The 222,798-nt window shown below is 74.4% G+C and carries 173 protein-coding genes (1 of these 173 running past the window's edge); 56 read left to right on the forward strand and 117 right to left on the reverse strand.

What is annotated here, in order from left to right; translation table 11 throughout:
- From LPU61_RS23405 to LPU61_RS23430, 6 genes are all read right to left on the reverse strand, one after another.
- On the reverse strand, nt 1-324 hold the start of the coding sequence (locus LPU61_RS23405) for a hypothetical protein (RefSeq protein ID WP_229406141.1). Its footprint begins 630 nt before the window's first position; only the first 324 of its 954 coding nucleotides appear in the window; the start codon lies at nt 322-324; its stop codon lies beyond the left edge, outside the window.
- A gap of 3 nt (nt 325-327) precedes the next feature.
- On the reverse strand, nt 328-1,467 hold the full coding sequence (locus LPU61_RS23410) for a hypothetical protein (RefSeq protein WP_043963210.1): 1,140 nt from the start codon (nt 1,465-1,467) through the stop codon (nt 328-330).
- Nucleotides 1,468-1,470: 3 nt separating this feature from the next.
- Nucleotides 1,471-1,764, reverse strand: coding sequence for an acyl carrier protein (locus LPU61_RS23415; RefSeq protein WP_043963208.1), 294 nt, complete (start codon nt 1,762-1,764; stop codon nt 1,471-1,473).
- 143 nt (nt 1,765-1,907) lie between these two features.
- Nucleotides 1,908-4,808 (reverse strand): LuxR family transcriptional regulator, encoded by a 2,901-nt coding sequence (locus LPU61_RS23420; protein ID WP_229406142.1) that lies wholly within the window; start codon nt 4,806-4,808, stop codon nt 1,908-1,910.
- Nucleotides 4,809-4,886: 78 nt separating this feature from the next.
- On the reverse strand, nt 4,887-5,843 hold the full coding sequence (locus LPU61_RS23425) for a beta-ketoacyl-ACP synthase 3 (protein ID WP_043963205.1): 957 nt from the start codon (nt 5,841-5,843) through the stop codon (nt 4,887-4,889).
- A 440-nt stretch (nt 5,844-6,283) separates the two neighbouring features.
- Complete coding sequence (locus LPU61_RS23430) at nt 6,284-6,883, reverse strand: TetR/AcrR family transcriptional regulator (RefSeq protein ID WP_229406143.1); 600 nt, start codon at nt 6,881-6,883, stop codon at nt 6,284-6,286.
- A 108-nt stretch (nt 6,884-6,991) separates the two neighbouring features.
- Here LPU61_RS23430 and LPU61_RS23435 point away from each other — a divergent pair, with 108 nt between their 5' ends.
- Nucleotides 6,992-8,491, forward strand: coding sequence for an NAD(P)/FAD-dependent oxidoreductase (locus LPU61_RS23435; protein WP_043963203.1), 1,500 nt, complete (start codon nt 6,992-6,994; stop codon nt 8,489-8,491).
- A gap of 131 nt (nt 8,492-8,622) precedes the next feature.
- Here LPU61_RS23435 and LPU61_RS23440 read toward each other — a convergent pair whose 3' ends face one another.
- The 9 genes from LPU61_RS23440 to LPU61_RS23480 all read right to left on the reverse strand — a co-directional run bounded on the left by LPU61_RS23440 (nt 8,623) and on the right by LPU61_RS23480 (nt 24,817).
- Nucleotides 8,623-10,014 (reverse strand): cellulose binding domain-containing protein, encoded by a 1,392-nt coding sequence (locus tag LPU61_RS23440; RefSeq protein WP_229406144.1) that lies wholly within the window; start codon nt 10,012-10,014, stop codon nt 8,623-8,625.
- Between the two features lie 44 nt (nt 10,015-10,058).
- Complete coding sequence (locus tag LPU61_RS23445; RefSeq protein WP_229406145.1) at nt 10,059-11,474, reverse strand: pectinesterase family protein; 1,416 nt, start codon at nt 11,472-11,474, stop codon at nt 10,059-10,061.
- A 193-nt stretch (nt 11,475-11,667) separates the two neighbouring features.
- Nucleotides 11,668-14,769: a tubulin-like doman-containing protein gene (locus tag LPU61_RS23450; RefSeq protein ID WP_229406146.1), complete on the reverse strand. Its 3,102-nt coding sequence runs from the start codon at nt 14,767-14,769 to the stop codon at nt 11,668-11,670.
- Nucleotides 14,770-14,800: 31 nt separating this feature from the next.
- A complete protein-coding gene (locus tag LPU61_RS23455) occupies nt 14,801-16,309 on the reverse strand; it encodes a vWA domain-containing protein (RefSeq protein WP_229406147.1) in 1,509 nt (502 codons plus the stop codon).
- A 13-nt stretch (nt 16,310-16,322) separates the two neighbouring features.
- Nucleotides 16,323-17,684: a hypothetical protein gene (locus LPU61_RS23460; RefSeq protein ID WP_229406148.1), complete on the reverse strand. Its 1,362-nt coding sequence runs from the start codon at nt 17,682-17,684 to the stop codon at nt 16,323-16,325.
- Between the two features lie 17 nt (nt 17,685-17,701).
- On the reverse strand, nt 17,702-20,611 hold the full coding sequence (locus tag LPU61_RS23465) for a hypothetical protein (protein ID WP_229406149.1): 2,910 nt from the start codon (nt 20,609-20,611) through the stop codon (nt 17,702-17,704).
- Nucleotides 20,608-22,662, reverse strand: a complete 2,055-nt coding sequence (locus LPU61_RS23470) for a hypothetical protein (protein ID WP_229406151.1) — start codon at nt 22,660-22,662, stop codon at nt 20,608-20,610. Before LPU61_RS23470 ends, LPU61_RS23465 begins: the two co-directional genes overlap by 4 nt.
- Nucleotides 22,663-23,000: 338 nt before the next feature.
- Nucleotides 23,001-23,651 (reverse strand): response regulator transcription factor, encoded by a 651-nt coding sequence (locus tag LPU61_RS23475; protein ID WP_052503762.1) that lies wholly within the window; start codon nt 23,649-23,651, stop codon nt 23,001-23,003.
- Nucleotides 23,639-24,817 carry a sensor histidine kinase gene (locus LPU61_RS23480; protein ID WP_229406153.1) on the reverse strand — a complete coding sequence of 393 codons (1,179 nt, stop codon included), beginning with the start codon at nt 24,815-24,817 and terminating at the stop codon, nt 23,639-23,641. Before LPU61_RS23480 ends, LPU61_RS23475 begins: the two co-directional genes overlap by 13 nt.
- A 330-nt stretch (nt 24,818-25,147) precedes the next feature.
- Between LPU61_RS23480 and LPU61_RS23485 the strand changes: the two genes are divergently transcribed.
- Genes LPU61_RS23485 through LPU61_RS23515 form a run of 7 tightly spaced genes read left to right on the forward strand, consistent with a single transcriptional unit; the run spans nt 25,148 to nt 34,614 of the window.
- On the forward strand, nt 25,148-26,947 hold the full coding sequence (locus tag LPU61_RS23485; RefSeq protein WP_144420238.1) for a hypothetical protein: 1,800 nt from the start codon (nt 25,148-25,150) through the stop codon (nt 26,945-26,947).
- Nucleotides 26,944-29,466: a protein kinase gene (locus LPU61_RS23490; RefSeq protein WP_305071985.1), complete on the forward strand. Its 2,523-nt coding sequence runs from the start codon at nt 26,944-26,946 to the stop codon at nt 29,464-29,466. Before LPU61_RS23485 ends, LPU61_RS23490 begins: the two co-directional genes overlap by 4 nt.
- Nucleotides 29,467-29,500: 34 nt before the next feature.
- Complete coding sequence (locus LPU61_RS23495) at nt 29,501-30,748, forward strand: hypothetical protein (protein ID WP_229406154.1); 1,248 nt, start codon at nt 29,501-29,503, stop codon at nt 30,746-30,748.
- A complete protein-coding gene (locus LPU61_RS23500) occupies nt 30,745-32,595 on the forward strand; it encodes an AAA family ATPase (RefSeq protein WP_043963192.1) in 1,851 nt (616 codons plus the stop codon). Before LPU61_RS23495 ends, LPU61_RS23500 begins: the two co-directional genes overlap by 4 nt.
- Nucleotides 32,592-33,236 carry a 4Fe-4S single cluster domain-containing protein gene (locus LPU61_RS23505; protein WP_229406155.1) on the forward strand — a complete coding sequence of 215 codons (645 nt, stop codon included), beginning with the start codon at nt 32,592-32,594 and terminating at the stop codon, nt 33,234-33,236. The genes LPU61_RS23500 and LPU61_RS23505 overlap by 4 nt, the downstream gene beginning before the upstream one ends.
- A complete protein-coding gene (locus tag LPU61_RS23510; protein WP_052503761.1) occupies nt 33,224-33,862 on the forward strand; it encodes an FHA domain-containing protein in 639 nt (212 codons plus the stop codon). Before LPU61_RS23505 ends, LPU61_RS23510 begins: the two co-directional genes overlap by 13 nt.
- Complete coding sequence (locus tag LPU61_RS23515; protein WP_229406156.1) at nt 33,859-34,614, forward strand: PP2C family serine/threonine-protein phosphatase; 756 nt, start codon at nt 33,859-33,861, stop codon at nt 34,612-34,614. The genes LPU61_RS23510 and LPU61_RS23515 overlap by 4 nt, the downstream gene beginning before the upstream one ends.
- 31 nt (nt 34,615-34,645) lie before the next feature.
- Here LPU61_RS23515 and LPU61_RS23520 read toward each other — a convergent pair whose 3' ends face one another.
- Nucleotides 34,646-36,724: an NACHT domain-containing protein gene (locus tag LPU61_RS23520; RefSeq protein ID WP_229406157.1), complete on the reverse strand. Its 2,079-nt coding sequence runs from the start codon at nt 36,722-36,724 to the stop codon at nt 34,646-34,648.
- Between LPU61_RS23520 and LPU61_RS23525 the strand changes: the two genes are divergently transcribed.
- From LPU61_RS23525 to LPU61_RS23540, 4 genes are all read left to right on the forward strand, one after another.
- Nucleotides 36,695-38,008 (forward strand): CHAT domain-containing protein, encoded by a 1,314-nt coding sequence (locus tag LPU61_RS23525; protein WP_229406158.1) that lies wholly within the window; start codon nt 36,695-36,697, stop codon nt 38,006-38,008. The genes LPU61_RS23520 and LPU61_RS23525 overlap by 30 nt on opposite strands.
- 3 nt (nt 38,009-38,011) lie before the next feature.
- Entirely contained in the window at nt 38,012-39,670 is a 1,659-nt protein-coding gene (locus tag LPU61_RS23530) for a CHAT domain-containing protein (RefSeq protein ID WP_229406159.1), read from the forward strand.
- Entirely contained in the window at nt 39,667-40,815 is a 1,149-nt protein-coding gene (locus tag LPU61_RS23535) for a hypothetical protein (protein WP_229406160.1), read from the forward strand. Before LPU61_RS23530 ends, LPU61_RS23535 begins: the two co-directional genes overlap by 4 nt.
- 83 nt (nt 40,816-40,898) lie before the next feature.
- The gene (locus LPU61_RS23540) at nt 40,899-41,642 is read left to right on the forward strand and encodes a YqjF family protein (protein WP_229406161.1); all 744 of its coding nucleotides are present in this window, start codon (nt 40,899-40,901) and stop codon (nt 41,640-41,642) included.
- A 52-nt stretch (nt 41,643-41,694) separates the two neighbouring features.
- Here LPU61_RS23540 and LPU61_RS23545 read toward each other — a convergent pair whose 3' ends face one another.
- Genes LPU61_RS23545 through LPU61_RS23560 form a run of 4 tightly spaced genes read right to left on the reverse strand, consistent with a single transcriptional unit; the run spans nt 41,695 to nt 44,837 of the window.
- Entirely contained in the window at nt 41,695-42,588 is an 894-nt protein-coding gene (locus tag LPU61_RS23545) for a VOC family protein (protein ID WP_043963184.1), read from the reverse strand.
- The gene (locus LPU61_RS23550) at nt 42,585-42,902 is read right to left on the reverse strand and encodes a Dabb family protein (RefSeq protein WP_158499173.1); all 318 of its coding nucleotides are present in this window, start codon (nt 42,900-42,902) and stop codon (nt 42,585-42,587) included. The genes LPU61_RS23545 and LPU61_RS23550 overlap by 4 nt, the downstream gene beginning before the upstream one ends.
- Nucleotides 42,903-42,924: 22 nt before the next feature.
- Nucleotides 42,925-43,452: an aromatic-ring-hydroxylating dioxygenase subunit beta gene (locus tag LPU61_RS23555; RefSeq protein ID WP_199486027.1), complete on the reverse strand. Its 528-nt coding sequence runs from the start codon at nt 43,450-43,452 to the stop codon at nt 42,925-42,927.
- A gap of 5 nt (nt 43,453-43,457) precedes the next feature.
- On the reverse strand, nt 43,458-44,837 hold the full coding sequence (locus LPU61_RS23560; RefSeq protein ID WP_043963181.1) for an aromatic ring-hydroxylating dioxygenase subunit alpha: 1,380 nt from the start codon (nt 44,835-44,837) through the stop codon (nt 43,458-43,460).
- Nucleotides 44,838-45,102: 265 nt separating this feature from the next.
- On the opposite strand from LPU61_RS23560, the gene LPU61_RS23565 reads away from it, so the two are divergent.
- A complete protein-coding gene (locus LPU61_RS23565) occupies nt 45,103-46,209 on the forward strand; it encodes an acetamidase/formamidase family protein (RefSeq protein WP_229406163.1) in 1,107 nt (368 codons plus the stop codon).
- Between the two features lie 518 nt (nt 46,210-46,727).
- On the opposite strand, the gene LPU61_RS23570 is transcribed toward LPU61_RS23565, so the two are convergent.
- From LPU61_RS23570 to fdxA, 7 genes are read right to left on the reverse strand one after another with little or no spacing between them, the layout of a single operon-like run.
- Entirely contained in the window at nt 46,728-47,651 is a 924-nt protein-coding gene (locus tag LPU61_RS23570; RefSeq protein ID WP_043963179.1) for a ribokinase, read from the reverse strand.
- A 7-nt stretch (nt 47,652-47,658) separates the two neighbouring features.
- Entirely contained in the window at nt 47,659-48,033 is a 375-nt protein-coding gene (locus LPU61_RS23575) for a cupin domain-containing protein (protein WP_043963178.1), read from the reverse strand.
- Nucleotides 48,034-48,059: 26 nt separating this feature from the next.
- Nucleotides 48,060-48,854: an HpcH/HpaI aldolase/citrate lyase family protein gene (locus tag LPU61_RS23580; RefSeq protein WP_229406164.1), complete on the reverse strand. Its 795-nt coding sequence runs from the start codon at nt 48,852-48,854 to the stop codon at nt 48,060-48,062.
- Nucleotides 48,854-50,011 carry a hypothetical protein gene (locus LPU61_RS23585; protein ID WP_229406165.1) on the reverse strand — a complete coding sequence of 386 codons (1,158 nt, stop codon included), beginning with the start codon at nt 50,009-50,011 and terminating at the stop codon, nt 48,854-48,856. Before LPU61_RS23585 ends, LPU61_RS23580 begins: the two co-directional genes overlap by 1 nt.
- The gene (locus LPU61_RS23590; protein WP_052503756.1) at nt 50,008-51,006 is read right to left on the reverse strand and encodes a fumarylacetoacetate hydrolase family protein; all 999 of its coding nucleotides are present in this window, start codon (nt 51,004-51,006) and stop codon (nt 50,008-50,010) included. Before LPU61_RS23590 ends, LPU61_RS23585 begins: the two co-directional genes overlap by 4 nt.
- Nucleotides 51,003-51,974: an NAD(P)/FAD-dependent oxidoreductase gene (locus tag LPU61_RS23595; protein ID WP_229406250.1), complete on the reverse strand. Its 972-nt coding sequence runs from the start codon at nt 51,972-51,974 to the stop codon at nt 51,003-51,005. The genes LPU61_RS23590 and LPU61_RS23595 overlap by 4 nt, the downstream gene beginning before the upstream one ends.
- A gap of 8 nt (nt 51,975-51,982) precedes the next feature.
- On the reverse strand, nt 51,983-52,294 hold the full coding sequence (fdxA, locus tag LPU61_RS23600; RefSeq protein ID WP_043963176.1) for a ferredoxin: 312 nt from the start codon (nt 52,292-52,294) through the stop codon (nt 51,983-51,985).
- Between the two features lie 173 nt (nt 52,295-52,467).
- Between fdxA and LPU61_RS23605 the strand changes: the two genes are divergently transcribed.
- Together LPU61_RS23605 and LPU61_RS23610 are read left to right on the forward strand one after the other, a co-directional pair.
- Nucleotides 52,468-53,784 carry a hypothetical protein gene (locus LPU61_RS23605; protein WP_229406166.1) on the forward strand — a complete coding sequence of 439 codons (1,317 nt, stop codon included), beginning with the start codon at nt 52,468-52,470 and terminating at the stop codon, nt 53,782-53,784.
- A 49-nt stretch (nt 53,785-53,833) separates the two neighbouring features.
- A complete protein-coding gene (locus tag LPU61_RS23610) occupies nt 53,834-54,700 on the forward strand; it encodes an IclR family transcriptional regulator (RefSeq protein ID WP_255700192.1) in 867 nt (288 codons plus the stop codon).
- Here the strand turns inward: LPU61_RS23610 and LPU61_RS23615 are convergent.
- The 3 genes from LPU61_RS23615 to LPU61_RS23625 form a co-directional block, all read right to left on the reverse strand.
- Nucleotides 54,693-55,454, reverse strand: coding sequence for an IclR family transcriptional regulator (locus LPU61_RS23615; RefSeq protein ID WP_229406167.1), 762 nt, complete (start codon nt 55,452-55,454; stop codon nt 54,693-54,695). The two genes, LPU61_RS23610 and LPU61_RS23615, sit on opposite strands and share 8 nt — an antisense overlap.
- A 385-nt stretch (nt 55,455-55,839) precedes the next feature.
- Nucleotides 55,840-56,250, reverse strand: a complete 411-nt coding sequence (locus LPU61_RS23620; RefSeq protein ID WP_229406168.1) for an ester cyclase — start codon at nt 56,248-56,250, stop codon at nt 55,840-55,842.
- Nucleotides 56,238-56,651 carry a VOC family protein gene (locus tag LPU61_RS23625; RefSeq protein WP_228986516.1) on the reverse strand — a complete coding sequence of 138 codons (414 nt, stop codon included), beginning with the start codon at nt 56,649-56,651 and terminating at the stop codon, nt 56,238-56,240. The genes LPU61_RS23620 and LPU61_RS23625 overlap by 13 nt, the downstream gene beginning before the upstream one ends.
- A gap of 221 nt (nt 56,652-56,872) precedes the next feature.
- On the opposite strand from LPU61_RS23625, the gene LPU61_RS23630 reads away from it, so the two are divergent.
- From LPU61_RS23630 to LPU61_RS23655, 6 genes are all read left to right on the forward strand, one after another.
- Nucleotides 56,873-57,898: an aldo/keto reductase gene (locus LPU61_RS23630; RefSeq protein WP_229406169.1), complete on the forward strand. Its 1,026-nt coding sequence runs from the start codon at nt 56,873-56,875 to the stop codon at nt 57,896-57,898.
- A gap of 105 nt (nt 57,899-58,003) precedes the next feature.
- Nucleotides 58,004-59,530: an alpha-L-fucosidase gene (locus LPU61_RS23635; RefSeq protein WP_229406170.1), complete on the forward strand. Its 1,527-nt coding sequence runs from the start codon at nt 58,004-58,006 to the stop codon at nt 59,528-59,530.
- A complete protein-coding gene (locus LPU61_RS23640; protein WP_229406172.1) occupies nt 59,527-61,533 on the forward strand; it encodes a beta-galactosidase in 2,007 nt (668 codons plus the stop codon). The genes LPU61_RS23635 and LPU61_RS23640 overlap by 4 nt, the downstream gene beginning before the upstream one ends.
- Before the next feature lie 339 nt (nt 61,534-61,872).
- The gene (locus tag LPU61_RS23645; RefSeq protein WP_229406174.1) at nt 61,873-63,525 is read left to right on the forward strand and encodes a ricin-type beta-trefoil lectin domain protein; all 1,653 of its coding nucleotides are present in this window, start codon (nt 61,873-61,875) and stop codon (nt 63,523-63,525) included.
- A 104-nt stretch (nt 63,526-63,629) separates the two neighbouring features.
- Nucleotides 63,630-64,610 (forward strand): phosphotransferase, encoded by a 981-nt coding sequence (locus LPU61_RS23650; RefSeq protein WP_229406175.1) that lies wholly within the window; start codon nt 63,630-63,632, stop codon nt 64,608-64,610.
- An 87-nt stretch (nt 64,611-64,697) separates the two neighbouring features.
- Entirely contained in the window at nt 64,698-65,135 is a 438-nt protein-coding gene (locus LPU61_RS23655; RefSeq protein ID WP_229406176.1) for an HD domain-containing protein, read from the forward strand.
- 54 nt (nt 65,136-65,189) lie between these two features.
- Here the strand turns inward: LPU61_RS23655 and LPU61_RS23660 are convergent, their stop codons facing one another.
- Together LPU61_RS23660 and LPU61_RS23665 are read right to left on the reverse strand one after the other, a co-directional pair.
- A complete protein-coding gene (locus tag LPU61_RS23660) occupies nt 65,190-65,384 on the reverse strand; it encodes a helix-hairpin-helix domain-containing protein (protein ID WP_229406177.1) in 195 nt (64 codons plus the stop codon).
- A gap of 53 nt (nt 65,385-65,437) precedes the next feature.
- Nucleotides 65,438-66,331: an SDR family NAD(P)-dependent oxidoreductase gene (locus LPU61_RS23665; RefSeq protein WP_229406178.1), complete on the reverse strand. Its 894-nt coding sequence runs from the start codon at nt 66,329-66,331 to the stop codon at nt 65,438-65,440.
- Nucleotides 66,332-66,370: 39 nt separating this feature from the next.
- On the opposite strand from LPU61_RS23665, the gene LPU61_RS23670 reads away from it, so the two are divergent.
- From LPU61_RS23670 to LPU61_RS23680, 3 genes are all read left to right on the forward strand, one after another.
- On the forward strand, nt 66,371-66,955 hold the full coding sequence (locus LPU61_RS23670; protein ID WP_229406179.1) for a TetR/AcrR family transcriptional regulator: 585 nt from the start codon (nt 66,371-66,373) through the stop codon (nt 66,953-66,955).
- A 226-nt stretch (nt 66,956-67,181) separates the two neighbouring features.
- Nucleotides 67,182-68,267, forward strand: a complete 1,086-nt coding sequence (locus LPU61_RS23675) for a sporulation protein (RefSeq protein WP_229406180.1) — start codon at nt 67,182-67,184, stop codon at nt 68,265-68,267.
- Between the two features lie 106 nt (nt 68,268-68,373).
- Complete coding sequence (locus LPU61_RS23680) at nt 68,374-68,598, forward strand: hypothetical protein (RefSeq protein ID WP_077937497.1); 225 nt, start codon at nt 68,374-68,376, stop codon at nt 68,596-68,598.
- Nucleotides 68,599-68,675: 77 nt separating this feature from the next.
- On the opposite strand, the gene LPU61_RS23685 is transcribed toward LPU61_RS23680, so the two are convergent.
- The 8 genes from LPU61_RS23685 to LPU61_RS23720 form a co-directional block, all read right to left on the reverse strand.
- Nucleotides 68,676-69,590, reverse strand: coding sequence for an ABC transporter permease (locus LPU61_RS23685; RefSeq protein WP_229406181.1), 915 nt, complete (start codon nt 69,588-69,590; stop codon nt 68,676-68,678).
- Nucleotides 69,587-70,804, reverse strand: coding sequence for an ABC transporter permease (locus LPU61_RS23690; protein WP_229406182.1), 1,218 nt, complete (start codon nt 70,802-70,804; stop codon nt 69,587-69,589). Before LPU61_RS23690 ends, LPU61_RS23685 begins: the two co-directional genes overlap by 4 nt.
- On the reverse strand, nt 70,804-72,393 hold the full coding sequence (locus LPU61_RS23695; RefSeq protein WP_176734274.1) for an ABC transporter ATP-binding protein: 1,590 nt from the start codon (nt 72,391-72,393) through the stop codon (nt 70,804-70,806). Before LPU61_RS23695 ends, LPU61_RS23690 begins: the two co-directional genes overlap by 1 nt.
- Before the next feature lie 36 nt (nt 72,394-72,429).
- Entirely contained in the window at nt 72,430-73,509 is a 1,080-nt protein-coding gene (locus tag LPU61_RS23700; protein WP_043963151.1) for a BMP family ABC transporter substrate-binding protein, read from the reverse strand.
- 13 nt (nt 73,510-73,522) lie between these two features.
- Nucleotides 73,523-74,992, reverse strand: coding sequence for an amidohydrolase family protein (locus LPU61_RS23705; RefSeq protein WP_043963150.1), 1,470 nt, complete (start codon nt 74,990-74,992; stop codon nt 73,523-73,525).
- Nucleotides 74,989-76,005, reverse strand: a complete 1,017-nt coding sequence (locus tag LPU61_RS23710; RefSeq protein WP_229406183.1) for an alcohol dehydrogenase catalytic domain-containing protein — start codon at nt 76,003-76,005, stop codon at nt 74,989-74,991. Before LPU61_RS23710 ends, LPU61_RS23705 begins: the two co-directional genes overlap by 4 nt.
- Nucleotides 76,006-76,197: 192 nt before the next feature.
- Nucleotides 76,198-77,490, reverse strand: a complete 1,293-nt coding sequence (locus LPU61_RS23715; protein ID WP_229406184.1) for a helix-turn-helix domain-containing protein — start codon at nt 77,488-77,490, stop codon at nt 76,198-76,200.
- Nucleotides 77,487-78,956, reverse strand: coding sequence for an aldehyde dehydrogenase (locus tag LPU61_RS23720; RefSeq protein WP_229406185.1), 1,470 nt, complete (start codon nt 78,954-78,956; stop codon nt 77,487-77,489). The genes LPU61_RS23715 and LPU61_RS23720 overlap by 4 nt, the downstream gene beginning before the upstream one ends.
- Before the next feature lie 73 nt (nt 78,957-79,029).
- Here LPU61_RS23720 and LPU61_RS23725 point away from each other — a divergent pair, with 73 nt between their 5' ends.
- Complete coding sequence (locus LPU61_RS23725; protein WP_229406186.1) at nt 79,030-80,112, forward strand: NAD(P)-dependent alcohol dehydrogenase; 1,083 nt, start codon at nt 79,030-79,032, stop codon at nt 80,110-80,112.
- A gap of 115 nt (nt 80,113-80,227) precedes the next feature.
- Nucleotides 80,228-82,453: a cytochrome P450 gene (locus tag LPU61_RS23730; protein WP_229406187.1), complete on the forward strand. Its 2,226-nt coding sequence runs from the start codon at nt 80,228-80,230 to the stop codon at nt 82,451-82,453.
- A gap of 59 nt (nt 82,454-82,512) precedes the next feature.
- Here the strand turns inward: LPU61_RS23730 and LPU61_RS23735 are convergent, their stop codons facing one another.
- A complete protein-coding gene (locus LPU61_RS23735; RefSeq protein WP_229406188.1) occupies nt 82,513-83,172 on the reverse strand; it encodes a TetR/AcrR family transcriptional regulator in 660 nt (219 codons plus the stop codon).
- A 99-nt stretch (nt 83,173-83,271) separates the two neighbouring features.
- On the opposite strand from LPU61_RS23735, the gene LPU61_RS23740 reads away from it, so the two are divergent.
- On the forward strand, nt 83,272-84,555 hold the full coding sequence (locus LPU61_RS23740; protein WP_229406190.1) for a DUF4386 family protein: 1,284 nt from the start codon (nt 83,272-83,274) through the stop codon (nt 84,553-84,555).
- A gap of 84 nt (nt 84,556-84,639) precedes the next feature.
- On the opposite strand, the gene LPU61_RS23745 is transcribed toward LPU61_RS23740, so the two are convergent.
- Nucleotides 84,640-85,707: a TauD/TfdA family dioxygenase gene (locus LPU61_RS23745; protein ID WP_229406191.1), complete on the reverse strand. Its 1,068-nt coding sequence runs from the start codon at nt 85,705-85,707 to the stop codon at nt 84,640-84,642.
- A 442-nt stretch (nt 85,708-86,149) separates the two neighbouring features.
- Between LPU61_RS23745 and LPU61_RS23750 the strand changes: the two genes are divergently transcribed.
- Nucleotides 86,150-87,802 carry an amino acid adenylation domain-containing protein gene (locus LPU61_RS23750; protein WP_082106306.1) on the forward strand — a complete coding sequence of 551 codons (1,653 nt, stop codon included), beginning with the start codon at nt 86,150-86,152 and terminating at the stop codon, nt 87,800-87,802.
- Complete coding sequence (locus LPU61_RS23755; protein ID WP_374199710.1) at nt 87,799-89,157, forward strand: hypothetical protein; 1,359 nt, start codon at nt 87,799-87,801, stop codon at nt 89,155-89,157. Before LPU61_RS23750 ends, LPU61_RS23755 begins: the two co-directional genes overlap by 4 nt.
- 50 nt (nt 89,158-89,207) lie before the next feature.
- Here LPU61_RS23755 and LPU61_RS23760 read toward each other — a convergent pair whose 3' ends face one another.
- The 3 genes from LPU61_RS23760 to LPU61_RS23770 all read right to left on the reverse strand — a co-directional run bounded on the left by LPU61_RS23760 (nt 89,208) and on the right by LPU61_RS23770 (nt 92,407).
- Nucleotides 89,208-89,888 carry a response regulator transcription factor gene (locus tag LPU61_RS23760; protein ID WP_144420234.1) on the reverse strand — a complete coding sequence of 227 codons (681 nt, stop codon included), beginning with the start codon at nt 89,886-89,888 and terminating at the stop codon, nt 89,208-89,210.
- Nucleotides 89,889-89,954: 66 nt separating this feature from the next.
- Entirely contained in the window at nt 89,955-91,283 is a 1,329-nt protein-coding gene (locus tag LPU61_RS23765; RefSeq protein ID WP_063838570.1) for a cell wall metabolism sensor histidine kinase WalK, read from the reverse strand.
- A 107-nt stretch (nt 91,284-91,390) separates the two neighbouring features.
- Entirely contained in the window at nt 91,391-92,407 is a 1,017-nt protein-coding gene (locus LPU61_RS23770) for a bile acid:sodium symporter family protein (protein ID WP_229406192.1), read from the reverse strand.
- A 145-nt stretch (nt 92,408-92,552) separates the two neighbouring features.
- Here LPU61_RS23770 and LPU61_RS23775 point away from each other — a divergent pair, with 145 nt between their 5' ends.
- Nucleotides 92,553-93,038: a hypothetical protein gene (locus LPU61_RS23775; protein ID WP_043964511.1), complete on the forward strand. Its 486-nt coding sequence runs from the start codon at nt 92,553-92,555 to the stop codon at nt 93,036-93,038.
- A gap of 26 nt (nt 93,039-93,064) precedes the next feature.
- Here the strand turns inward: LPU61_RS23775 and LPU61_RS23780 are convergent, their stop codons facing one another.
- From LPU61_RS23780 to LPU61_RS23805, 6 genes are all read right to left on the reverse strand, one after another.
- A complete protein-coding gene (locus LPU61_RS23780) occupies nt 93,065-95,326 on the reverse strand; it encodes a catalase (RefSeq protein WP_229406193.1) in 2,262 nt (753 codons plus the stop codon).
- Between the two features lie 98 nt (nt 95,327-95,424).
- Complete coding sequence (locus LPU61_RS23785; RefSeq protein ID WP_144420233.1) at nt 95,425-96,732, reverse strand: hypothetical protein; 1,308 nt, start codon at nt 96,730-96,732, stop codon at nt 95,425-95,427.
- A 107-nt stretch (nt 96,733-96,839) separates the two neighbouring features.
- Entirely contained in the window at nt 96,840-97,475 is a 636-nt protein-coding gene (locus LPU61_RS23790) for a maleylpyruvate isomerase family mycothiol-dependent enzyme (RefSeq protein WP_199486025.1), read from the reverse strand.
- Nucleotides 97,476-97,577: 102 nt separating this feature from the next.
- Nucleotides 97,578-100,316 (reverse strand): LuxR family transcriptional regulator, encoded by a 2,739-nt coding sequence (locus LPU61_RS23795; RefSeq protein WP_043963140.1) that lies wholly within the window; start codon nt 100,314-100,316, stop codon nt 97,578-97,580.
- 78 nt (nt 100,317-100,394) lie between these two features.
- On the reverse strand, nt 100,395-101,855 hold the full coding sequence (locus LPU61_RS23800; RefSeq protein ID WP_229406194.1) for a hypothetical protein: 1,461 nt from the start codon (nt 101,853-101,855) through the stop codon (nt 100,395-100,397).
- A 7-nt stretch (nt 101,856-101,862) separates the two neighbouring features.
- Nucleotides 101,863-102,498 carry a hypothetical protein gene (locus LPU61_RS23805; RefSeq protein ID WP_043963135.1) on the reverse strand — a complete coding sequence of 212 codons (636 nt, stop codon included), beginning with the start codon at nt 102,496-102,498 and terminating at the stop codon, nt 101,863-101,865.
- Between the two features lie 237 nt (nt 102,499-102,735).
- Between LPU61_RS23805 and LPU61_RS23810 the strand changes: the two genes are divergently transcribed.
- Complete coding sequence (locus LPU61_RS23810) at nt 102,736-103,908, forward strand: pectate lyase (protein ID WP_229406195.1); 1,173 nt, start codon at nt 102,736-102,738, stop codon at nt 103,906-103,908.
- A gap of 62 nt (nt 103,909-103,970) precedes the next feature.
- On the opposite strand, the gene LPU61_RS23815 is transcribed toward LPU61_RS23810, so the two are convergent.
- Entirely contained in the window at nt 103,971-104,444 is a 474-nt protein-coding gene (locus LPU61_RS23815; protein WP_229406196.1) for an SRPBCC family protein, read from the reverse strand.
- Nucleotides 104,445-104,561: 117 nt separating this feature from the next.
- On the opposite strand from LPU61_RS23815, the gene LPU61_RS23820 reads away from it, so the two are divergent.
- Entirely contained in the window at nt 104,562-105,059 is a 498-nt protein-coding gene (locus tag LPU61_RS23820; protein ID WP_043963133.1) for a winged helix-turn-helix domain-containing protein, read from the forward strand.
- 126 nt (nt 105,060-105,185) lie between these two features.
- On the opposite strand, the gene LPU61_RS23825 is transcribed toward LPU61_RS23820, so the two are convergent.
- Entirely contained in the window at nt 105,186-109,538 is a 4,353-nt protein-coding gene (locus tag LPU61_RS23825; protein WP_229406197.1) for a S8 family serine peptidase, read from the reverse strand.
- Nucleotides 109,539-109,873: 335 nt separating this feature from the next.
- Between LPU61_RS23825 and LPU61_RS23830 the strand changes: the two genes are divergently transcribed.
- The 3 genes from LPU61_RS23830 to LPU61_RS23840 are packed head-to-tail and all read left to right on the forward strand — an operon-like array spanning nt 109,874 to nt 114,088.
- The gene (locus tag LPU61_RS23830) at nt 109,874-110,416 is read left to right on the forward strand and encodes a winged helix-turn-helix domain-containing protein (RefSeq protein ID WP_052503840.1); all 543 of its coding nucleotides are present in this window, start codon (nt 109,874-109,876) and stop codon (nt 110,414-110,416) included.
- A 31-nt stretch (nt 110,417-110,447) separates the two neighbouring features.
- Nucleotides 110,448-113,105 (forward strand): AAA family ATPase, encoded by a 2,658-nt coding sequence (locus LPU61_RS23835; protein ID WP_229406198.1) that lies wholly within the window; start codon nt 110,448-110,450, stop codon nt 113,103-113,105.
- 29 nt (nt 113,106-113,134) lie between these two features.
- Nucleotides 113,135-114,088, forward strand: a complete 954-nt coding sequence (locus LPU61_RS23840) for an AfsR/SARP family transcriptional regulator (protein ID WP_229406199.1) — start codon at nt 113,135-113,137, stop codon at nt 114,086-114,088.
- Here LPU61_RS23840 and LPU61_RS23845 read toward each other — a convergent pair.
- Together LPU61_RS23845 and LPU61_RS23850 are read right to left on the reverse strand one after the other, a co-directional pair.
- Nucleotides 114,010-115,290, reverse strand: coding sequence for a S1 family peptidase (locus LPU61_RS23845; RefSeq protein ID WP_229406200.1), 1,281 nt, complete (start codon nt 115,288-115,290; stop codon nt 114,010-114,012). The two genes, LPU61_RS23840 and LPU61_RS23845, sit on opposite strands and share 79 nt — an antisense overlap.
- 108 nt (nt 115,291-115,398) lie before the next feature.
- Entirely contained in the window at nt 115,399-116,037 is a 639-nt protein-coding gene (locus LPU61_RS23850; RefSeq protein ID WP_229406201.1) for a M23 family metallopeptidase, read from the reverse strand.
- Nucleotides 116,038-116,535: 498 nt separating this feature from the next.
- Between LPU61_RS23850 and LPU61_RS23855 the strand changes: the two genes are divergently transcribed.
- Both LPU61_RS23855 and LPU61_RS23860 read left to right on the forward strand, forming a co-directional pair.
- Nucleotides 116,536-118,236 carry a family 43 glycosylhydrolase gene (locus LPU61_RS23855; RefSeq protein WP_229406252.1) on the forward strand — a complete coding sequence of 567 codons (1,701 nt, stop codon included), beginning with the start codon at nt 116,536-116,538 and terminating at the stop codon, nt 118,234-118,236.
- 40 nt (nt 118,237-118,276) lie between these two features.
- Entirely contained in the window at nt 118,277-119,599 is a 1,323-nt protein-coding gene (locus LPU61_RS23860; protein ID WP_229406202.1) for a cellulose binding domain-containing protein, read from the forward strand.
- 47 nt (nt 119,600-119,646) lie between these two features.
- On the opposite strand, the gene LPU61_RS23865 is transcribed toward LPU61_RS23860, so the two are convergent.
- The 4 genes from LPU61_RS23865 to LPU61_RS23880 all read right to left on the reverse strand — a co-directional run bounded on the left by LPU61_RS23865 (nt 119,647) and on the right by LPU61_RS23880 (nt 123,905).
- On the reverse strand, nt 119,647-120,636 hold the full coding sequence (locus LPU61_RS23865; RefSeq protein WP_228986508.1) for a LacI family DNA-binding transcriptional regulator: 990 nt from the start codon (nt 120,634-120,636) through the stop codon (nt 119,647-119,649).
- A gap of 98 nt (nt 120,637-120,734) precedes the next feature.
- A complete protein-coding gene (locus tag LPU61_RS23870) occupies nt 120,735-121,574 on the reverse strand; it encodes a carbohydrate ABC transporter permease (RefSeq protein ID WP_043963122.1) in 840 nt (279 codons plus the stop codon).
- Entirely contained in the window at nt 121,571-122,563 is a 993-nt protein-coding gene (locus LPU61_RS23875) for a carbohydrate ABC transporter permease (RefSeq protein ID WP_043963120.1), read from the reverse strand. The genes LPU61_RS23870 and LPU61_RS23875 overlap by 4 nt, the downstream gene beginning before the upstream one ends.
- A 46-nt stretch (nt 122,564-122,609) precedes the next feature.
- Nucleotides 122,610-123,905, reverse strand: a complete 1,296-nt coding sequence (locus LPU61_RS23880) for an extracellular solute-binding protein (protein WP_043963119.1) — start codon at nt 123,903-123,905, stop codon at nt 122,610-122,612.
- 246 nt (nt 123,906-124,151) lie between these two features.
- Here LPU61_RS23880 and LPU61_RS23885 point away from each other — a divergent pair, with 246 nt between their 5' ends.
- Entirely contained in the window at nt 124,152-125,777 is a 1,626-nt protein-coding gene (locus tag LPU61_RS23885; RefSeq protein WP_043963118.1) for a glycoside hydrolase family 43 protein, read from the forward strand.
- 8 nt (nt 125,778-125,785) lie between these two features.
- A complete protein-coding gene (locus LPU61_RS23890; RefSeq protein WP_043963117.1) occupies nt 125,786-126,424 on the forward strand; it encodes a polysaccharide deacetylase family protein in 639 nt (212 codons plus the stop codon).
- Between the two features lie 36 nt (nt 126,425-126,460).
- On the opposite strand, the gene LPU61_RS23895 is transcribed toward LPU61_RS23890, so the two are convergent.
- The gene (locus tag LPU61_RS23895; RefSeq protein WP_229406203.1) at nt 126,461-127,456 is read right to left on the reverse strand and encodes a zinc-binding alcohol dehydrogenase family protein; all 996 of its coding nucleotides are present in this window, start codon (nt 127,454-127,456) and stop codon (nt 126,461-126,463) included.
- 74 nt (nt 127,457-127,530) lie between these two features.
- Between LPU61_RS23895 and LPU61_RS23900 the strand changes: the two genes are divergently transcribed.
- Entirely contained in the window at nt 127,531-127,905 is a 375-nt protein-coding gene (locus LPU61_RS23900) for a helix-turn-helix domain-containing protein (protein ID WP_043963116.1), read from the forward strand.
- On the opposite strand, the gene LPU61_RS23905 is transcribed toward LPU61_RS23900, so the two are convergent.
- Complete coding sequence (locus LPU61_RS23905) at nt 127,899-128,321, reverse strand: DUF5709 domain-containing protein (RefSeq protein WP_229406204.1); 423 nt, start codon at nt 128,319-128,321, stop codon at nt 127,899-127,901. The genes LPU61_RS23900 and LPU61_RS23905 overlap by 7 nt on opposite strands.
- Nucleotides 128,322-128,576: 255 nt before the next feature.
- Nucleotides 128,577-130,034: a non-reducing end alpha-L-arabinofuranosidase family hydrolase gene (locus LPU61_RS23910; protein WP_229406205.1), complete on the reverse strand. Its 1,458-nt coding sequence runs from the start codon at nt 130,032-130,034 to the stop codon at nt 128,577-128,579.
- 604 nt (nt 130,035-130,638) lie between these two features.
- Between LPU61_RS23910 and LPU61_RS23915 the strand changes: the two genes are divergently transcribed.
- The gene (locus LPU61_RS23915) at nt 130,639-131,691 is read left to right on the forward strand and encodes a S1 family peptidase (RefSeq protein ID WP_043963113.1); all 1,053 of its coding nucleotides are present in this window, start codon (nt 130,639-130,641) and stop codon (nt 131,689-131,691) included.
- Between the two features lie 913 nt (nt 131,692-132,604).
- On the forward strand, nt 132,605-133,900 hold the full coding sequence (locus tag LPU61_RS23920) for a hypothetical protein (protein WP_229406255.1): 1,296 nt from the start codon (nt 132,605-132,607) through the stop codon (nt 133,898-133,900).
- 428 nt (nt 133,901-134,328) lie between these two features.
- On the opposite strand, the gene LPU61_RS23925 is transcribed toward LPU61_RS23920, so the two are convergent.
- A complete protein-coding gene (locus LPU61_RS23925; protein WP_043963109.1) occupies nt 134,329-135,390 on the reverse strand; it encodes an ornithine cyclodeaminase family protein in 1,062 nt (353 codons plus the stop codon).
- Between the two features lie 545 nt (nt 135,391-135,935).
- Here LPU61_RS23925 and LPU61_RS23930 point away from each other — a divergent pair.
- The 4 genes from LPU61_RS23930 (at nt 135,936) to LPU61_RS23945 (ending at nt 142,281) form a co-directional block, all read left to right on the forward strand.
- Nucleotides 135,936-137,342 (forward strand): cellulase family glycosylhydrolase, encoded by a 1,407-nt coding sequence (locus LPU61_RS23930; RefSeq protein WP_229406253.1) that lies wholly within the window; start codon nt 135,936-135,938, stop codon nt 137,340-137,342.
- A gap of 407 nt (nt 137,343-137,749) precedes the next feature.
- Nucleotides 137,750-139,141 (forward strand): nucleotide sugar dehydrogenase, encoded by a 1,392-nt coding sequence (locus tag LPU61_RS23935; protein ID WP_082106300.1) that lies wholly within the window; start codon nt 137,750-137,752, stop codon nt 139,139-139,141.
- 1 nt (nt 139,142) lies between these two features.
- The gene (locus LPU61_RS23940) at nt 139,143-140,636 is read left to right on the forward strand and encodes a glycosyltransferase (protein WP_229406206.1); all 1,494 of its coding nucleotides are present in this window, start codon (nt 139,143-139,145) and stop codon (nt 140,634-140,636) included.
- Nucleotides 140,637-140,748: 112 nt separating this feature from the next.
- Nucleotides 140,749-142,281, forward strand: a complete 1,533-nt coding sequence (locus LPU61_RS23945; RefSeq protein ID WP_229406207.1) for a polysaccharide deacetylase family protein — start codon at nt 140,749-140,751, stop codon at nt 142,279-142,281.
- 75 nt (nt 142,282-142,356) lie between these two features.
- Here LPU61_RS23945 and LPU61_RS23950 read toward each other — a convergent pair whose 3' ends face one another.
- The 5 genes from LPU61_RS23950 to LPU61_RS23970 form a co-directional block, all read right to left on the reverse strand.
- On the reverse strand, nt 142,357-143,613 hold the full coding sequence (locus tag LPU61_RS23950; protein ID WP_043963107.1) for an MFS transporter: 1,257 nt from the start codon (nt 143,611-143,613) through the stop codon (nt 142,357-142,359).
- The gene (locus LPU61_RS23955) at nt 143,606-144,811 is read right to left on the reverse strand and encodes a cytochrome P450 (RefSeq protein WP_043963106.1); all 1,206 of its coding nucleotides are present in this window, start codon (nt 144,809-144,811) and stop codon (nt 143,606-143,608) included. Before LPU61_RS23955 ends, LPU61_RS23950 begins: the two co-directional genes overlap by 8 nt.
- 31 nt (nt 144,812-144,842) lie before the next feature.
- The gene (locus LPU61_RS23960) at nt 144,843-145,502 is read right to left on the reverse strand and encodes a DUF5825 family protein (protein WP_229406208.1); all 660 of its coding nucleotides are present in this window, start codon (nt 145,500-145,502) and stop codon (nt 144,843-144,845) included.
- Nucleotides 145,483-147,444 carry a RiPP maturation radical SAM C-methyltransferase gene (locus LPU61_RS23965; protein ID WP_229406209.1) on the reverse strand — a complete coding sequence of 654 codons (1,962 nt, stop codon included), beginning with the start codon at nt 147,442-147,444 and terminating at the stop codon, nt 145,483-145,485. Before LPU61_RS23965 ends, LPU61_RS23960 begins: the two co-directional genes overlap by 20 nt.
- A gap of 151 nt (nt 147,445-147,595) precedes the next feature.
- A complete protein-coding gene (locus LPU61_RS23970) occupies nt 147,596-149,479 on the reverse strand; it encodes a prolyl oligopeptidase family serine peptidase (RefSeq protein ID WP_229406210.1) in 1,884 nt (627 codons plus the stop codon).
- Between the two features lie 304 nt (nt 149,480-149,783).
- Here LPU61_RS23970 and LPU61_RS23975 point away from each other — a divergent pair, with 304 nt between their 5' ends.
- Nucleotides 149,784-150,566, forward strand: coding sequence for an ABC transporter ATP-binding protein (locus LPU61_RS23975; protein WP_229406211.1), 783 nt, complete (start codon nt 149,784-149,786; stop codon nt 150,564-150,566).
- Nucleotides 150,567-150,582: 16 nt separating this feature from the next.
- Here the strand turns inward: LPU61_RS23975 and npdG are convergent, their stop codons facing one another.
- The 11 genes from npdG to LPU61_RS24030 all read right to left on the reverse strand — a co-directional run bounded on the left by npdG (nt 150,583) and on the right by LPU61_RS24030 (nt 162,071).
- A complete protein-coding gene (gene npdG, locus LPU61_RS23980) occupies nt 150,583-151,245 on the reverse strand; it encodes an NADPH-dependent F420 reductase (RefSeq protein ID WP_229406212.1) in 663 nt (220 codons plus the stop codon).
- Nucleotides 151,242-151,580, reverse strand: coding sequence for a VOC family protein (locus LPU61_RS23985; RefSeq protein ID WP_043963099.1), 339 nt, complete (start codon nt 151,578-151,580; stop codon nt 151,242-151,244). The genes npdG and LPU61_RS23985 overlap by 4 nt, the downstream gene beginning before the upstream one ends.
- The gene (locus tag LPU61_RS23990; protein WP_229406213.1) at nt 151,577-152,560 is read right to left on the reverse strand and encodes an LLM class flavin-dependent oxidoreductase; all 984 of its coding nucleotides are present in this window, start codon (nt 152,558-152,560) and stop codon (nt 151,577-151,579) included. The genes LPU61_RS23985 and LPU61_RS23990 overlap by 4 nt, the downstream gene beginning before the upstream one ends.
- A gap of 9 nt (nt 152,561-152,569) precedes the next feature.
- Nucleotides 152,570-153,541, reverse strand: coding sequence for an enoyl-CoA hydratase/isomerase family protein (locus tag LPU61_RS23995; protein ID WP_043963097.1), 972 nt, complete (start codon nt 153,539-153,541; stop codon nt 152,570-152,572).
- 9 nt (nt 153,542-153,550) lie between these two features.
- Nucleotides 153,551-154,549 (reverse strand): LLM class flavin-dependent oxidoreductase, encoded by a 999-nt coding sequence (locus tag LPU61_RS24000; RefSeq protein ID WP_229406214.1) that lies wholly within the window; start codon nt 154,547-154,549, stop codon nt 153,551-153,553.
- A complete protein-coding gene (locus tag LPU61_RS24005; protein WP_229406215.1) occupies nt 154,549-156,105 on the reverse strand; it encodes a class I adenylate-forming enzyme family protein in 1,557 nt (518 codons plus the stop codon). Before LPU61_RS24005 ends, LPU61_RS24000 begins: the two co-directional genes overlap by 1 nt.
- Nucleotides 156,102-157,109 carry an LLM class flavin-dependent oxidoreductase gene (locus LPU61_RS24010; RefSeq protein ID WP_052503748.1) on the reverse strand — a complete coding sequence of 336 codons (1,008 nt, stop codon included), beginning with the start codon at nt 157,107-157,109 and terminating at the stop codon, nt 156,102-156,104. Before LPU61_RS24010 ends, LPU61_RS24005 begins: the two co-directional genes overlap by 4 nt.
- Nucleotides 157,106-158,191 carry an LLM class flavin-dependent oxidoreductase gene (locus LPU61_RS24015; protein ID WP_255700201.1) on the reverse strand — a complete coding sequence of 362 codons (1,086 nt, stop codon included), beginning with the start codon at nt 158,189-158,191 and terminating at the stop codon, nt 157,106-157,108. The genes LPU61_RS24010 and LPU61_RS24015 overlap by 4 nt, the downstream gene beginning before the upstream one ends.
- An 87-nt stretch (nt 158,192-158,278) precedes the next feature.
- Entirely contained in the window at nt 158,279-159,325 is a 1,047-nt protein-coding gene (locus LPU61_RS24020) for an acyl-CoA dehydrogenase family protein (RefSeq protein ID WP_229406217.1), read from the reverse strand.
- A 13-nt stretch (nt 159,326-159,338) separates the two neighbouring features.
- Nucleotides 159,339-160,490 (reverse strand): acyl-CoA dehydrogenase family protein, encoded by a 1,152-nt coding sequence (locus LPU61_RS24025; RefSeq protein WP_229406218.1) that lies wholly within the window; start codon nt 160,488-160,490, stop codon nt 159,339-159,341.
- 33 nt (nt 160,491-160,523) lie between these two features.
- Entirely contained in the window at nt 160,524-162,071 is a 1,548-nt protein-coding gene (locus LPU61_RS24030) for an AMP-binding protein (RefSeq protein ID WP_229406219.1), read from the reverse strand.
- 80 nt (nt 162,072-162,151) lie between these two features.
- Between LPU61_RS24030 and LPU61_RS24035 the strand changes: the two genes are divergently transcribed.
- Nucleotides 162,152-163,123 carry an MBL fold metallo-hydrolase gene (locus LPU61_RS24035; protein WP_229406220.1) on the forward strand — a complete coding sequence of 324 codons (972 nt, stop codon included), beginning with the start codon at nt 162,152-162,154 and terminating at the stop codon, nt 163,121-163,123.
- 18 nt (nt 163,124-163,141) lie between these two features.
- Here LPU61_RS24035 and LPU61_RS24040 read toward each other — a convergent pair whose 3' ends face one another.
- From LPU61_RS24040 to LPU61_RS24090, 11 genes are read right to left on the reverse strand one after another with little or no spacing between them, the layout of a single operon-like run.
- A complete protein-coding gene (locus LPU61_RS24040; protein ID WP_052503746.1) occupies nt 163,142-164,743 on the reverse strand; it encodes a class I adenylate-forming enzyme family protein in 1,602 nt (533 codons plus the stop codon).
- The gene (locus LPU61_RS24045) at nt 164,740-166,266 is read right to left on the reverse strand and encodes a class I adenylate-forming enzyme family protein (RefSeq protein ID WP_229406221.1); all 1,527 of its coding nucleotides are present in this window, start codon (nt 166,264-166,266) and stop codon (nt 164,740-164,742) included. The genes LPU61_RS24040 and LPU61_RS24045 overlap by 4 nt, the downstream gene beginning before the upstream one ends.
- A complete protein-coding gene (locus LPU61_RS24050; RefSeq protein WP_043963091.1) occupies nt 166,266-166,763 on the reverse strand; it encodes a VOC family protein in 498 nt (165 codons plus the stop codon). Before LPU61_RS24050 ends, LPU61_RS24045 begins: the two co-directional genes overlap by 1 nt.
- A gap of 38 nt (nt 166,764-166,801) precedes the next feature.
- On the reverse strand, nt 166,802-167,719 hold the full coding sequence (locus LPU61_RS24055) for an SDR family NAD(P)-dependent oxidoreductase (protein ID WP_229406222.1): 918 nt from the start codon (nt 167,717-167,719) through the stop codon (nt 166,802-166,804).
- Nucleotides 167,716-168,900 carry an acetyl-CoA acetyltransferase gene (locus LPU61_RS24060; protein WP_229406223.1) on the reverse strand — a complete coding sequence of 395 codons (1,185 nt, stop codon included), beginning with the start codon at nt 168,898-168,900 and terminating at the stop codon, nt 167,716-167,718. Before LPU61_RS24060 ends, LPU61_RS24055 begins: the two co-directional genes overlap by 4 nt.
- On the reverse strand, nt 168,890-170,362 hold the full coding sequence (locus LPU61_RS24065; RefSeq protein WP_229406224.1) for a zinc ribbon domain-containing protein: 1,473 nt from the start codon (nt 170,360-170,362) through the stop codon (nt 168,890-168,892). Before LPU61_RS24065 ends, LPU61_RS24060 begins: the two co-directional genes overlap by 11 nt.
- 11 nt (nt 170,363-170,373) lie before the next feature.
- Nucleotides 170,374-171,165, reverse strand: coding sequence for an ABC transporter ATP-binding protein (locus LPU61_RS24070; protein ID WP_043963088.1), 792 nt, complete (start codon nt 171,163-171,165; stop codon nt 170,374-170,376).
- Nucleotides 171,162-172,049 carry an ABC transporter permease gene (locus LPU61_RS24075; RefSeq protein WP_043964476.1) on the reverse strand — a complete coding sequence of 296 codons (888 nt, stop codon included), beginning with the start codon at nt 172,047-172,049 and terminating at the stop codon, nt 171,162-171,164. Before LPU61_RS24075 ends, LPU61_RS24070 begins: the two co-directional genes overlap by 4 nt.
- A 5-nt stretch (nt 172,050-172,054) precedes the next feature.
- Complete coding sequence (locus LPU61_RS24080; protein ID WP_229406225.1) at nt 172,055-172,978, reverse strand: ABC transporter permease; 924 nt, start codon at nt 172,976-172,978, stop codon at nt 172,055-172,057.
- On the reverse strand, nt 172,975-173,820 hold the full coding sequence (locus LPU61_RS24085) for an ABC transporter ATP-binding protein (protein ID WP_052503742.1): 846 nt from the start codon (nt 173,818-173,820) through the stop codon (nt 172,975-172,977). Before LPU61_RS24085 ends, LPU61_RS24080 begins: the two co-directional genes overlap by 4 nt.
- 2 nt (nt 173,821-173,822) lie before the next feature.
- Nucleotides 173,823-175,349 (reverse strand): ABC transporter substrate-binding protein, encoded by a 1,527-nt coding sequence (locus LPU61_RS24090; protein WP_229406226.1) that lies wholly within the window; start codon nt 175,347-175,349, stop codon nt 173,823-173,825.
- A gap of 189 nt (nt 175,350-175,538) precedes the next feature.
- Here LPU61_RS24090 and LPU61_RS24095 point away from each other — a divergent pair, with 189 nt between their 5' ends.
- The 3 genes from LPU61_RS24095 to LPU61_RS24105 are packed head-to-tail and all read left to right on the forward strand — an operon-like array spanning nt 175,539 to nt 177,603.
- Nucleotides 175,539-176,276, forward strand: coding sequence for an enoyl-CoA hydratase/isomerase family protein (locus LPU61_RS24095; protein WP_229406227.1), 738 nt, complete (start codon nt 175,539-175,541; stop codon nt 176,274-176,276).
- Nucleotides 176,273-177,091 carry a VOC family protein gene (locus tag LPU61_RS24100; protein WP_052503740.1) on the forward strand — a complete coding sequence of 273 codons (819 nt, stop codon included), beginning with the start codon at nt 176,273-176,275 and terminating at the stop codon, nt 177,089-177,091. Before LPU61_RS24095 ends, LPU61_RS24100 begins: the two co-directional genes overlap by 4 nt.
- On the forward strand, nt 177,088-177,603 hold the full coding sequence (locus tag LPU61_RS24105; protein ID WP_043963085.1) for a flavin reductase family protein: 516 nt from the start codon (nt 177,088-177,090) through the stop codon (nt 177,601-177,603). The genes LPU61_RS24100 and LPU61_RS24105 overlap by 4 nt, the downstream gene beginning before the upstream one ends.
- Before the next feature lie 128 nt (nt 177,604-177,731).
- Here the strand turns inward: LPU61_RS24105 and LPU61_RS24110 are convergent, their stop codons facing one another.
- Genes LPU61_RS24110 through LPU61_RS24130 form a run of 5 tightly spaced genes read right to left on the reverse strand, consistent with a single transcriptional unit; the run spans nt 177,732 to nt 181,668 of the window.
- The gene (locus LPU61_RS24110) at nt 177,732-178,220 is read right to left on the reverse strand and encodes a MaoC family dehydratase (protein ID WP_229406228.1); all 489 of its coding nucleotides are present in this window, start codon (nt 178,218-178,220) and stop codon (nt 177,732-177,734) included.
- Nucleotides 178,221-178,275: 55 nt separating this feature from the next.
- Complete coding sequence (locus LPU61_RS24115) at nt 178,276-179,019, reverse strand: enoyl-CoA hydratase/isomerase family protein (protein ID WP_229406229.1); 744 nt, start codon at nt 179,017-179,019, stop codon at nt 178,276-178,278.
- Complete coding sequence (locus LPU61_RS24120) at nt 179,016-179,972, reverse strand: zinc-binding dehydrogenase (protein ID WP_229406230.1); 957 nt, start codon at nt 179,970-179,972, stop codon at nt 179,016-179,018. Before LPU61_RS24120 ends, LPU61_RS24115 begins: the two co-directional genes overlap by 4 nt.
- A complete protein-coding gene (locus tag LPU61_RS24125) occupies nt 179,969-180,679 on the reverse strand; it encodes a nitroreductase family protein (protein ID WP_043963082.1) in 711 nt (236 codons plus the stop codon). Before LPU61_RS24125 ends, LPU61_RS24120 begins: the two co-directional genes overlap by 4 nt.
- Nucleotides 180,676-181,668 carry a nuclear transport factor 2 family protein gene (locus tag LPU61_RS24130; protein WP_229406231.1) on the reverse strand — a complete coding sequence of 331 codons (993 nt, stop codon included), beginning with the start codon at nt 181,666-181,668 and terminating at the stop codon, nt 180,676-180,678. The genes LPU61_RS24125 and LPU61_RS24130 overlap by 4 nt, the downstream gene beginning before the upstream one ends.
- Before the next feature lie 121 nt (nt 181,669-181,789).
- On the opposite strand from LPU61_RS24130, the gene LPU61_RS24135 reads away from it, so the two are divergent.
- On the forward strand, nt 181,790-182,938 hold the full coding sequence (locus LPU61_RS24135) for an acyl-CoA dehydrogenase family protein (RefSeq protein WP_229406254.1): 1,149 nt from the start codon (nt 181,790-181,792) through the stop codon (nt 182,936-182,938).
- A 12-nt stretch (nt 182,939-182,950) separates the two neighbouring features.
- On the opposite strand, the gene LPU61_RS24140 is transcribed toward LPU61_RS24135, so the two are convergent.
- The 11 genes from LPU61_RS24140 to LPU61_RS24190 form a co-directional block, all read right to left on the reverse strand.
- Nucleotides 182,951-183,589: a TetR/AcrR family transcriptional regulator gene (locus LPU61_RS24140; protein ID WP_043963079.1), complete on the reverse strand. Its 639-nt coding sequence runs from the start codon at nt 183,587-183,589 to the stop codon at nt 182,951-182,953.
- Nucleotides 183,590-183,687: 98 nt separating this feature from the next.
- Complete coding sequence (locus tag LPU61_RS24145) at nt 183,688-184,422, reverse strand: SDR family oxidoreductase (RefSeq protein ID WP_043963078.1); 735 nt, start codon at nt 184,420-184,422, stop codon at nt 183,688-183,690.
- A gap of 149 nt (nt 184,423-184,571) precedes the next feature.
- Nucleotides 184,572-186,464 carry an SWIM zinc finger family protein gene (locus tag LPU61_RS24150; protein WP_229406232.1) on the reverse strand — a complete coding sequence of 631 codons (1,893 nt, stop codon included), beginning with the start codon at nt 186,462-186,464 and terminating at the stop codon, nt 184,572-184,574.
- On the reverse strand, nt 186,461-190,135 hold the full coding sequence (locus LPU61_RS24155) for a DUF5682 family protein (protein ID WP_229406233.1): 3,675 nt from the start codon (nt 190,133-190,135) through the stop codon (nt 186,461-186,463). Before LPU61_RS24155 ends, LPU61_RS24150 begins: the two co-directional genes overlap by 4 nt.
- Nucleotides 190,132-191,325 (reverse strand): AAA family ATPase, encoded by a 1,194-nt coding sequence (locus tag LPU61_RS24160; protein WP_229406234.1) that lies wholly within the window; start codon nt 191,323-191,325, stop codon nt 190,132-190,134. The genes LPU61_RS24155 and LPU61_RS24160 overlap by 4 nt, the downstream gene beginning before the upstream one ends.
- 81 nt (nt 191,326-191,406) lie before the next feature.
- Nucleotides 191,407-196,377: a hypothetical protein gene (locus LPU61_RS24165; protein WP_229406235.1), complete on the reverse strand. Its 4,971-nt coding sequence runs from the start codon at nt 196,375-196,377 to the stop codon at nt 191,407-191,409.
- Entirely contained in the window at nt 196,374-197,231 is an 858-nt protein-coding gene (locus LPU61_RS24170) for a DUF4132 domain-containing protein (RefSeq protein ID WP_043963075.1), read from the reverse strand. The genes LPU61_RS24165 and LPU61_RS24170 overlap by 4 nt, the downstream gene beginning before the upstream one ends.
- A gap of 108 nt (nt 197,232-197,339) precedes the next feature.
- Nucleotides 197,340-199,541 (reverse strand): peptidase domain-containing ABC transporter, encoded by a 2,202-nt coding sequence (locus tag LPU61_RS24175; protein ID WP_043963074.1) that lies wholly within the window; start codon nt 199,539-199,541, stop codon nt 197,340-197,342.
- The gene (locus LPU61_RS24180; protein ID WP_229406236.1) at nt 199,499-200,491 is read right to left on the reverse strand and encodes a TIGR04500 family putative peptide maturation system protein; all 993 of its coding nucleotides are present in this window, start codon (nt 200,489-200,491) and stop codon (nt 199,499-199,501) included. Before LPU61_RS24180 ends, LPU61_RS24175 begins: the two co-directional genes overlap by 43 nt.
- Nucleotides 200,488-201,501 carry a RimK family alpha-L-glutamate ligase gene (locus LPU61_RS24185; protein ID WP_043963072.1) on the reverse strand — a complete coding sequence of 338 codons (1,014 nt, stop codon included), beginning with the start codon at nt 201,499-201,501 and terminating at the stop codon, nt 200,488-200,490. The genes LPU61_RS24180 and LPU61_RS24185 overlap by 4 nt, the downstream gene beginning before the upstream one ends.
- A gap of 70 nt (nt 201,502-201,571) precedes the next feature.
- A complete protein-coding gene (locus LPU61_RS24190; RefSeq protein WP_158499170.1) occupies nt 201,572-201,742 on the reverse strand; it encodes a putative ATP-grasp target RiPP in 171 nt (56 codons plus the stop codon).
- Between the two features lie 120 nt (nt 201,743-201,862).
- Here LPU61_RS24190 and LPU61_RS24195 point away from each other — a divergent pair, with 120 nt between their 5' ends.
- Nucleotides 201,863-203,281: a helix-turn-helix transcriptional regulator gene (locus LPU61_RS24195; protein ID WP_229406237.1), complete on the forward strand. Its 1,419-nt coding sequence runs from the start codon at nt 201,863-201,865 to the stop codon at nt 203,279-203,281.
- A 53-nt stretch (nt 203,282-203,334) separates the two neighbouring features.
- Here LPU61_RS24195 and LPU61_RS24200 read toward each other — a convergent pair whose 3' ends face one another.
- A complete protein-coding gene (locus LPU61_RS24200) occupies nt 203,335-204,912 on the reverse strand; it encodes an arabinofuranosidase catalytic domain-containing protein (RefSeq protein ID WP_229406238.1) in 1,578 nt (525 codons plus the stop codon).
- A gap of 39 nt (nt 204,913-204,951) precedes the next feature.
- A complete protein-coding gene (locus tag LPU61_RS24205) occupies nt 204,952-206,787 on the reverse strand; it encodes an RICIN domain-containing protein (protein ID WP_229406239.1) in 1,836 nt (611 codons plus the stop codon).
- A 259-nt stretch (nt 206,788-207,046) separates the two neighbouring features.
- On the opposite strand from LPU61_RS24205, the gene LPU61_RS24210 reads away from it, so the two are divergent.
- Nucleotides 207,047-208,759, forward strand: coding sequence for an amylo-alpha-1,6-glucosidase (locus LPU61_RS24210; protein WP_229406240.1), 1,713 nt, complete (start codon nt 207,047-207,049; stop codon nt 208,757-208,759).
- Nucleotides 208,760-208,768: 9 nt separating this feature from the next.
- Here the strand turns inward: LPU61_RS24210 and LPU61_RS24215 are convergent, their stop codons facing one another.
- Both LPU61_RS24215 and LPU61_RS24220 read right to left on the reverse strand, forming a co-directional pair.
- On the reverse strand, nt 208,769-209,782 hold the full coding sequence (locus LPU61_RS24215) for a LacI family DNA-binding transcriptional regulator (RefSeq protein WP_229406241.1): 1,014 nt from the start codon (nt 209,780-209,782) through the stop codon (nt 208,769-208,771).
- Nucleotides 209,783-209,934: 152 nt separating this feature from the next.
- A complete protein-coding gene (locus LPU61_RS24220; RefSeq protein WP_043963067.1) occupies nt 209,935-210,837 on the reverse strand; it encodes an oxidoreductase in 903 nt (300 codons plus the stop codon).
- 64 nt (nt 210,838-210,901) lie between these two features.
- On the opposite strand from LPU61_RS24220, the gene LPU61_RS24225 reads away from it, so the two are divergent.
- Nucleotides 210,902-211,486 carry a TetR/AcrR family transcriptional regulator gene (locus tag LPU61_RS24225; RefSeq protein ID WP_043963066.1) on the forward strand — a complete coding sequence of 195 codons (585 nt, stop codon included), beginning with the start codon at nt 210,902-210,904 and terminating at the stop codon, nt 211,484-211,486.
- 66 nt (nt 211,487-211,552) lie between these two features.
- Here LPU61_RS24225 and LPU61_RS24230 read toward each other — a convergent pair whose 3' ends face one another.
- The 5 genes from LPU61_RS24230 to LPU61_RS24250 all read right to left on the reverse strand — a co-directional run bounded on the left by LPU61_RS24230 (nt 211,553) and on the right by LPU61_RS24250 (nt 218,301).
- On the reverse strand, nt 211,553-213,949 hold the full coding sequence (locus tag LPU61_RS24230) for an RICIN domain-containing protein (protein WP_082106289.1): 2,397 nt from the start codon (nt 213,947-213,949) through the stop codon (nt 211,553-211,555).
- Between the two features lie 35 nt (nt 213,950-213,984).
- Nucleotides 213,985-215,223: a mandelate racemase/muconate lactonizing enzyme family protein gene (locus LPU61_RS24235; RefSeq protein ID WP_229406242.1), complete on the reverse strand. Its 1,239-nt coding sequence runs from the start codon at nt 215,221-215,223 to the stop codon at nt 213,985-213,987.
- A 1-nt stretch (nt 215,224) separates the two neighbouring features.
- Nucleotides 215,225-216,052: a carbohydrate ABC transporter permease gene (locus LPU61_RS24240; protein ID WP_043963063.1), complete on the reverse strand. Its 828-nt coding sequence runs from the start codon at nt 216,050-216,052 to the stop codon at nt 215,225-215,227.
- Nucleotides 216,052-216,867, reverse strand: coding sequence for a carbohydrate ABC transporter permease (locus LPU61_RS24245; RefSeq protein ID WP_229406243.1), 816 nt, complete (start codon nt 216,865-216,867; stop codon nt 216,052-216,054). The genes LPU61_RS24240 and LPU61_RS24245 overlap by 1 nt, the downstream gene beginning before the upstream one ends.
- A gap of 165 nt (nt 216,868-217,032) precedes the next feature.
- Nucleotides 217,033-218,301, reverse strand: coding sequence for an ABC transporter substrate-binding protein (locus tag LPU61_RS24250; RefSeq protein WP_043963061.1), 1,269 nt, complete (start codon nt 218,299-218,301; stop codon nt 217,033-217,035).
- A gap of 153 nt (nt 218,302-218,454) precedes the next feature.
- Here LPU61_RS24250 and LPU61_RS24255 point away from each other — a divergent pair, with 153 nt between their 5' ends.
- A complete protein-coding gene (locus tag LPU61_RS24255) occupies nt 218,455-219,213 on the forward strand; it encodes a FadR/GntR family transcriptional regulator (protein WP_082106288.1) in 759 nt (252 codons plus the stop codon).
- 65 nt (nt 219,214-219,278) lie between these two features.
- Here LPU61_RS24255 and LPU61_RS24260 read toward each other — a convergent pair whose 3' ends face one another.
- Both LPU61_RS24260 and LPU61_RS24265 read right to left on the reverse strand, forming a co-directional pair.
- Nucleotides 219,279-221,690 (reverse strand): ricin-type beta-trefoil lectin domain protein, encoded by a 2,412-nt coding sequence (locus LPU61_RS24260; protein ID WP_229406244.1) that lies wholly within the window; start codon nt 221,688-221,690, stop codon nt 219,279-219,281.
- Between the two features lie 180 nt (nt 221,691-221,870).
- A complete protein-coding gene (locus LPU61_RS24265) occupies nt 221,871-222,566 on the reverse strand; it encodes a FadR/GntR family transcriptional regulator (protein WP_043963059.1) in 696 nt (231 codons plus the stop codon).
- Nucleotides 222,567-222,798: the final 232 nt, after the last annotated feature.

Here is a 222,798-nt window from a genome sequence, read left to right on the forward strand (position 1 = left end):
CAGCAGGGACCGGACGGGGATCGACGGGGCGAGGTACCAGACCTGGTAGCCGAGCACCACGAGGTCGCCCGGGGGCGCGGTGGGGGGGTCCAGGGTGTACGGCACCCGCGCCGCCGGGTCGACCGCCTCGGGGAAGATGCCGAAGAAGCGGCGCACCGGCCACGGGAAGGGGTACGGGGTGACCGGCCGGACCGTGACGGTGTCGACCTCGACGCCCGCCTTCACCAGCGGGGCCGTCAGGGCACCCAGGACCTCGTCGAGTTGGCCGGTCTGGCTGTAGGAGTAGACGGTCACGGTCGGCGGGGCCGAGGCGGCGTCCGGCACCCGTCAGCCCTCCCCGTCGGCGGTCACCGCGGTCAGGTGCATGAACGAGACGGAGAACCGGCCCGACTCGGGCACCATGCACAGCATGGTGTCGCCGGGGTTGACCAGCCCCTGGGAGAGGATCTCCTCCAGGATCACGTAGATGCTGGCGCACCCGATGTTGCCCACCTGCGGCAGGTTGCTGTACCACACGTCGACGGGCGGGCCGGGGGTGCCGCGGCGGGCCATCTCGCGCAGCACCATCTGCTTCATCCGCTCGCTGGAGTAGTGCGCGGGGAGCCAACGCAGGGTGTCGGGGTCGAACCGGCCGGCCGCCAGCAGCCGCTCGTACTCGTCGATGCCGACCTTCACCAAGTGCGGCAGCAACGCGAGGTTCTGCCGCAGGGACAGGGCACCGTCGGCGAGGGCGTCGGCCGGGGTGTCGTAGTCCCACCACGCCTTGGTGGAGGTGTTGTTCGGCAGGCCGAAGTACATGCAGGTGTCGCCGGTGTTCGCGTACGACGTCAGGGTGAGCCAGTCGATGCGCAGGCTGACCCCGGCGGAGGCGGGCCGGTCCTGGACGAGCGCCGCGCCGGCGCCGTCGGAGAGCATGTAGCGCAGGAAGGCCATCTCCAGCGCCAGGGAGCCCTCCTCGTCCACTGGGCGGACGTCGCTGTTCCGGATGCTCTTGAAGCTGCGGGTCGGGTTCTCGCAGGCCACGGCGATCGCGTTGCGCTTCTCGCCGACGTTGATCTGGAGGTAGGCGTTCTTCAGGGCCATCATCCCGGAGTTGCACACGCCGTGCGTCGAGACGATCTCGCACGGCGCGTTGCCCAGCTCGCCGTGCACCATGCTGGCCATCCCCGGTGCGATCAGGTCCGGGATGGTGCTGCCGGCGGCGATAAGGTCGATGTCGTCGAGCTGGATCTCGGACCGGGCGACGGCGGCGCGCACGGCCTCGGCCGCCATCCGGGTGTTCGAGTACCGGGTCTGCTGGTTCTTGTCGATCGCGTAGTACCGCGTCTTGATGCCGGCGTTGGCGAGGGTCTGCTCCCGCAGGTTGGACGTGGCCCGGCCGATGACGCCGATGTAGTCCTCGACCTCCTCGTTGGGCACCGGCTCGCCGGGCAGGAAGCGGCCCATCGCGGTGATGTAGGCGGGCATGTGTCACCTCTCCAGGACGGTCGACTCGCCGGCGCCGGCGCCGGCCACGCGGTCCGACATGCGTCGGCGGACGAAGGCGACGACGTCGCCGACGGTCCGGATCTCGGCGATGCCCTCGTTGTCGAGGGCCACCGAGTACTTGCTCTGCAGCGCCTGCGCCATCCCGATCAGGTCCAGCGAGTCGAGACCCAGCTCGTCGAAGAGCTGCGTGGTCGGCCCCACCCGGGCCGGGTCGACGGCACAGTGGTTCGCCAACAGCGTCGTGACGTCGTCGTACAACTCGTCATCGAGCGTCATGCGCAACCTCCCCCGGTCGACGGCCGTGAGCCGTCGACGTCGTTGTCGTGCGGGCGGGGCCGTTACGCCCCGCGGCACGGGATACAGACTGTCGGCCGGCACCCCGGCCGACCATCCGGAGAACCCCGCTCGGGCACCCCGAATCAGCCGGCGCGGCGTCGGGCAGGGGTTCGGGGTGCCGACCACGCGTCGGGGCGGCCCGCCGCCCGGGTGGCGGGGCGCCGGATCCGTTCCCGCTCCACGGCTCGCGCGAGCAGGGCCCGCGAGGTGATGCCGAGCTTGCCGAAGATGCGGGTCAGGTGGGTCTCCACCGTCTTGGCGCTCAGCAGCAGGGCCGCGGCGATCTGCCGGTTGGTGCGGCCCGCCGCCACCAGCTCGGCGATCTGCCACTCCCGGTCCGACAACGGCAGGCGCTGGTCGGCCACCGTCGGCACCGGGCCCAGCGGGGTGCGCCGGCCGAGCCGGCGCAGTTCCCGGGCGGCCTCCCGTTCGTAGCGCACCGCGCCGCAGTCCCGGAACTCGTCGAGCGCGACCCGCAGCACGGTCGCCGCGCCGGCCCGGTTGCCGCCCAGGGCCAGCGCCGCGGCCTCGGTGAGCATGTCCCGGGCCGCCTCGACTCGCGCGCCGGCCGCGGCGGCGGACCGGGCGGCGGCGCGGGCGCACTCCGCCGCCGCGGCCGCCTCCCGTCGGGCGAGGTGCACCATCGCCCGGGCCCGTTGGGCGTGGACCGTGGCCATCGGCAGCCCCGTCGCCCGGGCGACGTCCTCGGCGGCGCGGGCCTGCTCGTCGGCCTCGTCGAAGCGGTTCTCGCCGAGCGCCGCCGCGGCGGCGCAGCAGCGCCACGCCCCGTCGCTGACGGGGTCGACGGGTGCCACCCGCCGCAGCGCCACGACCGTCTCCAGGTCGGCGACGACGTCGCCCACGTCGATCCGGACGATGGTCGCCCACTGCTCGGCCACCGCCCGCGAGGTGTCGTCGTCGCCGGTCGCTGCGACGGCCTCCAGCGCCAGCCGAACCGCGCCGTCGTCGTCGTCGGCCAGCGTGCGGATCTCGGCGGCGGTCAGCAGCGCCCAGGGCAGGACGGCCCGCGCCTGCCCGTCCTCGGCGAGTTCGACGGCGGCCTCGACGAGTTCCGCCGCCTCCGCCGGCTCCCCGAGGGCGAGTCGGGCCCGGGCCGCGATCCACAGCGCCGGGGCGCGCCACCAGACGGCCGGGGCGGGCCGCCGGTGCGACAGCAGCCGGTCGACGAGCACGATGGCCTCGGCGTAGTCGCCCATTAGCAGTTCGAGCAGCGCCGGGACGAGCAGCGCCTCGGGGTGCGTCGGCAGTTCCCGGTCGCAGACCAGGGTCAGCTCCCGCCGGGCCGCGACGCGGGCCGCCAGCGCCTGGTTCATGGCGTGCTGCTGGAGCTGGCCGAGGCCGACGAGACCGTTGGCGAGGGCACGGGCGGGGGGCGTACGGGCGTGCCGGAGCGACTCCCCGGCCAGCCGCCGCAGCTCCGCGGAGTCGCCCGCCTGGGCGGCGGCGCAGGCCCCGAGCGCCGACAGCAGCGCCACGGCCTCCGCGTCGGCGCTGTCCGCTTCCGCGCGCAGCGCCCGGACCCGCTCCCGCGTCCTGGTGTGGTGTCCGGTCAGGAACTCGACCATGGCCAGCCGACGGGCCAGTTCGAGCCGGCCGTCGGGGCGTCGGTCGGGCTCGTGCGACCAGGCCCGGTCGTACGCGGCGCGGGCCTGCTGCAGCAACCCGGCCGCCGCGGCGGCGTCGCCCTGGCCCAGGAGCGCCTCGTGCCGGGCCACCGGGTCCCGTTCCAGGGCGCGGGCGGTCCGGAACCACTCGGCGGCCCGTGCCGGGTCCACGTCGACGGTCTCCCGCGCGGCCTCGGTCAGGGTGGCCGCCGCCTCCGGGTCCGGCGGGGTGGCGAACGCCGCCAGGTGCACGGCACGCCGCCGGGCGGGAGCGCCGCGCAGCGCCTCGGCGGCCCGCCGGTGGCCGGACACCCGGCGGCCCGGCGAGGCGAGCAGGTAGACCCCGTGGCGGACGATCGGCTGCCGGAAGGCGAACTCACGCGGTACGTCGGTCTCCCTGATCAGTCCGGAGGAGACCAGCTCGTCCGCCGCCAGGAGGGTCTGTTCGTCGGTGGTGCCGTTGACGGCCCGCACGAGTTCCAGGTGGAAGGTCTCCCCCACGATCGCCGCGGACGTGAGCAGGTGCCGCGCGGGCTCGCTGAGGCGGCCGAGTTCCCAGCGCAGCACGGTGACGATCCGGTCGGGAAGGCGGTCGACGGGCCGGCCGCCGCCCTGCTCGGCCAGGGCGCGCAGGTAGAAGGGGTTGCCGCCGCAGAGGCGCAGCAGCTCGGCCCGGCGGCGCGGGCCGCGTACGGCGGTCAGGAACGTCTCGGCCTCCCGGTCGGGCAGCGGCTCCAGCTCGACGGCGACGCCGGGCTGTTCGGTGCACAGGCACAGGCCGACCAGCGGCCCCTCGCATGGCCCGCTGCGCCAGGCGGCGAGCAGCAGCAGCCGGCCCTTGGGCTGCCGTTCGAGCAGGTGGGCGAGGAATGCCACGGATTCCCGGTCGGCCCACTGCAGGTCGTCGAGGACGAGGACGAGGCCCGACGGCTCGGCGAGCCGCTCCACGAGCGCCCGCATCGCCCGGTGGGCGCGGTAGTTGTTGTCCTGGGCCGCCTGCGGGCAGGTCTGGTCCCGGCCGCTCAGCGAGGGGAAGACCCGCGCGAGGTCGGCCACCCGGTTGTCGCCCAACCCGGCCAGCAGGTCGCCGCCCAGGCCGTCGAGGTAGTCGTCCAGCGCGTGCACCAGCAGGCTGAACGGCACGTGTCGCTCGTATTCGCTGCCCCGGCCCCGGAGCACCAGGAAGCCCTCCCCGGCGGCCTCCTCGGCGACCGCGTTGAGCAGCCAGGTCTTGCCGGTGCCGGGATCGCCCCGGACGAAGGCCCAGGCCGTGCCGGACCCCGCCAGGTCGAACACCGTACGCAGTTGGTCGAGTTCACGACGCCGCGGCGCCGCGGCGGTGTTGTCGATGAATGGCATTGCTCTCCCCCGTCTGGACGACCTCGGTGATGACGTTCGCCGGTGGCGGGGGCCGCGCCGCCGGCCGGGCGCCGGGGCTCACGGCACCTGGACGACCTGGGCGGCGTAGGCCAGCCCGGCACCGAAGCCGACCAGCAGCGCCCAGTCGCCGCGGTGGGCGCGCCCGGCCTGCCGGAGCTGTTCCAGGGCCAGCGGGATGGACGCCGCGGAGGTGTTTCCGGCGTTGATGATGTCGTCGGCGACCGGGGTGTCGGCCGACAGGCCGAGCCGTTCGGCGGCCCGCTCGATGATGCGCAGGTTGGCCTGGTGCGGCACGAACGCCCTGACCTGGGCCATCTCCAGGCCCGCTGCCTCCACCGCGCGCCGGCCGAGCTCCGGAACGGTGTCGATGGCCCAGCGGAACACCTCGCGCCCCGCCATCTGCATGGTCGGCCAGGGCTGCTCCGGTCGGTCCCGGTAGTCCCGCCAGCTCGCCCCGTGGGCGATGAGCTCGCGGCGGGCGCCGTCGGCGCCCCACACCGTCGGCCCGATCCCCATCGTGTCGCCGGGGCCGATGACCACGGCCCCGGCGCCGTCGGCGAACAGCAGCGCGGCGCTGCCCTCGCGGGAGACCAGGTCGGTCATCCGGTCGACGCCGATCAGCAGCACGTGTCGCACGGTCCCGGCGCGGACCAGCGCGTCGGCCATGCCCACCCCGTAGCTGAACCCGGCGCAGGCGGCGTCGATGTCGAGTGCCGCCGCCCGCCGGGCCCCCAGCCTGAAGGCGATCTCGGGGGCCGCCGCCGGGGTCTGCCGGAGGTCCGACATGGAGGCGACGAGCACCATGTCGACGGCGTCGGCGGAGATGCCGGCGGCGGCCATCGCCCGGCTGCCGGCCCGGCTGGCCATTTCCGTGATGGTCTCGTCCGCGGCGGCGTGTCCACGTCGTACGACGCCGGTGCGGCGCCTGACCCAGTCGTCCGTATAGGTCGTGCCCCGCACCAGATCATCGTTACACACAATTGTTCGTGGTCGATATGTGCCGATGCCGATCATCCTCGCGCCAGAAGTCGCCAAGGCCACCTACACCACCAATCGCACGTTCTCGGCAAACGGGAATGTGAATCGCCCACGACTTCGCACCGAATCGAATCGCCCGCTTTGCGGGGACCCACGATCCGGCTCACCCAGCAACGAACAACAAAGGGGAAGCGCGGCCTCCGATGGCCACACATGTCAGACAGGACAGCTCAGATTCCCCCCGAAGCTGCACTCAACCTTCGCCAAGTTACTGCCGGCAACCCGATGCTCACGATGACGGATGCAAATTTTTCACGATGTGAAATCTGTTCACGCCCCGATAACATCGAAGCCACTGAGGACGGACGCGACGCGCCAAGCCAGGGAATCGACGCCGATAACCGTTCAAAATGGCCCGACGGGTCGCCGGATACGCCGTCACGACCAATCATTGACGGAAACCGGACAGTTTCCGCTCACCCGTCGGCCACGACCCCCGCGCCCATCGGCGTCAACTCGGCCACGGTCGCGCGCACCAACTCGGCGAGACCGCCGGGGCCGACGACGATCCGCCCCTCCAGCAGGAGCGAGGCGAGGCCGTGCACGAGCGACCAGGTGGCGAGCAGCGCCGCAGGCCGCCGCCCGGCCGGCACCTCTCGCGCCAGGCGGCCCTCGATGACCGCCGTGCACCTCGCGGCCGCGGCGAGCGCCTCGGCGTTCGACCGTCCACACGGGTAGGCGTACATCAGCCGGAACAGCCCCGGGCGGTCCAGGGCGAACCGCACGTACGCCTCGGCCATGGCGGGGATCGCCTCCGCCGCGCCGCCCGCGCCGTCGGCGGCCGAGAGGCACTCGGCGAGGGCGTCGTATCCGCGCACCGCCAGGGCGGTGAGCAGCGCGTCCTTGTCCGCGTAGTGCCGGTACGGGGCGTTCGCGGAGACCCCGGCGCGGCGCGCCACCTCCCGCAGCGACAGCGCCCCGGGCTCACCGGAGGCCAGCAGCAGCTCCATCCCCGCGTCGAGCAGGGCGTGCGGCAGATTGCCGTGGTGGAAGGGACCCGACCGCGATGTTGACACTGCACACACCCTCTCCTACGCTGGCATCCGCCCGTGACATCCGAGCACCGCCCCCCGCACCGCGCGCAACCAGCCTTCCTGACCACTCCTTGAGCGGAGCGCGTAGTCATGACCGTGCGGCACGTGGACGTCGTCATCGTCGGGGCCGGCCTGTCCGGCATCGGCGCAGCCTACCGACTACAGACCAGAAGACCGGGCACCTCCTTCCTCGTCCTCGAGGCGCGCGACGCCCTCGGCGGCACCTGGGACCTCTTCCGCTACCCCGGCGTCCGCTCGGACTCCGACATGTTCACCCTCGGTTACCCGTTCCGCCCCTGGACCGGCGAGCGGTCCATCGCCGACGGGGCGGGCGTCCTCGACTACATCCGCCGCACGGCCGTCGACGCCGGCCTCGACCGGCACGTCCGGCTCCGCCACCGGGTGGTGCGGGCGTCCTGGTCCTCGGCGCACGCCCGGTGGACCGTGGAGGCCGAGGTCGGCCCGCAGCGGCAGCCGGCCAGCTGGTCGTGCCGGTTCCTCTACCTGTGCAGCGGCTACTTCAGCTACACCGGCGGCCACGAGATCGACCTGCCCGGGCGGGAGACCTTCCAAGGCCGGGTGGTGCACCCGCAGGACTGGCCCGAAGACCTCGACCACGCCGACCGGCGGGTCGCCGTGATCGGCAGCGGCGCCACCGCGATCACCCTCGTGCCGGCGCTGGCCGAACGGGCGGAGCACGTCACGATGGTGCAACGGTCGCCGACGTACGTCGTCGCACAGCCCACCCGGGACCGGATGGTCGCCGCCCTGCGGGCGGTGCTGCCGGCGGCGGCCGTGCACCGGACCGCCCGGGTCAAGAACGTCGCGGTCACGACCCTCGCCTACCACCTCATGCGGCGCTGGCCGGCCCGCGCCGCGGCCCTGTTGCGGGCGGGCGTGGCCCGGGAACTCGCCGGCGTGCTGCCGCTCGACCCGCACTTCCGCCCCCGCTACGACCCGTGGGACGAGCGCCTGTGCCTCAGCGCCGACGGGGACTTCTTCCGGGCCATCAGGCAACGGCGCGCCACCGTGGTGACCGGCGAGGTCGCCGCGCTGGTCCCCGACGGGCTGCGGATGGCCTCCGGCGAGACGGTGCCCGCCGACATCGTCGTCACCGCCACCGGCCTGCGCATGGTCGCGGTGGGCGAGATCGCCCTCCACGTCGACGGCACGCCGGTCGACCCGGGCCGGACGCTGATGTACAAGGGCATGATGCTGTCCGGCGTGCCGAACCTCGCCTGGTGCGTCGGCTACGCGAACGCGTCGTGGACGCTGCGCGCCGACCTCACCTCGCAGTACGTGTGCCGGCTGCTCGCGCACCTGGACCGCCGCGGGCTCGCGTGGGCCGCGCCCCACGTCGACGGCCGGGTCGAAGCCGTCCGCCCCCTGGTCGGCCTCACGTCGGGATACGTGCGCCGGGCCGCCGCGAGCCTGCCCAAGCAGGGCGAACGGCCACCCTGGCGGGTCCGCCGCAGCTATCCGTCCGACCTCGTCGCCCTGCGCTACGGGCGGATCGCGGACAGCGCCATGCGCTTCGGCGTGCGGGGCACACCGGTGCGCCCCCGCAGCGACCAGGAGTCCCTCGTGTGACCCCGTCGGCACGGCCACGGGGCGACACGCGCGTCCACGCGGCGACCCGAGCCGCTCCGGCCGCCGGAACGGCGGGGCCCACCCGCCACTATGCGGGGCGGGCGGGCCACGCCTGGTCCACCGTCGACCGGTCAGTTTCCGATGGCTGACTGCGGTCCGGCGTACGTCCTGACCAGGCTCGGCACCTGGGACGCCGGGTGGAGGGTGTAGGAGTAGAAGTTGCTCGGGTTGAACGCCGAGCCGCCGGTCTCCTGCTGGCCGCTGCAGCTGACGCAGATGCTGCCGGACTGGCGCAGCTCGGCGGTGTCGTCCCGGTAGTACGGGTCCTTCACGCCCTCGAAGTAGCTGTTCTCCAGGACCATCTTCGTGTAGCCGCGCGAGTAGTTGCCGTAGCCCGTGACGCTCTGCAGGTAGTTGTTGTAGAGGTGGGCATAGGCCACGTTGTCGGTGCTGGGGTTACGCGAGTTGGTGTGGTGGATCCAGTTGTGGTGGATGGTCATCCGGGCGGTGACGTTGGTGGTCCAGCCGATGCCGAACGCCTTGTTGCCCTCGCCGATGACGTTCCACGAAACGGTCAGGTTCGTGGTGTCCTTGCGGCTGTCGATCAGGCCGTCGTTCATCCGCACGATCTGGTTGTGATCTATCCAGATCTTGTTGGCGGTGTCCATCTGGATGCCGTCGTAGTCGAACTCCTTGTCGTCCGGGTCATCGGACGTCATCCTGGTGTCGCGGATCGTCAGGTTCCGGATGATGACGTTGCTGGTGCCCTCGCTGAGGAAGAACCCGCCGTTGACGATCTGGCCGTTCTTGCCGACGCCCACGATCGTCTTGTTGGACGTGACCGGGATCTCCTTGCCGTACGGGCTCACCGTGATCGCCGCGTTGACCCGGATGACGTGCGCGGCGCTGGCGCCGGCGTACCGCTCCAGGTCGGCCTGGTTGGTGACGGTGACCGTGGTGCCGCCCGCGCCGCCGGTGGTGCCGGCCGCCCCGGCGAACCCGTCGGGGTTGTTGGCGTACGGGACGCCGCTGGGCGGCGGGGTGGTCGGGGGCGGGGTGGTCGGCGGCGGCGCCGTCGGGGTGCCGCTGGTGGGCGTGACCCCGCCCGTGCAGGCGGTGCCGTTGAGGGCGAAGTTCGTCGGCACCGGGTTGCTGCCGTTCTGCGTCCCGCTGAACCCGAAGCTGGCCGTGCCGTTGGCGGGGATCGCCGCGTTGTAGCTGACGTTCGTCGCGGTGATGTTCGACGTTCCGGCCGGGATCGTCGCGTTCCACGCCTGGGTCACCTGCTGACCCGCGGTGAACGTCCAGGTCAGCTTCCACCCGTTGACGGCGTCGCCGAGGTTGGTGACGGTCACGTCGCCGTTGAAGCCGCCGTCCCACGAGCTGGCGACCTTGTAGTCGACGCGGCAGCCCGCCGCCGCCTGGGCGGAGACCGCCGTCACCGCGCCCACCGCCGCGAGCGCGGCGGTCGTGCCCAGCACCAGCGCGGACCGCCAGGTGCCGCGCGCCTTCTTCGTCGTCATCGAGTCTCCGGAGGAGGGGGTGAGAGACTCGTTGTCGAGCGGGGTCACATCGGGTTCCAGCCGTCGGAGCCCGCGAGGTACTTCTGCGGCGTGTAGTTGGCCGCCTGCGAGTCGCTGAGCTGCGGACGGTTGCTGTTGACGCCCGCACCGGCCCCGGTGTTGCGGTATTCCAGGAACCGGGCGTTCTGCCAGACGTTGCCGGACATGTCGGTCCAGGGTTGCGCGGTCTTGATGGTCCCGCTGAGCGACGACTCCCGGTACAGCACCTGGGCGGTCGGGCCCCACGGCCGGCCGAGGGTGGTGGTGTTGCTGGTCGCGCCGGTGATGGTCGAACGGTAGATCAGCATCCCGTACGTCTTGTTGGCGGGCGTGCGGGCGGCGGTGATCGGCCCGCCGGTGGACCGCTTCTCGTAGATCGAGGCCCGGTCGAGCACGACGGTGCCGCCGCCGAAGATGAAGTCGACGGTGCCCTCCACGTAGGAGTCGACCACGTAGGCGCGGGTGTTGTCGTTGACCAGGAAGGTGTCCTGGTCGCCGAGCAGCCGCACGTTGCGCAGCACCGCGCGGTCGGCGTTGAGGTGCAGGGCGACCGCCTGCTGGTCGCTGTTGTTCCAGTTCTCGACGTAGTCGTTGGAGATCGTCAGGTTCTCCGCGACGAAGTTGGCCCCGTAGACGAACATGCTGGCGCTGTTGAACGTGCCGTGGGTGGCGGCGTAGTTGTTGTAGACGAGCACGGTGTTCGACGGCGACGAGCCCAGGCCCCGCAGGGTGATGTGGGGCTTGTTGGCCGGCACCGTGACGACCTCGCGGTAGGTGCCCGGCTTGATCGTGATGGTGACCCGCGAGCTGTTGTTCGTCGGCACCGCGTTGATCGCGGCCTGCACGGTGCGGTACGTGCCGGTGCCGTCGGACGCCACGGTCGGCGTCCCGGCAGGGGGCGGGGTCGTCGCGGGCGGGGTCGTCGGCGGCGGAGTGGTCGGGGGCGCAGTGGTCGGCGGCGGGGTCGTCGGCGGGGTGGTGGTGGGCGCGGTCGTGCCGGTGCAGGCAGTGCCGTTGAAGGTGAAGACGGTCGGCGCGGGGTTGCTGGAGTTGTTCCAGGACCCGTTGAAGCCGACCTCCACCGTGCCGTTGGTCGGGATGGACGCGGTGTAGTCCACGTTCGTCGCGACCACGTTGCCACTGGCCGGGCTCGCGGTGAAGCCCCACGACTGGGTCACGGCCTGACCGGCGGTGAACGTCCAGCCCAGGCGCCATCCGGTGACGGCGTCCCCCAGATTCTTGATCCTGATGGTGGCGCTGAAGCCGCCGTCCCACTGACTGGCCACCGCGTAGGTGACCTGGCAGCCGGCTGCGGCCTGCGCGGAGCCGGTGGTCGCGACGCCCGCGACGACCGTGGTGGCGGTGGTGAGGGCGGCGGCGGCCACCGACAGGACTCGCCGCCGCCTCGACAGAACGTTCACGCTGACTCTCCCAGGGGTCCTGGCCTGCAGGCGGGCCAGCCATCGAGATTGGCCTATATTACGGGGCCATATCGTGGCACGGCGCGGACGAGCTGTAAAGCGCTTTCCCCGACCTCCCGGGAGAGCCGCCGGGGGCGGTCGCCGCGACCGGCACGACGACCACCCCCGGCGGGGACACCAGCGGACCGGACCGTCAGACCCCGTCGTCGATCGCGAGGTGCGCCGCGACGGTGAGCAGGTGCCACAGCTCCGGTTCGATCCGGTACACCGACGCCATGCCGTAGAAGCGCCGGGTCCCGTACTCCCAGTCCAGGTCGCGGCGGGCCTCGTCGGCGGCGGCGCGGACGGCCTCCCGGCGGATCTCGGCCAGGCGCGTGGACAGCGTCACCAGGTCCCGCAGGATGAGCCCCAACCGCGCCTCGTCGCCGACCTGCTGGTGGGGCAGGCCGCGCTGCGACCGGGTCGTCCAGCCCAGGACGTGGTCGCCGCCGTCCGGGGCGAGAATCGGCGACAGCCGCTCGTTGGCCAGCGCCACGGCCGTGGCCCGCAGCAGGTCGGCGTCGCGGCACAGCAGCAGCAACTCCCCGCCGAGGCGACCCAGCGGCCGGGCCAGGACGCCGTCGCCGACCAGCTTCTCCGAGTACGCCTCCAGCACCGCCGCGTTCTTCTCCTCGGCGAGCACGTGCGGCGACGGCGGACTGGCCCGCCGCTGTTCGTACGAGCGGCGCAGGTCGGTGAAGCCGTCGAAGGCCGCCAGCCGCAGCGAGTGCCGGGAGGCGAACAGCACGATCTTGTCGGTGACCGGCCGCTCCTCGGCCTCGGTGGAGGGGACGATGTCGTTCAGGTCGACCCGCTGCTGGCGCAGGAACGCCCACAACCCGCGGCTCAGCGCCTCGCCCGGCGCGCCGGAGGGCGGAAGCGCCGCGAAGGCGTACACCTGCTGTTGCGGCTCGCCGTCGTCGTCCCCGGCCAGGTTGACCAGCCGGCGGTGCTCCTCGTCGTCGTAGTTGACCAGCCAGTCGCTGCCGTCGAGCAGCTCCCGGCCCAACTCGTCGGCCGGCATCCGGGACCGCTCCAGCAGCTCGAACACCGAGATCTGGCGCAGCGGCGCGATCAGCGGGCGGGCCCGGTCGCGCAGGACCCGTACCACCGCCGCCGCCGGGCCCCCGGACGCCGCCGGACCGCCGGGCGCCGACGCCAGGGCCAGCGTCGCCGCGCCCTCGGCGAGGGACACCCGCCAGGCCAGCGCCGAGGCCACGTCGGCCAGCCTGGGCCGCCGGCCCTCGCGGTCGGCACCACCGACCGACCGGTCGTACAACCAGTCCTCGGTGCGGTGGTCGTCGACGGCGGGCACGACCCGGCGCAGCGGGAAGCGCTCGGCCTGCCGCCGCTCGTTGCGGACGTCCTCCATGGCCAGGCGCACGACGCGCGTCGCGTCGTCCACCGCGTCCCGCCAGCCCTGCGCCTCCTTGCGGACGACCGCGACCGTCTGCGTCAGCCGCTCCAGCATCAGCAGCGTCCGCTGCTGGCAGTCGTGCTGGTAGCCGGCCGTCAGCAGCGCCTGCTCGGCCGCCAGGTAGTCGAGCTGGTGCCGGCCACGGAACATGCCCCGGTCCTCGCGGACCCGCTCCTCGGCGTGGTCCCGCGCGGCCTTGGCGACGCCGGGATCCGCGCGGGGGGCCTCCTCGACCCGGCTGCGGAACAGCTCGAGCCGCTGCTGCACCCGGTCCAGGAAGGCCAGCCCGCCGCGCGGGCCGCCGTCGCGCCGGGACATGATCCGGGCCACCGCGCCGCGCAGGGCGATCCCCCACTGCCGGTCGGTCTCCCGGGCGTGCTGGTCGGCCACCGGGTGCCACTGCTGCTGCGTCTTGAGGGTCAGCGGCACGCCCTTCTCGCCCCAGAACACCCGCAGCGTCTCCTTGGTGGCGTCGATGACGACCTGCCCCCGGTGGTCGGTCCGCATCGGCCGGATGTCCTCGAAGGGCAGGCGCAGGTTGGGCAGGTCCGGCAGGCGGGGGCCGCCGCCGGGCGCGGTCAGCCAGCCCGACGACGGGGCCAGCAGCCCCTCCCGCGCCGGCTCGCTGTCGAGTTCCTGGAGCACCGGCGGCGGCTGCGCGCCCTCGGCGTCCCGCTCGTCGGTGGTCCCGGCGAGGAACTTGTCCACCTCCGGGCCCAGGTCGCCGACGGCGGTGGGCAGCGCGGCCAGCACGTCGGCGGCGGCCCGGTCGACCAGGCCGCGGATCACCGGCTCCCAGGCGTACTCGACGAGGTACACGCCGAACGTGGAGTAGAGGTCCGTCGCGCCGCGCGTGTACTTCTTCGCGTTGACCCGGTAGCTGCTGAACGCGGGCCCCACCGTCGGCAGCAGGTGCGCGTAGACGGCGTCGGCGACCGCGGCGGGGCAGACGGCCTCCGTGTCGTACGCCGGCAGGTGCCGGCCCGACGAGCGCGACCGGCGGCCGTCGATGAAGTACGTGTACTGCGCCGGAGCCGCGGTCATCTCGTGCCGGCTCCGCGCCGACCAGCGGAACTCCGCCGGGTGGGCGCGGTCGCTGTGCATCAGGCGGTCCAGTTCGCGCAGCAGCGCGTAGCCGTTGGCCTCGCTGCGGGTGCGCTGCGGCCCGTCGAGCCGACGCCGGAACGCGCCGGAGAGCACGCAGAACAGCGTCACGGTGAACCCGCCGCCGTGCTCGTGGCGCAGCTTCTGCAGGTATGCCAGCACGTCGAGCAGGATGCCGGCGCCGGTGCCGCCCGCCGTCGAGCTGACCACGTAGATGTTCGGCATGGTGTCCGCGTCGACCAGGGTGAGCTGGTCGAGCGCGTCCTCCAGCCGCTTCGTCACCGGCGTCGCGCCCAGCACGTCGGAGAAGAACGCCAGCCGGCCGAACGAGCGGATCTGCCCGGCGCCCTCCACCAAGAAGGACAGGGCCTCGTCGTCGCGGATCTCCCGGGCGTCCTGCGGGCCGAACCACGGCACCACGGTGGGGTAGAACTCCCGCGCGACGTCCCGCCCCTGCCGCACCTTGTCGATCATGGAGCGGACCGAGCCGTCCAGGTACAGGTCCTCGGTGTCGGCGTCGAGGCTCACGCCGTCGACCTGGGGGCGCGTGCGACGGTCCACGTCGAGGGCGCGCAGCAGGACGGGCCAGTCGTAGGGGCGGCCCTGGGTCCGCTCCGGCGCGCCGGGGTCGCGGCGCAGGTCCTGCCAGCGCTGCTCGACCGCGAGCCGGTGCTTCAGGTGGGCGGCGGCGATGCTCCCGGTGCCGCCGAGCCCGATCACCAGTGCTGGGAGCACGATAACCTCCATGTCCGCCGTGAGGCTGTGGTCAGGGTTGATAGGTGAAGGTCGTGCCGTCGGCCGCCGACACCGGCTGCCGGGGCCGGCACACCACGCGGTGCCGGCGGCCCGCACGGCGGTAGTCGACGTGCAGCACCAGCTCGGTGCCGCTGCCCACCGTCCGGCGTCGCCGCAGCGCCCGGACCGTGCCCGTGCCCTGCGCGCCGCCCCGGCCGTGGGCCGCCGGGAAGCGCACCTTCCGGCCACTGAGCAGCTGCCGGTACGGCGCCGCCGCGCCCGGCTCGGCCACCAGCAGGTGCCCGCCACCCATCGGCTTCCACCGCCGGCGGCGCAGCGCCACCAGCAGCGCGACCAGCGCCACCGGCGCGAGCACGGCCACCACCGCCAGCCAGACGGGGATCCCGCTCGCCGTCCGGGCCCCGGCCGCCCGCGCGGTCACCGGCTGCGGGCCGAACTCCAGGCCCAGGTCGCGGTCGATCACGTCCCGCCAGGGCGAGTCGACGGTGCCCACCAGCCGGACCTCGCCGTCGGTGGTGCGGTCGCCGCCGATCCAGGTGCCGGGCAGCGCCTGCGGCCGGAGCCGGACGGTGACCCGCTGCTCGGGCGCGGCCGGGTCGAGGGTGACCTGTGCCGGTTCGACCGCCCCCGTGACGCGCAGGCCGTCCACCTCGACGGCCAGGTCGCGGACGGTCAGCGGCACCCGGGTGGCGGCGCTGCGAACGTGGGCCACGACGTCGACCGGGGCGTCGCCGACCACGACCGACGGCGGTTCCAGGGTGATCGTCGCGGCGAGCCGGTCCCGGGCCACGTACGCCGCCGCCTTCTCCACCGCGATCCGGTCCCGCACCCGGCCGAGATAGTCGCCCACCTGCTCCGGGGGCAGGTCCATGAGCACCGTGTCGTCGAAGACCTCGTCGAGCAGCCGCACGTCGGTGCGGCCGGTCAGCGGGACGCCGAGGGCGCGTACCGACCGGCGCTCCTCCACCGCCCGCGCCCGCTTGCGCAGGTCGGCGAAGGCCTTGTCGCCCGAGCGCGCGTACCTCGACCCCGGCGGCGGGTCCTGCACGCCGTCGGTGAGCATGATGACCGTCGCCGGGGCGGCCTCGCCGGGCTGCTCCACGATCCGCAGCGCGGCCTGGATCGCCGCGCCGATGTCGGTCCGCTGGCCCTCGGCGCGGGGCGGCAGTCGCCGCAGGACGCCGGCGCCGTTCGCGCCGATGTCGCCGCTGAACACGGGATCGGGGCGCTCGGCGAACGCGATCAGGTGCAGCCGGTCCACCGGGGCCAGGCCGTCGAGCAGCGGGCGCAGCGCCGCCCGCGCGGCGGCGTACAGGTCGCGCCCGCCGTCCTGCATGGACGCCGAGACGTCGAGCAGGACGACGTAGTCGGCGGGCAGGGTGTCGACGCGCAGGCCGCGCAGGACCTCCGGCAGGGTGGCCTGGTCGGGGGCCGAGCCGGCGCGGGCGGGCGCGCCGACGAGCGTGAGCAGCGCCAGCAGGCAGGCCGCGAGCGCGGACCGGACGGCACGTCTCGGCATGGGGCTCCTCCTTCTAGTACGTGGCGCCGTACACGACCCGGCCGGGCTTGTCGCCAAGCTCGGCGCCGCGCAGGTGGGGCCGCAGGCAGTCGAGGATCAGCCCGTCCGACTCGGACGGGCTGGTGAGCCGCACGTCGTCGCGGCCGTCGGTCAGCCCGCTGTTGTTGGCCTCGGCGTACCGGCCGGTGATCTCGGTGATCGCCACGTGTGGGGCGTGTTCGGCGCCGACCTCCCGCACGAACCGGACGGTCTCGTCGCGCAGCCGGTGCCACCAGCTGTCCGGCGCGGCGAGCGGGCGGTGCACGACCATCCGCAGCCCCTCGGCGAGCTGGGCGGCGCGCAGGACGCACAGCTCCGTCTCGTCGTAGGCGACCGCCTGGCTGAACTTCACCAGCCGCTCGGTGAGCAGCTCGGTGTAGCCGACGCTCTCGCGCGGGTCCCGCAGCGGCGTGAGCTGCCGGGTCCGGACGCTGTGGGCGGCATCGTCTGTCGCGGCCAGCCAGCTCATCTGGTGGGCGAGCCCGGCGACGACGTCGTAGCCCGGCTCGTTGCCCGACAGCGGCGCGGCGACGCCGCCGGCCTTCGGCGCCCGTGGGTCGGCCAGGACGCCGGCGAAGCGCCCACACCCCGGCACGAGGATCCGGGCCGCCATCCTGGCCGGCGCGGGGATCCGCTGCCACCCGCCGGTCGGCTCCAGCCAGGCCGCCGGGGCGGCGGAGCGCATCCGGGCCACCCAGTACGCCTCCAGCGCCGGGGGCAGCCGCAGCAGGCTCAGGTGGAACGCCCGCCACTTGTCGACGAGTTCGACGCCCGAGGGGACGGGCCTACCGCCGGTCCAGCGGCGTACCTCCGCCGCGTCGGCGAAGTCCGCGAAGACCTGCTCGATGGCCCGGCGTGCCTGTCCGCCGGACTCCCAGGCCTCGGGGGAGATGGGCCGGGATACCGGCACGGCCCCGCCGTCCACGTCCGGCCGGTGCGGCCCGGGCCTCCCGGCGGCCGGTGGGCCGGTCACGGCCTCCTCGTCACCGGGCGGGACGGCCCGGTCGGCGACGGACGCGCGGCCGGCCGCCGGATCGGCCGGCCGCGCCGCCGCCTCCACCGCCTCCACCGCCTGCGCCGGGGCCGGTCGGCGGTTCAGCCGGGACACCAGCCGGCGGCACAGCTCGGCGGCACACTGCCACATCTCGTCCTCCTCGCCGGGGGCCCCGCCGCGGGCCCGGTCCATCGCGGCCCGCAGGAGCCCCTGCTGCATGACCCCACCGAGCCGGGTCACGTGCTCCCGGAACAGCTCGGCGTAGCGGCCCTCGGCGCACAGCACGGTGGCGAGCAGCTCCTCGAAGGGCACGTCGGTGAGGTCGGTTCCGCGGTCGGTCACTGGGTCTCGTCCGTCCATCAGTGGGTCCCGTCGAACGGGTTGTCGTGGTCGTCGGCGTCCAGCTGCGGCGCGCCGAGGCGCACCCGGAACACCACGCCGGGGTGGGTCTCCACGTCGAGCGGGTCGTCGGTGGTCCACCGGGGCGGGTCGCCCGCGTGCACCCGGACGACGCCGTCGGCGTCCAGGCTCACCAGGTGCGGGCCCCGCGCCCCGGGCACCGCCGACAGCGTCCCGACGAGGTGGTCCCGGCCGTCGTCGGTGCGGTAGAGCAGGCCCCAGCGGTCGTCGTCGCCCGGCGGCGGCAGCGCGACCGCCCCGAGCACCCCCGGCCGGGTCTCGCCGTGCTCGTCGACGAACGTCTCCCGGGAGGCCGGGGCCGTGTCGGGGCCACGCAGCGCGGGGCGCGGCGGCGTCTCCCGCGCGCCCGCGACGTGGAGCCGGTCGGCGTGCGCCGTGGCGTCGGCGGCGTCGCCCAGCAGCCCGGCGGGCAGGCGCGGGGCCGGTTCCGCACGGTCGACGCGCAGGTACGGCCGCTCCCCTCGCCACAGCAGCAGGTCGAGGTTCCCGGCCGCGTCGACCTCGATGCCGGCCCGGATCTGGCGCGGCCAGAGCCGCCGGTCGAGCCGCCGGGCCGCGCCCGACTCCGCGAGCCGGGAGTCGAGCTCGCTCCAGCGGAACACCCCCCACGGCACGGGCTGCCCGCCGTCGACCTCCCGCCGGATGATGCACCGGTCGCCGAGCGGGCCGATCGCGGCGAAGGCGCGCAGGCTGCCGTCGGCCTGCTCGCGCAGCGGGGTCCCGGCGGGCAGGAGCACCCGCCCCTGGTCGGCGCGGCCGGCCATGCTCAGCGCGCAGGGCAGCGCCTGCAGCATGTTGTCGACCTCGACGGCGACCTCCGTGGCACCCTGCCGCAGCAGTTCCTCGTCGGCGACGGGGGCGCCCAGGGACGCCAACGACGCCGCCCAGGCCGCACCCATCGACGCCGCGTTCTTCGCGTACGTCCGCTCCACCACGACCCGCACCGGCGGCTCGCCGCGCCGGCTGCCGGCGGCCAGTTCCCGGCCGACGACGTCGGCGGCGAGGGCGAGCTGACTCGCCTTGCCGGTGAGGATGACCCGGTCGAGCCGGTCCGCGCCGTCCAGGCGGGCGCGCGCGAGACCCGCGGCGAGCCGGCTGACCTCCACCAGCATCGGCTCGGTCACCTCGACGAAGTGCGCGTAGGACAGTTCGAGCGGCCCGCCGCCGATGCCGGGGGGCAGCTTCGCCGGCACGCCGTCGGCGCGGCTGACGATGTCCTGTACCACGTCGGCGGGCAGCCGGAACGGGCGGCCGGGCGCGACGGCGATCTTGGCGCGTTCGGCAAGGTCCCACAGGTCCCCGAAGGTCCTCTCCCGGCCCTGCGGGCTGCCGGTGACGCCGACGGTGCGGGTGCCGAGCACCCGTTCCACGTTGTCCCGGAACCGTCGGCCGGCGGGTCCCTCCGCGACGGCGGTGTCCCGGCGCAGCGCGCCCAGCGCCTGGCGGACCAGCCGGCCCGGCACGTACCGACCGTCCTCGCGGCAGGACGCGTCGAGGCCGGCGGTGACGGTGTCCTGCCACTCGCGCCAGGCCGTGGCCTCGCCGAGCTGGTCGGCGCCGGTGTGGCCGGTGGTGAGCAGGTGGTCGGCGATGATCGCCTTGAGCAGGTGGAAGACCTGCAGGGTGAGGAAGTCCCCGCCCCGCCGGGCCCGGCCGCTGGTGCCGCGCAGCTGCGGCAGCAGCCGGTAGTAGCGGCCCGTGGTGCCCGGCGCGGCCCCCGGCAGTTGCGGCGTCTCGTCGCGCAAGTGGACGGTGACGAGCGCGATGTCGGTGGTGCCGCCGCCGATGTCGACGACGAGGGAGTTCTCGATCCAGTGCCGCTGCCCGCCGGGGACCGGGCGGAACCGGGCCCGCAGGGCCTCGATCCCGATGGCGTAGTTGGCGCCGAGGTCGCGCATGAGGAAGAAGAGCGCGGCGGAGATCGCCTCGTCGTAGCGCAGGTCGGCCTCCCCGACGCCGAGCACGTCGGTGAGCACCCGCGCGAGGCGTTGCCGGGCCGACGGCGGGGCCATCGTCGGGTAGGTGGCCACGACCTGGTCGACGTGGCCGCTCTCCAGCCGGTCCGGATGGGCGCGGGTGAACTCGTCGGTGCGGTCGAGCAGGAAGCCGAAGGCCCCGCCGAGCAGCGCCTCCACGTCGACGGTGCGGTCGTCGTCGCGCAGCCCGACGCGGAAGGCGGGGTCCTCCAGGTGGTGCTTGAGACCCCGTACGGAGGCCAGCGGGGTGCCGTCGCCCAGCGGCGGGCCGAGGCGCACGCGCAGCTCCGGGTCGACCGCGGTGACGTCGAGCCGGCTCGGGACCTCCTCGGCCTCGATCGCGCTGTCCAGCCGCACCGGGAACAGACAGTGGTGTTCCAGGGCCGGGGTGGCGAACGCGGTGTCGTAGCAGTGGTGCAGGCGGCCGGCGAGCCAGGCCGAGAAGGGTGCGGTGCCGCCGGGCTGGGCCAGGTCGAGCGTCAGCAGCACCCGGTGCAGGAGGCCGCCCCCGGCGGCCTCGTCGCTCTCGACGGCCTCGACGAGGCCCTCGACGTCGGTGCCGGTCAGGTCGCCGGCGATCCGGTCGCGCAGGGCGGCCCACTCGGCGCGGCACGCCTGCGGCCGGGGCGTGGCGAGTTCGTCGTCGGCGGGCTCGGCGCGCAGCAGGGCCACGGTCTCCCGGCACAGGACGGCCCGCTGGTCGGCCGGCATCGGCAGCTGCGGCGGCGGCCGGTACGGGTCGTAGAGGGTGACCGTGGAGTTGGTGGTGCCGAAGTCGACGGCGGCCAGCCCGCCGTGCCGGTCGGGGAAGCGCCGGACGCCCGGCCGGATCCGTCGTCCGGCGCCGGGCGGACGGGGGTCCTCGGTGCTCATCTGCCCTCCTCGTCGGTGCGGGACGGACGGTCGTCCCCGCCGGTGCGGGACCACCGGTCGGGTTCCTCGGTGCGCAGGGGCCGGTCGTCCTCGTCGAGCAGGGCCTCCACCCGCCGGGCGAGGACCTGCGGGGGATCCGGCTCGACGTCGGGGCCCGCGCCGGCCAGCGCCCGGAGCTCCGCGTCGGTGCGGGGCAGGGCGGCGCGCAGCTCCCGCAGCGCGTGGCGGATGGCGTCGACCCGGCGGGCCTGTTCCACGGCGAGGCCCTCGACGGCCAGCCGACGGACGGCCTCGACCAGTTCCCGGCGCACCCGCATGACGGTCACCTGGTGCCGGCCGGGCCCGTGCGGGTCGTGCCAGGGCAGGGGCCGGTCCGGCGCGAGGGGGAACGCCTGGCGCGCGGCGTCGGCGGCGGCGGCGGGCGGCGCCCCGTCGGGCGGGCCGGCGGGGGTCAGCCAGTCGAGCTGCACGGCGCGCCGCAGCGTGGTCAGCGCCGCGTCGGAGCCGTCCAGGGCCAGCCGCTCGCGCGCCGGTTCGACGTCGTCGAGCAGCGCGGCCTTGAGCGGGCCGAGCCGTGGGGAGCGGCGCTGCCGCCAGGCGGCGACGGTCGCGTCGACGACCTCGCCGACCACCGACGGCAGTTCCCGCAGGGTGGCGCGGAACGTCGCCTCGAACACGTCGGGGCGCGCGGGCGGTTCCTCCCGGTCGAACCCGTCGCCGGGCTGCACGTGCTGCTCGGCGACGGCCGCGAACAGGACCGCCCACTGCGGCCACGAGTGGACCCGGGCCACCACCCGCTGGGTGACGGCCGCCTGCGGGGTCATCCCGGCGTCCAGCCGGGCGTCGGGGCCGGCCACGCCGCGCCCCACGTCGTCGATCAGCGCGGTGAGCTCCGTGCCGACGCGGCCCACCAGGTCGCGCAGCCGCTCCTGCGCGGCCGGGGGTGGCGGCGGGGCGGCGGCGGGCTCCTCGTCGAGCGCCGCGGCGGTGGCGCGCAGCACCCGGCGCAGGTCCAGGTGCGCCGCGTGGGCCCGGGCGGCGCGCGCCGCCCGGCCGGCGTCGCGGCCCGCGCCGAGGACGGCGTCGCGCAGGTCGTCGGCGGCGGGCGGTCCGGCGCGCAGCGCCACGCCGCCCGGCCCGGCCAGGACGGTCACGTGGGGGTGCGCCCGCACGGCCCGCTCGGCGTCGCGCCGCGGCCCCGGCAGGAGCACGACCGCGCTGGCCGCGCCGAGCTCGTCCTCGATCAGCAGGTCGGCGCGGCCGGAGGCCAGGTGGGGGGCGAGCACCGGCAGGTCGACCAGTTCCAGGGGCTCGTCGGCCAGCGGCCACCGGGCCTGCGGCACGTCCACCTCGACGGTGACCCGGCGGACCGCCGGGAAGACCCGGTGCAGGACGCTCTGGGTGAGTTCGGTGCCGGGCGCGTACGGGCCGGGCGCGGTGGCGTCGGGGAACGGCGGGACGCCGCCGGTCGCCCCGCCGACGTGGAACGGCATCGTCGCCTGGTGGACGGCGTCGAGCCGCGCCGGGACCGCCTCGACGCCGAGCAGGTGTTCGGCGAAGACCTCGGCCCGGTGCAACGCGACGAGCTCGGTCAGGCCGGCACGGCACCGCGCGTCGGCGGCGGGCCAGAGCCGCCGGGCCTGGGCCAGCGCCTGCGCCCAGTCGGCCGCCGACGCCTGCCCGTCGCCGAGCCGGTCGAGCAGCCGGGACCGGCAACGCGCGATCCCGGCACGGTCCAGGAAGGACACCGAGACGGTACGGACCGCCGCCCGATCCTGCGCGACGGCGCGCAGGCGCACCGCCGTGACGTACCCGAGGGTGGACCGCTGCGGGGTGAGCGCCGGCGCGCCGCCGCCGAGCAGCGGCTGCCACAGGTGGTGGCTGACGACGTGGTCGTCGTCGCCCTCGGCCAGCAGGGCGACGGAGATCGGCGCCTGCGCGACGCGCACGACCTGCGCCGCGGCCTCCCGGGCGGCGTCGGCGTGCGGGCCGCCCGGCAGGGCCTCGGTGACCGCGGCGAGCAGGCGCTCGGCGCGCTCGCGGGTCCGCACCGCGGGGTCTGTGCGGTGTGTCGGCACGGGTTTCCTCCGGTCAGGGGTACGGTCGGCCAGCCGTCGTCCGGCCAGCGTCGGGCCACCGGCGATCGGGAGAGGGTGCGGGGCGATCGGGGGTGACGAGGGAATTGCCGCGCCTCGGCGTCGGCGTGGCCCGACTGTAGTCGGGCACCGGGAATTGTCAGTGTCGGCCTTCGGACACTTTTTCGCCGCCGTCGAGGAAAAGCCGCACGGCCCCGGTCCCGCCGTCCGAATGGCTGGAGGTAATCGTCGGACGGCGCGCGGGGTCGAACGGTGCCGGTCCTTTCGAACGAGTTGTCATCGGCGTTCGCCTCCTACTTCGGCGGCAACCGGCCGCGGCCGAATCCGTCCTCGCGGGCGCGGTCGAGAAACTGCACCCGGTGCTCGATCGGCCGGCCGGCCCGCGCGTATTTCTCCTTGATCCGGTCAAGGTACGTCCGCACCGTTCCGGGTGCTATCCCCAGCACCCGGCCGACCGCCTCGACGGTGCACCCGCTGCCGTAGGAGACCAGCACCTCGCGTTCCCGGGCCGACAGCTGCGGGCGTTCCGGCCGGGCGTCGCGGCCCAGCCAGAACGCGTGCTCGGTGGTCATCGGCGTCTCACCGGCGGCGACCTGCCGGATCACGTCGGCCAGGACGCCGAGGTTGTTGGCCTTCAGCACGTACGCCGAGGCGCCGGCCTCGGTGGTCGCCGCGATGTAGACCGGGTCGGGGATGACCGACACGACGACCACCGTGTGCCCGACGGCGACCAGCCGGCGGACGTTGTCGGCGGGGTCGGTGAAGTTCTCCAGGTTCAGGTCGAGGATCACGATCCTGGGCCGCCGCGTCGCCGCGAGGAACTCGTCGACCGAGACGGCGAGGGCCGTGAGCGTGATGTCCGGCAGGCGGCTCATCCAGGCGGACATGCCCTCCAGCAGCATCTGGTCGTTGTCGATCGCGCCGATCTCGATCATCGCCGCCATGAGACCTCCACCATCGTTCCCTGTTCCGGCGCGGAGTCGATGGCGACCCGGCCGCCCACCTCCACGACGCAGTGCCGCAGCTCCCGCACGAGCCCCCGGCCGGGGGCGACCGCGGCCGGCCGGAAACCCCGTCCCCGGTCGACGACGGTGAGGGTGATTCCGCCGTCGCCGCCGACGGCGGTCAGCCAGGCCTCGTCGGTGCCGGCGTGTTTGGTGACGTTGGTCAGCGCCTCGCTGACCGCGTTGGTCAGCGCCTGCTCGACGTCCGGGGGCAGGCGTTCGGACAGGTCGTGGAACTGCGAGTGCACCTGCAGGCCCAGCGCCTGCTTGTCGCGCACCACGCCGGCCAGCGCGCTGGCCAGGTTGCCCGTCGGGCCGCCACTGCCGGCGGTGACCAGCCCGCGCAGGTAGTCGGCGTCGCGCTGGGCGAGCGCCCGCACCTCCTCCCGGCGGTGGTCCAGCCGGCCCCGGGCGATCGCGCTCAGCGTCGTCAGCACGGTCCGGTGCAACGCGTCGTACTGGCGGGTCCGCTCGTCGAAGCGGGCCTGCGCGGCGGCCTCCCGGGCCCCGGCGGCCAGCGCCGCCTCGGTGGCGGCGTCCAGTTGGGCGGCGCTGCCGCGCAGGTAGCCGGCGACCACGGCGGCCAGCACCGCGAAGCCCAGCAGCGACACCGCGTTGACGGTGATCGCGCCGAACCCGTCCGGGCCGGCGAGCAGCTCACGCAGGGCCCCGGCCAGGTACCCGGCCACGAGCAGGGCGACGGCCGCCGCCGCGGGCCAGCGCGGCGTGAACGCGGCGGCCACGATCGCCGCGCCCATCGCCGGCGGCAGGACCCAGTGCTGCCAGCCCGTGTCGCACGAGGCGATGCAGGCGGCCGGCACCAGCAGCAGCCCGAGCAGCGCCACCACGACGTCGGCGTAGACCCAGCCGTGGCCCAGCCGGCGGGCCCGCCCGGCGCGGACGAACAGCAGCACCGTCCAGGCGACCGTCAGCAGGTAGCCGGCCAGGACCAGGGCCGGCAGCCGGTACATCCGCAGGCCGCCGATGAGCGGCACCGGTATCCAGACGGCGAGCTGCACCGCGCGCAGGCAGCCGGCCGCCCAGATCAGCAGCACGTCCACCCGTGCCGCCGCCTTCTGCTGCGTCAGCGTCCCTGTTTGCACCACGTCCCGACGATGGCATGCCGCGTCCCCGTCGGACAGTCGGCATATCGGCGGACACGAGCGGGCGACCGCAACACCGGATGCGGATTTCGTCAGATTCGCCGCCGGACGGGCATTGACGAATCGAATAGCGGACTGCCACGCTGGCACGGCCGCAGTGCCGTACGCCTCTCACCATGCCAACCGTTCGGATGATTCATGCTGCAACAGATGGGGCTCATTCCCTGCCATCAGGTCGATGCCGCAGTGCGCACCGCCGAAGATCAACTTGCGGCTTCCGGAAGGCGCTCCGCCGCCGAGCGCGTCGCGTTGCTGTGGAGGCTTTGCGACGCATTGCAGAGCCGATTCCTGTGCACCAATTCCGCCGCCGACCTGAATAGCGCGATCGACGCGGTGCGGGCCGCGCGGGAGCTGGTGCCGAAGGCCCGGCCCGAGGCGCGGCTGGTCGCGGTCCGACTCGCCTCGCTGCTCGGCATGCGCAGCCGACCCGACGACGAGGAGGAGGCGTTCACGGTGCTCGTGGCCACCCAGCGGGTCCTGCGCCCGGACAGCGGGGAGCACGCGGCGCTCGACTTCATGATCGCCGCCATGCTGCTGCCCCGGTACCTGCGCCACCGGCGGGAGGAGGACCTGACGGCGGCGGTCGAGCGGCTGGAACGGTCCCTGCCCGTCCTGGACCAGGAGGCCAGCCGGGACCGACCGAACCCGCAGCACACCGCGATCATGGCCAACGTCGCCGGGATGGTGCGCTTCCAGCTGGCGTTCACCCACTTCGGCCGGCAGAGCGGCGGGCTGACCGACGAGGGCGACGAGGGGCGGATCGTCGCCCTGCTCGCCGAGGCGGAGCGGCTGTCGCCGCAGATGTCGTCCATGACCGGCATGCTGCACCAGGTCCGGGAGCTGCAGCGGGGTCTGGTGCAGGGTGAGGCGGCGGACCCGATGGCCATGGCCGAGCAGCTCTCGATCGACAACGGCCCCTTCCCCATCGCCAGCGGGATGCTGGAGAGCACGGCCAGCGCGATCCGGGCCGGCGGGCGGCTGGGTTCCTCCGGCGACCTGCAGGCGCTCGACGCGCAGATCGCCGTGCTGGAGGCCGAGCTCGCCGCCCCCGACCGCTACGAGCCCGACCCCGCGACGCAGCTCGTCACGCTGGCACAGTCCTACCAGCTACGGGCCAGGACGAAAGGGCTGTCCGAGGACCCGTCGGCGGGCGCCGACCGGCTGCGGGCGCAGGAGCTGGCGACCGAGGCGCTCGCCGTGGGCGGCGGCAACCAGGACCAGGCCCGGCTCGTGCTGGGCGTCTGCAAGCTGGACGCCCACCGCCCCGAGCGGCCCGACCCGCAGTCGCTCGACGAGGCGGTCCGGCTCCTGCGGCGGGCGGCCGGCGGCACCAGCCTGAGCCCCGCCATGCGCAACGCCGCCCGCGTCCCGCTGGCCGAGGCGCTGCTCGCGCGGGGCATGCTCGTCGGCGACCCGGACGAGATCGACGAGGCGCTGGCCCTGCTCACCACGCACCGCGACCGGCTGCCGCCGACGTCGTTGCAGCACGCGGTGGCGAGTTCCCGGGTCGCCGCCGCCCTGCACGTGCGCGCCGCGGTAACCGGATCCACGGAGGACCTGCTGCGCGCCGCCGACGCGTCACGCCGGGCGACGGCGGCGATCGGGGAGCTGAGCCTGGTGTGGGCGTACGACACCGCCCTGTACTGGGCCGAGTGGTCCTGGTGGCACGGGCGCACGGGCGACGCGGCCGAGGCGTACCTGCTGACCCTGCGGACGCTCAACCAGATGGCCCGCGCCCAGCTCAGCCGGGCGTACGGCGAGTTGGTCCTGCGGCGGCGCACGCGCGGGCTGGTCGGCCGGGCCGCGCACGCGCTGACCCGCCGCCGGCGGCTGCCGGAGGCCGCCGTGGCCCTGGAGTCGGGCCGGGCCGTGCTGCTGTCGGCCGCGCTGGAGCGGGACCTCGTCGGCCTCACCGGCGCGGAGCACGCCCCCGTGCGCGAGCGCTACCGCCGGGCGGTGGACCGGCTGACCGAGCTGGAGGACCTGGCGCAACGCGAGGCGTCGACGCGGGACGACCCGACGTTCGACGGGGCGTCCACAGCGGAGGAACAGACGGGGGAGGAACGGGCGTGAGCGACGTACCCACCCGGCGGGAGGGCCCCGGCCGGCAGGCCCCGCCCACCACCGCCGACCCGGCGCCGGGCAGCGCGCCGGCCACCACCCGGGAGACGCCGACGACGCCCCCGGCCGCACCGGCGACCGGCGACGACAGCGGCCTGCCGCAGGGCGTGTCGGCGCGCTTCAGCCCGGTCCGCCACCTGGCCACCGGCGGGGAGGCGCACCTGGTCATGCTGGTCGAGGAGCGGGCCACCGGCCTGACCCGGGTGGCGAAGGTCTACCCCACCTCCGTGCGACCAGACCCACGGCTGCTCGACGCGCTGCGCACCGCCGACGAACGCCACGTGGTCCGCATGCTCGACTACGGCACCGAGGTCAACCGGTACGGCACCCCCACCAGCTGGGAGGTGCTGGAATACCTGCCGCACGGCTCGCTCGCCGCGCTGGCCCGCGCCCACGGCGGCCCGCTCCCGACGCAGCAGGTGCGCCGGGTCGTCGAGGAGGTCACCGCCGCCCTGGCCTACCTGCACGGGCAGCTGCGCCACGGCGACGCCACCGGCATCGCCCACCGCGACATCAAGCCGGAGAACGTGCTGGTCCGCTCGCTGGACCCGCTGGAGCTGGTGCTCTGCGACTTCGGCCTGGTCGCCGAGCTGCGGGCCACCCGACGCAGCACCGGCCGGGCGGGAACTCCCGCCTACCAGGCCCCGGAGACGTGGTGGCAGAAGAGCCAGGAGCCCGCGCAGGACTGGTGGTCGCTCGGGGTCCTCGTCGTCGAGCTGCTCACCGGCCGCAACCCCAACAGCGGCGTGGGCGGCGACACCGCCAACGAGCGGACCATCTTCGAACACGTCGCCAAGTACGGCGTCGACCTCAGCGGCGTCACCGACCCCGGCTGGCTGCTGCTGTGCCGGGGCCTGCTGACCCGGGCGCCCGAGCTGCGCTGGGGCGCGGACCAGGTGCGGGACTGGCTGGCCGGCGAGACGCCCGCCGTCGACGACCCCGACCCCGCGCCGGAGCCGGAGCAGCGGCCGGTGCCCCCGTTCGAGCTGGCCGGGCGCCTCTGCCGGACCCCGGCTGAGGTGGGCGTGGCGATGTCCGAGAACTGGCAGGCCGCCGTGGCGCTGTTCCGCCGCCGGGAGAGCCAGCTCGACCTCGACGACTGGCTGCGCGACAACTTCCCCCGGCTCAACCTGCCGACCAACCTGATGAAGTCGAAGGCCACCGGGCGGGACGACGCCGCCGCCCGGGTCGTCCGCTTCGTCTCCCACGTCGCGCCGGAACTGCCGGCCGTCTTCGCCGACGAGAGCGCCGACGGGCCCGGCCTCGCCGGACTGGCCGGGCGCGCCGCCGCCGGCGAACCGGCCGCCGCCGGCATCGTCGCCCGGCTCGACGCCCAGCTCCTGCGGGCCCTGGCCCGGCACCGCTGCCGGGCGCACCCCGGCTGCGTCGGCGGCCCCTGCGCGGTCCTCGCCGACGCCGCCGAGCGGCTCGCCCGGGTCACCTCGGCCGTCGACGCCCGCGCGGGGCAGCTCGGCGGCGAGCTGACCGCCGGGGCCACGGGCGGCCGGCCACTCGGCAGGCCCCCGGAGCTGGACCAGGCGCTGCCGGTCGCCCGGGCCGTCGCGCTGCGGCTGCTCGTCGACCCCGACCACGGCAGCCGGCTGCGCTCGTCGCTCGCCAGGCAGAAGAGGACCGCGGGTCGCTGCGACTGGTGGGAGCGGCTGCGCGAGGAGGCCGGCTCCGCCGGCGACGACCGGCAGGTCGCCGCCGCCGCGCTCGCCACCGCGCTGATCCCGCTGGCCACCGCCCGGAGGGCCGCGGAGAAGGCGGCCGCCGCCGAGGCCAGACAGCGGAGACGCAACACCGGCGCGGCCCGCGCCGGCTGGGTGCCCCCGGCCCGGGCCACGCTGCGCAACGCCTGGCGGGACGCCGTCAACTACCTGCTCGCGGTCGCGATCGGCTATCTCACCACGTTCGCCGCCGCCGCGTTCTGGACCTTCAACGCGTTCCCCGACGCGTGGGCGCGGCCGGCGGTGGTGCCCACCCGCGTCGCCGCCGTGCAGACCGCGATCGCGCTGCCCCTGCTGGCCCTGCTCGCCTGCCTGGTGATCTGCCCCGCCGACGCGGAGGCCGGGCTGCGCCGGGCCCGCCGGCTCTGCTGGGCCGCCGGGGCGGTGGTCTGGGTGCTGCTCACCGCCGACAACGGCACGTACGCGATGTTCCTGCAGTTCCCGGTGGTGCTCGACACCGGCGTACGGACCTGGCTGACCGACCTGGCCACCAGCTACGGCGACGCCTACCTGTTCGTGGCGTGCGGCGGCCTGCTCCTGGCGTGGTGGCTCGGCCGGCGGCTGGCCGCCCGCGCCTACGGCACCGAGGGCGGGCGGCTGTCCGGCCGGGCCCCGAGGTTCGTCCGCGGCACGGTGATCGCGCTGGTGGCAGCGCTCTACCTGCTGCAACCGGTCTACGTGTGGCAGGGGTGGACGGTGCCGCTGCTGCCCGAACCCACCCGGGTGTGGTGGTCGCTGTGAACGTCAGTGAGGTCGCGATGGTGAGGAGGCCGCGATGAGCGGGTTCACCGGCGCCCGGTACGTCGTGGAGACGGCCGCCGAGCGTCTCGCCCGGGAGCAACGGGCCCAGTGGCAGCAGTTCGTGCAGGTCCGGGGCGAGCTGGAGGCGCTGCGCGCCGAGGCCGAGGCGTACCGGTCGGTCTACGGCAGCCGGATCAGCCGGGTCGCCGCCGGCGCGCGGGCCCGCCCCCAGCACTCCCCGCGCCGGATCGCCGCCGCCACCGCCGAGGTCGCCCTGCTGGTCGGCCGCGAGCGGGAACGGCTGCGCACCGAGGTCCTCGCCGCCTCCCGGCAGGACGTCAGCGGCCTGCTCGCCGCCCCGGCGGCCGGGGCGACGCAGCCAGCCCGGCCGCGCCGGCAGTGGGACGAGCGCACCGTCACCGAGCCGGACGCCCGGCGGCGCGACGACGCGACGGCCCGCGCCGCCCGGGCGGGCGACGACGCGGCCGCGCAGGAGCGGCACCGGGCCCGCGCCACCCGGGCCGCCGAACTGCTGTCCCGGCTGCCCGCCGCCACGCCCGACGAGGTCCGCACGCCGTGCGCCGCGGCGGTCGCCGAGATCGCCGCCGGGGCCCCGGCCAGCCGCGCCCACCTGCTGCTGCGCGACCTGGAGGAACGGGTGACCGCCCAGCAGCGCGCCGAGGAACACGTCGCGCTCACCCGCCGCGACCTGCTCACCATCGCCGCCCCGCTGGAGACGGTGCCCGGCGAGGCGGCGGCCCGGCTGCGCAGGCGGGTGGCCCGGCTCGTCGCCGACCGCGCCGACCACGTCCCCGACGGACTGCGGGCCGAGGCCGACGAGGTCGTCGCGCAGGCCGACCGGGCCCGCCGCCGCAAGGCCGTGGCCGACGCCGTCCGGGTCGGGCTCACCGACCTCGGCTACCGCGTCGGCGACGGCTTCGACACGGCCCTGGCCGGCACCGGGGTGGCGTACGCGGCGATGGACGGCGACACCGGCTACGGCGTGAAGGTGCTGCTCGACCGGGACGACCCGGTCATCCGCACCCAGGTGGTCCGCGCCGGCACCGCCCACGCCGCGCGCACCGAGGACGACGCCGCCGCGGAACGGAAGTTCTGCGACGACTACGAGGTGATCAAGCGGCGGGTGCGCCGCGCCGGCATCCCCATCGACCAGTTCGGGCAGGTCGACCCGGGCCGGCAGGCGGTGCAGGTCGTCGCCGACGAGATGATCCCCGCGCAGGCCCACCGTGCCGCCGGGCAACAGAGGAGGCAGGGGCTGTGACCACACCGCCGACCGACGAGACGACCCAGCAGCCGGCGTGGCTGCGCGAGGTGAGCCTCGCGCTCTGCGCGCACCCGCAGGTCCTGCTCACCGGCAACGTCCGCGACCTCTACCGGCTGCCCGACCCGGAACGCGCGGGCGCCGTCCGGTTCATGGGCTTGGTCGAGGCGCTGTGGAGCGTCGCCCGGGCCCGCGGCTACGCGGCGCTGCTGACGTACTCCAGCGGCGTCGGCGTGGAGGTCGCCGCGCAGCTGCCCGACGGCGGCGCGGCGGCCGCCCAGGCCGTGCTGCGCGACGCCGACGTCGAACCGAACCGCCCGCTGCACCTGGCCCAGGTGCGCGACCTGCTCGGCGCGGTGGTGGACGTGCCCCGGCGGCGCGCCGCCGGCCCACCCGTGGCGCTGGCCCTGGTCGACGCGGCCCGGCTGTTCACCGGCGAGCTGCTCTCCCCCGAGGAACGCCTCTTCCTCGCCACCGCCGACCGGCTCGCCTACCGCGCCACCCCGGTGGGCAGCGGCTACAACACCGTCTTCTGGGTGCTCGACCGCGAGCACGACCTGCCGGCGTGGTTCGCCACCGGCAACCACACCCTGCGGATCACCGCGATCCCCGAACCCGACCTGGCGGCCCGCCTCCAGACCGCCAACGACCTGGTCGCCACCCTGCCCGGGATGCCGCAGGACACCGACGAGCGGTGGGCCGTCGCCCGCCGGTTCGCCGAGGCCAGCCACGGCATGCGGCTGCGCAGCATGCGCGACGTGGTGCGCCTCGCCACCGCCGCCGGCATCCCCGGCCCCCGCGTCGACGACGCCGTCCGCGCGTTCCGGGTGGGCGTGCCGGACAACCCGTGGCAGAGCGCCGGGCTGCGGGAACGGCTCAGAACCGCGCAGCAGGAGCTGAGCCACCGGGTGCTGGGGCAGCCCGACGCCGTACGCCGGGTGCTCGACATCCTGGCCCGCTCGGCGACCGGGCTGGCCGGCGCGCACACCGGCGGACGCAGCAAGCCCCGCGGCGTGCTGTTCTTCGCCGGCCCCACCGGCGTCGGCAAGACCGAGTTGGCCAAGGCGCTGGCCGCGCTGCTGTTCGGCGACGAGAACGCCTACCTGCGCTTCGACATGAGCGAGTTCGCCGCCGAACACACCGAGGCCCGGCTGATCGGCGCCCCACCCGGGTTCATCGGCCACGACGCGGGCGGCGAGCTGACCAACGGCATCCGGCAGCAGCCGTTCCGGGTGGTGCTGTTCGACGAGATCGAGAAGGCCCATCCCCGCCTGCTCGACAAGTTCCTCCAGATCCTCGACGACGGCCGGCTCACCGACGGCCGGGGCGGCACCGTCTACTTCACCGAGGCGCTCATCGTCTTCACCACCAACCTGGGCATCGTCATCCAGGACGAGGACGGCAAGCCGAAGGAGAACGTCACCCCCGCCCAGGAACTGCCCGACATCGAGCAGGGCGTACGCCACTACATCGAGGTGTTCTTCCGCCACCTGCTGCGCCGGCCCGAGCTGTTCAACCGGGTGCAGCAGAGCATCGTCGTCTTCGACTTCCTGCGGCCCGAGGTGGCGGTGGAGATCGCCGACCGGGCGATCGGCCGCGTCGCCGAGGCCGTGCACCGCACGTACGGGGCGACGCTGGAGTTCAGCGACGACGCCCGTGACGAGCTGCGCAAGGAAGCCACGTTCGACCTGTCCAACGGCGGCCGGGGCATCGTGTCGGCCATCGAGAGCATCCTGGTCAACCCGCTCGCCCGGGAGGTCTTCGCCAACCCGCCCGCGCCCGGGCAGACGCTGCGCGTCGCCGCGATCGCCCAGGACGGCCAGAACCGCGAGCTGGTGATGGAGTGAGGCTGCGACTGTCCCGGCTGCACCACCCGGTCACCGCCCTCGGGCCGGGCCGCCGCGTCGGCGTCTGGGTGCAGGGCTGCGTCATCGGCTGCCCCGGCTGCGTCTCCCGCGACACCTGGGTCGCCGGGCCCCACCACGACGTCGACGTCGACGACGTGCTCGGCCGGGTCGCCGCCCTCGACCCGGCCGGCCTCACCGGCGTCACCGTCACCGGCGGCGAACCGTCGGAGCAGCCCGAGGCCCTCGCCGCGCTGCTCACCGGGCTCCGCGCGCTCGGCGCCGGGCACGACTGGGACGTGCTGTGCTACACCGGCGTCGAGCTCGACGAGTTCCGGGCCCGCTGCCCCGGGGCGTACCCCCTGGTCGACGCGCTGATCACCGGCCCCTACCGCGCCGGGGAACCGACGGACCTCGTCTGGCGCGGCTCGGCCAACCAGCGGCTGGTGCCGTGCTCGCCGCTCGGCCGCCGCCGCTACGCGCCGTGGGTCGACGCCCGCCGCGACCGCCCCGAGCTGCAACTGCAGGTCGACGACGACCGGGTCTGGCTCGTCGGCATCCCCGGACGCGGCGACCTCGCCCGCGTCGAGCGCGCCCTGCAGGCCCAGGGCATCCGGCTGGAAGGAGTGTCATGGCGGCCCTGACCTGCCCGAACCACGGGCCGCAGCCGGCCGGCGGCGCGTTCTGCCCCAGCTGCATGGAGTTCCTCGTGCCGGAGTCCGCGACACCGGAGGCCGGCGCCGGGCAGGTGTGCCCCATCCCCGGCTGCGGCAACCAGCTCGACGCCGACGGCCGCTGCCCCCTGCACGACCTCGGCGGGATGGCCACCGAGGCCGGCACCTGGGCCGGCGATCCCCCGCCCGGGCGGCCGGCGGACCGGCCGGGCAGCACCGACCGGCCCGCCGGTCCGGGACCGGGCGGCGCGCCCGCCACCACCCGCGACGCGCCGCCGGACGCCACGGCGTACCGGCTGGAGTTCCCGTTCGGGCCGGTCGGCGTCGGCCGCGCCGAGGTCCGCGTCGGCCGCGCCGACGACCTCGGCGACATCGCCGCCCGGCTGGCCGCGCACCACAACGTGTCCCGGCAGCACGCGCTGCTCTGGGTCGAGCACGGCGAGCTGTACGTGCAGGACCTCGGCTCCACCAACGGCACCTACGTCAACGACCGTCGCCTGGACCCGCACACCCGCCAGCGCCTCTTCGACGGCGACGAGCTGCGCCTGGCCAGCACCGTACGGGCCCGGGTGCGCCGCACCGGAGGAACGCCATGACCGCGTCCACACCGGACCCGCGCGCCTTCGCGGCGGTACGGGTCTGCGCCGTCACCGCCCGCGGCGCCGTCCGTGCCGGCAACGAGGACGCCGTCCTCGTCCTCGACTGGATCAGCCAGTCCCCGCGCGCCCGCGTCACCGACCTCACCACCGCCTGGACCCCGCCCCTGGCCTGCGCCGTCGCCGACGGCCTCGGCGGGCACCGCGCCGGTGAGCTGGCCAGCCGGCTCGCCGCCGCCGACCTCGCCAACCGCTACATCGCCTGGGACTCGCCCCGCGCCGTGCACGACGGGATCGTCGCCATCGGCCGCGCCCTGCACGACACGGCCGCCCGCCAACCCGGCACCACCGGCATGCGGACCACCATCGCGGGCGTCCTGCTCACCGGCGACGGCGCGTACGTGTTCAACGTCGGCGACAGCCGCGCCTACCGGATCACCGACGGCTACCTGGAGCAGCTCAGCGTCGATGACGCCGGCCCGGACGGGGCCACGGTCACCCAGTGCCTCGGCGACCCGCCCGACGCCCCCCTCGCCCCGCACGTCGCCCTCGCCCCGCTGGACCCGGCCGGCGCCCGCTTCCTGCTGTGCACCGACGGCGTCCACGGCCAGCTCGACGAGCGGCACCTGCGCACCATCTGCCGCACCCCGGACCCCCGGGCGCTGGTCGAGACGCTGCGCGACGAGGTCTACGCCGCCGGTGCCGCCGACAACCTCACCGCCGTCGTCGTCGACGTCCTGCCCCGTGAGTGAGCAGGCGTCAATCCCACGCAGGGGTCCGGCGTCACGCCCCCGCGGCGGGCAGGCGTCCCGCCCCGGGGGTGAGCAGCCGTTCCCGCAGGCGGGCGTGGCGGAACTGGTAGACGCCGCCGATCTGGCGCAGGACGCCGCGCCGGTGCGCGTCGTCCAGGAACGCCAGCAGCCGCCACGGCAGCTCACCCCGCACCGCGAACCACGCCCGCGCCACCCCGAAGCGACCCCACGCGGTGAACAGCACACTCGCCCCGGCCGTCGCGGCGGCGACCGCGAGGCCGGTGCCCGCGTCGATCAGGGCCGCCGTGGTGAAGCCGAGGATGCCGCCGCGCACGACGGCCTTCGCCAGCGCCGTACGCCGGTCGGCGCCCAGCACCGCCAGCGGACCCGCCGCGGCCGTCACGTCGGTCGGCACGTCCAGCCAGGCGTCCAGGAACAGCGCCAGCAGCAGCGCCCCCGCCGCCGCGACGGCCGCCGCGCCCCCGGCGGCCAGCCACCCGGCGGCGACGATCGCCGCCCCTCCGGTCACCCACCCGACCAGCCCGGGCGTGACCATGCCGCGACGGGGACGCGGCAGGCCCCCCGGGACGCCGCCGGGCCGCAGCAGGCGGGCCGCCTGCCGGTGCCAACCGGCCCCACCGCCGTCGTCTGCCGGCAACCCGGTGGGCACCAACGGCTGGCGGACCATCACGAACCCGCTGACGACCGCGCCAACCACCGCGCCGACGCCACCCGCGACGCCGCCGGCGGCCGACCCGGCCACCACGCCCAGGGCCACCGCGCCGAACACCCCACCGACCGCGGCCGGCACGGCGCGCGGCGGCACGGCGGACAGCCGCCACCAGGCGATGTCCGGCCCGGCGTGCGCCGCCAGCCACGCCAACCAGGGCACGACCCGCGCCGCCGCCCGGGCCGCCGCCCCGCCCGCGTGCTCGGTGTAGGCGACCGCGACGGCCCGGTCCAGCAGGTGCCCGGCGAGGTCGTCGGCCGTGCCGAACCGGCCCGGGTCCAACAGCGCCGCCGGGTCGGCCCCGGTGTCGCTGTAGGCGGCGCGGGCCAGCGACGTCATCAGCGGCGTGGCGAGCACGCGGGCGACGAGCCGGGCCCGGTCGTCGGCGGGCGCGGCGGCGAGCCGGGCCAGCACCGGCTCCCACGCGGTCGCCGAGGCGGGACCGGCGGGACGGGCCGTACGCGGCAGGTACGCCGCCAGGTCCGCCACCCCCAGCGGCAGCAGCCGCACCACGGCCGCGCCGGTGAGCACGTCGCCGCCGCGCACCGCGTCCAGGTACTGCGCGGTCCGGCTCGCCACGACGAGGCCCGGCAGCCCCGGCGACGCGGCGTTGACCGCGAGCAGCGCCACCGGACGCGCCGCCGCCGGCAACTCGTCGAGCCCGTCCAGCACCGGCAGGATCCGCTCCTCGGCGAGCAGGGCCGCCGCCACCGTGCCGAAGTCCGGATGCCCGGCGGCCAACGCCGGATAGTCGGCGGCCAACCGGGCCACCAGCCAGTCGGCGAAGCCCACCCGGCCCGGATCCCAGGACGTCGCCGACAGCAGCACCGGCACCGGCTCACCCGGCCCACCGTCGGCGATCAGGTCCAGCACCAGGCGGATCAGCAGGACCGACTTGCCGCCACCGGCCGGCCCCAGCACCACCAGCCGCCGCGACGGGATCCGGCGGAACACGGCCGCGACCTCCGGAAGCCGCCCGGCGACCGCCACCTCCACCGCCGTCGCACCGGCCGCCGCCAGCCCCACGTTCGCCCAGTGGTCCTGGCCGCCCAGCCCGGCGGGGAGCGCCTCCCACCGCACGGGGATCGGCACCGGGTCCTGGACCCGGCGCAGCGCCTCCTCCACCCGCCACTGCTGACGCACGGCCGCCCGCAGCGCGCCCTGGTGCTCGTCGAGGGACCGCGCGGGCCGGCGGGCACGGCCGCCCCACACGGCGAGGAGCAGCGTCGCCGCCGCGACCGTGAAGCTGCCGACGCTCGCCACCCGGTCCGCGGTCTCCAGGTCGGACCGCCAGATGACCCACCCGGCAACGACGACGGCAACCGTGACGACATACGGAACGAGGGGTTGATGACGGACCTTCGACAGAATTCGCCGCACGCGGTTCATGATGGCGGGCAGCGTCCAGACGCGCTCTACGACCAACTGCGGGCCGCCCACGCCGAGCTGCGGGCGGCCATCGGGGAGATCCAGCGGATCCCCGGCTACGAGCAGTTCCTCGCCCCGGTCGAGATCGGCGACGTCACGGGCGCGGCCGACCACCCCCTGGTGTACGTCACACCGGCCGACGACACCGGCCTCGCGCTCGTCGTGCGGGGCGACGACATCGTCGACGTGCCGCTGCCGCACCTGCGGGCGGCCCAGGTGCACGAATGGGCCGAACGGCACCGCGAGCACTTCCCCACCGCCGACGCCCCCGCCTCCCGCCGGGCCGCCTGGGACCGGCACCTCGCGCAGCTGTGCGACTGGCTGTGGGAGGCCGTCGCCGGGCCCCTGCTGACCGAGCTGGCCGGCGAGTCGCGGGCGTCGGTCGTACCGTGCGGCCTGGTCGGGCTGCTGCCCCTGCACGCCGCCCGGTACGCCGACGCCGCGCGCCCGGCGGGTTTCGGCTACCTCGCCGACGCGCTCGCCCTCAGCTACGTGCCGAACGCCCGGGCGCTGGCCGCGAGCCGGCGGCGGGCCGCGGCCGCCCCCGACGGGGGCCTGCTCGTCGTCGCCGACCCGGAGCTGTCCTACGCCCGGTGGGAGGGGGCCGCGGCCGCCGCCACCTTCGACGGCCCGGTCACCACGCTCACCTGGCCCGACGCGACCGTCGCGCGGGTCCGCGCGGAACTGCCCGCCGCCCGGGTCGCCCACTTCGGCTGCCACGGCAACGCCGACCAGCGGGACCCGCTGCGCAGCGCCCTGCGGCTGGCCGGCGAGGCCCGGCTGCGGCTGGCCGACGTGCTGCCGCTGCGGCTGCGCACGCGACTGGCGGTGCTGTCGGCGTGCGAGACGTTCCTGCCCGGCCTCGACCTGCCCGACGAGGTGATCTCCCTGCCTGCGGGCCTCGTGCAGGCCGGCGTCGCGGGCGTGCTGGCGTCGATGTGGCCGGTCGACGACCACGCCACCGCCCTGCTCATGACCGAGTTCTACCGACGCTGGCGCGCCGACGACGCCACCTCGCCCGCCGAGGCGCTGGCCGGCACCCAGCGGTGGCTGCGCGACGTCACCCCGGCACAGCTGGAGGACCGCTGGGCCCAGGCCCTCGACGCGGGCGAGGCATGGCTGCCGGTCGACGCCGCCGAGGCGCTGCTGCCGCAGGTGTTCCGCAGCGGCAGCGGCGACTCCCGCCCGTGGTCCGCGCCGTCGGTGTGGGCGGCCTTCGCGTTCACGGGGGCGTGAGCGGTGCCCGACGACACCTGGACCCTGCGCTGGGTCGCCGCGCAGGCCCGCACCCGCCTCGGCGAACTCGTCGCCGACGCGGAGGCCGCCGCGCGCATCGACAAACTGCTGGCCGAGGCCCTGGCCCGGCCGCCGGGGGTGCTGGCGGACCTGGCCCTCGCGCGCGCCCTGCGCGGCGACCCCGCGCTGGAACGGTGGGCGATGGAGACGCTACGCGCCGCCGAGAGCCGGTTCCGCGCGGAACCCGGCAGCGCCCCGCCGGTGCGCTACCTGACCACGTCCCTGCCCCACCAGGCCCGCCTCGGCACCCGGTTCCCGCTGCACGTGACGATCAGTCGCGACGGCGGCCCCGGCAGCGTCCCCACCCGGCCGTTCCCCGTCCCCGAGCGGGGGGTCGACGTGCTGGTCACGGTCGCCTCGCCGACGCTGTCGATCGAGTCGGACGCCGTCCACGTCGTGCGGGTCCATCCCAGCGACGACCCCGACGGCGTCGTGTTCGTGCTCGGCGCCGCCGAGGAGGGCCGGCACGAGGTCACCGTCCGGGCCTTCCTCGACGGCGGCGGCAGCCAGATCGCCGCGATGGTCCGCACGGTCCTGGTCACCGACTCGGCGTCGTACGCACCGCCGCACCGGCTGACCGCCCGCGTCGAGCACCTCACCCCCCGGCCCGACGAGGTGGCCCTCCAGGTCGACCGCCACCGCGACGGCTACGCCTTCCGGCTCGTCGGCCGCGACGGCCCCACAGCGACGGCCGAGTCGGTCCCCCGGGGGCTGCTCGCGGACCTGCTGCGCACCGTCAACGCGGCGGCCCGGGGCACCGGCGGGCGGCCCGCCGCCGTGCGGGGCGAACTCGCCGGGTACGGCACGCTGCTGTGGCGGGCGCTGCCGCCGGAGATCGGCCGTGAGGTCGAGGCCCGGCTGGCCACGGCCACCGGCCTGACCATCTGCAGCGACGTCAGCGAGCTGCCGTGGGAACTGCTCCTGCCGCCCACCTGGGACGAGTTCCCCGCCGAGCGGCTCGCGGTCATGCGGCAGACCGGCGGCCACTCCCCCGCCCGGTCGCTGGCGCTGACCGACGCGGTCTTCGTGCACGGCCGCAACCCGCCCACCGGCGCCGTGGCCGAGATCCGGGAGGTCAACGCCGGCCTCGACACCCCGGGCGCCCTGGTCACGTCGACCGAGGAACTGCTGCGCCGCATCGAACGGGGCGACTTCGGCCTGCTGCACCTCGCCTGCCACCAGGACCAGCCCGGCGCGGACTCCGACGGCGGCGTGGCGATGGACGACGGCCGGTTCCGTCCCGTCGCGCTGGCCCGCGCCGCCGGCCGGGGCAGCCTGCGCGCCCGCTGCCCGCTGGTGTTCTTCAACGCCTGCCGCAGCGTCGACGGCGGCTCCTACGACACGCTCATGGGCGGCTGGGCCAACGAGTTCGTCCGCGCCGGCGCGGGCGCGTTCGTCGGCTCCACCTGGGCCGTCCGCACCGACTCGGCGCACCGCTACGCCGACCGGTTCTACGCCGAACTGCGCGGGGGCGCGCCGCTGGCCGCGGCGTCCTTCGCCGCCCGCCGGGAGCTGCTCGCCGACCCGGGTGACCCGACCGGCCTCGCCTACGCCGTCTACGGCGATCCGCAGGCCACCGTCCTGACAGGAGCGACCGCATGAGCGAGGACCGTCCCGTCATCGTGATCCACGGCATCGCCAACCGCGACCCGCAGGTGGTCGCCGGCCGGGTGGCGGAGCTGAGCGCCGCCGCCCTCGGCCGGTGGACGATGCACTCCGCCTACTGGGGCGACCTCGGCTCGTCCACCCTCGGCGTGGAGTTGGCCGTGCCGCCCGGCCCCGGGCAGCCCTGGGACGTCCGCGACGGCGAGCCACCGCCGGCCGCCGACGACGCCGGCCTGGGACTGGCCGGCCCGGTCCCGTTGACCCCCGCGCAGCGGCTGGAGCTGGTCCGGGCGCGGGCCCGGCAGACGCTGGACCCGCCGCTGGTCGAGTCGCGGGGCGCGCCGCCGGACGTCACCGGCGAGGTGCTGGACGCGATCGCGCAGGAGTGGCCGCGGACCCGGTGGCTGCGCCACGCCGACGACCCGACGCTGCTGGCCGAGGTGGGCGCGGCGCTCGCCGGGGCGGCGCTGGACGCGGTGGGCGACGCCGGTCACGAGGTACGCGACCCGGGGGCCATCCGCCGCACCATCCGCCGCCGCCTGCCCGAGCTGGACCGGGTGGCCGGCGCGGCCGTCGGCGCCGCCGGGGAGCGCTTCTACACCTGGGCCCGGATCGCCCGCGCCCGGTACGTCGCCCTCACCCTCGGCGACGTGCTGGTCTACCAGCGCCACGGCGAGCGGATCCGGGCCCGCATCCGCGAGCGGATCGCCGCCGTCGCCGGGGAACGCGCCGGGCGGGAGGAGCCCGTGCACCTGATCGGGCACAGCCTCGGCGCGGTCATCGCGCTGGACCTGGCCACCGGCGAGGACCCGGTACGCACGGCGGGGCTGGTGACGTTCGGCTGCCAGTGGCCGCTGTTCCACCTGTTCGACCCGCGCGGCGGCCAGCTCGCCCCGTACGACGGCAGCGGGCCGGTGCTGCTGCCGGACTCGCTGGACCGGTGGTCGAACCTGTGGCATCCGCTGGACCCGCTGGGTTTCGTCGCGAGCCGGCTGTTCCGCTGGGCGGACGGCTCCACGCCCCGGGACGTGCGGGTGGAGCACCTGCTGTCGGACCAGCTCTACACGCACTCGGCGTACTGGACGAACCCGCGGCTGGTCTCGGTGCTGCACGAGACGTTCGCGGAGCCGGAGAGCCGGTGAGTCGGGGCGGTCGTGCGGGGCGGCGCACGCCGCGTAGAGCGTCCTAGGAGGATGGCCCGGGTGGGGTGGGGAAGGATGGGGGCGTGGACATCGAGCCGGTCGACCCCGCCCCCGTCCGGGCGTTCCCCCGGGCGAGCCTGCGGCAACGCTGGACGGACCTGACCTTCGTGCACTGGGCGGTCGCGCCGGAACTCGTCGCGCCGCTGCTGCCCGCCGGCACCCGCCCCGACACCCTCGACGGGGCGGCCCACGTCGGCCTCGTCGGCTTCCGGATGGTCGGGCTGGGCCTCGGCCGAGGGCCGGGGGTGCCGTACCTCGGCACCTTCTGGGAGACCAACGTCCGGCTCTACTCCGTCGACGACGCCGGGCGGCGGGCCGTGGTGTTCCGGTCGCTCGACGCCTCCCGACTGGTCCCGGTGCTCGTCGCCCGGGCGAGCCTGCGGCTGCCTTACCTGTGGTCGAGGATGCGGCTGGACCGCGACGGCGACACCCTCACGTACCGCTGCCGGCGCCGCTGGCCCGGCCCGGCCGGCGCGGCGAGCCGCCTGGTGGTCCGGGTCGGCGACCCGATCGCCGACCCGACGCCGCTGGAACACTTCCTCACCGCCCGCTGGGGGCTGCACACCCGGGCGTACGGGCGCACGCTGCACCTGCCGAACTGGCACCCCCGCTGGCCGCTGCACCGGGCCGAGCTGCTGAGCCTGGACGACGAGCTGGTCGCCGCCGCCGGGCTGCCCGCGCCCGCCGAACCGCCGGTGAGCGTGCTCTACTCCCCCGGCGTGCCGGTCGTGTTCGGCCTGCCCACCGTCACGCGCCGGCCCGGCTGACGGGCCGGCAGGGGCCCGCCGCCGGACCGGCGCGCGACGAGGTGCGGTGGGATCAGAACCGGCCCCAGTCGTCGGCGGCCGGCCGCCACACGTCGATGTTGCGGGGGTCCACCGACATGCGGCGGGCCCGGTGGGTCTCGTGCTCCTCGGGCGTGAAGACCCGGTGCCGGTCGCACAGCTCGTAGCGCGGCCCGTGCACCGGGTCGTGCATGTAGAAGGCGATCGACGTCGACGCGGAGTGGTTGACCAGGTCCGAGGCGATGGGCACCTGCTTGTACTGGGCCCGCGCCCGGCCACGCATCACGTGGTCGAAGCTCTTCATCATGAAGCACAGGTGCGCGACGTAGAACTCCTTGTTGCGCTGGATCGCCAGGCTGTGGTGGTAGCGGTCCTCGCTGCGCAGGAAGGCCGTCACGTCGCCGACGTAGTCGGAGACGAGGAAGCCGAGCACCTCGGTGTAGAAGCGCAGGGTCTCCTCGTACTTCTCGGTGGCGAGGAACGGGTGCACCAGGTCCAGCGGGCGCAGCTCGATCAGCGGCGGCTCGGCGTACTCGGCGAACTCGGTGAACAGCTCGACGATCAGGCCGTTGGGGTCCTTGACGGCGAAGCCGCGCTGGACGAGCCCCTTGACCCGGTCGGCCAGCTCGAGCACCTCGTGCCCGGCCGCGGTGACCCGCTCCCGCAGGTCGTCGAGGACCGCGTCGGACTCGACGCTGAACCCGACCGCCGTGGTCCAGGAGGCCTCCCGCTGCGGCGCGGCGACCAGCTCGATGCTGTGGTGCTCGATGTCGGCGCGCAGGAAGGCGTACTCGTCGTCGTGCTGCTCCAGCTGCAGGCCGACGTGGTACTGGAGGAACTCGATGGAGGCGGCCAGGTCCGGCACCTCGATCCGGGCGTACTCCATGCCGTACGGCCCGCGGCGGCGGGCGGCGGCCTCGGTGGTCATCTGCTACCCCTCTCGGTGTGCTGGTGGTCCCCGGCGGTGGGGAAGCTGACGATGGCCTGGCGCTCGACGACCGGACGCCAGCGTTCCCGGACGAACCGCTCGTGCGAGTCGCTGTGCAGGTAGTCGAGCAGGTCCTGCTCGGTGGGGAACTCCACGACGAAGCCGTGGCTCATGGTGTCGTCGCGGGTGCTGACGTTGGCCCCGCTGCGCCAGTTGCGCATCGCCGGATACCGCGACGGGAACGTCTCCAGCTCGGCCAGGACGGACTCGGCCGCGCCGGGCGGCAGGTCGTCGCGGAAGCGGAACACGAGCATGTGGGTGATCATGGCGGCCGGCTCAGAGGATGAAGCTGAGTCGGGCGCCGGGGTCCATGGACTCCATCACCGGCACGGCCCGCCGCACCCGGAACCGCAGCCCGTCGGCCTCGACCTTGAGCACGTGCTCGTAGCGGCCCACGTAGGTGTAGGCGCCGCCGTCGCGGTAGCGGTGGATGACGAAGTTCGCCGTGATCCAGACGGTCTCCGCGCCGGCCTCCAGCAGGATCACGTTGGACACCATGCGGTGGGTGCGCGAGTGCGGGTTCTCCGCGTGCGCCTTGCGGCTCTTGAGCCGCTTGACCCGGGCCCGGATCAGCTCGTAGTCGTCGGCGACGAAGTATCCGGCGGTGGTGGCGTCCCAGCCGGCCCAGTCGGTGGTCGGCACCTCCAGCCGGCCGCCGGGCTCGAAGAGGGTCAACCACTCGTCGAGGCGCCACTCGTCGAGCAGCTGGGCCTCGCGGTAGAGGAACTCCTCCACCTCGGCGCGGGTGACCTCGCGCGACTCCACACTCACCACTCCCCCACGGCTGCCGTTGGTCGACGTCACGGCGCTCACTCCCCCGCCCTGGCGGCGGCCGGGCCGCTCGCCGGGGCACCGGCCGGCGGCGCGCCGGCCACGCTGGTGGACGCGCCGACGACGTGCGCCCAGTGCCGCCAGAAGCTGCGCATCGCGCCCTCGTCGATCGAGCGCCCCTGGTTGCCCTGCTTCTCGTTGGCCATGCCGCGCGACATGTCGCTCCAGTCGTGGGCGGGGTCGGCCGCGTCGGCGGTGGCGATGATGCCGCGCTGCACCGCCTCGTACGCCTCGATGTCGTCGGGGGTGGCCAGGCCGCCCGGCCCGACGAAGCTGACCATCGTCTTGATCCGCAGCGCGCGCACCGACTCGGGCTCGCCGACCTCGACGAACTGCCACGCCCGCACGTCGGTGCGGTCGGCGGCGACCGGTTCGAGCTGCCGGATGGTCAGCGCCTCCAGGTCGAACAGCAGCAGGTTGGGGAAGACGAACAGGATGCGGCTGGCGTCGGCCACCTCGGCGGCGAGCTCGGGCCCGAGGCGGGCCTCCAGCTCGCGCCGCTTGACGACGGTGCGCTCCTTCTCCTCCTCGCCGAAGCGGGGCTCCCAGACCATGCCGATGCGGCCGTTGTGTCCGGTGAGGACGAGCAGGCCGTGGCCGCCGCCGAGGTCGTAGGCGTACTGGTCGTCGTCGGTGACGGCGAAGCCGGTCTCACGCAGGTAGCCGACGAACGTGTTGTGCGTCGGGGCGAAGTGGTAGCCGTCCATGGCGTTCTCGACGGCCAGCTTCCAGTTGCCCTTGACGCTGTAGAGCTGCACCCCGGGCAGGGTGGTCATGCCGCGCTCGCCGATCTTGGCCGTGAGCGACATGTAGTGCGCCGCCGGGCCGAGGTGGGTCAGCAGGTCGGGCACGTCGGGGTCGAAGGCGATGAAGACGAAGCCCTCGTGGATCTGCAGGCGGGGCACCTGACGCAGCGCCATCGACGCCCGGAAGGCCGGGTCGTCGGGGTACGCGTCGTCGCCGGGCAGCGCGGCCAGCTCGCCGGAGTTGCTGAACGCCCAGGCGTGGTAGAAGCACTGGAAGAACTTGGTGTTGCCCTCGCTGTGCCGGCACAGCACGGTGCCCCGGTGGGTGCAGGAGTTGAAGAACACCCGCACCTCGCCGTCGGCGTCGCGGCAGAAGATCAGCGGACGCCCGCCCAGCGTGCGGGTCTTGAAGTCGCCCGCCTTCGGGATCTCCGTCTCGTGACCGAGGTAGAGCCAGGTGTGCCCCCAGATCCGCGCGATCTCCTCGGCGAACACCTCCGGCTCGCGGTACGCCGAGCGGTGCACGCGGAACCGCAGCGCCTCCCAGTCCTCGTCGATCATCGCGCCGTCACCGGGTGCACCGAGCGGGCGTACCGGCGTCTGCTGCGCCATCACCTCACCGCCTTCTACGTCATGCGAGACAGCGTCTCGCACCACGATGCTGCTATCCGGCCCTGCCACCTGTCAAGAGCAGGAGATACTCCGGCACCGGGTTACTCGCTGTTAATGCGGACGCAACACGCAACGGCGGTTTCGTTGGCCACGATGCCGAACGTCGACAGGGCGCGGCCACGCCGCTGCATTGCGAGCACGGGCCCCCTGCGCCGCACGCCGCCCATCGCACCGCCAGCCGGTGTCACCCCTCCCGGAGGATCCCATGCTCCAGCCGCACGAAGGCCCGATCGCTGGAACCCACTACCTGCCCAGCACGCCCGACACCTGCCTGTGGGGGCGGCTGCCCGCCCGGCGGCACGAACCCGTCCTGCGGATCCGCTCCGGCGAGACGGTGACGATCGACACGCTCAGCCACGAGGGGATCCTGGAGGACCAGGGCCGCGACCCGGTCGCGTACCTCAAGCAGTTCGACGTACCCGCCGACGGGGTCCTCGCCGACGCCCGCGACCTGGCCGCCTCCGACGTCGCCCACGACTACGACGCCGACGGGCCGCACGTGGTCACCGGGCCCATCGCGGTCGACGGGGCCGAGCCGGGCGACGTGCTCCGCGTGGAGGTCCTCGACCTGCTCATCCGGGCCCCGTACGGCTTCGTCAGCAGCCGCCACGGCTACGGCGCGCTGCCCGGCGAGTTCCCGCTCACCCCGACCGACACCGGTGCGGGCGGCGACGTCCCCCGCGAGTACGGCAGCGTCTGCCACTTCACCGAGGTGGTCAGCAGCGGCGGCCGGCTGTACGGGACGCTGCCGTACGGCGACGGGCGGGCCGCCCGCTTCCCCCTCGCCCCGTTCCTCGGCCTGATGGGCGTGGCGGTGGACACCGACGACCCGGTGCACTCCGTGCCGCCCGGCGCGTTCGGCGGCAACCTCGACATCAACGAGCTCCAGATCGGCTCCGCCCTCTACCTGCCCGTGCAGCTGCCCGGGGCCGGCTTCTACGCCGGCGACCCGCACTACGCCCAGGGCGACGGCGAGGTGGCGCTGACCGCCCTGGAGGCGCCGCTGCGGGCCACGTTGCGGCTGTCGGTCATCCCGCAGGCGCAGGCGGGGGCCCTGGGCGTCGCCGACGGCCCCTTCGCCGAGACCGCCACCCACTGGCTGCCCGTCGGCCTGCACAGCGACCTCGACGAGGCGATGCGCCGGGCCGTACGCGCCGCCGTCGCCTTCCTCGCCCGCACCCAGGGCATGCCGCCGCAGACCGCCCTGGCCTACCTGAGCGCCGCCGCCGACTTCGAGGTCAGCCAGGTCGTCGACGGGGTGAAGGGCATCCACTGCCTGATCCGCAAGGCGGACTTCCCGGCCCACGTCTGAGCCGGGCGACGGGCGGGACGGGCCCGGGTGGGCCCGGGTGGGCCGGCGCGGGCGTGGATGGGCCTCCGCCCCGGCCCGCCACCCGCACGTCCGCCGCGGGCCCGTCCGCCCCTCGGCAGCGCCGCCGGAGCAGGCGAGCGGGTGGGCGGCGAACGGGTGGGCGGGCCAGCGGGCCCGCAGAGCCGCCCGGCAGGTGACGTACCGTCACCCGCCGCCGCCCTGCGGCCACGAGTCCCCCGGCGCCCTTTGCTCTGCACCCGGATACGCAACGGTTGACCCGCCGTGACGGGCCGCTTCACCCCCGGACATCGACGTTCGGGATTCCGCCTGGTGGGTGGGGTGCTGCGTGGGCGGGTGCAGAGCAAAGCGAGCGCGCGACGTTGTCCGGGGTCGAAGGAGCGCCACGGAGCGTGAAGGCGGCGACCCCACCGGCAGACGGCACCAGCATGTACACGCACCGTGGCCGGCACCGGTGGGCGAGCCGGGGGTGGGCTCCACCCCCGGCGCCGCTGCGGCCCCTACGAGGCCGCCGGCACCTCGGCGCGACGGGGCGCGGCGGCCATCGCGCCCGGCCGGGTCACGGTCACCGCCGCCACCCGGCTCGCCCAACGGGCCGCCTCGTCGATCGCCGCGCCGTCGAGCAGCGCGTCGGCCAGCGCCGCGCAGAAGGTGTCCCCCGCGCCGGTGGCGTCCACCGCGTCGACGCGCTCGGCCGGCACCAGCCACTCCCGGTCGGCGGTGACGACCAGCGCACCGTCCGCGCCGAGGGTCACCACCACCGGCCCCCGCGTCCCCAACGACCGGGCCAGCGCGGGCAGCCCGGCCAGCGCCGCCGGATCTGCCGGGCCGGGTGGGGACGCCGCGGCCGGAGCCCCGGCCAGGGCCGCCAGCTCGCCCCGGTTCGGCACCAGGATGTCGACCCGGGCCAGGGTCGCCGCGTCCACCGGCCGGGCCGGGGCCGGGTTGAGCACCACCAGGCCACCCGCAGCGGCCACCGCGGCGGCGACCACCTCGGCGCCGACCTCCTGCTGCAACAGCACCGCGCGGGCCGAGGCGATCAGGTCGTACGACGGCGCGAGGTGCTCGGGCGCGAGCCACATGTTGGCCCCGGAGCTGACCGCGATGGTGCTGTCGCCGTCGGCGGTGACCAGCACGATCGCCTGACCGGTCGGGCGGGGCGCGCGCAGCACCCCGGTCGTGTCCACGCCCTCGGCGGCGAGCAGCCCGGTGAGCCACTCCCCCTCCGGGTCGTCGCCGACCGCGCCGACCATGGCGACGCGGCGGCCCAGCCGGGCGGCGGCGACCGCCTGGTTGGCGCCCTTGCCGCCACCGGCGCGCCGGTGGTCGGCGGTGCCGAGCACGGTCTGTCCGGGCGCGGGCAGCTCGGCCAGGGGCACCACCACGTCGACGTTGAGGCTGCCCACCACCACGATGTCGGTCACGGCGGCCTCAGCCCTGCCCGGGACGCCAGGCGTGCGCCAGGAAGTCCGCCCGGGGCGGCGCGAAGACGTCCAGGTTGATGCAGGGGCCCTCGGTCGGCTCGACGTAGTGCTCCGCGCCGCGCGGCACGAGCAGCATCGAGCCCGCCCCCATCGGGTTCGCCACCCCGTCGACGTAGTAGTTGCACCGGCCGCCGAGGATCAGCACGAGCTGGTCGAAGTCGTCGTGGTGGTGCGGGTTGAGCGTCATGCCCACGCTCAGTTCGTGCCAGGCCAGCACGACCTCGTCGGTGGCGTACACCTTGCGGCGCACCCCGGGCCGCACGTCGGTGGCCGGGATGTCGTCCCAGTTCACGGCGATGCCGTAGAGCTGCGGGTTGAGCATGTCAGCGCTCCCTTTCCGGGTCGGGGTCAGCCGGCGAGCCGGCGCAGGCCGGCGCCGAGCAGTTGCAGGTCCGAGCCGACCACCAGGTAGCCGGCGTCGGTGAGGCCGTACCGGCCCAGGGCCTCGGCCGTGCGGTCGGCCGCCCAGCCGCCCAGCGCGGCCCCGGTCCCCCGGGCCGCCTCGGCGACGTCGCCGGTCCGCCGCAGCAGCGGCGTCGGGTCGTCGGTGCTGGCGAGGCCGAGGCTGACCGCCAGGTCGGTGGTGCCGACGAACCCGACGTCCACGCCGGCCAGCAGGTCGGGCAGGGGGTCGTCGGTGGTCGCCGTCTCGATCTGGGCGACCAGCAGCGGCGGGTCGGCGGCCTCCGCCGCCAGGTACCGGTCGAGGCCGCCGACACCGTAGCCGGCCGCCGAGTGGGCGAGGCTGATGCTGCGCCGCCCGTGCGGGGCGTACCGGCTGGCCGCGCGCAGCGCCTCCACCTCGGCCCGGCTGCGGACGGTGGAGAGCTGGACCCCGACGGCGCCGGCCTCCAGCAGCCGGTTGACCTGGCCCGGGTCGACCGCCGGCACCCGGACCAGCGCCGGCAGGCCGAGCGCGGCGGCGAACCGGAGCTGGTCGGCGGCGGTGCGCTCGTCCAGCGCGGAGTGCTCCAGGTCGACCACGACGAAGTCGAGCCCCGCCTGGGTGGCCAGGGCCACCACGTCGGGGCCGGGCAGCTTGAGGAACGTGCCGACGAGCCGCCCGCCACCGCGCAGCGCCCCCCGCAGTCGCCTGCGGGAGCGGTGCACGCCGACGGGCGGCTCGGCATCGGTGGCGGGCATCAGCGGTTCAGGCCCCGCCACGGCACGGTCGGCACCTGCTCGCCGGCGAGCAGCACCAGGCTCGGCTCCAACCGGGGCGCGACGATCCGGTTGCCGGCGGCGTCGGGCAGCTCGGCCTCCTCGGCGTCGGCGAGGACCGTGACGTGGGCCGGGCCGCCCTCGACGAGGCTGCCGTAGCCCTCGGCGTCGAGGCCGGTCAGGCGGGCCGGGGCGGACGTCACCCGGGGCACGATCTGCTCCATGGTCATGCCCATGGCCCGCAGCTTGGCCATGCTGGTGACCAGGTCGAACACCGGGCCGCGCCAGTTGCGGCCGCTGGTGTCGGAGGTGATCACGTCGGGCAGGAAGCCCTGCTCGATGGCCGGGCGGGCCACGGCGAAGCTGAGGTTGCTCTTGCCGTGGGCCGACTCGAAGAGCACGCCGCGCTCGCGGGCGGCGTACACCTCGGGCAGGACCTTGCCGTCGCCGAGGATGCCGTACGGCTTGCCTGTGTAGCAGTGGGCCACGACGTCGCCGGGGCGCAGCAGGTCGAGGATCACCGGCAGCGGCTCCGGGGTCTCCCCGATGTGGATCATCAGCGGGAGCCCGGCCTCGGCCGACAGCGCCAGGGACCGCTTGAGCAGCGTCCGCCACTCCAGCCCCACGACGTCCTCGGAGAGGCGGATCTTGAAGCCGCGTACCCGGTGCGGGTTGGCGGCGGCGATCTCCAGGGCGTCCTCCGGCACCAGCGTGCCCGGGTTGAGCAGCTCGCCGAACCGGAAGTCGATCAGGCCGAGGACCGAGACGTTGAGGAAGTTGACCAGCCGCATCCGGGCCGGGGCGGCGACGAAGCGCTCGAACGCGGCGAAGGTGGACGCGCCGACGGTGCCGGCGTCGCAGGCCGCGACGACGCCCCGGTGCAGGTGCGCCTCGTCCGGCGGCGCGCCGACCTTGGAGACCTCGGCGAAGATGTGGGTGTGCGCCTCGACCAGGCCGGGCAGCACGTACTGCCCGGAGCAGTCGACCACCTGCCGGCCCTGCGCGGCGAGGCCGGGGGCGATCCGGGCCACCCGGTCGCCGGTCACCGCGACGTCGGTCACTCCGCTGGCGCCGGTGGCGGCGTCGAACACCTCGCCGCCGGCCAGCACCAGGTCGTAGCGCGGGGAACTGTCAGTCATGGCATCAGACTCTCTGTACGAAGCGGCAGCGACGGGCGGGCGTCGCCGGGAAGGGGGTCGGGCTCGGCCGTCGAAGCCGGGGTCCCGGCTGTCGCGGCCGGGGTCTCGGCTGCCTGGGCCGGGGTGTCGGCGCGGAACCGGGTGCGCAGCGGCAGCACCCCGGCGACGGTGACCTCGACCAGGTCGCCGGGGCTCAGGAAGCAGCCCCGGTCCTGGCCGGTGCCGGTGGGGGTGCCGGTGAGCACCACGTCGCCCGGCTCCAGCACCACGTACCGGGAGATCCAGGCAAGCAGGTCGGGCACCGGGAAGATGAGGTCGGCGGTGCTGGCCTGCTGGCGCAGCTCCCCGTTGACCGTGGTCCGTACGCCGATGGCGTCGCGGTCGGCGACCGCGTCCAAGCCGAGCACCGACGCGCCGAGCGCCCCGAAGCCGGGGAAGCTCTTGGCCAGGGTGGGGCTGCCGGAGGCGACCATCACGTCGCGGCAGGTCAGGTCGTTGGCGGCGGTGATCCCGGCGACGTGCGCCCAGGCCCGCTCGGCGGGCGTGTGGTGCATCCGCGCCCCGATGACCAGGGCGACCTCGCCCTCGTAGTCGGACTGCGTGCTGACCGAGGTGGGCAGCGGCACGGTGTCGTCGGGGCCGGAGCCGGCGTTGGGCGACTTGAGGTAGAGCACGGGCTGGGTGGGCAGGGGCCGCCCGGTGGTGCGTGCCTTGCAGTGGTAGTTGAGGCCCACCCCCCACACGGCCGGCGTCCCGCCCAGCGGGGCGACGACGTCGCCGGCGAGGGCGTCGAGGGGCAGCCGGCGGCGCACGGCCGCGGCGCGGGCCGGGGCGAGCCCGGCGCCCGCGCGCAGCAGCGCGGCCACGTCGGCGTACGGCAGGTCGAGCAGCTCGACGTCGCCGTCGCCGGTGAGCCGGCCCAGCCCGTGCCGGGTGGCGACCAGGTGCGTGCCGTCGCCGGCGGTGTGCCGGGCGTCGTCGCGGGGGGCGGTCATGCCGCGTCCGAGGAGTGTCCGGGCACCGTGCCCAGCGCCGGGTTGACCAGCGGGGCGAGGTTGTTGACGGCGGCGGCGGCCTCGCCGAAGCCGACGGAGATCAGCCGCACCTTGCCCTCGTAGTCGGTGATGTCGCCGGCGGCGAAGACGCGCGGCAGGTTGGTGCGCATCGACCGGTCGACGGCGACGTAGCGCCGGTGCATCTCCAGCCCCCAGCGTTCCATGGCGCTGAGGTCGGCGATGAAGCCGAGGGCGGCCACCACCGCCTGCGCGGGCAGCTCCTCGCGGCCCTCGCCACGCACCTCGGCGATCGTCACGGAGGTGACGTTCTGCTCCCCGGCGATGCCGCACACCTCGTACGGGGTGACCACACGCACGGTGGACGACTCCAGTTGGGCGACGCTGTGCTCGTGGGCGCGGAACTGCGGCCGGCGGTGCACGAGGGTGACGCTGCGGGCGTGCGGCTCCAGCGCGAGGGCCCAGTCGACGGCGGAGTCGCCGCCGCCGACCACGACGACCTCCTGGCCGGCGAGTTCGTCGAGGCGGGGCACGAAGTAGCGCAGGCCCCGGCCGAGGTAGTCGCTGCCGACGGGCAGCTCGCGGGGGGTGAAGGTGCCGATGCCGGCGGTGAGCAGGACGGCCTTGGCGCGCACCTGGGTGCCGGCGTCGGTGCCGATGAGCACGTGGTCCTCGGCGCAGGTCAGGTCGACGGCGCTCTCGCCGAGCAGGAACGTCGGCTTGGCGGTGGCGGCCTGGGTGAGCAGGGCGTCGACGAGTTCCTGGCCGCGCACCGAAGGCAGGCCGGCGATGTCGTAGATGGCCTTCTCGGGGTAGAGGGCGGCGATCTGGCCGCCGGGTTCGGGCAGCGAGTCGATCACCGCCACGCTCATCCCCCGGAAGCCGGCGTAGTAGGTCGCGTACAGGCCGGCGGGGCCGGCGCCGACGATCGCGAGGTCGACCTCGTGCAGCTCGCCCATCAGGTGGCGCTCCCCGCGACGGCCGGGTGGTCGTGGCCGACCCGACCGATCTTGCGGGCCCCGCCGGGGCTGCCGATCTCGCCGAAGAACTCGGCGTTGATCGGGCCGAAGTGGGCCCGGTCGGCCGGCAGGTCCTCCAGGTGGAAGATCGACGTGACGGGGCAGACCGGCTCGCACCGCCCGCAGTCGACGCACTCGTCCGGGTTGATGTACATCATCCGGTCGCCCTCGTAGATGCAGTCCACGGGGCACTCCTCGACGCAGGACCGATCCTGCACGTCCACACACTCGTCGGTGACCACGTAGGTCATCGGTCCTCCAGCGGTTGGGTCGGCCGTCCGCATCCGCACCGCTGACCGTCGCGCTGACGTCGCCGGATGCGGGGCGATGTCGTTGATGTCAGGTCACGCTAGAGAAGCCATCCCGAGTATGTCAACATACGAGACGTCATCTTGAATGAAGTCACGGCGGCGGGAGCGCAGGGATGGACGACGAGGTGCCGGCGGCACTGCGGCGGGCGGCCGAGGAGGCGATCGACGAGGCGGGCGTCCTCGACGCGCTGGCCGCGCTGGGTGCGGAGCACAGCCCGTACGGCCAGGAACGGGCCACCGCCCACCGGCTCGCCGACTGGGCCGCCGCGCGCTGGCCGGAGCTGTCCTGGCGGGTCGACCCCCTGGACCCGACGGCGGCGCTGCCCGACAGCGCCAACCTGGTCGGCTCCTCCGCCCTCGGCACGGCGCCGGAGCTGCTCCTCTACTCACACCTGGACACGTCGCTGACCGGCGGGGCCGAGTTCGACGCGCCGATCACCGGCCTGGACGCCCCCGCACCCGGGCTGATCAGGCCGGCCGGGGCGGACGCCGAGCCGGTGGTCAGCGGCTTCGGCCTCGGGGTGGCCCGCGCGGCGACCGCCGCCGCCCTGGTCGGCTTCGCCGCGGCGGCCGGCGCGTGCCGGGCCGCCGGCCGGCCGCACCGGCTGACCCTGCTGCTCGCCGCCGCCGGCACCCACCGCACCGACCCCGACGCCGGCCCCGTCGCCGGCGGGGTGGCCCACCACCTGGACCGGCACCCGCTGCCGGCCGCCGCCGTGGTGGCCAAGAGCGGCCCGCCGGGCGTGCTCACCGCCGAGCCGGGGGCCATGTTCGTCCGGGTACGGCTGACCAGCCGGTTCCATCCGGCGCTGTTCCGCGACGCCGCCGTCCCGCCGGGGGGCCTGCTGGCGCATCTCGGCCGGGTGGTCGCGGCGCTGGAGGCGTTCCGCGCCGCGCACCTGGCCAGTCGCGCCGGGCGCGGCGGCCAGGTCGGGGCGGAGGTGGGCATCGGCGCGGTGCGGGCCGGCCAGCCGGGCAAGCCCGACCTGCTGCCCGGGCGGCTGGACTTCCACCTCTACCTGGTGACGGTGCCCGGCGACGAGCCGGCGGAGATCGCCGACGCCCTGGCCGCGACGCTCGCCGAGAGGCTGCGCGGCACCCCGCTGGGCGACTGCGGGGTGAGCGTGACCGGCTGGCCCGTCCACCCGGCCGCCGCCACCGATCCCGACGCCCCGATCTGCCACTGGGCCGACGCCGCCTGGCGGGCCGCGCACGGCCGCGCGCCCCAGCCGATCCGGGGCTGGACGGGGTCGACCGACGGCGTGGTGCTGCGCGGGCGGGGGGTGCCGACCGTCCGGCTGGGCCCGCCGTCGCTGCCGGCGGACCCGGGCGACCCTCGGCGGGACCGCTACGCGGTGGCCGAGCTGGTGCGTTTCGCCCGGATTTATGCCGACATCGCGCTACGAAGCCGGCAGATATCGACAGCCTGATGTGCCATATGCCATGATACTGTCTCACTTCACGCAACGAGGGATCCAGATGGCGGACGACAGCCCCTCGCCGGGGAAGAACGCGGACCAGAGCGCCCCGGCGATCCAGACCGTGCAGCGCGCGGCGGTCATCCTCAACGCGTTCACCGCGGCGCGCCCACGACTCAGCCTCAACGAACTGACCGCCAGCCTCGGCACCAGCAAGGCGACGGCCCACCGCTACACGAAGGCGCTGCGCGAGAGCAACCTGCTGCGCTACGACGAGCGGGAGGGACTCTACTCGCTCGGCCCGCAGATCCTGACCCTCTCCGCCGCCGCGCGTGCCGCGATGCCGGTGATCAGCATCGCCGGCCCGCACATGCAGCAGCTCGTCCGCGAGATCGACGAGACCGTGGTGCTCAGCGTCTGGGACGGCGACACGGCAGTGGTCGTCCGCGCCGACGACAACACCGACCGGGTCATCCGCGTCAGCGTCCGCACCGGCTCCCGGCTCTCGCGCACCGAGTCCGCCCAGGGCCGGGTCTTCTGCGCCTTCCTGCCCGAGGACGACGTGGTCGGGCTGGCCGACGAGCTGGCCGCCTCCGCCGAGCTGCGCCGGGAGGTCGACAAGATCCGCCGCACCGGCATCTCGGCGAACACGCCGTCGGCCAACGGCGTGCGCAGCATCGCCGCGCCCATCTTCCGCGGCAGCACGCTGATCGCCGCGATGGCCATCGTCGGCACCACCACCTCCGTGCCGGAGGGCACCGACACCCCGCTCGCCATCGCCCTGCAGCGCGTCGCCGCCCTGGTCACCGCCGAGCTGGGCAGCACCGGCACCGGCACCGGCACCGGCCACCACCCCGCGCCCGACGACGGCAACGGCCACCGTCCCCGTCCCCCGGCGGCACGCGGGAGCGCCGGCCGGGTCAGCTGACGGCCGCGCCGAGCCCCTCGGACAGCTCGCGCGCGATGCGCAGCAGGATGTCCGCCGCCGCGGCCTCCGCCGCGCCGGAGAGCACCGCGTCCGTGCCGAGCACGCCCAACGCGGCCACCACCTGGGTACGCTCGAACACCGGCGCGGCCAGCACCCGCACCCCGAAGTCCTCCGGCGAGTTGACGGCGAACCCGTCGCGGCGCACCTGCTCGACCACCGCCCGCAGCCCGGCCGACAGGCGCAGCTGGCGGGCCACCACCGGGGCCTCGGCGGGCGGCAGGAACGCGCAGAACACCCGGCCCTGCGCCGAGCGCACCAGGTCCAGCGGCGATCCCGTACGCACGCTCAGCCGCACGTCGCCGCTGACGTTGTCCATGCAGCGGACCACGATGGGGCTCTCGCCGTTCCACACGCTGAGCACCGAGGTCTGGTTGGTGAGCCGGGTCAGCCGGTCCAGGTAGGGCTCGGCGGCGGTGACGATGGGCAGCGCCGCGCGGGCGGCGGCCTCCATCGCCAGCACCTGCGGGCCCAGCGTGTACGTGGCGGTGGCCGTGTCGAAGCGCAGCAGGTTGGCCGCGCGCAGCGCGCGGGCGTACCGGTGCGCGGTGGCCCGGCTGATCGCGAGGTCGGCGGTCAGCTCGGCCAGCGTGAGCCGGGGCCGCTCGGCGGAGAACGCCTTCAGGATGGTGGCCGCCCGCTGCACGGTCTGGATCGCCGGCGCGTCGCCGTGGTGTTCCTCGACCCCGACCGCCATCGCGTCACCTCGCGCATCCCCGTCGTCTCCGCAGGATGCGCACTCTACCCAGCGCGACGGGAGGGGCGCGAACGCGGCGGAGGGGCGGCGTGGCCGCCGCCCCTCCGCCGCACTCTCCGACTACAGTGAGTGACTCTTGGGTGCCAGGTCGCCGGGTCTCGGTCGGCGTTGACGCTGCGTCACGCCCCGCGACCCCGGCCCACGCACCCCGCCCCCTTTGCTCTGCACCCACCGAGGCAACACGGCCGCCATGCTGCAATTCTGCCAAGTGCCGGGAACGACAGCAGACAGGCGGTCAACTACTCTCAGCGACCGGTGCGTCCGTGGGTGCAGAGCAAAGGGGGTCAACCGGCGACATCGACCCAGGCGCGGCGACCACGCCCAGTCACTGCTCGACGGCGAGCTGACGGTGCACCTCGCCGCTGTCCCAGTAGTCGACCCGGTGCGCGACCAGGCCGTCGGCGTCGACCCGGAACCGGAACATCCCGCGCACGCGCACCGGGGCCCGGCCTGCGGAGACGAGCCGGAACGACATCCGGTACGCCAGCGCGGCCCGGTCCCCGTCGACGATCAGCTCCTCCACCTCGTAGCGGAGGTCGGCGAACTCGGCCAGGAAGCCGTCGAGCCGCTCCCGGTAGCCGGCCCGGCCGACCACTCCCCGCCCGAGCCCGGCGGTGTGCTCGTTGACGAAGCCGACGCTGACGCAGGCGGCGACGGCGTCGGCGTCGTGGGCGTTCAACGCGGCCAGGTAGCGCAGCACCGCGGCCCGGGTGCCCGCCGCGGTCAGTTCCCCCACAGCCGCCGTACGGTGTCGAACACCTGCTGGTCGTGGGAGATCTCGATGACGTTGCCGTCGGGGTCCTTCAGCGCGCAGATGTAGCCGACCGGCGGCGGCATCTGGCGCGGCTCCCAGTGCAGGCAGCCCAGCTCGCGGGCCCGCGCGGCGATCTCGTCGACGTCCGAGCGCTGCGGCACCTCGATGCCGATGTGCGCGAACGGGTGGAGCAGGCCGAGCTGGCCGCCCTTGTCCTTGTTGAACGAGACGAGCACCAGCACGAACGGCGTCTCGACCTGCTTGTCGTTGGAGAGCCACACGCTCTCCCCGTCGGCGTCGGCGAACCGCTCCACCACCACCAGCGGGGTGAGCGTGGTGTAGAACGCGATCGCCTTGTCGAGGTCGCCGGTGGGCAGTGCCACGTGCGTCCATCGGGCTTGGGTCAGGCCGGTCCCCATGAGTACCTCCACCGTGCCGGAATGTCCAGAACAACGCTGTCACCAGCCTATTCGTCCCCCGGTCGCGGCGGCGATGTGCCGGGGACACAAACCCGTCCGGGCCGATTCGACCCGGCGGGACAGTGCCGGGGGTCGGGCCGGCGTGCCAGCGTGGTCACACACACCAGCGGGAGGACGATCAGATCATGCGCTACCGCAGGCTCGGCGGCACGGGCGTCGAGGTCAGCACGCTCTGCCTCGGCACGATGATGTTCGGCGCGTGGGGCAACACCGACGAGAAGGAGTGCCACCGGATCGTCGCCGAGGCGCTCGACGCCGGGGTCAACCTGGTCGACACCGCCGACGTGTACGCGCACGGCGAGACCGAGGAGATCGTCGGTCGGGCGCTGCGCGGGCGGCGCGACGACGTGGTGCTGGCCACCAAGTTCCACGAGCCGATGGGCGCCGACCGCAACCGGCGGGGCAACTCCCGGCGGTGGATCACGCAGGCGGTCGAGGACAGCCTGCGCCGGCTGGGCACCGACTGGATCGACGTCTACCAGGTGCACCGCCCCGACCCGCGCACCGACGTCGACGAGACCCTCGGCGCCCTGTCCGACCTGGTCCGGCAGGGCAAGGTACGCCTCATCGGCACCTCCGCGTTCCCCGCCGAGCAGATCGTCGAGGCGCAGTGGGTCGCGCAGCAGCGCCAGCGGGAACGCTTCACCACCGAGCAGCTGGCGTACTCGGTCCTGGCCCGGGGTGCCGAGGCCGGCGTGCTGCCGACCTGCGAGCGGCACCGGCTCGGGGTGATGGTCTTCAGCCCGCTCAACGGCGGCTGGCTGACGGGCAAGTACCGCGCGGGCAGCGTGCCGGCGGACTCCCGCGCCGGGCGCAACGGCGACCACTTCGACTTCCGCGACGCCGCCGCCCGCGACCGCAAGCTCGACCTGGTCGGCGAGCTGGACGCGCTGGCCCGGGAGAGCGGCCTGACGCTGATCGAGCTGGCGCTGGGCTTCGTGCTCAGCCACCCGGCCGTGACCAGCGCCGTGATCGGCCCCCGCACCCTGGAGCAGCTGCGCAGCCAGCTCGGCGCGGGTCAGCTCGACGGGCTCCCGGCCGACGTGCTCGACCGCATCGACGCGCTGGTGCCGCCGGGCCACAACGTCAACCCGGCGGACGCCGGGTACCAGCCGCCGGCGCTGACCGACCCGGCCCTGCGGCGGCGCTGACACCACGGGCGGCGACGCGGCACCGACCGGCCACGGCAAGACAGCGGTCAATTCGTCAAGTAGGGTGACGGACGGTATCGACCCCGGCACGGACGGGACGTTCGGATGACCCCTGCCCCCACTCCGCCGCGTCGCGCGCCGGGTTCCGTCGACGAGATCGAGGCGCTGACCGCCGTGCGTCCCAGCGCGCGGCAGGTGGCGTGGCAGTCGATGGAGTTCTACGCCTTCGTCCACTTCGGCATGAACACGATGACCGACCGCGAGTGGGGCCTCGGCGACGAGGACCCGACCCTGTTCGATCCGGCGGAGCTGGACGTCGACCAGTGGATGACGGCGTTCGCGGCGGCGGAGATGACCGGCGTCATCCTCACCGCCAAGCACCACGACGGCTTCTGCCTGTGGCCCTCGCAGGTGACGACGCACTCCGTCGCCGCCTCGCCGTGGCGGGGCGGGCAGGGTGACCTCGTGCGGCTCGTGGCGGATGCGGCGCGGCGGCACGGTCTGCGGTTCGGCGTCTACCTCTCGCCCTGGGACCGCAGCGAGGCCACGTACGGCTCGGGGAGGGCGTACGACGACTTCTTCGTCGCCCAGCTGGAGGAGTTGCTGTCCGGCTACGGCGAGGTCTTCTCGGTGTGGTTCGACGGGGCCAACGGCAACGGCCCCGACGGCCCGCACCAGGACTACGACTGGGAGCGGTACTACGCCGTCGTCCGGCAGCGACAACCCGGCGCGGTGATCTCGGTCTGCGGGCCGGACGTGCGGTGGTGCGGCAACGAGGCCGGGCACACCCGGGCGGACGAGTGGAGCGTCGTGCCCGCCGGGCTGCGCGACGCCGAGCGCATCGCCGAGGGCTCCCAGCACGTCGACGACGGCGTGTTCTCCCGGCTCGTGCGCAGCGACGGGCAGGATCTGGGCAGCCGGGCGGCTCTCGCGGGCCGCCTCGGCGATCTCGTGTGGTACCCGGCCGAGGTCAACACGTCCATCCGGCCGGGGTGGTTCCACCACCCGCGCGAGGACGACGCCGTCCGCTCCGCCGACGAGCTGTTCGAGCTGTGGCGCGCGGCTGTCGGCGGCAACGGCTGCCTGCTGCTCAACGTGCCGCCCGACTCCCGTGGCCTCGTGGCCGCCCCCGACGTGGCCGCCCTGACGGGTCTGGGCGAACGCATCCGCGCGTTCCGGGGCGCGGTGCTGGAGGGCGACGTCGTGCTGTCCTCGGGGGTCGTGCGTCCGGCCGCCGGCGGGCCGGCGGGCGACCCGGCCGCGCTCGCGCGACTGGCGGCGGGCGCGGCGGAGGGCTGCGTGTGGCGACCGGCGGTGTCCGACGGGCTGCCGGCCGTCTCGGTCGTCCTGCCCACCCCCACCGAGGTCGCCGCCGTGGTCGTCGGCGAGGACATCACGTACGGGCAGCGGCTGGAACGGCTCGTCGTGACCGCCGTGGCCGACGGGCGCGAGGAAGTGCTGGCCGAGGCGGGTGCGGTCGGCTACCGGCGCATCCTGCGCTTCGCCCCGCGCGTCGTGAGCGAGGTGCGGGTGCGGATCGAGGCGTCGAGGGGGCTGCCGGCGATCCGCACGGTCGCGGTGGTTGCGGCGGACGGCGGATGGCTGCCCCGAGAGCGGGGAGTCGGCGGATGACCTGGTCGCATGTCGACAACGCCTGGCCGACGAGGGGCCTGAGCTACGGGGCCGACTACAACCCCGAGCAGTGGGACCGGGCGACCTGGGCCGAGGACGTGCGGCTGATGACGCAGGCCGGCGTCAACCTCGTCTCGCTCGGCATCTTCTCCTGGGGCCTGGTGGAGGTCGCGGACGGGGAGTTCGACTGGGGCTGGCTGGACGAGGTGGTCGACCTCCTGGCCGAGGGTGGCATCGCCATCGATCTCGCCACGCCGACCGCCGCGCCCCCGGGCTGGCTGCTGGCCGCGCACCCCGAGATCCGCCCCGTCGACCACGACATGCGACCGCACTGGCCCGGCGCGCGCCTCGGCTGGTGTCCGAGCAGCCCGGTCTTCCGGGGGTACGCGCTGCGCGTCGTCCGCGCCCTCGCCGACCGCTACGGGCATCGGGACCACGTCGTGATGTGGCACGTCAGCAACGAGTTGGGCGGCGGCAACGGCCGCTGTTACTGCGACGTGTCGGCGGAGGCGTTCCGCGACTGGCTCCGGCGCCGGTACGGCACGCTCGACGCGCTGAACGACGCGTGGGGAGCCGCCTTCTGGGGCCACACGTACCGCGACTTCGCCCACGTCATCCCGCCGCGCGGCAACAACGCGAAGAACCCGTCGCTCGTGCTCGACTTCGACCGTTTCTCCTCCGACGAGTTGTTGGCGCACTATCTCGCCGAGCGGGCGGTGCTCAAGGCCGTCACCCCGCAGCTTCCCGTCACCACGAACTTCATGGTGGGCGCCGAGCCCGACGTCGTGGACTACCCGCGCTGGGCGGCGCACATGGACATCGTCGCCAACGACCACTACACCCGTTCCGCCGACCCGGTCCCCGAGCAGGATGTCGCCTTCTCCGGCGACCGCATGCGGGCGATGACGACGCAGCGCCGGCCGTGGCTGCTCATGGAGCACTCGACCAGCGCGGTGAGCTGGCAGCCGCGCAACCGGGCCAAGACGCGGGGGGAGCTGATCCGCAACAGCCTGAGCCACGTGGGTCACGGCGCCGACGGCGTCATGTTCTTCCAGTGGCGTGCCTCGCGGGCCGGCGCGGAGCAGTTCCACTCGGCGATGGTCCCGCATGCCGGCGAGGACACCGAGCTCTACCGCGACGTGTGCCGGCTGGGCGCGTACCTGCGCAGTCTCGCCCCGGTCCTGGGCTCGCGCGCTCCCCGGGCCCGGGTCGGCATCCTCTTCGACGACGAGGCGGGCTGGGCGATGGCGAAGGGGGTCAAGCCGAACAACCACCTCGACTACGGCCGCCTCGTCCGCGACTGGCACCACGCGTTCTGGCGGCTGAACGCGAGCATCGAGGTGCTCCCGCCGTGGGCCGACCTCGCCGGCCACGAGGTCGTGGTGGTGCCGGCGCTCTTCCTGACCGGCGACGACACGGCGGCGCGGGTGACCGCCTTCGCCGAGGCGGGCGGCACGGTCGTGGTGAGCTTCCTGTCGGGCATCGTGGACGCGAACGACCAGGTGCGGCTGGGCGGCTACCCGGGTGCGTTCCGTGACCTCCTCGGTGTCCGGTGTGAGGAGTTCCGTCCGTTGCAGGAGGGCGAGACGTTCACCCTCGACAACGGCTGGCGCGGTTCGGAGTGGACGGAGCTCCTCCGGGTCGGCGAGGCGGAGGTGCTCGCCGGATACTCCGGGGGGCAGCTCGACGGCCGCCCCGCGATCACGTCGCGTTCGTTGGCGGGTGGGGGCCGCGCGCTGTACGTCTCCGCCGGCCTCGACGGCGACTCGCTGCTCGCCCTCGCGCGCTCGTTGGTGGCCGCCCCCACCGGTGTGCCGGCCGGCGTCGAGGTGCTGGTGCGCCGGAACGACGAGGAGGTCTTCACCTTCTTCGTCAACCACGCCGACACGGATGCCGTCGTCGCGGCCACCGGCCGGGAGCTGCTCACCGACGAACCCGTCGGCGGAGAGTTGCACCTGCCGGCCGGCGAGGTACGGGTGGTCAGGTCGGACGGCCTCGGCTGACGACCGCGAACGGGGCGTCACCACATTGGCGGCCGACGATCACAGTCAGCTCCTTTGCTTGCCCGTGTGAGCGGTCACATGTTAACTTTCCCGAGGAGCTACCGGGCTGCTCCAACCAGCTTATCGGGATCCCCGCCGGCCTCGGAGCGATGCGCATTACCGCGTCGAGCCGTGGCCATTAGGGAATTCCGCGCAGCGCTGAGGACAGGTCGCATTCCCGCCCCGTAATCGCAGGTGACCACCACCAAGATGTCACCAGCGCACCACCCATGCCTGCCGAACGGCATATCAATTGGCAGGCGGCACGACGACGTCCACCGTCCCGAAAATGGAGAGTCAATGCGCGCACGTACGAGATGGTTCGCCGCCCTTGGCGTCGCACTCCTGGGAGCAGTCGGATTGACCGTGGTCGACACGGTTGCCGCCCCGCAACCAGCTCAGGCATTGGAGAACGGGGTGGGCCGCACCCCGCCGATGGGCTGGAACAGCTGGAACACGTTCTACTGCAACATCAACGAGGCGCTGATCCGGCAGATGGCCGACGCCATCGTCAGCACCGGCATGCGGGACGCCGGCTACCAGTACGTCGTCGTCGACGACTGCTGGATGAACCCCAACCGCGACTCGGCCGGCAACCTGCAGGGCGACCCGACGCGGTTCCCCAGCGGCATGAAGGCCCTGGGTGACTACATCCACAGCAAGGGCCTCAAGTTCGGCATCTACCAGGCCCCGCTGGACAAGACCTGCGCCCAGTACTTCAACTCCTACCCCGGGGCCACCGGCGCCATGGGCCACGAGGCCCAGGACGCCCGCCAGTTCGCCGCCTGGGGCGTCGACTATCTCAAGTACGACTGGTGCTCCCCCACCGGCACCATCAACGAGCAGGTCAACCGGTTCGCCATCATGCGCGACGCGCTCGCCGCCACCGGTCGCCCCATCCTCTACAGCATCAACTCGAACAGCATCCACGAGAAGACCGGCCCCATGCGCAACTGGGGCGACGTCGCCAACATCTGGCGGACCACCGAGGACATCACCAACGCGTGGGACACCGGCCAGACCAACGGCTACCCCATGGGCATCCAGAACATCATCAACGTCACCGTGCCGCTGGCCGGTTACGCGCGTCCGGGTGCGTTCAACGACCCCGACATGATGGAGGTCGGCCGGGGCGGCATGAACGACACCGAGATGCGCAGCCACTTCGCGATGTGGGCGATGATGGCCTCGCCGCTGATCGCCGGCAACGACATCCGCAACATGGACAGCGCCACGCAGACCATCCTCAAGAACGCCAACCTCATCGCGATCAACCAGGACACCCTCGGCCTCCAGGCCACCCAGGTCTCCAACGACGGCACCCGCCGGGTGCTCGCCAAGCGGCTCGCCAACGGCGACGTGGCCGTCGCCCTGTTCAACCAGGGCGGCTCCACCACCACCATTTCCACCACCGCCGCCGCGATCGGCAAGTCCGGCTCCTCGTTCACCCTGCGCGACGCCTGGACGAACGGCACCTCCACCACCACCGGCGCCATCTCCGCCAGCGTGCCGGCCCACGGCACGGTCGTCTACCGGGTCAGCGGCGGCGGCACCACCACCCCGCCGCCCACCACCACGTTCCGGCTGCGCAGCGAGTCCAGCGGCCGGTGCCTGGACGTCGACAACGGCAACACGGCCAACGGCACGGGGGCGCTGATCTGGGACTGCCACAGCAACGCCAACCAGCAGTTCACCCAGTCCGGCCAGGCCCTCCAGGTCCTGGGCAAGTGCCTGGAGCTGCCCACGAACGCCGCCGCCGGCACGCGCGCCCAGATCTGGGACTGCAACGGCGGCACCAACCAGCAGTGGACCTTCAACGGCAACGGCACCATCAGCAACGTACGGTTCCCGTCGCTCTGCCTGGACGTCAACAACGCCGGCACGACCAACGGCACCACCGTGCTCGCCTGGACCTGCCACACCGCCGCGAACCAGCGGTGGAGCCGGGCCTGACCTGACCCCACGCGCCATCGGGCGCCCCGGACGCCACCGTCGGCAGACGGCCCGGCATCCGGGGCGCCCGCCTTCGCGTACGCCAATCCGCCACACTGTGCCGCATGATCGGATCGCAGGTGCCGGTGCTGGAGATGCTGTGGGAGGCGCACGATCCGCACCGCGCGCTCGACGCAAGGTTCGGCTTCGGCGACGCGCGGGCGGCGGGCCGCTGGGTCGCCGACGTCCTGGACGAGCACTGGGGCGTACGCGTCGACTCCTGCGAGCGGATCGTGATGAGCGACGGCAACGCGCTGGCGTGGGTCGACACGCCGTCCGGTCGGCGGCTCGCGAAGTGGTCGGTGCTGCCCGATCGTTTCCCGCGCCTGGCCGAGGTGGCCCGACTCACGAGCTGGCTCGACGGCCGGGGCCTGCCGGTCTCGGCACCGGTTCCCACCCGGGACGGCCGTCTTCAGGTCGAGGCCGACGGTGTCTCGCTGGGCCTGCAACGGGTGATCGAGGGCGATCTTCTCGACACCACCGATCGCGGCCAGGTGCGGGCAGCCGGAGCCGTCCTGGCCCGGCTCCAGGATGCGCTCGCGGCGTACCCGCACGCCGAACGACTCACCAGGCTCGCCGTGGCATCCCCACCGTTGACGCAGCGGATCACCAAATGGCTCGACACTAGCGCCGCGCAGCTGCCCGCAGCGGCCCGCGACGCGCTGGGCGGACTGGTCGCCGGCGCGCCACCCGACCGGCTGCCGCGACAACTCGTCCACTTCGACTTCCGCTCCGCCAACGTTCTGTGTGCCGGCCGCGAGGTCACCGCGGTCCTCGACTTCGAGGAAACCCGGCACGACCACCGGCTCGTCGAGCTGGCCCGCGCGACGATCCTGCTCGGCACCCGCTACCACGACTGGGGACCGGTGCCACCTGAGGTCCATGCCCACTTCCTCGCCGGCTACCAGGCCGTGCGCCCGCTGACCCCGGCCGAGGCGGGCTGGTGGGACGTCCTGCTGCTCTGGCAGGCCCTCGCGATGGTGCCGCCCGGCGAGGACCCGACCGGCTGGGGAGCATCCGCGCTGAGCCGGCTGCCGCGACCCTGAGCACGGCCACTCTCGGCGAGCCGAGCCGGATCGGATGTGCGTCTACAGCCTGCGGACAGAGGGCATCACCGGCACGGGGACGGGCAGATGAGCGAGGACCAGCACGCCGCCGCGATGAGGTTCATCTTCGAGGCCGGCGTCCTCAAACGCGCCGCCCTCATCGGCATGATCCTCGCCGCCATGGAAGGGGCCGACCCCGCCCGGGTCACCATGCTCTGCGTCCTGCACGACACCCAGGAAACCCGCACCACCGACCTGCCCCACATCGCCAAGCGCTACCTCACCGCCGCCGTCACCGAGTACGAAGCCGGCGAAACCCTCGACGCCATCGTCGCCCGCGACGCCGACAAACTCGAATGCCTCGTCCAAGCCGTCGAGTACCGCCACCAGGGCATCGACAACGTCCAACGCTGGATCGACAGCAGCCGCGCCGCACTCAGGACCAACTCCGCCCACCGCCTCGCAGACGCCGCGCTGACCGGACGGCCCCTGGCCTGGCTCACACCACCCGCACGGCCGGAGTAGCGGCTTGCTCGTCGGCGGGTTCCTCTCCCCGTACCGCCGCTGCGGGGGTGTCCCCTACCCCAGGCTGAGGTCGTGCTCCTCCAGGGAGTGCTGGATGATCCCGAGCGCCTTCGGCCCCATGCCGTGCAGCCTGGCCAGCTCGGCGCGGGGCACCCCGGCCAGGTCGCGCAGGGTCGTATAGCCGGCGTTGTTCAGGGCCCGCGTCGCTGGTGCTCCGATCCGCGGGAGGGCATCGAGGGTGGAGGTCATGCCGTCGATGCTACGGGGAGGTCAGCGCGGGCGGCGCGATCTCCGGGCTGGGCTCAGGGCTCCACTCCGGCCAGTCGGGCGGCTCGGTGCCAGAACCGGTCGATGAGGGCTTCGTCGTTGACCTGCCTGTTGGTCTGCCACGGCTTCGCGGGCTTCCGCTGGGCGTAGAAGAGTCCCGGTTCCCAGTCGATGCCGGGCGTCCCGGTGAGGAAGTGCGCGAGGTTCGCTCCGCCCCTTTCCGGCGAGATCAACGCCAGCCGCGACAGCGGGGTTCGATACAGCAGCCGGGTGAGGACATCGTTGTTCTCCGCCCCGAAGCCGGTGCGGACGTTGCCGGGATCGAACGCGACAGCATTGATTCCTGCCGACCGGTAACGGGCGTGCAGGCCGCGCGCGAACAGGATGTTCGCGAGCTTCGCATCGCCGTAGGCCCGCATCGGCGCGTACGTCTTCTCATGGTTGAGGTCGTCGACGTCGACCTTTCTTACGAACCTCGCCGAGGCGCTCGACGTGTTGACCACGATGCCGTCCCCGGCACGCAGCGGCTCCAGGAGCAGATGCGTGAGCAGGAACGGCGCGAGGAGGTTGACCTGGAACGTCTTCTCGTTGCCGTCCACGGTCGCGGTGCGCTCGCCGAAGATGCCGCCGGCGTTGTTCGCCAGCGCGTCGATGCGGTCGACCGAGCCCCGGATGTCCGCGGCCAGCCGCCGCACGTCGTCGAGCCGCGTGTAGTCCGCGGCGAAGTGGGCCGCCGCGGCGACCTCGCGGGCGACGGCCGCTGTCTTCTGCGCGGATCGTCCCACTACGACGAGTCGGTGCTCGGGTCGGGCGCGCGCGATCTGCCGCGCCGCCTCGGCCCCGATCCCGTCGGACCCACCCGTGACGACGATCGTCCGTCCGGTCATTCGCCCCACTCCCCACTGTCTCTTGCATGTCAGTTGTGGCACTCTAGTGCCACCATCGGCACGCAAGAGTAGCATGGCGGGGTGAGTGGAGGAGACTTGTCGCTTCGGGACCGGGCCCGTCGGGCCGTGCGCGTGGAGATCGCCGATGCGGCGCTGGGCGTGTTCCTGAGTCAGGGCTTCGAGGCGACGACGGTCGAGGAGATCGCCCAGGCCGCGGGCATCTCCCGACGCAGCTACTTTCGCTACTTCGCCAGCAAGGACGAGGTGCTCGCCGAGGCCCTCGCCTGCACCGGCCGGGCGATCGCCGAGGCCCTCGCCGGGCGCCCCCCGGGCGAATCGCCCTGGGACGCCCTCCGCCGCGCCTTCGACCCGCTGCTCGAACAGGCCAGCAGGGACCCGAACGCCAAGGCCCTCGGCCGGCTCATGCTCGAACGCCCCAGCATCCGACAGGGCAAGGACGCCGCGTGGCAGAGCGAGATCGCCGCAGCCCTCAAGCCCCGGCTGCCAGCCGACGGCGGCGACGCCTCGCTGCGCGCGCAGGCCCTTGCCGCCTCGGCGATCGCCTGCCTCCACGCGGCACAGGCCCAGTGGCTGTCGCCCGACGAAGACGCCGACCTCGGCGCGCTGCTCGACACGAGCATGGCTGCCGTGCATCCACTCGCGTAGGCAGAAACAAGGGCAGGCACGCCAACCCACGCAACCCTACCGAAGGTTAAGCAGATGGATACACTCAGCTACCTCTCAGGTTGAGTTGGTACTTTCCCGGCGCAGCGGCTTCCACCATGGACGCCGCTGAATCCGTTGCGGCACAAGGGTTCCCGGTGGACGTTCCACCGAGTCCGGGTGGCGCGCGTGGTGGCTGTCAAGGGAGACGCACGGAGTGTTCAAGAAGATGTTAGGCGCGTTCGGGGTGGGTGGCCCGAGCGTCGACACGGTCCTGTCCAACCCGAACACCCGCCCGGGGTTGCTGCTCGGCGGGCAGGTGAACCTGACCGGCGGCAGCCACGACGTGGAGATCGACCACATCACCGTCGGCCTGGTCACCCGGGTGGAGGTCGACGGCGCGGAGGAGGGGCACGACGCGCTCGTCGAGTTCCACCGCGTCCAGGTCGCCGGCGGCCTGCACCTGCGGGAGGGGCAGCACCTCTCCCTGCCGTTCCAGGTGGCGATGCCGTGGGAGACCCCGGTGACCGACCTGTACGGGCAGCGCCTGCACGGCATGACGATGGGCCTGCGCACCGAGGTGGCCATCCGCGGCGCGGTCGACAAGGGCGACCTCGACCCGGTGTACGTGCACCCGCTGCCGGCGCAGGAGCGCATCCTGGAGGCGTTCGGCCGGCTCGGCTTCCAGTTCAAGGCCGCCGACCTCGAACGCGGGCACATCTCCGGGCTGCACCAGACGCTGCCGTTCTACCAGGAGATCGAATACTTCGCGGCCCCGCAGTACGCCCACGCCGTCAACGAGGTCGAGCTGACCTTCGTCGCCAACGAGCACGGCGTCGACGTCGTGCTGGAGTTCGACAAGCGCGGCGGCCTGTTCGGCGGCGGCCACGACTCGTACGCCCGCCATCATGTCGCCCACGGCGGCGCCGAGCACGGCGACTGGGCCGCGCAGGTCGACGGCTGGATCCGCCAGGTCCTCGACGGCCACCGGAGCCCGCACGCCGGCCACGGCTACGCCCCGCCCGTCCCGGGCTACGGGGCACCCGGCTACCCGCCGCCGCCCCCGCCGCCCGGCTACGGCGTGCCCGGCTACGGGCAGCCCGCCTACGGCGCGCCGGGTTACGGCCAGCCCGCCTACGGGCACCCGGGGGGCCACTACAAGGAGGAGCACCACGAGCGGCACGACGGGCCCGGCATGGGCGGGGTCGTCGCGGGGGTGGTCGGCGGCGCGGCGCTCGGCTTCGCCGGCGGCATGATCGCCGACGAGGTGTTCGGCGACGACGAGGACGACGACGGCGGCGACGAGGAGGCGTGAGCCTCCGGCGGGTCCGCTGTGGAGTCGCGCGCCGTTCCATGATCTAATTTGTCAGGTTTGTCCGCATCCGGCCGGATTGTCCGGCCGGAGTTTCGAAGGAGTGTGCATGCCCGTCACCGCCGACCTCACCAAGCTGGTCGACAAGGCCTACCAGGACAAGACCCTCACCGAGATCGTCGACGCCCCGGTGTCCGCCCTCGCCGGGGTCAGCGACGGCGACGCGAAGCTGCTCAAGGACGCCTTCAACATCACCACCGTCGGCGACCTCGGCCGCAACCCCTACTTCCGCACCGCCAACGCCCTGGTCGCGCTGACCGGCACCACGAAGTAGCGCCACGACGGGTGCCCGGTGCGCCGAGAACACCTCTCGGAGCACCGGGCACCCGTCCGTTTTCGCTGCCGCCCGGGTCAGGTGGTGCCGCGCTGGAACGGCTGGGCCAGCGCCCGGGGTTCGCGGTGCGCGGTGGCGAACACCAGCATCGCGAGCAGGGCCAACAGGTACGGCGCGGCGATCAGCAGCTGCGAGTTCATGGTCACCCCGAGTGCCGGCAGCGCCAGCCGCATCGCGTCGGCGAGGCCGAAGACGACGCAGCCGACCAGCGTGCGGCCGAGCCGCCAGGCGCCGAAGATCACGGCAGCGATCACCAGGTAGCCGCGCCCGGCGGTCATGTTCTGGTTGAACGAGCCGACCTCGCCGACGGCCAGGTACGCGCCGCCGAGCCCGGCGAGCAGCCCGCACCACAGCAGCGCCTGCCGGCGGCGGAGGTTGACGTGGATCCCGCTCACGTCGGCGGCCTGCGGGTTCTCCCCGACGGCCCGCAGCTCCAGCCCCCACCGGCTGCGCTGCACCAGCCACCAGGTCAACGGGATCACCGCCAGCAGCAGATACACCGGCCAGCGCTGCACGAACAGCATCGGGCCGACGAGCGGGATGTCCCGCAGCACCGGCACGCTCACCTGCCACACCTGGTGCCCGGTGAAGGTGCTCACCGTGATCAGGTAGCTGGTCAGGCCCAGCACGAGGGCGTTGAGGACCAGGCCGACGACGAAGGTGTTGATCTGCACCCGGTGCGACAGGTTGCCGTGCACGAACGCCACGGCCACGCCGACGAGCGCGCCCGCGGCCAGGCCGATGGTGGCGCTGCCGGTGGCGCTGGCCACGGCGATCGACCCGAACGCGGCACCGAGCATCATCGCCTCGACGGAGATGTTGAGGGTGCCGGCGCGCTGGGCCACGTACTCGCCGCAGGCGGCGAAGGCCAGGGGGACGGTGAGCCGGGCCCCGCTGGAGAGGATGGTGGCGATGTTGTCGGCGGCGCTCATGCCAGACTGCCTTCCATAGCGTCCTGCTTGCTCACGGCCGGGTCGGTGGCGGGCGTGGTGGTCGCCGGCTCGCCGGCGCGGCGGCGTTTGCGCAGCATGCCGATCACCACCGGCGGCGCGACGAACGCCAGCACCAGCAGCGCCTTGACCACGTCGACGAGGAACGGCGGCACCCCGGTGGCGGCCAGGAAGCTGCCCCCGGCCCGGAGCACGCCGAACAGCACCGCGACCGGGATGGCCAGCAGCGGGTTGTTCCGGGCGACGAGGGCGACCAGCAGGCCGTCCCAGCCGATGTTGAGGGACATGCCGGGCTGCAACCGGTTGGTGCCGACGGGGCTGGCCAACAGCAGCGCCCCGGCCAGGCCGGCGAGGCCGCCGGAGATGGCCAGCGCCATGCCGCCGAGGGCGCCGACGCGCACGCCGGCGTGCCGGGCCGCCGCCGGGCTGAGGCCGGTCATCGTGAGCCGGAACCCCCATCGGGTACGCGCCAGCGCGAGGCTGAACACGACCGCGACGACGATGGCCAGGACGAGGCCGCCGTTGATCTGGAGGTTCGGGTACTCGCCGAGGGAGCTGATCCGGGCGCCCTCGGGCAGCGGGTTGGACTGCGGGGACAGGGTGCCCCGGCCCAGCCGGGACTCCTGCAGCAGCCACGGGGTGTTCACCGCGAACGAGACGAGCTGCTGGGCCAGGAAGGTCATCAGCATCGTGCTGACCACGACGTTGACGCCGCGGAAGCGGTACATCAGGGCGCTGAGCCCGGCCCACGCGCCCGCGCCGACTGCCGCGGCGGCCAGCACGCTGACGACGAGCAGCGGTCCGGGCAGCGCCAGGCGCAGGCCGGCCCAGGCGCCGAAGAGCGCCCCGATCAGCACCTGCCCCTCCTGGCCGATGTTGAAGAAGCCGGAGCGGGCGCTGACGCAGGCCCCGACGGCGACCAGCAGCAGCGGCGCGACGTACAGCAGGGAGGTGGTCCAGGCGGCGGGGCTGGCCATGCTGCCCTGGTACATGGCCTTGGCCGAGGCGGTCGGCGAGCCGCCGGTGACCGAGATCAGCAGGGCGGACAGGGCGAGGGCGACGGCGACGGTGGCCGCCGTGGCGGCGGCCACCTGCCAGCCGCCGACGCCCGGGTTGAGCCGGCGCAGCAGCCGGCGGCCGGTGGCGTCGGGGCCGTTCGGGCCGGTGGGCGGCGCGGCGACGGTGGTGGCGGCCATCAGTGCGCCACCCCGCCGACCAGCATGCCGAGGCGTTCCGCGGTGGCCTCGGCGGTGGGGAGGACCCCGACGATCCGGCCGGAGGAGATCACCGCGATCCGGTCGGCCAGGGCCATCACCTCCTCCAGCTCGGTGGAGATCAGCAACACGGCCACTCCTTCCGCGGCGGCCTGCCGCAGCCGCACGTACATGTCTTCGATCGCGCCGACGTCCAGCCCGTGGGTGGGTTGGGCGGCGACCAGCGCCTTCGGTCCGGCGGACAGCTCCCGGGCCAGCACCACCCGCTGCTGGTTGCCGCCGGAGAGGCTGCGCAGCGGGGTGTCCGGCGAGGGGGCCACGATGTTGAACTCGGCCATCTGCCGGCGGGCGATCCGGTGCATCCGCCGCCGGCTGAGCACCCCGCGCGTGCAGACCCCGGCGAGGGACTTCATGACGAGGTTCTCCGCCACGCTCATGTCGAGCACCACCCCGGAGTGGTGCCGGTCCTCGGGGACGATGCCGAGGCCGGCCTCGTGCAGCGTGCCCGGCCGGGTCAGCTCGACGGGGCGGCCGCCGACCTCGACGGCGCCTTCGTCGGGGACCAGCAGCCCGGACAGCAGTTCGCCGAGGGTGGCCTGGCCGTTGCCCTCGACCCCGTACAGGCCGACGATCTCGCCGGGGGCGACGTCGAGGTGCAGGTCGTCGAGGACGGGCAGGCCGCCGACGCGCAGGGTCACCCCGCGCAGCCGCAGCGCGGCCGGCGTGGTGGGGTCCGCCGCCGGGGCCGCCCCGGCGGGGTCGGTGGACGGCGGCGCGCCGGCCGGGCTCTGGGGCTCGACGGGCAGCAGGCCCAGGGCCGCGCCCTCGGCGCGCAGCGAGACGTCGCGGCCGACCATCTGCCGGGCCAGCTCCTGGGCGGTGGTGTCCGCCGTCGTGCCGTGGAACGCCACCGCGCCGCGCCGCAGCACGGTCACCCGGTCGGTGGCGGCCATGATCTCGGCGAGCTTGTGGCTGATCAGGATGACGGCGCGGTTCTCGGCCTGCACGACCCGGCGCAGCACCGTGAACAGCTCGGCCGACTCGGCCTGGGTGAGCACGGAGGTCGGCTCGTCGAGGATCAGCACGGACGGGTCGCGCCGCAGGCACTTGATCAGCTCGACGCGCTGCCGTTCCCCGGCGGAGAGCCGGTCGACCCGGGCGAGCGGGTCGATGGGCAGCCCGTAGCGCTGGGCGACCTGCTCGACCTGGGCGCAGGCCGCCGCCCGGTCGACCCGCCCGGTGTCGCCGAGGATGACGTTCTCCCAGACGGTGAGCGGCTCGATCAGGCTGAAGTGCTGGTGGACCATGCCCAGCCCGAGGTCGGCGGCGACCTGCGGGCTGTCGATCTCGATCGGTTCGGTGCCGCGCAGGATGGTGCCGGTGTCCCGGTGCACCAGCCCGAGCAGGATCTTCATCAGGGTCGACTTCCCGGCCCCGTTCTCGCCGAGGAGGCCGTGGATCTCGCCGGGCCGTACGGCGAGATCCACGGCGTCGCAGGCGACAACCGGACCGTAACGCTTGCTGACCCCGCGCAGGGTGAGAGCCGGCGTCAGCTGGTCGTCAACGTTCACAGTCCGTCCACCTCGTTGGTCGTCGAGCGGCAGGGGTCAGGAGCCGAGCTTGGCGACTTCCGCCTTGGTGTCGATCTTGTCGGCACCCACGTCGGCGATGAAGGCGTCCATCTTCTGGGTCTGCTCGGCGGTGGGGGAGCAGATCTTGACCGTCGGGTACGCGTCCTTGCCGAGGTGCCACACCTTGGTGGTGCCGAGCTGCATCTCGCCCTTGGCGAACAGCTCCAGGGCGGCGGCGAAGTACGCGCCCGGGTCGAAGATGACCGAGATGTCGAAGCGCGGGTCGGTCGAGTCGCAGCGGTCGGTGCCGGGGGTCAGGGTGATGGCCCCGCCGTCGGCGGCGAGCTTGGCGGCGGCGTCGGTGGCCCCGCCCAGGTACGGGTAGATGACCTTCACGCCCTGGCTGAGCTGCGCCTGGACGGCCTCCCGGGCCTTGGCCGAGTCGTTGAAGTCACCGGTGTAGGTGGTGACCAGCTCGGCCTTCGGCACGACCATGCGGATGCCGGCCTTGAACGCCTTGGCGGCGTTGACGGAGAAGTCGGCCTCCATGCCGGTGACGAAGCCGGCCTTGGTGGCGTTCTTCTGCTGCATCAGCAGGCCGGTGGCGTAGCCGGCGGCCAGCATGCTCTGGTTGGGGTCGTCGCTGGAGATGACGGTGCGCGGGGTCTGCGGGACGTTCTCCGACGACGGCACGTACCAGGCGGTCTTCGCGCAGACCGGCTCCTCGGAGGCGGGGATGGCGTCCTTGAGCTCGGACGCGCCGAGGGCGACCATGTCCACGCCCTGCTGGCACAGCGCCCGCGCGGCGGCGAGCGCCTCGGTGGCCGGGACGCTGCCGCGCTTGATGACCTGCCAGCCCTTGCTGGTGGCGAACTTCTCGGCGCCGACGACGAAGCTCTCGTAGTAGCCCTTGTCGTTGATGTCGCCGGGGCTGAGCACCCCGATGACGACCTTGCCGTCGCCGTTGACGTCGGGCTGCCCGGCCTGGGTGGTCCCGCCGCTGGCGGTACCCGCCGCCGAGGGCGCGGACGCGTCGTTGCTCGCGCAGCCGAACAGGGCGAAGGCGAGGGCGCCGGCGAGCACCGCCGCCGGGCCCTTCGCGGTACGAAGTGTCATGGTGCGTGTCCTTTCACAGTGGGGGCGCTGCGGCGGCCGGCTCGGCCGGGCGCGCGCAGTGTTCGGTCGCGGGCACGGTCGGCCAGCGATGGGGGATGTCGATGCCGGCCCGGCGCAGCAGGGCGGCCCGGCGTGCGGTGGCCTCCTCGCGCAGGGCGTCGACGTCGACGGTGGTGACCCGCCGGTCGCGGACCACCAGCCGACCGTCGACCAGGACGTCGCGGACGGTGTGCCCGGCCGCGCCCCAGACGAGCTGGGTGGCCAGGTCGCCGCGCGGGGCCCAGGAGATGGTCCGGGTGTCCAGCACGACCAGGTCGGCGGCCTTGCCGACCTCGATCGAGCCGGTCGTGCGCCCCAGCCCGACGGCGTCCGCGCCGTCGACGGTGGCCAGGGCGAACACCTCGTCGGCGCGCAGCGGGTCGGGCGTGCCCCGGTCCCGCTCCAGGCCGGCGAAGAGCCGGGCGGCGCGCCACACGTCGGGGGTGTCCCCGGCGTTGTGCGAGTCGCAGCCCAGCGCGAGCCGGCCGCCGGCGCGGCGCAGCTCGGTGTGCCGGCCGGCACGGCTGACGCCCTGCCCGAGGCGCAGGTACGCGCCGGGGCAGGCGGCGACGGCGGTGCCGGAGTCGACGAGCGCGGCCAGCTCGGCGTCGTCGAGCCAGACGGCGTGGCCGAGCAGCAGCCGGGGGCCGAGCACGCCGAGGTCGCGCAGGTGCAGCACGGGCCGCGCGCGGCCGGCGGCGGCGTACGCGGTGACGTCGTCCGGGCCCGGCGAGATGTGCCAGGTCATCGGCACGTCGAGCCGCTCGGCCAGCTCGGCCGCGCCGGTGAACAGCTCGTCGCTGACCAGGTCGTGCCCGAGCAGGGTGATCCAGCCGGTGACGAGGTCGTCGCCGGCGAGCGCGGCGACGGTGTCGGCCTGGGCGGCGAGGGCCTCGGCGGCGGGCAGCGCGTAGGGCGCGCCGGGGGTGTCCCAGCCCCAGCCGCCGACGCGGGCGCGGATGCCGGCGGCGCGCAGCCCCCGGGCGACCCGCAGCGGGTGGGCCACGGTGCCGGGCTCCAGCAGCGTGGTGACGCCGTAGCTGAGCGCCTCGACGGCGGTGAGGGTGGCGGACAGCTCGTCGTCGTCGCCGGTGACGGCGGCGTGCAGCGGCACGATCCAGTCGTAGATGGCCTGCTGGGCGGGGACGTCGTCGGGGATGCTGCTGCGCACGAGCGGGTCGGCGGTGGTGTGCTGGTGGGCGTTGACCAGGCCGGGCACGACCACGCAGCCGGCGGCGTCGAGTTCCGGGCTGCCCGGGTACGCGGCGCGCAGCGCGTCGGCGGGGCCGAGCGCGGCGATCCGGCCGGCGGTGACCGCGATCGCGCCGCCGGTGACGACCTCGCGGCCGGGGGCCATGGTGACGATCTCGGCGTCGACGATCAGCAGGTCGGCGGGGCCGGCGGGGCGGGGGGCGGCCGGGGTCGGCGGCGGGGTCCCGGTCATGGCCGCACCAGGATCTTGCCGACGAGGTCGCGGGACTCCTGCCGGGCGTACGCCTCGGGCAGGTCGGCCAGCGGGTATTCGGTGGCCCGCACCACGCGCAGCCCGCCGGCGTAGAACGCGTCGAGCATGGCGGCGAAGTCGGCGGGGGCGTACGCGCCCGCGCCGAGCAGGCGCAGCCCCCGGTGGTAGACGTCGGCCAGGGAGAAGGTCACCTGGTCGCCGCTGGTGTTGCCGAGCAGCGCCAGCCGGCCGCCGGTGCGCAGGCTGGCCAGGGAGACCGGCCAGGTGGCGGTGCCGACGTGGTCGACGACGAGGTCAACGCCGTGGCCGCCGGTGCGCTCGCGCACCTCGGCGACGGTCTGCTCGTCGAGGTCGAGCGCGTCGGCGCCGAGGTCGACGGCGAGGGCCCGCTTGGCCTCGGTGCGGGCCACGGCGATCACCCGCGCCCCGGCGCGGCGGGCGAGCTGGATGGCGGCGATGCTGACGGCGCTAGCGCCGGCCTGCACCAGCACCCACTCCCCCGCGCGGACGGCCCCGACGCGGTGCACGGCGTGCCAGGCAAGGCTCCAGGCGGTGGGCAGGGCTGCGGCGTCGGCGAGGTCGACGTGCGCGGGCACGGGGTGCACGACGGCGGCGGGGACGGCGACATACTCGGCAAAGCCGCCGGGGCGGTTGCCGCCGACGACCGCGAGCCGGGGACAGTAGCCGGGCTGACCGTCGGCGCAAAAGGGGCACGCGCCGCAGCCGACGGTCGGGTCGACCAGCACCCGGTCGCCGGGGCGTACCGTAGTGACGTCGGAACCGACGGCGACGACCTGGCCGGCGACGTCCATCCCGGCGACGTGGGGCAGGCGGAAGCCGGGCAGCCGGCCGGGGCCCTTGCGCTGCAGCAGGTCGAGGTGGTTGAGCGCGGCGGCGTGCACCTGGATGACGGCCTCGGTCGGGCCGGGCTCGGGGTCGGGCAGGTGGCGCAGTCGCACCACCTCCGGGCCACCGAACCCCGTCTGGACCATCGCTCGCACAGGACCCCTCCGGCGCTCTGCCAATCAATATGGCGTCTTGCATTGTGATTCGCGTTGCTTAGCGACGTACTCTGCCTGCGGTCCGTCGGCATGTCAACGGCTTGACCGAAACAGGAACGCCAGCGAAACCAAGCCGTGCCTTTACGTCCCCGCCGCACCGTTCACCGGGCATCGACCAGCAGGTCAGCCTGGGTCGGACGCGGCCAGCAGCTCCCGCGCGGCGAGCGCGGTGCGCAGCACCGTCGCCGTGTCGGGGTCGAGCGGGTCGACGCCGAGCAGCCGCTTGATCAACCCCACGCGGTAGCCGACCGAGTTGCGGTGCAGGTGCAGGCGCTCGCTGACGGCCTGCCGGCTGCCCCCGGTGGCCAGCCAGCAGTCCAGGGTGCGCAGCAGGTCGTCGCGGTGCGCGATCGGTCCCAGGTGCCGCCGCACGAACCAGCGCAGCCGCTCGTCGGGCACGGCCAGCAGGACCTGGTGCAGCCCGGCCCGACCGAACGACAGCTCCGGCAGCGCGTCCGGCTGGCGCAGCAGCAGGCTCAGCAGGCGGTCCGCGTCGCGGAACGACGCCGCCGTCCGGGCTGCCCCGCTGACCGTCGCGCCGCTGGCCACCCGCACCTGCCCCACGCCGACGATCTGGTCCAGCCGGGCCCGCAGCCGGGTCGCCTCGCGCTCGACGTCCTCGCCGTGCAGCAGGGTCCAGGCCCGCCGTCCCTCGGCGAGCACGGGCCGGTCCAGCCAGCTCAGCGCCGACGCCCAGCGCCGCTGCTGGGCCCCGGTGTAGCCGATCCCGGCGACCGCGTGCGGCTGGTCCAGCCGCCACCCGTGCGTCGCCCCGGCCCGCAGCAGGTCGGCCTCGGTGAACCCGCGCGGGCCGACGGCCCCGCCGGAGCCGGCGACGCCGGGCGGGGCGCCCGCACCGAGCGGGTCGCCGGGGCCGGGCTGGCGGACGCCGTCGCGCAGCGCCCGCAGCACGGCCGCGGCGTCGGCGAGGGCGGGCGGCGGGGGCGACTCGCGGCGTACGGCGTCGATCAGCAGCGCGGTGGTCGCGGCCCGGGCCAGGTCGAGCTGCCCGGCGGTGACCGGCTCGGCCACCAGCAGCGCGCCGAGCCGCCGCTGGCCCGCGCCGACCGGCACGGCGCGGCCGGTCCACCCGTCGGCGCAGCGCACCCGACCGGCGACGGCTCCCGCCACCTGCCCGCCGCCGGCCCGGGCGCCGGCCAGGGCCCGGCGTACGTCGTCGGGGTCGGCGCCGCGGGCGTCGCCGGCCGCGCCGTCGCTGGCGGCCAGCAGCTCCCCGGCCTCGGAGACCAGCCGGCAGGCCGCCCCGACGCGCTGCGCGAGCGCGGCCAGCAGGCCCGGCCAGCCGGCGCCGCCGAAGGCCAGCTCGGCGAGGGCCTGGGCGAACGCGGCCGGCGGCGGCCCGGTCGCGACGGTCAGCCGCGTCCGGGCCGCCGGAAGCTCGCCCGGCCGGGTCACGCCGATGGGCGATCGAGCAGGCGGACCGCCACGGCCTTCTCCTGGGTGTACTCGCGCAGCGCCGCGTAGCCGCCGCCCCGGCTGAACCCGCTCTCCTTCTGCATGTTGAACGGGAAGCCGATCACCCCGGCGTCGTGGAACTGGTTGACGGCCACCTGGCCGCTGCGCGCGTCGGCGGCGACCCGCAGCGCCCGGGACACGTCGCTGGTCCAGATGCAGGTCAGCAGCCCGAAGTCGGTGCCGTTGACCAGCGCCACGGCCTCGTCGACGCCGCGGAAGCCCTGCACGGCCAGCACCGGGCCGAAGACCTCCTCGCGGGCCAGCCGCATGCCGGAGTCGACCCCGTCGAAGACGGTCGGCGCGACGAACCAGCCGTCGCCGTGGCGTCCGCCGGCCGACTCGCCGCCGGTCACCAGCCGGGCCCCGGCGGCCGGGGCCTCGGCCAGGAAGCCGCGCACCCGGTCGTACTGGGCCTGGCTGACCAGCGGCCCCATGTCCAGGTCCTGGTCCCATGCGCCGGTGCGCACGGCCGCCATGCCGGCGGCGACCCGCTCCACCACCTCGGCGCGGATCGACTCCTCGACCAGCAGCCGGGACCCGGCGTAGCAGTTCTGCCCGGCGTTCTCGGTGATCGAGGTGACGATCGCCGGGATCGCCACGTCCAGGTCGGCGTCGGCGAAGACGACGTTCGGGGACTTGCCGCCCAGCTCCAGCTTCACGGGTACGAGGTTCTCGGCGGCGGCCCGCATGACGGCCCGGCCGGTCACCGTGGACCCGACGAAGCTGATGTGGTCGACGTCGCGGTGCCCGGTGAGGGCGGTGCCCGCCTCGGGGCCGAGGCCGGTGACGACGTTGAGCACGCCCGGCGGCAGGCCGGCCCGGCGGGCCAGCTCGGCCAGGGCGAACGGGGCCAGCGGCGCGATCTCGGAGGGCTTGAGCACGACGGTGTTGCCGGCGGCGAGGGCCGGGGCGACGTTGGCCGCGGTGAGCACGGCGGGCACGTTCCACGGGATGATCACGGCGCACACGCCGTACGGCTCGGGGCGGGTGTAGCCGAAGTAGTCCGGCGTGCGGGTGGGCAGGGTGACGCCGGTGAGCTTGTCGGCCGCGCCGGCGAAGTAGTCGACGATGCCGTGCGCGATGTACATGTTGAGGCGCCCGCCGGAGCGGGGCTTGCCCACGTCGCGGGCCTCGTGGTCGGCGAGGGCGTCGACGTGGGCGGCGATCAGGTCGGCCCAGCGGCGCAGGATCGCCCCGCGCTCGGTGGGTGAGGTCGCCGCCCAGCCGGGGAAGGCCCGGCGGGCCGCCGCAACGGCGGCGTCGACGTCGGCCGCCCGGGCCCGCGCCACCGGCTGGATGGGCGCGCGGGTCGCGGGATCGAGCACCGGCAGCTCGCCCTGGTCGGCGGCGGCGACCCAGGCGCCGTCGATGAGCTGGCGGGCGGGGGGAATGTCCAGGTCAGCCATGAGGGAATCCTTGACCCTTCATGTTTCACATGTCAAGATGCAGTCTCGCTTTGTGAGTTGACCGGGAGGACGTGTGCGGATCACTGCGGCGGTGCTGGAGAGCGCGGGAGCGCCGTTCACCCTCCAGCAGCTCGACCTCGCCGAGCCGGGGCCGGACGAGGTGCTGGTGCGGGTGGACAGCGTCGGCGTCTGCGGCACGGACCTGGAGTTTGCGAACTTCTTCCCCACCCCGGCGGTCCTCGGCCACGAGGGCAGCGGCGTGGTGGAGCAGGTGGGCGCGCGGGTCACCGGCATCGCCGTCGGGGACCACGTGGCCATGAGCTTCGCCTCCTGCGGCGAGTGCCCGCTCTGCCTCGGCGGAAACCCGGCGTACTGCCGCCGGTTCGACGCCGTGAACTTCGCCGGGCGGCGGCCGGACGGCAGTTCGGCGCTGTCCCGCGACGGCGCGCCCGTCAACGGCCACTTCCTGGGCCAGTCGTCCTTCGCCACCCACGTGGTCGCCCCGGCCCGCGCCGTGGTGCCCGTCGCCAAGGAGATCGACCTGCGGGTCGTCGGCCCGTTCGGCTGCGGCTTCGGCACCGGCGCCGGCGCGGTGCTCAACGTGCTGCGCCCGGAGGTCGGGTCGTCGCTGGTCGTCTTCGGCGCGGGCGCGGTCGGCGTCGCGGCGATCCTGGCCGCCCGCGCGGCCGGCTGCGCCGTGGTGGCCGCCGTGGACGTCAACGCCGGCAAGCTGGACACCGCGCGGCTGCTCGGCGCGACCCACGGGGTGCACTCCGCCGCCGGGGACCCGCGCGAGCTGCTGGCGGCGATCGCCCCGCACGGCTTCGACGTCGCGATCGACACCACCGGCCGGGAGGACGTGCTGCGCACGGCGGTGGAGGTCCTCGGCCCGCTGGGCCGCTGCGGCGTCATCGGCGTCGGGCCGAGCGAGCGGATGAGCTTCGACTGGCGCAGCATCCTCAACGGCCGCACCGTCACCGGGATCATCGGCGGCAACAGCCTGCCGCAGGTCTTCCTGCCGAAGCTGCTCGACCTGCACGCCGCCGGCCGGTTCCCGGTGGACCGGCTGATCACCTACTTCCCGTTCGAGCAGATCAACGAGGCGGTGGCGGCGGTACGCGCCGGCGAGGTCGGCAAGGCGGTCCTGACCTTCTGATGCTCGATTCGTAACACCGTCTCGTGATGCGAGCGCGCTACGCTCGTCGTCCGACACCCCAGTGGCGCGGCTGGGCAACACCGCGCAGCGTCCCGCACCCGTGGAGCTCGTCCCCATGACCGAACACCAGCTGACCACACCGGCCGCCCCCTTCGACCACCACTCGGCCGAGTGCAACGCCGACCCCGTGGGCTACTACGAGGCGTACCGGCAGACCTGCCCGGTCGGGCGCACCACCGCGCACGGCGGCTTCGTCTACACCACCCGGTACGCCGACGTGGTCCGCATCGCCCGCGACGACGACACCTTCTCCTCCGCCCGGTCCGTCGCCGGGGGCGACGGCACCGCCATCGTCATCCCCCGGGGCCCCGGCCTGGAGCAGTACCCGATCGAGCTGGACCCGCCGGCCGCCACGGAGTACCGGGACCTGATCAACCCGCTGCTCACCCAGGACGCGGTGGCGACGCTGGCCCCCATGATCGCCCGGCACACCACCCGCGTGATCGACGCATTCATCACCGAGGGCTCGGTCGACTTCGTCCGCGACCTGACCAACCCGCTGCCGGCCGCCGTCACCCTCGACTGGCTGGGCTTCCCGGAGGCCGACTGGGCCAAGCTGGCCGGCCCCATCCACGACATCTTCGCCGCGCTGCCCGGCAGCGAGCGCGCCGCGCGCGGGGCCGCCGGCCTGGCGTACCTCGACCAGCGCATCCGCGAGCTGATCGTCGAGCGCCGCGCGCAGCCGACCGGCGACGCCGTGAGCTACCTGGCCACCCAGCGCCGCCCCGACGGCGAGCTGTTCGACGCCGACGAGCTGGTCTCCGTCATCGGGCTGCTGATCGCCGGCGGGGTCGACACCACCACCTCGCTGACCGGGTCCACGCTGGTGCACCTGAGCCGCCACCCCGAGGACCGGCAGCGGCTGATCGACTCCCCCGACCTGCTGCACAACGCCACCGAGGAGTTCCTGCGGGCGTTCGCCCCGTCGCAGTCGATGGCCCGCACCGCCCGCGCCGACGCCGAAGTGGGCGGCTGTCCGGTCGCCGCCGGCGAGCGGGTGCTGATCCCCTGGGTCGCCGCCAACCACGACCCGGCGGTCTTCCCCGAGCCCGAGCAGATCCGGCTCGACCGCGACGCCACCCGGCACCTCAGCTTCGGCATCGGCAGCCACCGCTGCGCCGGCGCGCACCTGGCCCGGCTCATGTTCCGCGAGATGATCACGCAGGTGCTCACCCGGCTGCCCGACTACCGGGTCGTCGAGGAGGGGCTGGTCACGTACCCGACCCGGGGCAACCAGACCGGCTGGGACGCCGTACCCGCCGTGTTCACCCCCGGCCCGCGCGCCGCCGACGCCCCGGGCGCACGCCCGGCCGCCGGCCCGACCGTCGACCGGGACCTGCGCGTGGAGGTCGCGGCCGTCGCCGCCGACGACGTGCTGGAGGTACGCCTCGCCGACGCCGCCGGCGCGCCGCTGCCGCCCTGGGCGCCCGGGGCGCACCTGGAGGTGCGGCTGCCGTCGGGCCGGGTCCGGCAGTATTCCCTGTGCGGCGACCCGGACGACGCCCACCACTACCGCATCGCCGCCCTGCGCGAGGCGGGCGGCCGGGGCGGCTCGGTGGAGCTGCACGCGGTGGCCCGCGCCGGGGCGACCCTGTCCGTACGCGGCCCGCGCAACCACTTCCCGCTCGTCGACGCCCCCGGCTACCTGTTCCTCGCCGGCGGCATCGGCATCACCCCGATCCTGGCGATGGCCCGCGAGGCCGACCGCCGGGGCGTGCCGTTCCGGCTGGTGTACGGCGGGCGCACCCGCGCCTCGATGGCCTTCGCCGACGAGGTCGTGGCGCTGGCCGGGGACCGGGCCACCCTGCTGCCGCAGGACGAGGCCGGCCTGCCTGACCTGGCGGCGCTCGTCGCGTCCGCCGGGCCGGACACCGCCATCTACTGCTGCGGGCCCACCGCCATGATCGGCGCGCTGGAGCGGACCTGCGCCGAGGCGGGCCGGTCGGGCCAGCTGCACGTCGAGCGGTTCACCGCCGGCGACGACCTGGAGGTCGCCTTCGACCCGGCGGCCAACACCGAGTTCGAGGTGCACCTCGCCCGCACCGGGGCGACCGTGCGGGTGCCGAGGGGCCGCCGGATGATCGACGTGCTGCGCGAGACGGTGCCCGGCCTGACGTACGACTGCGAGAAGGGCTACTGCGGCGCGTGCGAGACGCGGGTGCTGGCCGGCACGCCGGAGCACCGCGACTCGCTGCTCACCGAGGCCGAGCGCGCGGCCGGGCGCAGCATGATGATCTGCGTGGGCCGCAGCTGCTCCGAGCGACTGGTGCTGGACCTCTAGCACCCGCCCGCTGAACGGGCCGGCCCTCGCACCGGGGCCGGCCCGTTCGGCGCAGCAGGCTACGGGCTCGCGGGACCGTTGCGGGCCGCCAGCGCGTCGAGGATCAGGTCGAGGCCGAACTCGAACTGCCCGCCGAAGTCGTAGCCGGGCTGCCGGACGTGCTGCGTGGCGAACTCGACCAGGTGCGGGTAGTCGCCCGCCGCGAACCCCTCCATGATCGAGTCCGCGACCTCGGTGGCGGAGTCCCCGCCGTCGAACGGCAGCGACACCTCCTGCAACACGAAGCCGAAGACGTACGCGTCGACGATCGCGTACGCGTGGGCGGTCATCGGCAGCGAGAATCCCCCGGCCCGCAGCACGCCGAGCATGGCGTCGTGGTGGCGCAGTGTCGCCGGCCCGGGGCTGGTCCGGGTCTCGACCAGCGCCAGCGCCCAGGGGTGCCGGGCGAGGACCGCGCGGGCCGAGAGGCACCGCCGGCGCACCTCGGCCCGCCAGTCGGCGCCCGCCCCGGGCAGGTCGATCTCGGCAAAGACGCCGTCGACGAGCGCGTCGAGGAGCTCCTCCTTGTTGCGGATGTAGTGGTAGAGCGACATCGGCCTGGTGTCCAGCTCGGCGGCCAGCGACCGCATGGTCAACGCCGCCAGGCCGTGCGCGTCGGCGATGCCGACGGCCGCCCGCAGCACCCGCTCGCGGCTGAGCTGCCGCCCCGCTCCGCCCACCGCCCGGCCCCCTCCCCTCGACACCGCGTTGACCGCGCTTGCCCGCCGAGCCTATCGTACTTAGTACCACGTACTAAGTACGAAAGCCTGGGAGGCTCGATGTCCCTCCGTGTGGCCGGCCGCTGCGCCGGCGCGTTCTTCCTGCTGGCGTTCGTCGCCTACGGCGTCGGCAGCGCCCTGCCCGGGCAGCCCGCCGGGGCGGCGCTCGTGGCGCTCAACTCCGCCCTGGTCGCCGCCATCGGCGCGCTGGCCTTCCGGGCGCTGCGCCCCGCCCGCCCCGGAGCCGCCTGGGGCTACCTCGTCGCGCGCGGCGCGGAGGCGTTCCTGCTCGCCGCCGGGCTCGTCCTGCGGGACTCCGCCGGGGCCGGGGCCGCCGACATCGCCTACCAGGCGGCCATGCTGTCCCTGGGCCTGGGCAGCGTGCCGTTCTGCCTGGCCCTGGCCCGGCAGCGCTGGCTGCCGGGCTGGCTCGCGGGCTGGGGAGTCGCCGGGTACGCGCTGCTGGCGGCCGGCGCGGCGGCCGAGCTGGCGGGGATCCGGGTCGGGGTCGTGCTGGCGGCACCGGGCGGGCTGTTCGAGCTCGTGTTCGGCGTGCTCCTGCTGGCCCGCGGCTTCGCCCCGGCCACCGGCGGGCGGCCCGGCCCCACCGGCGACGTGGCGTCGGGCGCCGCCGGGGCCGGCGACGCCCGGGCCCGGCACGCCGCGCGGGCCGCCGGGGTCGGACTGCTGCTGATGGCGATCCTCGCCGGGCTGGCCAACTTCGGCGTCGTGCAGCGCCTCGCCGCACCCGACGCGGCCGGGCCCACCGGCCTACCGCTGTCGCACCAGCGGGCCCTCGTCCTGGCCGTCGTCGCCCTGCTCGCGGTGGCCTGCCTCGACGTGCTGGCCGCCTGGGCGCTGCGCGCGTTCCTCGCCGACGCCGGCCGCGCCGTCGCGCTGCTCGCCGCCTGGTGCCGCACCGGGTACGCGGTCGTCTTCGCCGTGGCGATCACGCACCTGGTCGCCGCCGCCGGCCTCCTGCGCGACGGCGGCACCGACCGGATCGACGCCGGTGTCCGCGCGCGGATCACCGACTTCGAGGAGGTCTGGAGCCTGGGCCTGCTCCTGTTCGGCGTCCACCTGCTGCTGGTCGGGTGGCTGGCCTGGCGGTCGGCCGCCGTGCCGGCCTGGGTGGCGGCGCTCGTGGCGGTCGCCGGGGCGGGCTACCTCGCCGACTCGATCGGCGCGCTGGTGCCGGCCGCGTACCCGGTGCAGGTCGCCGCCGTCACGTTCGTCGGCGAGGTCGTCCTCATGGGGTGGCTGCTCCGGTTCGCCGCGCGCCGGCGTCCCGACCGGGGGGCCGACCGGGGCGCGGGCCGCGCCCGCCAGGCGCAGCCCGCGTGAGGGCGACGGGCGGTCACGACGCGGACGGCCCGCCGCGCCACGACTCTGGGGCGCTGCGGGCCGTCCTGACGAGGGGCCGGTGGGTCAGTTGCCCCACTCGAAGTTGGGCTCGACCGCCTCGGCGATGCGGAACCGGCCACCCGGCGCGATCTCGCTGCCACGCTCGGTCACCACGTGCTTGCCGAAGCCGGCGACCAGCGGCCGGCCGACGTCGCGCTTGAGCCACAGCCGCAGCAGGTGGCGGCGACGCTCCGGCTCGGGGAAGTCGACGTAGCCGGTGCGCGAGTGCAGGGCGGCGTAGTTGAGCAGCCACTGCACGTCCCCGGGCTGGAAGTCCATGTCCAGGGCCAGGCCGGGGGCCTGGGACACCTCGTCGTAGAGGTGCAGCAGCTCGATCTGCGCCTCGGTGAGCCGGGGCACCTCCGGGTAGTCCTGCGCGGAGAAGATCATCGAGCTGCCGGCGTACGTGCTGAAGATGCCGTCGACGTAGCTGCAGATGGGCGAGGTGTAGGTGCGGGCCGGGGCGTCCGGGTCCTGCCGGTGCCAGTCCCAGTGCCACGACTCGAACAGCAGCGGCGCGAGGTCCGGCCGACGACGCAGGATCTCGTTGTAGATGGTGGTGCCGCTGACCAGGCTGCTCGCCCCGCCGGCCTTGGCCGCGCGCAGGCACATCAGCGCGACGACGTCGGAGCTGTCGGAGTGGAACGGCAGCCGGTCCCGCACCCGCGACGGCAGCGCCGACGGGTCGTCGAGGGTCTTGTTGGAGGTGGCGATGACGTGGTCGAGCACGTCGCCCATCTGGTTCTGCCCCATCGGCACGCCGAGGTGCAGCCCCATCAGGAAGAAGATGGCGCCGGCGAGGGTGTCGCCGTACTCCTCCGTGCGCAGCCCGCGAACGAGGATGAAGCCGCGCCCGGAGTCGAGCTGGCGGGCGCACTCCTCGTTGAGGCCGGCGCAGGCCGGCAGCGGGTAGTCGGCGGCGGTCACGGTACGCAGGTCGGGGTTGTCGGCCACGAAGCGACGGCCGACGGTCTCCAGCTCGGCGCGCTCGGCGTCACTGAGCTGGTAGATCCACTCGGTCGAGGTACGCAGCTCGTCGCCGCGCCAGGCGGACGGGCCGGAGATGGGGGCGAGGTCGATTGCGGTGGTCATGATGATGCGCTCCGAGGGTCGGTTCTGACGGGTACGGGTCGGTGCCCCGGCGCGGGCGTTGCCACGGGCCGGGCGATCGACGGCAGGGGCGGCCTCGCCGCCGGTCCACGGCGGCGGGGCGGCCCGTCAGAAGGGGGTCTGCGGATCCCCGGCGGCGGTCCCGGGGCGCATGCCCTCTCGCGGCGGGTGTACCCGCAGCGGCTCCTCGTAACCGCGCACCAACAATCCAGCGCCTTGCGGAACTCGGATCATGGCGTCTCCTGCGGCTGACGGTGTCGCCCCAGGCTAGGGCAGCCCCAGCGCGACGTCAAGAGAGACGGCGTCTCGCAATCTGACAAGCAGGCCAGGGGCGCCCCCGCGGAATCTAAGACATTTCCCAAACGAATTGTCGAGCATCGATGCTGATCGCCGCGCAGGGCGGCCGGTCAGACGAGGAGCGACCATGCCCGTACGACAGTCCGACACGATCCACGGCGCGACGACCCGCCCGGTCAGCGCCCTCCCCGCCGGTCCGGACGGCTGGCGAGGCCCCCTGTTGGACCACCTTCCACCACGCGAGCGCCGGCTGTTCCACCGGTTCGGCCAGGGGCCGCGGGTGACCGTGCCCGACCTGCGCATCCACCAGGCGTTCGAACGCTGGGCCGCCGCCACGCCCGACGCCGTCGCGGCTGAGCACCTCGGCGAGACGATCGACTACCGCGAGCTGGACCGCCAGGCCAACCGGCTCGCGGCCCGGCTCGCCGACCTCGGCGTACGGGCCGGGGACGCCGTGGGCGTCTTCGCCAGCCGCTCGCTGCCGATGCTGGTGGGGATCCTGGCGACGCTGAAGGCCGGGGCGGCCTACGTCCCGCAGGACGTCCGGATCACCCCGCACCGGCAGCTGCGGCAGGTCGCGACGACCGCCCGGTGCCGGGTGGTGCTGACCACGGCCGGTGCCCTGGACACGGTGCCGGCGCTGCCCGGCGTGACGCGGCTCGCCGTCGACGAGCTGATGGCGCAGCCGCTGCCGCCCGGCCGGCACCTGACCGCCCCCGGCACCGACCGCCCGGTGACCGCCGACGACGGCTGCTACGTCCTGTTCACCTCCGGCACCACCGGCACGCCGAACGGGGTCACCGTCACCCACGGCAACGTGGCCAACCTCCTGCTCACCGCGCCGGGAAACCTGGGGATCCGGCCGGGCCGGCGGGTGGCCCAGCTGCTCAACGTCGCCTTCGACATGGCCGCCTGGGAGATCCTCGGCTGCCTCGCCAACGGCGGCACCCTGCTCGTGCGCGACCGCGACCTCACCGCCACCGCCGCCCGCGCCGACGTGGTGATCGCCACCCCGTCGGTGCTCGGGCGCATCGACCCGGACCGGTGCGCCGGGGTGCGGACGGTCGCCGTGGCGGGCGAGCCCTGCCCGCGCCCGCTGGCCGACCGCTGGGCCGCCGGCCGCGCCTTCTACAACTGCTGCGGGCCGACCGAGACCACCATCGTCAATACCATGCACCGGCACCGGCCCGGCGGACCGCTCACCATCGGCCGGCCGACGCCGAACAACACCGTCTACGTCCTCGACGCCGACGGGCGGCCGTGCCGCATCGGCGAGGTCGGCGAGATGTGGGCCGGCGGCGGCTGCGTCTCCGCCGGCTACCTCGACAACGACGCGCTCAACGCCGAGCGGTACGCCCCGGACCCGTTCCTCGGCGGCGACCGGCTGATGTTCCGCACCCGCGACCGGGGCCGCTGGAGCGCCGACGGGGAGCTGGAGCACCTGGGCCGCACCGACGACCAGGTGAAGGTCCGGGGCTTCCGCGTCGAGCTGGACGCGGTCTCGACCGTGCTGGAGGCGGTGCCGGGCTGCCGGGCGGCGGTCACGCTCAAGCTGACCGACCGCGACCTGGTCTCCTTCGTCGCCCCGGCCGAGCTGGACCCGCAGCGGTGCCGGGACGCGGTGGCCGCCGCACTGGCCTACTACTGCGTGCCGGCGGCCGTGCACCCGCTGCCGGAGCTGCCGATGACCGGGCGGGGCAAGGTCGACCGGGACGCGCTGCGCCGGCTCGCCCTCGACCTGCGCTGGCAGTGGGCGCACATCGAGGAGGCGGCGGCGTGACCACCACCGGACTCCGGCCGCAGCCGGCCCCGCCCGCTCCCCCGCGTACCGACGCGGCGGGCCCGCCCGGCGACGCGCCGCCGCCCCCGGTGTCGACGCTGCGCCGGGTCCTCGCCCACCCCCGGTTCATGCACCACCACCGCCTGGTCGCGGCGGTGCTCACGGCCAACGCCGCGCTGCTGGCGTACGGCCTGGCCGCCGACTGGTGGCGCGGGCCCGGCGCGGCCGAGGCCCTGGGCGCCGCCGCGCTGGCCAACGTCGCGCTGGCGGTCCTGGTGCGCCAGCAGTACGTGATCAACCTGCTCTTCTGGCTGGCCACCCGCGCGCCGACCCGGTGGCCCCTGCGGATCCGCTGGACCCTGGGCAAGGTCTACCACTTCGGCGGGCTGCACGTCGGCGGGGCGCTCGCCGGCACCGCCTGGTACCTCGGGCAGCTCGGCGCGCTGACCGCCGCCGGTGGGCGCGGGCCGGGCGGGGCGGGTGCCCTGGTCACCGGCTACGCCACCGCCGGCCTGCTGCTGGCGGTCGTCGGCACCGCCCTGCCGCCGGTGCGGTCCCGCCGGCACGACCTGTTCGAACGCACCCACCGCCTCGGCGGCTGGGCGGCGCTGCTGCTGCTGTGGGCGCAGGCCGGCCTCCTGGCCGGCGGGCCGGTCGCCCTCGCCGCCTCCCCGCAGGGCTGGGTGCTCGCCGTGCTGACCGCCAGCATCGCTCTGCCCTGGCTGCGGCTGCGCCGGGTGCCGGTCGTGGTCGAGCGCCCCTCGTCGCACGTGGCGCTGGTCCACTTCGACCACGGGGTGACCCCGTTCCCCGGCTCGTCCACCGCGATCAGCCGCCGGCCGCTGTGGGAGTGGCACTCCTTCGCCAACGTGCCCGCGCCGGGGCGCAGCGGCTTCCGGCTGACCGTCTCCCGGGCCGGCGACTGGACCGGACGGTTCATCGACGACGCGCCGCAGCGGGTCTGGGTGAAGGGGATCAGCACCGCCGGGGTCGCCAACGTCGAGACCCTGTTCCGGCGGGTGGTCTACGTGGCCACCGGCAGCGGCATCGGCCCGGTGCTGCCGCACCTGCTGGCCGAGCAGGTGCCGGCCCGCCTCGTCTGGGTGGCCCGCCGGCACCGGGAGACCTTCGGCGACGCGCTGGTCGACGAGATCCTCGCCCACCAGCCCGACGCGCTGCTGTGGGACACCGCCCGCGACGGCAAGCCCGACATGCTGCGGCTGGCCTGGCAGGCGTACCGCCAGTTCGACGCCGAGGCGGTCATCTGCATCTCGAACCGCCCGCTGACCTGGCAGGTGGTGCGGGGCATGGAGGAACGCGGCGTCCCCGCGTACGGCGCGATCTGGGACTCCTGACGGACGGGCCGCCCGGCCGCCCGGGACCGCACCGGTCCCGGGCGGCCGGCTCAGAGGGCGCCGATCTGGTAGCCGAGGCCGTGCACGGTGCGGACCACCCCGTCGCCGAGCTTGCGCCGCAGGTAGTGCACGTACGTGTCGACCACCGCCTCGGTGCGGTCGGCGCCGAAGACCCGCCCCCGCAGCTGGCTGCGGCTGTGCACCATGCGGGGCTGGGTGGCGAGCAGCCGGATCAGCTCGAACTCCCGCCCGCTGAGCGTCACCTCCCGGCCGTCGGGCAGCCGGACCCCGCGTTGGGCCAGGTCGAGCTGCCCGGCCCCGATGGGGATCAGCTCCGCCCCGTCGAAGCGGCGGCGGGTCAGCGCCCGGACCCGGGCCATCAGCTCCGCCACCTCGAAGGGCTTCGGCAGGTAGTCGTCGGCCCCGGCGTCCAGGCCCCGGATCCGCTCGGTGGGGTCGGCCAGGGCGCTGAGCATGAGCACGCGGGCGGCGACCGCGCAGCGCCGCAGCCGGATGAGCAGGTCGACGCCGTCGATGGCGGGCAGCCGCCGGTCGAGCATGATCACCTGGTAGCGGCCGCGCAGGGCCAGGTGCAGGCCCCGCTGCCCGTCCCGGGCCAGGTCGATGCGGTAGCCGTCCCCGCTGAACAGCTCGACCAGCATGTCGGCGAGCTCCGCGTCGTCCTCGACGAGGAGCAGCGGTCCGTGCGCCGGGGCCCGCGGGTCGTCCATTTGTTTATGGTCCCACCGAATGCTGAGAAGGTTGACCCGCGGAATTCTCCGCTGGTCGGGACCCGGTCAGGACCCGGTCAGCTCGCGCTCCTGGCCTGCCCGGTCGCGGCCGACCCGCCAGCAGAAGGGCCACCGGGACCCGGTGGCGTCGCCGTCCGGGGGCGTCGCACCGGGCCGCGTCCCGTCACGCACCGGCAGCCGTACGGTGAAGGCGGCCCCGGCCCCCGGCCGGCCGGCGGCGCTGATCGTGCCGCCGTGCGCGGTGACCACCTCGCGGATCAGGGCCAGCCCGAGCCCGACCCGGCGGTCGCCGGAGCCGGGGCCCCGGTGGAACCGGTCGAAGATCCGGTCGGCGTGCCGGGGGTCGAAGCCCCGGCCGGAGTCGGTGACCACCAGCTCGACGTGGCCCGGCGCCGCCGGGCGCAGCCGCACCTCGACGCGGCCGCCGGGCGGGGTGTGGTTCAGCGCGTTGGCCAGCAGCTCCGCCACCACCCGGCGCAGGGCGGGCCCGACGCCGTGCACCGGCACCGGGGCGTCCGCGCCGGCGACGGCGAGCGTCACCCCGTGCTCGGCGGCGCGGGGCGCGTCGGCCTCGACCGCCTCGGCGACGAGCGCGGCGAGGTCGACCGTGGCGGGCGGCCGGGCCACCGACGTCGTGTCGGCCAGCCGGGCCGACAGCAGCAGCTCGTCGACGATCTCCCCCAGCCGTCGGGTGGTGTCCAGCAGCCGGTCCAGGTCCGCCCGGTCCGCGTCGTGGCCGGAGTGCGCCGCGCGCCGCGCCAGCAACTGCGCCGCCGTGTGCACCCGGGTGATCGGGGCGCGCAGCTCGTGGCTGGCGTCGGCGACGAAGCGCCGCTGCCGGTCGAGCGCCTCGGCCAGCGGCAGCACCGCCGCGCGGCGCAAGCGCAGGTCGGTCACGGTCGCCGCGACCAGCACCGCCGCCGCCGCGAGCGACACCCCCCAGAGCAGGTAGCGCCGCTCGGCGAGCTGGAACCGGGCGTCGAAGACCACCTGGACGACCTCGTCGCCGCGTAGCTGCGTCCGCACGTGGTAGACGGTGCCGTTGCGGGCCACCTCGCCGACCTGCGGCCGGCCGGTGCGGGCCACGGCGTGGATCGCCTCGTGCCGCGGGAAGCCGGCCGGGGGCGCGCCCGCGTGCCCCGTGTCGCTCGCGCCGCCGAAGATCCAGGTGCAGCCGGACGGGTCGGCCGGGCGGCCGTGCAGCACCGCCCAGTCGAGCTCGTGGCGGATCTTCGCCTGCTGGACGTGCAGCAGGGCGGCGTACGCGACGCCCCCGAACAGGGCCAGCAGGGCGACGACCAGCAGGCCGACGGTCAGCCCGGTGCGGGGTCGGGCGCGGCGCGCGGCCGACCGCCCGTCGTCGGTCAGCGGCACCGCGCTATCGCCCCCCGCCCCCCTGCGGGGACGTGGCCCCCTCTGCCAGCGCGCCTATCGACCCGCACCCATCGAAGATGACACATCACCGATCGGATCGGAAGGGATCACCGAGCGTCCTCCCGGATGGCGGGCCCGCCCGCCGCCCAGCGGCGGGCCAGCTCGGCGCAGACCAGCAGCTGGAGCTGGTGGAACAGCATCAGTGGCAGCAGCACCAGGCCGACGGTCTGCGGGCTGAACAGCACCGCCGCCATCGGCAGCCCCGTCGCCATGCTCTTCTTCGACCCGCAGAAGATCGCGGTGATCCGGTCGGGCCGGGTGAAGCCGAGCAGCCGCGCCGCCCCGGCCGTGGCGAGCAGGACCACCAGCAGCAGCGCCGCCAGCACCCCGAGCAGCGCCAACAGCCGGCCGGGCGAGGTGCGCTGCCAGACCCCGGCGACCACCCCGGCGCTGAACGCGGTGTAGACGACCAGCAGGATCGATCCCCGGTCGACGAGGGTGAGCACCCGCTTGTGCCGGCCCATCCAGCCGCCGAGCCAGGGCCGCAGGGCCTGCCCGGCGGCGAACGGCAGCAGCAGCTGGGCCACGATCTCCAGGACCGACCCCGCCGAGAAGCTCACCGCGCCGGTGCCGGCCAGCACCACGCCGGCCAGCACGGGGGTGAGCAGCACGCCGGCCACGTTGGAGAAGGAGGCGCTGAAGATGGCGGCGGGCACGTTGCCGCCGGCCATCGAGGTGAACGCGATCGACGACTGCACGGTGGACGGCACCACGCACAGGAACAGCAGCCCCTGGTAGAGCTCCGGCGTCAGCACGGCGGGCTGCAGCACCCGGGCGGCCAGCCCGAGCAGCGGGAACAGCACGAACGTGCTGGACAGCACCAGCGCGTGCAGGCGCCAGTGCCGGGCGCCGGCCCACGCCTCGCCGGGCGAGATGCGGGCGCCGTAGAGGAAGAACAGCAGCCCGATGGCGAGGGTGGTGGCCACGGACGCGCCGTCGGCGAACCGGCCCCGGGCCGGCAGCACGGTGGCGACCACCAGGGTCGCCAGCAGCGCCAGGATGTACGGGTCGAGCGGGATCCGGGACAGCCAGCGGCGCACGATCGACCCTTTCCCGACAGTCACCACAATTCGAGACAGCGTCTCGCCTTGCGATGCTGCTACGGGCGTCGGTGCGGAGTCAAGGACTGCGGCGACGGTCACACCACCCGGCCCCGGCCGACACCCCTGCGGCCCGGCCCGGGATGCGCGGCCATGCCAGGATGTGGCCGTGTCGTATCCTCCTCACCCGTCGTACCCGCCCGGGCCCGGCGCGGTCACGCCGCTGACCGCCTACCCGCAACCGATCCCGCCACCCCCGGGCCACGCCGTGCTGGTCGTCTCGGTCAACCGGGGGCCCTACCTCGTCCCCGCCCCGGCCACCAGCAAGTTCAAGATCGACGGCCGGACGGTGCCGATCCCCGGCGAGGGCACCTGGCACGTGGCCGTCCCGGCGGGGTCGCACGACGTGCGGTACACCGACTTCATCGGAATCCCCGTCATCACCACCACGCTCGTCGCGCAGCCCGGGGCCGCGCACCACCTGTCGTTCCGCTTCGGCGGCTGGCGCAACCGGGTCCACGACGGGCACGGCACCGACGTCACGCGCTTCGGCATGTGGTCCAACTACAGCATCCTGCTCGTCACGCTGGCCGTGGTCGGCGTGCTGTGCTGCGGCGGCTTCGGGCTCGTCGCCGCCCTGTCCGGCACCTCCTGACCGGCACGTCCCGGCCGACGACACGGTCAGGGCAGCGACACCGGGAACCGTTCCCACACCCGGTGCGCGGCCAGCAGCCGCTGCACGGCCGCGAGGGCGTCGTCGCCGGAGTCGCCCGCGATTACGCCCGGGGTGCCGGCCACCCCCGCCAGCTCCAGCACGGCGACGCCCGCACCCCACGCGCCGATCGCCTTCGCGTGCCGCCAGCACTCCTGCACCAGCAGCAGCACGCGCGGGTCGACGGCCGCCGGGCCCGGCGCGCCCGCCTTCTCGTCGCGCGCCGGCAGCGCGTCCGGCGCGGGCACGGGCGCCCCGGCCAGCAGCAGCGCGTCGAACTCGACCGACCGGCCGGTGGCGAAGGTCCGCTGCACCGGCAGCCCGCCCACGGTCCCGCCGTGCGGGGCGATCAGCAGCGGCACCATGCCGGCCGCGAAGACGGCCCGCTGCACCTGGCCGACCCCGTCGAGGCCGGCGTCGGGGTCGACGACGATCCCGACCGTGCGGCCGTCCGCCGGCCACTCGCGGCCGACCTGCGACAGCGCGGGGCTGGGCGCGACGTCGGCCAGCGGCACGGTCGGCTCCGGGGCGGGCAGGCCCAGCCCGGCGGCCACCTGCGCGCACAGCACCGGGTCGATGTTCGCCAGGCAGGCGAGCTGCCGTTCCCGGATCGCCTGGTGGTAGCACTTGCCCAGCTCGAAGGTGTAGGCGCGGACGATGTGCTCCCGCTCCACCGGCGACATGCTCAGCCAGAACAGGCGGGCCTGGCTGAAGTGGTCGTCGAACGAAGCCGGGTTCGCGCGCACCTTCGGCGCCTGCGCCACCGTCACCGGCACGTCGACGAACGCGCCCTCGGCGTCGCCGGCCGGGAACGGGTTGCCGCCGTCGAGGGAGTTCGGCCGGTACGGCGCGACGCCCGCGTGCACCGCCTGCTGGTGGAAGCCGTCGCGGAGCATGTCGTTGACCGGGGCGTGCGGGCGGTTGACCGGGATCTGGGAGAAGTTCGGCCCGCCGAGCCGGGTGAGCTGCGTGTCGACGTACGAGAAGAGCCGACCCTGCAACAGCGGGTCGTTGGTGACGTCGATGCCCGGCGGCAGGTGGCCGACGTGGAAGGCGACCTGCTCGGTCTCGGCGAAGAAGTTCGTCGGCGTCCGGTTGAGCGTGAGCCGCCCGATCGGCTGCACCGGCGCGAGTTCCTCCGGCACGATCTTCGTGGGGTCCAGCAGGTCGATCCCGGCGAACGTCTCCTCCGGCGTGTCGGGCAGGACCTGCACGCCCAGCTCCCACTCGGGGTACGCCCCCGCCTCGATCGCGTCGTAGAGGTCCCGACGGTGGAAGTCGGGGTCCACGCCGCCGAGCAGCTGCGCCTCCTCCCAGGTCAGGGAGTGCACGCCCAGCTGCGGCTTCCAGTGGAACTTGACCAGCACGGTCTCCCCGGCGGCGTTGACCAGCCGGAAGGTGTGCACGCCGAAGCCCTCCATCATCCGGTACGAGCGCGGGATCCCCCGGTCGGACATGTTCCACATCGTGTGGTGCTGCGCCTCCGTGTGCAGGGAGACGAAGTCCCAGAACGTGTCGTGCGCGCTCTGCGCCTGCGGGATCTCCCGGTCGGGGTGCGGCTTGCCGGCGTGGATGATGTCGGGGAACTTGATCGCGTCCTGGATGAAGAAGACCGGCATGTTGTTGGCGACGAGGTCGAAGGTGCCCTCGTCGGTGTAGAACTTCGTCGCGAAGCCCCGGGTGTCGCGGACCGTGTCGGCCGAGCCGCGCGAGCCGAGCACGGTGGAGAACCGCACGAAGACCTCGGTCTCGCGGCCCTTGGCGAGGAAGCCCGCCCGCGTGATCGGCTCGGCGGTGCCGTAGCCGACGAAGACGCCGTGCGCCCCCGTCCCCCGGGCGTGCACGACGCGCTCGGGGATGCGCTCGTGGTCGAAGTGCGTGATCTTCTCGCGGAAGTGGTGGTCCTGCAGCAGGATCGGGCCGCGCGGCCCGGCCTTGAGCGAATGGTCCGTGTCGCGCAGCCGCGCCCCCTGTGAGGTGGTGAGGTAGACGCCCTGCTGGCCGTTCGCGGTCGTCGGCGCACCGGTCGGCGCACCGGTCGGGCTGCGGGTCTCGGGAGCGCCCTGCTCCCCCTTCGGCGGCAGCGGGCCGTGCGGCGTCGTCGGCTCCGCGACGGGGGGCGGGGCGCTGCCGGGCGCGCCGGGGGCGTCGGGGGTCAGGACGTCGGCGACCTTCCCCGCGGCGGCCTCGACCACATCCTTGACCGCCTTGGCGGGCTTGCGAGCACTCATCTGGACGGGTACCTCCGGGAAGCGGCGATGAACGGGCATCCGGGTCGTACCCTGCTGGGTTCGAGCAAAACGGACCAGGTGGATGCGGTCGCGGCGGATCAAGGGTGGGCACGCAGCCAGGTCCGCAACCGGTCGAGCGGGCCGTCCGGCGGCGGCGGGGGAAGGGCGCGCAGCAGCTCCTCGTCGGTGGCCGGACGGGCGGCCAGCACGGCCCGGCGTAGCAGCGCGCGGTCGACGGCCATGCCCCCGGTGACCTGGACGTCGACGGCGCCGCGACGCAGCACGTACGCGTGCGTCGCCTCCGCCCGGACGTACGTCAGCCCACCACCCTCCGGCGTGCACCGCACCTGGAAGCAGGGCGCGTTGACATTCGCCCGGACGGCGGTGAGGGTCAGCACGACGCTGCGGGGCCCGCTCATGTGGTCCGCCGGCTCGTACGACATGCCGGGCGGGGGGCCCATCGGCTGGCCACGGTAGCCGGGCACGTCCGCCACGAACACGTCCCTCGCGTCCTGCAGGGCGGCGCTGGCCGGGCGCAGGGTCCGCGCGGCGTGCCGGAGCAACTCCCGGTCGACCCCGTAGGTGCCGGACACCACGATCGCGCCGTCGCCGTGGCGGACCTGGTACCCGTGCTGCTGCACCGCACGCCGGTAGACCAGGCCACCGGGCTCCCGCACGCACTCGCCGCCCAGGTGCGAGTCGACGACGTCCCAGCCGCACACCGGATCCGGGTCGACCGACCGGTACGCGACGACCGTGACCTGCCGCACCGGCGGCACGTCGTCCGGGTCCTCGGGCAGGAAATCCCCCGTGCCCAGCCGGCCCCCGTACGCGTCGTCGCTCGGGCGGTAACCGGGCACCTCCACCACGAACGTGGTGTCCCGGTCGAGGCCGGGCGTATACGCCAGACGGAGGGTCAGCTCGTCGGGCCCCGAGGTGCGCAGCGCGACGAGGCCGGTCGCCGCGAGTCCGACGAACGCGGCCACGGCCGCGAACCGCCACCGCGCCTGTCGCTGGAGCACCCCCGCCACCAGGACGAACGGGACGCCCCCGACCAGCGCGGTGAGACCGGGGCGGCCGCTGATCCCCGCCCCGATCTCGTCGGTGAGCGCCCAGCCCAGCCGCCAGAGGATCGTGCCGAACCCGAGCACCAGCGCCACCCACGCCGCCCGCCGGCCACCGGTGGCACCCAGCACCGACGCCGGGGCCGTCCCGTGGATGAGCACCGCCAGGAACACCACCAGCAGGACGGTGCAGGCCAGCGCAGCCACCGCGAGGAGGCCCACGCCGCCGAGGAGCAGCACCGGCAGCCCCGCGACCATCGCCGGCAGGACCACCGCGCCCACCAGCCACACCCCTGCAAGCTGCGGCACGCGGTGCCGCCAGACTTCACCCCCGCCGCTCATGCCCCGATCGTGCTGGCCCGGTCACGCCGCGCGCCTGAGTGGCCGTACTCAGTCGCTCGCCGTCACCCTGAGCGTTGCCCCGTGCCGGGCCGCCGGGCTTCGCCCGGTCAGCCGGGCCAGCGCCCGGCCAGCACCGCGGCCCCGTCGCCGTCGAGCTCGGGCAGGGCCACCCGTCGGCCGGTCAGCGTCAGCAGCAGCGCCTCACCGGTGCCCCGGACCACCGGTCCCTCGCCCGCCGCCCAGCCCAGGTCGGTGGCCTCGAACCGCAGCCCGGCGACCCGGCGACGGTCGACGAAGCCGACGGCCCGGCCGCCGGTCAGGAAGTCCAGCGACGTACGCAGCCGCAGCGGGTCCAGGTCGGCGGGCAGGCCCAGCGGGCGGCGGATGTCCTGCCCGTGCACCTGCACGTCGGTGAGCTGGCCGAAGAACCCGACCACAGGCGGCCGGAACGGATGCTCGGCGTGGGTCCGCAGCGCCGCGGCCAGCTCGCCGGCCGGCCGGCGGGCCACCTGGCTGGCCAGGCGCGCGTTCGCCGCGTGCAGGTTGAAACCGGAGCGCAGCACGAGCGGCAGGACCCGCCACGGGCTGACCACCAGCGGCGAGACCAGGTGGCCGGCGACCTCCCGCACGGTCCAGGCCCCGCACAGGCTGGGCGTGTCCAGCTGGGCGGGGGTCAGCGAGTCGAGCAGGTCGGCGATGCGGCGGCGTTCGGCGGCGATCATCGCCAGCAGGTCGGAGGACACGGCGACATTCTGCCCCCTGCGCGCCGCCCCCGGCACCGGCCGTGCGGTCCGCCGCCGGGCGGCGGCACCGCTGTCCGGCGGTCGCCGGCGACCGGCCCACCCTCAGCCGGACGCCGGCCGCCCCAGCACGGCGCCCAGCTCGGCACGGCTGGAGATGCCGAGCTTGCGGTAGGCGCGGGCGAGGTTGGCCTCGACGGTCTTCGGGCTGATGAACAGCGTGTCGGCGATGACCCGGTTGGTGCGCCCCTGCGCGGCCAGCCGCGCCACCCGCTCCTCGGTGGCGGTGAGCGTGGTCGGCGCGGCCGTCCGCCGGCCGATCCGGTCCAGCTCGCCGCGCGTCGCGGCGGCGAACGCGGCCGCGCCGAGCGCGTCGAACTCGGCCTCGGCCGCCTCCAGGGCCGCGCGGGCCTCCCGGCGACGCCGGGCCCGCCGCAGCGCGCGACCCGCGACCAGCAGGCAGCGGGCGCGGTCCAGCGGCAGCACGTCCGACGGTACGGCCGACCGCGCGGCACCGAGCGCGGCGAGCGCCGGCGACGTGTCGACGCCGGCGGCACCGTCGACCAGCACCCGGCTGCGGGCCAGCCCGAGCGTGGTCCACGGCCGGGGCAGTCGCCCGTGCCGTTCGGCGAGACGGGCGAGGGCCCGGCCCGCCGTGTCGAGGTCACCACAGCCGACACACGCCTCGATCCAGTCCGGTTCGAAGCGCAGGGCGACCGGCTCGGCGATCCCGGATCCGGACAGCGCCCCCGCCAGCTCGCCGTACGCGGCGGCGGCCTCGCCGGCCCGGCCGGCGGACAACGCCACGAACCCGGCCAGTTGCAGGTGGATGCGCCGGCTCCAGTCGTCGTCGACCTCCCGGGCCCGGCGCAGGCCCTCCTCCGCGACCCCGGCGGCCTCGGCCAGCCGCCCCCGGTACGCGGCCAGCGTCCCCGCCAGCCAGGTCTCGCCGACCAGCGCGCTGCCGAGCTGTTCACCCAGCTGCCGGGCGGCGGCGATGTGCGCCTCGGCCGCGGCGAACCGGCCGGCCAGCAGCTCCGCCTCGCCGAGGTGGGTGAGCAGCTCGTGCTGCCACGGCTCGTCGCCCCGCGCCGCCGCCCGGGCGCGCATGTCGTGCAGCCGTTCGCGCGCCCGGTCGTGGTCGTCGGTGGCCTTCCACCAGATCGCCGGGATCGTGCCGGCCAGCCACGACGGCTCGCCGGCCTCCAGTGCCAGCGCCCGGTCGAGCAGCCCGGTGCGGGCGGGCAGGCCCGCGCGCACCTCGTGGAAGAACAGCAGCAGCAGCGAGGCGGTCAGCAGGGGCCGGTCCTCGTCGGCGCCGAGCAGGGCGATGGCGGCCTCGGCGTGCCGCCGGGCGGCCCCGGGCCCGTCGTGGAACAGGGTGAGGTGGGCGTGGATCCGCCCCGCGAGGGGGCCGCCGTCGGCGGCGGCCAGCGCGCGCTCGCCCGTGGACACGGCAGTGGCGAGGTCGTCGGCGAACCACGCGACCAACGCGCGCAGCAGCAGCGCCTCCGCCCGCGCCTGCCCGGTGAGCTGCCCGGCCGCGGCGTCGGCCGCCGCGCCCGCCGCCGCGTGGTCGCCGCTGTCGATCCGGCAGCGCACCGCGGCCAGGCGACGCCGGTCCCGGTCGTCGGCCTGGTCGGCGGGCGTGAGCTGCGCGGCCCGCTCGAACAGGTCGGCGGCGACGGCGGGGGCGCCCCGGGTGCGCTGGCGTTCGGCGGCGGCGGCCAGCTCGGCGGCGACCGTCCCGTCGGGCTCGACGACGCACCGGGCGAGCTGGCGGGCGCGTTCGTCGGGATCCGGCACCGCGTCGGCCAGCGTCCGGTGCAGCCGCCGGCGCACCCCGGGCGGGATGCCGCCGCGGACGGCGGCGGCGTAGCTCGGGTGGACGAAGCCGACCCGGTCCGGGGCGACACGGAGCAGGCCGGCCTCCTCCGCCGCGTCCCACGCGTCCGCCGGTACCCCGGCCGCGGCGAGGTCCGGCAGGGTGGGCACGGTCAGCAGCGCGGCCAGCCGCACCGCGTCCCGGGTGGGGGCGGGCAGCGCCCGCAGCGCGTCGGCGAGCAGCTGGCGCAGCGACGACGGCACCGGCAGGTCCTCGTCGGGCCCCGGCGGGCGGGGCAGGCGCAGCGCCGCCCGGGCCATCTCGATGGCCAGCAGCGGGTTGCCCCCGGCGTCGCGGACGATGCGGGCGAACAGCGGGCGGCTGAGCGCGCCGTCCAGCCGGGCCCGGACGATGTGGTGCAGGGAGCCGGCGTCCAGCGGGGGCAGGGCGACGCGGGTCACCGGCGCGCCGCCGGGCCGATCGTCGTCGAGGCCGAGGGGCGCGGCGGCGGGCCCGGTGCCGTCCGTGCGCCGGGCGACCAGCACGGCGGGCCGGGGCGCGAGCCGGCGCAGCGCGAACCGCAACGCCCGCGCACTCGGCGGGTCGAGCCAGGGCGCGTCGTCGACGGCGAGCAGCACCGGGGCCCCCGCGCCGAACGCGCCCTCGATCAGGGCGCGGGTCGCCGCGCCGACCGCCCGTTCGTCGATCACCTCGTCACCGGACGCGGCCAGCAGCACCATCTCGGCGGCGGCGCGCTGCGGCGGGGGCAGGGCCGGCACCGCGGCGGCCAGCGGCCGGAGCAGGTCGGCCAGCGCGGCGAACGGCAGCGCCACCTCGGCCTCGGCCGGGGCGCAGGTCAGCGTCGACCACCCGGCCCGCTCGGCCCGGCCGACCAGGGCCCTCCAGAGGGCGGTCTTGCCGATGCCGCTGCGGCCTTCCACGAGCACCGGCGTTCCCGCGACCAGCGCCCGCCACGCCCGGTCGGCGACCGCGTCGCGCCCCACCAGGGAGGTCTCCATGGCGGGATGATGGCACGCCCGCGCCAGGTGACGGCCCGTGCGCGCCGGTGGGCGGCCGGCGGCATCCCGGTGGGACGGTCAGCGAGGCGGCCGTCCGCAGACCGCGACGTCCGGGACGACCTCCTCGGCGTCGTGGACGGTGGTGCTCCACCGGGGGCCGGCCTGCGCCGGGATCGGGCCGATCGCGGCGGCCCGGTGCGGCGTCAGCAGGCTGAGGAACGTGTTGAGGACCCGCACGACCGGTTCCAGGATGCGGTAGCCGACGCCGAAGACGGCCCGCACGCCGATGCCCACGCCCCGGCACTGGGCGTACGGGGCGCCGAGGGCGGAGCCGAGCGTCGACCCGTACGAGGTGACCAGCTCGAAGTAGACGCCGGCGGTGAACAGGAAGGCGCTGATCCCGACGGTGAACCGGACGCCGTGCCGGATGACCAGGCCCATCACGCCGACGGGCACGCCGGTGAGCGAGTTGAGCAGGCTCGACCTGCGCTGGACCCGCTTGCTGATCCGGGGGCCGGCGGCGCCGTCGGCGTAGCCGAAGCCGAGCGAGCCGGCGAGGGCGAACTCGCCCGAGCCCTTGACGGTGCCCAGCTTCGCGCCGAACGCGGTGGTGACCGAGAGCGTCTGGCCGATCGTGAAGGAGAGCGGGATCCCGAGGACCTGCCCGATGGGGAAGGTGATGTCCACCGGGACGGGGAACGACCTGCTGTGGTTGCGGCCGTCCCGGATGCCGCCCTCGAAGTCGACCTTGATGCCGAAGCCGCCGCCGATCTCCAGCTCGGCGCGGGTCACGGTGCCGCCGCCGATGGCGAGGTGGAAGGTGGCGTCGGGGCGGCTGAAGGTGAGCGTCACGGTGCCGACGAGGCGGACGCCGCCGTCGTCGTAGGTGAAGTGGACGCCGACGCCGTTGGTGCAGCAGGTCGAGTAGACCTGGTATCCGTGGGCCGTGGCGGCGACGTCCCCGCCGCGCTGCGGTGGCGGCTGCACCGGCTGGTCGGCGGGCGCGCGGGCCGCCGGCCGGCGCAGGGGCGCGCTGCGCCCGTAGGTGCTCGGCGGCGCGGGTGCGTCGTCGGCCCAGGACGCCGCGCCGGCCGGGTAGACGATCGGGTCGGCGAGGGTGATGCCGCGCCGGGCGAAGGTGCCGTCCCGGACGACCTCGGTGATGTCGACCGGGCCGATCGTCACGAGCAGGTCACCGCCGTCGGGGGCGACGTCCAGCACCCGGCCCACCCCGCGCCCGGTGACGAACATGACCTTGCCGGGGGCGAGGGCGTCGGCGTTGCGGGCCCGCCGGTCGAGACGCCAGGTGAGGCCGTCGGCGGTGACCGAGCGGACCGACCGGCCGCCCCCGCCGACGAGCACCACGTCCGGCTGGAGGGTGACGCCGGGCTCGGGGACCGGTGCCGGGCCGTACCGCAGGTCGTCCGCGCCGGCCGCCGGGTCCGCCGGGCGGTCCGCCGGCTGCGGGTCGGCGCAGCCGGCGAGCACCAGGAGGGCCACCACAGCGGCGACCAGCGCGCGGCGCGGGCGTGGGCGCATCCGGGCCTCAGAGCCGGGCGGCGACGGTACGGGCGAGGGACTCCAACGGGCGGCGGTTCTCCTCGGGGTCGTTGAGCCGCACCAGCCGGACGGCCACCCACCTGCCGGAGGCGTTGACGAAGAACGAGTCGGCGGTCGCGTACGCCTCGTCGCCCACGCCGGGCAGCGCCCGCGTCTCGTGCCCGAGCGTCCGCTCGATGTCGAGGTACTTCTTCGCGCCGTCGCCGACGAAGACCTCGACCTGTGCGGTCGGCCCGTCGACCGGCGCGGTGTAGGTGCAGGTGTCCCCGACCGGCCTGCCGTCGTCCAGTCCGAGGCCGGCCAGCTTCTCGGCCTCGGCCTTGCGGACCAGGGTGCAGGGGTCGGGCAGGGCCACCGCCTCGTCCCCCGGCTCCGGCGACTGCCCGTCGGCCGGGTCGCCGGGTTCCGGAGCGGCTGGGTCTGCCGACCCGCCGGGCTGCGACGCCACCGGGGCGGGCCGGTCGGCGGCGTCGCCCGGGTCGGCGGAGAGCGGGCCGGCCAGCCGGCCGCAGGCGGCGGGCGTCAGCAGGGCGAGCAGCAGGACGGGTGCCAGGCGGCGGAACCGCGTGGTGACCCGGGCCGGGCGGAGCGGGCGGGCCGGGGCGTGCGTACGACGGGGCATGCGCCTGACGCTAGGGCCGCGCGCCCGCGCGGTAATCGGGTGTTTCCCTACGCGGCGGCGGGACCGGGATTGTGTCGATCATCGTTCTGCGCTCTGCTGGGTGAAAGCGCTTGCCCCGTGGGCGGCGCGGCCCGTCCGACGGACGGGCGTCCGGGCACGGACCAGGGTCCGCTCCGGCATCCGGCGGGCACCGGCTGCCGGCACCTCCGCGGGCCCCACGTACAGCCAGGGAGCAACATGCTGCACAGACAGCGCCGAAGGTCCCTTCTCGCCGTCGTGGCGGCGACCACGCTCGCCGTCACGGGGGTCGTGGCCACGGCGGGCGCCGCGCAGGCCGCCGCCGGCTGCCGCGTCAGCTACGCGGTCGGCTCGCAGTGGCCGGGCGGCTTCTCCACCACGGTCACCCTCACCAACGTCGGCGACCCCCTCACCTCGTGGCGGCTCACCTGGTCGTTCGGCGCCGGCCAGACGGTCACCCAGGCGTGGAACGCCACCGTGACGCAGAGCGGCAGCGCGGTGACCGCCACGAACGTGAGCTTCAACGGCAACCTCGCCACCAACGCGTCGACCGCGTTCGGCTTCAACGGCACGTGGAACAACAGCAGCAACCCGGCGCCGACCAGCTTCGCGGTCAACGGCGTCACCTGCACCGGCGGGACCAACCCGACCACGCCGGGCAACCCGACCACGCCACCACCGACCACGCCGCCGCCGACCACGCCGCCGCCGACCGGATCCTGGCCGACGCCGACCGGGCAGGTCGGCGTCGACGGCACGATCCCGGTCTCCGGGGTGTTCGACGGCGGCATGCGCCGGTACTGCTGCATCGGTGACGGCAGCCAGGAGGAGAGCCAGGACCCGATGTTCCAGCTCGCCGCCGGGGCCACCCTGCAGAACGTCATCATCGGCGGCCCCGCCGGGGACGGCGTGCACTGCGCCGGGTCCTGCACGCTGCGCAACGTGTGGTGGGAGGACGTGGGCGAGGACGCCGCCACGTTCCGCGGCAGCGGGTCGCCCGTCTTCCTGGTCGACGGCGGTGGCGCCCGCAGCGCCAGCGACAAGGTCTTCCAGCACAACGGGGCGGGCACGCTGACCGTCCAGAACTTCCAGGCGACCAACTTCGGGACGTTCTACCGCTCCTGCGGCAACTGCTCCACCCAGTACAAGCGCACCGTCGTCATCCGCGACAGCACGCTGACCCGCCCCGGCAACACGGTGGCCGGGATCAACGTCAACTACGGCGACACCGCCCGGTTCTCGGGCATCACGATCGTCAACGACCCCAGCCGGGCGATGGTGATCTGCCGCAAGTACAACGGCAACAACACCGGCAGCGAGCCCACCCAGGTCGGCACCGGGGCCGACGGCACCAACTGCCTCTACTCCTCGTCCGACCTGACCTACCGGTAACGCCCGCGCCGGCGTCGCGGGCCCGCAGCGGCGCGGGTCCGCGACGCCGTCCCGCGCGGGGGCTACCGGGCCGCCATGCGGCGGGTCAGCTCGGCCGCCCGGTACGCGGCGACCTCGCGCGCCTTCGCCGCCACGAACCGCCGCAGCGGCACCGGGGCCTCGGCGGTCACCCCTTCCCGCACCCGGGTGCCGCCCGCCACGGCGGCCAGGTCCACCACCGCGCGCAGCGACACCCAGCCGGGGCTGCGCACCTCGCTGACCAGTTGCTCGCCCGGCCGGGTCGCCACCATCCGTACCCGGATCGGGTTGTCCCACCGCACCGGGCCGACCAGCCGGAACCGCTCGACGGCGACGTAGCGGGCGACGGCCCGGCCCTGCGCGTCGTGGCCCGCGCGCACGTCGCGGACCGCCACGATCAGCGGCGACAGCCCGACGTAGCTGAACGGGTCGGACAGGTGGTGGTAGACCTCGTCCGGCGGCGCCGCGACGACGCAGGTCGTCTCGAACGCGACCGGTGGTCTGCGGGCCTCGGGCACGCCGACATCCTGCCACGCCGAAGCGGCGCGACCGTCGGGAAGGGAGATTGCCGCAGACATCGACGCACATTATTATGTCAACGCCGTTCCGCGAGCGGATGGACGGGGAGGGCGGAGATGAGCGGGAGACCCTCCCTGGCCATCGGCATCGCCTCCTCGGCGTCGCACCGCCGCCGCCTCGCCGAGCTGTTCGGCGGGTCCGAGGCCGTCCTGATCGTCTCCAGCGTGGACCAGGCGCGGCGGTTCCTCGGCGTGGCCGGCGAGCCTGCCGCCCCGCCCGCCGAGGCGGCGGCCCACCGGGTCGTGGTCACCGCCGCCGCGCCGGCCGCGACCGCGCTGAGCATCGACTCCGACCGGCGGGTGCTGCGCTGGCGCAACCGCGAGATCGGGCTGACCCCGCTGGAGCACGACCTGCTGCGCTGCCTGGTGGGCACGCCCGGGCACACCTGGACCCACCGGCGGCTGCACCGCGAGGTCTGGGGCACCGAGCGCCTGGGCCGCGGCTCCGACCTGCACTCGGTGGTGCGCCGGGTGCGGCGCAAGCTGGCCCGGCTGGGCGTGCCGGCGACCATCGACGCCGTCCGGGGGGTCGGCTTCCGGCTGGCGCTGCCCTGAGCCCCTCCCTCCGTCCGCCGGCGGCCGGGCGGCCGACACCCGGACGGCCGGCCCGCCGCAGGACGCCCGCGGCCCGCCCGGTCGGGTGACCGGGCGGGCCGGGGCTGTCCCGTCAGCCGTCGACGGTCAGCAGCGGATCGGCGCCAACGCGAAGTTCTCCACGGTGGGCGTGCTGGTGTTGATCTTCGTCTGGCGGGTCTGCGGCTTCCAGCCGTCCTTGGCGACGATCAACGTCAGCGGGTTGTTCCGCTTGTCCAGCCAGTAGGCGTACCGGCCCTGGTCGTCGGTGGCGAACGTCCACGACATCGCCCAGGAGTCGACCTGGACCACCGCACCGGAGATCGGCGCGCCGACGCCCTGGCAGCTCGTCCCGGTCACCGTGCCCAGCAGCTTGCCCCAGGTCTTCGGCGGCTGCGCGGTCATCGTGACCGGCACCGGCGCGACGGTGTACGGGGTGTTCTCGGTGATCACCACCGACGCCGTGTACGTGCCCGGCTGGTCCACGGTGGCCGCGATCCCGACGGTGACCGTGACCTTCTCGCCCGGCGCCAGCGTGGCCGCCGTCTTGTCGATCGTCAGCCAGCTGACGTCCGCGGCGGCCTCGGCGCACTCGCCGAAGCCGGGCAGCGCCTCGCTGTCCGCCGTCGCCGTGAAACCGCCCGAGGAGCCGCCGACCTTGTAGAAGCCGCACGCCGCGCCGCCCCGGTACCGGGCGGTGTTGGCGTTCGGCAGGGCCGACCACGAGTTGCCCGCCGGGTCGTAGGCGAAGCCGGCGTTGGTGATCGCCCCGCCCTGCGAGCCGCCGACGACCAGCAGCTTGCCGTTGGCCACGGCGAACGAGCTGGCCCAGTTGTCGGCCGGTGCGTCGGCGATCGCGGTCCAGGCGTTGGTGCCCGGGTCGAAGGCGTAGCCGGCCTTCTGCGCGACGGAGCCGTCGTTGCCGCCGGTGCAGTAGACGACGCCGCCGATGCCGCCGCAGGACAGGAACGCCACCGCCTTCGGATAGTCGGGCAGCGCCTCCCAGGTGTCGCTGGCCGGGTCGTACCGCAGGACGTCGTTCGACATCGGCGTGCAGTTCGCCGTCGTGCAACCGCCGACCGCGTACAGCTTGCCGTCGGCGACGGCCTGGCCGGCGGCGGACCGGGGCGCGGGGTTGTTCGCCTTCTTCGTCCACGCGTTGGCCGCCGGGTCGTACGACCAGGTGGCGGCGTCGGGGCCGGACGCGCCCCAACCGCCGGTCACGATGATCTTCCCGTCGACGACGCCGGCCGTGACGGCGTTGCGCGCGCCGGGCAGGTCGGCGATCGAGGTCCAGGTCTGGGCGATGGGGTCGTAGACGTAGTTCTTCGCCGACGACGCCGTGCCGTTGCCGCCGGCGATCGAATACACCTTGCCGTCCAGGCTGACCACCCGGTTGTCCATGATGGCGGCCGGGAAGTCGGTGACGTCCGTCCACGGCGCGGCCTGCGGGCCGGCCGGGGCGGGGGCCGCCGAAGCCGCCTTGCCGGACGCCCGCGCGGCCAGCGACGTGGCGGCGGTGATCCGCTGCTCCGGGGCCCCCTCGGCGGCCAGGATCTGCCGCTGGGTCACCCGGGAGCCGTCGGCCCGCAGCAGCTCGAAGCCGCCGTCGCGCTCGCCGAAGCGGACGTCGACGGGGGCCCCGCCGGTGTTGGTCACCGTGAAGGTCTTGGCGACGGTGCCGGTGGGCATCCGCACGGTGCCGCTGACCGCCGCCGGCTGCACGGACAGCCGGCCCGCCGCGAGCTTGAAGGTCGCGGTGGTGGCCCAGTCGGCCTCGACCGTGACCTGCTTGCCCTGGCTGACGTAGCCGCCGGCCTTGGCGGTGAACCGGTGCGCGCCGGTCAGCGAGGAGAACAGCCAGTAGAAGCCGTCGGGCAGCTCGGTGTCGTCGGGGGTGGCCACGGTGGTGGTCGTCTGCGCCGGCCGGTCGTCGCTGGTGACGGTCGCGCCGTTGACGTACCCGTTGTCGTTGGCGTCGCGGACGTGGCCGAGCACCAGGCCGCCGTCGGTCGGCGCGCAGGTGACCTCGCTGCCGATCAGCACGTTGTCGACCTGCCACCACCACTCCCAGGTGGCGTCGTAGTAGTGGAACCGCACCTGGACCCCGGACCTGCCCGCCGCCTGCGGGATCGCGATCTCGGTGACCTTGGGCCCGCGCACGTCCGCCGCCTGGCGCAGCACGTTGGTCCAGGTCTCGCCGCCGTCGACGCTGAGGTCGACGTCGGCGCGCTCGGAGCTGACCCAGTTGAGGTCCTGGTTGAACCGGATCACGGGCGCGGCGACGTCGGTGAGGTCGACGACCGGGCTGACCAGCGAGGTGTCCTGCTTCCCGCCGCTGCCGTAGTCGTCGCTGTCGACGATCGCGAAGCCGCCGGTGCCGCCGGTGAGGTTGCCCCGGTTCCCCGTGTCGGTGAACCGCCACCCCTGGCCGGTGCCGGCGTTGTCCACGACCGACCAGCCGGCCGGGGCGCGGTCGCCGTCGAAGGTCTCGTACACGCCGTCGGAGCCGTACCCGTAGCCGGGCGCGGTGGTGCAGGCGGTCGGGTCCACGGTGACGGCGACGTTCTGGGTCTTGTTGCCGGAGCCGACCACGACCTCACGGGTCACGGTCTGGTAGCCCGGGTACTGCGGCTCCACCTTCAGCTTGTACGTGGCCGAGGCGGGCAGGGTGAGGCTGTAGCGGCCGTTGCCGGGCGTGGTGTAGTCGGACACCGGCAGGCCCTCGACGCTGACCTTCGCGTACAACGGCCAGCCGTGGCCGGAGCCGTCGGTGACCGAGCCGCTGACGGTGACCGACGGCACCGCCGTCAGGGCGACGTCGAGCGTCGTGGTCGCGGCGGCGCGGACCGTGGCGGGCAGGGTCCGGGCGGCGTAGCCGAACGCGGTCACGGCGACCTGGTAGTCGCCGGCGGGCAGCAGGGACGAGTACCTGCCGTCGGCGCCGGTGGTGAGCTGCCGGGACGCCGGGCCGGTGAGGGCGACCGTGGCGCCGGGGACCGGGTCGCCGGTGGCCGCGTCGGTGACCGTGCCGGCGAGGGTGCCGGTCTCCCCGATCGGGGCGGCGTCGAGCAACGCGAGGGCGTCGAGGCGGCCCTCGCCGAAGACGTTGTTGTCGTCGGCGGTGCCGCCGCACTGGGCATCGGCGGTGTCGATCGCCGAGTCGTCCAGCAGGGCGCGGGTGGCCGCGACGTCGCCGACCAGCGCGGGCGCCGCCGACCACAGCAGCGCCACCGCGCCCGCGAGGTGCGGGGAGGCCATGGAGGTGCCGCTGAGGCTGCCGTAGCCGCCGCCGGGGATGCTGGAGCGGACGTTGACGCCGGGCGCGGAGATGTCGGGCTTGACGGCACCGCCCTGGCCGGCGCCCCGGGCGGAGAAGCTGGCGATGGCGTTGTTGACGTCGTACGCGCCGGTGGAGTAGTTGCTGGACCGGCTGCCCGGCGAGCCGCTGGTCTGGCAGGACGGGCCGCTGTTGCCGTTGGACCAGGCGCCGAAGATGCCCGACGCGGCCCAGGCCAGCGTCACGTCCTCCATGAACGGGTCGTTGGAGGGCAGCCGGGTGCCCCACGAGTTGTTGATGACGTGGGGCCGCTTGCTGGCGTCGGGGTTCTCGCCGTCGAGGTCGGTGGGTTCGAGCATCCACTGGCCGGACGCGATCAGCGCGGCGTCGGTCGGGCAGCAGCCGTTGGCCGCGATCCACCGGACGCCGGGCGCGACGCCGATCTGGTTGGCGCCGTCGGCGCCGGCCATCGTGCCCATCGTGTGGGTGCCGTGGCCGTCGCCGTCGCAGGGGGCGGCGGCGCAGTCGCCGGCCGCGTCGAACCAGTTGTAGTTGTGGTCGAAGGTGCCGTCGCCGTTGTTGCCCCGGTAGGACCGCACCAGCGCCGGGTGGTCGAACTGCACGCCGGAGTCGATGCTCGCCACCGTGATGCCGGCGCCGGTGACGCCGTAGCGCGACCAGACGTCGTCGGCGTTGATGTTGGCGATGCCCCACTCCAGGGCGTTGGCCGTCTTCTCGTCGGTGCCCTTCGTGACCTCGGGAAGCTCGTAGGCGACGGGCGCGTAGACGCCGTCGACCTCGGCGTGCGCGGCGAGGCTCTGCACCATCGTCAGGGAGCCGCTGCTGACCTTGATGGCGTTGGTCGCCCAGAAGCTCTGGTACTTCGCGCCCGCGCCGTCGAGCTCGGCGCGGACCTTGGCCTGGCTGTCGGCGGCGGTGCGGCGCAGCGCGTCCGCCACGGCGGCGCCCCGCTTGGTCCAGTCCGTGATCGCGCCGGCCTTGCTCAGGTCCGCCCGGCCACCGAAGTGGATCCAGAAGTCGCTCTCGCTCTTGGCCTGGAGCTGCTTGACCAGCTCGGGCCGGATCTTGTCCGCGGGTGTGCCGCCCGGCGCGGCCTGCGCCCCGGAACCGGTCGCGACCAGGGCCGTCGCGGCGAGGACGAGCGCCGCACCGGCGCTCACCAGGCGCCCGGCCGGGCCCCTGGGGTGTGGACGTCTCAGCATCGGTGCTGCCTCCTGCAGAACGACCCGCGGTTGGTCGGGCCGTGACAGGGGTACAACGACCGTGCCTCCCCTCTGGACGCACCGGTACGCGCGGTTCCCCAGGCCCTCCAGGCGCCGTGCGGGTCACGCCGGCCGCCTGTGGGCAAACTATGATCGACAAAGATGAAGGATCAAGCACGCGACGTGAGCAACTCGTCGCTAGGAGCAGCCCGGCCGGCGGTGGTGGCCGCCCGTCGCTGTCACCGCGCTGACAGACTCGGGCAGCAGCGGCCGGTCGCGTCCGGGTGGGCGCGGTGAGCGGCGGCGACGGCAGCGTGCCGTCGGGTCCCCTCGACGAGGCGGGGCCGCCGATCCCGCTGGTGATCGCGGTGACGCCGTCGCCGGCCGAGCGGATCCGGCTCGCCGAACGCCTCGACGGCATCGCGCCCCTGCTGCTGGTGGCCGACCTCGACGAGTTGCGCCGGATCATCGCGGTGCCGCAGGGGCCGCCCGCAGCGGGGCGGCCGACCCCCGAGGCGGGCCCGGACGACCTGCTGCGGATCGACCCGGCCCGGTCCACGGCCCGCTACGGCGAGCGCGAGGTCTTCCTCACCCGGCTCGAACGCGACCTGCTGACCCGCCTGACCAGCGAACCGGTCCGGGTCTGGAGCTACGCCGAGCTGCACCGGACGGTCTGGCACGACGAGGGGCGGCAGCGCCCGGCCGGCGTGCAGTCCCTGGTGAAGCGGCTGCGCCGCAAGCTCGACCAGCTCGGCACCGGCGTCACCGTCGTGGCGGTGCGGGGGGTCGGGTTCCGGCTGACCGACCACCGGCGGCCCCGGGTCGACGGCGGGTGAGGCCACGGCCGTGGCGTTGCAGGATGGGGGCATGGCCGGGCTTGTCGGGCGGGACGACCAGATCAGCCTGCTCGGGGATCTGCTCACCCACGCCACCGAGGGGCGGGGCGGCGCGCTGGTGTTGCGCGGCGAGGCGGGGATCGGCAAGTCGGCCCTGCTGGAGCACGTGGTCCGCGCCGGGCGCGGGCGCGGGGTGCGCGTACTGGGCGTGACCGGCGTGCAGGCCGAGGGGCAGATCCCGTACGCCGGGCTCGACCACCTGCTCCGCCCGCTGCGTGCCGCCGCGCTGACGGCGGACTCGCCGTACCGCCGGGCCGTCGAGGTGCTGCACCTGCTCGGCGAACCGGAGCAGCCCACGCTGCTCGCGGTCGAGGACGCGCACTGGCTGGACGCCGCGACCTGGGAGACCCTGACGTTCCTCTGTCGGCGGGTCGGGTCGGACCCGGTCGCCGTGGTCATGGCGGTACGCGACGGCGAAGACGTCGACCGGCGGCTCACCCGGGCCGGACTGCCCGAGCTGCGGCTGGAGCCCCTGCACCCGGCCGACGCCGGGACGTTGCTGGACCGGACCGCGCCCCGGTTGACCCGGCGGCTGCGGGACCGGGTGCTGGACGAGGCCGCCGGGAACCCGCTGGGCATCGTGGAGCTCGGCACCTCGGTCGCCCGGCTCGGCGACGGGGCGCTGTCGTCGTCGGCGCTGCCGCTGAGCACGCGGATGGAGCGGACCTTCGGCGGGCTGGTCGCCGACCTGCCGCCGCCGACCCGGACCCTGCTGCTGATCGCGGCGCTGAACGACGGGACCGGCCTGGACGAGATCCTGGCGGCCGCCGCGGTCCTGGTCGGCGCCGACGTGCCCGCCGAGGCGATCCAGCCGGCGGTGACCGCCCGCCTGGTCGCCGTCGACGAACGGTACGAGCTGCGGTTCCGGCACCCGCTGCTGCGCTCGGCGCTGCGTCAGCAGGCCGCGCCCGCGGACCGTCGCCGCGTGCACGCGGCGCTGGCCGAGGTGCTGTCCGCCAGCCCACAGCGCCAGCTCTGGCACCGGGCGTCGGCCGCGTCGGGCCCGGACGAGGCGCTGGCCCGGGAGCTCACCGACGTGGCGATCGCCGCCGCCTCGCGGCAGGCGCCGCTCGCGCTGGCCGCGCTCACCCGGGCCGTCCAGCTCAGCCGGGACCCGGCCGCGCGCGGCCACCGGCAGGTGTCGAGCTGTCTCGTGGCGCACGAGCAGGGCGACCCGCACGCCGTGCGGCGGCTGCTCGGCGAGATCGACGAGAGCGCCCTGCGGCGGGCCGACCGCGCCCGGCTGACCTGGCTGCGCGAGACGTACCTCCCGGTGGCCTGGTCCGGGCCGGAACGGCTGCTGGCCTACGCCGACCTGATCGACATGATGCGCCGCGACGGCGACCCCGAGCGCGCCCTCCAGGCGATGAGCGACCTGGCGCTCCGCGTCTACTACTCGAACGTGCCGGCGCCCGTCCGCGACCGGTTCACCGAGGTCACGCTCGCGCTCGGATCGATCGACGACGACCCGCGCGTGCCCGGGATCATGCTGCTGGTCGCACCGGTCGAGCACGGTGCCGCCGCGCTGCGGCGGCTGGAGCGGCTGGTGCACCGGATGGACCTGCCACCGGCCCTGCGCAGCGACCTGTCGATCGCCGCCTGGGCCGTCGGCGCGTTCGACCTGGCGGGGACGTTCGCGCTGTCCGCCGCGGCCGAGCTGCGCGCACAGGGCCGGATCGGCGTCCTCTCCCAGGCGCTCAACGCGGCCGCGTCGGCGTACGCGGCGCTGGGCGACACCCGGGCCGCCGTGCCGCTGGCCGCCGAGTGCATCAGCCTGGCGGAGGAGACCGGGCTGCCGATGTGGGCGCTGGGCGGCAGCCTCACCATGGGCCTGGCCGAGGCGCTGCGGGGCGACGTCGCCGCCGCCCACCGCCGGGCCGAGGCCGCCGAGCAGGTGCTCTCCGCCGGCCGGCGGCTGCCGATGCTGGCCCTCGTGCAGCGCATCCGGGGCGTCGCCGCGCTCGCCGAGGGCCACCCGGACGACGCGTTCCGGCAGCTCATGCGGATCTTGGACCCGGCGGACAGCGCCTACTTCCCGGGCCACCAGTTGCTCGTGCTCGGGCACCTGGCCGAGGCAGCCCTGCTCGGTGGCTTCCAGGACGAGCTGCGCTCGGTGGTCCGCGACCTGGAGCCGGTCGCCGTGCGAACCGGGTCGCCGTCGCTGCGGGTCGGCCTCGGCTACGCCCGCGCGGTGCTCGGCGGGGACTACCGGGCCGCGCTGGCTAAGGACCTGACCGGCTGGCCGTTCGACCGGGCCCGCCTCCAGCTCGCGTACGGCACGGCGCTGCGGCGGGCGCAGCGGGTCACGGAGAGCCGGCCGCCGCTGCGGGCCGCCGCGGCCACCTTCGACGCGCTCGGCGTCACCCCGTGGGCCGACCGGGCCCGGGCGGAGCTGCGGGCCACGGGCGAGACCCGCCGTCGGCCGACGGACGCGCTGACCGCCCTCACCCCGCAGGAGCAGCAGATCGCCCGGCTGGCCGCGGAGGGGCTGAGCAACCGGGAGATCGGCGCGCACCTGTTCCTGTCCCCCCGGACGGTCAGCACCCACCTGTACCGCATCTACCCGAAGGTGCACGTCAAGTCGCGGGCGGAGCTGGCCCGCGTCTTTACGTCATCCGACGTACGCTGAGCATCCACGTCGCTACCTATCGTCATGCCATGCCTGTTTCGCACAGTGTCGATCCGCGCCGCCCGGCGACGCACCTGCGGATCCTCGGCCCGCTGCGGGTCCGGCGCGGCGACGCCGAAGTGGACGCCGGGCCGCCGCAGCAACGCTGCCTGCTGGCGCTCCTGCTCGCCCGCACGGGTCACCCCGTCGGCACGCCCGAGCTGATCGACCTGCTCTGGGGGCCGGGCGCGCCGCCGAGCGCGGTGAACACCATCCACAAGTACGTCGGCGGCCTCCGCCGCCTGCTCGAGCCGGGCCTGCCGCCGCGCGCCCCGGGCGCTTACCTGACCCGGCAGGGGCACGGGTACCGCTTCGCGGCCGGGCCGGAGGCGCTCGACCTCGTGCTGTTCCGGCGGACCGTCGCCGAGGCGAAGGCGTACGCGCGGGGCGGCGAGCCCGACGCGGCGCTCGACCGGTACGCCGCGGCGCTGCGGCTCGGCCACGGCCCCGCCGGCGACGGCCTGGCCGGCACCCCGGCGGCCCGGGCCACGTTCGCGCGCCTCGACGGCGAGTTCACCGACGCCGTCCTCGACGCCGCCGGGATCGCGGTCCGGCTGCGCCGCCCGTCGCCGGTGCTGGCGCCGCTGCGCCGCGCGGCCGAGCGGGACCCGCTCGACGAGCGCGTCCAGGCGGGCCTGGTAACGACGCTCGCCGCCGCCGGCCGCCAGGCCGAGGCCCTGGCGGCGTACCGGTCGATCCGCGAGCGGCTCGCCGACGAGCTGGGCATCGACCCGGGGCCGGACCTGCGGGAGGCGCACCGGCGGGTGCTGACCCAGGCCGGGCCGCCACCCCGGCGGACCGGCAGGGCCGTAGCCAGGCGGCGGCGCTGGCTACGGCCCTCCCGCCGGCCGGCGGGGCCGGTCGATCAGGCGGCCGAGTTCACGTTGAACGTGATGCCGGAGTACGAGCGCGCGGAGTCGAAGACCTTCGACAGCGGCGAGTAGTACGACCGCGTGGTGCAGTTGCCGACCTTGTGGGTGCCGCCGTGCAGGATGCCGTAGGCCATGTGGTCGGCCTCGCTGAAGAGCGGGCCGCCGCTGTCCCCGCTCTGCGTACAGATGTCCGTGACCATTCCACCGTCCTTCGTGAGGACCGTGCCGCACCTGGTGTTGTTGGACGTCTGACCGGTGTGGCAGGCCACCCAGCCGACCCCGATCTGGGAGTAGCTGTACATCCCGTAGATCGGGAACTGGGCGCTTCCCCGCGAGTTGAACACCGTGTTGCGTGGGTTCACCACCCAGTACGTGACGTACTCGAAGCCGTTCATCACCACGTACGGCATGATGATTCCGTCGTTGGGGTAGATCTCACTGACATAGGTCGGATAGTTGTAGCGGCCGACCCACAGGCCCGCGTGCCGGGAGTAGTAGCCGTCCCCGGCTTTGCTGCAGTGCCCCGCCGTGACCGTGTACTGCCAGCCGTCCGAGCCGTGCACGTTGAAGCCGTTGGTGCAGCTCCGCTTCGGATTCTTGTTGAAGTCGAAGAAGTCCAGCAGCAGTCCGCCGCGCATCGGCGCCTCACAGTTGCGGATCGTGCAGGCCTGCGGGGTGGGGGTCGGCGAGTCGACCACCGTGACGCCCAGGTCGTCGGCCAGCGCGAGCCGGCCGGCCGAGCCGCTTACGGCGTCCGCCGCGCCATGGTGCAGTTCCACCCGGTTGCGCTGCGGGTTGATCACCGGCTCCTGCTCGGGCGTGAGCCCCAGCCGGGCGCTGGCCTCCCGCGCCCTGGCCGCGAGTTCCCGGAGGGAGTGCCGCGCCCCGACGACGCGGATGTGCCGCCGGTCCGGGATCGCGCCCAGCGCGGGGGCCAGTTTTTCGGCGGCGGTGCTGGCGACGTAGAGCACGCCCCCGTTCTCCTGGTCGATCCAGGAGCCCGCGAAGGTGTCGCCGTGGTCGCGGGCCAGCACGTCCTGCAACGCGCCCGCGGTCCGCTGCAACTCCAGCCGGCGCACCGCCTCCCGCACGCTGACGCCGTAGGTCCTGGTGAGATAGTCGACCGAGCCGGCGACGTCGGCCGGTTGCACGGGGGCCGCCGGAGCCAGCCGGATGACGGGGGCGGCCGCCGCCGGCCCGGAAACCGTGAGGGATCCGGCGGCGACGATCAGGCTGAGCGCCGCGGCCAGCCTCCAGTTCGTTCCTCTTCGCACCTGAGTCGCGTCCCTTCGCCACGTGACGCCCTTCGCGTCTGTGGCGTAGACGCTGCCAGCCGGCTGTGGAAGCGATCTGGACGGTGACTGGAAGGCGGGCGCGGCCGGCTACGGCCGCGCGGCGGCGCAGTTGTTGCTCTTGCGGGTGACCGTGTATTCGACGTCGTCGTGGGTGATCCCCGACGGCTCGCCGTCGAACCAGGTCTCGACCTTCTCCCAGCCCCGGCGCTGCTCGTAGTGCAGGTGGGGCGCGCCGGAGTTGCCCGTGCTGCCGACCCGCCCGATCTGCTCGCCCTGGGCGACCCGCTGGCCCTCGCGGACCAGCGGCGGTTCGAGCAGGTGCAGGTACTGCGTCTCCCACCGGCCGCCGTGGTCGATCTTCACCCAGTACCCGCCGCCCCGGCCGCGCGGGCCGTCCGGGTTGTCGGGGGTACGGCCACCCAGCGACCCGTTGATCCCCGCCACGGTCACCGTGCCGGCGTACGAGGCGAGCACCGGCCGCCCCCACGCCTCGCCCCGCTTGGGGAACAGGTCGACGTCGTAGTCGTCGTGCCCGGGATAGGTGCCGAGCTGCCACGTCTCGCCGCAGGCGACGGGGAGCTGGAACAGCGGGCGCGGGCCCGGTGGCCGCAGGAAATGCCAGGCGACCCCGGCGACGGCGACGAGGGCGGCGACCGCCCCGAGCGCGAGGACGACGAGGGCGGCCCGGCGGCGCGGGCGGCGTGAAGTGGGGCGGCCGGTCGTCATCGTGCCGAGCATGGCAGACCCCGGCAACGCCCCGGGTGCCGGGTGGCCGGGCCGAGGGGTCGGCCCGGGTCGGCCCCGGGTGCCGGCGGGCGGCCCGCGCGGGGCGGCACCGCCACGACATCGATCCCCGTCTTGTCCGTGTTAACGGTAACAAGTATCCTGCCTCTCAGGAGCGAAGGGCACGCTCCGCCGCCGCCACCGAGATCGCCGATCCGGGGCGGCAGAGCCGGAGCAACAGCCGGGAGCTGAGCACGTCCGGCGTCCGCGTGGACGTCAGGGCCCGCTCCGACCCGTGATGTCGCAGCCCCTACCAGGGCCGACCGCGCCGCCGCGCCCCCGGGCAGGTGCCGGTCGACCACCCACGCACTCACCCACCCCGGGCAGACACCTGTGCCAGGTGCGCTGCCCACGCCTCGGGAGGTATCTGTGAAGACCCTGACCGGCACGAGACTCAGGCGCGGCGTCGCCTGGGTCGCGACCCTGCTCTGCGTCGGGACGCTGTTCGCCGCCCCGGCCCGGGCGGACAACCCGATCGTGCAGACGATCTACACCGCTGATCCTGCGCCGTTGGTGCACAACGGTCGGGTGTATCTGTACACCGGGCATGACGAGGACGGGTCGACGTACTTCACGATGAAGGACTGGCGGGTGTTCTCGTCGGCGGACATGGTGAACTGGACTGATCATGGTTCGCCGATGAGTCTGGCGACGTTCTCGTGGGCGGAGTCGGATGCGTGGGCGGGTCATGTGGTGGCTCGGAACAACAAGTTCTACTGGTATGTGCCGGTGAAGCAGCGTGGCGGCGGCATGGTGATCGGCGTCGGGGTGGCCGACAGCCCGACCGGTCCGTTCCGCGACGCGATCGGTCGTCCCCTGGTCGGTAACGGTGAGATCGATCCGAACGTGATGATCGACGACGACGGGCAGGCGTACCTGTACTGGGGTAACCCGAACCTGTGGTACGTGAAGCTGAACCAGGACATGATCTCCTACTCGGGCAGCCCGACGAAGATCCCGTTGACCACGGCCGGGTTCGGCACCCGTACCGGTAACGCGAGCCGTCCCACCTTGTACGAGGAGGGGCCGTGGGTGTACAAGCGCAACGGTCTCTACTACAACGTGTTCGCGGCGGAGTGCTGCTCGGAGTTCATCGGTTACTCGACGGCGCCGGGTCCGACGGGGCCGTGGACGTACCGGGGGACGGTGATGCCGCGGCAGGGCGGTAGTTTCACCAACCACCCCGGCGTGATCGATTTCAATGGTGGGTCGTACTTCTTCTACCACAACGGGGCGTTGCCCGGTGGTGGTGGTTTCACCCGGTCGGTGGCGGTGGAGAAGTTCTCCTACAACAGTGACGGCACGATCCCGACCATGAACATGACCACGACGGGGGCCCCGCAGGTGGGCACGCTGAACCCGTACGTGCGGCAGGAGGCCGAGACCATCGCCTGGTCCGTCGGCGTCGAGACGGAGCCGGCGAGTGAGGGCGGCATGAACGCCAGCTTCCTCAGCAACGGTGACTACATCAAGGTCAAGGGGGTGGCGTTCGGGGCGGGCGCGTCGTCGTTCAGCGCGCGGGTGGCCTCGGCGGGCAGCGGCGGCACGATCGAGGTCCGGCTGGGCAGCCCCACGGGCACCCGGGTCGGCGCGTGCACGGTGCCGGTCACCGGCGGCTGGCAGACGTGGCAGACGGTGTCCTGCCCGGTGACCGGCGCGACCGGCACCCAGGACCTCTACCTCCGCTTCGTCGGCGGCAGCGGCAACCTGTTCAACCTCAACTGGTGGCAGTTCGGCACCGGCAGCAACCCGACGCCGACGCCCACCACCCCCGCTCCCACCACGCCCGCCCCCACCGCCACGCCGACCGCCACGCCCACCAACCCGCCGGCCGGGCAGTCGTGCGGCGTCACGTACACGCAGGTCGGGTCCTGGTCCGGCGGCTACGAGGGCAGGCTGACCATCACCAACACCGGGAGCGCCGCCATCAGCGGCTGGCGGGTGACCTTCTCGCTGCCCAGCGGGCAGTCCCTGTCCCAGGGCTGGAACGCGACCTTCGGCCAGCAGGGCAGCCAGGTCACCGTGACCAACGCCGCCTACAACGGACAGTTGGCCACCGGCGGCTCGACCACGGCCGGCTTCATCGCCTCCAGCACCGGCACCCCTCAGGCGCCCACCAGCCTCACCTGCACGTCCTCCTGACCCCCGGCCACACCTCCACCCTCGGAAAAAGGATCGACAGATGACACGGCACAGATCCTGGCTCGCGCCCGTCGCGGGCGCCGCGCTGCTCGCGCTGGCCCTGGTCGGCTCGACGCTCAGCGGCGGCCTCGGCGCCACGGCGTCGGCCGCCGAGATCGGCGCCGCCGCGGCGACCGCCGGGTGCGGCAAGGCCCCGACGCTGCGCAGCGGCACCCAGACGATCACCAGCAACGGCAAGAACCGCAGCTTCATCCTGCGCATCCCGGACAACTACAACAACAACAACCCGTACCGCCTGATCTTCGGGTTCCACTGGGTGGGCGGCACCGCCGTCGACGTGGACACCGGCCAGACCGTGCAGCGCGACGTCTGGTCCTACTACGGGCTCAAGCAGCTGGCGAACAACAGCGCCATCTTCGTCGCCCCACAGGGCATCAACAACGGCTGGGGCAACGCCGGCGGCGAGGACGTCACCTTCGTCGACGACATCATCCGCCGGATCGAGGCCGACCTGTGCGTCGACACGGCGCAGCGCTTCTCGGTGGGCTTCAGCTACGGCGGCGCCATGACGTACGCCCTCGCGTGCGCCCGGCCGAACGTCTTCCGGGCGGTGGCGGTCTACTCCGCCGGGGCGATCAGCGGGTGCAGCGGCGGCACGTCGCCGATCGCGTACCTCGGGGTGCACGGCATCCGGGACGGGGTGTTCCCCATCTCCACCGGGCGGTCGCTGCGCGACCGGTTCGTCCGCAACAACGGCTGCACCGCCCAGAACCCGGCCGAGCCCACCCAGGGCAGCCTGCGGCACATCACCACGAACTACTCGGGGTGCCAGGCCGGCCACCCGGTCACCTGGATCGCGTTCGACGAGGGGCACATCGCCGCCCCGCAGGACGGCGCGACCGGTGACAGCGGTTCGCGCACCTGGCTGCCCGGCGAGACCTGGCGGTTCTTCACCCAGTTCGGCGGCACCACGCCGACCCCGAACCCGACCACGCCGACCCCCGGGCCGACCACCCCCGGGCCGACCACCCCGCCGCCGGGCAACGCGGCCTGCCGCGTCACCGCGACCGTCAACGCCTGGAGCAACGGCCTGACCGAGGACCTCACCGTCACCAACACCGGCAGCAGCACCATCAACGGCTGGTCCCTGGTCTTCACGCTGCCCGGCGGCCAGAGCATCACCGGCGGCTGGAACGCCACCTACTCCCCCACCTCCGGGCAGGTGACCGCCAGGAACGTCTCCTACAACGGCACCATCGCCCCCAACGCCTCGGTGAGCATCGGCTTCCAGGCCAACCACACCGGCAACACCGCCAAGCCCAGTTCCTTCACCCTCAACGGCGCGACCTGCACGATCGCCTGACCGTCGGCGACGGTGACCGGGGGTGGGCCGACCAGGCCCGCCCCCGGTCAACGCGTACGGGACGGGGGCGCGGTGCTGTCGCGGACGACGAGTTCGGTGGCGAGCTCGATCCGCGGGCTCTCGATCTTCTCGCCCCGGGCGAGCCGCAGCACGGTACGCGCCGCCAGCATGCCCATCTCCACGAGCGGCTGCCGGACGGTGGTCAGCGGCGGGGAGCACCACCGCACCTCGGGCAGGTCGTCGAAGCCGACCACGCTGACGTCGTCGGGCACCCGCAGGCCGCGCTTGCGGACCGCCTCGTAGACGCCGAGCGCCATCTGGTCGCTGGAGGCGAAGATCGCGGTCGGCGGGTCGGGCAGGGCCAGCAGCTGGGTGCCGGCGGCGTAGCCCGACTCGTGGTAGAAGTTGCCCGGCCGGATGAGGGCGTCGTCGACGGCGACGCCGGCGGCGTCGAGCGCCGCCCGGTAGCCGTCCAGCCGGGCCCGGCTGCACATCAGCTGCGGCGGCCCGGCGATGAAGCCGACGCGGCGGTGGCCCAGGCCGAGCAGGTACTGGTTGGCCTCCAGGCTGCCCGCCCAGTTGGTGGCGCCGATGGTGGGCGCCTCCTGCGGGGCCACGCCGGCCGGGTCGACGATGACCACCGGCAGGTTGAGCCGGCGCAGCTCGGCCTGCAACGGCGGCGCCACCATCGAGGTCACGAAGATGACCCCCTCCGTGGACCGGCCACGCATGTTGTCGAGCCACTGCTTGGCCGAGGAGGTGCGCTGGTGGATGGCCGAGACGACGGTGCCCGCGCCGCTGCTGTGCGCGACGTCCTCCACCCCCCGGATGATCTCCACGGCCCAGGGGCTGTCCAGGTCGTTGAAGACCAGGTCGATCAGGGCCGAGCTGGTACGCCTGCTCGGCAGCCGGCGACGGTAGCCGTGCCGGGTCAGCAGCTCCTCGACGCGTTCCCGGGTCTGGGGGGCGACATCGGAGCGGCCGTTGATGACCCGGGAGACCGTGGGCACGGAAACGCCGGCCAGACGCGCGATCATCGCGATGGTGACGTTTCGGCTGCTGTCGGAACCCACGGCCCGCCCTTTCGTCTCACCTGGTGCCTACGGTCGCAGAAGGCTATCGCAGCGGTCGCCGGTCACCCCTTGACGCTGCCCGAGAGACCGCTGATGAGCTGGCGTTCGGCCACGGCGTAGAAGCCGAGCGCCGGCACCATGGACAGCACCACGTAGGCGAGCACCCGTGCGGTGTCGTCGGAGTACTGACCCTGGAACGCCTGGACCCCGACGGGCAGGGTCCACCAGCTCTGGTCGGTGAACACGACCAGCGGGAGCATGAAGTTGTTCCAGCTGGTCACGAGGGCCAGCACGGAGACGGTGGCCAGAGCGGGGCGGGCCATCGGCAGCAGGATCCGCCAGAAGAACCCGAACGGGCTGCACCCGTCGAGGATCGCGGCCTCCTCGACCTCGCCGGGGATGGTGCGGAAGAACTGCCGCAGGATGATGACGGTGATGGGCAGGCCGAACGCGGCCTGGGGCAGGATCACCCCGAGCGGGTTGTCCAGCAGGCCCAGGCCACGCAGCAGCACGAACAGCGGCAGGATGGCCACCGCGAACGGGAACATCAGCCCCACGCCGAACAGGGTGAACAGCAGCTCCCGCCCCCGGAACGCGAAGCGCGCGAAGACGAACGCGGCCATCGCCGCCGCGGCGACCATGATGAACGTGCCGGTCACCGCGATGAGGACGCTGTTGCCCAACTGCCGCCAGAACACCTCGGAGGCGAGGATGTCGGTGTAGTTGCTCGGCGCCCACGGGTCGGGCAGGCCGAGGGGATTGGTGGACAGCTGCCCGTTGTCCTTGAACCCGCCGAGCACCCCGAACAAGACCGGCACGACGATGACCGCGCCGACGGCGATGCAGACGAGGTGCAACACGAGGCGGCGGGCCCGCAGGGCGGGGTTCGCCGTGCTGGTCATCGGTTGTCTCCCTGGTTGGTGATCGCGCCCTCGGTGTCGCGGCGCAGCACGACGCGCTGGTAGACGAGGGCGAACACGAAGCTCAGCAGGAACATGACGATGCTGATCGCGCTGGCGTAGCCGACCTCGAAGCGGCGGAAGCCGTACTGGAACATCGTCACGGCCATGGTCTCGGAGGCGTGGATGGGGCCGCCGCCGGTGAGCACCCAGACCATGTCGAACAGCTGGATGGTGCCGATGACCGACAGGAAGACGCTGATCCGGATCGTCGGCCCGAGCAGGGGCAGGGTGACGTGCCGGAAGGCCTGCCAGGGGCCGGCGCCGTCGGTGGTGGCGGCCTCGTTCAGCTCCTTGGGGATGCCCTGCCGGGCGGCCAGGAAGAGCATCATGTAGAGCCCGAAGTACTTCCAGGACACGATCATGAAGACGGCGTACAGCACGGTGTCCGGGTCGGCGAAGATCGTGCCGGCGTCGGAGCCCAGCCACCGCGCGATCGAGTCGCCCAGCCCCCGGTTCGGCGAGAACACCAGGTTGAACAGAACGGCGGTGGTGACCTCGGAGAGCACGTACGGGGCGAAGAAGATCAGCCGGTAGACGCTGCGGCCCCGCAGGGGCTGGTTGAGCAGCATGGCCAGGCCCAGCGCGGCGGGCAGCTGGACGGTCAGCGACAGCACGATCAGCACGAGGGCGTGCCACAGGTCGCCGCGGAACGTCGGGTCGCCGAAGGCGCGCGTGTAGTTGTCCAGCCCGACGAAGTTCTCCGGCAGGCCGAAGCCGTTCCACTTGTAGAGGCTGGCGTAGCTGGCCACCACGATGGGGGCGATGACCAGCAGCAGGAACAGTGCCAGGGCCGGGGTCAGGAAGGCGGCGAGGACGCGGCGGCGGCCCGGCCGGGGCCGGGCGCCGCGCCGTCGCGCGGTGCCCGGCCCCGGCGGGTCGGTCGCCGGGCCGCCGCGCCTGGTGTCCGGCACGGTCGATGGCCTGGTCATACGTGTTCCACTCGATTCTCTCAGCGGGCCACGGGGCGGGCCACGGCTACTGGCTCTTCGCGACCGCGGTGATGTCCTTGAGGATCTGCGCGGACGTCTTGTTGCCGGCGATCAGTTCGGCGACGCTGTCGTTGACCTGCTGGCCGACGGCGGGCGGGTACGCCTGGTCGAGGTAGAGCTGGAAGCCGGTCGCGCTGGCCAGGGCCTGCGCGACGGTCTTGTTGTTGGGGTCGGAGATCGCGTCGGTCGCCTCCTTGACCGTCGGCAGCACCGCGCCGGTCTTGGCGGACTTGCGCTGGCTGTCGACGCTGAGCAGGGCCTTGAGGAAGTCGAGGGTCGCCGCGGGGGCGTCCTTGCCGACGGCGAAGCCGTTGCCGCCGCCGAACACCTCCGTGGCGGAGCCCTTGCCGCCGTCGACGGCCGGGAACGGGAAGAAGCCGAGCTTGTCGCCGATGCCCTTCTTGCTGGTGGAGCTGGACGCCTGCACGGACGGGGCCCACTGCCCCATCAGCTCCAGGGCGGCGCCGCCGTTGCCCATGGTGGCGGCCTGGCCGTCCGGGGAGCCGTACTCGGCGCCGAGGAAGCCCTTCTGGAACGGCTGCAGGTCGACCAGCTCCTTGAGCCGGTCGCCGGCGGCCACGAAGTCGGGGGTGTCGAAGTTCTTGTCCTTGGCGGCCTGCTGGAGGGCGCCGAGCCCACCGATGCGCATGGACAGGTAGGCCCAGTAGAAGTGGGCGGGCCACTTCTCCTTGCCGGCCAGCGCGATCGGGACGATGCCGGCGGCCTTGAGCTTGCGGACCGTGTCGAGCAGCGCGGCCCAGGTGGTCGGCGGCTCGGTGATCTGGGCCTTCGCGAAGAGGTCCTTGTTGTACCAGAAGCCGACCATGCCGATGTCGAACGGCACGCCGTAGATCTTGCCGTCGATGGTGTAGGGCTCCAGGGACAGGGGCAGCAGGCTCCCGATCCACGGCTTCACGTCGTCGGTGATGTCCTTGACCAGGCCGGCCTCCGCCTGCTGCCGGAGCACCCCGCCGCCCCACGACTGGAAGAGGTCGGGCGGGGATCCGGCCTGGGTGGCGGTGGTCAGCTTCGCCTTGAACGCCTCGTTCTCCAGCGGCTGAATCTCGATCTTGACGTTCGAGTGCGCCGTCTTGTACTCCTCGGCCGCCGCCGCCCACACCGGCAGCATCGGCTCGGTGTTCTGGATGTGCCACCAGTCGATGGTCTGCGGGGCGTTCGGGTCGCCGGATTCGTCGTCGCCGCTACAGCCGCTGAGCAGGTAGGCGCCGGCGCCGGCGCCGACGAGGCCGAGCAGCGTTCTGCGGGAGAGGTGCGCTGACATGGTCCATCCCTTCGGGGACTCACGAGGTGCTCGGATGCTGATCGAGCCGGCAGGACTCGACGTTATCTTCGGAAGTTCCAATGCTTCGCCGGTATTACCGATCGATGGCGGGCACGCTACGACGAAGCGTATGTCCGGGTCAAGGGGTCTGTCCTAAGGCGACGTCAACGGCTACCGTGGTCGGCACCTACCGATAATCCGGGCCGAGCGTCCGGAAGTTCCGAAAGCCGCACCAGAGGAGCCGACGTGTCGACCGAGACCGCTGACGTGGCGACCGCTGCCCGGTCGATCCGCAACCCCGTCCTTCCCGGGTTCCACCCGGACCCGTCGATCCTGCGGGTCGACGACGACTACTACCTGGCCACCTCCACGTTCGAGTGGTACCCGGGCGTCCGCGTGCACCACTCCCGCGACCTCGTGCACTGGCGCCCGCTCGGCGGGATCGTCACCGAGCGCCGCCTGCTCGACCTGCGCGGCTGCGGCGACTCCAACGGGGTGTGGGCACCGGACCTGACCTGGCACGACGGGCAGTTCTTCCTCGTCTACAGCGACGTGGCCAGCTTCGCCAGCGGCTACTGGGACCCGCAGAACTACCTCATCACCGCGCCCGACATCACCGGCCCCTGGTCGGATCCGGTGCAGCTGCACGGGCGCGGCTTCGACGCGTCGCTGTTCCACGACGACGACGGCAGCACCTGGATGCTGAGCATGCGCGCGGACTGGCGACCCGGGCGCGACCGCTTCGCCGGCATCGAGATCCAGCGCTACGACCGCGCCCAGCGCCGCCTCGTGGGCCGCCCCCAACTGCTGTTCACCGGCACCTCGGTCGGGCTCACCGAGGGCCCGCACATCTACCGTCACGACGGCTGGTACTGGCTGATCACCGCCGAGGGGGGCACCAGCTGGGAACACCAGGTCACCGTGGCCCGCTCCCGCGAGCTGCTGGGGCCGTACGAGGTGGACCCGGCGGGACCGCTGCTGACCTCGGTGGGCCGGCCCGACCTGCCGCTGCAGAAGGCCGGGCACGGCAGCCTGGTGCACACCCAGCACGGCGACTGGTACCTGGCGCACCTCGTCGGCCGCCCCTACACCCCGCTGGGCAACTGCGTGCTGGGGCGGGAGACCGCCATCCAGCGGGTCGACTGGCCCGCCGGTGGCTGGCCGAGCATCCCCGGCGGGGTGCCGGCGGACGAGGTGGCGGGGCCCGGCCTGCCCGCGCACCCGTGGCCCGACGAGCCCACCACCGACCACTTCGACGCCGGCGAGCTGGGCCCGTCCTGGTCGACGCTGCGCCGGCCCGCCACCGACGACTGGGTCGACCTGCGCAGCCGCCCCTCCCACCTGCGTGTCCACGGCGGACAGTCGCCGGTGGGCAAGCAGGCGCCCAGCCTGGTCGCGCGCCGCGTCGGCGCCACGCACTGCTCCCTGGAGACCGTCGTCGAGTTCGACCCGGTCGACCACTACCAGCTCGCCGGGGTGAGCGCCTACTACAACACCCTCAACTGGCACCACCTCTACCTCACCCGGGCCGACGACGGCCGACGGGTGCTGGAGCTGCTCAGCTCCGACAGCGGGCGACGCACCGCGTACCCCGAACTCACCGTCGACGCGCCCGGCACCGGCCCGGTGGGCCTGCGGGCCGAGTTCGACGGGCCCGTGGTGCGCTTCTGGTACGACCTCGGCGCGGGGTGGCGGCGGATCCCGGTGGAGCTGGACGCGACGATCCTGTCCGACGAGCACGCCGCGCTGATCATCGACGGCGAGCCGGCGGCGTGGGGTTTCACCGGGGCCCTGCTCGGGCTGTGGGTGCAGGACCTCGGCGGCGACGGCGCCCACGCGGACTTCGACCTGGCCACCTACCGGGAACACTGACGGCCCCGATGCGACCTGTCCCCGCGCCCCGCCCCGGGGTGAGCGCCGACATCGTCGACACCACCCGGGGTGGGGGGCGGGTGCTCGGCCTCACCTTCGACGACGGGCCGAACCCCGCCGACACGCCGCGTCTGCTCGACGTGCTGCGCCGGCACGGCATCACGGCCGTGTTCTGCCTGTGGGGCGAGCACGTCGACGCCCACCCCGACGTGGCGCGCCGGATCGTGGCCGACGGGCACACGCTGGGCAACCACAGCATGCGCCACGAGGACATGAGCTCCTGGTCCGCCGAGCGGATCGAGGCGGACCTGCGGGAGGCCGACGCGGCCATCCGCCGTGCCGTGCCGGGGGCGCGGATCCCGTACTTCCGCGCCCCCTACGGCGCCTGGGGCCGGACGCCCGCCGTGGCCGCCGCGATGGGCATGCGGCCGCTGGGCTGGCGGTTGGCCCTCGGCGACTGGGACCCGCCGGGCACCGACGAGCTGGTCCGCCGCCTGCGCGACGGGATCACCCCGGGGGCCGTGGTGCTGCTGCACGACGGGGGCGGCGACCGCAGCCAGACCGTCGACGCGGTCGAGCGCGTCGTGCCCGTGCTGGCGGCGGAGGGCTGGCGGTTCGCCCTGCCGCGGCGGCCGGACTGGCCGTGACGCGGGCCCGAGCCGTGGGCCCCGGAACCCGGCGACTCAGAACCCGGCGAGCACGATCTTGCCGATCGTCGCGCCGCTCTCGACCGCGGCGTGCGCCCGGCGCAGGTTGGCCGCGTCGATGCCGTCGATCCGCGTGGTCATCGTGGTCCGCAGCACCCCCTGGTCCACCAGCTCGGCGACCCGCCGCAGGATGTGGTGCTGCGCGAGGCTGGTCGGGTCGTACAGGGGCCGGGTGAACATCAGCTCCCAGTGCCAGGAGATGCTTCTGGCCTTGAGGGGCAGCAGGTCCAGGCCCGGCGGCTCGTCGATGGCGACCACGGCCCCGAACGGGCGCACGATCCGGGCGAAGGTCTCGACCATCCCGGCGGAGAACGGGCTGAAGACGTGGTCGACACCGCCGGGCAGCGCCTCGACGAGGTCCTCGTGGTGGTCGACGACCCGGTGCGCGCCCTGGTCGAGGACGAACCGCCGGGACTCGGGGCGCGACGCCGTCCCGACGACCTCGAGGTCGGTCAGGTGCCGGGCGAGCTGGACGAGGATGGAGCCCACCCCGCCGGCCGCGCCCAGGACCAGCAGGGTGCCGGTGCTGGTGGCGGTCAGCCGGAGCCGGTCGAACAGGGACTCCCACGCGGTGAGCGCCGTCAGCGGCAGGGCCGCGGCCTCGGCGAAGTCCAGCGACGCCGGCTTCGGCCCGACGATGCGCTCGTCGACCAGGTGCAGCTCGGAGTTCGTGCCGGGGCGGACCATCGAGCCCGCGTACCAGACCTCGTCGCCGGGGGCGAAGAGGGTGACGGCCGGTCCGACGCGCTCCACCACGCCGGCGGCGTCGTACCCGAGGATCTTCGGCTCGTCGCCCGCCGCGCTGCCGGCGCGGACCTTGACGTCGGCCGGGTTGACGGAGACGGCCTCGACCCGGACGAGAAGGTCGTGGTCCCCGGGGGTCGGGACGGGGAGGGTCAGGTCGAGCAGTGAGGACGGATCGGAGCTGGGCAGGTTCCTGCGGTACCCGACCGCACGCATCAGTTCAGCCATGCCCGGGACGCTATTTCGCCGGCCCTAGTTACCGTCAACGGTCATTGGTATCCGAAGGGAACTACGATGGCCGGGTGCTCACCACCGCCTGCGGCCGGGCCCACGACGTCTACGACGCGTCCTGCCCGTGCCGCCACATCCTGGACCTGCTGGCCAACAAGTGGAGCGCGCTGGCGCTGGGGGCGCTGGAGGACGGGCCCCGGCGCTTCGGCGAGCTCCGCGCCCGCCTCGACGGGATCAGCCCGAAGGTGCTCACCGCCACACTGCGTCGCCTGGAGGAACACGGCCTCGTCGACCGCACGGTGTATCCGGCGGTGCCGCTGCACGTGGAATACTCCCTGACCGCCCTCGGCTGGGACGCGTGCGAGCCGTTGGCCCGGCTGCGCCGCTGGGTGGTGGAGAACATCGAGCGTTTCCCGGCCGGGGCGGGCGCGCCGGCCGGTCAGTAGTCCCGGTCGGAGACGACGTGCATCGCGGCCTCCTCGGCGGAGGCCGCCGCGCCGTCGATGCCGATGTCGGTGGCGTACAGGTCGAGGCTGTCGGAGTCGTCGCCGCCGTAGGCCGAGACCAGCCGCCCGGCCCGCCGGTCGCCCACCTCGTCGTCGATCAGCTCGCCGTCGGTGTCGCTCGCGTCGCCGAGGCCGTCGCCGGCCCAGTCGTCGCCCTCCGGCAGCTCGCGCCGGAGCCGGCCGGTGAGGCTCTCCCCCTGCTCCTGCTCGCGGGCCGTGGTGCCCCAGTCGTCGACCGCCCACGGCCGCTCCGCGGGCGACCAGCCCTCGTCGAGGACGTCGGCCACCCCCCGGTCGTCCAGGCTGTCCTCCGGCTGCAGCACCCCGGACTCGTCCGGGCCGTCGTAGTCACTCATGGTTTCCTCCCACCGGCGTGCCTGCTCCCGCGGGGCGGGCCGGGGCCCGGTGCACCGTGGGGTCCCCTGGACGGTACAACCCCCCGGCGCGCACCACGGGGCCGGTGCAGAGCTCGCCCCCTCCGCACCGGCCCCACCGGCTCGGCCGGCCGGCGCGTCCGCGCCCGCCTGTGGCCGGTGCCCTGCCGGTGGTGATCCCGGTGCCGGCCGTGGGTCCGACCGGCACCGGAGCGTCGACCACGCCGACGTACGCCGTCAGCAGGTGGAGTTGGTCTGGGTGATCAGGCCCAGCCGCCAGGGCAGGCTGTTGTAGTCGCCACCGGCGTTCGGGTCCAGCCCCTGGTAGAGGAAGCGCAGGTTGCAGGGGCTGATCGGCAGGGTCTGGTCGTTGCCGCTGCGGATCAGCTCACCGTGGCTGATGTCCCGCGACCAGGCCGTGCCGCTGAAGGTCACGTTGTTGTGGCGGGCGAACGGGTTGTTCTCCTCGGCGGCCAGGGCCTGCCACGGCCCGGCGATGCCGGTGGAGGTCCAGGAGCGGAACCAGCGCCGCCCGTCGCCGCCGATCGCCTCGATCAGCAGCAGGTACCGGTCGCCGACCCGGTAGACGTTGGACGCCTCGAACAGCCGGTTCTTGTTCGCGTCCTGCATCGCGATCACCGGCTGGCTCATCCCGTTGGGGAAGTTCGCCACGCTCGTCTGCGAGCGGTAGAGGTGGCCGTTGTCGTCGGAGGAGAACAGGTGGCAGTTGGCGCTGTCGCAGATGACCCACATGTCGACCCAGTAGCCGTCGCCGATGTTGTCGCGGATGATCTGCGGCATGCCGCTGTAGAAGTGCTTCGGCGCGGTCCACCCGTTCGGGTTGCTGATGTCCGGATTCGTCGAGTACGACGCGTTGCCGGTCTGGTAGACCAGGTACCACAGCCGCTGCGGCGCGAAGTAGAACACCTGCGGGGCCGCCCGGTAGCCGGTCCCGATGGGCGACTGGTCGAGGTAGTGGAACGTCGCCGAGCCCGCCTGTGACCAGTCGGTGAAGGTGAAGTACACCAGGTTGTAGCCCGACGACTGCGCCGTGCTGGCGAACACGTGGTACTTGCCGTCGTGGTAGACCACGGACGGGTCCTTGATCCCCGCGATGCCCCGTCCGTCGTTCTTCGGGCCGACCAGCGCGCCGCTGGAGGACCACCGGAAGCTGGACGGCAGCGTCTGCGTGGGCGGCGTCGTCGGCGGCGGGGTGGTGGGCGGGGGCGCGCTCGTCGGGGGCGGGGCGGTCGTGGGTGGGGGCGTGGTCGGGTTCGTGACGCCGCCCGTGCAGGCGGTGCCGTTGAGGGTGAAGCTCGTCGGGGCGGGGTTGCCGCCGGACCAGGAGCCGTTGAAGCCGAACGACACGCTGGCGTTGGTGCCGATGGTCGCGTTGTAGCCGACGTTGCGGGCCACCACCTGGGCGCCGCTCTGCGTCACCGTCGCGTTCCACGCCTGGGTCACCTGCTGCCCCGCCCCGTAGGACCAGGTCAGCGACCAGCCGTCGACCGGGTCACCGAGGTTCGTGACCGTCACGTTCGCGCCGAAGCCGCCCGTCCACTGCGACGACACGGCGTAGCTGACCGAACAGCCGGCGGCCGCCGCCCGGGCGGGCAGCACGGCGGCGGTACCGGAGGCGGCGAGCCCGGCGACGGCCAGGACCAGGCCGGCTCGGACCCTCGCAGACGTTCGCACTGGCATTCCCAATCTGTGATGGTGTGGCAGACGAGGACACGAGCCGACGGTCGCGCCCGGCCGCCCCGGGACAGGGGCGGGCGGCGCGCAGTGCGCATCGACTGAGGGGGTGCCCGGCGGCCGTTGCCGGGGCGCAGGGGCGGGCGGACCGCCAGTGGCTCCCGCGCGGACGGCGTCGGGTGGAGCGTGCCCTTCGCTCCCGTAGCGGAGGGTATCTTGTGACCGCTCACATCCACAAGGCATCGATGTGCAGCGATCTTGCCGGAAGGGTCGGCGGCGGGACACGGGCGGCGCGCAGCGCCACTTTTCGATCCCGTCCCGCCATCCGGTCACGGGGCAACTAAACAAGCCGCCCGGGGTTCCCGACCGCCGCCGGACAACCAGCGAAAACTCGCTAAACCGGCGCTAACCATCGGAGTCGTCACTCGTCGGACTGTCGGGACCCAAGGTGTGAGATACGGCCGAGTCCGGCCAACCACCACTCTTGCAATGATTGTTAAACCTATGAATACTTCGACGCCTCCGATCGGGTGGGCCTCACCAGCCGATCGGCTGCCAGGGGCAGCCCGAAAGGCTGCCTGTGCTCAGCTCCAGGAGGTACCACATGCGACTCTCCGGGTCCCCGCTGCGCCGCGCTACCGCCGCATCGGTAGCCGGCGCGCTGGTCGTCGGCGCGCTGACCGGCGCTCCCGCCCAGGCCGCACCCGCGACGCCCGCCTCCCCAGACCAGGTCACCGCGCTCGCCGCCGCACTCGGCGACCGCTCCGGCGGGGCGTACGCCCGCCCCGACGGCACCATGGTCGTCACCGTGACCGACGACGCCGCCGCCCGGAAGGTCCGCGCGGCCGGCGCGACCCCGAAGCTCGTCACCCGTGGCGCCGACGACCTCGCCCGCGCCACCGCCGCCCTCGACAGCTCCGCGCGGATCCCCGGCACCGCATGGTGGACCGACCCGGCCACCAACCAGGTCGTCGTCTCCGTCGACAGCAGCGTCACCGGCACGAAGCTCCAGCGCGTCGAGGCCGTCGTCAGCCGCCTCGGCGGCAGCGTCCGCATCGAACGGGAAGCCGGGACGCTCAGCATCCGGGCCGCCGGCGGCGAGGCCATCTGGGCCGAGGGCGGCGGGCGCTGCTCGCTCGGCTTCAACGTCCGCAGCGGCGACACCTACTACTTCCTCACCGCCGGGCACTGCACCGACATCGCCGCCAACTGGTACGCCGACTCCGGGCAGAGCAGCCTGCTCGGCTCCGGCGGCACGGGCAGCTTCCCCGGCGACGACTACGGCATTGTCGCGCACAGCGACGCGGCGGCCGCCGACGGCAGCGTCTCCCGCTACGACGGCACCACCCAGGACATCACCGCGGCCGCCGACGCCTTCGTCGGGCAGAGCGTGCAGCGCTCCGGCAGCACCACCGGCCTGCACGACGGCACGGTCGAGGCGGTCGACGCCACGGTGAACTACGTCGAGGGCTCCGTCACCGGGCTGATCCGCACCACCGTCTGCGCCGAGCCGGGCGACAGCGGCGGCGCGCTGTTCAGCGGGAGCACCGCCCTGGGCCTCACCTCGGGCGGCAACGGCAACTGCTCCTCCGGCGGCACCACCTACTTCCAGCCGGTGACCGAGGCGCTGAGCGTCTACGGGGTCGAGATCGTCTGAGCGACGGGCGGGGCGGGGCGCCGGCTGCGCGGCGGCCCGCCCCGCCCGTCGACCCCCGCCCGTCGACCCCCGCCCGTCCGCCCCGCCGGGCCGCGACAGCAGCCCTCTGAACCACCCACCAGGCATTTCGGCGCACGCTTCCACCGCGCCGGGATGCCTGGTGCACGCTTTCCACCCCGCCTGTCCCCGCACCTTTCGTCGCCGTCACACGACCGGCGCCGGCCCGCGTGATTCCCCGGGCCACGGGCGCGCCGGCATCGACGGGGCCCGGCAGCCGGGGCGACTTTCCGGCATTGCCGCCCCGCGATGCGCGACATGCCCGCCCACCGTGTCGAGGACCTGGGAATACGACGCGACAAGTCGAATCGCCCACCGCGAGAACACGGGTCTCCCGCGCCGACCGCGCGGGAGGGCACCATGCCGAGAACAGCGTCGGCGGCCCCTGCCACGGGCGCAATCCGCAGGCCACGGGACAGCAGTTCCCGTACCATCCGGACGGCCCGCCGTGGGACGCGGATCGCCTTGCGCCGCAACAGGATCCGGCACCGGCGGGGAGACGACGGCCACCCGGCCGACAGCCGGCTCGAATTCGCCGGGGTGCGCCCTTTCCGTTGAATGAGGCGGATTTCGGCGTATTGAGCGGAACGAACAATCCGCCCTCCGGGCTACCTCTATCAGTGAAGGCACCGAATCGACCTGGCCCGAACGGCGGAAATTGTCCACCGCTGATCCGGGTGTAACCTTGTTGCAATATGAGTGTGGTCAAGTCGATCACATGACGATACCCGTTCCGGGAAAAGCGATTCGGAGTGCGGGCCGGGCACTCCTTTTGACGTCCGGGCTGATTGCACTGGCCCTTCCTCTGACAGCGGCACCTGTCGACGCTCAGGGCCCGGCCGCCACCACCATCGTGATGCCCGAGTGCGCGTGGGCGTCGAAATACGGGGTCACGGGGCTGAATGCCTACTGGCCCGACAGCGCCGCCACCTACTGGTCGACCGTCTACCCCGTGACGGAGGACCTGGAGATCACCATCTCCGGGGTCTTCCCGGACGCCCGCTACGCGTCCTTCACCGTCTACGACGACAAGCCCACCTGGTTCAGTCGTAACGGCGCCAGCTCCAGCCTGCCCGACCACCTCATCGCCCCGGACCCGGGCAGCGCCAACCCGTGGCAGGGCGTGCGAAGGCCGGGCGGCCGGTTCACCATCACGCTCAGCCCGGACGTGGCCCCCGGGCAGCCCAACCGGTTGCCGCTGTCCCGGGAGGACGCCCTCCCCGGGGCGAAGGCCTCCGTGATCTACCGGGTCTACCTGCCCACCGGCGGCGACTCGACGGTGGTGCTGCCGACGGTGACCCTGACCCAGGGAGGCGTGTCGAAGACGCTGCCCACCTGCCCTCCCGCCCCTCCGCCGACCCCGACCCCCACCCCCACCCCACCCCCGCCCTCTCCGCCGACCAGCCCCTCGCCCCCACCCCCGACCACCACGCCCGCCGCCGCGCCCGCCGCCGTCCCGGCGGAGGATGTGGCGGCGACCTCCGACTCGACCGACCGGGCGGTCGGCGACGACCCCGAGGTCCCCGGCGAGGCGGATCGCCCCAGCCCTCCCCCGATCACCGGCGAGAAGCTCTTCACCCGCACCTCCGAGGTGGAGAACCTCGCGCCGAACCCGGACAACGCCTACCTCGGCACCTGGCTCCTCCCACCGGGACCGGACCACGTCGTGGTGATCCGGGGCCGGGCACCGCAGGCGGTCTCCGGGAGCCGTCCGGTCTCCTGGCCCCGCCGGCGCGCCGAGGTCCGCTACTGGTCGATGTGCACCAACCTCGGCGGCCAGTACAAGCCCGTCGTGATCAACCGGTTCGCCGACGGGTCGACGAGCTACGGCTGCCGCTACAACGACGAGACCCGGCTCGACCGGCACGGGAACTACGCCTTCGTCCTCGGCACGGAGGGGCAGCGGGCGGCCATCGAGGACGTCAGGAACACCACCTTCGTGCCCTTCTCCGTCTCGTACCCGACGGTCCCGCACATGGTCCTGCTCCGGCACCTGCTTCCGGTGGCGGACTTCCCGTACGCCGTGCAGAACGTGCCGATGAACAGCTCGGCGGAGACCGCCGCGGCGATCATGGGGGCGTACTACCCGCTGGTGACCGTCTGCTCGTTGGCCACGCTCACCACCGAGGGGCCCCACGGCTGCTCCGCCTGAGCGGCGCGGCGCACCCTCCGAGAGCGGGGCGATGATCGGGCTACGGCCCGACCGCCCGCCGCCCGGCCCGCTGGTCCCGCGGGCCGGGCGGACGGCCGGAACGGCCGGGACGAGGCGCGACCGTCGGCACAGCAGCGGCCCCCGCGACCGGGCCGGGGAGCGGGACGGTCAGGCACCTGTCCCATGAGCGGGTGAGGTTGACGGCTGGACCGATCCCGACGTCGGAGGTCGCGTGACCTGCCGCCCTGCGGCGGCCAGCCGTGCCACCCGGCCGGAACCTGCCACGGCCGGCCGACACGTCGCCGGTTCAGGCGTTCACCCCTCGGCCACATTCGGCGCGCGAGGCGGTGACAGTGCGACGCCAGACATCCGCATGCGCCTGAGGCGAGCCGGGTTGAGCGTGCCCGCCGTGACGACCCGCCTGCCGGTCAGCGCACCGACCGCGCCACGGGCACGGCCGCCGCGCCGACGGCGTACGGGTTCAGCACGTCGGTCGGCTCGTCGGAGAAGTCGACCTCCGTGCCGACCCCGAGGTGCGCGGCCCACTCGACGAAGAGGTCCAGGGCGACGTGGTCCTCGAGTGCGATGCCGGTCGAGTCGAAGATCGTCTGGCCGTACCGGGCGTCCGCCACGATGCCCGCGTCGGCGCAGATCTCGCTGAGCGAGGGGCCGAGGCGTCGCGGATCGAGGACCTGGCTCTCGCCCTCCCGTGCCGCCTGCTCCGGGTGGTCGGGACAGACGAGGGCCCGGTCCACCAACGTCCGGGGCAGCTCGACCTTGCCGACGATGTCGGAGCCGACCGCGTTGACGTGCAGGTGCTCCCGCAGTGCGGCATCCGGGAAGACGGGCCCCGCGCCGATGCCCACCGACGTCGCCGTCACCAGGATGTCGGCGGACCTCGCCACCTCGTCGGGGCTGGCCGCCGTCACCGCCAGCCCGGTGAAGCCGGCCCTGCGACCGAAGGACGCCAGGTGGGCGGGGTCGACATCCCAGGCCAGCACCGTGTCGATCGGGAAGACGAGGCTCAGGGCGTGCAGTTGGGTGACCGCCTGGGCGCCGCAGCCGATCAGCCCGACCGTCCGGCTGTCGGGGTGGGCCAGCGCCCGGCTGGCCAGCGCCGACGCGGCACCGGTGCGCAGGGCGGTGAGCGCCGCGCCGTCGGCCACCACCGTCGTACGCCCGGTCCGGTCGTCGAAGCGCGCCACGCAGGCGGTGATCGTCGGCAGGCCGTGGTCGTCGACGTTCGACGGGGTGTACGAGACGACCTTGATGGTGGTGCTGTCGTTCCGCTCCCGGTGCGGCATCCACTCGATCACCCCCGGGGCGGGCCCCTCCCGCTCGAACGCCCCCCGGGCGGGCGACAACTCGGCCACGCCCTTGTGCACCTCGACGAATTTGTCGCCGAGGCGCGAGATCAGCTCCGTCAGCAATGCGTCGACGCCGACCTCGTCCATTATTCGACCGATGTGCCGCTGGGTCAGAATGAGCATCTCGCTGGAACCCTTGTCTGTAGAGCCAGGCTTCGCCGTCGGAAACGCGTTCTGTGCGGAGACGCCAAAAGGCCGGATCGGGCCGGAACGCCACAACCCAACAGGTCAATCGAAGCCAATCACCATCCATCGGCACGCGACAACACCGAATAGTAGTTGAACCCACACCGGACGGCAACGGCCGACGTTCCCGTCACGGCCAGGGCACCCCGTTTCACCTCGATTCACATCGTTTTCTCATCCAAGATTCACCTCATTCTCACTGCGAATCAAAAGCACACCGGAGCGAATCACCACACATCAACGCGAGCCACTTCCGCTCCCACTGGGCGGCGCCGGGGCGCCCCGCCGGCAACCCCCGCCGGCAACCCTCGCGGGCGGCGGCACGGAGCCACCGGGAGGCCGACGCCGGACAGGAAGGGGCGAGACGCCACCCGGATCGACGAGCGCCGTTGCCACAACACTTAACTTTCTTTATAGTGCGATGACATAGATCACCTTCCCAGTCCCCGGAGGCACCCGTGCGACCTCGCGGCAGAACACTCCTGACCGCCGGCCTCGCCGCGGTCCTCGCGCTGGCCCCGCTCGCCCTGACCGGCACCGCCGGTGCGGCGGCGGCACAGACCGCGAGCTTCACCAAGGTGAACGACTGGGGCTCCGGGTGGGAGGGCAGCTACCGGATCACCAACTCCGGCAGCACCACCATCAGCTCCTGGCGGCTGGAGTTCGACCTGCCCGCCGGCACCACCGTCGGCTCGTACTGGGACGCGCTGCTGACCAGCAACGGCCAGCACCACACCTTCACCAACCGGTCCTGGAACGGCACGGTCGCCCCGGGCACATCGGTGACCTTCGGCTTCGTCGCCAGCGGCACCGGCGCCCCGACCGGCTGCACCCTCAACGGCCAGCCCTGCGCCGGCGGCACCACCCCGACCACCGCCCCGCCGCCGACCACCACGCCACCGGCCACCGCCCCGCCCACCACCGCGCCGCCCACGACGACGCCGCCGCCGACCGGCCTCTCGCCGGTCGCCGCCAACGGCCAGCTCCGCGTCTGCGGCCGCCAGCTCTGCAACCGCGACGGCCGGGCGATCCAGTTGCGCGGCATGAGCACGCACGGCATCCAGTGGTACGCGAACTGCGCCACCCCGGCCTCACTGGACGTGCTCGCCCGCGAGTGGAACGCCGACGTGCTGCGCATCTCGATGTACGTCCAGGAGGACGGGTACGAGACCGACCCACGCCGCTTCACCGACCTGGTGCACAACTACATCGAGCTGGCCACCGCCCGGGGCATGTACGCCATCGTCGACTGGCACATGCTCAGCCCCGGCGACCCGAACTTCAACCTGACCCGGGCGCGCACCTTCTTCGCCGAGATCGCCGACCGGCACAAGGACAAGGTCAACGTGCTCTACGAGATCGCCAACGAGCCCAACGGCGTGCCGTGGAGCGCCATCAAGAGCTACGCCGAACAGGTCGTCCCGGTCATCCGCAGCCGCGACCCGGAGGCCGTGGTGCTGGTCGGCACCCCCGACTGGTCGTCCCTCGGCGTCTCCGGCAGCGGCGGCGGGGTGGACACGATCGCAGCGAACCCGGTCACGGGCGGCAACCTCATGTACGTGTTCCACTTCTACGCCGCCTCGCACGGCGACGCGTACTACGACACCTTCGCCCGCGCCGCCGACCGGCTGCCGCTGTTCGTCACCGAGTTCGGCACCCAGGACTACTCCGGCGACGGCCCGAACGACTTCGCCATGGCCCAGCGCTACCTCGACCTGATGGCCAGCAAGAAGATCAGCTGGACGAACTGGAACTTCTCTGACGACTTCCGCTCCGGCGCGGTCTTCACCACCGGCACCTGCGGCAGCGGCCAGTTCGGCGGCACGGCCCGCCTCAAGCCGGCCGGCACCTGGATCCGCGACCGCATCCGCACCCCCGACACCTTCTAACAACCCAGCCACCCCCACCCCCACCCCACCCACCCAGCCCCCACCCCCGCCCAGCCCCGGTGATCAAGAGGAAAGTGTCATTCCCGAGATCAACTTTGACGCTTTTCTCTTGATCACCGGGCGGGGGCGGGGCGGGGGCAACCGGGGTGGTTACTGCTAGTGATGCTTCTTACTTTGGGTGGGGCGGTGGGGGTGGTGGGGGGTGCGTGTCTGGTGGGGCTGACGGGGGTGGCGGTTTGCGTCTCCCACGGAGGCTCTGAGTTGTTGTGAACAAGGAAAACTGACCGATCGGACAGGGGGTGGTCGCAGATTTCGGTCGCCGGTCGGCTGTTCGTGGGAGCGCCTTCGGGGCGGTGGGCTCGGCACTCTTGAGTCGTTCCCGTTCACCGTGCGTAAGGGCCCCGACCATGTCGCAGCTCCTGCCCGCCGCCGACCGGCCCCTCCCGCCGGCCGTCGCCCCGGTCACCCCGCCCATCCCGGCCGCCCCGTCGTCGCCGGCCGTCGACCCGGCCGTCGCCGTCGCCGCTCCCGTCGCCCCCGGGGCCCGTACCGCCGTGGTCGGCCTCGGCTACGTCGGCCTGCCGACCAGCCTGGCCCTGGTCGGCAGCGGCGCGCGGGTGATCGGCGTCGACATCGACCCGGCCCGGCTCGACGACATCCGCGCCGACCGCGCCGACCTGCTCGACGTCGACCGCGAGCGGCTCCGCGACACGTTGCGGGCGACCGACCCGGCCCTGCGGCTCACCACGTCGATCGCCGAGATCGCCGACGCCGACACGGTGCTGATCTGCGTGCCCACGCCGGTGGACCGCCACCTCGACCCGGACCTCACCGCGCTGCGGGCCGCCTGCGCCGCGGTGGTCGCCCACGCCCGCGCCGGCCAGACCATCGTGCTCACCTCGACCAGCTACGTCGGCACCACCCGCGACCTGTTGGTCGAGCCGCTGGCCGCCCGGGGCCTGCGGGTCGGCCAGGAGGTGTGGGTGGCGTTCGCCCCGGAACGGGTAGACCCCGGCAACGACGGGCACCGCCAGGAGCTGACCCCCCGGGTCGTCGGCGGGGTCACCCCGGACTGCACCGCGCGGGCCGCCGCGGCGCTGTCCCGGATCACCCCCCGGGTGCACCGGCTCGGCTCGCCCGAGGCCGCCGAGATGACCAAGCTGCTGGAGAACACGTTCCGGGCCGTCAACATCGCCCTGGCCAACGAGTTCGCCGACGTCTGCCGGGACCTGCACCTGGACGTCACCGAGGTGATCGACGGGGCGGCCACCAAGCCGTACGGGTTCATGGCCTTCCAGCCCGGCCCGGGGGTGGGCGGGCACTGCATCCCCTGCGACCCGCACTACCTGCTGTGGCAGTTGCGCGGGCAACGCCGCGAGGCGCCGCTGATCGAGACCGCGATGCGCGGCATCTCCGCCCGCCCACGCCGCGTCGTCGAGCGGGTCCGGGACCTGCTCGCCGGGTCCGGTCGTACGCTGCTCGGGGCCCGCGTCCTGCTGGTCGGGGTGACCTACAAGCCCGGCGTCGCGGACGTCCGCGAGTCGCCGGCGCTGGAGATCATCGGCGAGCTGGTCCGGGCCGGCGCGGACGTCGGCTTCGTCGACGACCTCGTCGCGTCGGTGCGCACCCCCGACGGCGCGGCCCTGCAGCGGCTGACCGACCACACCGAGCGGGAGTGGGACCTGGTGGTCGTGCACACCGCCCAGTCCGACCTGGACGAGGCGTGGCTGCGCGGCCAGCCGATGGTGCTCGACGCCACCTACCGGATGACCGGGCTGCCGCGCCGCGAGGTCGTCTGACATGCCGGTGCCCCACGAGGTCCGGCGCGGGTCGGCGCAGACGCCGGTGCGCCACGAGGTCCGGCGCGAGGCGGCCGAGTTGCCGGTGCCCCACCAGGTCCGGCACGAGGCGGCCGAGGCGCCGGTGCTCCACCCGGTGCGGCGCGGCGTGCGACGGCTGCTCGCCGCGCTCTGCCTGCTCCCGCTGATCGCCCTGCTGGCCCGGCAGCTGCCCCAGTTGCCGTACGCGCCGCTGGCGGTTTACTACGGCTTCGCCGTGCTCACCGCCACCGTCGCCGTGTTCTACCTGGCCTACGCCCGCTACGAGGACCCCAGCGAGGCCCCGCCGCACCCCCGGCACGCGGCCACGTTCCCGCCGCTGCCCCCGGCCCCCCGGGTCAGCCTGCTGGTGGCGGTCAAGGACGAGGTCGACGGGATCGAGGCGTGCGTACGGTCGATGACCGGCAGCGACCACCGGCCGTTGCAGGTGATCGTGGTCGACGACGGCTCCACCGACGGCACCGCCGAGGTGCTGGACCGGCTCGCCGCCGAACTCCCCGTCACCGTGCTGCACCTGCCCCGCAACGTCGGCAAGAAGCGGGCCCTGGTGCACGGCGCCCGGCACGCCACCGGCGACGTGCTCGCCTTCACCGACTCCGACTGCGTCCTCGCCCCGGACGCGCTGCGCCGCTGCGTCGAGGCCCTGCTGCGCCAGCCGGACCTGGGCGCGGTCAGCGGGCACGCCCGCGCGCTCAACCCCGACGAGTCGCTGCTCACCCGGGTGCAGGACGTCTGGTACGAGGGCCAGTTCCGGGTGGCCAAGGCCGCCGAGGCGTCGTTCGGGGCGGTGACCTGCGTCTCCGGCCCGCTGGCGGTGTTCCGGCGGGAGGCCGTGATCAACTACCTGCCGGCCTGGGCGGCGGACCGGTTCCTCGGCGGCGAGTTCCGCTTCGCCACCGACCGGCAGCTCACCGGCTACGTCCTCGGGCAGCGCTGGATCGGCGTACGCCTCAAGCGGCGCTTCGCCGACTCGCCGTTCGTCCGCGACGAGGACCACCCGCCCCGGGCCTGGCGGGTCGGGTACGTCCGCTCCGCGCGGGTGTGGACGACGGTGCCGGCGCGACCGCGCCCGTTCCTGCGCCAGCAGACCCGCTGGAAGAAGAGCTACGTGCGCAACCTCTTCTTCACCGGCACGTTCATGTGGCGGCGCGGGCCCGGCCCGGCGGCGCTCTACTACGGGCACGCGCTGTGGGTCGCGGTCGCCCCGGTGATGGCCTTCGCCCACCTGGTGTGGGCCCCGCTGCGCGGCTGGTGGGCGGTGCCGCTGCTCTACCTGTGCGGGGTGCTGCTCAAGGGCACCTTCTGGGGGCTGGCCTACCGGCTGGACAACCCGGGCGACCCGCGCTGGGCGTACCGGCCGCTGATGAGCGTGCTCTCCGCCACGGTGCTGTCCTGGCTGCTGCCCTACTCGGTGGGCACGATCCGGCGCGGCGTCTGGTCGCGGAGCGCGGTGTGAACGCGGGCCGGCGGCTGCTCGCCAGGCTGGCCCGGGTGGCGCTCACCCTCGCCGGTGCCGTGGCGCTGGTGGCGCTCTACGTCGTGGTGTTCACCCGTGGGGAGGTGCTGCGGTGACGCGCTGGTGGCCGCGCCCGCTGGGGGCGCTGCTCTCGCTGGTCACCCTGCTGGTGGTGGCGACGCCGTTCGGGGTCTCCTGGTACCTGGCCGACCTGCGGCGGCACGTCGGCGCGCAGCGGGACACCGCCGTGACCCGGCTCGACCCGTCCGACCTGCGCCGGTTCACGGAGCTGGCCGGTCGGCTGCCGCAGCGGGCCGCGCCGGTGGTGGTGGCCTACCACGACATCCGGCCGCACGGCGACGACCCGGCCGCGACCGAGCCGGGCGGCCGGGAGCACTACGTGGTCAGCCCGGAGGAGTTCGACGCGCAGCTCACCGCCCTGCAGGCGGCCGGCTACCGGTCGATCTCCTCGGCGCAGTACGTCGACTACCTGCGCGGCGGCGCGGTGCCGGAACGCTCGGTCTACCTGACCTTCGACGACGGCACCCGGGGCCTGTGGGCGTACGCCGACCGGATCCTCGCCCGGCACGACATGGTGGCCGCCTCCTACCTGATCACCGGGCAGGTGGGCGAGCACCGGCCGTACTACCTGAGCTGGGCGGAGATCGCCCGGATGGCCCGTTCCGGCCGGTGGGACTTCCAGGCGCACACCCACGACCTGCACACCCGGGTGCAGACCGGGCCGGGTCGACTGGGCTCGCCGCTGACCCACCGGCGGTGGGACCCGGCCGCGGAGGCGCAGGAGAGCCTGGCCGCCTACCGGCAGCGGCTCACCGCCGACCTCGACGCGATGTTCGCCGCGTTCGCCGCCCACGACCTGCCCCGGCCGCAGTTGTTCGCGTACCCGTTCTCCGAGGTCGGCGACGCCGTGACCGACCCGGCGGCGGCCGATTTCAGCCGCGAGCTGGTCGCCGGGCGGTTCGCCGGCGCGCTGACCAACAAGTCGCGGGGGCCCGAGCCGAGCAGCCGCCGGTCCGCGGCCGGCGGCCAGGTCGAGCGGGCCGAGGTGTACGCCACGACGAGCGCCGCCGAGCTGGTCAGCGCGGTGGTCGAGCGGACGGCCGTGCCCGCGCGGGTGAGCGCCCCGTTCACGAACCCCTGGGACTGGCGCGACCAGCAGGGCGAGCCGATGACGGACCTGTCGTCGTTGACCGCCGGCCGGTTCACCGCCACCAGCCCGCGCCGCGCCTACGGCACGCTGCTCGCCTACGCCAGCGCGGACTGGACCGACTACACCGCCGACGCGGCGCTGCGCGGCCTGCGGGCCGACGGCGGCACCGTCACCCTGACGGTCCGGGTGGACAGCGACGACCCGGTCTCGGTGCGCGTCGGGCACGGCCGGGTGGCGCTGCTGCGCGGCGACCGGGTGGTCGCCGAGGCGGCCCTGGACCCGGCCGCCACCCACCGGGTGGCGGTGACGGTGCGCGACGGCGAGACCGTCGCCCGGGTCGACGGCGGCCCCGCCCTGCGGGTGGCGACGCCGGCCGGGCCGCGGTCCACGGGTGGGCTCGCCGTGGCGATCGACGACGACGCGGGCGCCGCCCACCCGTCGGTCGCCGCCCTCGACGTGCGCGCCGCGGGCTGACGGCCGCGACGGCCGGGCCGGGCAACCGCCCCGGCCCGGCCCCGTCGCGGGGACCGGGCCGGGCGCGGGGACGCCTCAGCCGTCGCGCAGCACCCGGCGGGACAGGCCGAAGCCGAAGGCGGCCCCCAACGTCGCGGCCGTGGCCAGGAACAGCACCGGGCTGCCGTACGCGTCCACGACCAGCCCCGCTGCCGCGCCGGAGAGCGGGAACAGCCCCAGCGCGGCGAGGAGGATGGCGCTCATCACCCGGCCGAGCAGGTGGGGGGCGGTGTGCTGCTGGACGACGGTGATCACCAGGACGTTGGTCACGGTGCTGGCGACCCCGGCCACGGCCAGCGCGACGAGGGCACCGGCATACCCGGTGAACGGCACGAGGGCCACCGCCCCGGCCAGCACCAGGCCGGCGAGCATGGCCGTGGCGCCGCGCCGGCGGATCCCGGTCAGCCCGGCGGTGAAGAACCCGCCGGCCAGCGAGCCGCCGGTGAACGCGGCCAGCAGGCCGCCGAAGCCCTCGGCCCCGGCGGACAGGTCGGCGCTGGCCAGCGAGGGCAGGCCCACCCGGACCATCCCGCCGACGGTCAGGTTGGCCGCGGCGGTCACCACCAGCACGGTACGCAGCAGCGGCGACCCGCGCAGCAGCTGCCAGAACGTCAGCCGGGGCGGCGACGCCGCGCCACCGGCGGGCGGGGCGGCGGCCGGCGCGGCCCGCCGGTGGTGCGCCCCGATGACGGCGAGGCAGGCCGCCGACACCGCGAAGGTCAGCGCGTCGACGCCGAACGCGACGCCCGGCGAGAGCAGCACGACGACGAGCCCGGCCACCCCGGGCCCGACCAGCCCGGCGGCGAAGCCGGCGGTGCTGTGCAGCGCGTTGCCGGCCTGCAACTGCTCGGCCGGCAGCAACCGGGGCGTGATGGCGTAGGCGGCCGGCTGGAACAGGCCGGCCCCCAGGCCGGCGACGGCGACCAGCACCCCGATCAGGACGAGGCCCGGGTCACCGGCGACGGCGGCCACCGCGATCGGGGCCGTGGCCGCCAGCCGGAGCAGGTCGGAGACCAGCATCACCTGCCAGGGGCCGACCCGGTCGGCGAGGATCCCGCCCAGCGGGGTGGTCGCGAGCCGGCACAGGCCGTAGCCGGCGACCAGCAGCCCGAGTTCACGGGCACCCCCGCCGACCTGGTAGACGAGGAAGGGCAGCGCGACGGCGTGGAAGGCGTCGCCGAAGACCGACACCGACTCGGCGACGAAGAGCAGCCGGTAGTCGCGGGACCGCAGCGGCGCCAGGCTCAGCCGCGGCCGGCGGCGGGGGGTCCGGGTGGCGGTGGTGTCAGCCACGGGGCGCCACCGGCAGCGACTCCAGCCCCCGCAGCATGATCGTGTTGCGCCAGCGCAGGTCCGTCTCCGTGCCGGCCAGGGCCAGCGCAGGGAAGTGGTCCAGCAGCCCGGCCAGCGCCACCTCGCCCTCCAGCTTGCCGAGGAACGCGCCGAGGCAGCGGTGCGTCCCGTGGCCGAAGGCGAGGTGCCCGGCGTCGCCCCGGTCGAGCAGCAGCCGGTCGGCGTCGGGGAACCGGTCGGGGTCGCGGTTCGCCCCGCCGAGGGACACCAGCACCAGCTCCCCGGCGGGGATCTCGACCCCGTCGACGTCCACCGGCGCGGTGGTGAACCGCAGGGTCGCCATGCTCACCGGCGACTCGTACCGGAGGAACTCGTCGACCGCCGCGGGCAGCGCGGCCCGGTTGCGCCGCAGCCAGGCGTGCTGGTCGGGGTGGCGCAGCAGCGCCAGGGTGGCCGTGCCGAGCAGGTTGACGGTCGTCTCGTGGCCCCCGATGAGCAGCAGGAACACCATGCCCACGATCTCGTCGTCGGTGAGCTGCCCCTGGTCGCGGGCGGCGAGCAGGAGGGTCAGCAGGTCGTCGCGCGGGTCGGTGCGCCGCCGCCGCAGCACGACGGCGATGTGCTCGGTCAGCTCCCGCAGCGCCCGGCCGAACGCCGCCGGGTCGTCGCCGTGGGTCAGGATCGCCGTCGACCAGCTCCGGTAGGCGGCCCGTTCCTCGGGCGGGAAGCCGATCAGCTCGCAGATGACCAGCATGGGCAGCGGGAAGGCGAAGTCCGCCACCAGGTCGACGGTGTCGCGGTCGGCCAGTTCGTCGAGCAGGGCGGTGGTGATCCGCTGCACCAGCGGACGCATGGCCGCCACCCGGCGGGCGGTGAAGAACCCGTGGATCAGCCGGCGGAGCCGGGTGTGGTCGGGCGGGTCGCTGTTGAGCATGTGGACCATGTCGCCGCCGAGCGTCACCCCCGCCACCCGGCGGTCGGCCAGTTCCTGCGCCCGGCGGGCGTCCTGGCCGAACCTCGGGTCGGCCAGCGCCGCGCGCACGTCGCGGTAGCGGGCGACGACCCACATGGGCAGCCCCTCGTCGCTGTGCAGGATCGACACCGGGCCGTTGGCCCGGATCCGGGCCAGCGTCGGGTACGGGTCGACGACGAACGGGGCCTGTCGTGGCGGCGTCGGCCCGTCCTCGGCGGCGGTCATGGGTCTCCTCTTCGGTGGCGCTCGGGCGGTGCTAGACGATCAGGGCGGGGAAGGGCCAGCGGTGGGCGCGGGTCGGCAGCCACCACAGGTGGCCGGCCTGCTCGGCGACCAGGTGCGCTCCGACGAGGTCCCGGCGCACGTCGGCCGGCACCGCCGTCGCCGCGACGCCCTCGGCCAGCGTCGCGATCGCCGCCAGGTGGCCCGGCTCGTCGATCGTCACCACCTCCAGGGCGCCGGAGCGCCGGTCGCGGACCTCCACGAAGCCGGGGCCGCGCCGGTAGACGCAGCGGCCGAGGAAGAACGCCGCCCGCCAGCGGGCCGCGACCGTGCCGGTGGCGTCCCCGTCGAGGCGGGACGGTGGGCACAGGTGGGTGAACAGGTCGCCGCCGTGGCAGCCGTCCCGGCAGCGCGCCGTCCAGTCCACCGCGATCCCCCGGGCGGTCAGCTCCCGGACCAGCAGGAGGGACCGCGCCGCGCGGGCGTCGGCGTCGGCGCACAGGTCCACCGGGTGGGCCAGCCGCGCGTGCCGCGCGCCGGCGGCGTACCAGCCGGCCACCGTCCCCCCGCACGGCCCGGCCAGCCGGTGCGTGCCGAGCGCCATCCCGGGCAGCCGCGCGGCGGCCGGGTCGTAGTCGCGGGACAGCTCGACCTCGACCACGGTCGCGCCGAAGTCAACCTGCGGCGACGACATGGCGGTCCTGTCCGGCGCGCGCGGCGGCGTCCGCGGCGGCCCGCTGGTGGTCGACCCGGGCCAGCACCTGGTTGTGCGACTCGACGGCGGTGTGCACCCAGCAGCCTCCCTCGTGGAACACGATGCCCAGCTCCGACCACCGGTCGAGCAGCGGCCGGACCGTCGCCGCCCCGCCGGGGACGCGGGCCGCCAGGGTGGCGTCCGTGCGGGGCTGCGCCAGCAGCCGGAACAGCGCCACCTCGGCCGGTGTGGCCAGCTCGCGCACCGACCAGTCGTACGCGGCGCGGCGGCTGACCAGCACGACCCGGTCGTCGATCTCCTGGTAGGTGAGCCGGCTGACCGGGTACTCGGTCCGCCACCGGTCGATCGCCGCGTCCAGGGCCGCCGCCTCGGCCCGGCCGATGCCCCGGGCCACGGTGGTGAAGATGTACGCCAGGTCGGCCAGCTCGGCAGCGGGCAGGTCGTAGATCTCCCGGTACTGCGGGGCGGGCTCCAGCACCGGGAAGCCCAGCTCCGGCTGGTTGAAGTAGGGGCTGAACCGCTCGATGGCGATGCGCGCCGCGCCCATCGGCGGGTCGAGGTGGTGCAGCGCCGGCAGCTGCGCGACGACGTCGGTGTAGTCCTCGGCGGTCTCGCCGGGGAAGCCGTAGAGGTAGTTCCAGCTCGTCGTCACCCCGGCGCTCTGGGCCTCGCGCAGCGCGCGGACGTTCTGGCAGCCGGTCACGCCCTTGTCCATCAGCCGCAGTACGTGGGTGCTGAGGTTCTCCACCCCGGGCTGGACCTGCACCGCCCCGGCCGCGGCGAGCCGTTGGAAGTGCTGCCGGCGCAGGTTGGCCTTGACCTCGAAGTGCAGGCGGACGTCGTAGTCGGATTCGGCCAGCCGCAGCAGCACCGAGTCGAAGTACGCCATGTCCAGGATGTTGTCGACCACGATGAAGTCGAGCAGCTGGTGCCGGCGGGCCAGGTCCAGCACCTCGTCGAGGAAGCGCCCCGGGCTCTTGCTGCGGAACTGCATCGACGAGCCGTTGAGGCCGCAGAAGGTGCAGTGGTGCTTCTCGCCCCACCAGCAGCCCCGGGAGCCCTCGACGACGAGCTTCGGGGCCACCCACTCGGCCGCCGCCGAGGCGTCGAGGCGTTCGACGAAGCCCGTGTAGTCGGGGGCGACGATCCGGCCCGGCGGCAGCGGTCGCGCCGACATGGGGTTGGCCCGCGCGACGCCCGTGGGGTCCCGCCAGCACAGCCCGGGGACGTCCGCGAGACCGCCGGCAGGGCCACCGCCGGGACGCGGGTCGCCGCCACCGGGACGCGGGTCGCCGCCGCCGGTGACCGGTGCGGCGTCGAGCGCGTCGAGCAGCGCGGGGAAGGCCGCCTCCCCCTCGCCGCGCACGACGAAGTCGAGGAACGGGAAGTTGCGGTGCAGCGCCGCGCCCTGCGCCCCGTCGCAGTTGGCCCCGCCGAGGACGGTCCGCACGGCGGGCCTGCGCTGCTTGAGCAGCCGGGCGGCGGCCAGGCTGGCGGTGTTCTGCTGGAAGGTGCTGGTGAACCCGACGACGTCGGGCGCGGCGGCGTCCAGCTCGGCGACCAGGGTCGCCACGAACTCCGGCACCAGCTCGTGCAGCGCGGCGGTCATGGCCACCTCGGCCCGGCTCGCCCCCGCGTCGGCCAGCAGCCGGTGCAACGGCCCGAAGTCGCGCCGCCGCCCGTAGAGGGCACCGGCGAACACCCAGTCCCCGGCGCCCTGGAAGTAGGAGGTCTCGGAGAAGTACTGGTAGTCGGCCAGGCCGAAGGTGAGCCGGTCCACCGCCCAGTCGACGAAGTCGAGGTTCGCGTGGCGGACCCGCACGTCGTGGCCGGCGGCGCCGGCGGCGGTGCGCAGGATGCCCAGGGCGAGCGACGGGACGTCGAGCGATCCCCACGGCATGTGCACCAGGACGACCTTCATCGCCGGTCTCCTCTCGGGCGGGCTGGGCATCGTTCCGGGGCCTCGCGGCGGCGCCCCGGAACGACGTCGTGGACGTGCGTCACCGCGGCCGGGTCACTTGCCGGCCGGCGGCGCCTCGGTCACCTGGGGTCGCGCGGCCGGGACCGCCCGGTCAAGATCGAGGAGCATCTTGACGATGACGGCGCCACGGTCCCGCTCGCCCGTGCTGATCGGGTCGTGCCGCACAGTGCGTCGCTTCATTGCATTCACCTCCCTCCGGTCGGTCGGGGTTCGGACCCCGCCGGTCGCGGTGGTCCTGACTGGGGGCCGCCGGGGGCGGCCCGTACGGGGGGAGCACCGCGGTGGCGTAGCGGAGCAGGGCGGCGAAGACGGCCGACTGTCCGGCGGCGTCGCCGTGGTGGCCGCCGGTGGTCCAGAGCACCTCGTGCGGCACCGCGCGGTCGCGCAGCGCGGCCACGTACCGGCCGACGGCTTCCGCCGGGCACCGCTCGTCGTCGGTGGCGGCGGCGACGAACAGCGGCCCGCGCACCCGGTCCAGGTACGTCATCGGGTCGGCGGCCCGGTACCGGTCGGGGACCTCGGCGGGGGTGCCGCCGAAGAGTTCCTCGTCCGCCTCGCGCACGGCGGGCAGCGTGGCGCGGTGCGCGGTCGCGTAGTCGGCCACCGGGGAGACCGCCAGCCCGACCGCCCAGTCGTCGGGGGCGACGCCCAGCGCGAGCAGCACCAGGTAGCCGCCCCAGGAGTAGCCGCACAGCCCGATCCGCCCCGGCTGCGCCACGCCGAGGTCGACCAGGTGCCGGCGTACGGCGTCGAGGTCCTCCAGCTGGGCCAGGCCGACCCGGTGGCCGAAGTCGTGCCGCCAGCGCGGGCCGTAGCCGGTGGATCCCCGGTAGTTGGTGCGCACGACGGCGTAGCCGGCCCCGGTGAGCAGTTCCACCCGGGGGTCGTAGCTGTCCCGGTCGTGCAGGAACGGCCCGCCGTGCAGCAGGTGGATCGTCGGCCACGGGCCTGGGCCGGGCGGGGTGGCCAGGAAGCTGTGGATCCGGCCGTACGGCTGGGGTGTCCACACCTCGCGGCGGCCCGGCGCGGCGGGCGGGCCGGGCGTCGGACGGGGGTCGGCGGCCGGGTCGACGACGAGCCGGCGCGGCGGCGTCGCCTCCCGGCTCCACACGTAGTGGATCGTGCCCTCGGGGGCGCAGGCCAGCTCCAGGATGGTCCCCGGCGGGGTGGGCAGGACGGCCGGCTCGCCGCCGTCGAGGTCGGCCAGGAGCAGCCGGCTGCGTCCCGCCCGGTCCTGTTGGACCAGCACCCGTCGGCCGTCGATGTGCCAGTGCGCGGTGATCTCCGTGTCGAACGCCAACCGCTCGTGCAGCCGGACGTCCCGGCCCGGCCGCCAGGTGCCGACGGTGTAGTGCCCGCCCGCCTCCACGACCAGCAGCAGCTCCGCGTCGCCGGCCGGGTCGGGGCGGAACTCCAGGGCCCACACCCGGCGGTGCGGGCCGCCGGCGAGGGCCTCGGTGTGGCCGTCGGTGCGGCGGACCACCGTGACGGCGGCCGGCCCGTCCGGTCGGCCGGCGAGGGCGAGCAGGGTGCCGTCGGGGCTCAGGTCCACCAGCGGCGCGTAGCCGGCCACGGTCGCCAGCGGGCGGGCCGGTCCGCCGGGCGTGCCGAGGTGGTACCGGGACTCCGCGTCGCCCCCGACGCAGACGACCGCCAGCGTGCCGGCGTGGTCGAAGGCGATGCCGTATGGCCGGCCGCGGGGCAGCCCGGTCAGCGCGGGCGCGGCCGGTCCGCCGTCGAACGGCTGGCGGTGCCAGGCTCCGACGCCGTCCGGGTCGGCGTCGAACCACCAGACGTGGCCGCCGTCCGGCTCCAGGTCGCAGGCGTCCACCCCGTGCCGCGCCCGGGTCAGCACCCGACGCTGCCCGGTGGCGCGGTCCCACGCGACGACCTGGGGGCGGCCCGCGACGTCGTCGAGCTCGACGGCCCGCAGCGGGGCGGCGGCGGCGAATGCCGGTGCGCGCGGTGCAATCACGACGACCCCGTTCCACCGGACGGCCGGAGCACCGATCGTAATAGACGAATGACGATGCGTACATGCCGTCGGCCGCGGTTGCCCACCGCCCCGCAACTGTCACTTCACGGGCGCTTCCCGGTGAGTCGTCATGACGCGCCGCAAAAAGGTCCGTCCGCATCCCGGCGACGGCGGTCACCGTGGACGTCGGTGCCGGCCGCCCTGCGCGGCTGGGTTACCGTACCCGGGTGCCGCCGCACGAACCTCGTCAGCTCGACCGCCGCCGCGGGCGGGCCTCCTCGTGACCGCGCCCCCGGTGCTGCGCGTGACGGACGCGACCGTCGTCCGCGACGGCAGACCGATCCTGTACGACGTGTCGCTGACGGTGCGGGCCGGCGAGCACTGGGCGCTGCTCGGCCCCAACGGGGCGGGCAAGAGCACGCTGCTCAGTCTTCTCGGTGCCGTCACGCACCCCACCCGGGGCACCGTCGAGGTGCTGGGCCACCGGCTGGGGCGGGTCGACATGCGCGAGTTGCGGTCCCACGTCGGCCACGTCGACCCGCGGCACGACCTGCGCTCGCCCCTCACGGTGCACGACGTCGTGCTGACCGGGCTGACCAACACCGTCGAGCGCGTTCCCCGCTGGGCGCCGACACCCGAGCAGGCCACGCAGGCCGACCGGCTGATCGGACTGCTCGGCCTCGGCGAACGCCACGGCGCGCGGTGGCCGACCCTGTCGCAGGGGGAACGGGGCCGCGCGCTCATCGCCCGCGCGCTGATGCCCAGTCCGCGGCTCCTGCTGCTCGACGAGCCCGCGACCGGTCTCGACGTCGCCGGCCGGGAACAGCTCATCGAGCGGCTCGACGAGCTGCAACACGCCTACCCGGAACTCGCGTCCGTCCTGGTCACCCACCACCTGGAGGAGCTTCCTCCCGGGACGACCCACGTGCTGCTGCTGCGGGACGGGCGCTGCCTGGCGGCGGGGCCCGCCGACGAGGTCCTCACCAGCGACCAGGTCAGCAAGTGCTTCGACCATCCCGTCCGGCTCACCCGCGTCGAGGGACGGTGGAGCGTGCGGGCGAACCGCCCGGCGAGGCCGGCCGGCTGAGCCGGTGCCCGCAGGCTCACACGTCGGTGACGCGCAGGCCGGCGTGCGCCCGGTAGCGGCGGTTGACCGAGATGAGGTTGGCGGTGAACGCCTCCACCTGGTGCGCGTTGCGCAGCCGCCCCCCGTAGACGCCGCGCACGCCGGGGATGACGGCCGCGAGGTCCTGGACGAGGTCGGTGGCCTCGCGGTCGTCGCCGAGCACGAGCACGTCGGTGTCGACGGTGTCGAGGTCGGGATCCTCCAGCAGCACGGCGGAGACGTGGTGGAACGCGCCGACGACGGTCGATCCGGTGAGGATAGCCGCCGCCTGCTGGGCCGCCGAGCCCTCGGCGACGGGGAGGGCGAAGGCGCCCTGCCGGTCGAAGCCCAGCGGGTTGACGCAGTCGACCACGACCTTGCCGGCCAGCGCCGGGGCCAGCTCGGTGAGCAGCTCGGCGTGGCCGTCCCACGGGACGGCGACCACGACGATGTCGCCGGCCGCCGCCGCGGCGGCGTTCGCCGCGCCCCGGACCCGGCCGGGCAGCGCCGCGGCGGTGCTCTCCGCGCGTGCGGCGTCCCGCGAGCCGAGCACCACGTCGAGCCCGGCCGCGGCGAAGCGGCGGGCGAGGCCGCGCCCCTGCGGGCCGGTGCCGCCGAGCACGGCGACGGTACGGCCGCGAAGCGCGTCGCTGACGGTCATGCCGGGTTCCTTTCGTAGACGACGAGCGGGTTGCCGCAGGGGTCGACGACCACCGCCCGCCGCTCGTGCGGGCCGGTCTGGGGGGCCCCGGCCGTGGCGCCGGCCGCCACCAGCCCGGCCAGGCAGGCGTCCAGGTCGTCGACCTGCACGCTGAGCAGGGTCCGCCCGGCGACGGGCTGCTGGGTGGCATCGGCGAGGCCGAGGGTGACGGTGCCGTCGGTGAGGGCGGCGTACCGGTCGCCGTCGCGGAACCGCACCGTCAGCCCGAGGGTGGTGTAGAAGGCGAGCTGGGCGTCCAGGTCCCCGGCGGGGACGATCACGTGCCCGATCCTCATGGGCGGAACCTCGGCATGACCTCGCGGGCGAACCGCTCGACGATCTCGATGGACCGCTCGATGGGCAGGCCGAGCCACTGGGCGCGGAAGACGAAGTGGTTGTAGCCGGCGTCGGCGAAGTCGCGGATCTTCGCGGCGATGTCGTCGGGCGAGCCGAAGAACAGCGCCTTCTCCTTGATCGCGTCCCACTGCGACTCGAAGAAGTCCATGCCGTACTGGACGTACTCGCCGTAGGAGCGGCGCACCGCGTCGCCGGCCACCGCGAAGGCCGCCTCGGCGGAGTCCGCGACGCACAGGTCGCGGTGGATCGGGAACACCGCGCCGTCCTCGTCGAAGCCGGCCGCCCGGCGCTGCTCGCGGTAGTCGGCCAGGTTGCCGACGGCCCAGTTGCGGCGCACGTTCGACGGGGCCAGCCACGGCAGGCCCTGCCGGGCGATCCGGGCGATGCCCGTCGGGCCGTTCGCACCGACCCACACCGGCGGGTGCGGGCGCTGCACGGGCAGGACGCTGCAGCGTACGCCGTCGAGGGCGAAGTGCTTGCCCTCGTGGTGGACCGTCTCCCCCGTCCACAGCCGCTGCATCACCCCGAGGGCCTCGTTCATCCGCGACACGCGGGTGCGCCGGTCGATGCCGAACGACGCGAACTCGACGTCGCGGTAGCCGGAGCCGATGCCCAGCACGAACCGGCCGCCGGACATCTGGTCGATGGTCGCGATCTCCTCGGCCCAGTGCACCGGGTGGCCCAGCGGCAGGATGAGGATGCCGGTGCCGAGCTGCATGGTCCCGGAGTGGTCGACGAGCCGGCTCAGCAGCGGCAGCGGCTGCGGCGTGCTCAGCGACGACAGGTAGTGGTGGATGCCGAACACCGAGTCGTAGCCCAGGTCGCGGACGTGCTGGACGTACTCGACGGTCTCGCCGATGCGCCGGCCCAGGTCGTCGCCGGGGGCGTACTGGTGGTCGAGGAGGATGCCGAACTTCACGCCGCGCGCCTACTCTTCCCGGGACCGGGTGTCGCTGAGCCGGAAGTAGGGCGCGACCAGCCGGTCCCGGTCGGCCAGCGCCTGGGCGATGCCCTTCTCGCGGCGCTCCTTGAGGAAGTTCCAGTCGCCCTCGTCGAAGCTGACGTTGGTGGCCCAACCGTGCCCGACCCAGCCGGTCATCGCGCCCAGGCCCTTGCCCCGGGCCTCCATGACCACCTGCATCATCGACTTGCCCATCATCAGCGAGTCCAGCGGCATGACCGCGATCGCGTCGGCGTAGTCGTCGACCCACTTCTGCAGCTCGTCGCGCTCGACGACCTTGGTGACCAGGCCCTTGCGCTCGCCCTCCTCGGCGCCGATGGCCCGCATGGTCAGCATGACGTCCTTCATCGTCGTCAGGCCGACCTTCTCGATCCAGTGGTACATGTCCTGCGGGGCGGGGCCGAGGTAGCGGAACGCGGGGTGGGTGAACCGGGCGTCCGGGGAGGCGATGACGATGTCGGCCGACAGCGCGATCTGGAAGTGGCCGCCGTAGCAGTAGCCCTGCACCTGGCAGATGGTCGCCTTCAGCGACTCGATGATCGGGCGGGTGAAGCCGGAGCTGAGCACGTTGCGATCGGGCAGGATGCGCTGCCGCTGCGCCGGCCGCCGCCGCGACGCCTTGTCGGTGCCGGTCCGGTAGCCGATGTAGTGGCCCAGCTCGGCGGCGTCCGCGCCGGTGCCGAAGTGCTCGCCCTCGCCCTTGAACACGATGACCTTGACCCGGTCGTCGGTCTCGGCCTCCCGCACCAGGTCGCCGACCCGCTCGAACGCGGCGACGGGGATGGCGTTGAGCCGCTCGGGACGGTCGAAGGTGATGGTCGCGACGGACCGTTCCTCGTCGACGTCGTAGCGGACGTACTTCGCGAGGACCTCGGGGTCGACCTCCATGTTCTCGACGTCCCACTGGTGTTCCAGAAGCTCGGCTTCGGTCTTCTTCACGGCGGCTCCTCAGGTGGCGGGGGTGCGGAAGGCGGGGATCACTTCGGTGGCGAACAGCCGCAGCGAGGCGCGCAGCTTCTCGGTGGGCATGCCCAGCCACCCGGGACGGAAGATCAGGTGGTCGAAGCCCAGGTCACGCAGGGCGGAGATCCGTTCGACGAGGAACTCCGGGGAGCCCAGCAGCAGGGTGTTGCGCACCAGCTCGTCGAACCGGTCCCGCTGCCAGCGCAGCGCCGGGTACTCGGCGTACGTCGAGTACTCGACGCGGGCGTGGGGCAGCGCCTCCTCGACGGCCCGCTCGGTGGTCGGCGCGCAGTACAGCTCGACGCCGACGGGCCGCTGCACGGTCGCCGGGTCGCGGCCGTACTCGGCCAGGGCCTCGTTGTAGACGGCCAGGTGCTCGGGCAGGAAGCGGCGGCTCGGGGAGTTGCCCGGCGCGTACCAGGCGTCGCCGAGGCGGGCCGCCCGGCGGACGGCCTTCTTGCCGCCCGCGCCGATCCAGATCGGCGGGCCGCCCGGGGTAAGGGGACGCACCCCGATCGTGGCGTCGGTCTGCGGGTAGAACTCGCCCTCGTGGGTGACCGGCTGCCCGGTCCACAGGGCCCGGATGAGCCGCAGGCTCTCGTCGAAGCGGCGGAACCGGGTCTCCGGGTCGATGCCGAACGCGGCGAACTCGTTGTCGCGGTAGCCGGCGCCGACGCCGAGGACCACCCGCCCGCCGGAGAGGTGGTCGAGGGTGGCGAACTCCTCGGCGACGTGCACCGGGTGGAACATCGGCAGCAGCAGGATGCCGGTGCCGAGCAGCATGTCGCCGGAGCGGGGGATGAGGCTGGCCAGCATCGAGATCGGCTGGGGCGTGGCCAGGTTGGACTGGAAGTGGTTGATCGTCCACACCGAGTCGTAGCCCAGCTCGGCGGCCAGCTCGACGGTGCCGAACAGGTCGTTTAGGTGTCTGCGCAGGTCGTCGCCGTGCGGGTACTGGTGCGACGCCATGATGCCGAACCTCATCAGCTTCCCCCTCCCTGCGACACGGGTGCCGCCGCGCGGCTGGTCTTGCCGGTGGTGCTGCGTTCCAGGGCGGGCACGAACTCGACCCGCCGGGGGGTCTTGAAGTGGGCGAGGCGGTCCCGGGCGTACGCGACGACGGCGTCGGCGAGGCCGGCGTCGGTGACCGCGTCGTCGGCCTCCCGCACGACGAGCGCCACGGGGATCTCGCCCAGCCGGTCGTCGGGGCGGCCGAGCACCCGCACGTCGCGCACGAGCGGGTGCTCGCGCAGCACGTCCTCGATCTCCTCGGGCCACACCTGGAAACCGCCGCACTTGATCATGTCGCGCTTGCGGCCGACGAGGAACAGGACGCCGTCGGCGTCGACGTAGCCGATGTCGCCGGTGTGCACCCAGCCGTCGCGGACCAGGTCACGGGACGCCTCGGCGTCGTCGACGTACCCCCGGGTCAGCGCGGACCGAACGACCACCTCGCCCGACGAGCCGGTGGGCAGGGCCTCGCCCGCGTCGTCGCGGATCTCCAGCTCCACGCCCGGGTAGACCCGGCCGGCCGAACCGGGCTTCCACCGGCCGGCCTTCATGTCCCGGCCGGTCCAGCCGGCGATGTGCCCGGCCTCGGTCGAGCCGTAGTTGACCAGGATCGGCACCCGGTAGCGCTCCTCGAAGGCGCGCCGCACCGGCCAGGAGATCGCCTGCCCGGCCACGAGGACGGACTTGACCCCGTGGAACGGCAGGTCCCGCTCGGCGTGCACGATGTCGAAGACCATCGTGGGCAGCAGGAAGAGGTTGTCGAACGCGAACCGGTCCATCAGGTCGGCGAGCCGGTCGACGCCGAAGCGTTCCCAGACCACGGCGGCCCGCCCGACGAAGTACGCGAACAGCAGCGAGTGCTGGCCGCCGCTGTGGAACAGCGGCAGGGCGATGAGGTTGGGGGCGGCGTCGGGTGCGGCGGTGCCCTCGGCGTCGGTGCCGGTGCTGACCCGGGCCAGCCGCCCGAGCGACTCGCGGGTGCCGCCGTGGGTGACGCTGACGGCCTTCGGCCGCCCGGTGGTGGTGCCCCCGGTGAACAGGATGCACGCCTCGGCCTCGGGCGCGACGTCGACCGTCGGCACCCGCGCCTCGTGCCGCCACGGCAGCGCCGCCGCGCCGGCGAGCGGCTCCGCGACGCTACGCACCGGCGGCGCGTCCCCGGCGGCGGCGAGGAACTCGGCGACCACGTCCGGGCGGCGGTCGTCGACGAGCAGCAGGCGCGGGTCGGTCTTCGCGACCGACTCGGCCAGCTCGGCGGCGTTGTAGAGGCTGCTCACGGTGACCGGGACCGCGCCGACCTTCCACGCGCCGAAGAGGAAGAAGACGATCTCCGGGCCGTTGGTCAGGTAGCAGGCGACGCGGTCGCCGGGGCCGACGCCCTCGGCACGCAGCGCGGCGGCGACCCCGCCGGCGAGCAGGTCGATCTGTTCGAACGTCCACGACCGGCCGTCCTCGCCGTACAGACCCGGGACGTCGGGGCGGTCGGCGCAGCGCCGGTCGAGGATGCGGGCGAGGTTGCCGGTGCTCATCGGGACGCCTCCCGTCCGGTCGGTGCGGTGTCGACGCGCGCGATGACCTCCGCGCCGAAGCGGGCGAGCTGCTCCATCGCCTCGTCCTGGCCGGCGCCGACGAACTGGTGGCGCAGGGAGACCTCCGTGATGCCGAGGTCGGTCTCCCAGCGGCGCAGCTTGTCGACGATCTCGTCGGCCGACCCGACGAGGCAGTCCTCGGCGAGGTAGCGGTCGAGGTCGAGGGACTGGGCGTCGTCCCACGACTTGTAGCCCGCGTACTGGCGCTGCAGGTGGGGGCGGACGGCGGCGACGGCGCCGGCGTAGCTGTCGCCGAGGAACGCCTCGCGGGTCATCGGGTACTCCCGGTCGAGGGCGAAGCCGCGCTCGGCGAGGTCGGCGCGGTAGATGCCGAGCAGCCGGGCCAGTTCGGCGTCGTTGCCCTTGGGGCCGATGAGCCACGGGGCGTCCAGCCGGGCGGCCCGGCGGATCGCGGGCTCGGCGAACGCGCCGATCCACAGCGGCGGGCCGCCGGGCTGCACCGGGCGCAGCGCCAGGGACGCGCCGGGGACCTCTCCCCAGCTGCCGGCGAGGTCGACGGTCTCGCCGTTCCACAGCGACCGCAGCGTCGGCACGTACTCGCGCAGGCGGCGCAGCCGGTCGTCCCAGGCGACGCCGAAGGCGGCGGTCTCCCGCTTGCGGTAGCCGGCGCCGATGCCGACGGTCAGCCGGCCGCGCGAGAGCACGTCGAGGGACGCGAGGTCCTCGGCGAGCGCGACCGGGTTCAGCAGCGGCGCGAGCAGCACCCCGAAGCCGATGCGGACCCGCGAGGTGGCGCGGGCGAGATACCCGGCGAGCGGGATCGGCTGGACGAACGCCGACCGGGCCAGGTAGTGGTGGCCGAGGTAGACGGCGTGGAAGCCGGCCGCCTCGGCGGCGGCGGCCTGAGCGAGCACGCCGTCGATGCCGTCGACGGCGGAGGCCGACGGGTCGAACTGGGCGCTGAGGAAGCAGCTGATCCTCACCCGACGACCGCCTCGGTGACGGGCGGGGCGACCGGGGCGGCGTCGGCCTTCTCTTGGGCGCGGAAGTGCGGGATGACCTTCTCGGCGAACTCCTCCATCGACCGCAGTGCGGCCCGGCGGTCCAGCGACGGGATCCGCAGCCAGCCGATGTAGTGGTTGATGCCGAGCTGTTCGCGCAGCATCTCGATGGTCTCGATGACCCGCTGCGCCGAGCCGAAGTTGCCGCCGTGGGTCAGCGTCTGCTCCAGGGTCAACAGCTCGATGTTCTTCGCGACGGCCGCGTAGTAGGAGCGTTCCTGCTCGATGGCCTCCTCCGAGCCGGGGATGACCTTGCCGACCGACTTGTAGTAGTTCATCGCGGCCAGGGCGGCCTCCCGCAGGCCCTCCTCGCCCTCGCCGCACCAGACCTGCTGCATGAACGGCAGTTCGTAGTCGGCGATGTCGAACCCGTTCTCCCGCATGCTCTGCCGGTAGAGGCTGAAGTTCTTCTGCATGATGCCCAACGGCGTGAAGTTCGGGGAGGTGATGATCGACTCGCCGACCGCGCCGCGCTCGCGGAAGCTGTCCGGGGAGACGGTGCCCTGCAGGATCGGCGGGCCGCCGGGGGTGTGCGGGCGCGGGTAGGTCGTGACGTTGTCGTAGTGGAAGATCTGGCCGTGGTAGGAGAAGTTCTCCTGCGACAGCGCCAGCCGCAGGACCTCCAGGGTCTCCTGGTAGCGCTGCTTGGACTCCTCCAGGGGGATGCCGAAGCCGGCGAACTCGGCGGGCTGGTAGCCGCGGCCGACGCCGATGCGGACCCGGCCGCCGCTGAGCACGTCGAGGGCGGCGATGTCCTCGGCCAGGCGCAGCGGGTGGTGCAGCGGCAGCACGAGGACGGCGGTGCCGATGGTGATCCGCCGGGTCCGCTCGGCGACGGCCATGCCGAAGTTCACCGGGCTGCCGAGGATGCCGTACTTGGAGAAGTGGTGCTCGGCCAGCCAGATCGAGTCGAAGCCGAGCTCGTCGGCCAGCTGGATCTCGTCGAGGGTCTCCCGCAGCACCTGGTGGTCCGATGTGCCATCGCTCACCGGAAACAGGTTCATGATTCCGAACTTCACGGCCTCTCCTCGTTTATTCCGACCAGCCGGTATGTTACTGCCGTGGTAGATGGCCTGCAAGGGTCGCGCAGGTCAGGCCGCTGCGGTGGGCACGGGCGGCTCGCCGGCGCGCGCGCCGACCCGCAGCTCGCCGGCGCGGCGGCGGTGCCACGAGCCGCGCCCGAACCGGGCGTCGAGCACGAGCGCCCGGCGCAGGAACAGGTGCGGGTCCGCCTCCATCGTGATGCCCATCCCGCCGTGCACCTGGATGCACCGCTCGGCGGCGAAGACCGCCGCCCGCCCGGCCGCGGCCTTCGCCGCGTGCACCTGGATCCCGGCGTCGGGGCGGCCGGTGTCGACCGCCCACGCGGCGTACAGGGTCAGGTCCCACGCGGCCTTGCGCGCCGTGGCGGCCTCCGCGAGCTGGAACGCGACCCCCTGGAACGAGCCGATCACCCGCCCGAACTGCCGGCGGGTACGGGCCTGCTCGGCGGCCAGGTCGATCGCGCCCTGCGCGACCCCGCACAGCTCGGCGGCCACCACCAGCGCGGCGCGCCGCACACCCGCACCGGCGGGCGTCACCCGCCCCGGCGCGGCCACGGTGACGTCCGACAGCGGCACCGACGGGTCGACGGAATCGCGCGCGGCGACCCCGGCCGCCTCGGCGGTCCAGACCCCGTCGGGGCCCAGGACGGCGACGCCGTCGGCCTGTGCCGCGTACGGCACCAGGGTCCGCACCAGCGGATCGGGCGACACCGCGTCCGCCCAGCCGGAGCCGCCCGGCACGTCGACAGCGCAGGTGAGCACGCGGCCGCCGGAGAGCACCTCGTCGGGCAGCGGGTCGGGCCGGTCGTCGCCGCAGAGCAGCTGGACGGCCGCCGCGTGCGCCGGGAACCGGCTCGGCACGAGCCGCTCGCCGAGCGCCTCGACGGCGACCAGCAGGTCGATCAGGTGCGACCCGACGCCGCCGGCGGCCTCGGGCACCCCGAGGAGGCCGAAGTCGCGCAGCAGCGGGCCGTCGCAGGCCGGGGCCTGCCACGGGCCCGTCAGGGCATCGCGCGCCCGGACGCTCTCCCCCGCCGCGAGGGCCGCGACGGTGTCGCCGATCTCCCGCTGCTCCGGGGTGAAGGTTGCTCGCATGTGGCCACTCCGCTCAGCGCGAGCGGGGCAGGTTCAGCACCCGCTCCGCGAGGATCGACTTCTGGACTTCCTCCGTGCCGCCCTCGATGGTGTGGGCGCGGGCACGCAGGTAGCGGCGCATCCGGGCGGCGGCCCCGTCGCCGTCGAGCAGCACGCCGCCGGCCTCGTCGAGCTGCACCGCGAGGCGGTTGGCGTTCTGCACGACCTGCGCCCACAGGCTCTTGAGCGCCGACGTCTCCGGGCCCGGCACGCCGCCGGCCCGGCTCTCACCGAGCATGCGCATCGACCCGATCCGGACCGCCTCGGCGTCGCAGTGCAGCGCGCCCACCGTGTCGAGAAACGCGCCGTCGTCGGCCATCCCGCGCGCGACCGCGAGGTCGACGACGCGGTCCACGGCCTGGCGGGCCCAGACCCACAGGTTCAGCGCCATGCTGCCGCGCTCGAAAGCGAGGGTGGTGAGCGCGACGGTCCAGCCGTTGCCGACGCCGCCGAGGACGTCGGAGTCGGGCACGAAGACGTCGTCGAGGAACATCTCGTTGAACTCGGTGTCCCCGTTGATCATCTCCAGGGACCGGACGGTGAAGGCGTCCATCGGGGCGAGGAAGTAGGTGATGCCCCGGTGCTTCGGCGCGTCGGGGTCGGTGCGCGCCAGCAGCAGGCACTTCGACGCGTTGTGCGCGTTGGACGTCCAGATCTTCGCGCCGTTGACGCGCCACCCGCCGTCGACCCTGGTCGCGGCCGTACGCAGGCTCGCCAGGTCGGAGCCGGAGCCGGGCTCGCTGAAGCCCTGGCACCAGTACGTCTCGCCGCGCAGGATCCCGGGCAGGTGCCGCGCCTGCTGCTCGTCGGTGCCGTGGGCGATGATCGTGGGCCCGGCCAGCATCATGCCGACCCCGTTGAGCGGGTACGGCGCGCCGCGCACGGCGGCCTCCTCGTTGAAGATGGCCTGCGCCAGCGAGTCCATGCCCCGGCCGCCGTGCGCGGTCGGCCACGACAGGCCGGCCCAGCCGCCGGCGCACAGCCGGTTCTGCCACACCCGCGACCAGTGCTCGCGCTCGTCCTGCGACAGCTCCTCCTGGTCGGGCACGTCGGCCAGCGCCTTGTCGAGCCAGTCGCCGACCTCGCGCCGGAACGCCAGGTCGGTGCCGCTGTCAGCGAAGTCCATGCCCACCTCCCAGCGGGTCGTCGTCGATGCCGCTCACGCCGAGAGCTCCTCGGAGCGCGTGAGCCGGGCCTTGTAGAGCTTGCCGTTCGGGTCGCGCGGCAGGGCGTCGCGCACGACGTACGACACCGGGCGCTTCGGCTTGGCCAGCCGCTGCGCGAGGTGGTCGCGCAACGCCGCCACGGCCGCGTCGGCGTCGGGCGCGGTGTCGGCCAGCACGACGTGCGCCTGCGGCACCTCGCCGAACTCCTCGTCGGGCACGCCGACCACGCCGGCGTCGACGACCCAGTCGTGTTCGAGCAGCGCGGCCTCGATCTCGGCCGGGTAGACGTTGACGCCGCCGACGAGGATCAGCTCGGCCGCGCGGCCGGTGATGTAGAGGAAGCCGTCGGCGTCGACGTGGCCGACATCCCAGACGGTCATCAGGCCGTCGCGGCGTGCGCCGTCGGTCTTGCCGGGGTCGTTGTGGTACTCGACCCGGTCGTCGCCCTGGCGCATGTAGACGATGCCGGTCTGCCCGACGGGCACCTCGTTGCCCAGCTCGTCGAGGATCTTCAGCGTGGAGATCGAGGCCGGGCGGCCGACCGTGCCGGGGTGGGCGAGCCACTCGTGGGGGCGCGCGATGGTGGTGCCGACCTCGGTCGAGCCGTAGTACTCGTAGACGACGGGGCCGAACCAGTCGAGGATGCGCTGCTTGACCTCGCGGGGGCAGGGCGCCGCACCGTGCAGCACGTAGCGCAGCGTGGAGACGTCGTAGGCGTCGCGCACGTCGGCGGGCAGTTGCAGCAGCCGGTAGAAGTGCGTCGGCACCATGCTGGTGCCGGTGACCCGCTGGTCCTGGACCCGCCGCAGGAAGCCCTCCGGCGTCCAGCCGTCCATCAGGACCAGAGTGCCGCCGGCGTGCAGCGCGCCCATGGCCGGGGTGATGTTGGCCGAGTGGTACATCGGCGCGGAGACCAGCCAGGACGCGAACGCGGGGCGTTCCATCCCGAACTCCCGGAACAGCCAGACGTACGTCAGCGCCCCGGTGTCGGCGTCGACACCGCTGAGCGGCCGTTTGACGCCCTTCGGGCGGCCGGTGGTGCCCGAGGTGTACATCATCAGGGAGCCGGCCGGCGTGTCCTGCGGGCTCGTGTCGGGCATGCCCTCGGTGAGCGCCGACAGTGGCCGGGCCCGGCCCGTGCGGGGCGTGCCGTCGACGAACACGTCGATGTCGGGGGTGGCCCCGGCGGCGGCGACCACCACGTCCTCGACGCGGGCGGAGCCGACGACCACCTTCGCGCCGCTGTCGGCGAGGATGTAGCCGACCTCGGGCGCGGTGAGGTGGTAGTTGAGCGTCACGAGGTAGAGCCCCGACTGCATCGCCGCGAGATACAGCGCCACCATGCCGGCGCTGTTCGTCATGACCGCCGCGACCGTGTCGCCGGCCTGGAGGCCCGCCCGGGTGCGCAGGCCGTGCGAGATCCGGTTCACCTCGGCGAACAGCTCGCCGTAGGAGATCCGCCGATCGTCGGCGGTCACGATCGCGCACAGGTCCGGTTCGGCGACGGCCCACAGCCGAAACCCCGTCCGCTCCTCGCTCATCGGACTCCTTGAATTAAATTCCGACCATCCGGTATGTTGTTGTCACACAGTAAGGGAGCCGTCCGACGATGTCCATACCCGTGAGCGACGCACACGCCGCCAGCTACCGCGCCCGCCAGGTGCCGGCCCCCGTCCAGGTCGCCGACGGCGTCTGGGGCATCCCGATCCCCCTGCACGGCAGCGCCCTGCGCTACGTCACCGTCTACCTGGTCGACACCGGCGACGGCCCGGTCCTCGTCGACGCCGGCTACGACCACCCGACCTGCTGGGCGTCGTTCCAACGGTCGGTCGAGTCGCTCGGCCACCGGGTCGAGGCCATCACGACCGTCCTCCTCACCCACAACCACCCCGACCACGTCGGCTTCGCCGCCCGCCTGCGGGAGGTCTCCGGGGCGCGGATCGTCATGGGACGCGCCGACGACTTCGCCACCGCGCACCGCACCCGCGGCACCTTCCTCGCCCAGCTCCGCGCCGCCCTCGACCTCACCGGCGCGCCGGCCGACGTCGTCGACGGCATGTACGCCGACGCCGTCGCGGTCGCCGAGCACCACGAGACGCTACGGCTCGACGTCGCCCTCGACGCCGACACCGAGTTCCGCTTCGGCGACGTGACCATCCACGCCGTGCCCGCCCCCGGGCACACCTACGGGCACACGGTCTACTTCGACGCCCGCGGCCTGGTCTTCACCGGCGACACGATGATGGCCGAGGGGCCGACCCAGCTCGCGATCGTGAGCCGGCCCGACGACGACCCGGCCGGCGACCTGCTCCGTTCCCTGGCGCGCATCCGCGACCTCGGCGCGGCCATCGCCTGCCCCGCCCACCAGTTCCCCTACCGGGACGTGGCGGCGCGCGCCGACGAGCTGTCGGCCTTCCACCGGGGCGAGGTCGACCGGGTCCGGGACCTGGCCGGCGACGGCGCCGACGCGTGGACGCTCGCGCCGCGTATGCCGTGGCGCAAGCCGTGGGACGACCTCGGCCGGGGCACCCGGCGCTTCTCCCTGATGCACACCCTCGCCCTGCTGCGGCACGTGACCGGTGCCGCCCGCTAGGCGTCGGCGGCCGGCGCGTCAGCCGCGCCCGGACTCGGCGTACGCCCAGTCGGGGCGCAGGTCGGCGCGCAGCTGGCGCAGGGTCCGCTTGAGCACCTTCCCCGACGGGTTCGTCGGCAGCTCCGCCACCAGGTAGACCTCCTTCGGCACCTTGAACCGGCCGAGCCGCTGCCGGGCGTACGCGATGAGGTCCTCGGCCTGAAGCCCCGGCCGGCCGACCACGAACGCCACCGGCACCTCCACCCACACGGGGTGCGGCGCGCCCACCACCGACGCGGCCAGCACGAGCGGGTGCCCGGCGAGCACGTTCTCGATCTCGGCGCTGGCGATGTTCTCCCCGCCGCTGCGGATCATGTCCTTGAGCCGGTCGCGGATGTAGAGGTAGCCGTCGGCGTCGAGGCACCCGACGTCGCCGGTGTGGAACCAGCCGTCGCGGAACGCGGCCCGCGTCGCCTCCGGGTCGTCGAGGTAGCCGGGGCTGACCTTCGGCCCCCGCGCCACCACCTCGCCGTCCTCGCCGGCCGGCACGTCGCGGCCGTCCGGGTCGACCACCCGCACCTGGACCCACGGCACCGGCAGGCCGACCGAGCCCTGCTTGGCCTCCTGGTGGGCGGCGTCGAGGTAGGTCAGCCCGCTGCACGTCTCGGTGAGGCCGTAGCCCTCGATCAGGCGCGCGTTGGGGAACAGCCCCCGCGCCACGGCGAACAGCGCCGAGGTCACCTGCGAGTAGATGACCCAGCGCACCGAGGACAGGTCGGCCGCGACGCCCGTCGCGCGGCGGAGCATGTCGAGCATCGTCGCCGCCATCACCATCCCGGTGATCCGTTCCGCCTCGATCGCCCGCAGCACGGCCGCCGGCTCGAAGCGCCGCAGCAGCACCATCGTGCCGCCGACGTGCCAGATGCCGTAGCCGGGCAGGTCGGTGCCGCCGACGTGGTAGAGCGGGGCGAAGTTGAGGATCCGGTCGCCGGGGCGCAGCCCCAGCTCCACGATCTGGGCGTGCATGTTCATGTTCACGTTGCCGTGGGTGAGCAGGACGCCCTTGGGCAGGCTGGTCGTGCCGGAGGTGTAGACGATCCGCTGCAGGGCGGCGTCGTCCAGGTCGGCGTCGGCGACCCGGGCCCCCCGGTGGGCGTCGATCAGCGCCCGCAGGTCGAGCCAGCCGTCGCCGATCGGTTCGAGGGCGAAGCGGCGCACGCCCGCGAGGCCGGCTTCGGCCAGCGCGGCCTCGGTCGGCCCGGCTTCCGTCAACGCGGCTTCGGTCAGGGCGGCCTCCGTCAACGCCGCGAACTCCGGGACGGTCGCGACCGCCTGGACCCGCGCGTGCGCGAGCAGCCGCGCCAGCTCCCCCGCCGTCAGCCGGTAGTTCAACGGCACGAAGACCGCGCCGAGCTTCGCCAGCGCCAGGGACAGGAGGAGGAACTCCGGCACGTTGTTCGCCACGATCGCCACCCGGCTGTCCCGGCGTACCCCCTCGGCCGACAGGCCCGCGGCCAGGGCGTTGACGTCGGCGTCGAGCTGCCGGTGCGTCCACCGGCGGCCCTCGAAGACGAGCGCGTCGGCGTCGGCGAAGCGCCGGGCGTTGCCGGCCAGCATCGCGGCGATGTTGGCGGTGCTCACCCGGCCACCCCCGGGCCCTGGCGCAGCAGCGTCTTGAGGACCTTGCCGGAGTCGTTGCGCGGCAGCGCGGCGACGATCTCGACGTATTTCGGCACCTTGTACCGGGCCAGTTCGGCCCGGCAGTGCCCGCGCAGGTCCTCGGCGGCGGTGGCCGCGCCGTCGCGCAGGACGACGAACGCCTTCGGCACCTCGTCCCACTGCGGGTCGGGGACGCCGACGACGGCGACCTCGGCGACGTCGGGGTGCCGGGCGAGGACGCGTTCGATCTCGGCGCTGGCGATGTTCTCCCCGCCGGACTTGATCAGGTCGGCGCGGCGGTCGACGAACCACAGGTAGCCGTCGGCGTCGATCCGCCCGACGTCGCCGGTGAGGAACCAGCCGTCGCGGCGGGTCCGCCGGTTGGCCTCGTCGTCGTTCCAGTAGCCGGGCGAGACCTTCTCGCCGCGCACGACGATCTCCCCCGCCACGCCGGGGGCGACGGGCCGGAAGTGCTCGTCGACGATCCGGATCTGCACGCCGGGGAACGGCGCGCCGAGCGCGCCCAGCTTCGCCTCCTCGTGGGCGGCGTCCAGGTAGCAGACGCCGTTGCACAGCTCGGTCATGCCGAACGTGTCGACGAGGCGCACGTGGGGCAGGCGGCGCTTCACCTCGCGTCGCACGCTCGGCGCGACCCCGGCGAAGAGCAGGTAACGCAGCGCGGCGAGGTCCGGCGGGTCGGGCAGGTCCAGCACGCCGAAGAGGATCTGCGCGGCCAGCACCATCCCGGTGATGCGTTCCTCGGCGGCGATGCGGGCGATGTCCGCCGCCTTGAACGTCGGCGTGAGCACCATCGTCGCGCCCGCCACGAACGTCGCCAGCCCTGGCGCCTCCAGGCCGCTGACGTGGAACAGCGGCGCGGAGACCAGGATCCGGTCGGCGTCGGTCAGCTCCAGTTCGAGGACCTGCGCGAGGTGGTTCGCGGCGAGGTTGCCGTAGGTGTGCACGACCCCCTTGGGCCGGGCCGTGGTGCCCGAGGTGTAGAGCAGCCGGTGCACGTCGGCGGGGCCCTTCTCGGCGTCGGCGACCCGCACGCCGGCCGGCTGCCCGGCGAGCAGGTCGGCCAGCCGCCGCGCGCCGCCGACGACCCGTTCGCCGTTGGCCACCAGGGTCCGCAGCCCGGTCGCGGTCGCCAGCCGGGCCGCATCGTCGGCGAAGTCGTCGTCGTAGAGCAGGCCGGTGACGCCGGCCTGGTCGAGGACGTACGCCTGCTCGGTGACGTGCAGCCGCCAGTTCAGGGGCACCGAGATCGCGCCGATGCGGCTGAGCGCGAGCAGCTCGATGACGTAGGTGGCGGTGTTGCGGCCGAGCACGCCGACCAGGTCGTCGGCGGTGATGCCGGCGGCCAGCAGCGCCGCCGCGTGCCGGTCGACGTCGGCGTCGAGCGCGGCGTACGTGAACCGGCGGTCGCCGTCGACGAGGGCCTCCCGGTCGGCGCGGCGCAGCGCCTGCCGGCGCAGGTGCCCGGTGACGTTGCTGGCGGCCATCAGTTGCCGCCGCCGTCGCGCCGCCGGGCCAGGATCTCCTCCCGGGACGGCAGCGACACGAACTCCAGCAGGTTGCCGTCGAGGTCGCGGGCCGCGAACGCGGTGATGTGCCCGTAGTTCTCCAGCAGCACCCGGTTGGGGGTGGTCAGGCAGTCGGCGCCCAGGTCGACCAGCCGCTGGTGCAGCTCGTGGATCTCGTCGAGCGGCACCTCGAAGCTGAGCAGGAAGGGCCCCAGCTCCAGGTGGCCGCCGGTCGCCGTCCGGGTCGTCGCGCCGTTCCACTCGATGAGTTCGAGCTGGCCGACGCGGCTGGGCCCCTGCAGGTACTGGACCTTCCCGGTGGTGCCGGCGGGCAGGCCCAGCGACACCTCGATCCCGGGGCCGCCGACGTCGGTGCGCAGCGTCCTGCGGTAGCCGAGGGCCCGCTCGTAGAAGTCCGCGGCCCGGTCGACGTCGGAGACGGTGATGGCCACGTGGTGCACTTCGCTGACCGGCATGGTGACTCGCTTTCTGTGTGATCCTGGTCCGCGCCGGCTCAGGCCGGTCCGGTCGGCCCGCCCAGGACCCGCTGGATCAGCGTGACCTCGTCGGCGCCGCTGTCGGGCACGACGAAGTCGTCGAGCCGGCAGATGTCGTCGATGGACCCGTCGATGTCGTCGGGGGTGGCCGGCTCGGGCCCGCCGTACCAGCCGGGGGTGACGCCGAGGAAGATCCGGCCGACCCGGCCGCCGCCGACGGTGAGGATGTGCCGGTTGATCCGGCACCGCTCGGAGGCGAGGTACGTCGCCACGGCCGCGACGTGGCGCGGGTCGAACCGGTCGGCCAGGTCGCCGAGGAGGTTCTCGGTCATCCGGGTCGCCGCAGTGGGCGCGATCGCGTTGACCAGGATGCCGTGCCGGGCGCCCTCCAGCGCGAGGACGTTCATCAGGCCGATCAGTCCGGCCTTCGCCGCGCCGTAGTTGGCCTGGCCGAAGTTGCCGAACAGCCCGGACGACGAGCTGGTCAGCACGATGCGGCCGTAGCCGCGCTCGACCAGGTGCGGCCAGGCGGGACGCAGCACGTGGAACGCCCCGGCGAGGTGCACGTCGAGCACGGCGGTGACGTCGTCGTCGCCCATCTTGGCCAGCGTCCGGTCACGCAGGATGCCGGCGTTGTGGATGACGGCGTCGAGGCGGCCGTACGCGTCGACGGCGCGGCGCACGAGGTTCGCGCCGCCCTCGGCGGTCGCCACCGAGTCGGTCGAGGCGACGGCGGTGCCGCCGGCCGCGCGGATCTCGGCGACGACCTGCTCGGCCGCGCCGGAGGAGCCCGACCCGTCGACCGCGCCGCCGAGGTCGTTGACGACGACCGCCGCGCCCCGCTCGGCGAGGCTGAGGGCGTGGGCCCGGCCGATGCCGTTGCCGGCCCCGGTGACGACGACGACCCGGCCGTCGAGGGTGACCCGGGCGCTCATCGCTCGTTCCCGAGGACCGCCACGAACGCGACGGAGGAGCCGGGCTGCCCGCCGAGGTTCTGCGCGACCGCCAGCCGGGCGTCGGGCACCTGCCGGCTGCCGGCCTCGCCGCGCAGCTGCGTGAAGCACTCGAACATCATCCGCAGGCCGGTCGCGCCGATCGGGTGGCCGAACGACTTGAGGCCGCCGTCGGTGTTGACCGGCAGCGCCCCGTCGAGGTCGTAGCGACCGTCGAGGATGTCGCACCAGGCCTTGCCGCGTTCCGAGAACCCGAGGTCCTCCATGAGCACCACCTCCGTCGGTGTGAAACAGTCGTGCACCTCGGCCAGGGAGATCTGCGTGGCCGGGTCCGTGACGCCAGCCTGCTCGTAGGCCTGCCGGGCCGCCGCGACCACCTCCGGGAAGGTGGTGAAGTCGTACCCGTCGGTGGCCAGCCCGGCCCCCGACCCGGCGACGAAGCCCATCCCCCGCAGGTAGACGGGCCGGTCGGTGTAGCGGTGGGCGTCCTCGGCGCGGACGAGGATCGCGGCGGCGGCACCGTCGGAGACGCCCGAGCAGTCCATGACGCCCAGCGGGCCAGCCACGCGCGGGGAGTTCTCCACCGTCTCGGCGGTCACCGCCTTGCGGAACTGGGCGCGCTCGTTGCGCGCGCCGTTGGCGTGGTTCTTCACGGCGACCCGGGTCAGGGCGTCGCGCATGCCGCGCGCGTCCACCCCGTACGCCCGCTGGTAGGCGGGGACGAGCAGGGAGAACCCGCCGGGCGCGGTCCAGTCGACGTCGGTGCCGTCGGCGGGCGGGTAGACGGCGGACAGCCCCGAGTAGGAGGAGTCCTTCAGCTTCTCCACCCCGGTCGCCATGACCATGTCGTACGCCCCGGACGCGACGGCGTAGGCGGCGTTGCGGAACGCCTCGGAGCCGGTGGCGCAGTAGTTCTCGACGCGGGTGACGGGCTTGCCGGTCAGCCGCAGCGGCCGGGCGAGGGTCTGCCCGGACAGGCCCGAGCCCTGCGTGCCGACCCAGAACGCGTCGACGTCGTCGAGGGTGACGGCGGGCAGCGACCCGACGCACTCCCGCACCGCGTCGACGAGCAGGTCGTCGGCCGAGGCGTGCCAGTGGTCGCGGAACGGGGTGCAGCCCATCGCGACGATCGCGACGTCGTTGACCGTGCGCCTACTGGCCATCGGTGGTGTCCTTTCCGGGCGGGGCGTCCTGGGGTGCCGGGCGGAGCTTCCAGAAGTAGTTGTGGATCGCGTCGGTGGTCCACAGCCGCCGGAAGGTCGGCGTCATCGCCATGCCCACCGTGACGTCGGCGGGCGCGACGTCGGTCGCGTACGCGCTGAGCCGGCCGCCGCCGTCGACGTCGGCGACGACGACCGCGACCTCCGGCTCCGGCATGGTGGTCAGGTGGTCGCGGGTCACCGACACGACCCGGGCGGTGCGCTCGCGCAGCGAGACCTTCCCGGTCGCGTCGGGTGCCCCGGCGATGCCGCAGGCGGCGCAGACCCGGCCGGGTGGCGTGGTGACCGCGCCGCAGGCGCCGCAGCGGCTGCCCTCCAGCCGGTACTTCCAGCCGGCGCGGCGGTGCATCGGCGGGGCCGCCGGGGCGGGTGCCGCCGGGCGGGCCGGGCCCTGCACGTCGAGCAGCCCGCGCCAGCGCAGGTAGCGGCCGTAGCCGAGGGGCTGCCGCGCGGCGAGCTGGTCGCGCACGGACGGGCCGCCGCGCGCCGCGCGTACCCCGTCGCCGACGGCGAAGACGAACGCGTCGGCGCCCTCGGTGGCCGACAGCAGCAGGATCGTCTGACCGGGACGGGCCTCGTCGAGCGCGGCGGCGAGCAGCAGCCCGGGGTGGGCGACGCCGGTGAAGCCGGTGGCCCGCTCGATCGTCGCGTCCCGGCCGTCGCCGCCCAGCGCCCGGCGCAGCGCCGCCGCCGCGCGGGGGTTCGACGACGACACGACGACGGTGTCGACGGCGTCGAGGGACGCCTCGGCCAGGGCGCGGCGGGCCGCGTCGAGGCCGGCGGCGGCGAGGACCTCGGCGGTGAACCGCTCGTCCCAGACCCGGTCGTGCCGCTCCCCGGGCAGCCGCCAGCGCTCCAGGACCTCGGCGGTGCGGCCGGCGCGGGCCAGGAGCACGGCGGCGGCGTGCCCGCCGCCGACGAGGCCGACGGCGGCGTCGCCCTGGGCCAGCTCGTCGGGCGCGCCGGGGCGGGTGGTGCGCAGGTCGGCCAGGGCGGCGGTCGCGCCGGCCCGGACGACGAGGTCGAGGGCGGTGGCGCCGCTGCGGTGCCCGCGCAGGTCGACCGCGCCGATCCCCGGGTCGAGCCCGAGGGCCTCGTGCACCACGCCGGCGGAGGTCTTCGCCTCGTACGGGGCGTTGGTGGTGGCGAACAGCAGTTGCCGCCCGGCCCCGGTGGTGGCGGCGGCGACGTGGCGCAGCGCCTCGACGGCCATCGTGACGGTGTCCTCGTCGAACGCGGCGACGCCCCGGGCCGGGCCGCCGGGCCGGGGCGGCCCGGTCGCGTCGAGTCGGTTGTCGGCGAGCACGTACGCCGGGAGGTAGGCCGCGTAGGCGTCGAGGCCGGGCTGCTCGGGCATGGGTGGCGGGTTCTCCTTCGGCTCCACGCGGTTCTGGTCGGGCTCCACGCGGTTCTCCTTCAGGTCCAGGAGGGGATGGCGGCGAGGAGCCGTCGGGTGTACTCCTGCTGCGGCCGGTCCAGCACGCTCGCGGCGTCGCCGGCCTCGACGACCCGCCCGCCGCTCATCACGGTGATCCGGTCGCAGAGGTCGCTGGCCAGCATCAGGTCGTGGGTGACGAACAGCAGGCCGATGCCGAGCTCGTCGACGAGGGTGCGGAACAGGCCGACGACCTTGGTCTGCGTCGTGACGTCCAGGGCGGTGGTGCACTCGTCGGCGATCACCAGGGCGGGCCGGGTGACGACGGCGAGCGCGATGGCGACCCGCTGGCGCAGGCCGCCGGAGAGCTGGTGGGGGTAGCTGTCGAGGACGCGGGCCGGGTCGGCGATGCGCATCTGCTCCAGCACCTCCAGCGAGCGGCGGCGCACCTCGGCCCGGGTGATGTCGCGTACGTGCCGGCGCAGCACCTCGGCGAGCTGGGTGCGGACCCGCATCAGCGGGTTCAGCGACCGCGACGCGTCCTGGAAGACCATGCCGACGGCGCTGCCGCGCACCCGGTCGGTGCGGTCGACGCCGGGGGACACCACCACGTCGCCGGCCAGCGTGACGGAGCCGCGCTCGACGCGGACGTTGCGGTCGAGCAGCCCGACGACGCAGCGGGCGAGGGTGGTCTTGCCGCTGCCGGACTCCCCGACGACGCCGACGATCTGGCCCCGGCGGATCTCCAGGTCGACGTCGTCGAGCAGGCGCAGGTCGCCGGAGGAGAGCCGGGCGGTGACGGCGAGGCCGTCGGCCTTCAGCAGTACGCTCATCGGCGCGCCTTCCGGGGGTCGTGGTGGGTGAGCAGCGCGTCGCCGAGCAGGTTCACCAGCAGCACCAGCAGCGTGATGGCGAGCCCGGGGAAGAAGGCGATCCACCACGCCTGGCTCAGCTCGTCCTGGCCGGACGCCAGCATCGAGCCCCAGCTGTTCATCGGCGGCACCACGCCCAGGCCGAGGAAGCTCAGCGCGCTCTCGACCAGGATGGCCGTGCCCACCTGGAGGGTGCCGAGCGCGACGGTCGTGCCGGCCAGGTTGGGCAGGATGTGCCGGAAGACGATCCGGGGTTCCGACGCGCCGGCCGCGCGCAGGCCGAACACGAACTGCCGCTCCCGGATCGCCATGGTCGCCGAGCGGGTGACACGGGCGCACACGGCCCAGCCGGTGAGCGCCAGCACGAGGAACAGCACCGGCAGCGAGCTTCCCCGGTTCGCGATGATCGCGAGGGCGACGAGGATGAACGGCAGGGCGAGCTGGGCGTCGATGAGCACCGAGATGACCCGGTCGACCCAGCCCCGGAAGTAGCCGGCGAGCACGCCGAGCAGCGTGCCGGGGCCGATGGCGACGAGCGCGCCGACCAGGCCGATGACGATCGTCAGGCGGCCGGCCGTGACGAACTGGGTGAGCACGTCCTGGCCGAGCTTGTCGGTGCCGAGGGGGTGCGCCCAGGTGCCGCCGGGCAGGAAGGCCGGCGGCTGCCGGGTCGCCGCCAGGTCCTGGCCGGCCGCCGGGAGCAGCCCGGTCAGCGGCAGCACGAAGACCCCGACGGAGACGACGGCCAGCGGCAGGGACAGCCAGAACACGGAGGTACGCGCGCGCCGGCCGGGCCGCCGGGGCGGCGTCCCCGCGGCGGTCGGGTCGAGTTCGAGTTGGCTCACGCCGGTCACCTCACCCTCGGGTCGACGATCGAGTGCAGGACGTCGACGATCAGGTTGAGCAGGACGAAGACCAACGCGCCGAAGACGACGATCGCCTGCACGAGCGGGAAGTCGCGGAACTGGATGGCCTGGAGCGCGAGCTGCCCGAGGCCCGGCCAGGAGTAGACGTACTCGACGGCGACCGCGCCCGAGAGCAGGATGCCGGTCTGCAGCACGACGATCGTCAGGATCGGCATCATGGCGTTGGCGAACGCGTGCCGCCACACGACCCGGCGGTTGCCGAGCCCCCGGGCGCGGGCGGAGTCGATGTAGGGCTCGGCGAGGGCCTCGCTCATCGAGGCGCGGGTGAGCCGGGCGATGTGCGCCATCGGGTAGACCGACATGGTGAGGGCGGGCAGGATCAGGTGCTTCGGGGTGCCCGACTGCCCGGCGGGCAGCCAGCCGAGCTTCACGGCGAACAGCACCACGAGCATCATGCCGAACCAGAAGACGGGCACGGACTGCCCGAGCAGGGCGAGGGTGGAGGCGGCCCGGTCCCACCAGGTGCCCTCGCGGGTCGCGGCGAGCACGCCGAGGGGCACGCCGACGAGCAGGGCGAGGCCCATGCCGGCGGCGACCAGTTGCAGCGTGTACGGCAGCCGGTCGGCGATCATCGACGTGTTGGACTGGTAGAACTGCAGCGACTGGCCGAGGTCGCCGGTGAGGACGCCCCGCAGGTAGTCGAAGTACTGCACGACCAGCGGCAGGTCGAGGCCCAGCTCGTGGCGCAGCGCCTCGCGCTGCTCCGGCGGAGCCAGCGGCCCGAGGATGGTCGCGGTGGGGTCGCCGGAGAGGCGGCCCAGCAGGAACGCGAGGCTGAGGGCGATCAGCAGCGACGCGAACAGGGACGCGAGCCGGCTGCCGACCCGGCGGACGGTGCTGGCCTTCATCGGCGGGACCTCCAGCGCGCTCCGGGCATGGCGGCGAGCAGCTCGCGGGTGTAGTCGTTCTCGGGGGTGACGAAGACCTGCTCGCAGGGCCCCGACTCGACGACCCGGCCGCGGTACATGACGTGCACGACGTCGCAGAGCGAGCGGACGACGGCGAGGTCGTGGCTGATCATCAGCAGCGCCGCGCCGGTGGTGGCGCGGATCTGCCGGAGCAGGGCCAGCACGTCGGCCTGGACGGAGACGTCGAGGCCGGAGGTCGGCTCGTCGGCGACGATGAGTCGCGGGCGCATGAGCAGCGCGCGGGCGATGCAGACCCGCTGGGCCTGGCCCCCGGAGAGCTGGTGCGGGTAGCGGTCGAGCAGCTCGGGGGCGAGCCGGACGCTGCCGAGCAGCTCGGCGTCGCCGATCCAGGAGGTGCGCTCGGGTTGCAGGGTGCGCAGCTCCCGCAGCCCGGACCGCACGGACTGCCGGGGGTCGAGGGAGCCGTGCGGGTCCTGGAAGACGACCTGCACCTCGGGCCGCAGCCGGCGCAGCCGCGTACGGCTGATCTCCGACAGGGAGTGGCCGAGCAGCCGGATGTCGCCCCCGCCGCGCGGGCCCAGCGCGGTGGCGGCCATCGCGAGCGTCGTCTTGCCGGAGCCGGACTCGCCGACGACGGCGACGCTCTCGCCGGCGTCGATGCGCAGCGACACGTGGTCGACGGCGCGGAAGACCTGGCCGGTGCCGCGGTCGCGGTGCTCGACGACGAGGTCGTCGACCACCAGCACGGGGGTGTCCGTCTCCGGGGTGCGGGGGTGCCGGGCGGCCTCGCCCGGCACCCCCTTGCGCACTGCCTCGGTCATCGTCAGCGGGTCGTCTTCGTGAAGTCCACGGTGTTCAGGGGGCCGAACACCACGCCGGAGACGCCGGGGGCGGTCGCGTAGTTGAACACCTGCCGGTACAGCGGCACGTAGCAGTGCTTGTCCACGACGCCGATGGTGTTGAGCTGGTCGTAGATCGGGGCGGCCTGCTCGGCGCCGTCCTGTTCCAGCGCCTGCTGGGCGAGTTCGTCGATCTTCGGGTCCGGGCAGTTGCCGGTGATCGACTTCGTCTTCAGGAAGCCGCTGACGAAGTAGTCCGGCACGGCGACGTTCGGCACCCCGGCGAAGATGGAGATGCCGGGCACCTGGCGGCCGATGATCCGCTTGACGAGCGTGCCGTAGTCGAGCGGCACGTACGTCACCTTGAAGCCGGCCTGTTCGAGGCTGCCGCCGACGGCCTGGGCGACCTCCTCGATGTTGGTGTACTGGGCCGCCGGGTAGCTGATCTGCACGGCCGGGGCGGCGGAGCCGACGAGTTCCTTCGCCCGGGCGGCGTCGGCGGTCACGCTGCGCGACGGCTGCTGGCCCGGCTTGACGTTGAGCAGCCCGGCGTCGGCGACGGCCTGGCCGTCGAAGATGCCCTTGACGATCGCGTCGCGGTCGATGGCCAGGGCGGCGGCCTCGCGCAGCTTCGGGTCGTCGAAGGGCGCCTTCGTCGAGTCGAGGAACGCGATGATCTTCATGGCGGTCTCGGTGCTGACCACGTCGACGCCGGCGCTCTTGGCCGCGCTCGCCTGCGCGGGCGGCAGGTCGAAGGAGATGTCGACGCTCTTGCTCTGGATCAGCGCGAGGCGCTGCGCGGCCTCGTTGGCCCAGGTGAAGGTGATGCCGTCGTTGGTGGCCTTCGTGCCCCAGTAGTCGGGGTTCTTCTTGACCGAGATGTCGCGGCCGGCGTTCGCGCCCGCCCACACGTACGGGCCGGTGCCGACGGGGGCGGCGGCGAAGCCCTCCGAGCCCTTCTCCTGGTAGTACTTCGGCGGCACCAGGTAGACCGTGGTGAGCAGGTCGGGGATGTTGTACTGCGGGGTCTTCGTCTTGACCACGACGGTGGTGGCGTCGGGCGCCTCGATCGCGGTGACGTTGGTGAAGTAGGACTTGAGCTGGGAGGCGGCGGCGTCGCGGGTGAGCGTGATGGTGTTCGCCACGGCCGCGGCGTCGGCCTTCTCGCCGTTGCTGAAGGCGATGTCGGGCCGGACCTTGAAGGTCCAGGTCGTCGCGTCGGTGCGCGTCCAGCTCGTGACCAGGCCCGTGTCGGTCGGGGCGAGGTCCTTGTCGGTGTTGATCAGGGGCTCCAGCATCGTCGCCCAGACGATCTGGGCGGAGCGCGCGCCGACGATCGGGTCGAGGGTCGCCGGCTGGGCGGCGAGCAGCGCCCGGATGGTGGCCGAGCCGGACGACCGGGCGTCATCGGAGTCGGACCCGCCGCACGCGGTGAGGCTGGCACTCGCGACGGCAAGGGCGGCGGCCACGGCGAGGGACCGCCGGGAGCGCAGGAATTTCGTGATCATCATGGGCGTCCTTCAGAGGCGATGGACCCGTCATGTCTCGGCCTGGGCCGGCGGTGACGTTCGCCACAAAGTACCGACCAGCCGGTATCAAGTCAACGGGTCGAGCGGGTATCTCGTCCGTGACGTTCGTGTGTCAAAGGGCCGCCCGCCAGGGGCGTTGTATTCATACCGACCGGTATGTATGATGCGGCGGTGACCATCACCCTCACCCATGGGCACGACGGCCGCGTGGCGCACGTCCGCTACGACAACGCCGCGCGCGGCAACTGCGTCGACGACGCCGCGCTACGGGAACTCGTCGACACCATGACGGCCGCCGCCGCAGCCGAGACCTGCGTGGTGATCCGCCTCGACATGGCCGGGCGGCACTTCTGCGGCGGCTGGGACACGTCGTCCTTCGCCGGGCTGGCCGGCGCGACCCGCGAGGCGGTCTCCGCCCGGCTGCGCGGCAGCGACGCGGCGCTGGAGGAGATCCGGCGGCTCCCGGTGCCCGTCGTCGCCGCCGTCCGGGGCCACGTCATCGGGTTCGGCGCGGGCCTGCTCGACGCCGTGCACCTGCCGGTCGCCGCCGCCGACGCCCGGCTGTCGCTGCCGGAGGCCCGCTTCGGCTTCGCGCCCGCCGGGGTCGGCCACACGATCGCCCGGGCCCTGCCCCGGGCGCACGCCTACCACCTGCTGACCGGCGCGGCGACCGCCACCGCCGCCCAGCTGCACGCGTGGGGCCTGGTCGCCCGGGTCGTCCCCGACGCCCACCTCGACCGCGAGGTCGACGACCTCGTCGACTCGCTGCTCGCGCTGCCGCAGGGCACCCTGCGGGCGGTGGTCGAGGTCGTCGAGTCAAGCCTGGCCACCGGCGCCCCCGACCACGCGTACGACGTGTCGGCGCACACGATCGTCGCCGGCCTCGCCGCGCGGGCGGTGTCCGGGTGAGCCGGCCGTTCCGGCCCGGCGAGGCCGTCTGGGTGGAGCTGTGCACCCCGCATCCCGAGCGGGCCGAGGCCTTCTACGGCGCCCTGCTCGGCTGGACGGTCCGCGCGGAGCGGCTGGGCGCCACCACCTACCGCATGTGCGGCGTCGCCGGGCGCGACGTCGCCGGCATCTCCGACGCCGCCGCCCTGCACGGTGGCCGCCCCCGGGGCTGGCTCACCTACTTCGCCGTCGACGACGTCGCGGCGTCGACGCGGCAGGCGGTCGCGCTCGGCGGGGAACTGGTCACGCCCCCGCGCTACCTGCCCGCGGCCGGCACCGGCGCGGCGGTCGTCGACCCCTTCGGCGCGGCCTTCGGCCTCTACCAGGGCGAGTCGCGCGCCGGCGTCCAGGCCCTCAACTCGGTCGGCGCGCTGTGCTGGAACGAGCTGGACACCGGCGAGCCCGCGCGGGCGGTGGCCTACTACCGGGCCCTGTTCGGCTACACCACCCGCCAGCGCGGAGACGCACCGACGGCCCGGCCGTACACGCTGCTGATGCTCGACGACGTCCCGGTGGCCGGCGTCCTCGAACTGGACAACGAGTGGCCCAACCTCATCCCGTCGAAGTGGATCACCTACTTCGCCGTCGCCGACCTCGACGACGCGCTGGCCCGGGTCGCCGCCCTGGGCGGCACCCCGACCGTCGGGCCGGTCGACAGTCCGCACGGACGCCTGCACCTGATCAAGGACCCCGGCGGACACACGCTGTGCCTCATCCAGCTCGAAGGCGGGCTGCGCCCCGCGCCCGACTCCTGCGACCCGGCGGTGACCCGATGATGGCCGAGCCCCTGTTCGACTCCGCCGAGTTCCGCCAGGTGTGCGGGCACTTCCCCACCGGCGTGACGGCCGTGACCGCCGTGACCGGCGCCGGCGAGGTCGCCGCGCTGACCGTGAACTCGTTCACCTCGGTCTCGCTGCGGCCACCGAAGGTGTTGTTCTGCGTCACCAGCCACTCGTCGAGCTTCCCGGTCCTGATGGCGGCCGACCGCATCGCGATCCACATCCTCAGCCAGAACCAGGAGGACGTGGCCCGGCGGTTCGCCACCTCCGGTCTGTCCGGCGCGCAGCGGCTCGACGGGGTGTCCTGGGTGCCCGGCCCCGACGCCGTCCCGCTGCTGCCCGGCACGCCGGCGATCCTCGCCGGCCGCCGCGACGAGGTGATCACCAGCGGCGACCACGTGATCGTCCTGCTGGACGTCGACCACGTGCACCTGAAGCCGACGGGCGTGCCCGCGCTGTCGTTCTACCGGGGCCGGTTCGTCGCCCCGTCGGACGCCGCGCCGGAGTGAGCGCGCCGGAGTGAGCGCGCCGGAGTGAGCGCGCCGGAGTGAGCGCGCCGGAGTGAGCGCGCCGGAGTGAGCGCGCCGACGCGACCCGGCGGGTCGCGTCGGCGCGGGACTCAGCCGCAGCAGCGGGCTCAGCCGTAGTAGCGGAACAGGATCTCGGCCACGCAGCAGGGCTGCGACCGGTCGGCGAACTCCACGACCACCGACGCCTTGGCCTGCACGCCGCCGGGCGAGCCGTCCTGCGCCGCCGGGATCGGCCGGGCCGAGACGAGGGTCGCCGTGCCCTGGATCTCGACGCCCGGCGGCAACGGCCGCACGAAGCGGACCCGGTCCAGGCCGTAGTTGACCCCCATCGAGTGCTCCCGCACCTCGAGGATGTCCGCGAGCAGGAGCGGGACGAGCGCCAGGGTCAGGAACCCGTGCACGACCGTCGTGCCGAACGGCCCCGAGCGCGCCCGTTCGACGTCGACGTGGATCCACTGGTGGTCGCCGGTGACGTCGGCGAACCGGTCGATCTGCTCCTGGGTCACCACCCGGGGCTCGCTCGCGCCCAGGTCCTGGCCGACGAGGTCGAGCAGGTCGCCCGGGGTGTTCACGATCGTCTTCTTCGCGGTGCGCATGGGTCGCTCCGTTCCAGCGTGTCGGTCGAGGGGTGCGGCGGGACAGGGCGGTGGGCTACGACGGGCTCCCCGGCGGGCCGGCCCGGCCCGCCGCCTGCTCCGCGACGTGCGCGACGAGGGTCTCCCACTCCCTCGCCCAGGCCGCGTCGGCGACGGCGGGCCGGGCGAGGCCGAGCATCCGGCGGACCGCCGCCTCGTCGCGGGCCGCGATGGTGGCCACCAGCGCGTCGACGTGCGGCACGAGGTCGGCGTCGGCGACGGCCTCGCTGACCAGGCCCCGGCGGGCGGCCTCGTCGGCCGTCCACGTCTCGCCGGTGACGAGCAGCCGGCGGGCCAGCGCCGGGCCGACGGCGAGCGGCAGCAGCACGCTGGATCCCCAGCCGGGGACCTGGCCGACGGCGAGGTGCCGGTCGCCGAGGCGGGCGCTGCCGGCGGCGACGGCGACGTCGCAGGCCAGCAGCAGTTCGAGCCCGCCGCCGAAGGCCGCCCCGTTGACCGCGGCGACGGTGGGCACCGGGGCCGCCCCGATCGCGCGCACGAGGCGGCGGCCCCGGTCGAGGAAGGCCCGCAGCGCGGGCTGGTCGCCGAGCAGGCCGGTGGCCTCCGCGAGGTCGGCGCCGGCGCAGAAGCTCCGGCCGGTCCCGGTGAGCACGAGCGCCCGTACGCCGGGATCGCCCGCACCGGCGAGCCACCGTTCGAGGCCGGCGAGCACCGCGCTGTCGCACGCGTTGCCCGCGCCCGGGCGGTCGATGCGGGCCCAGAGGGCGGGCCCGCGCCGGGTGACGACGACGGCGGTCATGTCAGGCTCACGCAGAGCTTGCCGAACGCGGTGCCGGCGAGCATCCGGGCGGCCTGGGCGCGGACGTCGGCGAGGTCGACGACGCTGTCGACAGCGGGCCGGATGCCGTGGGTGTCGACGTAGTCGACGAGGGCCCGGAACTCGTCGAGGGAGCCCATGGTGGACCCGTGGACGGTGATCTCCCGGGCGAACAGGCGCGGCAGGTCCAGCTGGGCGGTGAAGCCGCTCGTCCCGCCGCACACGACGATGACGCCGCCGGCCCTGGTCGAGCGCACCGAGTGCGCGAAGGTGGCGGGGCCGACGGTCTCGACGACGACGTCGGCGAGCTCCGGCACGCGGTCGCCGACGTCCAGGGCGACGGCGGCGCCGAGGGCGAGCGCCCGCTCGCGCTTGGCCGGGGAGCGGGAGGTGACGACGACGGTGGCGCCGGCCGCCACGGCGAGGCCGACGGCGGCGGTCGCGACGCCCCCGCCCGCGCCCTGCACGAGCACGACCCGCCCGGGCCCGACCGTGGCCTTGGTGAACAGCATCCGGTAAGCGGTCAGCCAGGCCGTGGGCAGGCACGCGGCCTCGGCCCAGCTCAACGCGGCGGGCTTGGGCACGAGGTGGCCCGCCGGCACGACGACGCGCTCGGCGAGGAGGCCGTGGCCGGCGTCGGGGAGCAGGGTCGCGTGGGTGACGGTGCGGCCGTCGGGCGCGGTGGGCAGCACCGGGTAGACGACGACGTCCCGGCCGTCGGCCACCCCGGCGGCGTCGCTGCCGATGACGTGGGGCCCGCCGTGGGGGCGGCCGGCGACGCCGCGCAGCGTCCAGATGTCGTGCATGTTGAGCGCGCCGGCCCGGACGTCGACGCCCACCCAGCCGGGGGGCGGCTGCGGGTCGGCGAGGTCGCCGACGCGGAGGGCCTCGACGGGGCGGTCGGCGCAGGGCTCGACGACGTGGGCGGCCCTCATGCCGGCGCGGATCCCGCCGGCTCGACGGGTCCGTTCCAGAACGCCACGTCCGCCAGGTCGGCGCGGGCGGCGGGGCGGAAGTCGAGGCCCCGGGTGTAGGCGACGGGGAGCAGGGTGATCGGCCGCCACTCGGCCGGCAGGCCGAGCACCGCCTGGACGCCGCTGGCCTTGTGGGCCAGGGCGGTGGCCAGCACCGAGCCGAGGCCCCGGGAGCGCAGCGCGAGCTGGAAGGACCAGGCAAACGGGAAGATCGAGCCGTAGTATCCCGACGCGGTGCCGCCGACCGGCCGCTGCGGCAGCGGCTTGGTGCTGCACAGGACGACCAGGACGGGCACCCGGTCGAGGTGGTCGACGAGGTACTTCACCGCGCGCAGGACCCGGGCCTGCCGCGCCTGGGCCTGCGGGTCGGCGCGGACGGTCGGCGACAGGCGGGTGGTGGTCGCCGCCTCGCCGCTGGCCAGGGGGCGCTCGACCGTCTGGTGCCAGACCTCGGTGTAGAGCCCGGACAGCTTCCGTTTGAGGGTGGGGTCGTCGACGGCGACGATGCGCCAGTCCTCGAGGTTGGAGCCCATCGGCGCCTGCTGCGCGAGTCGGAGGCACTCCTCGACGACGGCGCGGGCGACCGGCCGGTCGAAGTCCATCCGGCGGCGCACCGCGCGGGTGGTCGTCAGCACCTCGTCGATGTCGGTGATCACTCTGGCGCTCATCGGGGTTCCTCTCCCGTGCGGCGGCCGACCTCCGCGTCGAAGCCCATCAGGTCGGCGATGTGCAGGGTGTCGCAGTACTCCCGGACCTCGCCGATGCCGTCGGCCCGGACGTCGACGATCCACAGGTAGCGGTTCTGGTAACGGGCCCCGTCGGCGAGGACGGCGTCGCCTACAGCCTCGACGGCGACCAGGGTGTCGTCGGCGATCCAGCGGCGCGGGGTCACCGTGACGGCGGCCGACCGGTAGCCGCCGGCAGCGAGGCGCGCCCGCATGGCCGCGAGCTTCTCGGTCAGGGTGACGGTCCCGTGGAAGGGGCCGTTGGCGTGGATGTCGCCCCGCCGGTGCGGGCGACCGAGGCGGCGGTCGCGGCCGGTGTCGGTCCACCACGTGGCATCGCCGGTGAAGAGGCCGCCGAACGTGTCGAGGTCGCCCCGGGCCAGCGCCGGCCACATCGCCAGGGCCGTCGCCACGGCCGGCGGTGGGTCGCCGGGGTCGGGCGCGTCGCCGGCCACCGGGTGGTCGAGGCTGCTTCGGGGTACGGGCGCACCGCCGCCCACCACCTGCTGGGCGTGGACGGTGTCGAGGTACTCGCGGACCGAGACGACGGCACCGGTGGGGTCGACGTCGAAGACGAAACCGTACCGGTTGGCGTACTCGACGCCGCTGGCGTGCACGCCGTGCCCCTCGACCTCGATGACGCACGTGTCGTCACCGGCGACGACGCGGCGCGGGATCTGCCGGCAACCGGTCGGGAACGCGGTGGGGCCGAGCCGGCGCATCAGCGCGAGCTTGTCGTCCATCCGCATGACGCCGTGCAGCGGGAACCGGCCGCTTCCGTGGGGGGACAGTTGCGGGTCGCCGCCACGGCGGTCCGGGCCGGTGTCGACCCACCAGGTCGCGCCGGTGGCGCAGAGGCGGGCGAGGCCACCGAGGCTTCCCCGGTCGAGCGCGGAGATGAAGTCCATCCCCGCCCGTACGGCGCGTGTCACCCGACCCCCTACATACCGACTGGAAGGTATCTACCACGACCGGCGAGGCAACTCAAGGGCAGAGTTCATACCGACCGGATGGTATTCTGCCGCGACAGGCTGTCCGACGAGGGGGTTCGTGGTGTTCGAGGCGTACCAGTTGCCCGAGGAGCACGCGGAGGTGCGGGCGGCCGTCCGCGCGGTGTGCGACGCCAAGGTCGCGCCCCACGCGGCCGAGGCAGACGAGACCGGCCAGTTCCCGCAGTCCTCCTACGACGCGCTGCGCGCCGCCGACTTCCACGCCCCGCACGTACCCGCCGAGTACGGCGGCGCCGGGGCCGACGCCCTCGCCACCGCGATCGTCATCGAGGAGGTCGCCCGCGCCTGCGCCTGCTCCTCCCTCGTCCCGGCCGGCAACAAGCTGGGCACCATGCCGCTGCTGCTGGCCGCCGACGAGCAGCTCAAGCAGCGCTACCTCCCGCCGGTGGCCCGGGGCGAGGCCATGTTCTCCTACTGCCTGTCCGAGCCGGAGGCCGGCAGCGACGCGGCGAGCATGCGCACCCGCGCGGAGCGCGACGGCGACACCTGGGTGCTCAACGGGGTCAAGCGGTGGATCACCAACGCCGGGCTGAGCGAGTTCTACACGGTGTTCGCCGTCACCGACCCGACCGCGCGCTCCCGGGGCATCTCCGCGTTCGTGGTGGAGCGCACCGACCCCGGGATCAGCTTCGGCGCTCCCGAGCGGAAGCTGGGCATCAAGGGCTCGCCGACCCGCGAGGTCTACTTCGACGACTGCCGCATCCCGGCCGACCGGATCATCGGCGCGCCGGGCACCGGCTTCGCCACCGCGATGCGGACGCTGGACCACACCCGGGTCACCATCGCCGCCCAGGCCCTCGGCATCGCGCAGGGCGCGCTCGACCACGCGCTGGCCTACGTGCGCCAGCGCCGGCAGTTCGGCAGGGCGGTCGCCGACTTCCAGGGCGTCCAGTTCATGCTCGCCGACATGGGCATGTCGCTGGAGGCGGCCCGCCAGTTGACGTACGCCGCCGCCGGCCGGTCCGAACGCGGCGAGGCGGACCTGACCTACTTCGGCGCGGCGGCGAAGTGCTTCGCCTCCGACGTGGCCATGCGGGTCACCACCGACGCGGTGCAGCTGCTCGGCGGCTACGGCTACACCCGGGACTTCCCGCTGGAGCGGATGATGCGCGACGCCAAGATCACCCAGATCTACGAGGGCACCAACCAGGTGCAGCGTATCGTGATGGCCCGCCACCTCCTCGGCGGCTGACCCGTCCGGCGGTCAGGCGTAGAGGCCCTCCAGCACCATCGCGCTGAACTGCCGCGCCACCTCGTCGACGCTGAGCGGGCCGCCGACGTTGAGCCACTGGTACGCCCAGGCGCACATGCCGACCAGCCCGAACGTGGCGATGCGCGGGTCGACGTCGGAGCGGAACGCCCCCCGGGCGACGCCGTCGGCGATCATCCCGGCGAAGGCCGACTCCACCAGGCCCCGCTTGCGGGTCACCTCGGCGAACAGGTCGGCGGTGAGGTTGCGCCGCTCCTGGTAGAAGATCGTCACGTGCGCCCGGTACTCGGCGACGCTGGTCAGGCTGAACCGGATCAGCTCGGCCACCCGCACCTTCGGGTCGTCGCTGCCGGCCTCGATCTTCGCGATCGCGGCGAGCTGCGCCTCCAGGTACTCCTCCTGGATGTGGCGCAGCAGGTCGTCCTTGCTCTCGAAGTGGTGGTAGAAGGCGCCCTTGGTGAGCTTGGCCCGGTCGGCGATCTCCTGCACCGACGTGCGGTCGAAGCCGCGCTTCTCGAACAGCTCCAGCGCGCTGGCGATCAACGACTTGCGGGTGTTCTCCGGGTCGTAGCCGTCGGGCCACCGCTGCCGGCGACGGGTCGACTCCGGCCGGTTGGACGTGGCACGCGCCATTGGTGGCCTCCTATCCCCTGCACAGCCCCACAATGCTACCGTCCGGTCGGAAGGAATGGGGTACGCGGCCCGGGGCGGTTCGCGCCGCGCCCCGTCGGTCAGGCCGCGCCCCCGTTGACGTACACCACCTGACCGTTGATCCAGCGGCCCGGGCCGGCCAGGAATGCCACCACCTCGGCGGTGTCGGCCGGGTCGCCGAGCCGCCCCATCGGCGACATCGCCGCCATCGCGGCGATCGTCTGCTCGTCCTTGCCCGCCAGGAACAGGTCCGTGCCGGTGGCGCCCGGCGCGACCGCGTTCACCGTGACGTCACGCCCGCGAAGCTCCCGGGCCAGGATCAACGTGATCGCGTCCACCGCCGCCTTGCTGGAGGCGTACGCGGCGTAGCCGGGCATGGACAGCCGGGGTGTCGTGCTGGAGATGTTGACCAGCGCGCCGCCGGGCCGGATCCGGCGGGCCGCCTGCTGGTCGACCACGAAGGTGCCCCGCACGTTGACGCGGTGCACCCGGTCCAGCTCCGCCAGATCCAGCTCGGTCACCGGGGCGTGCGACGCCACCCCGGCCGAGTGCACGACGACGTCGATCCCCCCGTACGTCCGCTCGGCGACGTCGAACAGCTCCGCCACCGCCACCTCGTCGGCGACGTCGGCCGGCACCGCGACGGCCTCCCCACCGGCGGCGACGATCGCCGCCACGACCTGCTCCGCCGCGACCTTGCCGGTGGCGAAGTTGACCACCACCGCGAAGCCGTCCGCCGCCAGCCGCTGCGCGACCTGCCGGCCGATGCCCTGGGAACCGCCGGTCACGATGGCGACACGCTGCGGGACGGTCATGACGATTCTCCTGGTCCTCGCGGGGCCGGGACGGCGACGCCGCCCCCGGAGATCGAATTAGATCAAACGGCGTACGTCAAGCGCCGCCCCCACGGTCGCCCCGCACCAGGCGCCGTGGGGGCGGCAGTCCACGCCGGCTCACCCGTGGATCAGCCGGCCGCCGGTGCCACCCAGGAGGACCGGATCAGCTCCCGCTCGGTGGCGGCGAGGTGGGCGGTCGCGGCGAGCCAGGCCCAGGCGTACCGGTCCGGGTCGGGGTCGGTGAGCCGCCCGAACGCGTCCCGGCCGCGCCGGTCCGACTCCGCCACCAGCGCCGACGCCACCGCGGCGGCGGTGGTGAAGCCGGCCCGGCGCAACGGCACCGCCAGCGAGGCGGCCTCGTCGCGGGCCGCCTCGGCCACCGCCCGGCGGCCACCCGAGACGGCCAGCTCCACCAGCCGACGCACCCGCCACAGCGGGGACTCCGCGACCGCGTCGACGGCCGGCGCCGACTGCGCCGGGCCGGCCTGCGCGCGGGGCGGCAGGTGCGAGCCCTGGATCTGGTCGTAGCCCAGGTCCGCCCGCCCGTGCCACTCGGGCGGCAGCCGCAGGGTCTCGGTGGCACCCGGCACCGCGCCGACCGCGAGCGGGCGCAGCGTGCCGGCCCGGTCGGGGTCCAGCCGGCCGACCACCCGGATCCGCAGGCCCGGCCAGGACGCCAGCCGCCGCAGGTTGGCCACGTGCGCCAGCGCGGGGTGCGGGTTGGCCGGCACCAACCGGATCACCGGCCCGTCCGGCACCGGCGCCCGGTCCGCCCCCGCGTCGGGGGCCAGCTCGCGGGCCAGCACCTGGTCGCCGACCGCGCCGACCACCACCAGGTCGGCGCCGAGCAGCGCCGTGCCGGCCCGACCCGGATCGGCCGGGTCGTCGACGGCGAGCTGCCCGGACACCACCTCCGCCAGCGGCCGGGCGAACAGCTCCGCCAGCGCGCCGCTGGACCAGTCGGCCCCGGTGAGGGGGGTGGCTCGGACCCCCGCGCCGGCACCGAGCCGGCCGTCCGGGGAGACCGTGGTGCCGGTGATCCGCAGGCCACCCCGGGCCAGCGCCGCGTGGTCGACCGAGACCGCGCCCATCTCCGTGACCGCGTGGGCGCAGTCCCTGGCGCGATTCGGGCCGCCCGGCTTCACGTCGGCGAACGAGAGCCGACGGCCGTCGGCGGCGACCAGGTGGGTGACCACGCCGGCGTAGCCGGTCGCGCTGATCACCGGTTCGCGGCAGACGCCGTACACCTCCAGCGTGCCGTCCGGCTCGTAGGCCCGCCGGAGCACCCCGACCAACGCCGGATCGGGATCGCCGGCGGCGAGCCGACCCGCCGCGTACAGCAGGTCGTGCAGCACCTCGACCAGGTCGGCGAGCCGGTGGCCGGTCTGCCGGGACCGGTGCGCGCGCAGGCCGCGCACCAGGCGCAGCGCGGCGGCCTCGGCGCGCGGCAGGCCGGCCAGGCGGGCCCCGTGCGCGGCGCGCAGCAGGTCGGCCTGGCCGACCGCGCCGGCGGCCGGGACACCGGAGGCGAGCACCGCGGCGGCGGCCCGCCACAGCGCGCCGGCGGCGGCCCGCTGCGCCTTCGTCGGCGCGCCGCCGGCGGCGGCCGGGCCGGTCGCGCCCGCCCGCCCGGCCCTGCTGGCCCGCCCGGCGCCGTCCGGAGTGGCCGGCGCGGCGGGTGCCGGATCGGGGTGGCTGGCCGGGTCGGCGACCGGGCAGGCGGCCAGGACCGCCGCGAGGTGCAGGCAGCGGGGTGCCAGCAGGCAGGAGCACCGGGCCTGCTCCGGGCCGGTGACCGCGCCGGTCGGGCCGGGCCGCAGGACGACCAGGGCCTCCGGCCCACAGTCGACCGACACGCCGCCGTCGACCTGGCCGACCGGCAGCGCGGCCAGCCGCTCGACGGTGGCGTCCAGCCGCCGGCGCAGCCGCGACGGCAGGGCCGCCACCGCCGCGGCGGCGACCGCCGGCGACACCGGCGGCAACCGGTCCGCGGCCACGGCGGTGGGGGTACGGTTCGTCAACGTGATCCTCCCCGGACACGGTCGCCCACCCAACGGGCGAGTTCGAGCGGGCTGAGCGCGGCGACCGGCATCCCGGCCGCGACGAGCTGCTCGGCGACCGGCACCGAGTAGCAGGGCATCCCCCGGTCGTTGAGCGCGGCGCAGCCCAGCAGGTGCACGCCGGCCGACGCCAGGGTGCGGACCTCGCCGAGCAGCCCGGCCAGCGGGTAGCCCTCCTCGAAGTCGCTGACCACGGCGACGATGGTGCGGCTCGGCACGGTCACCAGCGAGCGGGCGTGGGCCAGCCCGGCGGCGATGTGCGTGCCGCCGCCGACACGCACCTCCAGCAGCAGCGACAGCGGGTCGTCGACCCGGTCGGTCAGGTCGACCACCTCGGTGGAGAAGGCGAGGAAGTGGGTCGACAGGGTGGGCACCCCGGCCAGCACGGCGGCGGTCAGCGCCGACCACACCACCGACGCCTCCATCGAGCCGGACACGTCGACCACCAGCACCAGCCGCCAGTCGGCCTCCCGGCGGGTGCGGGTGTGGAACACCGGGCGCTGCGGCACGACCACCGTCCGGCCGTCGCCGAGCCGCCGGGTGTGCGCCAGGTTCGCCCGCAGCGTACGGGCGAGGTTGATCCGCCCGCCGGGGCGGCGGGTCGGGCGCGGGCTGGTCAGCCCGGTCAACGCCGGCCGCGCCTGGTTGGCCAACCGCGCGGTCAGCTCCTCGACCAGTCGCCGCACCAGGGGCCGCAACGCGGCCAGCTTCGCCTCGGGCAGGCCGCCCACCAGCGACAGCACCGAGGCCAGCAGCTCCACCGAGGGACGCACCGAGGCCGGGTCGAGTTCGCTGAGCACGTCGGTGCGGCCGTTCTCGGCGGCCCGGGCGATGACCTCCTCGCGCACCGTCGTGCCGAACAGCGCCTCCAGTTCGTCGGCCCACTCGCGGGCCGTCGGGAAGGCGGGCTCCTGCCCGCCGCCGCCCGAGGGGCCGAGGTCGATGCCGCCCTCGCCGCGCCCCGCCCCGTACAACTCGTCGAGGGCGCGGGCGTAGCGGCGGGCGTCGGCCGGCAGCCGGTCGGGTTGCCGGCCGAGCAGCAGCCGCCACCGGTCGGTCGGGGTCAGCCCGCCGCCCGGCGCAGCCGCCGCCCGGTCCCCGCCGCCGACGGGGGCGTCAACGGCACCGGCGTCCGGGCCCGGGAGCGGCAGGGCGCGGGCGAGCAGCACGGCCCGGCCGGCCGCGTCGGCCGCGGCCCACCGGGCCAGCAGCTCGGGCGGGGCGGACAGGGACAGGTCGAGCCGGTCGCCCAGTCGTTCGGCGACGGTGTCCAGCAGCCGCTCCCGGGCCGCCGGGGTGAGCGCGTCGAACCCGCCCCGCAGCGCGGGCAGCCGGTCCAGGAACTCGGAGTCGGTGAGTCGTTCGACCCGGTCCAGCAGCGGGTCCAGCGCGGCGGGCGCGGACTGCAGCAGCGGGTGCGCGGCGGTGAGCAGGCCACCGAGCAGCCGGTGCAGGTGCCGTCGCGTGTCCGGCCCGGTGGCCGCGTCGACCCAGCCGGCCACCCGGGTGCCCAGGGTCGCCAGGTCGGTCAGGTCGAGCAGCACCCGGGCGGCCAGGGCGGCGCCCTGCATCAGCGCCGAGCCCGACCGGGTCAGGTCGTCGAGGGCGGCGTCCAGACGCAGGCCGATCCGGTCCTGCCCGGCCCGCACGGCGAGGTCGACCAGGGCGGCCGCGTCGTCCGCGGCGTCGCTGCCGGCCAGGCCGGGCAGCCCGCGCACCGCCGCGTCCAGCAGCACGACGGCCAGCTCGGCCGCCCGGTCCCGGCTCGCGGCCGTGGTGCCGGGCAGGTGTTGCCGGCGCAGCGCCTCCAGCAGGTCCAGCGCGGCCAGCAGCTCGGGCAGCGTGCCGGTGGCGGGCAGCACGGCGGCGGCCAGGTCGAGCCGGTCGGCGACCAGCTCGGGCAGGTCGCACCGGGCGGCGTCGCGGAGCCCGGCGAGCAGCTGCGCGGCGGTGGGCCCGCCGTCGGCGACCTCGCGGCGGAACCGCTCCCGCAGCGTGCCGGTCGCGGCCAGCGCCGCGGTGACCCCGCGCACGCCGACCAGGTCCAGGCGGGCCGCCACGGACGGGGTCCAGGCCAGCTGCCAGCGGGTGGTCAGGGCGGCCCCGTCGCCGGTGCCGGTCACCGCGACGGGTTCGCCGTAGCCGACGCCGCAGACGTGCAGGCGGTGCAGCAGGACCTCCCGCCGCCGGTCCAGGTCGGTGCGCAGCGGGTCCAGGCGGACCTCGCGGGCCTTCGGGCTGTCGGGGTGGGGCAGGCGCAGCGCGGCCAGCGCCGCCTCGACCGCCGGGCCGAGCCCGGAGCGGGGCGTGCCGGGGGCCGTCCGGCCCCGGTCGGCGCCGACCAGCACGGTCTCCAGCGCGCGGGCCAGGGCGCGGCCCCGGCCGAGCAGCTCGCCCTGGCCGAGCACGGTGGTGACCGCCTCCAGCACCTCGCCCCGGCCGGGGGCGGGCAGGCCGCGCAGCCGGGCCAGGTCGTCGGCGAGCCGCACCGCCTCGGCGGCCTCGCCGGTGCCGGCGGTGTGCCCGGCCGCGCGCAGCTCCCGGCACACGTCGGTGACGGCGCGGGCGGCGGCGGCCCGGATCCGGTCCGGGTCACCGGCGGCGGCGAGGACGGCCTGCTGCCAGCGCGGGTCGCGGATCCCGGCCGGGTAGCCGGACCGGGAGTCGAGCAGGTCGAACGCGTAGGGCACCAGCGAGGTGGCGACGGCGTCGCCGGGTGGGGCCGTCGACCGGTCGGCCGCCCCGCCCAGCGGGCCGCCGGTCGACCGGGCCGGGCCGCCGGTGGCGGGGCCGGCGTGCCCGGCGGCGTCGGGCGCGAGCAGGGCCGGGGCGTGGAAGGCGCCGACGACGGCGGCGACCCGCCGGCCGTCCGCGCCCGCGTCGGCCAGCACCCGGCGCATGTGCTCCTCGCGGGCCAGGTCCCGCGCCGGCACGCCCTCGTCGCCGGCGCTGTCGGCGCGCATCGCCCAGCCCACCCCGAGGGCGGCCCGGCGCACGGCCTCCGGCGAACAGCCCGGGGCGCGTACCTCGACCACCCGGTCCCACATGTCGTCGCCGTCGCGGCCGGTGCCGCTGGCGCCGAGCCCGGCGGCGTAGCGCGCCGGGCGAGGGCCGGGCACGCCCTGGTCCGCGTCGGCACCGCCGACGGTCGTCGGGTCCGCGCCGGTGGCCGCCCCCGTGGCCGTCCAGCCGGGATCGGCCAGCGGCAGGTCGCAGCAGATCACCTCGACGCCGCGCTGCCGGGCCCAGCGGATCGCCGCCAGCTCCGGGGAGAAGTCGGCGAACGGGTAGAAGCCCATCGGCCCGTCCGCGCCGTGGCTGCCGACCACGGCCAGCGGCGCCCGGGCGGCCGGGTCGGACAGGTACGGCAGCCAGTGCTGGAAGTCCGCCGGCAGCTCGACGGCGACCACCTCGGCCCCGGCGGCGTCCAGCAGGGCGGGGACCACCGACGCCAGGGCGGGGCTGTGGTGCCGCACCCCGATCAGGTAGGGCCGCGCCGAGGCGGCGAGGGCGTCGACCACGGCGCGCGGGTCGGCGGCCGACAGGTCGGTCGCGGCCGGGCCGCCTGCCGGCGGGTCGAGCACGGCCGGTGCGCCGGCCGGGCCGGCGGGTTCGCGGGACGGTGGCGTCACCGCAGGCTCGCCCGCAGGTCCCAGAGCCGACGCCACATCGCCGAGCCGTCCTCGGCGCGGCGGCGGACCGGGCCGTCCCAGTAGCCGAGCAGCCGGGCGTGGTCGTTCTCGTCGTCCTTGCGGACCACCCCGAGCAGGTGCCCGGGGACCAGGTCGAGCGGGTCACCGCCGGGCAGGTACGCGGCGGCCAGCCCGAGCGACGCCGCCACCTGCACCGCCTCGGCGGTGGACATCACGGTGCCGGGCCGTTCCACGTCCCAGCCCTCGCCCGACCGGCCGGTGCGCAGGTCCCGGAACACCGTGATCAGGGCGTCGAGCACCGCGTCGTCCACCGTGTACGGCGCTCCGGCGCGCTCCACGGCGGCGGTGGCCTGCCGGCGGACCAGGTCGGTCTCGGTGCCCGCGTCGGCGATCGGGTGGACCGTCTCGAAGTTGAACCGGCGCTTGAGGGCCGAGGACATCTCCGACACGCCCCGGTCGCGCAGGTTGGCGGTGGCGATCACGGTGAACCCGGGCGTGGCGCGGATCAGGCCGTCCCCGGTGCCGGACAGCTCCGGCACGTTCATCCGCCGGTCGGACAGGATGGACACCAGGGCGTCCTGCACCTCGGGCAGGCAGCGGGTGACCTCCTCGATCCGGGCCACCCGGCCGGTGCGCATCGCGGTCAGCACCGGCGAGTCGACCAGGGCCTGGGGGGTGGGGCCCTGGGCGAGCAGCAGCGCGTAGTTCCAGCCGTACCGGAAGGCGTCCTCGGTGGTGCCGGCGGTGCCCTGCACGGTCAGGGCGCTCGTGCCGCAGATGGCGGCGGCCAGCAGCTCCGAGAGCATCGACTTGGCGGTGCCGGGCTCGCCGACGAGCAGCAGGCCCCGCTCGCCGGCCAGGGTGACCACGCACCGCTCGACCAGGCTGCGCTCGCCGACGAACTTTCCGGCGATGGTCATGCTCGCCGGCAGCTCCACGCCGCCGAGGCGGTTACGCCGGTCGGCCGGCAGCGACAGCGCCTCGCCGTCGCTGCCCCGGATGAAGGTGACCACGGCGCGCGGGGTCAGCGCCCAGCCCGGCGGCCGGGCCCCGTCGTCGTACGCGGCCAGGAAGGCCAGCTCGTCGGCGTACCGCTGCTCGGCGGAGAGCACCTGGGCGGCGGCGTTGTCCGGCGCCGCGGTGGGGCGGACGTGTTCCGTCACGGTCACGGGGGTTCCTCGATCTTTCACTGGTGTCGGACGTGCGGGAGGTCGGTGGTGGGGCCGGCGGCCCCACCACCGACGCGGGGATCAGCGCGGGGCGCGGGTGGCCGGGGCGTCGAGGCGGGGCGGGTCGCCGTCGCACGACCGCCGCCAGGCCCGCCGGTACAGGTCGGCGACCGGCTCGCCGGGCACGGTGACGCCGAGCGCCGCCGTGCCGTCGGGGCCCAGGTCGAACAGGGTGGCCTTCCAGCCCTCGATGGGGGCCTGCCCGCCGCCGCGGGCCAGCCACGGGCCGGGCAGGAACAGCGACCGGCCGGCCCGGGGCCGGCTGGCGGCGACGACCAGGTCGGTGCCGGCCAGCTCGGCGCGGGCGGCCTTGAGCCGGGCCGGCTTCCAGCCGGTCCACGCCGCCGTGTTGCGGTCGGTCGGGTCCGGCATGGCCAGCAGCATCAGGTACACCGCCGCCGCGTCGGCGCCCAGGCCGTGCGCCGCGACCACCTCGGCGACCAGGTCGGGCACGGACCGGGTCGGGTCCTGCGGCCACCACGTCCCGTCGGCGGCCCGCTCGCCGCCGGCCGGGTCGCCGGGATCGGCGAGCAGCGCCTCGAACCGCGGGTCGCGGACCAGCCGCAGGGCCACCTCCATCGGGTACGGCCGGGCCGCGTCGTAGCGCAGCGTCGGCAGGTACGGGTCCGTCCCGTCGGCGTCGAGCAGGTCCGGCCGCAGCGCGGGCGAGGGCTGGTCGTCGTGGGTGGCCAGCATGATCGCGCCGTAGCGCTCCCAGCCCGGCCCGGTCTCCGACGGGGTGCCCGCCACCTGGCGGAAACTGGGCAGGGAGACGTACCGGTCGAGGTCGAGCAGCAGCTCGGGGTTGGCCAGCCGGTCCCGGATCGCGGCCAGGGCGGCCGGCAGCGCGGCCCGGCACGCGTCGCCGGCCGGCGTGTGGTGGGCGACCCAGGCGGTCAGGGCGACCGTCGAGGTCAGCACCGCGCCGGTGAAGCCGGTGGCCCGCTCGTCGACCGGCCGGGCCCGGTCGCCGCTGATCCGGAAGGCCAGGTCCGTGCTCAGCTCGACCGACCGGGCCGGGTCGAGCAGCGCCGGCAACGCCTGGGCGGGGCTCCAGGCCGCGCGGACCGCGCGCACCGCCGCGGCGAGCAGGTGCTCGGGCACCACGACCCGGCGGCCGAGGGCAGCGTTCCAGACCGCCGCCGCCGCGTCGACGTCCGGCCCGTCGGTCCACAGCCGGCCCGGGTCGGCGGGCAGCAGGGCCGCGACCACGGCCCGGCGCAGCGGCGCAGCGGCCTCGTTGAGCACGCCGAAGGCCAGCTTGACCTCGCCGACCTGCCGGATGCCGAGCGCCCGGCGGGCCTCGACCGGCACGGGGGTAGCCGAGTCCGCGTGCGGCAGGCCGGCCAGCACCAGCTTCGCGGCGGTGGGGGTGACGCCGGTCAGCTCGGCGAACCGCTCGGCCGCCTCCGGCCGCCACGGCAGCGGGCCCCGCGCGGCCCACTCGGTGCGGAAGCGGGCCAGCCAGCCGGCCGGCCGGTCGTCGCCGACCGGGGTCGCGGAGTCCACCGTGTACGGCTCGGGCACGGCGAACACGCCGGCCGGGTCGTGGTACAACGCCTCAAGGTGGTAGCCGGTGCGGGTGCCGCTGGCGGTGAGGACGGCGAGGAACGCCCCGCCGGGCAGCGGCAGGATGCCCGCCCGGGGGCGGCGGCGGTTGCCCTGCGCGTCGAGCAGGTCGTCGTCGAGCAGGTGCAGCCGCAGCCGACGCCACCGGGCGGGCGTGCCGGCCGTGGTCAGGTCGAGCCGGTCGAGTGCGGTGAGCAGGTCGGCCAGGTCCTCCCGCTGCTCGTCGGGGGTGACCGCAACGACGGCCCGGTAGGCGACGGCCGCGACGCCGTCGAGCACCGGCCACCAGTGCAGGGCGCCGGGCAGCGCCGGCCCGTCGATGTGCAACCGCACGGCGGGATCGACGCCGCCGGGCGCGGAGCGCTGGGCGTCCAGCGCCTGGAACTGGGTGAAGGCGTGGGCCAGGTCGGCCTCCCCGTAGACCGTGCCGCGCAGCCCGTCGAGCGCCGCGCTGAGCCGCCGGTCGGTGGGGCCGGCGGCGGTCGCCGCCGGGGCCTGCGCCGGGGCGGACAGCGCCCGGGTGAGCCGCTCGGTCGCCGCGTCCAGGTCGGTGCGGACGCGGGCGGCCAGCCGCAGCACCCCGGCGACCCCGGCGAGCAGCGCGTCGTGGCTGATCGCCGGCACCGCCGACCGGATCAGCGCGACCAGCGGGTCGGGGGCGGGCGCGGCCTGCCCGCCGGTCGGCGCCGGTGCGGCCGGGCCGGGCCGGCCGGCGCCCGTCCGGTTCGCCGCCGGGTCGGCCAGCAGGGCGCGTCGTTCGTCGACGGCGGCCACGAGCAGGGCGGCGACGGCGTCGCGGTCGATCCGGCGCAGGGCGGCGGAGCCGGCCGGGTCCCGGGGCAGCAGGTTGCCGAGGAAGTCCGGGCCGGGCAGCGGCACCGCGCCCGGGGTGTAGTCCCGGCCGGACTCCCCGGCCACGGCCGAAGCGACGCCGTCCGGGTCGAGCAGGGCGAGGTTGCCGAGCACGGCGCGGGGCCGGTCGTCGCCGGGCAGCACCAGCGCGGCGATCGGCTCCTGTCCCGCCGGCACGGTGACGGCGCGGCCGGCCAGGTCCTCGCCGCGCACGGAGCCGTCGGGCCGGGTGACGACCCGCCAGCCGAGCAGGCCGTCCACCGGCGCGGCGGCCGGGGTGGCCTGCGGCGACAGGGCGGGCCGCAGCCAGCTCGTCCGCTCCGTGAGGCGCTCCTCGGCGGGCAGGTCGGCCAGGAACCGGGGCAGGCTGCGCCGGCCGTGGCCGCCGCTGGCCGGGTCGTACTCGCGCCAGCCGCGGTCGCCGTCGTCGTCCCTGCGGTAGACCCAGTGCGTGGTGCCGTCGGTGATGACCGGCAGCTCGTCGGGGACGGCGGTGTCCCCGGCGTGCAGCACGCCGCCGCCGGTGGTCCGCCCGCCGCCGGCCAGGGGCAGGGTGATCGTGTTGCGTCGCGGCTGGCTGCCGCGGGTGCGGCCCTGGAGGGGCTGCGGCTCGTCGGGGGCGGAGTGCCAGTAGCCGCGCAGGTTGTAGTCGAGCTCCTGGGAGCGCCAGAAGACCAGCAGACGGCCGTCGACGTAGTGGTAGCCGGGCTCGCCCCACCGGTCGCCGGCGGGGATGCGCAGGTCGTGGCGGAGCACGATGCCCTCGGGGCCGATGACGCGGACGGTGGTCGGGCCGCCGAGGATCGCGTAGGGCCACGCCTCCTGCCAGGTCGTCTCGACCCGGTGGTCGCCGCCGGTCACCTCCTGCCAGGCCGTCTCCCACTCCGGCCAGCCCAGCTCGTCGAAGATGCCGCCGCGCAGGCTGGCGGCTACCTGCTCGGCGAGGTCTACGCCGAGGGCCCACCCGAGGTCGCCACCAGGGCCGGCGTCGATCCCGTCGGCGTCGTCGGTGACCAGCCGCAGCGCCTCGGCCGGGAGCCCGCCCAGCCAGCCCACCGACTCCCGCAGGTAGGGCAGCCCGGCGGTGAACCGGTCACGGACGCGGCCCCGCAGCCAGTCGGCCAGCAGCGGCCGCAGGCCCGGCGTGTCGGCCAGCCGGCGCAGCGTCTCCGACTCGTTGTCGAGCCGGGCCAGCCCCCGGCGCAGGGGCTCGGTGAACCGGTCGTCGCCGGCCAGCGCGCGCAGGTCCCGTTCTCCCCCGGAGCTGGCCCACTGCGCCAGGTCCAGGGTCTCGCGCTGCCGCGGCGCGGCGACCGGCAGGTCGAGGGCGAGCAGCAGGTCCAGCAGGTCCAGGTCGTCGCCGATGGCGAGGGGCTCGCCGCTGTCGGCCAGCTCGGCGCGCAACCGGTCGGCCATCCGTTCGACCAGCGGATACAGCGCCGGAAGCCGAGGGGGACGGTAGCTGGAGGTGGCCCGGTCGAGGAAGCGGCGCAACCACCCGGCGGCGCCGTCGCGGGGGCGGGCCGCGTCCGGCACGTCGGGGTCGGAGAGCCCGGCGAGGGCGCCGGTCTCGGTCAGCAGGGCCAGCCAGGAGACCAGGTCGTCCCGGTCGGTGGGCATCAGGTCGAGCAGGTTGCCGCGCACCGCCGGCTCCCGGCCGGCCAGCGCCGCCACCGCCGGCAGGTGCGCCCGCCACCAGCCGGCCGGCGCCCCGGCGACGGCGGGCAGCCGGAGCAGCTCGGTCAGGTAGGCGGCCACCCGGTCGGCGGCCCCGGCGTCGGCCTTGCCGGCGGCCCGGGCCAGCCGGTTGACCGCGGTGGCCGACTGGGTGGACGGCACCACGCCGGCGGTGGCGGCCCGCAGCGCCAGCCGGCAGAACCGGTCCAGGGCCTCGCCGGGCGGCAACTGGGCGGACAGCTCCCGCGCGTAGCCGGCCAGCGCGGCACCGGACACCACCTTGGCGGACGCGAACTCCAGGTAGACCTCGTCGAGCCGGTTCAGGTCGATGGGCAGGCCGTGCTGCGCCTCCGCCCGGCGGGCCTTGTTGAACAGCTGCGTCGCGTAGGTGTCCTGCCCGGCGGCCAGGAACACCCGCGCCGCCTGCTCGAAGAACGTCGGCAGCACGTGCGGCAGCGTGCGGGCGAACCGCTCGGCGACGGCCAGGTGCCCGTCCAGGGCGGCCTTGGGCCGGGACCGGGCCTGCCGGGCGAGCTTGCGCAGCTCCGGCACCACCGCCAGGACGTGCCGGCCGTCGGCCGGGTGGTGGACCAGCACCCACTCGGGGAACGCCAACGGACGGCGGGGCCCGAGCCCGACGACGGCCGGCTCGGCGGCCGGGGCGAGGCCGAGGAAGCCCACGGCGGCGTCCTCGCCCTCGCCGAGGGCGGCGTCGACCAGCCGTACGACCGGCCGGTCGCCGAGGACCGGGTGCCCGTAGCTGCGGGCGGTCAGCGGCACCGCGAGATCGCCGGCCCCGGCGGCGCCGGTCGGCAGCACCGCCCCGGCGGCCAGCAGGCTCTCCGCCGACGGCGGGGCCGCGGTGGTGGTCGCGGTGGTGGTGGTCGCGGTCATGCCGTCCTCCCCGTGGTGGTCGCGGCGCCGGACAGGGCCGTGGCCATGCGCATCCCCTCCGACCAGGCGACCGGCCCGACCTCGGCCAGCCGCAGGGTCGGCCCGTCCACGACCGTCCAGGAGAGGCCGCCCAGCGTCGCCTCGGAGTCCCAGTAGTCCTCGTCGAAGCCCAGGGCGGCCTCGACCGTGTGGCCGTCCTCCCAGACGCGGCACCTGACCTGCGAGCCGGAGACCCGGAAGCCGAACGTGGCGGCCCGGACGGCCAACCGGTTGGGGACCTTCGTGCCCCGGAAGTCGGTGACGGTGGTGTCCCGGTCGGTCAGGGTCGCGGGCCGGGACCAGGTGCCCCGGTGCAGCTGCTCGACGCGCTGGGTGATGTCGAGTTCGTCGGCGAACTCGCGCAGGTCGGCCAGGGCGGGCAGGTGCGCCGGGTGGGGCAGCCGGGCAGTGCTCGGCGACAGCCGGACGGTCTCCCCGTCGAGGTCGACCATCCGCAGGTCGCCGCCGTCGGTGACGTCGCGCAGGAAGCCCGGCGCGGCCGGGTCGTCGCCGAGCACCACGAGGTCGCGCAGCGCGTCCCGCCAGGCCGGGTCCGGCCAGACCCGGGCCAGCAGCGCGGTCGGCACCGGCAGCGAGGACACCACCCAGGCGTCGACCCGGGCCAGGCACTCGGCGGCGTGCCGGTCAAGCCACTGGGCGAGCTGCCGCAGCCGGTCCACCTCCGGGTCGTCCCGCAACGCCTTGGGGAGGGTCTTCAGTGGACGCCCGGTGGCCCGTGGGCCGGCCGACCGGGCCGCCACCTTTCCGTCCACGAGGGAGATCTCGTACGAGTCTCCCACCGCTAGCCAGCCCATCAGGAACACCCTCCGCAATGGCGAAATCACCAGATTCCCCAAGGAATCCGTCATGATCGACGACGCACGGAGGCTAACAGTAGCGACCGACAAGATCGCTGAGGTCGGTCAGGGAGCGGTGCCGGACCAGGCCCGGGCGACGCCGCGAGCGGTTGTTGCGCCAGCCAGCCGGGCGAACGGGCCGCCGGCGGCCAGCAGCACCCCGGGCGGCCCGCACTCCACCAGCCGGCCCCCGTCGAGCACCAGCACCAGGTCGGCGTCGGCGACCGTGGAGAGCCGGTGCGCGATCACCACCCGGGTCATGGGCAGCGCGCGCAGGCCGGCCTCGACCGCCGCCTCGGTCACCGTGTCCAGCGCGCTCGTCGCCTCGTCCAGGATCAGCAGGGCGGGTTCGGCCAGCAGGGCCCGGGCGAGCGCGACCCGCTGCCGTTGCCCGCCGGACAGGCCGGCCCCGCCGTCGCCGAGGCGGGTATGCAACCCCATCGGCAGGGCCGCCACGTCGTCGTGCAGCGCGGCCAGCCGGATCGCGCGGGCGATCGCCGCGTCGGAGGCGTCGGGCCGGGACAGGGTCAGCGCCTCGCGCAGGGTGCCCGCGCCGACGTACGTCTCCTGCAACACCACGCCGATCTGCCGGCGCACCGAGGCCAGCTCCAGCGTGGTCAGGTCGACGCCGTCGAACCGGAGCTGGCCCTCCGTCGGCGCGTACAGCCCGGTCAGCAGGCCGACCAGGGTGCTCTTGCCGCTGCCCGAGCCGCCGACCACGGCGACCTTCTCCCCCGGCCGGAACACGGCGGTCACCCCCCGCAGCGCCCAGGGGGAGCGCCGGTCGTACCGGAAGCCCACCCCGGTGAGGGTGACCAGGCCGGTCAGCGCGGGCGCGGGCCGCCCCGGGGCGGGCTGTTCGACGGGGGCCTGGGCGATGTCGGCCAGCCGGTCCACCGTGGGCGTCAGCAGCGTGAACGACGGCAGCCGCTGCGCCAGCGCCACCGCCGGGGTGACCGCGGCGACCGCGAGCGCGGCCAGCCCGGCCGCCCGCCCGGGTGAGTCGGCCAGCCGGGCCGCCACCAGGAGCATGAGCACCGGGCTGGCCACCGACCACGCGGCGAGCAGCGCCTCCCCGACCGCCGACAGCCGGGCCAGCCGGTACGCCGCGTCGACGCCCCGGTCGAACGACTCCTGCCACCGCCGCAGCACCCGCCGCTGCGCCCCGGCGACCCGGATCGCCGCCATGCCCTGCAGCGCGTCGGTCAGCCGGGCCGCCTCCTCGCCCGAGGCCAGCAGCTCCTCCCGTTGCAGGGCGCTGGCGCGGCTGCCGATCCACGCCGCCGTGCCGACCTGCACGGCGATGACGCCGGCGGCCACCAGGCCCAGCAGCGGGGCCAGCACGGCCACCACGGTCAGGTAGCCGACGACCAGCAGCGCGTCGAGCGCCGTGGCCACCAGCGACGACGCCAGCAGGTCCCGCACGGAGCCGACCGCGCGCACCCGGTCGATCAGGTCGCCGGCCGAGCGGCGCTGGAAGTACCGGTAGACCACCTCGAACAGCCGGGTCACCGTGTCGACGCCGAGCCGGGTGCCGATGCGGCGTTGCAGGGCGGTCACGGCCAGTCCCCGCGCCAGCGACAGCGTGCCGGTGACCGCCGCGAGCGCGGCGACGGCGGCGAGCCACGACGCCTGCGGGGGCGTCGCGGCGTCGATGATGGCCGCCGTCGCCCACGGCACGGCCAGCCCCGCCACGGTGATCAGCAGCGACGCCGCGGCCAGCACGGCGAGCAGCCCGGTGTGCCGGCGGAGCACCGGCGCGAGCAGCTGGCGCACCGGCCCTGGGGTGGGGGTGACCGGCGGCGCGGGGCCGGCGGGCTCGGCCAGCAGCACCACCCCGGTCGAGCCGGCGCAGAACTGGGCGGGCGTCAGCCGCCGCCGCCCGACGGCCGGGTCGACGACGTCGACGCCGCGCCGGCCGACGCCTTCCACCACCACGTAATGGTCGCCGTTCCAGTGCGCCACCAGGGGCAGCGGCAGCTCCCGCAGACGGGTCGCGTCCTGCCGCAGGGCCGGCAGCGCGATCGCCCGGCAGCGTAGCCCGAACTCGTGCGCCGCGTCCCGCAGGTCGCGCAGGCTCAGTCCGTCGCGGCCGACGTCGAGGTGGGCCCGCAGCCTCGCCACGGGCACCGTCCGGCCCGACGCGGCCAGCAGCATGGCCAGCGCGCTGGGGCCGCAGTCGGTGGCGGCGACCTGGAGCACCACGGGCACCCGCCGCCGGCCGGTCACCGGGGTCGCGCCGTCCGGTCCCGGGGCAGCCAGAACCACTCGACGTCCGTGGCCGCCCGCCGGTCGGCCAGCCACTCGTCGAACACGGCCCGCTCGACCAGCGGCCGGACGGCGTCGTCCAGTTCGGCGGGCTCCCGGGCCACCACGACGGCCGTCACCGGCGTGCCGGCGACGACGGTCGGCACCGGCCCGCAGGCGGCGCGCACCTCCGGGGCCGCCGCGGTGGCGACCGTCCGCAGCACCCCGGCGGCCCGGCCGGCGCGCACCGCCCCGGCCACCGCCGCGAGGGCCGCCTCCGGTTCGGCGGGCAGCGCCGCGTCGGCGGCCCAGGCGACGACGAGGGTGTCGAAGTCCGACCGGTGCTGGGCGAACCAGGCCGGCAGCCGGTCGGCCACCACCCGCTCGCGCAGCCGGGCGACCGCCACCGTGTGGGCGACCAGGTCGGCGAAGTCCGCGGCGGACAACCCCCGCTCCGCCAGCCACCGCGCGGTCGACGCCGGGTCGAGCAGGCCCTTCGCCCGGCGGTACGCGTCGGCCGCCGCCTGCAGCTCGCCGTCGGTGACCTCCACGGGGTGCAGTTCCAGCTCGGCGGCGAGCACGCCGGTGTCGACCAGCCGGGCGAGCACGTCGTGGTCGTACCAGAGGAAGTCGAGCGCGGCCAGGGCCTCCCCCACCAGCAGCGTCCGGGTGCCGACCCGGACGAGGTGGTGTTCGGAGTGCCGGATCGCCCCGCGCAGCGGCCACGGCAGCGCCGGGGCCGGGCTGTACGCGACGGAGACCGTGCCGGCGGGCTCGCGCAGCAGCACGTCGAAGGAGACCGAGCCGTCGCTGCTCTCCTCGTCCCGCACGAGCGCGGGATCGGCCTGCGGCCAGCGGTGTCGCAGGGACGCGAGCCGGTGCTGCCCGTCGCGCAGGCTGGCCCGGGTGCGGGTCAGCTCCCGCGCCAGGGTGAGGGCCTCGTCGAGCAGGGCGGGGTCCAGGGTGCTCATGCGGCGGCTCCGGTGGTGGACGCGACCCCGGTGAGCAGGTCGACCACGGCTGCCGTGATGGGCAGCCCGGTCTCCTCCTCGACCCACAGGTACTGGCCGCTGGGATTGATCTCGATGTACACGTACCGGCCGTCGGGGGTGACGATCAGGTCCAGGGCGCCGTAGCACAGGCCGAGCGCGCGGGTCAGCGCCACGCAGCGCGCCGCCACGTCGGCGGGCAGGTCGTACGGGCTCAGCGGGGTGTTGCGGCCGTCCTGCCGCCGCCAGTCGTGGCGGGCGTGGTTGGAGCGCTGCGAGTCGATGGCCGCGGTGAACACCCGGTCGCCGACGACGGTGACCCGCAGCTCCACCTGTTTGGGCACGCGGGCCTGGGCGATGAACGGGCAGTGCCGTACCCCGTCGACGTGCCCGATGTCGCGGTGGGTGACCGGCTCGGTGAAGCGCATCAGCTCGTTGCCGATGTCGGTCAGGCCGACCTGCTTGGCGATCAGCCGGCCGCCGGTGTGGCCGAACAGGTCGAGCACGGCGGCCGGGTCGTTGCCGACCACGGTGGCCGGCACGTCGAAGCCGAGGCGCACCGCGAGCTGGAGCTGGCGGACCTTCTGCTGGGCCCGCAGGACCACCGGGCGGGGCGCGGGCAGGGTCGGCACCTCGGCGAGGGTCTCCCAGACGTCGCCGACGAACTGCCGGCTCTCCTCGGCCACGTACCGCGCGTACGGGTCGCCGAGGTGGGCGGGGGCGACCGGGTTGCCGGGGCGGCGGAACCAGACGGCCGTCACCGCGTCGAGGTCGACGACCTGCCGGGCGGCGGGGTCCGCGCCGGGGTCGGACGGGTCGGGGTGGCGCACGAGGGTACGGGTCAGCCGCCCGTCGCGGACGGCGACCGACAGCGACGCGCGGGCCGGCACGTCGGCCGGGTCGAAGCGGACCCAGGTCTCGCCGCGGCGGCGCAGCTCCACCTCGGCCGCGTCGGCGTGCACGTCGTCGGGGGCGGTCAGAATGAGGATCATGGAGGCTCCGGACGAGGTCGCCGCCGGTGGCCTGGCCGCGCCGTGCGGTCGGGCCACCGGCGGCCGCGGATCAGAAGTCGGTGTCGGTGTCCGGCCGTCCCCCGTTGGGGATGTCGTCGATGGTCTTCGACGAGCCCGCCCCGGGTCGCGGCAGGCCGCCGAGCATCCGGGCGAGCTGGTCGTCGGCCAGCTCCACCCCGTCGGCGGGGATGGTGTCGATCTGCACGGTCCTGCGCTTCACGGTCCTGCCTCTCGCTGCGCCGGCCGGCGGGCCGGCGGGTGGCAAGCAGTGTCTGCCGGCGGGGGTCGGGGGGACACCGGGGAAATCCCGGGCTTGGACCCCGGTTCTACGCTCACCGTCGTGTCTACCGAGATCGTGGCCGAGCGTCTCCTGTCGGCGGCCGACAGCGCCGACCCGGATCGGGCCGCCCGGCTGGCCTTCCGGGCGTTCGTCGCGCTGTCCCGCACCGCCGACAGCCACCAGATGCTGCCGTTCCTGGCCCGCGCGCGGAAGGCACACGACGCGGTCCGCTCGCCACGGACGGAGCTGATCTACTGCACGCTCGCGGGCACCGCGGCGACCCGGGCCGGCCTCGCCGACGGGCCGGACTACCTCGACAAGGCCCTGCGGATCTTCGACCAGAACGCCTTCGGCGACGATCCGGTGCTGGTCGAGTGCGCGCTGACGGCCGCGCTGACCCTGATGCGCCCGCAGGAGGCGCGGCGCTTCGCCCCGCTCGTCGACGCCCTCGACCTGGCACCGGTGGACCGGGCCCGGCTGCTCGCGCTGATCGGCGCCGGTGACTCATGGGCCGGCAACCTGGTCCGGGGGCAGGCCGAGCTGCGGGAGGCGGTGCGCCTCGCCGCGCTCTGCGACAGCCTGGACGTGCAGGCCGAGGCGACCTCGTGGCTGGCCAAGTGCGACGCGCTGCGGGGCGACCTGGAGGAGGCGGCGGACCATCTCGACCAGGCCCGGGAGCTGGCCGCACGGGTCGGTTCGGCCTGGGTCGCCCGGCATCTGCCCGAGTGCACGGTCGCGCTGGCGTTCGCGCGCGGCGACCACGACGCGTGGGTGGGGCTGCTCGAACTCGTGGTGGCCACGGACGCCGGCGTGACCGCCGGCCTGCAACACGAGCACCGCTGGGAGCTGGCAACCCACCACGCCCTGGCCGGCCGGCCCGGGCTGGCCGCCACCCTGCTCGCCGACGTCGCCGACCCGCCCGCCTCCTGGCCGGGCGGCCCGGTGCTGCCGGCGTGGCGGGCCTGGATCCTCGATCCGGACTCGCCGGCGACCGCGGCGGCGCTCACGGCCGCGCTCGGGAAGCTGACCCGCCCCATCGAGCGGCTGCTGGCGGCCCGCGTCGCCTGGCTGCTCGGCGCGCACCACGGCCGCTCCGGGCGGCGCGGCGAGGCGGCCCGGCTGCTGGAGCAGGCGTCCGCCGGTTACGCCCGCGCCGGTGCCGCCGGCCTGCTCGCCCTGGTCCTCAAGGACCTGCGGCTGCTCGGCGGCCGGCCGCCCACCGGGCCCGGCGGCGCGGGCCCTGCCGGCACGGACCCGCCGCCGGCGCCGGCGTTCCCGGTCGCGGCGGGTCGGCCGGCGCTGACCGGCGCCGAGGCCCGGGTCGCCGCCGCGATCGCCGACGGGCTCAGCAACCGGGAGGCGGCGCAGCGCCTGTTCGTCTCGGTCAAGACGATCGAGTTCCACCTGGGCAACATCTTCCGCAAGCTCGGGGTGCGCAACCGCACCGAGCTGGCCGCCCGCCGGGCGCGGACCGGCTGAGCCCGGGCCGGCACGACGGGGCCCGGTCGAGTCTCCCGGGCCCCGTCGGCGGGTCAGCGGTAGCCGGCGGCCACCACGTTGGCCTGCACCGCGTTCTCCGTCGCGTCGGACGGGTAGCCGGCGACCATCGCCCCCTCGTAGAAGGTGCCGGCGCTCAGGTTCGCGCCGCCGTCGGGCTTGCAGCAGTCCCCGCCGCTGCCCAGGATGATGGCCCCCTGCTTCTTCATCGGGCTGTAGCCCGGCGGGAGCGCGCCGTCCCAGAGCGTGTAGAGGCCGCCCGACTGGGCGTTGCTGCCCTTGATCGCGAAGCGGCTCGTGCCGTTGTTCTTCAGCGTCGCGGTGACGAACTTGCTGGTGAACGCCCGCTGGTTGGGGTTCCAGGAGCTGCTCCCGCCGGGGAACAGCCCCCATTCGAGGTCCGCCTGCACCCACGGGCCGGTGCCGGAGCAGCCGCCGAACCAGCACTGGGTGCCGAAGTTGATGGCGTCCATCGCCCCGGCGGCGTCGGCCTTCCTCGTCGTCTCGCTGTTGCCGTAGTCGAAGCAGCAGCCGTTGTTGACGTGGGTGCCGCTGGTCACCATGTACATGCCCTCGGGCGCGGCACCGGTCGGCACGCCGGTCAGGTGGCCGTCGCGCCAGTAGCTGTTGCCGGGGTTGATGTAGAGCGAGTACGCCTTGGCGCCGCCCACCGTGAGCGACTCCGAGGTCGCGACCGCCGGCTTGCTCTGCGGCGAGCCGGGCACCACGCTCGACCCCTGGTACCACAGGTCGTTGCCGCGCCCGGACTGGTCGTAGACGACCGTGATCACGCAGGTCGTGCCGACGCAGAACGAGTCCTGCGTCGCCGCGTTGGCGGTGCCGCCCGCGCCCGACAGGCCGATGTTGCGGGTCGTGTTGTCCGACGAGCGCCGCACCTGGTAGAGGTTGCCGTTGTACGCCGCGTAGAGCGCCCGGGTCGTGCTGTGCGCCGCCACGCACGGGGTGCCGCCGGAGGCGTAGATGTCGCAGGGCCGCCCACCGGTCGGCGGCGGGGCGGTCGTCGGCGGGGTCGTCGGGGTCGTCGGCGACGTCCACTGCTGGTTGGCGCCGCCGTTGCACGCCCAGAGGATGAGCTTCGTGCCGTTGGCCGTGCCGGCGCCGTTGGCGTCCAGGCAGAGCCCGGACTGCACCCCGGTGACGGTGCCGTTGGCGTTGACGTTCCACTGCTGGTTGGCCTGGCCGTTGCAGTCCCAGATGATGGCCGCCGTGCCGTTGGCGGTGCCCTGGCCGGAGGCGTCGAGGCACTTGTTGCCGTACACCGTGAGTTGCCGGCCCGACGTCCAGGTCCAGGTCTGGTTGGCGCCGCCCTGGCAGTCCCACAGTTGGGTCTGGGTGCCGTTGGCGGTGCTGGAGTTGGGGACCTCGAGGCAGCGGCCGGACTGGACGCCGACGATCGGGGCGCTCTGCCCCGGCTCGATGGCGGCCACCGCCGACGCCGCCTCGGCGGCCGGGAACACGGCGGCGGGCGCGGCGACGCCGACGACGAGGAGGCCGAGCAACGCGCCGGCCAGGACGCCGAGGCGGCGCGGGCGACGCCGCCTCGGTACGGGTTCGCGGGCCGGTCCTGGCCCGCTGGGGGACGGGTTTCGCACGGGGTGACTCCTTCTGTCGGTGGGGGGGAAACGGGACGACTACCGGCCCCAGATCCGCCACGTCTGGTTCAACGGGCTGCCCTGGCCGACCGGGTTGCAGGTCCACTGGTGGACCCGCGCCTGCGCGGCGGTGGAGACCCCGCTGACGTCGACGCACTTGCCGCTGTGCCGGGCGACGAGCTGGTAGTCGTGGGAGTCGTTGCCGGCGTAGGTCACCTTGCGGAGGGTGAACTGCTGGTTGAGCCCGTTCTGGCAGGTCCACTGGTGCACGGCCGCGCCGTCGGCGGTGGACACCCCGCTGACGTCGAGGCACTTGCCGCTGCTCTGGTTGACCACGGTGTAGGTGTTGGCCACGCCGTCGACCGGGCGGAAGTTCCACAGCTGCTGGTCCCCGCCCTCGCAGTAGTACTGCTGCTGGAGGTTGCCGTCGGCGGTGCCCAGCCCGGTGTTGTCCAGGCACTGCTGGGAGTGCTGGGCCACCGCCACCGACTGGAAGCCGGTGTCCGAGGGCGGCAGCAGGGTGACGGTGTAGGTGTCGGTCTGGTTGCCGTACGGCAGGGTCACGGCGACGTTGTTGTTGGCCACGGTGACCACGCTGTTCGAGACCGTGACCGGCCCCTGCACCGCGCCGCCGCCGTTGTAGGGGATGCGCTGCGTGAGGACCCGCACCTGGTTGTTCTGCACGATGCCGCTGGTGGTGTCCAGTCGTTGCAGGTTGACGGTGAGGTTGCCGGTGGTGCGTCCGCCACCGACGAGGACCTTCGCCGCGCCGGTGGCCTTGGTGGCGTACGCGTCGTAGGACTGGCTGGCGGTCACCGAGACGGCCTGCCCGGTCTGCGAGGCGTAGTAGCGGTAGGCCCACCACTCGCCCTTGGGCTGGTGCTGGCCGGCCGAGTTGCGGACCAGCAGGTTGCCGAGGTCGTTGTGCAGGTTGCCGCCGCCGGCCCAGTTGGCCCGCAGGCCGTCCGCGCGGGCCCGTTCCAGGCGCGCGATGTACCAGGCGCCGTCGGCCGGGTTCTGCTCGTCGGTCGCGCCGTACTCGTTGATCTGGTACGGCCGGGGGTGGGCGATGCCGCGCGGGTCGAGGGTGGCGTTGGCGGCGGCGACGTTGGCGACCGGGTCGCCCGGCAGCGAGTGCCAGCTGACGATGTCCGGCACGGTGTTGGTGGAGCGGACGAAGTCCAGGTACTGGTTCCAGAAGGCGTGGTTGGTCGACGGCACGCAGGCGCAGCTCGGCCCGACGATGAGCTGGTTGGGGAACTCCGAGCGCAGGCGCTGGTAGGTGCGCCGCCACAGCTCCAGGTACTGGGAGATCGGGCGGTTCCAGAAGATGGTGATGTTGGGTTCGTTCCAGATGTCCCACTGCACGGTCAGCCCGGCCGCCCGGACGTCGCCGATGAGCCGGGTGAGGAAGTTGTCGTAGTCGGTCCAGTTGCCGTTGTCGCCGGGGAAGCGGGAGATGCCGGCGCCGTCGGCGCCCCACAGGTCGTGCGGCAGGATGATGAACTGGCCGCCGAGGGCGGCGGTGCGGCGGGCCTGGGCGAGGGTGGAGTTCCAGCGACGGTCGTAGTTGCCGCCGACCCAGCCGCTGCCGGGCAGTTGTGCGCCGCCGGCGCGCATGTACTGGAACTTGACGTCGCGGTAGAAGTGGTCGGCCGGTCCGCTGGCGTTCTCGGTCATGCCGTAGATCCAGCCGGACGCCCGGTAGGTCGGCGTGCCGGTGGTCGTGGCGAAGTTGACGGTGATCGACTCGTCGGCGGCCCGGGCGGGGGACCCGGCGACGGTCACGGCGGCGGTGGCGGCGAGCAGGCCGACCACGAGGCGGGCGACGAGCGCACGGGCTCCTCCTGGCCTGCGGCGGGACGGGGTTTTCACGGGCGGCTCCTTGGTGGGGCGTGGGGGACGCACTCCGGAGGGCAGCGCTTGCGAACCGATTCGCAGGGATCGTAGGACCGGACGTCGATTGATGTCAATGAAATGACAGGGCGGTGACGACGCGGTTTCCCACCTGGCAGACCCGTCGTGCCCGGCCACCCTTGACCGCAGGCCATAGACGGACATATGTTCGTCCGAACCGGTTCGTCGAATCGATTCGCCGAATGCGAAGCGTTCAGAGAAAGGGCACTCGCCGCCCATGACCGTCGCCCCGTCCGGCCCGGAGTTCCCCATCCAGGACATCCCGTTCAGCTACCGCGGATCCTGGCTCGACGTCTCCCCGGTGATCGCCGAGAAGACGTACGCCGACGACCTGCACCTGGTCTCGCACCAGACCGGGCTGCACGCCGTGCTGCGCCTGACCCCCGCCGGGTCCAACACCACGGTCGTCGCCACGCCCACGCTGCTGACCTGGTGCGACGGGACCGGCCGGATCGAGGCCGCCTACGCCGGGCCGGACACCCTGCGGCTGCGGGGCCGGCGGCTCGGGCTGCGGATCGCCGCGGCGGCGCCCACCCTCACCCCGTTCAGCGGCACCTACCTCTACCTCGACCCGCTCGACGGCTCGCACGTGTTCACCTCGTACGAGACCGGTCGCCGCTACCGGGTCACCGTGCTCTCCGGCGCGCTGCGGCAGACCGCGGGTGCCGAGGCGCTCGGCACCGCCGACCGGTTCCTCGACCTCCCCGGCGACCAGCCGTGGGAGGTCGCGATCGAGGAGTACGAGACCGCGCGCCCGCCGTACGCCGCGCCCGTCGACTTCGACCGGCTGCACCGCGACCGCAGCGCGGAGTTCGCCGCCTTCCTCGACGCGGTCGCGCCGTGGCGCGGCGCGGACACCCCGGCCGCCGACCTGGCCGCGTACGTGCTGTGGTCGGCCACCGTCGCCCCGGCGGGCTTCGTCACCCGGCCCGCCGTCCTGATGTCCAAGCACTGGATGGACAAGGTGTGGAGCTGGGACCACTGCTTCAACGCCATCGCCCTGGCCTCCGGCGAGCCGGAGCTGGCCTGGCACCAGTTCCAGCTGCCCTTCGACCACCAGGACGCGGCCGGAGCCCTGCCCGACTCGGTCACCCACTCCGAGGTCCTGCACAACTACGTCAAGCCGCCCATCCACGGCTGGGCCCTGCGGCACCTACGCCGCCGCCTGTCCGCGCCGCCGGACCGGGCGGCGCTGGCCCAGACGTACGACCGGCTGGCCCGCTGGACCGGGTTCTGGCTGGACGCGCGCCGGGCCCCCGGCCAGGACCTGCCCCACTACCAGCACGGCAACGACAGCGGCTGGGACAACGCCACCACCTTCGACGGCGGCCGGGTCCTGCAGACCGCCGACCTCGCCGCGTTCCTCGTGTCGCAGCTGCGCTGCCTGGCCGACCTCGCCACCGAGCTGGGCGAGCCCGCCGGCCGCTGGTCCGCCGAGGCCGACCGGATCCGCGCGGCCATGCTCCGGGACCTGTGGGACGGCGGGCGCTTCACCTCCCGCGACCCGCGTACGGGGCGGCGGCGGGCGAGCCGCAGCCTGCTCGACCTGATGCCCGTCACGCTCGGCGCGGACCTGCCCACCCCGGTCGCCGCCGCGCTGGCCCGGGGCGTCGAGGCCCACCTGACCACGCACGGGCTGGCCACCGAGCCGCCGGACTCGGCCGACTACCTGGCCGACGGCTACTGGCGCGGCCCCATCTGGGCCCCCTCCACGGTGCTGGTCGAGGACGGGCTGCGCCGGGCCGGGCACACCGCGCTCGCCGACGAGGTCAGCCGGCGCTTCCTCGCCCTGTGCGAGAAGTCCGGCTTCGCGGAGAACTTCGACGCCGAGACCGGCGCCGGGCTGCGGGACCGCGCGTACACCTGGACCGCCAGCGGCTATCTCGTCCTCGCCGCCGCCCAGGAGCAGCGGCGGGCCACCGGCGGGTAGCCGGCCCGGTCAGCGGGGCCGGGCCGGGCCGGTGCTGGACCGCAGCGAGACGGGCGGGCTGTAGAGGCGGTGGCGCGGCACGGCGTCAGGCGCGGCGATGATCTCCAGCAGCAGCGCCACCGCCTCGGTGCCCATGTCGACCATCGGCACGTCGGCGGCGGTCAGCGGCGGGGAGAAGTCCTCGGCCCAGTGCTGGGCGGCGACCCCGGTGACGGAGAAGTCACCCGGCACGGCCAGCCCGGCGCCGGCCAGGGCGCGCTGCACGCCGGGCAGCGCGGCCTCGTTGATGGTGGCCATCGCGGTGAGCTGCGGGTACGTCGCGAGCAGCTGCTCCACGCACGCCTCGCCGGAGGCGGCGTCGTCGCCGCAGCAGACGTCGACGCCGGCCAGGCCCCGCTCCGCCACCGCCGCCCGGAAGCCGGCCAGCGCCCGGTGGCTAGGCCCGTAGCCGGAGGCGACCAGTTCGGCGGAACGGTTCACCAGGGCCACGTGCCGGTGCCCCAGGTCGGCCAGGTGGTGCACGCACCGGGCGATCAGCCCGGCGTAGTCGACGTCGATCCAGCTCATGCCGTGCGGCTCGGCCGTCCGGCCGATCGTGACGAACGGCAGGCCCACCTTGGCCAGCCGGGTCACCCGGTCGTCGGCCAGCCGGATCTCCATCAGGACCACGCCGTCGACCCGACGCCCGGCGACGATCCGCTCGAACGAGCGGTCGTGGTCGCCGCCGGACGGGGACAGCAGCACGTCCAGGTCGTGCCGGGCCGCCGCCTCGACGACGCTGGCGACGAAGCCCAGCTGCATGTCGGTCAGCCGCTGGCTGGCCGGGGGGATCACCAGCCCGAGGGTGCGGGTGCGCCCCTCCTTCAGCGCGCGGGCGCTGGCGTTGGGCCGGTAGTCCAGCTCGTCGATGACCGCCTGGATCCGCTGCCGGGTCGCCTCCGAGACGGTCCGCTTCCCGCTCAGCACGTACGACACGGTGCTGCGGGACACCCCCGCCCGCCGGGCGATCTCCCCGATGTTCATCACACCGCCCTCGACTCGACGCCCGCCCCGGCGCGGGGGACGGGCCATGCTTCGCGCCGAAGCATAGCCCTCCCCGTTCCCCGGCCGGGCCGCCACAGTGTCCGGGCCGTCACGCCGGGTGGCCCGGCCGAGGCGTGCCGGCCGGGAGCCGCCTACCGGGCGCGCTGGGCGGGCAGCGGGAAGGTGACGCCGGTCAGCTCCTCGGAGACCGTCCACAGGCGACGGGCGGCCCCGTCGTCCCGGGCGGCCTTCGACCGGCCGACGAGCTTCGGCGCACCGCGCCCTTCGAGGAAGCCGCCCGGACCGGCGTAGCTGCCGCCCGGCACGTCGGCCACCGCCGCGTAGAGCGTGGGCAGCGCGCCGTCCTCGTCGCTCTGCGCCAGACGGTTGGTCACCGCCGTCTGGAGCCGGTGCAGCAGGGAGCGATCGTGGTCGAGGTGGCCGAGCAGGTTCGTGGCCGCGAGGCCGGGGTGGGCCGCGGTCGCGCGCACCGGCGAGCCGGCCTCGGTGAGGCGGCGGTGCAGCTCCGCGGTGAACAGCAGGTTCGCGAGCTTCGACTGCGCGTACGCGGGGAACGCCCGGTAGGGCCGGCGTTCCCAGTTGAGGTCGTCGAAGTCGATCGTCCCCGCCCGGTGCCCGGTGGAGGAGACGGTGACCACCCGTCCGCGGATCCGCGGCAGCAGCAGGTTGGTGAGCGCGAAGTGCCCGAGGTGGTTGGTGCCGAACTGGAGCTCGAAGCCGTCGGCGGTGCGGCCGAGTGGCGGCATCATCAGGCCGGCATTGTTGATCAGCACGTCGATCGGCTCGGTGAGGCCCTCGGCGAACGCGCGGACCGAGGCGAGGTCGGCGAGGTCGAGCCGGCGTACGACCACGTCGCCGGTCATGGTCGCGGCGGCGGCACCGCCCTTGGCGGGGTCGCGGACGGCGAGCACGACGCGGGCGCCCCGGGCGGCGAGCGCGCGGGCGGCGGTGCGGCCGATGCCGCTGTTCGCGCCGGTGACGACGACGGTACGGCCGGTCATGGCGGGGATCTGGGCGGTCGTGAATGTTGTCATGGGAAACAATGTATGCGGTGGCAACAATGTTGGCAACGACGACATCGTTGGCTACCATGATCCGGTGCCCGCGTACCACCATGGGAATCTCCGCCCGACGCTGCTCGCCGCCGCCGAGCGCAGCCTGCGCCAGCACGGCGCGGAGCAGCTCTCGCTCCGCGAGCTGGCCCGTGAGGCCGGCGTCAGTCACGCCGCGCCGCGCCGGCACTTCCCCGACCGTCAGGCGCTGCTCGACGCGCTGGCCGAAACCGGGTTCGCCCGGCTGCACACGCAGCTACGCGCGGCGCTCGCCGCCGCCGGGGGCGACTTCGGGCCGCGTCTGCACGCCATCGCGGCGGCCTACCTGCGGTTCGCCACCGAGGACGCCGCGCTGCTGGAGCTGATGTTCACCCGGAAGCACCGCGCGGGAGCCGATCATCTCGTCGAGGCCGCCGCCGCGCCGTTCGGGCTGATGCACGATCTGATCGCTCAGGGGCAGGCACAGGGCGCGCTGGAGCCCGGCGACCCGCAGCGCGTGGGTGTCGTGCTCTTCGCGACGTTGCAGGGCATCGCCACGCTGGTCAACGGCAACCTGGTGGCGCCGGAGCTGCTCGACGGGATCGTGCAGACCGCTGTCGACCAGTTCATCCGGGGATCACGACGCCATTAGCCCCTCGGCCGGCTCGGACGTGCGGCGCGCAGGGCCGGCGACGGGCCGGCCCTGCGCGCCCTCGGCTCAGCTCCGCAGACTCCACTGCTGGTTGGCGCCCCCGTTGCACGCCCACAGGATGAGCTTCGTGCCGTTGGCCGTCCCGGCGCCGTTGGCGTCCAGGCAGAGCCCGGACTGCGCGCCGGTGATCGTGCCGTTGGCGTTGACGTTCCACTGCTGATTGGCCTGCCCGTTGCAGTCCCAGATCACGACCTGGGTGCCGTTGCTGGTGCCCTGGCCGGAGGCGTCCAGGCACTTGGTGCCGTAGACCATGAGCTGCTTGCCGGCGGTCTGCGTCCACCGCTGGTTGGCAGCGCCGACGCAGTCCCAGAGCTGGGCCTGGGTGCCGTTGGTCGTGCTGGAGCCGCCGATCTCGGCACACCGGCCGGACTGGACGCCGACGATCTGCACGCCCTGCGCTGGCGGGTTGGTGCCGCCCTGCACGCCGGCGTTGGCCATCACGGTCTGGGCGCCCGAGGGCCAGTTGTTGTTGCTGACGACCGTGTTGTTGTTGACGACGTTGCCCCGGTCGCCGTTGGTCACGTTGGTGCTGTTGTTGGTCGACCAGTTGTTGGTGACGGTGAAGTTGCCCATGTTCTCGGCGTACCAGTAGTTGGCGGTGGCCCAGGTGCCGGTGCTGGAGAACACGTTGTTGCGGGCGGTGTAGTACCGGGACCCCTCGTCGAAGTAGAGCCCGAACCAGCCGTTGGTGCGCAGGCAGTAGTTCTCGTTGATGGTCGCGCCCGGGTTAGCCGACAGGGTGTAGATGCACCCGCCGTCGGTCATCTGCTGCATGACGTCGTGCACGTAGTTGCCGATGACCTGGTTGTTGGACGCGGTGGTGGCCGTCGTGTAGCGCGGCTGGTAGTTGTACAGGCCACGGTTGGCGTAGTGGTTGCTGCCGCCGGCGTCGTTGGCGCCCCAGCCGTAGCCGACCGACAGGCCGGTGTAGGGCATGTTGTAGACCTCGTTGTGTGAGACGAGGGCGGTACTGACGTAGGTGGTCAGGATCGACACGACGCCCCGGTACTCCAGGCCCAGGTCGTGCACCCGGTTGTTGCTGACGGTGATGTTCCGGTTGACCATCCGCTGGTCGGCGGGGTGGTGGGCGTCGGCGCGCACGCCGCCGACGACGATGCCGCCGGCCGAGTTGCGGGCGATCTCGGAGCGGGTGACGGTGATGTTGCTGGCGCCCAGGCCGACACCGCTGGCGTGGGCGTTGGCGTCGTTGCCGATGCCGATGGCGGTCTGCCCCAGGTTGACGAACTGGGAGTCGCTGAAGCTGATGGTGTTGGCGGCGGACACCTGCACGGCGGCGGGCATCTGGGCCCAGTTCGGCCGGGTCGCCTCGAACTGCGGGCAGCCGGCCTGGCAGGAGGTCAGGGCGTCGGCCGGGCGGGCCCAGGTGCCGACGATGTGCGCGCCGGTCTGCTGGTCGGCGAAGCCGTTGCTGCTGCTGGGACCGAGCCAGCTGGTGCCGGTGAAGGTGATCCCGCTGAACGAGATGTGGTGCGCGGGGGCGTCGTAGGTGCCGCCGACGTTCACCAGGGACTGCAACTGCGGCAGTTCCACGCTGACGGTGCTCATGTTCTGCCCGGCCAGCGGAATGTAGTTGAGCTGGCCGCTGCCCGGATTCAGGTACCACTCGCCCGGCGCGTCGAGGAACTCGTAGGCGTTGGTCAGGTAGAACGGGCCCGCGCGGTGTGGGCTGGACAGGGTGTCGAAGCCGAACGTGTTGTTGTTCCAGGCCGGCTGCTGCATGGTGAGGAAGTTGCCGCTGATGCTCTGCACCGGGGAGTACCGGTCGGTGAACGAGCCGACGCTCTCCACCTCGACCCGGTTCTGGTTGCCGAGGTTGTTCAGATAGTTCAGGGAGCTGTTGCTGAACCGCAGGCCAGTGGTGGTGAAGGTGAAGTCGGCCCGGTTCACGGCGGTGCGCGCACGGGTGGCGACGGCGCCGTTGACGTAGAGCTGCCGGCTGTCGAGCCCGGCAGGGACGCTGGCCCGCCAGATGTTCTTGCCCGAGTCGACCAGCGACCAGCCGGTGACCGCCCGGGCGCCGCTGATGACGGGGCGGGCGGACGCGGCGGCCCGCCACGTCACGGTGTAGCCGTTGGTGCCGGAGTCGGCGGCGGTCATCCGCAGCGGCGCGGCGAGCCGGTACACGCCGTCGGCCAGCTCGACGACGATGTCGCCGGACATCGACGTGGTGCGGGAGCGGACGGCGTTCTGCGCCTCGGTCAGCGAACACGGCTGGCTGGCCGAGCACGCGGTGCCGCTGCCGGCGGGGGACGCGTAGAGGGTGGTGGTGGCCGCGAGGGCGGGTGTCGCCGCGGCGAACACGGCGGCCGCGGCGGCGAGCGTCGCCGCGGCGACGCCGGCCAGCACGGGCCGACGCCTGCTGGGGGATGACGGGACGGGCACTGGCGGGACTCCTATCGGTGGGGTGGCGGCCGGGGTCAGGGCCGGACGGCGGGCGAGGCGCCGTCGTGGGTGTGTGCGGGCGCGCCGGGCCGGACGGTGGCGTGCGGTCGCGCCGTGGCGTGGGCGTGGTCGGCCACCGCCAGCAGGCGTCGCCCGGCCCGTTCCGGCCGGACGTTGGGGCCGTCGGCGGCCGGGGCCTGCGGGCGGCGGTGGGGCGGGCGGATCTTCTCCTCGGCGACCGTGACGCCCAGGCCGGGCGAGTCGCCGAGGACGAACGCGCCGTCGGAGACGTGCAGGTCGAGGCTGACCCCGACCGGGGCGTGCAGGTCCTGCAGCTCGCTGACCAGGTGGTTCGGCACCGAGGTGGCGGCGTGCAGCAGCCCGACGGGGCTGTTGCCGATCGGGCTGACCGGCAGGTCGAAGGCGTGCGCCAGCGCGGACACCCGCAGGAAGTGGGTGACGCCCCACACCGCGGCCGCCTGGACGACGTCGACCGCCCCGGCGGCGAGCAGCGGACGGTACTGTTCGAGGCCGGTGAGGTTCTCGCCGGTCGCTACGGAGGCGCGGATGCCCTGGCCGACGGCGGCGAGGCCCTCGGCGTCCCACCGGCGCACGGGCTCCTCGATCCAGACGAGGTCCAGGGTGCGTTCGAGCTCGCAGACGTGCCGGACGGCCTGCTTGCGGGTCCACGCCTCGTTCACGTCGAGCATCAGGCCGGGCCGCTGCCCGTGCGCGGCGTCGGTCAGCACGTCCCGTACCAGGTGCAGGCGGTCGCGGTCCCGCTCGATGTCGAGGCCGCCCTTGAGCTTGGCGGCCCGCAGGCCGTGCCGGGCGTAGCCCTCGTACGCGGCGACCAGTTCGTCGTCGCCGAGCCCGATGTCCAGACCGGACGCGTAGGCGGGGACCCGCCGGTCGCGCCCGCCCAGCAGCCGCCAGAGCGGTTGCCCGGCCGCCTGTGCCTTGATGTCCCACAGGGCGGTGTCGAGCGCGCCGATGGTCCCGAACACCGAGCCCGCGTGGCCCGCCTTGAACGTCTGCCGCAGCATCCGGTCGTACAGGCTGGTCACGGCGCGGGGGTCCTCGCCGTGCAGGGCCGCGAAGATGTTCTCGATGTCGCCGTGCGGGCCGAGGCCGACGCCGGTGATGCCCTCGTCGGTCTCGACCAGGACGATCGGCACGGCGGTGACGCCGTCGGCGAAGACGCCGTTGGCGTCCCCGACGGGGCGTCCCCATTCCTGGCTGGTCGTGAGGGTCCGGTATCCGGTGATCCGCATGTCAGCCCTTCGTGGAGCCGGCGGCGACGCCGTCGGCGATCTGACGCTGGAGGAGGAGGTAGACCACCAGGACGGGGATCGCGGCGATCAGCACCCCGGAGGCGAAGGTGGGAATGTCGGCGGAGTACTGCCCGCGCAGCGAGGTCACCCCGACCATGAGGGTGCGGTGCTCGGCCGAGGGCATCAGCAGCAGCGCGATCAGCACGTCGTTCCAGCAGAACAGGGCGTCGAGGATGCCGACCGACAGCAGCGCCGGGGTGCCCAGGGGCAGCATGATCCGTCGGTAGACGCCGTACACGCTGTTGCCGTCGATGCGGGCCGCGTCGACGATCTCCGTCGGGATGGTCCGGTAGTAGCTGGTCATCAGGTAGATCGTGAACGGGAGGAACTGCGCGACGTAGGCGAGGACGAGGCCGGGATAGGTGTCGACGAGCCCGGCGTCGGCCATGATCCGGTTCAGCGGCACCATGATCACCTGGAACGGGACGAAGACCGCCGCGAGGCAGCCCAGGAACAGCACCGACGAGCCCCGGAAGCGCAGCTGACTCAGCGCGAAGCCGGCCATGGAGCCGAACAGCAGCAGCAGGACCACCGAGGCCGTCACCGTGCCGACCGAGTTGGCCAGGTAGCGGGCCATGTCGACGGTGTTCCAGGCGGTGGCGACGTTCTCCCAGCGCAGGGCGTCGGCCAGCGAGAAACGGTCGAGGACGTACTCGCGGCGGGTCTTCATCGCCACGTTGGCGGTGAAGACCAGTGGGTAGATCGTCGCCAGCGCCAGGAGGGCCATCGGGAGGGCGAGCAGCCACCTGCCCGGCCGGACGCGGGACATCACGCCTCCCTCACCCCCCGCCGGAGCAGGCTGATCTGCAGCAGCCCCACCACGAGCATGACGCCGAACAGCACCGTCGAGGCGGCCGACGCGAGCGCCGGCCGGTTCATCTGTCCCTGCTGGATCCAGATGTAGTACTCGGGCAGGTAGGTCGAGCCCTCCGGGCCACCGCTGGTCATCACGTAGAGCAGGCCGAACATGGAGGTCAGCATCCCGATCATGGTGGTCACGAAGACGAACTGGATGGTGCGGGAGAGGCTGGGGACGATCACGTGCCGGATGGTCTGGGGCAGCGACGCGCCGTCCACCCGGGCGGCGTCCAGCAGCGTGGCGTCCAGGGTGGCGAACCCGGCGAGGAACACCACCAGCGCCATGCCGAAGGTCGCCCAGACGTGCACCCCGACCACCACGAACATCGCCAGGTCGGGGTCGCCGAGCCAGTCCGTGGGCCCGATGCCGACGCCGCCGAGCACGGTGTTGAGCGGACCGTCGAAGGCGAGCAGGAGGTTGAAGATGGCGCCGACGATGACCGGGGAGAGCACCGCCGGGAAGAAGTAGACGCTGCGGTAGAGGCGGTGCCCCGGCACGCGCAGGTAGATGAAGGTCGCGAGCAGGCCGGGTATCGCCACCGCCACCGGCAGCAGCAGCACGAGCAGCCCGACGTTGCGCAGCGCGCCCCGGAACAGCGGGTCGGCGAACAGCTCCCGGTAGTTGTCGAGACCGACCATCGTCCCGTCGCGGTCGCCGTCCCCGGTGAAGGAGAAGTTGACCCCGAGCACCAGCGGCCACAGCCGCAGCAGCACGATGATCAGCACGGCCGGGGCCAGCAGGACGTAGGGGGCGAGGCGTTCGCTCCGCCGGGCGCCACGGCCACGCCTAGCCGTGGCGCCCGGCAAAGCCGGCCGCTGGTGTCGCGCCCGGTCGGTCCGCCCGGCCACCACCGGACGGACCGACGTCAACGGTTTCCCACCCGGCACGGTTCAGCCGGCCTGGTCCGAGGCCGCCAACTGTCGCACGGCCTCGTCGACGGTGAGCGAGCCGCTCAGCAGTTGCTGGGAGACCCGGCCCATCAGGTCGAGGGTGCGCGAGGAGAGCGCCACGTGCAGGGCGGGCTTGCCGCTCTTGAGGTCGGCGACGATCGTGGTGACGGCCGGGCCGCCCTTCGACACGTCGATCGTCGTGTCGGCGGCGATCGCGCCGGCCTGCTCGTGGAAGGCCGTCAGGGCGTCGGTCGAGGTCAACGACCGCACCAGGTCGGCGGCCAGCTTCGGGTCCCTGGTCCACCTGGCGACCCCGTACCCGATGCCGCCGTCGAACGGCAGGCTCGGGGTGGCCCCGGGGACGACCACCGGCGCGCGCATCACGCCGATCTTGTCGGCCGGGAGGAACTCGCCGAAGTCCTTCCAGTGCCCGATGTCCGACATCAGGCCGATGACGTGGGAGGCCTTGGCGGACTGGAAGATCGCGAAGGCGTCGTTGAACATCGCCGTCGAGTTGGGCCCGTCGCTGTTGAGCTTCGCGTCCTGGGTCTCCTTCCACAGGGCGAAGATCCGCTTGACGTGGGGGGAGGTCCAGTCCCGCTTGCCGGCGATCCAGGCGTCGTACTCCTGCGGGGTGAGCACGCCCGATCCGAAGGCCGAGAGGAAGAACTGGATGCCGATGCCCTCCTTGTTGCCGAGGGCGAAGCACTTCGTGCCGGTCTGCTTCGTGATGGCGGCGCAGTTGGCGACGAACTCGGGCCACGTGGCGGCCGGCTTCGCCGGGTCGAGGCCGGCCTTCTCGTAGAGCGCGCGGTTGTAGTAGATCGGGTGGCCCTGGAGGGTCACCGGGCCGGCGTAGGTCCTGCCGTCCTTGGTGAACGCGTCCCAGCCGGCCAGCCGCTGCCGGTCCTCGGCCACGTACTCGTCCAGCGGCAGGAGCGCGTCCGCCCGGTCCCGGATCTGTCCGCCGCCGTTGAACAGGATCACGTCGGGCCCCTTGCCCGACTGGATCGCCGTGCCGAGCAGCGTGTAGTACTGGTCGTGGGGCTGGGCCACGAACTCGACGGTCACGCCGGGGTGCTTCCTGGCGAAGTCCGCCTTCGCCTTCTCGATGTACTGCGCGGCGCTGGCCTCACCGGACTTCCAGTCCCAGACCACCAGCTTGGTGTCGGCGCCGCCGGGCGAGGAGCGCGTCCCCGAGGCGCTACCGCAGCCACCCAGCACCAGTGCCGCGACGAGGATCGCGGGCCACACTGTTCGCTGCTTCATCGCTGCCCACCTTCGACTATGCGAGTGCCGGAGAGCCGGCCGTCGATGCAAGAATTGACGAGAAGGTAACTCGTATGACGTATGACGTCAACACTGGGGCGTAGAATTTCCCGACGGCGCACGACCGCCGCCCGCGGGGGCACTGGAGGGGACATGACGGCAGCACAGGAGACCACCCCGAGCACCTCGGCGTGGGCGCGGCGACCCGCCAACCTCGCCACGGCGGTCACCGCGGAACTGGTGGAGCGCATCGTCCGCGGGGTGCACCCCCCGGGGACTCCCCTGCCTCCCGAGCCGGCGCTGTGCGGGGCGTTCTCCGTGAGCCGCACGGTCGTCCGGGAGGCGGTGAAGATCCTCCAGGAGAAGGGGCTGGTGCAGGTCCGCCAGGGCAGCGGCACCATCGTCACCCCGCCGTCGACGTGGGACATGCTCGACGAACTCGTCCTCGCGGCGACCATCGCCGAGGACGACAGCCTGGCGATCCTCGACGACCTGGTCGTCACCCGCCGGGTGCTGGAGTCCGACATGGCCAACGTCGCCGCCCGCCTGGCCGACCAGGAGACCGTCGACCGGCTGCGCGCCCTGGTCGACCGGATGGACGAGCTGGTCGACGACCACGTCACGTACCACGAGCACGACCGCGCCTTCCACGACGTGATCATGCAGGCGTCGGGGAACCGCATCGCCCGTGGCGTGGTGCGGGCCCTGGAGAGCCAGGTCGTGAACACCGCCCGGTACATGGGTCGCACCGAGCGCGCGCTCTGCGTGGCGTCCAACCGGGGGCACCGGCGCATCTACGAACGCATCGCGGCCCACGACCCCGACGGCGCCGCCCAGGCCATGTTCACCCACATCACCGAGGCGTGGCTCGTCCGCCGCAGCGGGCCGGACACCGCCCGGCTGGTGCGCTGACGGGCGCACCGCTTGCGGGAGGGACCGCCCTGGGGCAGCCCCTCCCGGGCAGGCTCGGGCAGCGGTCAGCTCCGCGTCCACTTCTGGCTGTTGCCGCCGGTGCAGGTCGAGATGACCACCTGCGTGCCGTTGGCGGTGCCGCCGCCGGTCGGGGACAGACACAGCCCGGACTGCACCCCGGTGATCGTGCCGTCGGTGTTGAGGTTCCACTGCTGGTTGGTGCCGCCGGTGCAGTCCCAGATGATCACCCTGGTGCCCGACGAGGTTCCCGCGCCCTCGGCATCGAGGCACTTCGTGCCGTACACCTGGAGCTGCTTGCCGGCGGTCTGCGTCCACTGCTGGTTGGGGCCGCTGTTGCAGTCCCACAGCGTCAGCTGGGTGCCGTTCGTCTGCGACTGCGACGGGACGTCCAGGCACCGGCCGGCGTTGGTGTTGCGCAGCGAGACCTGCGTGCCGCCGCCCACGCCCGGGACGACGCTGAGGTTGTCGAACTGGGCGGTCTGGCCCTGGCTGGTGCCGAAGCCGACCAGGCCCGCGCCGAAGGACGAGTCGGTGGCCGTGCCCACGGTGACCCCGTCGACGGTGGCGGTGATGGTGCTGCCGGAGAAGCCCAGGGCGAGGCTGTGCCAGCGGTTGGTGCCGAGCGCGGCGACGGTGCCGCTGCGCAGGGTGGTGAGCTGGTTGCTGGTGTTGTTGCGCAGGATCGACCACGCGCCGCCGTCGGTGACCCGCAGGAAGTACGCGTTCTGGGCGCTGACCGGGTCCAGGTTCTGGCTGCCGACCCGGCCCTCCAGCTGGACGTAGCCGGCCTTCTCCAGCAGCACGTCGGCCGAGACCGTGTAGTTGTTCCAGTTCAGGTTGCCGCCGTACGTGCTGGGGTCGGCCAGGGTCTTCCAGGTGATCGGCGCCATCGGCGACGACTGGCGCAGGCACATGCCGGCACGGCCGCCGCCGCAGGTGGCGGTCTCGAACGCACCCTGGTTGTCCTGGAGGTACCGGGCCAGCTTGCCGGCGGGGTAGCTGTCGAAGTTGTCGCTGTAGGGCAGGCTCAGCTGGCCCTGCGGGGGGCTGGTCGCCGTGCCCTTCCCGCCGCCGGTCGTGGTGGTGATCGTGTAGAGGTGGCCGGGCTGCACGGTCAGCGAGTAGTTCCCGCCGGACGGGGTGATGTCGGCGCCACGGACGAAGTGGTCGGCGGTGTTGTTGGAGTTCAGGTTGGTCGACCAGACGCGCACGGAGCCGGTGGAGAGCCCGCCGGTGACGCTGAGGTTCAGCGTCTGCGCGGCGGTCGCGTCCATGGTCTCGACGACCGTGGTGTAGTCGGAGTTGTTCGGCGACTTCAGCGACACGTAGCTGCCGTTGTTGCGCGCGCCGCCGATGAAGCCGCTGGACGAGTCGAGGTACTTCCAGCCCGGCGCGGTGAACTGGGTGGTGTGGGCGAGCGTCCAGGAGTTCTTGCCGACGGCGTACCAGCCGGACCAGGGCTGGTTGGCCAGCATCAGCCCGACGGTGGCCCAGGGGATGTTCGTGGTGGTCGCGCCGATCAGGTTCCAGTTGATGTACGCGGTCATCTTCCCGTCGATGTACCCCCGGTTGATGCCGCGCGCCAGCGGCTTGGCGCCGTCGTTGTAGTCCTGCGAGCCGCCCTCGCTGTTCCACAGGGTCTCACCGGTGGCGGTGGCGTTGGCCGACACGGTGCAGGTGGTCTGCGCGGCCAGGTAGCCGCACGGGTAGTGACCGCCGATGACGTCGATCGCGTTGCGCAGCGCCGCGTTGTTGACGGCCACGTTGGCCGGGTTCCAGCTGCCCGGGTAGTCGTCGCCGAAGATGAGCTTCACGCCGGCGTAGCCGTTGTTGTTGAGCGCGGTACGCAGGTTGATGGTCCAGTTGGCGTCGTACAACCGCTCGTTCTGGGCGGCGGTGAGGTAGTCGATGGTCAGGTTGTGCTGCTTGGCGCAACCCAGCCAGGACAGGTGGTAGTCGATCGAGTCCTGCGACATGAAGGTGCCGTTGCCGATCCAACCCGGCGCACCCCAGGCCAGCCCGACGAGCTTGATGTTCGGGTTGCGGAGCTTGGCCTGCTCCATGATCCACCACTCGTAGCCGCGGTTGCAGTCGAGGTCGCCGCGGAAGTGGGAGTGGCTCGGCTCGGACCCGCTGGTGGAGTTGGTGTCGCCGCCGATCTCCACCTTGAGGATCTGCAACGAGGCGCCGTAGTTGGGCTTGAAGAGGTAGTCGAGGATCTGGCCGCGCTGGGGCTCCGGGTAGTCGATCAGCAGCCGGCTGTTGCCGCCGCCGCCGCTGACCGCGCCGAGGCCGTCGAACGTCTTGCCGCCCGACGCCCCGTTGATCGTGATCGAGGTGGCCGCCTGGGCCGGCGCGGCGAGCCCGCCCACCGCGCCGCCGACAGCCAGCAGAGCGCCGACGACCAGGAGCGCGAGGGTCGATGGGCGGCGGAGTAGCCGCCTGGTTCCTGACATGGGTCGAGCCTCCCCGGGAACACGGCCCGGCCTTGCCACCCCGCTGGGACCGGCCCACGTGTGGTGGTGGTGCGGTGCGGCATCAGGGAGGATCCGGTCGCGCCTATCCATTGATGAACTTCGAACTATTAGTCGTCATACGTTATAGCTGTCGGGGCGGCGCGGGTCAACCCACCCCGGCTAGGCGTCCGCCGGCTCGACGGCGAGCACCCGACGCAGCCACGCCTCGGAGGTGTTGACGTGCATCAGCGCGCTGGCCTGGGCGAGCAACTGGTCGCGCGCCCGCAGCGCGAGGTAGATCGCGTGATGCTCGTCGATCGTCTGGTGCGCCGAGTTGCCCTCGATCAACCCGCGCCACACCCGCGCCCGCACCGTACGGCTGGACAGCCCGTCCAGCAGCGAGGTGAGGGTCTCGTTGCCGGTCGCGGCGACGACGGTGTGATGGAAGGCGGTGTCGAACCGGATCAGCTTCTCGGCGTCGTCGGCCGCCGCCCGCATCTCCTCCAGGATCCGGCTCAGCTCGTCGAGATCGGCGTCGGTCATCCGCAGCGCCGCCAGGCCGGTCGCCACCGGCTCCAGCATCCGGCGCACCTCCATCACCTCCAGCAAGGTGTCGTCGCGCAGCAACTCCACCGCGACACCCAGGCCCTCCAGCAGCAGCCGGGGGGCGAGGCTGGTGACGTACGTCCCGTCGCCCCGTCGCACGTCGAGCACCCGGGCGGACTCGAGCACCTTCACCGCCTCCCGCACCCCGCTGCGCGACAGCCCCATCTGCGCGGCCAGCTGCGGCTCCGGTGGCAGCCGCGCACCCGGCGGCAGTTCGCCGCTCTGGATCATGCTCCGGATCTTCGCGATCGCGTCGTCGGTCAGTGCCACCCCGGCCCCCTCAACACCCGCCGCCATGCGCCGACGGCACGGGACCCGGCACCCACGCCCAGTGAGTGCCGGCAGCACCCCACTATAGGGACGTCACATGTTTGCCACCCGGCGCGAGCACGGCCGGCGACGCGCCGCGCCGGTGCCGCGCCGGGAGCACGACGAGAACCCGGGGCGGCGGACCATGCGTCCGCCGCCCCAGAGCCGGGGTACGCCTGCCGACCCTCCGGTG

The organism is Micromonospora sp. NBRC 110038 (assembly GCF_020884815.1).
GTDB lineage: Bacteria > Actinomycetota > Actinomycetes > Mycobacteriales > Micromonosporaceae > Micromonospora > Micromonospora haikouensis.

Excerpts from the sequence above, each read along its gene's own strand:
- LPU61_RS23410 (WP_043963210.1), bottom strand. The coding sequence starts at position 1,467 with ATGCCCGCCTACATCACCGCGATGGGCCGCTTCCTGCCCGGCGAGCCG.
- LPU61_RS23415 (WP_043963208.1), bottom strand. The coding sequence starts at position 1,764 with ATGACGCTCGATGACGAGTTGTACGACGACGTCACGACGCTGTTGGCG.
- LPU61_RS23420 (WP_229406142.1), bottom strand. The coding sequence starts at position 4,808 with ATGCCATTCATCGACAACACCGCCGCGGCGCCGCGGCGTCGTGAACTC.
- LPU61_RS23425 (WP_043963205.1), bottom strand. The coding sequence starts at position 5,843 with ATGATCGGCATCGGCACATATCGACCACGAACAATTGTGTGTAACGAT.
- LPU61_RS23435 (WP_043963203.1), top strand. The coding sequence starts at position 6,992 with ATGACCGTGCGGCACGTGGACGTCGTCATCGTCGGGGCCGGCCTGTCC.
- LPU61_RS23440 (WP_229406144.1), bottom strand. The coding sequence starts at position 10,014 with ATGACGACGAAGAAGGCGCGCGGCACCTGGCGGTCCGCGCTGGTGCTG.
- LPU61_RS23455 (WP_229406147.1), bottom strand. The coding sequence starts at position 16,309 with ATGCCGAGACGTGCCGTCCGGTCCGCGCTCGCGGCCTGCCTGCTGGCG.
- LPU61_RS23465 (WP_229406149.1), bottom strand. The coding sequence starts at position 20,611 with ATGAGCACCGAGGACCCCCGTCCGCCCGGCGCCGGACGACGGATCCGG.
- LPU61_RS23475 (WP_052503762.1), bottom strand. The coding sequence starts at position 23,651 with ATGGCGGCGATGATCGAGATCGGCGCGATCGACAACGACCAGATGCTG.
- LPU61_RS23495 (WP_229406154.1), top strand. The coding sequence starts at position 29,501 with ATGAGCGGGTTCACCGGCGCCCGGTACGTCGTGGAGACGGCCGCCGAG.
- LPU61_RS23510 (WP_052503761.1), top strand. The coding sequence starts at position 33,224 with ATGGCGGCCCTGACCTGCCCGAACCACGGGCCGCAGCCGGCCGGCGGC.
- LPU61_RS23515 (WP_229406156.1), top strand. The coding sequence starts at position 33,859 with ATGACCGCGTCCACACCGGACCCGCGCGCCTTCGCGGCGGTACGGGTC.
- LPU61_RS23525 (WP_229406158.1), top strand. The coding sequence starts at position 36,695 with ATGACGGACCTTCGACAGAATTCGCCGCACGCGGTTCATGATGGCGGG.
- LPU61_RS23535 (WP_229406160.1), top strand. The coding sequence starts at position 39,667 with ATGAGCGAGGACCGTCCCGTCATCGTGATCCACGGCATCGCCAACCGC.
- LPU61_RS23545 (WP_043963184.1), bottom strand. The coding sequence starts at position 42,588 with ATGACCACCGAGGCCGCCGCCCGCCGCCGCGGGCCGTACGGCATGGAG.
- LPU61_RS23550 (WP_158499173.1), bottom strand. The coding sequence starts at position 42,902 with ATGCTCGTGTTCCGCTTCCGCGACGACCTGCCGCCCGGCGCGGCCGAG.
- LPU61_RS23560 (WP_043963181.1), bottom strand. The coding sequence starts at position 44,837 with ATGGCGCAGCAGACGCCGGTACGCCCGCTCGGTGCACCCGGTGACGGC.
- LPU61_RS23565 (WP_229406163.1), top strand. The coding sequence starts at position 45,103 with ATGCTCCAGCCGCACGAAGGCCCGATCGCTGGAACCCACTACCTGCCC.
- LPU61_RS23575 (WP_043963178.1), bottom strand. The coding sequence starts at position 48,033 with ATGCTCAACCCGCAGCTCTACGGCATCGCCGTGAACTGGGACGACATC.
- LPU61_RS23580 (WP_229406164.1), bottom strand. The coding sequence starts at position 48,854 with ATGCCCGCCACCGATGCCGAGCCGCCCGTCGGCGTGCACCGCTCCCGC.
- LPU61_RS23585 (WP_229406165.1), bottom strand. The coding sequence starts at position 50,011 with ATGACTGACAGTTCCCCGCGCTACGACCTGGTGCTGGCCGGCGGCGAG.
- LPU61_RS23590 (WP_052503756.1), bottom strand. The coding sequence starts at position 51,006 with ATGACCGCCCCCCGCGACGACGCCCGGCACACCGCCGGCGACGGCACG.
- fdxA (WP_043963176.1), bottom strand. The coding sequence starts at position 52,294 with ATGACCTACGTGGTCACCGACGAGTGTGTGGACGTGCAGGATCGGTCC.
- LPU61_RS23605 (WP_229406166.1), top strand. The coding sequence starts at position 52,468 with ATGGACGACGAGGTGCCGGCGGCACTGCGGCGGGCGGCCGAGGAGGCG.
- LPU61_RS23610 (WP_255700192.1), top strand. The coding sequence starts at position 53,834 with ATGGCGGACGACAGCCCCTCGCCGGGGAAGAACGCGGACCAGAGCGCC.
- LPU61_RS23615 (WP_229406167.1), bottom strand. The coding sequence starts at position 55,454 with ATGGCGGTCGGGGTCGAGGAACACCACGGCGACGCGCCGGCGATCCAG.
- LPU61_RS23630 (WP_229406169.1), top strand. The coding sequence starts at position 56,873 with ATGCGCTACCGCAGGCTCGGCGGCACGGGCGTCGAGGTCAGCACGCTC.
- LPU61_RS23635 (WP_229406170.1), top strand. The coding sequence starts at position 58,004 with ATGACCCCTGCCCCCACTCCGCCGCGTCGCGCGCCGGGTTCCGTCGAC.
- LPU61_RS23640 (WP_229406172.1), top strand. The coding sequence starts at position 59,527 with ATGACCTGGTCGCATGTCGACAACGCCTGGCCGACGAGGGGCCTGAGC.
- LPU61_RS23645 (WP_229406174.1), top strand. The coding sequence starts at position 61,873 with ATGCGCGCACGTACGAGATGGTTCGCCGCCCTTGGCGTCGCACTCCTG.
- LPU61_RS23650 (WP_229406175.1), top strand. The coding sequence starts at position 63,630 with ATGATCGGATCGCAGGTGCCGGTGCTGGAGATGCTGTGGGAGGCGCAC.
- LPU61_RS23655 (WP_229406176.1), top strand. The coding sequence starts at position 64,698 with ATGAGCGAGGACCAGCACGCCGCCGCGATGAGGTTCATCTTCGAGGCC.
- LPU61_RS23660 (WP_229406177.1), bottom strand. The coding sequence starts at position 65,384 with ATGACCTCCACCCTCGATGCCCTCCCGCGGATCGGAGCACCAGCGACG.
- LPU61_RS23675 (WP_229406180.1), top strand. The coding sequence starts at position 67,182 with ATGTTAGGCGCGTTCGGGGTGGGTGGCCCGAGCGTCGACACGGTCCTG.
- LPU61_RS23680 (WP_077937497.1), top strand. The coding sequence starts at position 68,374 with ATGCCCGTCACCGCCGACCTCACCAAGCTGGTCGACAAGGCCTACCAG.
- LPU61_RS23685 (WP_229406181.1), bottom strand. The coding sequence starts at position 69,590 with ATGAGCGCCGCCGACAACATCGCCACCATCCTCTCCAGCGGGGCCCGG.
- LPU61_RS23690 (WP_229406182.1), bottom strand. The coding sequence starts at position 70,804 with ATGGCCGCCACCACCGTCGCCGCGCCGCCCACCGGCCCGAACGGCCCC.
- LPU61_RS23700 (WP_043963151.1), bottom strand. The coding sequence starts at position 73,509 with ATGACACTTCGTACCGCGAAGGGCCCGGCGGCGGTGCTCGCCGGCGCC.
- LPU61_RS23705 (WP_043963150.1), bottom strand. The coding sequence starts at position 74,992 with ATGACCGGGACCCCGCCGCCGACCCCGGCCGCCCCCCGCCCCGCCGGC.
- LPU61_RS23710 (WP_229406183.1), bottom strand. The coding sequence starts at position 76,005 with ATGGTCCAGACGGGGTTCGGTGGCCCGGAGGTGGTGCGACTGCGCCAC.
- LPU61_RS23720 (WP_229406185.1), bottom strand. The coding sequence starts at position 78,956 with ATGGCTGACCTGGACATTCCCCCCGCCCGCCAGCTCATCGACGGCGCC.
- LPU61_RS23730 (WP_229406187.1), top strand. The coding sequence starts at position 80,228 with ATGACCGAACACCAGCTGACCACACCGGCCGCCCCCTTCGACCACCAC.
- LPU61_RS23740 (WP_229406190.1), top strand. The coding sequence starts at position 83,272 with ATGTCCCTCCGTGTGGCCGGCCGCTGCGCCGGCGCGTTCTTCCTGCTG.
- LPU61_RS23745 (WP_229406191.1), bottom strand. The coding sequence starts at position 85,707 with ATGACCACCGCAATCGACCTCGCCCCCATCTCCGGCCCGTCCGCCTGG.
- LPU61_RS23750 (WP_082106306.1), top strand. The coding sequence starts at position 86,150 with ATGCCCGTACGACAGTCCGACACGATCCACGGCGCGACGACCCGCCCG.
- LPU61_RS23760 (WP_144420234.1), bottom strand. The coding sequence starts at position 89,888 with ATGGACGACCCGCGGGCCCCGGCGCACGGACCGCTGCTCCTCGTCGAG.
- LPU61_RS23780 (WP_229406193.1), bottom strand. The coding sequence starts at position 95,326 with ATGAGTGCTCGCAAGCCCGCCAAGGCGGTCAAGGATGTGGTCGAGGCC.
- LPU61_RS23785 (WP_144420233.1), bottom strand. The coding sequence starts at position 96,732 with ATGAGCGGCGGGGGTGAAGTCTGGCGGCACCGCGTGCCGCAGCTTGCA.
- LPU61_RS23795 (WP_043963140.1), bottom strand. The coding sequence starts at position 100,316 with ATGGAGACCTCCCTGGTGGGGCGCGACGCGGTCGCCGACCGGGCGTGG.
- LPU61_RS23800 (WP_229406194.1), bottom strand. The coding sequence starts at position 101,855 with ATGCGCCCACGCCCGCGCCGCGCGCTGGTCGCCGCTGTGGTGGCCCTC.
- LPU61_RS23805 (WP_043963135.1), bottom strand. The coding sequence starts at position 102,498 with ATGCCCCGTCGTACGCACGCCCCGGCCCGCCCGCTCCGCCCGGCCCGG.
- LPU61_RS23810 (WP_229406195.1), top strand. The coding sequence starts at position 102,736 with ATGCTGCACAGACAGCGCCGAAGGTCCCTTCTCGCCGTCGTGGCGGCG.
- LPU61_RS23820 (WP_043963133.1), top strand. The coding sequence starts at position 104,562 with ATGAGCGGGAGACCCTCCCTGGCCATCGGCATCGCCTCCTCGGCGTCG.
- LPU61_RS23835 (WP_229406198.1), top strand. The coding sequence starts at position 110,448 with ATGGCCGGGCTTGTCGGGCGGGACGACCAGATCAGCCTGCTCGGGGAT.
- LPU61_RS23840 (WP_229406199.1), top strand. The coding sequence starts at position 113,135 with ATGCCTGTTTCGCACAGTGTCGATCCGCGCCGCCCGGCGACGCACCTG.
- LPU61_RS23850 (WP_229406201.1), bottom strand. The coding sequence starts at position 116,037 with ATGACGACCGGCCGCCCCACTTCACGCCGCCCGCGCCGCCGGGCCGCC.
- LPU61_RS23860 (WP_229406202.1), top strand. The coding sequence starts at position 118,277 with ATGACACGGCACAGATCCTGGCTCGCGCCCGTCGCGGGCGCCGCGCTG.
- LPU61_RS23865 (WP_228986508.1), bottom strand. The coding sequence starts at position 120,636 with ATGATCGCGCGTCTGGCCGGCGTTTCCGTGCCCACGGTCTCCCGGGTC.
- LPU61_RS23870 (WP_043963122.1), bottom strand. The coding sequence starts at position 121,574 with ATGACCAGCACGGCGAACCCCGCCCTGCGGGCCCGCCGCCTCGTGTTG.
- LPU61_RS23875 (WP_043963120.1), bottom strand. The coding sequence starts at position 122,563 with ATGACCAGGCCATCGACCGTGCCGGACACCAGGCGCGGCGGCCCGGCG.
- LPU61_RS23880 (WP_043963119.1), bottom strand. The coding sequence starts at position 123,905 with ATGTCAGCGCACCTCTCCCGCAGAACGCTGCTCGGCCTCGTCGGCGCC.
- LPU61_RS23890 (WP_043963117.1), top strand. The coding sequence starts at position 125,786 with ATGCGACCTGTCCCCGCGCCCCGCCCCGGGGTGAGCGCCGACATCGTC.
- LPU61_RS23895 (WP_229406203.1), bottom strand. The coding sequence starts at position 127,456 with ATGGCTGAACTGATGCGTGCGGTCGGGTACCGCAGGAACCTGCCCAGC.
- LPU61_RS23905 (WP_229406204.1), bottom strand. The coding sequence starts at position 128,321 with ATGAGTGACTACGACGGCCCGGACGAGTCCGGGGTGCTGCAGCCGGAG.
- LPU61_RS23915 (WP_043963113.1), top strand. The coding sequence starts at position 130,639 with ATGCGACTCTCCGGGTCCCCGCTGCGCCGCGCTACCGCCGCATCGGTA.
- LPU61_RS23920 (WP_229406255.1), top strand. The coding sequence starts at position 132,605 with ATGCCCGAGTGCGCGTGGGCGTCGAAATACGGGGTCACGGGGCTGAAT.
- LPU61_RS23925 (WP_043963109.1), bottom strand. The coding sequence starts at position 135,390 with ATGCTCATTCTGACCCAGCGGCACATCGGTCGAATAATGGACGAGGTC.
- LPU61_RS23935 (WP_082106300.1), top strand. The coding sequence starts at position 137,750 with ATGTCGCAGCTCCTGCCCGCCGCCGACCGGCCCCTCCCGCCGGCCGTC.
- LPU61_RS23940 (WP_229406206.1), top strand. The coding sequence starts at position 139,143 with ATGCCGGTGCCCCACGAGGTCCGGCGCGGGTCGGCGCAGACGCCGGTG.
- LPU61_RS23955 (WP_043963106.1), bottom strand. The coding sequence starts at position 144,811 with ATGACCGCCGCCGAGGACGGGCCGACGCCGCCACGACAGGCCCCGTTC.
- LPU61_RS23960 (WP_229406208.1), bottom strand. The coding sequence starts at position 145,502 with ATGTCGTCGCCGCAGGTTGACTTCGGCGCGACCGTGGTCGAGGTCGAG.
- LPU61_RS23965 (WP_229406209.1), bottom strand. The coding sequence starts at position 147,444 with ATGAAGGTCGTCCTGGTGCACATGCCGTGGGGATCGCTCGACGTCCCG.
- npdG (WP_229406212.1), bottom strand. The coding sequence starts at position 151,245 with ATGACCGTCAGCGACGCGCTTCGCGGCCGTACCGTCGCCGTGCTCGGC.
- LPU61_RS23985 (WP_043963099.1), bottom strand. The coding sequence starts at position 151,580 with ATGAGGATCGGGCACGTGATCGTCCCCGCCGGGGACCTGGACGCCCAG.
- LPU61_RS24000 (WP_229406214.1), bottom strand. The coding sequence starts at position 154,549 with ATGAGGTTCGGCATCATGGCGTCGCACCAGTACCCGCACGGCGACGAC.
- LPU61_RS24005 (WP_229406215.1), bottom strand. The coding sequence starts at position 156,105 with ATGAGCACCGGCAACCTCGCCCGCATCCTCGACCGGCGCTGCGCCGAC.
- LPU61_RS24015 (WP_255700201.1), bottom strand. The coding sequence starts at position 158,191 with ATGAACCTGTTTCCGGTGAGCGATGGCACATCGGACCACCAGGTGCTG.
- LPU61_RS24020 (WP_229406217.1), bottom strand. The coding sequence starts at position 159,325 with ATGCGAGCAACCTTCACCCCGGAGCAGCGGGAGATCGGCGACACCGTC.
- LPU61_RS24025 (WP_229406218.1), bottom strand. The coding sequence starts at position 160,490 with ATGGACTTCGCTGACAGCGGCACCGACCTGGCGTTCCGGCGCGAGGTC.
- LPU61_RS24030 (WP_229406219.1), bottom strand. The coding sequence starts at position 162,071 with ATGAGCGAGGAGCGGACGGGGTTTCGGCTGTGGGCCGTCGCCGAACCG.
- LPU61_RS24045 (WP_229406221.1), bottom strand. The coding sequence starts at position 166,266 with ATGGCCGCCAGCAACGTCACCGGGCACCTGCGCCGGCAGGCGCTGCGC.
- LPU61_RS24050 (WP_043963091.1), bottom strand. The coding sequence starts at position 166,763 with ATGCCGGTCAGCGAAGTGCACCACGTGGCCATCACCGTCTCCGACGTC.
- LPU61_RS24055 (WP_229406222.1), bottom strand. The coding sequence starts at position 167,719 with ATGAGCGCCCGGGTCACCCTCGACGGCCGGGTCGTCGTCGTCACCGGG.
- LPU61_RS24060 (WP_229406223.1), bottom strand. The coding sequence starts at position 168,900 with ATGGCCAGTAGGCGCACGGTCAACGACGTCGCGATCGTCGCGATGGGC.
- LPU61_RS24070 (WP_043963088.1), bottom strand. The coding sequence starts at position 171,165 with ATGAGCGTACTGCTGAAGGCCGACGGCCTCGCCGTCACCGCCCGGCTC.
- LPU61_RS24080 (WP_229406225.1), bottom strand. The coding sequence starts at position 172,978 with ATGAAGGCCAGCACCGTCCGCCGGGTCGGCAGCCGGCTCGCGTCCCTG.
- LPU61_RS24085 (WP_052503742.1), bottom strand. The coding sequence starts at position 173,820 with ATGACCGAGGCAGTGCGCAAGGGGGTGCCGGGCGAGGCCGCCCGGCAC.
- LPU61_RS24090 (WP_229406226.1), bottom strand. The coding sequence starts at position 175,349 with ATGATGATCACGAAATTCCTGCGCTCCCGGCGGTCCCTCGCCGTGGCC.
- LPU61_RS24105 (WP_043963085.1), top strand. The coding sequence starts at position 177,088 with ATGATGGCCGAGCCCCTGTTCGACTCCGCCGAGTTCCGCCAGGTGTGC.
- LPU61_RS24110 (WP_229406228.1), bottom strand. The coding sequence starts at position 178,220 with ATGCGCACCGCGAAGAAGACGATCGTGAACACCCCGGGCGACCTGCTC.
- LPU61_RS24115 (WP_229406229.1), bottom strand. The coding sequence starts at position 179,019 with ATGACCGCCGTCGTCGTCACCCGGCGCGGGCCCGCCCTCTGGGCCCGC.
- LPU61_RS24120 (WP_229406230.1), bottom strand. The coding sequence starts at position 179,972 with ATGAGGGCCGCCCACGTCGTCGAGCCCTGCGCCGACCGCCCCGTCGAG.
- LPU61_RS24125 (WP_043963082.1), bottom strand. The coding sequence starts at position 180,679 with ATGAGCGCCAGAGTGATCACCGACATCGACGAGGTGCTGACGACCACC.
- LPU61_RS24140 (WP_043963079.1), bottom strand. The coding sequence starts at position 183,589 with ATGGCGCGTGCCACGTCCAACCGGCCGGAGTCGACCCGTCGCCGGCAG.
- LPU61_RS24145 (WP_043963078.1), bottom strand. The coding sequence starts at position 184,422 with ATGACCGTCCCGCAGCGTGTCGCCATCGTGACCGGCGGTTCCCAGGGC.
- LPU61_RS24165 (WP_229406235.1), bottom strand. The coding sequence starts at position 196,377 with ATGACCGCGACCACCACCACCGCGACCACCACCGCGGCCCCGCCGTCG.
- LPU61_RS24170 (WP_043963075.1), bottom strand. The coding sequence starts at position 197,231 with ATGGGCTGGCTAGCGGTGGGAGACTCGTACGAGATCTCCCTCGTGGAC.
- LPU61_RS24180 (WP_229406236.1), bottom strand. The coding sequence starts at position 200,491 with ATGAGCACCCTGGACCCCGCCCTGCTCGACGAGGCCCTCACCCTGGCG.
- LPU61_RS24185 (WP_043963072.1), bottom strand. The coding sequence starts at position 201,501 with ATGATCCTCATTCTGACCGCCCCCGACGACGTGCACGCCGACGCGGCC.
- LPU61_RS24210 (WP_229406240.1), top strand. The coding sequence starts at position 207,047 with ATGACCGTCGCCCCGTCCGGCCCGGAGTTCCCCATCCAGGACATCCCG.
- LPU61_RS24215 (WP_229406241.1), bottom strand. The coding sequence starts at position 209,782 with ATGAACATCGGGGAGATCGCCCGGCGGGCGGGGGTGTCCCGCAGCACC.
- LPU61_RS24220 (WP_043963067.1), bottom strand. The coding sequence starts at position 210,837 with ATGACAACATTCACGACCGCCCAGATCCCCGCCATGACCGGCCGTACC.
- LPU61_RS24235 (WP_229406242.1), bottom strand. The coding sequence starts at position 215,223 with ATGCGGATCACCGGATACCGGACCCTCACGACCAGCCAGGAATGGGGA.
- LPU61_RS24240 (WP_043963063.1), bottom strand. The coding sequence starts at position 216,052 with ATGTCCCGCGTCCGGCCGGGCAGGTGGCTGCTCGCCCTCCCGATGGCC.
- LPU61_RS24250 (WP_043963061.1), bottom strand. The coding sequence starts at position 218,301 with ATGAAGCAGCGAACAGTGTGGCCCGCGATCCTCGTCGCGGCACTGGTG.
- LPU61_RS24255 (WP_082106288.1), top strand. The coding sequence starts at position 218,455 with ATGACGGCAGCACAGGAGACCACCCCGAGCACCTCGGCGTGGGCGCGG.
- LPU61_RS24260 (WP_229406244.1), bottom strand. The coding sequence starts at position 221,690 with ATGTCAGGAACCAGGCGGCTACTCCGCCGCCCATCGACCCTCGCGCTC.